The sequence below is a fragment of the Curtobacterium sp. BH-2-1-1 genome (assembly GCF_001806325.1).
Classification (GTDB): Bacteria; Actinomycetota; Actinomycetes; order Actinomycetales; family Microbacteriaceae; genus Curtobacterium.
Map to the genome: position 1 here is coordinate 1,026,320 of NZ_CP017580.1, position 226,508 is coordinate 1,252,827.

Below are 226,508 nucleotides of genomic sequence, written 5' to 3' on the forward strand. Positions count from 1 at the left end.
CCGACCACGGCGAGGACGAACTCACCGGCCGCGCGCACGGGATCGAACACCGCGACGATTGCGACGATCGCAGTGTTGAGAGCGACGAGAGCGGTGGCGTCGTTCAGCAGGCTCTCACCATCAAGGACTGATGCGAGCAGTCTCGGCAGTGGCGCACGCCGCGTCACTGCGGTGACTGCAACTGCATCGGTCGGCGCGACGACAGCTCCGAACGCGAAGGCTGCAGCAAGCGTCAGTGTTGGGACCACTGCCCAGGTCACGAGCCCAACGATCACCGTGGTGAACGCTACGAGCCCGACTGAGAGCAGCAGGAGCGACTCGCGACGTGCTCGTACGTCCGCGAGCGAGGTTTGAAGAGCCGCTGCAAACAGGAGCGGTGGGAGAAGAACCGAGAGCACGAAGTCTGGTTCAACGTCCACGCGCGGAATTCCTGGCACATAAGAGACGCCAACGCCTATGAGGACAAGCGCGAGCGGAGCTGACCATCCGACGCGACGAGCTGCCGCACTGACCGCGACCGTCGCGACAAGGAAAGCTACGACCCACGCGAGGGTCGAGTCGATGCTCATCGGTTCACCCCGAAGCTGTCCGTGATGAGGTCACGCGTGAACGAGTGCCGTCTGCCTAGCCTCTCCACATGCCTAGTAGCCGTCGCGATCCGTCTGGTACGAGCCAGCCTCCGACCACCGGTCTGGCCTCCATCCCGCTGGCACGGATTCTTGCCGACCCGGTCCTCGCAAGTGCAGACTCGAATGCGGTAGCACCCGCAGACGGCCTTCACTGATCCGTCCGAAGTCTCCCGCAACATCACAACTCCGCCAGAACTTCGGGGACCGAAGCGCCGAGTGCGATGAGCAGCTGCGCAAATTCCCGGTCCAGGCGGTGAGCCACGGCGGTGATGCGCCCGTCTCCGAAGGACCCGAACGACGCACTCGGGACGTCTGCGGTCAACAAAACCGGCTCCCCTGGACGCTGCGAGATGGTGACGCGGAACGGTGCCAGACCCATCACTCGCGGATCAAAGCGGTACATACGTTCCGCGACGACGTGATTCCCCACCAGATACGAAACGCACGACGACTGGTGCCCGGCGATAGCCATCAACGCGGTCGGTTCGTTTCGCCAATACCTGATGAAACCGTGCGGTGCGTGCTGCTCCGTCCAGGTCTCGACTGTGTCCCAGTCGCGGTGCTTGGCGATGGCGTCAGCCAGACTCTGCTGGTCGAGCGCCGGTACGGCAGCCTCGAACGCCCCAACGACGCTAACAAACGGACTCGCCATGGGTATCGAGAAGCGGTCGGCCGTGTACTCGGTGATCTGGGTGTGCATGCCGGGAACCTAAGATGACCGCCCCTAAACAAGCGTGTCCCCGCCCGGGCTACTTAATCCGGGCGGGGACGACATCTTGCTCAGAGGGCCGCGACAGCCGCTTCGGCGATGACCACGTCCTGGTCCGGGGACCCGCCGCTGGATCCGACAGCGCCGATGACTGCGCCATCGGCGCTGGTCACAGGGATACCACCGGCGACGAACGTGAGCGGTTCGTGGCTGGCCGCCCCGAGCGTGTAGAGCGGCGCGCCCGGCTGAACCGCACCAGCCAGGTCACCCGACGCAGCCCCGAACGACACCGCCGTACGCGCCTTCGCAGCGCTTGCATCTACGGACACAAGGGGCGCGCCGTCCTGGCGAGCAACTGCGACGACGCGAGCGCCGCGGTCGAGGACGGTGATGGTCGACGGCACGCCAATATCGGATGCCTTCGCCTCTGCAGCGGCGATCGCAGCGTGGGCCTGAGTGAGTGTGATGTCGGTCATAGTTCGCTTCCTTTCATCGAGTGAACGAGGGCGACGTTAAAGCCGCTTCCAACGCGCCGCGTGTCCCCGCCCGGGTCACCCGTGGCCGGGCTAGACGTCCCCGTCTAAGTGGTCCCGGCGGGGACACGCCCCCCTCCGGCGCCACTCGTACCGTCGGCATCACCGCCGACGTTTGTCCGGCACTCGACTACCACGCAAGGAGCCCGCAATGCCCACGTTCACCACCCCCGACGGCATCGAGATGTACTGGACCGAGCAGGGCGAAGGACAGCCCATCGTCTTCGCACACGGCTGGCCGCTCAGCTCCGACGCCTGGCAGCCCGAGCTGAAGTTCTTCAGCGACAAGGGCTACCGCGCCATCGCGCACGACCGCCGAGGCCACGGCCGCTCCGAGAAGACCGCGGTCGGCCACACCATCGACCAGTACGCGAAGGACCTCGCAGCGCTCATCGAGCACCTCGACCTGCACGACGTCATCGTCTTCGGTCACTCCACCGGTGGCGGCGAAGTGGTTCGCTACGCCGCGAAGTATGCCAACGGTCGAGTCGCGAAGGTGATCACCGCGGGCGCAATCCCGCCGATCATGGTCAAGACCGACAGCAACCCTGACGGCTCACCGATCGAGGTCTTCGACGGCATCCGCGCCGGCGTTCTCGAGGACGCCTCGCAGTTCTGGCTCGACCTTTCCGAAAGCTTCTTCGGCGCCAACCATGGCCGCGATGTTTCCTACGGCGCGAAGCTCGACTTCTGGCGTCAGGGACAGAACGTGAACCTCTCGGCCGCCTACGACTGCGTCAAGGCGTTCTCTGAGACGGACCAGACCGAGGACCTGAAGTCGCTCACCGTACCGATCCTCATCAACCACGGCGAAGACGACCAGATCGTGCCGATCGACGACGCGGCACGGAAGTCCATCGAGCTCGTCGCCGATGGGACGCTCAAGACCTACCCGGGCGCTCCGCACGGCATCCACGGCGACTACCGCAAGGTCCTGCAGCAGGACGTTCTCGCCTGGATCAAGGGCTGACACCAGCCGACACCGGCAGGGAGGCGCGCAGCGGGTTCGCTTCGCGCCTCCCGTGCGATACCGGATCAGCCGGAATGTTGCACCGTCCTGGCAAGTTACAAGCCCATCCAACGCAGGAGGTATCGTTGAAAACCACGCAAACGGAGCGCCCTCGGCTCCCCTTGAACACATTCGGCATCGCTTTCGGAACGGCCGGCCTCGCCGGCACGTGGACCGCTGCCGGCGTCGAGCTCGGCGCGCCGCCAGCTGTCGGCGAAGTGCTCTGGGTTGCCGCCGCCCTCGCGTGGGCGGTCACAATCGTTCGATACCTACGGCGGCCCGGAGGTATCGCAGGAATCCGGTCGGACCTTCAGCACCCAGTGCTCGGCCCGTTCGCAGCACTCGTGCCAGCTGTCGGCTCGCTCCTGTCCGCACACCTTGCAACGACGCTTCCCATCGTTGGCGCTGTGGGCGTCTGGGTGATGCTGGCGCTCACCACCGCCTTCGGGGCTTGGTTCGTCACGTCCCTGCTCACAGTCCCCCGCGAGATGGGCGCTCTGCACGGTGGCTACCTGCTGCCGACGGTCGCCGCTTCGCTGCTCACTGCCCAGGCGCTCGCGACGATCGGTGACACGACCCTCGCGGTCGGGTACTTCGCCGCCGGCATCCTGTTCTGGATCCTGGTCGGAGCGATGCTCATCGCACGGCTCGCGACGGGGCCCGCAGTCCCGGCGCCGCTGTTGCCCACACTCGCCATTTTCTCCGCGCCCCCGGCCGTCGCGGGCAACGCGTGGTGGGTGATTACCGACGGTGCGCCCTCGACAGCACACACCGTTCTCGCGGGCACCATGGTCGCGCTGCTGCTGCCACACGTGTTCCTCGTGCGCCGCTACCTGACCAGTGGGTTCGCGATCGGCTTCTGGGCCATGACGTTCACCACGGCCGCGAGCGCAACTTACGGCGTGCGCCTGATCAGCAGCACCGACTCCGGAGCACTCGGGACCGCGTTCGCCTGGGTCATTGTCGGCGTCGCGACGATCATCGTCGGCGCGATTGCAACGCGGTCCCTCGGGCTACTGCGACGGTCGGAGGCAGCCGGATCACGGCGAGCCTCCGCCGGGTTCCGACGCACCGCACTCATCGGCGTTGTCATTGCGTCAGTGGCCGTGGCGTTCGGCGCCGGTGCCGGCAGTCCGCTCTTCGTCGTCTACCAATCGGCGTGGGGATTCGCCGACTGGCAGCTGACCACCGCCTTCACGGTCTACGCCATCACGCTGCTCAGCACCCTCCTCGTAGCGGGACGCCTGTCCGATCACATTGGCCGCCGACCAGTACTTATCGGCGCCCTAGTCCTGATGCTCATCGCAAGCGGCTTGTTCCTGTACGCCGATTCGATTGGTTGGGTGATCGCAGCGCGAGCCGTGCAAGGCGTCGCAACCGGCGCCGCGACCAGTACGTTCACGGCAGCCATCATCGAGCTCTCAAGCGAACGGCATCGCCGCACAATGACGGTGCTCACCAGCGCGGCCCCAGTAGGCGGTCTCGCCCTGGGTGCGTTCGGTGGAGGTATCGCCGCACAGCTCCTCAGCAACCCCACCGCGGGAGTGTTCCTGTCACTAGCCTTGGTCCTGCTCGTGGGCATCGCCGCAGTGCTCGCGGCCGACGAAACCGCGGACCGTCACGCCGGGGCGCTCGCGTCTCTTCGGCCGGTCCTCGCCGTGCCCCCGTCTGCTCGGTCCTGGTTTGCGGTGCTTGCTCCGCTGACGGCAGCCGGCTGGATGTTCTCCGGCCTGTTCCTCGGGCTGGGGCCGCGCCTCGACGACGGTGTATTTGGCATCGACGGCGGCGCCGCCAGCGCAGCGGTGGTGGCGCTCCAGCCGGCAGCGGCGGCCATTGCAGGAATGCTCTTCTCTCGAGCGCAAGCCCGGGTGGCCACCGCAGTCGGCGCCGTGCTCCTGCTGGTCGGTGCGGTCGGTGCCGGATCCGGGATTCTGACTGCCGATCTGCCGCTGCTCGTCGTTTCGGCGGTTGTTGGTGGCGCGGGGCAAGGCGCCGCCTTCGGGTCGTCGCTGCGGATCCTCGGCCCGCTTGCGGATAACGCGACGCGCGGAGGGCTTTTCGCCGCCGTCTACCTCGTGGCATACGCGGCATACGGCGTTCCCGTGCTCGTCGCCGGGTTCTTCACTGAGGCAGTCGGGCTCAGCGAGGTCGGCGCAATCTATGCGGCGATCGTCGCGATTGCCGCGGTCGTCGCCGCGATCGGGCTGGGCAACCGCTCCCGCCGGGAACGCGCTCTGGCGCCAGCCGCGTGATCCGCTGACACCCCTTTCCGACAACGAATTGAGATGAACATGTCCGACGCACTCCCTATCACCGCCTCAGTCGCCGGGACCTTTCGGATCGGCGGGGATCTCCCGGTCGCCCGGCTCGGCTTCGGCTCGATGCAACTTCCAGGTCGAAACGCATTTGGACCGTCCCGCGATCCCGAAGGCGCGCGAGGGGTCCTCCGCCGAGCAGTGGAACTCGGCGTCACCCTCATCGACACCGCCGACGCGTACGGTCCAGAAGTCGCCGAGAACCTCATAGGAGAAGCCCTCTCCCCCTACCGTGCGGAGGTGGTGATCGCGACCAAGGGCGGCTTCGTCCGCGGGCGAAGGGGCGAGTGGATTGTGAACGGACGACCAGAACATCTCCGAGAAGCAGTGCAGGGCAGCCTCCGCAGGCTCCGTCTTGACCGGATTGACTTGTATCAGCTCCACCGCATCGACCAGCGTGTTCCCCTCGACGAGCAGATGGGCACCCTCGCAGCACTCCGAGAAGAGGGACTCATCCGTCACGTCGGACTGAGTGAGGTAAGTGTCGCGGAACTTCTCGCAGCGCAGCGGATCGTCCCGATCGCGACTGTGCAGAACCTCTACAACTTGGTCGAGCGCTCCTCGGAGGATCTGGTGCGCGTCACGGCAGAACTCGGCATCGGGTTCATTCCGTGGTTCCCGTTGGCGACCGGAGGCTTGACCCGTGGAGCGGGAGCGCTCGGTGCGATGGCGGCACGCGCAGGCGCGTCACCGTCTCAGGTCGCTCTTGCGTGGCTTCTGCAGCATGCACCCAATGTGTTGCCCATTCCGGGGACGTCAAACGCGGAGCACCTCGAGGAGAACATCGCCGCTGCAGCAGTGAAACTGTCGCCGAGCGACATCGCCCTGCTCAACGCGGCCGCATAGCAGCCCGCAGATCACAACGGCCCGGCCCCCTCAGAGGGGCCGGGCCGTTGTTGATTCCGCCGCGTCACAACGACGGGACGAAGAAGTCGCCGTACGAAGGGTCGTCCGGAATGGAACGCTCGCCTACCATCATCGCGATCTCATTCGGTGACCGGAGCCCCCGCCGACGCCACTGTTCCGGGTCCGCCCGGAGCACCGCCCAGACAGCGCGCAAGGGGTTCATCGCTCGGTCTCCGGTCGCTCAGCAAGCCACGGCGTGATCGGGAGCAGCAGGGTCTGCATAGCCGACGAGGCGACGCCGGACCCGACATGCAAAGCCGCCGGCAGCGGCGGGTAAGAATTTGTCATTGCGAGCTCCTCTATTCCATCTGATCTTGGGGTCGCTGAGAACGCTACGGGCGGCCTGTAGCTGGCACGTGTTCCCCCGAGGACCATCTCCCCCGCAGGAACACGCGGGGGCGAAAGTGTCCCCGGCGGAGTCACGCGAACCGAGCCGACGCTCGATACCGTCCCCTCGAGAGCGAATTACGCCTCTGTTGGTGGGATCACCGACCACGATCGCTGGAGGAAATGCCATGACCACCACCGCCCCTAACAGCAGCGCCAATCGGAACATCCCCACAATGACACGGGCGTTCCTCGCACAGGGCGGACGCTCGATCCGCGACGAAGACGCTTTCCTCGCGCAGGAAGTTCCCCTCCCGCAGCTTGGCCCTCGCGATCTGCTCGTGCGCATCGAAGCGGTGTCGGTGAACCCCGTTGACACAAAAAGTCGACAGGGGCTCCGTTCCGGTACAAGACAGCTCGGCTGGGACGCGTCGGGAACAGTGGAGGCCGTCGGGGAGCAGGTCACTCGCTTCGCTGCAGGCGACGCGGTCTGGTACGCCGGCGCGCTCAACCGCCCCGGAACGAACGCAGAACTTCACACCGTCGACGAACGTCTTGTCGGTCGTCGGCCGACTACTCTCGACCACGCTGAGGCGGCCGCACTGCCCCTCACCGGTATCACCGCCTGGGAAACCCTCTTCGAACGTTTCCGGCTCACATCAGATAGCGCGGGCACGCTGCTCGTCGTCGGAGCGCCCGGCGGTGTCGGCTCCGTGCTCATTCAGCTCGCGAAGGCACGAACCGCGCTCACGGTCATCGGTACAGCCGGCCGCGCGGAAAGCCAACAGTGGGTTACCAAGATGGGCGCGGACCACGTGGTGGACCATCACGATCTCGTGCGAGGCGTCCGGTCCGTGGCGCCCGACGGCGTCGATTTCGTCTTCACTGCCCACTCCGCCAACAACGTTGCCGCCTTCGCCGACATCGTCCGGCCGTTCGGCGAGATCACTGCCATCGACGACCCGCGCGGGCTGGACTTGTACCCGCTGAAGCGCAAGTCGATCGCCTGGCACTGGGAGCTGATGTTCACCCGGTCTGCGTACGGCACGCCAGACATGGGCGCGCAAGGAAAGCTGCTTGACGCATTGGCGGACCTGGTAGACGCCGGTCAGGTCCGATCCACCGCGACTTCGATTGTGCGGGGATTCGACGCAGCAGGCCTCCGCGAGGCGCACCGGCAGGTCGCCGACGGAACGGCGATTGGGAAGGTCGTCGTCGCTCGCTGACGGAGGTCGACGGCTGGCCCGCCCCAGCAGGTGGGCAAGCCGTCAGTCGGCCAAAGTACTGGCGAGCAAACGCAACGTTTCCGCAGACTCGTCATCCGCGCCAGACCACAGCAGCAGGGTGTCACCATCCGGCCCCGGAACCGCAAAACGATGGTAGGCGAGCACGAGGTGACCGACAGAGGGCACCGCGAACCCGACCACACCGTTGGGTTGCGACCCATCGGCGTTCGCCCAGAACTGCGCAAACGCCGAGCTCTGCGCAGCGAGTTCTCCGACCAACGCAATGTATTCGCGATCTTCTTGGTGCTCGTCCAGTGCCCGCCTCAGCTCGCCGGCGAGTCTGGCCCCGATCGGAGCGGTACCAGCCGGGTCAACCGGTGTGTCGCGTTCCGGTTCAAGGAACGTCGACCGCGCGAGGTTTGCACCGGCGCGGAACGTCGGATGAACAGCCTTCGCAAGCCGATTCGCCACCTGGACGGTCAAGTGGCGGTCATAGACGACAGCCGGCACGGCCGTCCAGGGAAGGATCAACCTCCCGAGCAGTGTTCTCCGGTCGTCGGCTCCGTCGTCCATGCTCACGAACGGAGAGTATGGCCGCGCCACGAACCGTATCGTGTCCCCGACAGGGACATGTTGCGGTGGTCAGTCTCGCTACGACTGTGGTCATTCGACCGATGTTCGCGATGGATGCCCGGCGTCATTGTGTGGTTTGAGGTTCTGGTCACGGGACCCGACCCCATGACCCGGGAGGCAGGATGTCCACTCCGCACACATTTCTCGGTGAGTACCTCCGCGCGCGCCGCTCGCTCGTTCAGCCAGAGGACTTCGGAATCGTCTCCGTGCGCGCCCGACGCGTCCCCGGTCTTCGGCGAAGCGAGGTCGCGAACTTGGCCGGCATCAGCCCGGAGTACTACCTCCGGCTCGAGCAAGGCCGCGACCGTCATCCCTCTCATCAGGTGCTCGCTGCCCTCGTGCGCGCGTTGCACCTCAACGCCGCGGCGCTCGAGCACATGCACCGGCTAGCTCGACTCGATGCCGCTGACCTGAACGCCGCAGCCGTCATCGCCTCAAAGGATATTGAGCCGGGGCTGACTGAACTCGTTGACGGCCTGACGGACGTCCCGGCGCTGCTCATGAGCGCAGAGCAAGACGTCCTCGCAGCGAACCGCTTAGCCCGAACGATTCGACCGAATCTTCTACCGGGCAGGAACTTCTTGCTTGAGCACTTCACGGACAGAGCCCGGGCGGAGAGCATCGAATGGGACGCCGACGCCCGGCGAGCGGTTGCAAACCTCCGGTTCCACGGAGACCCTCGGAGCTCTCGCTTCCGGGAAGTGGTCGGCACGTTGGCGGTGCGGGACGACACATTCCGCCAACTTTGGGCTCGTCACGACGTTGAGCAGCAAGTGGTTTGGGGCGCTCGGCTCCGGTTGGGTTCGGAGGGCGACGTTGAGCTCATCTGCCATTCGCTGCCTGTGCCTGGAGGCAGCGGTCGAGCGCTCCTGACCTTGACGGCCGAGCCGGGGAGCGCCGCCGCGCAGTCGCTCCGGAAGTTCACGGCCCAAGAAGACTGCGATGAGGGAACAAGTGAGGAAAAAGTGGCTTGACCGCACCCGAACTGATTTAGGCGACCCGGCTGGCCGATAGTGCTGTGTTCAGTTGCGAACGCCGGCTGATGCCCAGCTTCGTAAACGCGCGCGAGAGATGCGCACCTACTGTCCGGTGGGATAGGTAGATTTCATCTGCGATCTCTTTGTTCGTTCGGCCGGTGGCGGCCAGTTGCGATACGAGCAGCTCCTGCGGCGTCAGCAGCCGGATCGGGGAATCGCTGTCCGACGCGCGGTAACCCGCCACGCCGCCGGTAGCTCTGAGTTCGGCTCGTGCTCGACTACTCCATCGGGAGGCGCCGATATCGTCGAAGATCCGGACAGCCTCCGTAAGGCGGTCCCGAGCTTCCAATATTCGGCGGGCTCGACGCAGCCGCTCCCCGAGGTGGACAAGCGCAACGGCGAGGTCAAATGGGGTGTGCGCGCTTGACCCGAGTTCAACCGCTTTTTCGAGGTGCGGGATCGCCGTCTCATCATCGCCAGCGAGGAGACCCCGCGCCCGCTCGACGAGCAGAGCAAGATGCGCAGACCCGCTGGAGGTAGCAACGGCAGCAGCCTCGAGCAGCCACTCCACGGCAGGCGCTCGGTCACCGGTTCGCAACGCGGACTCAACCACGTCGGCTCCCGCCCACAAAGCAACCGGACGGTTCACCAAGGTCCGAGCGTGGTGCGCAACTGCGTCCTGGTGACGACCTTCATCGACGGCGACGATCGCTTCCGCCCATGCCGCGGTCGCAACGATTCGAGCGAACCCGGTCGCTACCTCGATGCTCTTCAGCGATCTCAGACGATCGGTCGCCGATGGCCCATCACCGAGCCGCGCATGCGCTCGAGCGGCCTCCGCAAGAGCCATTCCGGCAACGACGGGAAGGTCAAGTTCCGCGCTCAGCCGCTCCGCGCGATCGGCGTCTGCGAGTCCATCCGAGAGGTGACCGGCCGTGATTCTCGGTGAAGCTCGGCCGCACAAGGCCGTCGTCTCGTCGCTGGTCCGCGACGCCTCGTGAAAAAGCCGGACGCCAGCAGTCCAACACCTGTCCGAGGACGTCATATCGCCTGACTCTTCGGCGGCGAATGCCAAGCAATTCACGATGACGCCGTCGGTTGCTCGGGCCCGAGCTAGGAACGCGTCAATCGTTTGCTCGTTGAGGCGCCATCCGGGACGTACGAGAGCAAGAGCGACGTCGGCGAGCACTGAATCCTCAGTGTCCCGCACGGGCGATGCCTCGATTGCCCGGGCCACTGTCTCCCGCACCTCTTCAGACTCTTGGTGGATGTAGCACTTTGCTGCAGCCCAGAGCAAAGACTCGGCCCGCTGAGATGGGTCTGCACGCGTGGACGCGAAGGCAACCAATTCCACGGCGGTCCTGCCCTGATGGTTGGCGGTCATGCTCAGCATCCACTCCGCGCGGGCGAACCGCTGCTGCGCCCGCGCATCCGAGAGCTCAGCGAGAGGACGCGCCCGGTCCAACAACGTCGACGCTTCTGCTGATGCTCCCGCTTGCCGCGCCGCTTCTGCCGCCTCGACGAGGCGGATCGCCTGCTGATTCGCGCCCGGGGACAAATCCGCCGCCCGTTTCCAAGCCGAAGCAGCCTCGGCTGGTGCTCCTTGGCGCAAAGCTGCTTCCGCAATCGCATCAAGTTGGCTCGCGACAGTCTCGTCGAGTCCGGGCGTCGCCTCCGCCTGATGAAGTGCACGCCGGTTTGGCGACCGGATGACATGCGCGAGCGCTTCGTGTGCTTCCCGACGGCGAACCGGATCTGCGGCGTCGTAGTGTGCGGACCCAACGAGCGGATGACGTGGAACGTACTTGTCCCCGTCACGGCGGAGAATGCCAGCACGCTCGAGCGTCGCCAAATCGCCGGCGTCCAGACCCACCTCGGCCACAGCTTCGGAAACTTCCCTGACCGAGGCGTCCTCCCCTGCCACGGCCAGCAACAGCGCGTGCTGCGCAGCATCGGGTAGAAGACGAACCTCGTCGAGGAACGTCCGCTCGAGTCGGACAGACATACGTTCCCCGGGTGTCGCACCGGCGGTGCCAGACGAGGACGATGCAAACTCCAGCAGCGCGAGCGGATTTCCATACGCTTCTCGCCGGACGCGTAGACGATCACGGGGAAGAAGATGGGCGGCCACGTCAGCGACGAGGCGATCGGCCGCGACATCGTCGAGGGGTCCGAGATGAAGCGCACTCGGAAAGGACTCTGCGCGTTCGGCGCTGGCGGTGCCGGTCCTCGTCGCTGCGACGATCAAGACTGGGAGGTCTCGAAGTCGCGACCCCACAAATTCGAGTACGTCCACCGACGTGCGGTCCATCCAGTGCAGGTCGTCGGCAACGGCGACGACAGTTCCGTTCGCGCTCGCCTCTTCGAAGAGGCCGAGGACGGCGAGGCCGAGCAGAAGACGATCCGGAGCTGGCCCTTCTTGCCGGCCGAACGCGACGTCGAGCGCCGCGCTCTGACGCGCCGGGAGTGCAGTAGCAAACCGAAGAAGCGGGTGCAACATTTCGTGCAAGGCACCGAAAGCGATTTCGGTTCCGCTTCGCACTCCTTTTGCCCGGAGGAGGAATCGGTCCTGATCCTCCGAGGCTGCGATGACGGTGTCTAGCAGGGTGCTCTTCCCGATTCCGGGTTCCCCCAGAACGAGCACGGCGCTTCCGCGTGCGGCTCGAGCTTCGGCGAGGGCATCCAAGACAATGCGACGCTCGGAGTCGCGACCAATGAGTGGTCTGGCGTGTTCGGGCACGGTCCGAGCCTACGTCGTGTCTCGCAGCGAGCGATAGCGCCAGTGGGGGCGTCAACCCCGCAGAGCGGGCGCTTCTCTTCTCATGTTGAGCACTGCTGGCAGTAGCGCAGACACCACGATCAACCCGCCGCAGGCAGCACCGGCGAAGGTGAGTACGCCCAACGGGAACACCGGCCTGCTGGCTGGGTAAGTCCCGACGAGCGCCACCCACTCGGCTACGACGGCAAGTCCAACCGTTGCCGCTGCCGTCAGCACACCCGTCACGCTAATGATCAATCCCTCGAACGCCGCGACGAGAAGCGGAAGACCCGGCGATGCGCCGACCGCTCGAAGCTGTTCGCCCTCGCGTGCTCGGTCTCTCGCTGTCATCGCTGCGGTCGCCGCCGCCCCGATCGCCGCCAGCAATATCGGACCGCTGAGGAGCAGCGCCGTTGCTCCGGCGCTGCTCTCGCCGGGCGCGCCACCCTGCATTGCGGTTACGGCCGTGCGCTGTCCCCCAATCAAGGCCGTCGGAAGTCCAACAGCGATCAACAACGCTGCCAGCGTGGTGTCGCTCCTGGACGTCGACCATCGCGTAGATGCTCTCGCCAAGCTGAACCCCACCGATGTCCGTTCAGGCACCAGAGCGGTCCACAGGCGGACGACAGTCCCGGCCACGGTCCGGCCGAGGACAGCGACCGCAGCCACCAACAGCGGACCGATCAGCAACGCTGGTGCCGCACCGTCAGCAACCGACCGGGGCAGCCCCGACAGCATCGCCAACGCCAGCGCCGTCAGCAGACCCGCGACGATGACGCGTACAACAATTGACTTACGTCTCTCCGGCGCCGCGCGCAGCACGATCAGTGGCGAGACGGCGGCGGCGCGACGGCTGCCTGGCACCGCACCCAGAATCGCAGCCACGAGGGTGAGACAGACGACTGCGATTGCTTCCCACCAAGATCCGGCAATCCGGACGCCCCGAAGGCCAGACGCTCCGGTCAGAGACTCCGAAACCAACGCCGGGACGAAGGCCGTCGCGGTGACAGCACCTACGATCGCTCCGACGGCGGCAACAACGGTCGTCTCCGTGAGCATCGTTGCCCGCACCCCGCGCGGGGTAACCCCCGCAAGCTGCCACAACGCGTACGTCCGTTCGAGGAGCGCGGTGGTGAGCCGGACGACCGCAGAAACGACGACCAAGACCGCGATGAGACCAAACGCCGCCGTTGTTCCCGAAATGGACAGCAACGCCACCCCTTGGAGTCCCGGAGTTCGCAACCCTCCCACGATGAGAACGCCGGGCACCGAACCCGCGACTGCAGCGACAGCGCATACAACGAACAGTCCGGCCCACACCCGCCACGAAGACCTCAGGTCCGCTGCCGCGAGCCGCGCGATGATCATGCCGGCGCCGCCGCGCGTTCGACCGCGGTGAAGAGCGCCTCGGCGTCCGGGTGGTGCAGCTCGGCGTGCACCTTCCCGTCCCGGAGCACGAGCGCGCGGTCGGCCCGAGCAGCGGCCGCGAGATCATGCGTGACCATCACCACCGCGCGGTCCCCTGCGGCACGATCGCGAAGAAGGCTCAGCACGCCCGCACCAGCGACCGAGTCAAGAGCGCCCGTCGGCTCGTCAGCGAAAACAACTTCCGGCTCAACAACCAACGTTCGCGCGATCGCGACTCGCTGCTGCTGCCCACCGGACAACTCATCGGGCCGACGATGCGCCACATCGAGAAGACCGACGGCCGCCAACGCGTCGTCCACTGTCTTTCGATCTGCCCGTCGGCGAGCAAGTCGCGCCGGCAGCGAGACGTTCTCACGCGCGGTCAGCGCCGGAAGAAGGTTGTACGACTGGAACACGAAGCCCACTCGTCCGCGACGGTGGCGTGCTGAACGCTGAGGCGAGAGCCCCCGCATGTTCACCCCGTCGATCATCACTGAACCCCGAAGGGGCGTTTCAAGACCGGACAGGCAGGCCAGGAGCGTCGACTTTCCCGAACCGCTGGGGCCGACCACCGCCAACATCTCCCCGCGGAGAACGTCAACCGAGATGCCACGGAGAACCGGCACCGCCGTGCGTCCCGGGCCGGGGTACGCATGCTCGAGGTCAAGAGCCCGCACGATTGGCTGGTTTTCCGCATCTGTCCGCACCGTGGGAGGTTACCGGCGGCGCTCGGCTGACAACGTGTTCCTTGTTGGGACAGGTTCCACCTCAGGAGGCTTGCGTCCTGAGGTTCGCTGCCCGCTCCGCTAGTTGGCCGAGATCGTCCAGCACTGCAAGCGCCTGCGCGTCGCCGCGGGAAGCGTCCACGAGTTCGACAGCGCGCCGGACGTCATCCTCGGCCTCCTCGGCCATGCCCGCTCCGAGTGCTGCCTCTGCGCGCTGTCGTAGCGCTCGAGCGGAGCCTGTGTCCCACGACATCGCGTCAGCGATCTCCATCCCAGCTCCGGCCGCATCCATTGCTTCCCGCCACCGGCCAAGCGCGTTGGCGGACTTTGCGATCTCCTCATATGCAACCACTCGCGAGAAGGCGGTCCCGGGGTCGCCGTCGGCTGCGCGTTCAAGATCTTGCAGCACGGCTCGGAACGAAGTTATTGCCTCATCGTGTCTGCCGAGCAGGTGGAGCGCTGCGCCGGCCATCGACCGACATTGGACCAGCGCCTCGTCGTCTCCGGATCGCTTGTTGCCTTCAATTGCAGCGTCGATATGTGGGAGAGCAAGTTCGGGTTGGCGGAGGGCCAGGTGAGCCCACGCAACGTGATATTCAGCGTTCGCTATGACGGCGTCGTTGTGAGTGACGGATGCGTCATTCAACGCCGCCGTCGCGAGTAGTAACGCGCCCTCTCGATCGCCTCGCTCCATCAACGCCGCCCACGTCTGCAGGCCCAGCAGTCGCGAGGCGGCTTCGAGATCGCCGATGGCTCGCGCGATCTCCGCTCCTGCTTCGAACAGCTCGTACCAGTGTCCCCAGGCTGGCCACAGATTTGAGAACCACTGAAGCTCAGCTGCCAGATGGACGACGCTCCGCGGCGCTTCGCGTTCCTGGCTTGTTCGCAACGCGTTGAAAGCTGCCCACCAATGGTCAGACTCAGTCACAATCCATGCTCTCGCGGGAGCTGCTCCGCTGAACACCGATGATGCGGCCGGATGCCCGGTCGGAGCGAACCATCCAGCTGCAGCTCGAAGCGTGTCCACTACCGATTGGTGAAGACGTACACGACACTGCGCTGCAGACTCCTTCCCGTTCCCAATCTGCAGTCGGCTGGCTGCGAACGCTCGTAAGAGGTCGTGCAGGTGGTAACGGTTCCCGGCGCGTGGTTCAAGTAGGCCGAAATCAACCAACTCTTCGAGCGCGTCCTCGGCCTCATCCACCCGTATCCCAAGCGGTGCTGCCCCAATCGTTGCATCGAACGTTGTTCCGTCAATCACCGAAAGCGATCGGAACACCCTCGACGTCAGTTGGGGCAACTGTCGGTAGGAAACAGCGAAAGTTGCCTCCACCGAAATCGCTTCCGTCTGCAGCGCAGACAGGTGCTGTTCTTCGAGCTCCATGGCGTGCAAGAAGCTATCGGCGTCCACACCGGGGGCACTTACCCGAAGGCCGGCGACCCGCAACGCCAACGGGATCCCTGCACACCGGTCGACTAGGGCAGATAGTGATGTGCTGTCCGCGGCGTCGGGGGCGATCCGCAGAAGTAAGGCAAGGCTGTCCACGTGGGAAAGGGGAGCTACGGCGATGCGTAGGTCCGCGTCCAGTCCCGCAAGCAAACGGCGAGAGGTGACGACGATCGGCGCCGTCGCCTCCGAGGAGTCGATGGCCAGTCGGACCTGTGACTCGTCCGCGGCGTCGTCGAGCAGTACCGGCCGTCCGTATCGGGCGCTGACCGCTCGCCACGTCGCGAGCGCTGCCTCGAGACTGGCTGGAGGCTCGTCCGCGCCTCTGGAAGCAAGAGTGATCAAACGTCGAACGACCTCGAGCGCTGACAGCGGCGCTGAGGTCTGCCCGGCGAGATCGACGTGCACCCACCCACCGCCACGTCTGTGCAGCGCTTCCGCTGCAAGCGCGGTCTTACCGACACCAGGACCCCCAGAGACGGTGATGAGAGACGTGGGTGCGTCCTTCGCGCGCTGAAGGATGCGCGCGACCTCTGCATCACGGGCAGTGAAGTCGTCAACGCTGGACGGCGCTGAGTCGTTGGTGTCACGGGTTCGGCCGAGTTGCAGGAGCATGTCCCGCTCGGCCGGCCCAGCTTGGAGCGCCCCGGCGAGAGCCTCCAACGTCGCGCGTTGCGGGCGGCGCGCGACACCGCGTTCGATGTCTCCGAGCGTGCGTACACCTACCCGAGCGGCCTCTGCGAGGCCGCTCAACGACATGCCGGCGGCGATGCGAAGGCGCCGAAGAACCGCGCCATCTGCTCGGTCGTTCACGGCTTCCTCAATTCCTGCCTGCGTTCTGCATGGTGCCGAGGTCCGGCTCCTGATGGGCTGACGTTCGACATCATGCAGCATCAACGGCGCGCGCTGCATCGGACCACCAGAGAAGAGCCGATATGCCTATCACGCGGACACCGCTCGGTGAGTACCTGCGCGCACGAAGAGCGTTGGTGCGACCGGAGGACGTCGGAATCCTCTCCCTCACCCCCCGCCGTGTTGCGGGACTGCGACGAGACGAAGTGGCACGGCGAGCCGGAATCAGTCAGGAGTACTACCTCCGTCTTGAGCAAGGTAGGGATCGCCAGCCCTCCGACCAGGTCCTGCAAGCGCTGGGCCGCGCCCTTGAACTGGCTCCGTCGGCCGTTCAACACATGCAGCGGATCGTCCGAATTCAGACAGGGGAAGCTCCTGCTGAGGCAATTGACAACGCCGCACGCGTACTCCCGACCCTCAGCAGCTTGTTGGATCAGTGGACGGGAACGCCGGCATACATCATGGACGGCAATCAAGACGTTCTGATCGTGAATCCGTTGGCGAGAGCAATGACGGCAGGTGCGCTCAAGCCGGGTGTGAACCTGCCGCTCTCGGTGTTCTCTGACGGAGGCCGCGCTTCGCTGAAGAACTGGCCGGAGGTGGCGTCCAGAACTGCAGCCACCCTCCGGTACGGCAGCGATCCGAGAGACCGTCGACTACAAGAGATCGTTGGCTCTCTCGCCGTTCGGGACGAGCAATTCCGGCAGCTCTGGTCCCGACACGATGCGCACCCCTACCTCAACGGCACAGTTGAGCAGATGGTCCAGGGCTACGGCCAAGTCTCGCTCATCTGCCAGACGCTCGAAGTCCCAGGCTCGAGGCGTTTCGTCTTGACCGCATTCCACGCGACTGCCGAATCTGACGGCGCCAACGCGCTCGCAAACCTCCGTCGGGAAGTCGACGCAACAGGCCTCGACGGCGGCTCTCAGCCGGATGACGAGCGAAAATCTCGTACGCTATCGGACGCTGCAATCACGCCGGACGTTGGTTCCCTTGGACCGATCACTGAGCACTTCCGCCGAGAACGTCTAGTAAGTCGGTGAGGTCGCGTTGCAGAGCGTCGAGACGAGCGGGGAGCGAGCGCACCGGGATCGATTGCAGGGCGCGCTCCACGTCAGCGAGCGCTTCCCCGCTCCGACCCAACGCAATCAGCGCCACAGCGCGCGCTCGAAGGAGCAGCGCCAGCGAAGTCCCCGTGTCCCCAGGCAGCGTCCCGAGGCCGACGTCAAGAACATCAAGCGCCTCCCGAGGCTCGCCGGCTTCGAGCAGCGAGATTGCAAGCTCAGCTCGTGCAAGAGCCTGCGCATATCGCACGCGGTCATCGACGGGGTCGAGCCCGGTCACGAGTCCTTCGACCGTTGCCCGCAGCGCAGCCACAGACTCGGTGCGCCGCCCCTGGGCGCGCAACACAAGCCCGAGCATCCCAAGGGCCTGATGGAGGAAAACGGGATCGTCTTCGGCTTCGAACCCCGTTACGGCCGCCAGGGCGTGCGCCTCTGCACCGTTCGGCTCCGCCTGCTCCAGAAGCGCCCACGCGACGTGGTAGTGGCCCCAAGCTATAAGGTCCGATGCGCCGGATCGTTCGGCGGCGGAAAGCGCCTCGTGGGCGTGATGCGATGCGAGCGCATGGTCAGCCCGTTCGATGTGTGCAGCCCATGCAAGGTGCCCGGCGATTCTTGAGCGCTCGGCATCATCATCCGTGGCTTCTGCAGATTGCTGCGCGAGCAAATCAAGCTCGTACCACCGCCCCCAATCTGGCCAAAGGTTTGCGAACCATTGCAGGACGGAGGTCAGCGTGAGAACCGTGTCATGTCGACCGGTCGAGGCCGCACGCTGAAACGCCGGCCACCAGTGGTCGACTTCGTCGACGATCCAGGCTCGCGCTTCGTCTTGGTCGTCATAGGGCCGCGCCACCGGTGCTCGTCCGGGAACCACGAAGGCGGACGCTGCAAGGAGAAGTCGGCTCAGCAACCAGCTCGTAAGGCGGTCACGAGCCGTCGACTCCGCTACCGGATCTTCCTGCAATCGTCCAAGCGCGAACAACCTGATGATGTCGTGAATACGGTACCGATCAGCGCCCCGAGGTTCGGCAAGACCGAGGTCGACAAGCGTTTCCAGATGTTGCTCAACGATCGCGGGGTCGCTGCCGAGCGCAGCTGCAACCGTGTCAGGTCCGAAAGTAACGCCGTCAAGTACTGCGGTCACCCTGAAGACCGCAGCGGTATCCGGGTCCAGGTCGTCGTACGACACTGCGATTGTCGCCGACATCGAGACGTCACCCGCAACCAGCAACGCTAGTCTGCGATCCGGCGACCGAAGGCGGGAGACAAGGTCAGCGACGCTGGTCGCTGGCCGACTGGCAACGCGGTTCGCGGCAACTCGAAGCGCAAGTGGGAATCCGTCGCAGATCGAGACCAATTCTGCAACGGCGCCCTCCTCCCGCTGTTCATATGGGATCGCTCGCTCGACAATTCGTGCTCCGTCCTCAGCATCGAGGACATTGAGCACGATCCGCTTAGCGTCGAGGCCGGCGAGTGGGCGCCGGGAAGTGGCGACGATCGATGTGCGCCCCTCGACCATCACCGGGCGCACCTGGTCCTCATCCGACACGTTGTCCAGGTGCACCATGACGCGCTCCTGGCTGCTCAATTCGATCCACCGTGCGCGGGCAGCGGCGAGTGTGCCTGGTGGGTCACCGGAGTCGCACTGCCGCAAAACGCGTTGCAGAACTTCAAGCGCGGTGCTGGACGGGCGACCGTGCCCGCCGAGGTCGACGAAGACTCGCCGGGCGGCGTCCGCGGAGGTACCAAACGCCTCCGTCACCAACGTCGTTTTCCCGATGCCTGGAGGTCCGGAGACCACGATCAGCGGTGACTCGGTCGCGTGGTCAAGCGCGCGAACAAGTCTGGCTAGCTCGGTGCTTCGACCAACGAAGTCAGAGACCCTGGGCGGTCGGAAGTCGGCCCGAGCAGCGTCCAGAGGCGCTCTGAGCAACGGCGCGCGCAACCACCGTCGACCATCGTCATCCAAGTGCAGGCCGTCCATGAGCGCTTGTAGCGTTCGGGGCTGCGGATGGATGCTCTTCCCCCGCTCGATGTCGCTGATCCCGCGAACGCTCACGCCCGAGCGTTCAGCGAGGGTCTCAAGCGTCAATCCGGCGCCGAGACGCAGGGTACGAAGTCGCGCTGCGAGATCTAGGTCGCTCACGCCGCTCCTCCCGGTCGGCAACAGCGTAATCCGAAGGGGGCGTTACTCGGAAACGTCGCGTTCGTTCTCGTTACGTTGCGGGAGCAGGTCGGGATAGTCAGCCGGGGCGAGGGTTCTACTGCCGACGAACTCTGCGACAGCTGATGCCTCAAGCGTCGAACGGTTGCCGTGGTTCGGCCAGCGACGGACCATCTCCTCTACGAACGAAACCGCGTCGGAGGCAGACGCCAGCACCTCGTCGAATTCACGTAGGTATCTCCGGTGTTCCTCCACTTGTGGCAGCGCTGCGTCCGAGTCGGCATCCGGGTCGCGGTGGCTAGCGATTACCCATGCGGGGCGAAGCGCTTCCACGAGGTCAAGTGCTCGCGACCACCGCTGCCGAGCGGCTCGGTCTGTGCCGATCAGCCAAGGATGTACGCGGTTGTAAACGAGGTCGCCACCAATCATCGCGTCGAGGTGGCGGACCGACACGACGCTGGTGGGTCGCTCACCAATGAGCCCGACGTCGAACAGTTGAAGAGTGTGCCCCTCGAGGTCAAGACTCCCGGCTGGGAGCGGGGAGGGCGCTGTCACGGTCGTCGGCAACTTGCCGGGAAAGAGTGTCTCCCACCGCGGCTTGAGGACGGATTGTGTCTGCGCTTGAGCGTATTGCGCGACGTCGGTCACGGCGGTAGCGATCACGTCGGGAAAAGCTCGGAGCACCTGGTCCAAGCCGAAGAAGTGGTCGGCCTGACCCTGGGTGATGATGACCGCCCTGAGGCGCTTCCCGCTTGTGCGGATCCATTCGACCAGCTGGTCGCCTTCTTCAGCAGTCATCAGCGCGTCGATGAGGACCGCGTCGCGTTGACCGGCGACCAGCGTCGCCGTAGTCGGAGACCACGTGGCGGCTGCACCGCCGTCAAGTCCTGCCCTTGCGATTGTGCGGTACTTGCCGCGCCAGACATCCATCGTCAGCGGCGAGAGCACAGTTCCGCCGGCGCTTCGCAGGCGTTGAGCCAACCACTGTTGAAGGCGTTCACGCTCAGAGGCAGAGCGGTTGCCCACGCTTTGGGTGCTCCACGTCACCACGCTGCCCTCGCCCTCCTGCGACACACGTACGACAGCGTCCAAGTCGTCGAACGTTGAGCCACCGGGAACACGGGCCCGGTACGCAGCCAAGCCGTCCTCTGACCGGCGTCGCTCTTCGACGACGCCAAGGTCCGCAGGTGCGCGCCGGATCCACCGGCTCGAACCTGCGGCAAGCATTTCAGTGCTGGCACCCGAACCGCCGTGAGCGTTCGCGAAGTCGTCGAACAGTGGCCACACCGCTGTCGGTGACGCGTCGAAGCGAGCCGCGACCGTGGCGTGCGCTCGACGTACCGGTGATAGCTGCACGAGTCTCCCTCCGCTCCGCCGACCGTACGGACGATGCCCGACTCGAGGGTGTCCCTAACTGGGACACGTGGCACGAACCGATGCCTCAGCTGCGATTGGATAGGTGGAACGGCTTCAGCGTTCCTGCGCCGGCAAGAGGAGGAGACAAGTTGATCCCCAGAGCTTCGCCGTTAGGCGACTACCTCCGAGCCCGTCGCGCCGCGACACGCCCAGAGGACGTCGGTGTGCGCTCACATACCGTTCGGAGGGTTCCTGGTCTCCGTCGCGATGAAGTGGCCGCCCTCGCTGGAATCAGTCAGGAGTACTACCTCCGTCTCGAACAAGGTCGCGACAGGACCCCGTCAGATCAAGTCCTCCATGCGCTCGCACGCGCACTGCATCTCGACGACGCAGGCAGTCAGCATCTGCGTCGACTGGTATCGACGCAACCAAGCGACATCGCAGCCGAGGAAGCGGCGGTCTCGATCGACGCAATGTCTGCCATCCTCGACTCATGGCCCAACACGCCGGCCTACATTCTCAACTCACGACACGAAGTAGTGCTCTCGAACGCGCTGGCCAGATGGGTGGTACCGCTCGGGCTTGAGGTAGGTCGAAGTATTCCGGAGGTCGTCTTTACCTTCCCCGAGGTCCGATCCCTTCCCACCTGGCCGGCGTTGGCGGATCGCACCGCCCGACGCCTTCGGTTTTACGGGCATCCCTACGATCCGCGTCTCCACCAAACAGCGGCAAAGTTGTCCGCGATCGACTCCACGTTCCGCGAGCTCTGGGAACGCCATGAAGTTGATCCGTACTACGACGGCGACGTTCGACCGTTCATCGAAGGGCATGGTCAGGTCCCACTTCGCCACCAGACGTTCGTGGTACCAAACACTCCCGGCTACTTGCTTTGCGCCTACCACGCTGCGCCCGGGTCCGACAGCGCCGCCGCCCTCACGGATCTCGCGAACCGAATCGCCGCTCGGAAGGCCACCGTATGACCCGGAACCCCTCGGTCCGCCCCATCGCCGTGGACATTGACGCCTGAGCCGTCAGAGGTCCAGCGCCCGAGTGGATCGTACTCAGGTCGACGGCGGGAACCGCGCTGATCGACGCCGGATACCCGCACGCCGCTGAGCTCGTGATCCGGTCGATCGAACAGGTCGGCTCCGAGCCAAGCTGTCATCATCACCCGCGCCCGCACCCGCATCGCCGACTCGGTTCACTACGCTGCAGATCCTTTACAGCCCCGGGCGCCGTGGCCGAGTCGGCAACCGGGGCGCGGACGGCGAGCAGATTACGCCAATGGAAAGCCGGCACCAGGCACCTCGGACCGTATCTTCTCCGGTGGCCCGCACGTGCCATACGCGCAGGATAGAACGAACGCGCCGCGTTCCCCGGCGCCAGGGCGCCCACCACGAGCGACCTCGCCCGATGGAACCTCACGGCGATCCCAGTCCGCGGGCGCACTCCAAGCAGCACCTCGCACTCGTTGCCCGGAGGAGCGATCACCACCGAAGACGCTCGCATTCTGGACCAGGAAACGTGTCGTTGCCCTCGTGTCGGTTGCAATCGACGCGGCATTCAGCGGCGATCCGGGCGAAGCAAACCGATCCGCTCAAGCCATCGCCTCGCTGCCTCGCCCCCTGACGCTCCTCGGGCCCGGTCCACTACCGCGCCGCGAGGAGTGACACAAGAGGACCGCCCGTATCCGAAGAGACATGATGCCTGACTGGAAGGGGCCAGCTACGCACCGCGAGGCGCCCGAGGGGCAGGGTGGCCGAGGCAGAACTGCGTGCAATACGCGGTTCTTCGAGCCTGCCGCACGGCCTTCGCGCGCTACTTGCTCACAGGACCAAGACAGGGCCATAACTCGATCTATACCCCACGACCCTTGGGAGCCCGGTTGGGACGAGTCAGAGACGAAGTCCGTCGAGGCACACGCTGACGACACGATCCCGTTGGCCGTCGCGCGGGTACTGCGCGAGCGCAACTCCGGCTAGGAGTCGAAGGACGTCATCCGCGTCGATATCGGTCCGGACGACCCCAGCTGCTTGTGCTTCGGCAACAAGCGGCTCCACGCTCGCGTATGTCTGCGCACGGATGCCCCGCACGAGCTCACTGTCGTAGGCGAGTTCTTGGGCGAGCGCGTGCTTGCCGAGGAGGAAGCGCACGAACCGTCGAAGCCAATGCTCAAGCCGCTCGCGTGGATCAGCACCTTCCGCCGGGGGCGTCAGCAACCGCTCGGCTTGATCCGCGTAGACCGCCTCGAACAGCGCCGCCCGGCTGGGGAAACGTCGGTACAGCGTGCCGATTCCCACGCCCGCGAGTCGAGCAATCTCTTCGAGCGACGCATCCGTCCCCTGTTGCGAGAACACGGCAGTGGCGGCTTCTACGATGCGCTCCGAGTTTCGCTGCGCGTCGGCGCGCAAGGGCTTGCTGGACATGCTTCTCCTCACGCTAGTGGAGGCACGCCTCCGCTTACGCTACAATCGGAGTGCGCCCTCCGCTTCATTGTACGAGGGCAGCGGCGCTACTGCCGCACACACCACCGGAAGGCAGACACATGACCATCAACGACACAGCCGCCGCTACGTGGCTGATCACCGGAGCCGCGACCGGCCTCGGCCGGGCAATCGCGGACGAGGTGCTCGCCCGCGGCGACCGGGCCATCGTCACCGGACCCCATCTCGCCGAACTGCAAGACTTCATCCAGCGCTACCCGGACAGCGCCACCGCGTTGGCCCTCGACGTGACGGATACGGAGCAGCGGCGTTCAGTCATCGATACCGCCGAGCGCATGGGTGGAGTTGACGTGCTCGTCAACAACGCCGGGATCGTCTTCGTCGGCGCTCTTGAAGAGCAGACGGAGGCTGACATCCGAGCTCAGTTCGAAGTGAACGTCTTCGGCTCGCTGGCGCTCACGCGGCTCGTCCTGCCCGGTATGCGCGCACGACGACGGGGCACAATCGTCAATATCTCGTCCATGGACGGTATCGCCAGCCTCGGCGGTAATGGGATCTACTCGGCGACGAAGTTCGCTGTTGAAGGTCTCACCGAAGCGCTCTGGCAGGAACTCGAACCCATCGGGCTTCGTGCGCTACTGGTCGAACCCGGATCGTTCCGGACAGGTATCGAGCGCAACACGAAGGCTTCCGGGGAAGCCATCGCGGACTACCGCGCAACGAGTGGCTTCTTCCGCGATCTCATCAACAAGTTGACGGCGGACGCCGTACCGGGTGACCCCGTACGAGCCGCGGCCGCGATCTACGACACCGTCATGGGTGACGCTGAACGCCATTGGCTCGTTCTCGGCACCGACGCGCGTCGGCGGATCCGGGCCAAGCTGGACGCTTTCGAGTCAGAATTTGCGTCGGGAATCGCTACCGCTGAGAGCACCGACTTCCCCGACAGTGGTCCGGCGCCCCTCTGATGACCACACCTTCAGCTTCGTCGCAAACGTCGACGTTCGAGAGCGCGCCGCGACCGCGTTGGCACCGCTCGGTAGTGCTCGCGCTCATCATGGGCGCCCAGCTCATGATGATTCTCGACACGTCCATCATCACGACTGCCCTCCCGCGGCTTGTTCAGGACCTTGGGTTTCGGGCAGCAGACCTGTCGTGGGTGCAGAACGTCTACGTCCTTGCGTTCGGTGGTCTTCTCTTGCTCGGCGCTCGGGCCGGCGACCTTATCGGGCGACGTCGCGTGTTTGTCATCGGGGTCGCGGTGTTTGCCGCCGCTTCGCTCCTGGCTGGCGTTGCAACATCCGCTCCCATTTTTCTCCTGGCACGGACCTTCCAGGGGGTTGCCTCCGCCTTCGCGATTCCGTCGACTCTTGCGCTGCTCGTCAGCGTCTACCCCCAACCGCACCAGCGCGGCCGAGCCATCGCAATCTACAGCGCCGTCATCGGTGCTGGTGCGAGCGTCGGCATCATCCTCGGCGGGGTGTTCACCGACGTGCTCTCCTGGCGCTGGGGGCTTCTCATCAACGTTCCCATCGGCCTCGTCGTCATCATCCTCGCTCCTCGATTCCTGCAGGAAACCGCAGGTCGCCGCGGTCGCTTCGACCTGCTCGGCGCGCTTCTCATCACAGTCGGGATGACCTCGCTCGTGTTTGGTCTGATCGAGGCGAGCGCGGTCGGGTGGACGTCGGCCGTGGTCATCGGCGCTCTCCTTGCGGCGGCGGTGCTCCTGATCGCCTTCGTCATCGTCGAACGCCGCTCTCGTGAACCCGTCATCCCGCTCGAGTTGTTTGCGTCAGTCACCCGATCGGGGGCGTATATCGCCCGGCTACTGGTAGTCGGCGCCGGGTTCTCGCTGTTCTACTTCCTCAGCCAATACCTTCAGAATGTGCTCGGATTTAGCGCTCTCCTCGCGGGTCTTAGTTACATCCCGTTGACCGGCATGTTTTTCGCCACCGTGTACGGGGTCGCACCACTGACTCGGCTGCTGGGGCGCGAGCTGCTCCTAGTGTTAGCACTCGTTGTGGCAATCAGCGGCATGCTCTGGCTGTCGACCGCCGGCGCTTCGACCGCTTACTTCCCGGGGGTGGCGTTGCCGCTGCTGCTCATCGGCCTTGGCCAAGGTACCGCGATCATCCTGTTGACTCAGGCGGGGATGGAGGGCGTAGCGGCCGGCCAATCCGGAGCGGGGTCTGGCCTGATCAACACCGCACATCAACTCGGCGGCTCGATCGGACTCGCGATCCTTGCTGGCGTGTTCGTCGCTGTCGGAGGTGATAGCGGGAGCGTGGGCGCGCAGATCGACGGCTTTGCCGTCGTCTACCGCATCGCGTCCGGTTTCTACATGCTGGCCGCCTTCGTAGGCATCGTCATGCTCGTCGCAGTCCGGCCGAAGGGAAGGGAAGCGCTGCGGAAGCGGCCAAGCGATACTGGGCAGCGAAACTGACGCGGCTAGCTGAGCGAGCCGAGCAGCGCAAGCTTCTCCGAGTCAGCAGTGCCGGGCTCCGCGTGGTACATCACCACAACGAGCCCGGCACTGCCGATCACCGCGAACTTCTCGCGACGCAACAGCAGGTCGCCGACCTGACGGTTGTGAATGACGCCGGTGGGTGATCCAACAAGGCTGACATCGTGTCGCGCCCACAGCTGACGGAACCGCTCACTCTTCATGGACAGTTCCCCAATGAGCGCCTGGAACTGGGGGTCATCCTCCTCAGCACCGGTGTCGGCTCGGAGTTGCGCCACCACGCTCGCAGTGTTCTGATTCCAATCCGGGTGCGACGCGCGCGTCTCCTCGTCAGTGAAGAGCGATATCAGCCGATTAGCACCAACGACCAGTGCCGGCTCAAGCAGCGTCGCGAGGCGATTCACGGCCAAAACATCCCGGTACTGATTCATCACGAACGCTGGCACGTTGACCGTGTCGATCAGCATACGAACACCATCCGGGACGCGTTGCGGCCGCCGACGCTTCGCCGGTCCTCGCCCCGGGCGAGCTCGAGCCAACTCCGCCACGTGCGCACGGCTCTCCTCATCGAGCTGCAAAGCAGAGGCGATCGCTTCGACGACCTGATCTGACGGGTGCTGATCACGACCCTGCTCGAGCCGCAGGTAGTACTCACTGCTGATGCCCGCCAGCAGCGCCACCTCTTCACGACGAAGACCAGGAACACGGCGGCGCTCACCTCGCGCCAATCCAACGTCCTCAGGGCGTAGCAGCTCGCGACGGGCGCGCAGGAAGTCTGCAAGGGGCTTATGGGTCTCCACGCCCCGAGCGTACGGACCTTCAGTACGCCGTGGGGCACTCAACCTGTCCCTCCGACTACTGGTATGAGCAAGGACTTCCCGCGCGATTCGCGCCGACTGACGATTGGTGTCGACACCGACCAGATCGGCCGGCAACGTCCCGAAAGGAAGACAGCCATGGCTCAGCGCACTTGGTTCATCACCGGCTCTACCAGCGGTTTTGGACGACTCATGACCGAGCAGCTCCTTGAGCGCGGCGACCGCGTCGCCGCCACCGCCCGAAACACCGAGTCGCTCAACGACCTGGTCGAGCAGTACGGTGACCGCATCTGGGTCGCCCAGCTCGACGTCACCAACACTCCGCAGATCCGCGACGTCGTCGAGCGCGCGTTCAGCGACCTCGGCACCATCGACGTCATCGTCAACAACGCCGGCTATGGCCTGTTCGGTGCGGCGGAGGAGCTGACCGATGAGCTGATCGAGCACCAGCTTGCTACGAACCTCGTCGGCCCGATTCAGATCCTTCGCGCAGCAGTGCCGCACCTCCGTGGTCAGGGCGGCGGCCGAATCATCCAGGTCTCCACCTACGGCGGACAGGCCACCAACCCTGGCGCATCGCTGTACCACGCCAGTAAGTGGGGCGTGGAGGGCTTCATGGAGGCCAACGCAAAGGACCTCGCCCCGTTCGGTATCGGCGTCACGATCGTTGAGCCGGGCAGTGCAGCAACCGGCTTCCGCGTCGGCAGCTCCCGCCTTCCCGAGCCGATGTCCGCGTACGACGGCACGCCGGCAGCGATGAGCCGCGGGATCCAGAACCCCGCTCTGCCCTCGGTGAGCGACCCCGCGAAGGTCGCGGCGGCCATCATCGGCACCGTCGACCAGACTCCGGCGCCGGTTCGCCTGGTCACCGGAAGCGACTCGCAGAAGTACATCGAGGATGCGCTGCGCGAGCGGCTGGCTGACATCGAGTCCCAGAAGGACAGCGCGGCTTCGACCAACCTGTCGACGGAGGCGTGAGCATGAGCGACGCGACCACCCGCGGCACCGCCGTCGTCACCGGAGGCACGCAGGGCATCGGCTTCGCGATCGCCACGACGCTGCGCGACCAAGGGTGGCGCGTCGCGATCCTTGGACGCACAGAGACGACCGGCCGAGCGGCTGCGGAGCAGCTCGGCCCGGGGCACCGCTTCGTCCAGTGCGACGTTGGGGACGAGTCTCGGATCCCTGCAGCGTTCGCCGAAGTCGAGCAGGAACTCGGACCGATCGGGCTTCTCGTCAACAATGCGGGCGTCGGCCGCGCTGCAACCCTCGATCAGCTCGAGAGCAGCGAGTGGGACGACCTGATGGCTGTCGACCTGAAAGCTGCTTGGCTCTGCGCTAAGGCTGCGCTACCCGGCATGGCTTCGCTTGGTGGTGGATCGATCGTGAACATCGCGTCGATCCACGCGCACCTTACACGCAAGGGGCTGTTCCCCTACGCAGCGGCCAAGGCCGGGATGCTCGGGCTGACTCGATCGATGGCACTGGAACTGGCGGATCAGGCGATCCGAGTGAATGCGGTCTGTCCCGGGTACATCAGGACACCGCCGATGGTGGCGCAGTACCAGGCGATGGAGCACCCCGACGAAGCATGGGATCACCTCCAGCAGATTCACCCGCTGGGCCGCATCGGAGAGCCGGAAGAAATCGCATCGGTGGTGGCCTTCCTCGCGTCGCCCGGTGCTGCATACGTGACCGGTGCCGCCTGGGACGTCGACGGAGGACTCGGTGCCCGATTCGCCTCCTGAGCGCGCAACGCTGTACGTCGTCCAATACAGCTGGCCCATCGAGCGAGACACCGAAGTTCGCGCCGCTTATCCCCGTCACCGCGCTGACCTCGACCGTCTCGGTGACGCCGGCGGTCTCTGGATGATCGGAACACTCCCAGAAGTGTCGGGCCGGACGTCGGCGATAGCAGTCTTCCGATCCAAGGAGTCCGCTGAGGACTTCCGGCGCAATGACCCGCTGTTCACGGCTGACCTCGTGTCAGCCACGGCGGTGCTCACCTGGAAGCCGATCACGTTCGCTCCGTGAACGACCAACGAATGAAGATCCGCGCGGATGCGGCCCGCAATACCGAACGAGTCTTGCGGGCCGCGAGCCGCTGCTTTGCCGAGCACGGCGCGAACGTTCCGCTCGAAGAAGTCGCCAAGACTGCCGGGCTAGGTGTCGCGACCGTGCATCGGCGCTTCGGTGGGCGGACGCGCCTGGCGAGCACTGTCTTCGTACACGCGCTCCGGGACCTCAACGCCTCAATCGCAGTCATCGCCGAGTTCCCCGAGCCGGCAGGAGCACTTCGCCTCTGCCTCCAAGAACTGTTTGAAAGGCGCGCGGCCGACCGCTCGCTCATCGATGCGATAGCTGGAACCGACGTCTCCGACATCGCCCTCGAGCGGGAGCGCGCGCATCTCAAGGCCCAGCTCAACCACGTCGTTGACCGTGCTGCGTCTGAGGGCAAACTCCGGAATGAGCTGGAGAGCGACGACATCCTCCCCCTGGCGCTCATGGTCGGAACGGTTGCCGACTCACCTCGCCTGACTGGCGCAACTTCGTGGCGCCGATACGCCAACCTCATCCTCGATGCCTTCTTCGACGAGGACCCGGTCTCACCGGGCCAGGCTCACGCAAAACGACCCTAAAGGTCGGCCTTCGATAGATTCGGCTGCTGCCAGCCGAGGCGAGTCCCAGCGGGATGCCCCAGGCGCGCGCCCTGTGTCAATCACATACTCGAGCATCGTGCGGTCACACCCACAAAGCTGAGCTCCCGGATCGTAGACGCCAACGCGTTGCTGCCGCGTCCCTGACCCAGTAGCAGGAAAGCCGCTGGCCCGCGGAAGTTGACGGTCAGGCCGCCTTCACCGGGGGGGGTATGCGCGCATCCTGCCGCGTCACTGGCGACCGCTGAGGAGAGCGTGAACTGTCTCTAATCGAGGAGCTGCCATTCCGGATTGCCGTGCATGATCGAGTAGCGCGCCGGTCAGGAATTGGAATTCGCTCGGCCGTCCGCGTGAGACGTCGACCTCCAACGACGTCCGGTGCGCCGGCGGTATCTGCGCGAGACGGGCGAACATCGCGTTGCTTTCGCCGAGGCTGATGGGCACACCGGTCGCACGGGCTACCGTGATGCCCTCAAGGAGAATTTCTCGGAGGAGTCCGCCGATCATTGGAACGTCACGCACTGAAACCGTCCGTGAGGTGAGGGCGGTGACAGAACTGATGGCGGAGTTCATGATCAGCTTCCGCCAGCTCGCAGACTCGAAGTCCGTACCAATTGTGATGTCGACGAGGTCGCTGAACAGTGCTGCAAACTGCCGTGCCGCGGTAGTTTCAGGAAGGGCGAGGCTGCCGTAGTCGTGGATTGTGACCTGGTTCTCGCCCATCCGCTCCGCTGCGGTGTAAACCACGGTCGGCGTCACTCGTGACGCGGGCACCCAGGGGGCCACCCGCGAGGCGTGATCAATCCCGTTCTGCGCCATGACGATACGTGTGCGCGGCGTAACGAGGCGTTCGAGCCAGGGCCCAATCGTCTCCGTATCCTGCGCTTTGGTGGCGACCACCACCCAGTCAACCGGTTGCGCCTCCTCGGCCCCCGCCCAGACCGTTCCACGGAGCTGATGCTCTCGTCCCGACAGTGACACCGAGATCGGGGCGGATGTGCGACGGCAGAGGAAAAGTCGAGCGCGTTTACTCAGCGCATCCCCGAGAGTCGCCCCGATCGCGCCGGCACCTACAATCGCCACCGAGGCACGACTTTCCCCATCGAAGCTCGAAGAGCGTTCATCGTTACCGTCAGACTGCATCTACCTACTCTTTCTCAAGCCTTCTAATCGCCGAGAAGCGCCGACTGGTTAACGTCTCGAATAGCCTTGTACTGCGCTGATCTACTTGCCCCACGCCCCTAACGCTCCCCTGCCCAGGAATTGGCAAGTCGTCACCCAGGAAGGCAGCACTAACATGACGAGCCGTGGGCGGCGCTCTCAACGATTGATTGCCGTGTCACTCCGGCGAAACCCTGTTATCGGTTGGAAGATGTCGTTCAGCATCTGCCACAGTCCGATGCGGACCGTCGGCGAAACTCGTGAAATCTCCCCATTCCCGCAGCAAGGCGACATCCCACAGGCCACTCGCAGTGATTCTTGCTGCGTGTTCAGGTTGCACGGAAGGACCGGCAGCGAATCCTTGAATGTCGAAGGGAGCGAATTCTCCGAGGTCGGTTTCTGCGTTCGCCAACCACTTCATCGCAGGATCCGGCGTGCGACGTTCGTGGTCACGAGGTCGAGCAGTTCATCGCCAGCCCCGGACATGATGGTCCGGATGGCGTAGAGGGAGAAGCCCTTCGCCTGCTCGAGCGTTATCGCCGGCGGGATGGAAAGTTCCTGCCGTGCCGTGATCACTTCGATCAGCGCCGGGCCGTCGTGTTCGAACGCTTCGCGCATCGCTTCGGGGAGGTCGTCTGGGTGTTCAACTCTGACCGCGTGCAGGCCGACGGCGCGGGCGACGGCCGAGAAGTCCGGGTTGATCAAGTCGGTGCCCCAGTTCACGATCCCTGCGGCCTTCATCTCCACCTCCACGAAGTTGAGCGCCCCGTTGTTGAAGACCACGACCTTGACCGGAAGCTGCATCTGAATCAGTGTGAGCAGCTCGCCCATCAGCATGGCGAGACCCCCGTCTCCGGCCATCGCGACGACCTGCCGGCGTTCGTACGCGGCCTGGGCACCGATCGCATGGGGAAGAGCGTTTGCCATGGTCCCGTGGTTGAAGGAGCCGATGATTCGTCGTTGCCCGTTCATCGTGAGGTAACGCGCAGCCCACACGACCGGCGAACCGACGTCCACGGTGAACACCGCGTCCTCTGCGGCCGTGTCGTCGAGAACTTTCGCTACGTACTCCGGGTGGATGGGTGTCCGGTTGTGATCGTTGAGGGCGAACCGGTCTAGCTGCTTCCGCGTGCGCACGTAATGCCGTTGCGCTTCGCGTACGTGGCTGTCGTCTCGGCCTGCAGCGATGAGCGGCAGCAGCGCCGCCGCGGTATCGCGGACCGTTCCGACCAGCCCCAGGGTCAACTCTGCCCGACGCCCGAGGTGCTCACCGCGCACGTCGACCTGGATGTACGTCTTCGTGGGCAGGAATTGCCGGTATGGGAAATCGGTACCGAGCATGAGCACGACTTCCGCGTCTTCGATGGCCTTGTAGCCGGACGCGAACCCGAGCAGACCGGTCATCCCAACGTCGTTCGGGTTGTCCCACTCGAGGGCATCTTTGCTGCGAAGAGTGTGCACGACGGGGGCTTCGAGTACGGCGGCGAGGGCCATCACTTCGCTGCGAGCTCCCGCGCAGCCCGCGCCACCCAAGATCGTTACGCGGCTTGCACCGTTGAGGAGTTCGGCCGCTCGCCGCAGTTCACCGTCGGAGGGCTGGACAACTGGTTCGGCCGCTCGCACCGGCGCCGGAAGCGCCTTGGGCTCGGTCTTGGACAAGAAGACCTCGCCGGGAACGATGACGACGGCGACGCCTCGCTTCTCGATAGCAGTGCGTATTGCGATTTCGAAAACATGTGACGCCATTTCAGGCGTGCTGATGAGTTCGGTGTACTCCGAGCATTCCGCGAAAACTGCCTGCGGGTGGGTCTCCTGAAAGTACTGGCCTCCGATTTCCGCACCCGGAATCTGCGCGGCGATCACCAGAACGGGCACTCGGCTGCGCTGGGCGTCGTACAATCCGTTGACTAGATGGGTGTTGCCGGGGCCGCAGCTGCCGACACAAACGGCGAGTTCCCCGGTGAGGCCAGCGTCCGCAGCCGCAGCGAAGGCAGCAGCCTCTTCGTGTCGAACATGCACCCAGTCGAAGCTGCCGTCGCGACGCATGGCGTCGGTGAAGCCGTTGAGACTGTCGCCGGGAAGTCCGTATACGCGTCGAACGCCGGCTTGTTTGAGCGTGTGCACCATGTTGTCGGCAACTGTTGTGGCCATGAGGATCGGTCCTGTCTTCGGGGTCGGGAGGACTTCGGCCCTCGCGGAGGTGGCTAGAAAGAGCTTTGGCGTTGTCGGCAGAGGCTGGCGTGCGCGTCGGCCTCTGGGCGGGGTTGAAGCTCGTGCGGCGCACGACTCGTAGGTTTGGCAGTGCTGATGACAGGGGCACGGCTGAGCCGGCACGGCGCGCGGGAGTTCGCCATTGCCGGCTTGCCTGGTACAGGTGCGATCGTCTCGTGGGGAGAAGGCCTGCCGCTTCTTGGGCCTACCCGCCGATATCGACGAGGACTTTGCCCACAACGTGCCGCTCGACTGCTTCGTGCGCAGCGACCAAACCGGCCAGCGGGAATCGAACCAGCGGCAACCCGGCGTCTGCTCCGACTCGCAAGGCGTGGTCAGCGACGGCGGCTCTCACAGCTCGAATTGCCGCATTTTTCTGTTCGCCGCTTGTCGTGTAGGTCAAAATGAATGCGATTTGCACGTTCTTCGTCATCGCCGGGCGGGTAGGGATCTGAGTGATGCTGCGGGTACCGCCGGTGTAGATCGCGATGCCCCCTCCGGGAGCGATGACCTCGATATCGGTGGGGAGGTTCTCAGCAGCGTTGACCTCGACGATGATGTCGACTCCGCGGGGCGCGAGGGTCCGAATGGCTGATGTGACGTCGGTGTCGCGGTAGTTCACGACATGGTCGGCGCCGGCCTTCGTCGCCAACTCCGCTTTCTGCTGGCTGCTGACGGTGGAGATCACCCTTGCCCCTGCCCAGGACGCCAGTTCGATGGCCGCATGTCCGACTTCTCCGGCGCCCCCCGTGACAAGGACGATTCGGTCACTCAACGCGCCAGGGTGCAGCTCGTCGGGGTCTGAACCGAAGGCGGTCAACGCACGGTGGGCAGTGAGCGCCGGGATGCCAAGGGACGCACCGACGTCGAAGCTGACGTTGTCTGGCAGGGAGACCACTTGGCGCTCCGGAAGGACGACGTACTCCTGCGTGGTGCCTTCGGCGCGGTTCCATGCAGCGTCCCAAACCCAAACTCGGTCGCCGGGCCTAACATTTTGGACGTCGCGTCCAACGGCATCGACTGTTCCGGCCCCGTCCTGCCCGGGAACCTGGGGATTGGCAGTTGTACCGCTTCCACGTCGACGTGCGTCCACATCGGTCGGGTTGACGCCGGCTACGGCCAGGCGCACCCGGACGTGGCCCGGTTCCACCGCGGGTACCGGCCGCTCAATGAGTTCGAGAACGCCGGGGGGCCCTGGCTGAAAGTAGGCGATGGACTTCATCAGGCGACCGCCGTCAGACGGATGGGTGCTGCGTCGACCGGTGTCCGGATGATCAGGTAAGGGAGGACGCGGTCGTCAATATCCCCATTGAAAAGCGGCGACCGGGGCAGCTGATTCACGCTGACGTAGAGGTGACCGTTTGCGGCGAGAGCGAGCGTGTCTGGCCAGAGAACGGCCGGACCGTGCACGAGGGTCGACCAGTTTCCGTCGGCGTCCAGCTTGACGACGGCCGAGTGCTCATAGGCGGTCATGTACAGGCCGCCCGCCGCATCGGACTCGAGGCCGTCGGAGGCAGGCTTGTCGCCGTGGTCGATGACGGTCGCTGCGACTGCGTCGTCGTTTAGGGACCGGTCTAGGAGCGCTTCGGTCGCGACGGAGTACAGCCGACGGCTGGAGAGCGGGCAGTAGTAGATCCGGGACCCGTCGGCGCTGATGGCGATGCCGTCGGCTCCGACTCGGTAGCCCTCGCGGATGACACCTTGGACCGTGGCGCGGAACTGATCCGTAGCCTTCGTTGAGTTGTGCCCGCGCAGCCGAGACCAGGACTCTCCGGAAGCGAGGTCGATGATGATCAGTGCTCCGACGGGCTGAGAATCGGTGATGTACGCGTATCCGCCCGCACCACGCGAGAAGTCGAACCGAACGTCGTTTAGGTAGGTCGTGGCGGTGACGGCATCTGCAGATGGCTCGACGACGCGGACAATCTCGTTCGTTGCCAAGTCGACCTGCACAAGCTTGGGGCCGGACGGCACGAATGCGTCGAACTTCGGAGCTCCGGTGTCGAGGAGCCAGAGCGTGTTGTCTGGGGCGACGATCACGCTCTGGACAGATACCAGCTTCCCGTCGCCCGGGCCCTCAGACCAAACGTTCACCGCAGCGTTCGGGTACGCGACAGGGATGCCGTCGATGATCTCCGCGACTGTGAACGGGACGTCGTCGCCCCAGCGAGGGAACGAGACAAACACGCGGTCGTCGTCCGAAACGGTGAGGCCGGTCGGCATGTTCGTCGTGATCTCAGCGACGACGTCGTAGTCGTCCGCAACCCAGGTGCCGAGTGGAGTGGGGTTTGTCATCGGATGCTCCTTGTTCGAAGTGCGAGGATTGTTAGGTAGGCCGGGAGTCAGCCAGTGGTGGCGCTGTGGAGGAGATGTCGTGCGACCTGTTCCTCGTCCCAGTCGATGCCGGCGCCGGGCTTGTCCGGAGTTGCGATGTGTCCATCGACGGGTCTGAGTGGGTCTGCGAGGATCGGGTCCGCCCAATCGACCCATTCGAGCCAGTGGGCAGTGCTGCTCGTGCGTAAGAGGTGGACTGCGAACTCGGGGTAGAGGTGGTTCGAGAGTTGGACTCCGGCCGCGGCGGCGAGTCCAGCGGTTCGTATCCAGCCGGTGACACCGCCGATGCGTTCCAGGTCCGCCATGGCGTAATGCACCGAGCCGGCGGCAGCCAGGTTGTACAGGTCGCGGGCTCCGTAGAAGTTTTCGCCCACCTGCAGCGGCGTGCGAACGCTCCGTGCAAGAGCTGCATATCCGTGAACGTCGCTGTAGTCGATCGGCTCCTCGAACCAGTAGAGGCCTTGGTCGTCGAGTTCGTGGCAGCGTCGTATTGCGTCGCCAACGCCGAAGGCTTGATTGAAGTCGACCATCAGGTCCACGCCGTCGCCGATCGCGTCCCTGACTGAACGGATTGCGCGCAGGTCGTCGGCGAGGTGCTCGTTGCCGAGACGAAGCTTCACTGCGGTGAACCCGCCGTCGGCGAGTAGCTCCGCAGCCTCCTCGCCGAGCGTGTTCGGGTCGTGACGCCACAGGCCGTTGCTGTTGTAGGCACGAAACGTTCCGATGGAGCCTCCGAGGAGCTCCACAAGCGGCAGGTTCGCCGCGCGTCCGAGAGCGTCCCACATGGCCATGTCGATGGCGCTCCGAGCGATGGCCGAGATACCCGTCTCGCCGATCGGATTGAGCGCGGCCGCCGAGGCGTCGAACGCGTCCACGGCGCCGGTCGCACGCCCTTTGAGCAGGTCGCCGACGGCTACGACTTCGCGGACGATAGATGGTAGCGCCGAGGCGTTGTACGGGGAGACATAACTGCGGCCGGTCACTCCTTCTTCGAACGTGATGTCGATAAGGACAAGTGGCCACTGCTCGAACCGGCCGATCGCGGCAATGACCGTCCGCCTAAGCGGCACCGATACGGCGCGGACCTGCAGGGAGTGCACAGTGAGGTTCGCCATTGTTGCCGTCCTGTTCGATGGGCGCCCGCTCTCACGGGCTGTCTTCCCTTCGGACGCTAAGACGTTCCGGGCGCTTCATCGTGTCCCTGCCACGGTCATCGATCGCACCTGACCCGGCACCTCCCGTCATCGCGCGGATGCGCCGGGGAACGGGCGCGGAGATACCCCTGTCAGGGCCATGCTCGCCTGTCCAAAACCCACGGTCGAAGTGCGTGTGGCCGACGTCCCGCTTCATCCCGCGTCGACTGCCGCGATCGCCGGCGTCGTCCGGGCGCTCGTCGACACCGCCGAGAAGTGGCTCATCGCCCGGGCACGTGCGAGCCGCAGGTCCCCGTTGGAGCTGCTGCCGCGCGCCCGTTAGACGCCAGCCGCCCGTCGGGCGAATGCGGCGCGCGGCACACCCGGTGAAAACAGGGAACAACTTGCTGCTTTATGCCACGCTGGAAGGAATCCCCCACGATATGGAGCAGCGCATGGCACAGAAAGTAACCACCCACCTCGTCGACGACCTTTCCGGCGACGTCATCGAACCCGGCAACGGACGCACTATTCAGTTCGGCTTCGACGGCAGCAACTACGAGATCGACCTCAGCGACGACAACGCCGACAAGTTCCGTGAAGCGTTCTCCGACTACATCGCCGCAGCCCGCAAGGTCTCCGGTCGCAGCACTCGCACGTCGTCCGCATCCCCGGCGGCGCAGGGGCGCAGCAACCCCGGCGAGTTGGCGAAAATCCGCGAATGGGCCGCCGCGAACGGTCACGAGGTTGCCGCCCGTGGCCGGATCAGCCAGCAGGTCCGCGACGCGTACGCCGCGGCGACCTGACCGATGGCTGATCGGACGTCCTCATTGATCACCTCCGACATCTCCCGCAGCGAAGTGAGGCCCACGGACCTGGCCCGGCTCGAACGGGCAACCACCCTCGCTATGCTGCGGGCAGGACGCAGCCTTAACGGGTAGATGCGCCTTGGGCGGGTTCATGTCGACAGGGACTGCTGCAGGTTCGGTGGATTCCTAGGGAGTAAGGCGTTGACTCCTGCTGGAAGGAGTAACTAGCGGGTCTCCGCTCGCCTACGCGGCAGCCGCTTCCGTCCAGTGGTCGTCCCAGCTGGGCGGTTCCGCCACTGTCCTTCCTCGGTCTTCTTCTTTGAGCGCGGAGCGGAGCGGTGTCCACTGAGGGCGCAGTCGGGGCAGCCGGTCGCGTGCTTGGAGGTGTGATTGTCCGGGCGCACTGAGAACGCCCCGTGTCTGCGGCAGCTCACCGCGACGTCGGTTCGCGCGTCCACGTAGGCGACGTCGGTGTAGTCGTACCGGTCGCCGTGCGTAGCCAGAGCCTTCGCAACGAAGCGCTTCCGACGAATATTCGTCTGCGCGTTGAACCCTCTGCAGTCTCGGCATCCCTGGCCGCGCTGCGGGCCCCAGGGCGTTTCGCGGACTCGGCGGTGCTCGCGCGGGGTTTGCTCGAAGGGTCCGTGGTCGGGGCAGATGATGGTGACCTTGGTATCGCCGTTGACGTAGCCGAGCATGACGTGCGCGTAGTCGTATCGGCTGTCGTGGAGCTTCGTCGCGAAGTTGATGAACTCGGCGGCTCGTTCTTCACGGGTGGCGGTGCGGTAGTTCAAGGGGTCCTCCAGGAGTCGTTGTCCTGGAGCTATGCCGGTACGCCCGAACCAGCTGGGGAAGTCGGCTCGGAGCGGTCCTTGAAGGCCGGGTCGGTCTACTTCTCGGCGTTCCTCACGTCAGGGTGCGGCCGTCAGGCATAGCCGTGGCATGCTTTCGCTCCCTACCGCCGTTCGAGCGGTGCTCCGCTCACCGAGTTCGACCGAGCACCTCGTCGTGCCGAACCAGGAGAGCGTCACGTCCGCGACCGCCCTAGGGCGGCCGATGGGCGCCGCCTTCGGCCGTCCGTTCCCACGTCAAGGTCCCGTCGAGCGCTGCTCGCACGTCCAATGTTGGGAACCGGCGCCGCTCACCCTCGGCGACTCAACGCTCGGGGCACGAAGCTCGAACGCAGACGAGGGCTCGCTTGTCGCGCAGCTTCGCCCGGAGCCCGTCCAGGCGATGCGGAAGTATCGGAGCCAGTCGGTTCCCGCGGACCGGTGGGCCAACATCGAGCCGTTCGTGCTGGACGCTGTCGCGCTCGTCGCGCCCGCGTGTGCCTACCTTGCTGAGCGGCTGATGGTCGCGGTGACGCCGTACGTTGACTGGGTCGTGCACGTCAACGGGATTCAGAAGGTCGCGAACGTGTTTCACCCGGTGTTGATTCGCCGGTACGTCTCCCGCGACGACCTCCACCTCAAGGACAAGACGCGCCGCGACTACCGGTCCTTCCTGCTCCGGATCTCGGAGGTCGTCCTCCCCGACGAGGGTCCGATCGAGTTTGCGCCGTTGAACGGGCAGTCCGTCACTGCCCCGTACACCGACCTCGAACTGAACCTGCTGGAGTCCTGGGCGCGTGGGCAGTCCACGGCACTGCGACGTCGAGGTGCTGGCGCAGTCCTCGCACTGGGAGCAGGTGCTGGGCTTGACCCGTGGGAGATGCAGCACCTCCGGCGCAGCGACGTGCGCGTTGACCGTGACGGAGCGCTCGTCGACGTACGGGCTGGGACGCCGAGGTTGGTGCCCGTGCTCAAACGATGGGAGCAGCTCCTCATTGACTCCCTCGCGGACGTGCCGGACGACGCATGGGTGCTTGGCGGGGAGGACAGAAAGACGACCTACAACTTCGTCACGCCGTTCATCAACCACACCGACTTCGGCAACGAACCGAAGCCAGTCCCCACGCGAATGCGCGCTACGTGGATCACCACGCACCTCGCTGGCGGCACGCACGCCGGGGAGCTCATGGCTGCCGGCGGACTGCGCAAGCCCGAGCACTTGGTCACGTCCCTGCGGCACATTCCGACGATGGACGCTTCCGAGCACCGTCGACGGATCCTCGGCGAAGCACGCGAAGTTCGGTAACGCCATCAGAGGACACGGAACCGTGCGGCCCGGAGCTGCTGCTCGCGTTCGGGCAGCAGGCTGCCGCGGGCGTGCTGGGCGCGTTGCTGGGCGACCCACCGTCCGATCGTCACCTCGGCAGGGTCGGCCGCGCGACGACGCGGCGGTCGCTGATGATCGGCCCAGAACTGCTGGTGCGCGGCGAGCATCGCGGACCACTGCGCGTCCCGAGGGTTCCAGGCGAAGCCCGGCACCGCTTCAAGTCGTCGCACCTGGTACGAGCAGTAGCCTCCCGCAGCGCCGACCTGCCGGAAGTAGGTGAGGGCGTCGACGAGGGTCTGCTCGGCGGTCGCAGGGCGAGGACGGGTCGAGTCGGCGCGGGGCATCCGTCCGTGCTCGTCGACGAACTCGTCGAGGTCGTGCACTCGGTCGGTCCAGCGTCGTACGAACGTTTCGACCTCGACGGCGTCATCGGTGTCGGCGAGGTAGAACGCGACGCCGCGTCGTTGGTCGAGGGTGAGTGTCAGGGCTGGCTGCGCTGCGTGGTCGGCGTACTCGCCGTGGAGCGCTGCGAGCGCCGTGGTCGGGGTGGGCATGTGGTCCTCTCCGAGGCCGGCGGTCGGCCTCGGAGGGGGTATGCGCGGAACGGGCGTGATCTTGGAGGACGCGCGGGTCGCAGACGAGCGGGGTCCGCAAACAGGACCAATCCGGCCGCGAAGATCACTACGTTTTCTGCGTCCCCGAAGCAGAGAGCCGCCCGGATCGCATGCACATCGCCAGCGTCACGCGTACGACGCCGACGGCACCGTCACATGTGCGAGCAAGCGGCGACACGCCCGGGGTGACGCGACCGTTCGCGTCGGCGGCGCCCCCCGACCATCCGCGCGGGCATGCCGATCCGCCGGCAGCGAGATCGGAATCTGGAGCGCCCTCCCACAGCTCATCTCACTTCGCCTGCATAGGCCGGGCATGCCTAGCCAGATGCTCCGGTCACCGCGTCAGTACATCGCCGCGATGCTGCGCGTCCTCCTGTCGTTCCTCGCACGCGGAGGAACACCGGTGAAGTACGTCCCGACGTTCGCGGCCGACCGATGGGGCGTTGTCCGCGACTTCGTGGTCAGCGCAGTCGCCGAGGCGGCAGCGCCCATTGCTCAGCCAGCCGACCGGCTCATCGTCGTCGCGGCACCGTTCGTCGACTGGGTCGTCAACGTCAACGGATACCCGGCGAAGACCGCCGTCGTGTTTCACCCCGTCATCATCCGGCGCTACATCACCCGCACCGACGTCACCTGGTCGGACACCACGCGTCGCACATACCGGTCGGCGCTGATGCGCATGTCCGAAGTCCTCGTCGGCGAGGTGCCGCTGGAGTTCGCACCGACGACTCCGCAGAACACCGCAGCACCCTACGACGACCTCGACCTGCACCTCCTCGAAAGCTGGGCGACGGGCCAGTCGACCACGGCACGACGTCGCAGCGCCGGCGTCGTCCTCGCGCTGTGCACCGGAGCGGGTCTCAAGGCGAACGAGCTCCTCCAAGTCCGCCGCCAAGACATCCTCGCTGACGCCGAGGGCATCCTCGTCGCTGTCAACGCGGGAGCCCGGACCGTTCCGCTCCTGGCGCGCTTCGAAACGCTCCTGCTCAACTCCATCGTCGAGGTCGAGCCGGAGCAGTGGGTGTTCGGATCCCCGAAGCGCGTCAAGCACGGCATCAGCACCCTCACCACGTTCCTCTACGACACCGACCGCGGCAACGAACCAGACCCCGTCACCACCCGCATGCGGAACACCTGGCTCATCACGCACCTCATCGCTCGCACCGACATGCGCGCCCTCATGACCGCCGCCGGCGTCACCAAATTCGAACACCTCGACCAGCTCGTCGCTCATGTCCCCGCGCTCGACGCGGCCTCGTACCGCCGTCAGCTCCGCACGGAGGCCGCACGATGACCGCGCCGAAGCCGAAGCACCACGACTTCGAAGACGCCGAACGCTGGATGGCCGAAGACTTCGGCATCACCATGTCGAAGTACATCCGCATAGGCGACGTGTTCCCACTCGAGCTCGCCACCCACGTCCCACTACGCGTGTTCGAACGCGGCTGCATCCGTGAGCGGCTTGAACGCTGGAAACGCGAAAGCATGAAGTCAACTCGCGGCCGGAAAGCTCACATCTCCGAGACCAGCGTCACAATGTTGATGTTCATCACGATGCGCTCACGGCGCAGCATCAGCATTCAGCAGATGACCGAAGTGCTGATGGCGATGACCACCAGTCAGCGCGAGGCTATCGGCATCCTCAAATTCACACCGCACCAAGCGACGCTGTACCGGCGCATCTGGGAAGCAATTCAGCGTCTGCGGAAGCTCGTCGACCGCCACCCAGGGCCACGCCGGAAAGCGCTGACTCCCGAAGAACTCGCCATCGAACTCGCAGACCTGCGCGGCCCGGAGGAGATGGCCGTTCGAGCCGCCCGCATGCTCGAACTCTCGAACCAAATCATTGAAGGCTCCGTGCTGATGATGAACCGTGAAGTCCGACGACGATTCCGCGGCGCAATCGCCATCGACGAGACCTTTGCCGAGGTCTCCGGTCGACAGAAGAGCGGGAAGAACCTCAAGCCCGGCGACAAGCTCTCGACGAACTACGACTGCGGCTGGTATGGACGTGAAGGCAGCCATGACCCCGACGTCGACGGCGGCAAGAAGTACAAGTTCGGGTGGGAGCTCGAGTTCGCCGTGATGACGCGCGACCCCAGCGAAACCGAAGCAGCCTATCCGCTCCTCCTTCTATCAACCAGTGGACACAAGCCGGGCGCGCTTCGGGGCCATGGGCTCTTCCTCTACGAGTCCGCGGCGAACCGCGGCCACAAGATCAACACGGTCATCGGCGACCGCGCGTACTTGCCCGGTGCCGACCCCGACGACCTGCAGCGCCCCTCGCAGCCGCGGGCGTGAAAGTGGTCATGGACTACAAGGATGTCGAGGAAGAGATTGGAAAGCAGGCCTTCTACGCCGACGGCCGGCACAACCTCATCATGGTCGCCGGGAGTTGGCACCTCGCGTTCATGCCGGAAGCTCTCGTGACCGCCGAGGCAGACTGGCGCAAACTCGTGAAAGCAACCGAATCGCTGCCCGATAAGGAACGCAAAAACAGGCGAGCTGAGGGCAAGGCGCTTCTCGTCCAGCGACGCGCAGAACGGAGTAAGTACCGGCTCACACCCCGCAGTGGCTACGACCTCACCGGCGCACGCCAGTACACGTACCCCGACTTCAAGGACCCGTCCGTCTACGACGAGTCCACGAAGAAGTTCATCCCGGTCTCCATCCCGGGAAAGACTGTGAAGATTCCTGGCGTGCTGCACGACGACAAGGGTGTCAAGCACCAGAAGCACCTCAAGTACGGTCAGGAGTTCGAGTACAAGTCCGATGTTTGGCGCGCCTGGTACGGCAAGCGCAACAACATCGAGAACGGAAACTCCCGACTCAAAGATGCTGATCGCGAAGCGCTTGGCATCCCGATGAAGCGACGCATGCGCGGCCCGTGGGCCGTCGAGATCGCCGGCGCGATGGCGGCCGCCAGCGCGAACATCACCCGCATCATCGACTGGCTCAAGGCACGACTCGCACTTGCCTCGATGAACCGCATGAACAGAACGAGCGCCGCGCTCTTCGAACCCGGTATCGACAAGCTCACCGTCGCTGACCACGACGAACGGAACGAGTTCAACAGGCTCGCTCAAATCGACAGCCTCAGACTCATCGCGTAGCAGCCACGCGGACACCGAACTTAACAGCTCACGAAGACGACCAGCCAGCTGGTCGCGATGCCCCCTGCCCCGAAACCGAGGCAGGGGGCACTTGTGCATTTCGGTGCGCCGCCGAGAGGGCGATCGCCGTGCGTTTGCCCCCCGCACCGCGCGGTCGATGCTCGCATGAAGCGTCCCGGATACCGATTGCTCGAATATTCTCAACGAGATCGCTCAAAAAAACGATCTCCCCCCAGCTCCGCCTCCAGGATTCGAACCCGGACCTAACGGCACCAAAGGCCGTCGTGCTGCCATTACACCAAGGCGGAACGCGCACGGAGGCGCCCGTCCATCCTCCCACGACCGCGGCGGCTGGCCGTGCAGCCCCTGCTTCCGCCAAGATGGTGGGATGCCGCAGGAGGACGAGGTCGACCGCATCGTCGCGGCGTGGGGTCGCGAGCGCGCCGACCTGGACTTCGGCCCGCTCGAGGTCCTGTCCCGCGTCGACCGGCTCGCCCGACACCTCGACCGTGCACGGCGTGCGGCGTTCGACGCGAGCGACGTCGAGCCGTGGGAGTTCGACGTCCTGTCGGCACTGCGGCGGGCGGGTGAGCCGTACGAGCTGAGCCCGAAGACGCTCCTCCAGCAGACGCTGGTGTCGAGCGGCACGATGACGAACCGGGTGGACCGGCTGGCTGCCCGCGGGCTCGTCGCGCGTCGGACCGACCCGAAGGACGGCCGGGGCATCCTCGTGTCGTTGACCGCCGACGGGCGTGCAGCGGTGGACGCCGCGATCGCGGACCTGCTCGCCGCCGAGCGGGCCATCCTCGCGGGGGTGTCCGACACCGAGCAGGACCAGCTGTCGGGGTTGCTCCGACGCCTCATCCTCGGGCTCGGCGACTGACCCGACCGCCGAGCGGCTTCATCCGTTCGGCCGAGTCCACGGGCCGGGCTTCGGTCGTCGGGTCGATGTGCGACGAAGCCGGCTCCGGCCACGATGATCGACGTGCCCAGACTCCGCGCCCTCATCCGTCGCCGCCGCTCCACCCTGCTCTTCGTGCTGGTGCTCCTGCTGCTGGCGGCGGGCATCACGGCCACGACCTCGGCCATCGGTGCGCAGCGCCAGGCGAAGGCGGCGGGCGAGCTCTGCACCGCGGACGACCTCGCCGCCCGCTGGCACCACGGTGCGCTGTTCCTCGACGCGCGATCGGCCCGGACGGGGAAGACGGTCCTGACGCACCGGGGTGACGAGCCGACGCAGACCGGCAGCACGATGAAGGTCGTCACGGCAGCCGCGGCGGTGTCCGCGCTGGGACCCGACCGCCGGTTCACGACCCGGGTCGTCGCCGGCACCGATCCGGACGCGGTCGTGCTGGTCGGCGGCGGCGATCCGACCCTGAGCCGGCTGCCGTCCGGTCAGGACAGCGTCTACCCGCACGCACCGCACCTCGACGACCTGGCGCGGCAGGTGCTCGAGGCTCGTGCAGGGCAGCCGGTGACCTCGGTGCAGGTCGACACCAGCCTGTTCGACGGGCCGGCGTGGCACCCGAGCTGGCCGGAGAGCGCCCGGACCAGCGGCAGCGTCTCGAACATCACGTCGCTCATGGTCGACGGCGACCGCGACGACCCGACCGAGTCGTACTCGCTGCGGAGTGCCGGAGCGGTCGCGCGCGCGGCGACGGCGTTCGCGGCACTCCTCGGGCCGGACGTCCGGGTGGACACGAACTCGGTGCCGGCGCCGTCCGGCGCGCAGGTGCTCGGGACCGTGCGGTCGGCGACGGTGTCGGAGCTGGTCGGGATGCTGCTCACGGACTCCGACGACACCCTCGCCGAGGTGCTCGCCCGTCACGTCGCCATCGCCGAGGGTGCCGGCCGCTCCTTCGATGCCGTGCAGGCCGGGAGCACGAGGGCCCTGGTGCGCTACGGGGTGCCGACCGGAGGCCTGCGCCTCGTCGACGGCTCGGGCCTCAGCCCCGACAACCGGGTACCCGCCTCGGCGCTCACCACGCTGATGCGCGCGGTCGCTTCGAAGCAGGACGGCCTCGGTCCGGTCGACGCCGGACTCGCGGTCGCGGGACGGACGGGCACGCTCGGCGACGACGGCCGGTTCACCGGCGCCGCAGCGGACGCCCGCGGGCACGTCCGCGGCAAGACCGGGACGCTCGACGACATGTACGGCCTGACCGGGGTGACCGACGAGGTCGGCGGTGACCGCATCGTTTTCACGGTCTTCGCCGAGGGCACGAGCGACCCGGGCGCGCGGAAGGAGATCGACGCCCTGGCAGCGGCGTTGTGGCGGTGCGGCGGACACGCTCCGGCACTGCGGGGGTAGCCTCCGGCCCATGCACGCGATCACCCTGGCCGTCGCTGACGTCGCACGTTCGGCGGAGTTCTACCGCGCCCTGCTCGGGATCGAGGGCAGCGGCGTCATCGGCACCGAGTACCCGCCGACCGAGACCGAGGCGGGCGGCACCACGGCGATGTTCACCCTCGACGACGGTCTGATCGTCAGCGTCTACGGGCGGGACGACATGGCGAAGGACTCCGGGGTGGCACTCGCCGACGGCCCCGCGGCGACGATCGGGCACTTCGTCGACAGGCAGGCCGACGCCGAAGCGTTCCTCGACCGGGCCCGGATCGCCGGCGCGACGATGCTCGCGGCGCCGTACACACGGCCGTGGGGCATGTGGTCCGGCTTCTTCCAGGACCCGGACGGCCACCTGTGGGAGGTCGTCGCGAACCCCGGTGGCGGGGCCCCCGAGGTTGCGAAGCCAGCGGAGTAGCGCGCCTCAGACCCCGAGCAGCTCCGCGACCTCGAGCCAACGCTCCTCGAGCTGCTCGATCTCGGCCTCGTGCGCGGCGAGCTTCGCCTGCAGCTCCCCGAGCCCGGCGTAGTCCGACTGGTCGTGGGTGGCGAAGTCGTCGAGCAGCTTCTTCCGGTCGGCACCGACCTTCGCGATCTTGCGGTCGAGCGCCGACATCTCCTTCTCGGCCGTCCGACGCTCCGCGCCCGACAAGCCCGAGGCGGCCCCGGCCGACGCGCCGGGACCGGCCGTGGCGGTGGACCCGGCCACGGCGCCGGCCGAGCCGGTCCCGCCAGCCGTGTCGGGCCTCCCGGCAGACGCGGCGGCAGCCGCTGACGCGGTCCCGCCACCGGTGCCGGCCGCACGGAGCCGCATGTACTCGTCGACGCCGCCCGGCAGGTGCCGCAGGTGCCCGCCGAGCACGGCGTACTGCTGGTCGGTCACGCGCTCGAGCAGGTACCGGTCGTGGCTCACGACGAGGAGGGTGCCGGGCCAGGTGTCGAGCAGGTCCTCCATGGCGGCGAGCATGTCGGTGTCGAGGTCGTTCGTGGGCTCGTCGAGGATCAGGACGTTCGGCTCGTCGAGCAGGATGAGCATGAGCTGCAGGCGGCGCTTCTGGCCACCGCTGAGGTCCTTCACCGGCGTGGAGAGCTGCGCCGAGGTGAAGCCGAGCCGCTCGAGCAGCTGGGACGGCGTCATCTCCTTGCCGTCGGCGACGTAGCTCGTCTTCTTGCGGGCGACGACCTCGCGGACGCGGTCGTCGGCGAACTGCGCGAGGTCGGCGAGCTGCTGGTCGAGGACGGCGACCTGCACGGTCTTGCCGGTCTTCACGCGGCCGCTCGTGGGCTGCAGGCGCCCGGACACGAGGCTCAGCAGGGTCGACTTGCCGGCACCGTTCGGGCCGAGGATGCCGGTGCGCTCCCCCGGCGCGATCCGCCACTCGATGCGGTCGAGGATCTCGGTGCCGTCGAACGAGACGCTGACGTCGAGCAGGTCGACGACGTCCTTGCCGAGGCGTGCGGTGGCGGTCTTCGCGAGGGCGACCGTGTCGCGGATCGGCGGCACGTCGTCGATGAGGGCGTTCGCCGCGTCGATGCGGAACTTCGGCTTGCTCGTGCGGGCCGGGGCGCCGCGGCGGAGCCATGCGAGCTCCTTGCGGGCCAGGTTCTGCCGGCGCTGCTCGCTCGCGGCGGCCTGCCGGTCACGCTCGACACGCTGGAGGATGTACGCCGCGTAGCCGCCCTCGAACGGGTCGACGACGCCGTCGTGGACCTCCCACGTGTCGGTCGACACCGCGTCGAGGAACCACCGGTCGTGCGTCACGACCACCATGCCGCCCTGGTTCGCGGACCACCGGCGGTTGATGTGCTCGGCGAGCCACTGGATGCCCTCGACGTCGAGGTGGTTCGTGGGCTCGTCGAGGAACAGGACGTCCCAGTCGCCGACGAGCAGGCGCGCGAGGGCGACACGGCGGCGCTGGCCACCGCTCAGCTCGTCCACCGACACGTCCCACGGGATGTCCGACACGAGGCCGCCGATGATGTCGCGGATCTTCGGGTCACCGGCCCACTCGTGCTCTGCGAGGTCCCCCACGACGACGGTGCCGACGGTCTCGCCCGCGGGCAGGATGTCGCGCTGGTCGAGGTACCCGACGGTCAGGCCGCGGCGGTGCGTGACGCGGCCGCCGTCCGGTTCGAGGCGCTGGGACAGCAGGGCGAGGAGGGTCGACTTGCCGTCGCCGTTCCGGCCGACCACGCCGATGCGGTCGCCCTCGTCGATGCCGAGGGTGACGTTGTCGAAGACGACCTTGGTGGGGAACTCGAGATGCAGGTTCTCGGCGCCGAGGAGATGAGCCACCCGTCAAGGGTAGGCGGCGTGGCCGGGTGGTCGGTGCGGGGTGCGTTCCGCAGCGTGCGAGGTTCCTGGCTCCGTGCGACGGGCTGCGGGTCGCACGGAGGGCGGGACCTCGCACCGTGCGTCCGTCAGGGGTGCGGCGCGGGTCGGGAGGCGCTGGTCAGGTCCCGGTGGTCGGCTCGCCCTCGCCGGCGGCTTCCTTCGCCCGCTTGAGGCGCGCCTGCGCCTCCCAGTACTCGATCTCGCGCTCGAGCTCGGCGAGCTCCTGCTCCGTGCCGCTCACCCGCTTGTCGCCGTGGGCGTTGCGGGCATCGCCGAGCGTGGCGTACCGGTCTTCGTGGCGAGCTGGCTCGAGGTACCGGCCGTGGTTCCGCTCGCCCGGCGCCCAGTCGTGTCCGACGGCGAACCAGACGATGCTGCCGACGACGGGGACGAGGACCACGAGGAGTACCCAGGCGAACTTCGGGAGCCCACGGATCTGGTCGTCGGTCTTCGTCAGGATGTCGATCAGGGCGAAGACCAGCAGGACCACGCCGGCCCCGTACAACAGCACGCTCATGGTCTCGGATTCTATGGATCGGCTAGGAACCGTCGCTACGCCCCGAACGCGTGGCGCGGTTGCGATCCGGCAACGGTCCGCTGCGGGGATCCACAGGGTCGTCCGTCAGAGGGCGGCGACCCACTCGTCGGAGCCGTCGGTGAAGCGCTGGTGCTTCCAGATCGGCACCCGCTCCTTCACGAGGTCGACGAGCGCACCGCAGGCGGCGAACGCCTCGGCCCGGTGCGGGGACGACACGGCTGCGGCGAGCGCCACGTCCCCGATGCCGAGCGCGCCCACGCGGTGCAGCACGGCGATGCGGACCTCGGGGTGGGCGTCCGCGATGGTCCGGGCCACCTCGGCGATGACCTCGCCGGCGCTCGGGTGCCGCTCGTACTCGAGCGCGGTCACGCCCTTGCCGCCGTCGTGGTCGCGGACGACCCCGGCGAAGGTGACGACGGCACCGTCCTGGTCGGTGGCGACGACGGCCGAGACCTCGTCGACGGTGATCGAGCGGTCCACGATGTCGGCCACCACGACCCGGTCGCGAGCCGCCGCAGCGTCCGTCACGAGGCGCTCCGCGGGGCGTGGCCCTCGCCCGAGACCTGGGCGAGGACGTGGTCGAGCAGGCCGTCGAGGACCGCGAGTCCGTCAGCGACACCGCCGCGGGACCCGGGGAGCGTGACGATCAGGGTGCCGCCGCCGGCGATCCCCGCGATGCCACGACTGAGCAGCGCGGTCGGTCCTGCTCCGGCGAGTCCGCGGCGCCGGATCTCCTCGGTGATGCCGGGGAGCTCGAGGTCGATGAGCGGTGCGATCGCCTCGGGCGTGCGGTCGGTCGGGGTGACGCCGGTCCCGCCCGTGGTGATCACGACCCGGGCGTCCGACAGGAGTTCGGCGGAGACCGTCTCGGCGATCGGGCCGCCGTCGGGCACGATGACCGGCTCGGCCACGGTGAAGGCTCGCTCGCGGAGCCAGCCCGCGATGACGGGACCGGTCCGGTCGAGCGCGAAGTCGACGGACGCCTGGGTCGACACCACCACGACGGCCGCCCGGCCCCTGGTCGGCTGCGAGGTCATCGGTTGCTCCAGTCCCCCGAGCGTCCGCCGTGCTTCTCGAGCACCCGGACGTCCGTGATCGTGGCCGTGCGGTCGACGGCCTTCACCATGTCGTACACGGTCAGGGCCGCGATGCTCGCGCCGGTCAGCGCTTCCATCTCGACGCCGGTCCGTGAGGTCGTCCGCACGGACACCTCGACGACGACGCGGTCGTCGTCGCCGGTGATGTCGACCTCGACCCCGGCGATCGGCAGCGGGTGGCAGAGCGGGATGAGGTCGGAGGTCTTCTTCACCGCCATGATCGCCGCGATGCGGGCGGTGCCGATCACCTCGCCCTTGGGCAGCGAGCCGTCGAGGATGCGGGCGACGACGTCGGGGCGGGTGACGAGGGTCGCGGTCGCGGTGGCGGACCGCGCGGTGACGTCCTTCTCGGAGACGTCGACCATGTGGGCGGTGCCGTCGGCGCGGACGTGCGAGAGTTCGTCGCCGCCGGGCAGAGTCGGGTCGGTCATCGGAGGCTCCAGACGGTCAGCGGGTCACCGGGCGCCACCGTGGCGGTGCCGATCGGGACGTGGACGAGGTGCGTGGCGGTGGCGTAGTGCGCGAGCAGGTGCGAGCTGGGGCCCCCGACGAAGTGCACGCGGCCGTCCTCGACCCGGCCGCGCCGGACCTGGTGCTTGCCCTCGGGCGAGGTCGCGGTGTCCGCAGCGGGCAGCACCGCGGCGACGCGGTCGTCGGGGATCCCGGCGTCCGCCGCCAGGAGCGGGCGGAGGAAGACCTCGAACGAGACGAGCGCCGACACGGGGTTGCCGGGGAAGGACACCACGGGGACCGGACGCCCGGCGAGTTCGACGGTGCCGAACGCCTGCGGGCCGCCGGGCTGCATCGCGACGGGGGTGACGGCGAGACCCCGCGGTTCGAGGGCCTGCCGCACGACCTCGTACGCCCCGGCGCTGATGCCACCCGTGGTGAGCACGAGGTCGGCCCAGTCCCCCACCGCATCGTCGAGGGCCGCGACGAAGGTCGATTCGTCGTCCGGCACCCGCACCGACCGCGAGGCCACTCCGACCTCGGCGAGCGCCGCCCGCAGTGCGATCCCGTTGGCGTCGCCGATCGTGGCGTCACCGGCGCCCTGGAGTTCGGAGCCGGTGGACACGACGAGGACCCGGAGCTGCCGGACGACGTCGACCGTCGAGACCCCGGCCGCGGCGAGCGTCCCGAGCACCGCGGGGGTCACGGCAGCGCCGGCAGGAGCCAGCTCGCCCCCGCTCGGCAGGTCGGTGCCCGTCGCCCGGACGAAGGTCCCGGGGGCGAGGTCGTCCGGCACCGTGACCTCGGCCAAGGCCAGCGCCGCGGGGAACGCCCCGGGGTCGGTGGCCTCGACCGGGAACACCGCGTCAGCGCCGAACGGGATGCGCGCCCCCGTCATGATCGGCGCAGCGGTCCCGAGGCCCAGCGCCGAGGGCATCGTCCCCGCCGGGATCGGGGCGGCCACCCGCAGCACGCGACCGGCGTCGGCGGCACGGACGGCGAAGCCGTCCATCTGGCTGTTGTCGAACGGCGGGAGCGGCACGGGTGCGACGACGGCACGTGCGAGCACGCGGTGCCCCCGTCCGCCGCCGGCACCGGTGGCGAGGTCGTCGATGTCCCGTGCCTCCGGGACCGCGGAGCGCCTGGCGGACAGGACCGGCGCGACCAGGGCCGCGATCTCGTCACGGTGCTGACCGATCGTTCGCACGTGCGCCTCCGAACAGGTGAGAAGTGTGCCCGCTCCCGGTCCGGCCGGGGGCGGTCCCAGTAGCGTAACGAGCGCGCAGAACGCGCCGAGGACCATTCGGAGGACCTGTGGAGAACGACGTGACCACGACCGGGGCTGTGGACGAGACGCGCATCGGGGTGATCGGCGGTTCGGGCCTCTACGAGCTGTTCGAACCCGGCACCGCGGACGAGATCGACGTCGACACCCCGTTCGGCGCCACGTCGAGCCCGATCAGCATCGGCACGATGGCCGGCAAGCGCGTCGCGTTCCTCACCCGGCACGGCCGCGCGCACTCCGTCGCCCCGCACCGCATCAACCACCGCGCGAACCTGTGGGCGCTGCGGTCGCTCGGGGTCCGCGCCGTGGTGTCGTCGAGCGCCGTCGGCGGGCTGCACCCCGACTACGCCCCGGGGACCTTCGTCGTGACCGACCAGCTGATCGACCGCACGTGGGGCCGCGCGGACACGTTCTTCGAGGACGCCGTGCAGCACCTCTCCTTCGCGGACCCGTTCGACCCGGTGCTCCGACGCGTCGCGATCGGTGCGATCGAGCGCCTCGACGTGCCGTTCCGCCCGACGGGCACGTGCGTGGTGATCCAGGGGCCGCGGTTCTCGACGCGTGCGGAGTCCGTCTGGATGCGCGAGGCCGGCGGCCACACGATCAACATGACGATGACACCGGAGGTGCCCCTCGCGGCCGAGCTCGGCATCGGGACGGTGAACCTCTCGTTCGTGACCGACGCCGACGCCGGACTGGCCCCGTCCGAGGCGGAGGCGGAAGCGCAGGCAGCCGCCGGAACCAGCGAGGCCCCGGTCACGCACGGCATGGTGATGGAGCGCCTAGCCCGCGCGAACGAGGTGATCGTCCGCGCGATCGGCTCGATCGTGGCGGCGATCCCGGACGACTACACCCCGCGCGAGCTCGTCCCGGCCGAGGCGAGCGCGAGCGCCATGACGAGCGCACGGCCTGCAGCAGCGACCACGGGAGCCACCGCGTGACCCGCCTGCTCGTCACCGGCGGCGCCGGCTTCATCGGCTCCGCCATCGTCCGCCGCGCCCGGGCCGAGGGCCACGAGGTGCGCGTGCTCGACTCCCTCCGCGACGACGTGCACGGCGACCCCGCCGAGGTCGTCACCGCCCACCAGCAGCAGGGCATCGAGTTCGTGCACGGCGACGTCCGCGACCGGGTCGCCCTCGACGCGGCCCTCGACGGTGTGGACGTGGTGTGCCACCAGGCCGCCAAGGTCGGCCTCGGCGTCGACTTCCAGGACGCCCCGGACTACGTCTCGACGAACGACGCGGGCACGGCCCACGTGCTCGCCGGCATGGACCGCCACGGCATCGGCCGGCTCGTGGTCGCGAGCTCGATGGTCGTCTACGGCGAGGGGGCGTACACGACCGCCGCCGGCGAGCCCGTGCGCCCGCCCGCCCGTCGCCGTGCCGACCTCGACGCCGGTGAGTTCGACCCGATCGGCCCGGACGGCACGCCGCTCTTGCCCGGCCTGATCGACGAGTCCGCCGCGCTCGACCCCCGCAACGTGTACGCGCAGACGAAGGTCGCGCAGGAGCACCTCGCGTCGTCGTGGGCGCGCGCCACCGGAGGCCGCGCGATCGCCCTGCGCTACCACAACGTCTACGGGCCGGGCATGCCCGCGAACACGCCGTACGCCGGGGTCGCCTCGCTGTTCCGCTCGGCGCTCGCCCGCGGCGAGGCCCCCCGCGTCTTCGAGGACGGCCGCCAGCGTCGCGACTTCGTGCACGTCGACGACGTCGCCGGCGCGAACGCCGCGTCGATCGCCGCGACGGCGGAGCTCCCGGCGGAGAGCTTCCGTGCGTACAACGTCGGCTCCGGCGTCGTGCACACCATCGGCGAGATGGCGGCCGCGATCGCCGGTCCCGAGGGGCCGCGACCGGTCGTCACGGGCGAGTACCGCCTCGGGGACGTCCGGCACGTGACGGCGTCGTCGGACCGGATCGCCGCCGAGCTCGGGTGGCGTGCCGAGGTCGACTTCGAGCGCGGCATGCGGGAGTTCGCGACGGCGCCGCTGCGCGCCGCGGTGCAGTAGGCCGCGGGCCACTCGCCGGCGCCGCCGCGAGCGGGCGCGCCCGCGAGCGGGCGGAATGCGTCGCCCGGGCTGAGCGGTCGAGCGGGCATGACTCGCCGCTCGCGTTCGTCGAGCGGGTGGAACCGGTCGCACCGCGGCCGCGAACGCGACGTTTCGTGCCCGCTCGGCGACCGGGCTGGCGGGCAGGCAGGCGGGCAGGCGGGCCAGCGGGCAGGAGCGCGACCGCCTGGAGGCGCGGCGCCGGTCCCCGAAACCGGCGCCGCGCCTCCAGGCCGGCACCCCCACCGCGTGACGCGTCCGCCCGACGCCCCACCTGCGTGTCCCCGGATCAGGGGTGGCCCGCCACCGAGAGTGCGCGGAACGTCCATCGGGGGACGCCGATCCTGTACCCCGACCGCTCATCACGTGTTGTGTCGTAGGCATGGAACGACAGCCGGCCCACGAGACCGACCGCCCCGCCCCGCCGACGCGCGCGGCGGGAGCCGACACCAGTCGTTCCGACGCTCCGCACCGAATGGGCGACATGAACGTCGACGTCATCCTCCCCTGTCTCGACGAGGCCGATGCCCTCCCCGAGGTCCTGGGCCGACTCCCGCGCGGCTACCGCGCGATCGTCGTCGACAACGGCTCGACCGACGGCTCCGCCGACGTCGCCCGGGCCCACGGCGCCCTCGTCGTGACCGAACCGGTGAAGGGCTTCGGCTCGGCCTGCGCCGCCGGGGTCGCCGCCGCCACGGCCGAGTACGTCGCCTTCTGCGACGCCGACGCCTCGATGGACCCGGCCGAGCTCGTCCCGCTCGTCGCCCGCGTGGCCACAGGACACACCGACCTCGCCCTCGGACGCCGCGTGCCGACCACGCCAGGTGCCTGGGCACCGCACGCCCGGTTCGCCAACCGCGTCCTCGCGGTCCTCATGCGTCGCGCGACCGGGTACCGCCTGCGCGACCTCGGCCCGATGCGCGTGATGCGTCGCGCGGACCTGGTCTGCCTCGACCTGCGGGATCGCCGCAGCGGCTACCCGCTCGAGATGGTCCTCGCGGCGCACGCCGCCGGGTGGCGCGTCGACGAGTCAGACATCGGGTACGCGCAGCGCATCGGCGACAGCAAGGTCACCGGCACGCTCCGCGGCACCGTCAACGCCGTCAAGGACATGTCGCGTCTGCTGCGCGAGTACCGCCGGGAGGCGCGACCCACCGTCGTCGCACCCGCTCCGGTCCGCCACGTGGCTGGCCCCACCCACTCCGAGGAGGTCCACTCATGACGACCGACATCACCGTCGCGGTGGTCGCGAAGGAGTGCCTGCCCGGCCGGGTCAAGACCCGCCTGACGCCGGCGCTCACCCCCGAGGGTGCCGCACGGGTCGCCGCCGCGAGCCTCGCGGACACGCTGGCGACCGTCCGTGCGCTGCCCGCCGCCCGACGGGTGCTGTTCTACGACGGCACGGTGCTGCCGACCGGCGCCGAGGGCTTCGACGTCATCCACCAGACCACGGGCGGCCTCGACGAGCGGCTCGGTGCACTGTTCGACACCGTCGAGGGCCCGACGCTGCTCGTCGGCATGGACACGCCGCAGTTCGGGCCGGCCGACGTCGCACCGGTGTTCGACGAGCCGCAGCGCGACGCCTGGTTCGGCCCGGCCGAGGACGGCGGCTTCTGGTCCCTCTACCTGCGCGACCCGGACGGCGACCTGCTCCGCGGCGTGCCGATGTCGCAGGACGACACCGGTGCGGTCCAGTTCGAACGCCTGACCGACGCCGGGCTCGACGCGGGCACCCTCGGGGTCCTGCTCGACGTCGACACCGTGCCGGATGCCGAGCGCGTCGCCGACCTCGTACCAGACTCCGCGTTCGCCGCCGCACTGCAGGCCGAGACCACGGGGGCACTCCGATGACCATGGAAGCACCCGTCTCCTTCGGGGCCGGCGGTGGCGAACCGTACGCGCGTGCGCTCCGCACCGACGGTCGCATCCGGCTGACGGACACCTCCCGACCGGACCGGGCGGTCACGCTCGACGTCGGCCGCTGGAGCGCCGCGGCGGACCGCATCGACCGGTCGCTCCTCGACGGTGCGGACGGCCCGGTGATCGACATCGGCTGCGGGCCGGGGCGGATGCTCGTCGCCGCGCGCACCCTCGGCATCCCGTCGCTCGGCGTGGACGTCTCCGCCGACGCCGTGGCGATCGCCCGACGCTCCGGCGGGACGGCGATCCAGGGCTCGGTCTTCGACCCGGTCCCCGACGAGGGGCACTGGGACACGGCGCTCGTGATCGACGGGAACATCGGCATCGGTGGCGACCCGGCGGCCCTGCTCGCCCGGTGCCGCGAGATCGTGCGCGTCGGCGGCCGCGTGGTCGTCGAGACCCACGTCGACCGCACCGCCGACCGGGTGTACACCGCCCGCGTGGTGGATGCCGACGGCCACCAGAGCGCGGGCTTCCCGTGGGCCGAGGTGGGCGTCGACGCCCTGCTCGACCACGCCGAGACGGTCGGCCTGGTGGCGAAGCAGAGCTGGACCGCCGAGGGCCGGACCTTCTGCGAGCTGCTCGCCTGAGCATTCCTTCTTTTGTGTCATGCAAAAGAAGGAGGTAGTGTGGTGGTCATGAAGCCGACGGCGTCGCGGTCGCCGGCCCGGTGACCGACGACCCTCGGCACGACGACGAGGAGCATCCATGCAGAACCGTCAGAACCCCCTGGGCGGCGCGTACGTGACCGGCCTCGAGAACCGTGACGAGCTCGGCGCCTACGCTGTGGACGCCGCCCGGCGACCGATCGGCACCTACACCGGAACCGGGATCGGTCGCGCACTCGGCCGCTTCGTCGAGACGCAGTCCCGTCGGCCCGCCACCGCGACGTCCTCGACGCGCACGGCCACCGGTTCGCTGCGGACCGCGACGGGCTCGTTCCGCACGGCCTGACGCCGTCCCCGTACCGCGAGCGGTCGTCCACCCGGGGTGTCCCCCTTTCTCCCCGGTGCGGACGGCCGCTCGCTCCTCGTCCACAGGCGCGCTCGTCGTCCACAGGCGCGACGTTCCTGGGCGTGCCGACCCGTGCGATGCCAGGATGGACGCATGAACGACCGCGCCGGCACCCCCGCCACTGCAGACGACCTCGTCGACCTCGACGCCCTCATCGCCGCGTACCACGAGCGCGTCCCGGACGTCTCCGTCCCCGAGCAGAAGGTCGTCTTCGGCACCTCGGGCCACCGCGGCTCCTCGCTGGACTCCGCGTTCAACGACACCCACATCGCCGCGATCACGCAGGCGATCGTCGAGTACCGCACGTCGCAGGGCACCGACGGCCCGCTCTTCATCGGCCGTGACACGCACGCGCTGTCCGGCCCCGCCGAACGCACCGCGCTCGAGGTCCTCGCCGCCAACGGCGTGCACGTGCTCGCCGACAGCGAGAACGGCTACGTCCCCACCCCGGCGCTCAGCCACGCGATCATCGCGTACAACCGTGCCGGCAACGCGGATACGGCGGACGGCATCGTCATCACGCCCAGCCACAACCCGCCCCGCGACGGCGGCTTCAAGTACAACCCGCCGCACGGTGGCCCGGCCGACAGCGATGCGACGAGCTGGATCGCCGAGCGCGCGAACGCGATCATCGCCGGCGGCAACGCCGAGGTCCAGCGCACCGAGCACGCCTCGCCCGACCGCTACGACTTCCTCGGCGCCTACGTCGCCGACCTCGAGAACATCATCGACATCGACGCGATCAAGCGTGCCGGCGTGAAGATCGGCGCCGACCCGCTCGGTGGTGCGTCGCTCCCCTACTGGAACCGCATCCGCGACCACTACGGGCTCGACCTCACCGTGGTCAACCCCGACGTCGACCCCACCTGGTCGTTCATGACCCTCGACTGGGACGGCAAGATCCGGATGGACCCGTCGAGCCCGAGCGCGATGGCCTCGGTCGTCGCGCGCAAGGACGACTACGACGTCCTCACCGGCAACGACGCCGACTCCGACCGGCACGGCATCGTCACGCCCGACGGCGGCCTGATGAACCCGAACCACTACCTCGCCGTGGCGATCGAGTACCTCTACGCGCACCGTCCGGCCTGGTGCGACGACGCCGCGATCGGCAAGACCCTCGTGTCGTCGAGCATCATCGACCGCGTGGCCGAGTCCCTCGGTCGCCGCCTGTGGGAGGTCCCGGTCGGCTTCAAGTGGTTCGTCCCGGGCCTGATCGACGGTTCCGTGGCCTTCGGCGGCGAGGAGTCGGCGGGCGCGTCGTTCCTCCGCAAGGACGGCACCGCGTGGACCACCGACAAGGACGGCATCATCCTGGCGCTCCTGGCGTCGGAGATCATCGCGGTCACCGGCAAGACCCCGTCGCAGCTCTACGACGAGCTGACCGAACGCTTCGGCGCCCCGGTCTACCAGCGTGTCGACGCCGCCGCGAGCAAGGAGCAGAAGGCCCGCCTGTCGAAGCTCGACGGTGACGCCATCACCGCCGAGACCCTCGCGGGCGACCCGATCACGGCGAAGGTGTCGAAGGCTCCGGGCAACGACGCGGCCGTCGGCGGCGTGAAGGTCGTCACCGACAAGGCGTGGTTCGCGGCCCGCCCGTCCGGCACCGAGGACGTCTACAAGATCTACGCCGAGAGCTTCGTCGGGCAGGAGCACCTCGAACAGGTGCAGCGCGAAGCCAAGGAGATCGTCGACGCCGCACTCGGGGCCTGAGGTCTCGCGCGGATGGGGTGGTTCGGCCGGAAGCACGACGATCGGCACGACGAGCCCGCCCCGACGCTCGTGGTGCTCGCGCAACGAGCCCTCGCCGAGCGCGGCATGGAGACCACGGTCGAGGTGCCGGCCGGTGAGCAGGCTCGTCTGGTCGGCACCGACGGCCGGGTCTTCCTGCTCGAGAACCTCGCGGCGCAGGTGCACGGCGAGACCCCGGACGTGCAGGCCGACATGGTCGCCGAGCACTTCGACCGGATGATCCAGGCGTACAGCGAGCCGGCACCCGAGGAGCTCGGCGCCGACGAGCTGCGGCAGCGCATCCGACTGCGGATCCTGCCGGACCGCAGCGCGGACGGCAGCACGGGCCTCGGCGCCGGGCCGTCCGACCCGACCGACCTCGACTACGCCCGACCGTTCGCTCCCGGGCTGGTGCTCGGGCTGTGCGTCGACTACCCGACGATGGTGAGCACGCTGTCGGGTCCGACCCTGCCGCGGCTCGCCCTCGGCATCGACGAGCTCTTCGCCTTCGGGCAGCTGGGCACCGACGACGAACCGGTGGACGAGCACGCCGAGATCGCCCCCGGGGTGTTCATCGTCGAGGGCGAGTCCCTGTTCGTCGCGTCGAAGGCGGTCAACCTCCCGGCGCTCTTCGGTGCCGCCGGGTTCGGCACGGTGTTCGCGATCCCGCACCGGCACCTCCTGCTCGCCGTCCCGATCCGTGACGCGTCGAGCATCACCTCGGTGCAGATGCTCGCCAGCCTGGTCGTGCAGGTGCTCACGGACGGCGAGCACGGCCTGCCCGGCGGGGTGCTGAGCCCCCTGCTGTACTTCTCGCGCAACGGCCGGGTCAGCGCGGTGTCCGGCTTCGACGACGAGACGGGCGCGATGCGCATCGAGGTGGACGAGCGGTTCCAAGAAGCCCTCGAACAGGCCGCCGCAGCGTCCTGACGCACCGCACGCCACGCTCGGGCGTACTGTGACGGCGTCGGGAGCGCTCACGAGGGCGTTCCGACAGACGCCACCGAAACCGGTGCCGGTGCTGCCGATCCACTCAGGAACCCACTCCGGCGCGACCCTTCACCTTGCGGCAGATGTAACTTTGCAGCCAGCGCAAAGTTTCCGGGAGACCCTGCACATGACCCAGACCGCGACCGCACCCGCGGCACCCACCACCTCGTCCAACGCCGTGATGAACCACCGGCAGATCCTGCTGGTCATCTACGGCCTGATGGCGGGGATGTTCCTCGGCGCCCTCGACCAGACGATCGTCGGCACCGCGATCCGCACGATCGGCGACGACCTGCACGGCCTCGACCAGCAGGCCTGGGTGACGACCGGCTACCTCATCGCGTCGACGATCACGACGCCGATCTACGGCAAGCTGTCCGACATCTTCGGCCGGCGTCCGCTGTTCCTCACCGCGATCGGCATCTTCATCGTCGGGTCGTTCGCCGCGTCGTTCTCGACCTCGATGCTCATGCTCGCCGGCTTCCGCGCACTGCAGGGCCTCGGCGCCGGCGGTCTGATGTCCCTGCCGCTCGCCATCATGGGCGACATGCTCGCCCCGCGCGAGCGCGCCAAGTACCAGGGCTACTTCCTGGCGGTCTTCGGCATCTCGAGCGTCATCGGCCCGCTGGTCGGCGGTGTCTTCGCCGGGGCGGACCAGCTGCTGTTCATCGCCGGGTGGCGCTGGGTGTTCCTGATCAACGTGCCGATCGGCATCATCGCGCTGTTCATGGTGCTGACGTTCCTGCACCTGCCGAAGTTCGGCGACCGCGGCAAGCCCCGGATCGACTGGTGGGGCGCGACGCTCGTCATCGTGACCCTGGTGCCGCTGCTCCTCATCGCCGAGCAGGGCCGCGAGTGGGGCTGGGACTCCCCCGGCGCCTTCGCCTGCTACGCGATCGGTGCGCTCGGGCTCATCGCGTTCATCATCGTCGAACGGGCGATGGGCGACGACGCGATCCTGCCGCTGAAGCTGTTCGGCTCGCGGGTGTTCTCGATGTCGGCGATCCTGTCCGTCCTCGTCGGCTTCGGCATGTTCGGCGCGATGCTCACCATCCCGCTGTACCTGCAGATCGTGAAGGGCGTCACCCCGACCGAGTCCGGGTTCGCGATGCTCCCGATGGTGCTCGGTCTGATGATCTCGTCGATCGCCTCGGGTCAGATCATCTCGCGGACCGGCAACTACCAGGTCTTCCCGATCACCGGCACGGCGTTCACGGCCATCGGGTTCACCGTCCTGACCTTCCTCACCGCCGATCGCCCGCTCTGGTTCCTGATGCTCGGCATGTTCGGCATCGGCCTGGGGCTCGGGCAGCTCATGCAGACCCTGACCCTGGCGGCGCAGAACTCCGTCAGCCCGCGGGACATCGGCGTCGCGACGAGCGCCGCCACGTTCTTCCGCCAGATCGGCGGCACCATGGGTACCGCCGTACTGCTGTCCGTCCTGTTCACGCTCATGCCGACGAACATCACGACGGCGATGCAGAACGAGGGCGACCTGAAGAGCGCCCTGAACGCCGCACTCACCCCGTCGGTCGCGAACGCGTCGGACAACAAGGGCGTGATGGACCAGATCTGGAACAAGATCGTCGACCCGGTGCAGCAGAACGTCCAGGACGGTCTCGACAAGGGCGCTGCCCAGGCCAAGGAGGCCGCGGACGCCGCCGTCACGAAGCAGGTCACCGCTGCCGTCCAGCAGCAGGTCGCGGCCGGCACGGTCCCCGAGGCTTCGGCGGATACGGTCATCGCCCAGCAGGTCGCCGCCGCGAAGCCCGCCGCCGAGCAGCAGGCACTCGAGACCGCCGCGTCGAAGGCGAACGCCGAGGTCGTGGACGGCTCGCTGCAGGTGGACTACTCGAACGCCGACCAGCGCCAGAACGTCGTCGACGAGGTCGCTCCGACGCTCGTCAAGCAGCTCAAGAGTGGTGACTCGAGCGCGAGTTCCTCGACCAGCTCGTCGACGAGCGACACGTCGTTCCTCAACGGCGCGGACAAGCGCCTCACCCGGCCGTTCCTCGTCGGGTTCAGCGACTCCGCCGTGGTCGTCTACTACGTCGGCCTCGCCGTGATCCTGCTCGCCTTCGTGCTCACCTGGTTCTTCCGCGTTCCGCCGCTCCGGAAGGTCTCGGCACTGCAGGAGCAGGCGAACACCGAGCGCGCGGACAACGAGCGGGCGACCGCCGACGCGGACCGCCTGACCGTGGACGCCCAGCACGCAGCCGCCCGTACGGGATCGCTCGTCTCGCCGGACACCGGCTCGATGGCGGTCGTCCCGACCTCGCCGGACGTCGTCTCGCAGCCGCGCTCGGCCGGTTCCGCGGTCGGCGTCGGTGTCGGTGTCGGGCAGTCGACGACCCGGTCGGCCGGTTCAGCCGGCGGTCCCACCACCGTCTCCCTCGACGGCACCCGCGCACCACTGCCCGACGCGACCACGCACGGCGCGCACTCCGCCGCCGCGCCGGTCGACGAGCCGCCCACCACCACGGGCGCGATCCGCACCCGAGCCGCGCACGCCGCGACGGACGCGACCACGGACACCACCGCCGGCGACGCTGCGGAGGCGAGCCGCACCTCCAGGCCCGACGAGCACGGGCACGGGCGTCACTCAGCCGAGTAGCGACGCGGTCAGCCCGTCGATGCGTCCGACGGGCTGACCACGTCGAACGACGCCCCCGGCAGTCGTCGGCGCATCACGTCGACCGCGACCGGGTTGTCGTCCACGAGCACGAACCGCCGGCCGAGCGCGCGGGCCACCGCGCCTGTCGTCCCGCTGCCGGCGAAGAAGTCGAGGACCCAGTCGCCCTCGCGGGAGGACGCCTGCACGATGCGGCGGAGCACGCCCTCGGGCTTCTGCGTCGGGTAGCCGGTCTTCTCCTTGCCGGTCGGCGACACGATCGTGTGCCACCAGACGTCCGTCGGGAGCTTGCCGCGCGCACGCTTCTCGGGCGTGACGAGTCCCGGCGCCATGTAGGGCTCACGATCGACAGCCTCGGAGTCGAACCAGTACCGCGACGGGTCCTTGACGTAGACGAGGATCGTGTCGTGCTTCGTCGGCCACCGTGACCGGGACTTCGCACCGAAGTCGTACGCCCAGACGATCTCGTTGAGGAAGGACTCCCGGCCGAACAGGGCGTCGAGCAGCACCTTGGCGTAGTGCGACTCGCGGTAGTCGAGGTGGAGGTAGAGGGTGCCGTCCTCGGCGAGGAGCCGCCACGCCTCGAGCAGCCGCGGTTCGAGGAACGACCAGTAGTCCTCGAACCGGTCGTCGAAGCGCATGAGGTCGCCGCGGACGCGCTCGTAGGAGCTCCCCCGGAAGCCCGTCACCCGCTCACGTCGGCGATCGGCAGCTGCGGCCTCGTCGCCGACCGTCGGCTCGCGGACCGCGGCGCTCGCGTGCCGACGCTGGTAGCGGCCGGTGTTGAACGGCGGGTCGAGGTACACGAGCGTGAACGAGCCGTCCGCCAGGGTCGGCAGGACGTCGAGGTTGTCGCCGAGGACCACCCGGTCCGGGCCTCGATCGTCGCCGCTGTGCACGGGACCATTCTGGTCCACGCGGCGTCCCGTCCCCGCGGAGCCCGCGGGCCGGGCTCAGCCGCAGGTCACCTGGGAGATCGTCGCGTCGTCGTCCGGCAGCCACGCGCCGCCCGCCCAGACGTCCACCGGTTCGCCCGCGCGCAGTGCCGTCGCCACCACGAGGTCGTGCGGACCGGGCAGCGTCGCGACTTCCTCGTCGACCGAGAACTGCACGGTCGCCGAGTCGCAGGACGCCTCGGGGGTGACCTCCCACCCGGCGCAGCCGTAGTCGACGCAGCCGTCCGGCCAGGAGCCGTCGGCGTCCTCGGCGTCGGAGTCGAGCGCGACCCGGGTCAGCGCCACGGGGTGCTCCGGTGCGGTGGAGCAGGTGACGTCGCGGATGCCGCCCCACTCCTCGGACCCCTGCTCGGTGAGGACGAGCGGTCGCCCGGAGGTCAGCACGACCGTGCGGGTGTCGGTGCGCACGTCGTCACCGCCCTCGGTGGCGGAGAACCCGACCGTGACCCGGGCCGGCCCGTCGCACTCGCTGTCGATCTGCCACGACCAGCAGCCGTCCGCGAAGTCGATCGCTCCGCAGGTCGCCTGCCACGTCTCGTCGTCGCCGATGAACGACGCGGTGACCGTGCCGTCGTCCGAGGTCCACGGTGCCTGGTCCCCCGCGTCCGGTGCGTCCTGGTCCGGTGCGTCGTCGTCCGGGCCGCTGTCGTCCGGGACGCTGCCGTCAGGTGCGGTGTCCTGGAGCCCGTACGCGAGCGTCTGTCCGTCGCTCTGCAGCGCACGGACGACCGGGTCGACGGCCGTCGTCGCGCCGACGACGAGCAGGAGCGCGGCGGCACCGGCCGTCACGGCGACGACCGTACGGGTGCGGTGGCGCAGCGGCGAACGCTCCGGTGCTGTGTCCGCCACGGCGAACGGCCGCACGGTGGGCATCCCCCACGCCGCCGACTCCCAGGCGGCCACGGCTGCGTCCTGGTCGAGCTCCGGGAACGCCGCCCGTGCCCGCGCCGGGACCTCCGTCCGCCGCCACACCGCCGCATCGTCCCGGATCGAGGCCGCGGTCCGGTCAGCGAGCTCGCCCGCCCGCGCGGAGCACACCACCAGCACCGCGATCCCGGCCACGAGCGGCAGGAGTCCGACCACGGCCAGACCACCGAGCGCCGCGACGACGATGACCGCGGCGAGCGCGAGGAGCGCCACCACGAGGCCGATCCACTGCGCGAGGCGGAGGCGGCGGGCGGCGGCCGGCACGAAGCCCCGGAACGACCGCGGGACCGGGGCCCAGAAGCGCCAGTCCTCGGGTGCGGGCGGGATCCCCGGTGCGGGCGACCACCCCGGTGCGGGCTCGGCGGCCTGGTGCAGTTCCACCCACTCGGCGGAGGGTGTCGGCCACCCGGGAGGCGTCCGGAAGCGGAACGGCGGCGTCGTCTCGTGCTGCACGATCAGACCCTAGCCCGGCGTCCAGCGCGCACACAGGCCCTTCTTCGGGAGGGGCGTAGCGTCTGCTCCATGGCGACACCCGAGGTCCGGAACGACACCGACAAGCAGCAGTACTCCCTCGTCGAGGACGGCGAGGTGATCGGCTTCGCGGCGTACGAGGTCGACGGCGACGAGATCCGCTTCGTCCACACCGAGGTGGACCCCGCGCACCGCGGCGGTGGTCACGCCTCGATCCTCGTCGAGCACGCACTGGACGACGTCCGCTCGGGGTCCTCGCGTCGGGTCGTCCCGCAGTGCAGCTACGTCGCGGCCTGGATCGAGCGGCACCCGGACTACCAGGAGCTCACGACCCGCTGACGCGGCTCGCGCGTTGCCGGCTCCCGCCAGGACGAGTCGTCAGTACGACCGGTCGTGCGTCCCGGCCCGCACCGCGTGCCGACCGGCGCTGCGCACCGCCGGCACCTTGATGAGGACACTCCCGCTGAGCAGGTCGTGATCGTCGTCCGCCGGTGTCGGTGCCTCCCTCGGGAGGCGCGACTGCCGTTCGTACTCCGCTTGCGTCTCGTGACGGGTCGGCGCGAACACCTCGTCCATCATCGAGACCACACCGCCGGATCCGCCGCTGCGCGTGGCCTTGTTCGACAGGTCGATCCACCCCACGCGATCGGCGATCCACATCACGATGGCCGCGGCGGCCACCGCCCCCAGGAGGATCAACCAGTTCACGCACACGACGCTACGTCGGCGATCGGACGGGGACATCCGCCGCGCGGAGGATTCTCACGATCCACATGGCTCGTTCTTCAGGACGACACCCACACTGGTCCTGCGGCCGCCCGGAACCCCCCTCTCCGGGCGGCCGACCACGTGCGCCAGGGCGCGTTCCAGCGCTGCGTGCCAGGATGGCGACGTGCTCGACGACGCAGACCGGGACCTCATGCGGGCGTTCGCCCGCTACATCGAGAAGGCGAACGAACTCGCCGCCGCGGAACAGCAGGCGGTGACCACACCGATCGGTGAACGGATCGGCGCCCACCTCGGCGTCGACCCGCAGTCGGTCCCCGTGGTCACCGAGGAGTTCCCCGACCACCGCCTCGTCGACGCGGACATCGCCCTCGAGGAGCTCGCCGGCACCGACCCCGACGCCCTCGTCGGCATCGCGGGCGACGACAGCCGGTTCCACAGCTCCGTCAGCGAGTTCATCGCGAACCCCCACATGCGGTGGGCGCCCGGCCCCGTGAGCTACGCCACCCGGGCCACCGGTGCCGACACCACCCGTCGGGTCGTGTCGTTCGGCCTCCGGTTCCTCACCTTCGACGGCGCTCCGGTCGCGGTCGTCCAGCGGTCGGCCAAGCCGGAGTACGGCCGTGGCCGCGCCAGCCTCGAGATCCTGTCGCCCGACCAGGACGCCGCCACCGCGTTCCTGCTCCGCCTCCGTGCCCTGATGATCGAGCGGAGCGTCCTGCGCGGGCAGGTCCTCTCGTTCGTGCAGTCGGAGTACGGGTCCGATGCCGGGGCGACGTTCCTCCGCCGGCCCGAGGTCGACGCCGACGACGTCGTCCTCGGCGAGGGCGTGCTCGACGAGGTGGTCGACCACGTCGTGGGGATCGGCGAGCAGCGTGCGGCCCTCCTCGCGGCCGGACAGCACCTCAAGCGCGGTGTGCTCCTCTACGGCCCTCCCGGGACGGGCAAGACGCTCACGATCCGGCACCTCCTCACCCGGACGACCGGGGTCACCGCGATCCTGCTCACCGGCTCGAGCATCGCGGCGATCGGTGCCGCGGCCGAGATCGCCCGGACGTTCCAGCCGTCACTCGTCGTGATGGAGGACATCGACCTCGTCGCGATGGAACGCCACAGCTCCCCGCAGCCGCTGCTGTTCGAGGTGCTCGACGCCCTCGACGGGCTCGACGGCGACGCGGACGTCGCCTTCGTGATGACCACGAACCGGGTGTCCGTGCTCGAACGCGCCCTCGCGGACCGTCCTGGCCGGGTCGACCTCGCCGTGGAGATCCCGCTCCCCGCCCTGCCCGAGCGCGTCCGGCTCTTCCGCCGGTACGCCGGTTCGCTGCCCTTCTCCGAGGCCGCCCTCGCCGAGGCGGCCGAGCGTGCCGAGGGCACGACGGGCTCCTTCGCCAAGGAGCTCATGCGGCGGAGCGTCCTCGGTGCGGCCCTGCGCGGTGCCGACCCCGCGGACGTCGACCTGCGTGCAGCGCTCGACTCGCTGCTCACCGAGCGGAGCGCCCTGACCCGGAAGCTGCTCGGAACCCGCTCCGCCGACGACACCGACGAGCCCGACGACGACGAGGAGGACGACGCCGAGCACGAGGTCACCTTCAGTGGCTCGTACGTCGCGCCCGTGAACCAGGCCTTCCTCCGCCCGGGCCGGTCGTCGGGCGCCGTCGACCTCGTCCTCCGCGCTCCCGCCGACGACGACGACACCGACGACGACGACGACGAGGACGATCAGCCCAGTTCGTAGGTCTGCCGTCCGGCCTCGAACCTCAGGGGACGCGCTCGAGCCACTCCCGCGTCGCGAACTTCGACGCCACGAGTTCCTGCGCCCGCCGCCGCTCGTCCGCGGTCACGTGCCCCTCGTGCGCCCCGTACAGCTTCGTGAAGGTCGCGATGAGCCGGTCGATGATCTCCGCACGGGTGAGCCCGGTCTGCGAGCGCAGCGGGTCGACGCGCTTCGCAGCCGAGGTCGTCCCCTTGTCGCTCATCTTCTCGCGACCGATGCGGAGCACCTGCACCATCTTCTCGCCGTCCATGTCGTAGCTCATGGTGGCGTGGTGCAGCAGCGATCCGGTGCCGAGCCGCTTCTGTGCTGCGCCGCCGATCTTGCCCTTGGTCGACGAGATGTCGTTGAGGGGCTGGTAGTAGGCCTCGATGCCGAGGGACTTCAGCGCCTCGATCACCCACTCGTCGAGGTACGCGTACGAGTCGGCGAAGGTCATGCCCTGCACGAGGTCGGTCGGCACGTACAGCGAGTACGAGATGATCGCGCCGGCGTCCATGAACATCGCGCCGCCGCCGGAGATCCGACGCACGACCTCGACGCCGTACTTCGCGGCACCCTCGGGGTCGACCTCGTTCTTGAGGGACTGGAACGACCCGATGACGACGGCCGGCTGGTCCCACTCCCAGATGCGGAGGGTCGGGCCCCGGCGACCGGCCCCGACCTCTTCGGTGAGGACCTGGTCGAGCGCGAGGTGCTCGTTCGGGCTGATCGGCCCCTCGTGGATGATCTCCCAGTCGTACTCACGCCAGGTCGACGCGCGCGACAGGGCACGGCGGACGGCGACCCCGACGGACTCGGGCGTGAACCCGAGCAGGACGGCGTCCTCCGGCAATGCGGCACGGACGGCGGCGGCGATGCCCGCGGCGTCGGTCGTGGCCGGCAGCCCGTCCACGGCGGCGTCGATGAGCGGCAGCGCGTCGTCCGGTTCGAGGAAGAAGTCCCCGGCGAGCCGGAACTGGTCGATCACCCCGTCGACGACCTCGAGGTCGACGACGACCAGCTTGCCTCCCGGGACCTTGTACTCACCGTGCACACCACGAGCCTACGCCGCGTCGGACGGGAGGCGCGGGGCGGCGCCGCCCCGCGCCTCCTGGCCGTCAGCCGGTACCGTCTCAGGACGTGCGCGCGACCGCCCGGTCCAGCCACGCGACCAGGTCCGCGACGACCTCGTCGCGGTTGGTCTCGTTGTAGACCTCGTGCCGCGCCCCCTCGTACACCCGCACGGTGACGTCGGAGAGCCCACCGCGCCGCCGGTACGCCTGCGCGAGGCGCTCGACCGACCGCGGGCCGCCGAGCGAGTCCTCGGAGCCGACCTGCAGCAGCATCGGCAGGTCGTGCGCGATGCCCCGACGCGGGACCCCGAGCAGCCTGAGGGCGTCCCGCAGCCCGAAGAGGCCGATGACGTCCGCCTCGACCGCGAGCGGGTCGGCCGCGACGGCCTCGATGACCGCCCGGTCCCGGGTGAGCCACTCGAACTTCGTCGGCCCCGAGCCCGCGTGCCGGGCGTTCAGGTCACCGCTGTTCATCCACCCCGGCAACCGGTACGCGCTCGCGGAGAGGACCACCCCGTCGTAGGAGCCGGATGACGTGTTCACGATCCGCTGGGCCATGAGCGAGCCCCACGAGTGGCCGAGCAGCACGAGCGGGACGCCGGGGGTGTCCTCGCGCGCGACGGCACTCATCTGCTCGACGGCCGCGATCGCGGCCCGCAGGCCGCCGGGGCCGAGCCGTCCGAGCTTGGCGTGGTCGCCGTCCCACTGCGCGAGGCCGGTCCGACCGTGCCCGCGGTGGTCGTTCGCGTGCACGGTCCAGCCCGCGCAGACGAGGTCCTGCGCGAGCGGCTCGTACCGGAGTCCGTGCTCGCCGACCCCGTGCGCGATCTGCACGATGCCCTTCGGACGCGCCGCACGCCAGGTCGAGTAGACGATCTCGACGCCGTGCGCGTCGGTGAACGAGGCGTCGCCTCGCGCTGCGGAGAAGGTGGGCACGTGAGCATCCTCGCAGACGGGTCGGACGCAGCCAGGTGGCCGCCGGTGTTCACCCGGCGTTCACGCAGCGGGTTCGGAGCAGGCCTAGCGTCTCGCGCATGGACGTCCTCGTCACCGTCGTGCTGGTGATCGTGGTGGCCCTCGTGTTCGACTTCACGAACGGCTTCCACGACACCGCGAACGCCATGGCCACCTCGGTCGCCACGGGTGCCCTCAAGCCCCGCACCGCCGTGCTCATCTCCGCCGTCCTCAACGTGGTCGGCGCGTTCCTGTCCACCGAGGTCGCGAAGACCGTCTCGCAGGGCATCATCCGCGAGGGGCAGGACGGCATCCACATCTCGCCGACCATGATCTTCGCGGGACTCGTCGGCGCCGTCCTCTGGAACCTCGCCACGTGGTACTTCGGCCTCCCGTCGTCCTCGACGCACGCGCTGTTCGGCGGGCTCATCGGCGCGTCGATCATCGGCGCGGGCCTGAACTCGGTCGACTGGGCGACGGTCGTCTCGAAGGTCGTCCTGCCGGCCCTGCTCTCCCCGGTCATCGCGGGCGTCATCGCCCTCGTCGCGACGTACATCGCCTACACGCTGACGAAGAACGCGACCACCCACGGTGCAGCCACGGGCTTCCGGCACGGCCAGACGATCTCGGCGTCGCTCGTGTCGCTCGCCCACGGGACGAACGACGCGCAGAAGACGATGGGCGTCATCACGCTCACCCTCATCGCCGCGAACTACCAGGCCGCTGGCACCGGACCGGCGCTGTGGGTGATCCTGGCGTGCGGCCTCGCGATCGGCCTCGGCACCTACATGGGCGGCTGGCGGATCATGCAGACCGTCGGCAAGAAGATCTCCGACGTGCAGTCCCCGCAGGGCTTCGCGGCGGAGACCAGCTCGGCGGCGACGATCCTCGTGTCCTCGCACCTCGGCTTCGCGCTCTCGACCACCCACGTCACGAGCGGCTCGGTGATCGGCTCCGGCCTCGGCAAGAAGCTCGCCGACGTGCACTGGTCGGTCGTCGGTCGCATCGTCGTCGCGTGGGTGATCACGCTGCCCGCGGCCGCGGTCGTCGGTGCCCTCGCCACCTGGGTCGCGTCGACGTCGACCATCGGGCTCGTCCTGGTCGCGGTGCTCGCCCTGGCCGCAGGCCTCACGTTCTACACCCTCGCCAAGCGACGCCCGGTCTCGCACGAGGACATCACCGCGGACGAGGCCGAGCGCGAGCCCGTCGCGGCCCGGAACTGAAGGGGACGACGATGGACATCGACTTCACCAGCATCGGCACCGTCGCGGGGGTCGGCTTCGTGGCCGCGGTCGGCGTGGTGCTCCTCTACACGCTCGGGCTGCGGCTGCTCGGCACCGGCCAACCGGTCGACGCCGAGGGCGAGCACCCCCAGTACGCGCAGGAGACCCCGCGGTCCGGCCACACGCCCCCGCTCGCGCTGGCGGGTGCCGGGCTGTGCTTCGCGGTCTGCATCGCTGCCGTGCTCTTCGGCATCTGGATGACGATCCCGCAGTTCCACTGAGCGCCGCGCGGGTGCGCGGGCGCGCGTGCGCGCTTGGTGAGCAGAAATGGTCGGGTCCGCACGCCGGGCCCGACCTCTTCTGCTCACCATGCGTGCCGGGAGGCGCGGCTCGCGTGTGCAGACCCGCTCACGCCCGCCGCGCCTCCCGTCCGATGGCGCGGGCGCGCGAACGCCCGCGCACCCCGCAGGCGCGCGCAGGCGCGCGCTCGGTGAGCAGAAATGGTCGGGTCCGCACGCCGGACCCGACCATTTCTGCTCACCATGCTGCGCCGGCGCCGCGCCGGCGCGCGCAGGCGCGCCCGCGCACGGACGCAGCGCCTCAGTGGGCGCTGTAGCCGCCGTCGACCAGGTGGTAGCTGCCGCTGATGAAGGACGCCTTGTCGCTGAGCAGGAACAGCACCAGGGCCGCGACCTCGGCATCGGTGCCGAGGCGCTTCGCCGCGTGCTCGGCCTCGAGCGCGGTGAGCGCCTCGGGCGAGAGCGACGCGCGCACGAGCGGCGTGTCGATGAAGCCCGGGCCGACCGCGTTCGTCCGGACGCCCTGCGCCGTGTACTCGAGGGCGGCGACCTTCGTGAGGCCGACCAGCGCGTGCTTCGACGCCACGTAGGCGGCGTTCTGCGCGATGCCGACCGAGCCGAGCACCGACGACATGTTCACGATCGCGCCACCGCCGGCGGCGACCATCGCGGGGATCTCGTAGCGGAGGCCGTAGAACACCCCGTCGAGGTCCACCGCACGCACGCGGTCCCACGCGGCGACGTCGTACTCGCCGATGGGCTGCGGTGCGGCGCCGATGCCGGCGTTGTTGACGGCGAGGTGCAGGGCTCCGTAGGTGTCCACGGCGAACTGCACCATGCGCTCGTTGTCGGCGGCGACGGCCGAGTTGGCCTCGAACGCACTCGCGGTCCCGCCGGCTTCCGCGATCGACGTCACGACCCGCTGTGCGGAGTCGAGCTTGATGTCGGTGACGACGACCGTCGCGCCCGCAGCGGCGAGCTCCTTCGCGACGGCCTCGCCGATGCCGCTGCCGCCACCGGTGACGATGGCGACCTTGCCCTCGAACTCGGACATGATTCCTTCTCTCTGGACAACACCTGTTGTTCAACAGCACGATACACCCGAAATCCAGTTCGTTCGCTGAACTAATTTGCTAGGCTAACGACCTGTGACCGACGCCACCGACCTCCGCATCGCGGTGAACCGCCTCTCCCGCACGCTCCGTGCGCAGAAGGCCGACACCACCGTCAGCGATGCCCAGTTCTCCGCGCTCGCCCGACTGCACCGCGACGGCCCGATGACCCTCGCCGAACTCAGCCGGCAGGACGGCGTCACCCCACCGTCGATGACGAAGACGATCGCCGTCCTCGTCGAGCGCGGCCTCGTCTCGAAGGGCGACCACGGCGACGACCGCCGCAAGGTCCTGCTCGGGGCGACCGGTGCCGGTGCCGCGTTCGTCGAGGAGACCCGTCGTCGTCGGGACGGCTGGCTCACCCCGCGGCTCGCCGAGCTCACCGACGCAGAACGGCGGACCCTCGCGGACGCCACCGAGATCATGAGGAGGCTGGCCCAGCAGTGACCGCCATGTTCCGCTCCCTGTCCGGCCGCAACTACCGCATCTGGTTCGCCGGCGCCCTGGTGTCCAACGTCGGCACCTGGATGCAGCGCACCGCCCAGGACTGGATCGTCCTGACGAAGCTGTCCGACAACGACGCCATCGCGGTCGGCATCACGATGGCCCTGCAGTTCGGTCCGCAGCTGCTCCTCCTGCCCCTGACCGGGCTCGCCGCCGACCGGTTCGACCGGCGCAAGATGCTCATGCTGACGCAGGGGCTGATGGGCGCCCTCGGCCTGGGGCTCGGCATCATGGTGCTGACCGACACCGCCACGATCTGGTCGCTCTACGGGTTCGCCCTCGCGCTCGGCATCGTCGCCGCGTTCGACACCCCGATCCGCCAGGCCTTCGTGTCCGACGTCGTGCAGGGCGAGAACGTCGCCAACGCCGTGGCGCTCAACTCGGCCTCCTTCAACGCCGCCCGGCTCATTGGCCCCGCGGTCGCCGGCGTGCTCATCGCGGCGATCGGCTCCGGCTGGGTGTTCGTCATCAACGCCGCGTCGTTCCTGGCCGTGCTCATCGCGCTCCGCTTCGTCGACCCCGCACAGCTCGCCGAGCGGATCCGGCCGAAGCGCGGCAAGGGGCAGATCCTCGCGGGCTTCCAGTACGTGCGGACGCGGCCGGACATCATCGTCGTGCTCTGCATGATCTTCGTCGTCGGGACCTTCGGCGTGAACTTCCCGATCTTCACCTCGACCATGGCCCGCGTCGAGTTCCACAAGGGGGCGGGCGAGTTCGGCCTGCTCAACTCGGTCATGGCGATCGGTTCGGTCGCCGGCGCCCTGCTGTCCGCACGCCGCGACCGCCCGCGGATGCGCACGCTCGTCGTCGCCTCCGCCGGGTTCGGCCTGGCATGCGTCGCGGCCGCCGTCGCCCCGACGTACTGGTCGTTCGCGATCGTCCTGGTGTTCGTCGGGCTCGCGTCGCTGACGTTCATGACGACCGCGAACGCCCTCGTCCAGACCACCACGAAGCCCGCGATGCGCGGACGGGTGATGGCCCTCTACATGGCGATCTTCGCGGGCGGCACCCCCATCGGCGCCCCGATCGTCGGCGCCGTCGCCGACGCGTGGGGTCCACGCTGGGCCATCGCGGTCGGCGCGGCATCGGGGTTCGTGGCCCTGGCGATCGCGCTCGTGTGGCTCATCCGGTACGAGCGCTTCCGGGTGCGGTACGACGCGGACACCCGGCTGCACCTGGCGATCACGCACGCGGTGCCGGTCGTGGGGACCCGCGCATCGCGCGCGGCGCTGCGGCAGGACCTGGAGCGCGACGAGGCGGTCGCGGACCGGTCCAGCGCGGTCTGACGTGACCGCCTGACGGACGGGAGGCACGGGTCGGCCCCGCACCGCGCCTCCCGTCCGTCGTCACGTCCGTCCAGGGCGCGGTCCGGCACACGGGTTCGGGCGCGGCTCAGCGCGCGGGTTCAGCGCGGCTCAGCGCGCGGGTTCGGGGGCGGCGAAGACGCGTTCGTCGAGGGCCTGCACCACCAGGTCCGCCGCCGCCGCGAGCCGCTCCCCCGCGGCGCGGGCTGCCAGCACCGCGCCGTCGTCGGACACCGACTCGAGGCCCGCCCGGGTGTCCGCGAACGCACGCACCTCGTCGGCGATGCACGACGGCGCCACGTCGGCGAGGCACTCGTCCGCCCGCCGCGCGAGGAACCGCAGCGACCGCGGACTGTGCTCGTCCAGGAGCAGGAACGCCGCGGCGTCCTCCGGCCCGGGCGTGTGGTGGTCGCGGCCGCGCTGGAACGCCTCGCCGGCGCCGCACGCCCGGAGCGCCGTCGTCCAGGACGCACCCGACTCCGGGTCGAGCAGCCCCGACGCGAGCAGGCGCGCCGTGGCCGAACACCGCTGCAGCGCACGGCCGAGCGTGAAGAACTCCCAGACCTCGTCGTGACTCGCATCGGCCTCGACGACCCCGATCGCCAGGGCGCTGCGCTCCCGCACCCACGCCAGGAACTCGTGGGCACGATCGGGTGCGACCTTGCGGGGCATCCGCGACCGGGTGACGTTGAGGCAGTCCCACAGTTCGGTGGAGACGACCTCGCGAGCACGCCGGGCGTTGTCCCGCGCGACCGCGACGGCCGACGCGATGGACGCCGGTTCGTGCCGGTCGAGGGCGAGGGAGTCGATCGTCGAGGCCCGGTCCGGGTCGTTCGCCGGTCCCGCGGCCCCCACGACCGCCCGGAGCTCGGCGGCGACCGCCCGGTCGTGCTCGACCCCGGCGGGCTCACCGCGGGCGACGTACACGTCGAGCATGCGCGCGACGACCTCGGCCCGTTCCACGGCGCTCCCGACGTGGAACACGCTCCCCGCGAGTCGGCTCAGCACGTCGGCTCCTGCATGCCGTGAACCTACTGACCGGGGATTGCGAGGGTGTTTCGTCGCCGCGTCACGGGTGTTGCGGCTCGGCTCGGACCCCGCTGGTGCGCCCGTGTGCCGGGTCCGATCCTGGACGTCTGGCGTGCGTCCCCGGTCCACTCTCCGCGCTCGCTAGACAATCTAACTAGAGCGTCTAGCATTGTGACCATGAGTACCGAGGTGACGACGAGCGCCGCGGGGTTCTGGTACGGCGAGGATTCCCGGGTCGACGCGGTGGACGTGCTGAACGCACTCCGCAGGTACCGGAGCGCCGAGAGCGCAGCACAGCGACGCGCGCGCGAGGCACTGGGCATCGGCGAGAACGCCCTGCTCGCCCTCCGCGCACTCCTCGACGCCGAGGAAGCCGGCCGCACGGTCAACGCGAAGGACCTCGCCGAACACCTCGACATCACCCCGGCGTCGACGTCGGCGCTCGTCGACCGGCTCGTGCGGAGCGGGCACGTCGAACGCCACCCGGACCCGAACGACCGTCGCGGCGTCATCCTGACCGCGTCCGGTGGCTCGATGCGCCAGGTACTCCGGGTGATCGACCAGCTCGACTCCCGCGCGGTCGAGGCGACCGAGCACCTGTCGACCGACGACATGGCCGTCATCGTGTCGTTCCTCGACGAGATGGTCCGCGTCGTGGACGGCGTCGACGTCGCCGGTCGTGGGCACCGCGTCAGCCGGTCCGCGTAGCCTGCTGGCATGGCAGACACGGGCACCGACGGCACCGCGACGCCCGCGCCGCACGACCCCGAGGACGACATGCCCCTGGCGGAGCTCGACGCCCGGGCCCGTGCGGACGCCGCACTCCGTCGGATCCAGGCCGGGGCCGATCCCGCGCGCGAGGCGTTCGACCTCGCCAACACGATGAACGACGAGACCGTGGGTCGCCTGACGAGCGCGCTCCGACGGTTCCTCGGACGGGACGGGCGCCGCACGGCCCGGCGTGACGACCTGCGCTAGAACGCCGTGCCGACAGCCGCGATGTCGTCGCCGCCGTGTCCAGCAGCGCTGGCGTCGGCGTAGACCCGGCCCAGTGCGTCGAGCAGGACCGTCGACACCCCCGTGCTGCGCGCGGCGTCGGTGATGAGGCCGATGTCCTTCCGGAGACCGTCGAGCGCGAACTGCGCCGGGAACGATCCCTCGATGATCGACCCGCCCTTGGCGTGCGCGTAGGCCGAGTCGCTGGCGCTGCCGTCGATCGCCTCGAGGAAGAGCGCCGGGTCCAGCCCGAGCGACTTCGCGACCGCGAGCGACTGCCCGGTCGCGGCCGTGATGGACGCGATCCAGGCGTTCGCCGCGAGCTTGAGCGCGGTCCCGGCACCGACCTGGTCCCCCGCACGCACGGTCTTCGCGCCGATCGCGTCGAGCACCGGGTCGATGCGGTCGAGCACGTCCGCGGGGCCGGCGGCGAGCATCGTCAGGGTGCCCTGCTCAGCGGGGGCCTTCGTGCCGAGCATCATCGCCTCGACGAGGGTGATCCCGTACTTCGCGGCGAGCTGCACGACGGTCTCGGTGCCGGCGACGCCGATCGTGGAGCACTGCACCCACACGGCGTCGGTCGGGGCATCGCCCGCGGAGGCCTCGAGGACGTCCACCACCGCGTCCGTGTCGAAGAGCGTGAGCAGCACGACCTCGGCATCGGCCACCGCTGCACCGGGGTCGTTCGCCACGGTCGCACCCTGCTCACCCAGCGGAGCGGCCTTGTCAGCGCTCCGGTTCCACACGGTCACCGTGTGGCCCTCGCGGAGCAGCGACCCAGCCACCCCGGCACCCATCGCCCCGGTCCCCAGTACCGTCACCCGCACGCGCGTCTCCGTCCCTGCGCCGCACCGTGCGGTCGCCCGTTCGACGGTACGCGCCGTCGATCAGAGCAGTCCGCGGTCCCGGAGCCACACCGCCGGATCGACCGCCACCCCACCGTGGAGGACCTCGAAGTGCAGGTGCGACCCGGTCGAGACGCCGGTGTTCCCCACGGCACCGATGCGCTGCCCTGCCGTCACGGTCTGCCCCACCCGGACACCGATCTGGGAGAGGTGCCCGTACCGGGTCTGGGAGCCGTCGGCGTGCTGCAGCAGGACCTGGTTCCCGTACCCGCCGACGACCCCGGCGGACACCACGCGTCCGGACATCGCCGCGACGACGGCCGTCCCCTCGCGCGCGGCGAAGTCGAGCCCCCGGTGGTTCGTCGAACAGGCACCGCAGCCGCTGACCCACCGCGAGCCGAAGCCGCCCGCTGCCGGGATCGTCCCCGCGACGGGCCTGGCCGCCGAGGCGCCGGGAGCCGGCTCGGACGTCGGAGCCGCTGCCGCACGACGCTCGGGTGGCCTGCCGATCGCGAAGCCGTCCCGCTCGGCCCGGGCGGTCGACGTCGCCGAGGTCGTGTACTCCTGCACGTCGAGCGCGGGGAGCACCGACGTCGCGCTCGCTGCGGTCGCCGTCTGCGGTGTGGCGACGGTGACGAACAGGCACGCGGCGACGGCGGTGGCGGTGAGCGGGACGGCCCGGGCGGACGCGAAGGCGGAGCCGATCGAGCGCAGCGGCAGCGTGATCGCCTGGGTGACGGCATGCCCGAGGGCAGTGGGGCGGATCGCGGGCTGGTCCGTGCGCAGCGTCCGTCGCGACGGCAGGGGCTGGGGGTTCCCTGCGCTGGTGGAGACCGGGGCGGCGGGAGGGGACACCGCCGCCCCGGTGGTCGAGTGGGAGACGGCTTCGGTGCCGGGCCCGGTGGCCGGGTCCGCCGCCGCAGGCTCTGCCGCACGGCGAGCACGACGGGTGGGGAGCGGCTCGACCCCGGCCGGGGCGTTCGCCGCGTGGCGAGCGGCGCCCCGCGGGCGCATCGGCAGGCGGTCCGTCGTGGTGGACATCGGCTTCGTCGAGGGCCGGCTCAGGCGCGGACGACGCCGTCGCGGGCGATGCGGTCGAGCTCGGTCACGACGGCGTCCACCACGGCGCGGGTGATCGCGTCGGCGACGGCCTCGACCAGGACGAGCTGCTCCGGAGCCACCGCGTGGGCGGTCGTCGCGGCGACCACGCGCGTCGGGATGGCCTCGATCGCGGCGACGAGCGACGCCGGGACGAACACGGGGCCCTGCGGCTCGACCGGGGCGGTCATCGGCGAGGTCGGCGCGGGGGCGAACGTGGCCCGGGAGATGGTCGGCGCGCTCGGAGCTGCCGGTGCCGCCGGAGCGGGGGTCGGCCGTTCGGCACGGCGGGCGATGGAGTCGAAGAGCGGCGTGGAGGACATGCTGCTTGCCTTCCGATCAGGTGGTCGGGCGTCCCGTTCTCGGGCGGGACGCGGTCGGAGTGTGCCCCTGGGCACGACTCCATTCAACCACCAGTATTTCAGATGTGCAATAGCATGTTTCGTGTATGCGCTCGTCAGTCGGGCTCGACCGCGGCCGTCGGGTCGTCGCGGCGGAGGACCTGCCGTACCCGTTCGACGATCGTCGCCGGCGGGTTGTTGTAGGCGTTCGCGGGCTCCTGTCCGCTGAGCTCCTGGATCGCCGCCATCACGGCGTCCGTCGCGTGACGACGAGCCCGGCCGGACGAGGCCTCGCCGAAGCCGGAGAGGTCGAGCGGCGTACCGAACTCGACCGTGACCTTCGCGAGCTTCGGGACGCGCGACCCCACCGGCTGGACGTCCTGGGTGCCGGTGAGAGCGACGGGCACCACGGGTGCACCACTCGTCAGGGCCAGCCAGGCCACCCCGGTGCGGCCCCGGTAGAGGCGGCCGTCGAGGGACCGGGTGCCCTCGGGGTAGATCGCGAACGCATCGCCCGCCCGGAGCCGCTCGAGCCCGAGGTCGAGGGCCTCCTGCGCCGCCGAACCCGCACCCCGCTCGACACCGATCGCGCCGATGCCCTCGAAGAAGCCCCGCGTCACCGAGCCCCGGAAGCCCTTGCCCGTGAAGTACTCCTTCTTCGCGAGGAAGAACACCTTCCGCGGGGCGAGGAGGCCGATCGTCGGGGAGTCGATGAACGAGCGGTGGTTGCTCGCGAGGATCACCGGTCCACGCTTCGGGATGTTCTTCCGACCGATGATCCGCGGCCGCCAGATCATGCGAGCGAGCGGCGCCACGAAGGCACGGCTCAGCGTGGTGTACTTCGACGATCCGGACACACGGGCCTCCTCGTGACGGGAGTCTCCGAGTGTAGTGATCGCGACCCCGATCGCATGCCCGCCACGGAATGTGTCGCGATCACTCGGCCGCGGCGACGACGTCGAGCACCGCACGGCCGTAACGCTCGAGCTTCGCCCCGCCGACGCCGGAGATCTCGGCGAGTTGGTCTTCGTCCGACGGCTTCACCGCCGCGATGCCCCGCAGCGTCGCGTCGTTGAAGACCACGTACGCCGGGACGCCCTGTTCGCGGGCCTGGGCCGCACGCCAGGCGCGCAGGGCCTCGAACAACCCGAGGGCTTCCTGCGGCATGTCCGTCACGACGGTCCGGCGGTTGCGGGAGGCCCGGGGTGCCTTCACCGGGTCGCGCCGCATCCGGACCTGCACGCGGCCGCCGAGGACGTCGGCGCTCGTCGGGCTCAGGACGACCGTGCCGAACCCGTCGCCGGACACCGCCGCGTAGCCCTGCGCGAGGATCTGTCGGGCGACGGTGCGCCACTCCGCCTCGCCCAGGTCGCTGCCGATGCCGAACGTGGCGAGGGACTCGTGCCGGAGCTCCTGCACGCGAGGCGACTGCTTGCCGACGAGGATGTCCACGAGGTGCGAGACGCCGTACCGCTGCCCGCGTTCACGGTCGAGCCGGACCACGGTGGAGAGGAACTTCTGCGCCGGGACCGTGCCGTCCCACGACTCGGGCGGGGCGATGCACGTGTCGCAGTTGCCGCACGCCGTGCTCTCCTGCCCGAAGTACGCGAGCAGCCGGACGCGCCGGCACTCGATGGTCTCGCACAGGGCGAGCATCGCGTCGAGGTGCGCGCTGAGCTGCCGACGGTGCGCGGCGTCGCCCTCGGACTGGTCGATCATCCGGCGCTGCTGCACGACGTCGTTCAGGCCGTACGCCAGCCAGGCGGTCGATGGGAGCCCGTCGCGCCCGGCACGACCGGTCTCCTGGTAGTAGCCCTCGACCGACTTCGGCAGGTCGAGGTGCGCCACGAACCGGACGTCCGGCTTGTCGATCCCCATGCCGAACGCGATGGTGGCGACCATGACGACGCCGTCCTCGCGCAGGAACGCGGACTGGTTCCGTTCCCGCACCTTGGCGTCGAGACCGGCGTGGTAGGGCAGCGCCGGGATCCCCTGCTCGGACAGCGCGGCCGCGGTGCGCTCGACCGAGTTGCGGGAGAGGCAGTACACGATGCCGGCGTCGCCGCTGTGCTCGGTGCGGATGAAGGTGAGGAGCTGCTGGAGCGCCCCGGTCTTCGGTTCGATGCGGTACTGGATGTTCGGCCGGTCGAAGTCGGCGACGAAGTGCGCGGCGTCGTCGAGGCCGAGGCGGGCGGAGATCTCGCGGTGGGTCTGCGGCGTCGCGGTGGCGGTCAGGGCGATGCGCGGCACGGTCGGCCAGCGCTCGTGCAGGACGCTGAGCTCGAGGTAGTCCGGTCGGAAGTCGTGGCCCCACTGGGCGACGCAGTGCGCCTCGTCGATGGCGAACAGGGCGATCTGCGCGCGGTCGAGCAGTGCGCGCGTGGACTCGAGCCGGAGCCGCTCGGGCGCGAGGTAGAGCATGTCGACCTCGCCCGAGACCACGGCGCGTTCGACCCGGGCACGTTCGTCCGGCCCCTGCGTGGAGTTGAGGAACGCGGCCTTGACGCCGTTCGCCGCGAGGGCGTCGACCTGGTCCTGCATGAGCGCGATGAGCGGCGACACGACCACGCCGACGCCGTCCCGCACGAGCGCCGGCACCTGGTAGCAGAGCGACTTGCCACCGCCGGTCGGCATGAGGACGAGTGCGTCGCCCCCGGTGACGATCTGGTCGATGATCGAGGCCTGTTCGCCCCGGAAGTCGTCGTAGCCCCACACGCGGTGCAGGACGTCGAGCGCGGCGGCTCGGGAAGCAGACACGGCGGCGGTCGCGGGCGTGGTGCTCATGCCACGAGCCTACGGCCGACCGACGACACCCACGGCGTTGTCCACAGGCGCTGCGTCCGCCCCGTCGGCCGAGCCGGCCGTCTCGTCGAGGCGGGCCGGGGCGCTCGCCCAGCCCGTGCCTCCTGGACCGAACCAGCGCCCGCCACCCGCCCAGACCGGTGTCGGACCACGGAACCGCGGTGCGGCCGCGCCCGCGAACCGGCGGTCGAGGCGGCGCCACCGGGCGAGCACCTCGACCATGCCCCAGTAGAGCAGCGAGGTACCGAGCGTGACGAGCCAGCCGCCGATGGTCCCGTTGGCGTCCTGCGACGAGAGGTCGATCCCCGACCACCCCGGCGCCTGCAGCACGAAGATCATGATGTTGTTGAAGGCGTGCTGCAGCACGGTCGCCTCGAGGCCGCCGGTCCGCAGCACGATGATCGCGGCGATGAGGCCGAACGACCCGACGTCGAGGATGCCCCAGACGTTGTAGCCGTTCGGGATGTGCAGCAGGGCGAACACGACGGTCGACACCGCGACGGCGAGGACCGTGCCCACGATGCGGACCGGGATCCACGAGCCGATGGTCTGCATGAGGAAGCCGCGGAAGATGTACTCCTCCGCTGCGCCCTGGAACGGCACGAGCACGATGACGAGCACGAGCGTCGTGGTCAGCGTGCCGAGGGACACCGTCGATTGGCCGATCGCGGCGTGGTTCCAGGCGAAGCCACCGTCCGTCGTGATCATCCCGCCGTCCCAGAAGAGCCCGGTCTGCACGACGAACATGATCGCCGCGATGACGAGCGTCGGGATGAGACACCAGGCCGTCCAGCCCCAGCGCACCCGGAACCGCGTGGACGACAGGATCCCGGCGGGACCGACGCGCGCGATCTTCACCGCGAGCAGGATGCCCGGTAGCAGGACCACGAGGGACACGAGCGACAGCGACAGCACCACCGGGTCGGTGGGGTCGAGCGCCCCGCTCGCGAGGTCGTTCTGCAGGTCGATGACCCCCTGCGGCCCCTGGTTCGCGCCGATCGGCACGAAGTACGCGACGGCGATGATCACCTGCGAGACGAAGTACCAGCCGGCGAGGAACGCCAGCGCCACGAGCGGGCGCCACCACCTCCAGCGTGCGTCGACACGGGGCAGGCGGTGGTAGGGAACGCTCACGCCACGCAGGCTACCGGGCCGGGCAGGATGGGAGCCGTGCTCACCGTCGTCCTCGGCCTGTCCGGCGCGCTCGTCTACGGGTTCGCCGACTTCCTCGGCGGCCTCGCGTCACGTCGAGTCCGTGCGGTGACGGTCGCCGCCGTCGCCGCGGCGGTCGGGATCGTGCCCCTGCTGGTCGGGCTCGTCGTGGTCGGTGGCGCGTTCGGTGCGGAGTCCGTCCTGTGGGGCGCGGTCGCGGGGGTGTCCGGAGGCGTCGGCGTCCTCCTCCTCTACCGCGCGCTGGCGATCGGCCCGATGAGCGTGCTCTCACCGCTGACCGCCGTCTTCGCCGCCGTCGTGCCCGTCCTGGTGGCGGTGTTGCGCGGGACGGCGTTGTCGGGCCTCGCAGTGGTCGCGCTGGTGGTGGCGGTCCTCGCGGTGGTCCTGGTGGCGTCGGTGCGGGACACGTCGGGTGCGCGGGTGACCGCGGTGGGGCTCGTGACGGCGGCGGTCGCGGGGTGCGGCTTCGGCGGGATCGTGCTCGCGTACGACATGACGCCGTCGGACGCGGGGGTGGCGCCGTTGGTCGTGTCGCGGGTGCTGCAGGCGGTGCTGCTCGGGACGGCGGCGGTCGTGGTGACGCGGCGGGCCGCGGTCGCGGGGCAGGGCCCTGGAGGCGCGGCAGACCCCGCGAGGTCGGCCGACGCTCCGGGGTCTGCCGCGCCTCCCGGCATCCGTGGTGGCGGACGCTGGCCGGCTCGCCTGGTGTGGACGGTGGTCGCCTGCGGCGTCCTCGACGCCGCGGCGAACGTCTTCATCCAGGCGGGGCTGCACTCGAGTGAGGACCCGGCGACCCTGCCCGTGGTGAGCGTGCTCAACGCGCTGTACCCGATCGGGACGGTCGTGCTCGCCGGGATCGTGCTCCGGGAGCGGCTGACGCCCGTGCAGTGGGCCGGGATCGTGCTGGCGTTCGGTGCCGCGGTGGGGCTGGCGCTCGCGTAGGTCGGGCGCAGCGCCGCACTGGGCGAGTCTCGCCTGGGCGGACAGTTTCGTGCTCGCAGGGCCGCGAAAGTGTCCGCGGAGCCGAGACTCGGGGCGGCCGGAGCGGGCGTCAGGCGTCGGGGATGAGCCGCTTGCCGAGCGAGACCGTGCGGTCGTCGGTGTAGCCGAGTGCCTCGTAGAAGCCGATGACCTGCTCGTTGCCGGCCCGGACCTGCAGGTTGAGCTTCGGGCAGCCGAGGTCCGTCAGCAGTCGCTCGAACTCCGCCATGAACGCGCGCCCGAGCCCCGAGCCCTGCAGGTCCGGCCGCACCGCCAGGTAGTTCACCCAGCCGCGGTGCCCGTCGAACCCGGCCATGCCCGCTCCGACGACCGGGTGGGCGGGATCCTCGGTGTCCTCGGCGACCAGGAACAGCTCGGGCTGCACGGTCAGCTTGCGGGCGATGTCGCGGCGGGGGTCGTTCCACGGGCGGACGAGACCGCAGGCCTGCCACAGGGCGACGACGGCTTCGGTGTCGGCCGGGTCGAACCGGCGGAGGACGTGCTGCATCACTTCACCGTAACGGTGCTGTGGACAACCTCGTCACGGGGTCGTCGTCGTGATCTGATAGACCTGTCCGACCACCCCATCCGGATCAGGAGCCCCGTGACCGCACACGAGACACTCCCGTCGCGCCGAGACCGCCGCGACGGTGCGGCCGGTGCTGCACGACGGGCACCGCGTCGCCGCCAGACCGTGGGTGGCGCCATCGTCTCGCTCATCGCCGAGCTGCTCATCATCGCGGGCGCCGGCACCGGGCTGTACGTGGTGTGGACGGCGTGGTGGACGGACGTCGTCGCGGTCAACGAGCAGACGAAGCTCGTCGACGGCCTCGGGCAGAAGGACGTTTCGGGGACCGGCACCGAGCACCGCGGGCCCGCTCCCGTGCTCGCCGAGCCGCCGAACGTCACCGATGTCTTCGGCACGATGCAGATCCCCCGGTTCGGCAAGGACTACGAGCGCCCGATCGGCGAGGGCACCGACCGCGAGAAGGTCCTCAACACGATCGGCCTCGGCCACTACCAGGACACCGCGATGCCGGGCGCCGAGGGCAACTTCGCGGTCGCCGGGCACCGGGTGACCTACGGCAAGCCGCTCAACCAGATCGCCGAGCTCAAGACCGGCGACGACGTCGTGGTGCGGGTGACCGACGCGAAGACGAAGTTCGACGTCTGGTACGTCTACAAGGTCACCGACTCGCAGATCGTCACGCCCGACCACGTCGAGACCATCGCCCCGGTGCCGAACAAGCCCGGGGTCGAGCCGACGGCCGACGACCGCTGGCTGACCCTGACCGCGTGCCACCCAATGTGGTCGGCGAAGGAGCGGTACGTCACGCACGCCAAGCTCGACTACTGGATGCCTGCGTCGGAGGGCACCCCGAAGGAACTCTCGGAGACGTCGAAGTGATCTTCCCGTTCGTCTGGCGCATCCTGCCCGGCCCCGCGGCGCTCAAGGTGATCGAGTTGCTCGTGCTCCTCGCGGCGATCGTGTGGGTCCTGTTCACGTTCGTGTTCCCGTGGGTCGCTGCGGACATCCTGCCGCCGCCGGACGGCACGGTGGACGTGTCGCCGTCGCCCTGACGCGCGGGGTTGCGCAGCGTCCTGGATCCGCACCGTGCGAGGTTTCGCTGACGGTGGGACGACCGGGGCCTCGCACTGAGCGCGGGACCTCGCACGTTGGCGGGGCGGGTGCGTGCGCGGGGGCGCGTTCGTGCGCGGGCGCGGGCGCGGGCGCGGGCGCGGGCGCGGGCGCGGGGGCGGGGGCGCGTTCGTGCGCGGGCGCGGGCGCGGGCGCGGGCGCGGGCGTCAGACCGTGGTCGTCACCCGGGATCCGCCGTCGGACGTGCGCCGCACGGCGATGCGCTCCGGGATCCGCTGCTTGAGCTCCTCGACGTGACTGACGATCCCGACCTGGCGGCCGCCCGCGGTCAGACGAGACAACTGCCCGATCACGTCGTCGAGCGTCTCGGGGTCGAGCGTGCCGAACCCCTCGTCGACGAACAGCGTGCCGAGGGAGACCCCGCCCGCCTCGGCCTGGACGACGTCGGCGAGACCGAGCGCGAGGCACAGCGACACCGTGAAGGTCTCGCCGCCGGACAGGCTGCGGGGATCGCGCACGGTGTCGGTCGTCTGGTCGTGCACGGCGAGCGCGAGGCCCGTGCGCCGTGCACGTGAGCCGGACTCCCGCTCGTCGGAGGTCTCCAGCGTGAACCGGCCCGCGAGCATCGCCCGCAACCGGTCGTTGGCCGCGGCGACGACGTCCTCGAAGCGGCGCATGAGCACGTAGGTGCCGAGGGTGATCCCGGTGGGGTTGGCTGCTGCGACCCCGGCGGCGACGTCGGCGAGTCGCACCACGGCACGGCTGCGGGCGGACGTGTCGTCGCGGGCGCGGACCGCGGCGTCCAGCTCGGCTGCGCACCGTTCCGACGCGACGGCCTGGTCGACCGCCGACGTGGCCGCGCGGACGGCTGCCTCGGCCGCGGCTGCGGCTGCGATAGCGTCCCGTGCTGCGCGGGCTCCGGCGAGGTCGAGTGCTGCCGGGTCGTCGTCGGCCGCAGCGACGACCGCCGGTTCGGCGAGTCCCGCATCGACGACCGCGCGAGCCTGGTCGGCAGAGGCGACCTCGGCCCGGAGTGCTTCGGCGTCCGCTCGGTCGAGGACCCCGGCGCGGGCGGAGGCGACGTCGTCGAACCCCTGCTCGGCGAGGACCCGCTCCACCTCGGCCGCACGTTCGCGGACGTCTGCTGCTGCCGAGTCCGCGCGGCTGTCGGCCTGGAGCACCGCCTCGAGTCGACCGACGAGCGCGTCGAGCGACTCGACCCCCTGGCGCAGGGTCTCCGGCGCATCGTCGAGGTGTTCGGCCACGCGTTCGATCGCGGCCGACACCGCCGACTCGTCCTGCTCGAGGCGCTCGGCATCTGCTGCGGCTGCTCCGGCGAGGACGGCGCGTTCGGCGTCGACCTCGTTCCGCTGCCGTTCGAGGGTGCGCGTTCCCTCGTCGTGTGCGGCCCGCTGTTGTTCGAGGTCGCGCACGCGGACGGCCGCGTCGTGCGCCGCCGTGACGGCTGCGTCGGCCGCCGCCGCGAGGGCGTCGACGGTGTCGTCGTCGACGTCACCGAGGACCTGCACGAGCCGAGCGAGCTCAGCCCGTTCGAGTGCGAGGGCCGTCGCGGCGTCGCCGAGGGCTCGCTCGGCACGCCGGGCACGTTCGGCCGCGGCCTCGATCGCCTCGGTCGTGGGGTGGTCGTCCTGCGGTGTCGCGACGACCGGGTGCTCCGTCGCCCCGCACACCGGGCACGGGTCGCCCGGCAGGAGTGCGGCGCCGAGCTCTCCGGCGAGTCCGGCGATGCGGCGCTCCCGCAACTGCTGCTCGACCCGGACGAGCTCGTGGGCGGTGGCGCGGGCGGCGACGACGGTCTGCTCGGCACCCTGCACGCCCCGTTCGGACGCAGCCCGGGCGACGAGGTCGGCCCGGAGCGCACGCACACGCTCGACCTCGAGCCGGGCGGCCTCGGACCCGGCGGCCAGCGCGGCGGCGGCCCGGGCGTCCTCGACGATGCGGGCGCGTTCGGCGGGGCGGGCATCGAGCGCGGTGTCGAGCTCGGCGAGGCGTTCGGTGAGCAGGGTTCCGCGAGCGACGGCATCGGTGATCGCCTGACGCCTGCCGGGGAGCGCCCGTTCGAGGTCGATGCGGTGCCGGACCGCGGCGAGGCACTCGGTCACGGCGGTCCGCTGGTGGGCGAGGGCGTCTCGGTCGGTCGTCACGCCGTGCTGTGCGCGGAGGGCGTCCGCGGCCGCGGCCGCGTGGTCGGAGCGGGCGCGTGCGGCGTCGAGCCCGTCGGCGACGACCGCGACGCGGGCAGCACGTTCGCTCGACGCCAGGCGCACGCGGGCCGCGGCGACCCCGTCGGCACCCGCGTCGAGTTCCGCACGACGTGCGACGAGGACGGCGCGGCGGTCCAGTGCGGCTGCACGAGCAGTGACCGACTGCTCGTGCGCCGCCGCAGCAGCGGCCGCGTGCGACGCGGTGGCGCGAGCGGACTCGGCAGCGTCGGCGGTCGCTCGGAGTGCCGCGACGGTCGCGGGGACGTCGGACTCGTCCGGCTCGTCGACACCCGCGGCCTGGGCGAACCGGTTCAGGGCGTCGCGGACCCGGGCGTCGGCGCCCTCGACCTCGGCCAGGACGGCGCGACGGCGGACAGCGAGTTCGTCGGCCGTCCGGTCGTAGACCTGCGTGCCGAACAACGACTGCAGCAGCTTGCGGCGGTCTTCGCCGGGAGACCGCAGGAACCGGGCGAACTCGCCCTGGGGCAGGACGACGGTCTGCAGGAACTGCGCCTTGTCGAGGCCGATGATCCGGGCGATCTCGACCGCGACTTCTGGGATGCGCGAGGACATCGGCTCACCGGCCACGTCGGCCGGCCCGGCGAGGCGGAACAACTGCGCGGAGGCCTGCTGCTTCACGGTGCCGGTCCCCCGCTGCTTCGGGCGCTGGTACTGCGGCGTGCGTCGGACGCGGTACACACCGGCACCGGTCTCGAACACGAGCTCGACGAAGGGCTCGACCGCGGGGTCGGCGTGCTGGCTGTGCAACCGGTCGTCGCTCGCGTCGGCACCGGCCAGTCCGCCGTAGAGGGCGAACACCACGGCGTCGATGATCGTCGACTTGCCGGAACCCGTCGGCCCTTCGAGCAGGAACACCCCGGAGGCGGCGAGCGCGGCGAAGTCGATCGACACGAGTTCCGGGTAGGGGCCGATCGCGCGGAGTTCGAGCCGGTGCAGGTACATCAGCGGTCCCCCTCGCGCTGGAGGGCCAGGGCAGCCGCTTCGTACGCCTCGGTCAGGATCGCGCGGTCGTCGTCGTCCGGCACTGTGCCGGTGGCGAACGACACGAAGTCGGCTGCCACCTCGACCGGGTCGGACGTCGCCGTGACCGCACGGGCGGCGGCACGCTCGGCGCGGTCGGCCGGCTCGTGCGTGATGGCGAGGGCGTGGGGGAAGTGGTCCTTCACCCGGGCGTACATCCGTTCCGGGTGGACGGTGTCCGTCACGGCGACGCGGACCCAGGCGTCCGCCGCCGACCGGTGCGCCCCGGACTCGATCCCGTCGATCGTGGCCCGGACGTCGACGAGCCGCCGCGGCACGGGCGCCGGCACGAGCTCGGCCGTCACCTGCCCGGAGTCGTCGAGGTCGACGACCGTGACGGACTTCTGCTGGTGCCGCTCGCCGAACGAGAACGCGAGCGGCGAGCCCGCGTACCGCACGCGGTCGCCGTCCCCCACGCGCTGCGGCCCGTGCAGGTGCCCGAGCGCGACGTAGTCGATGCCGTCGAACACGGCACGCGCCACCCGGTCGACCCCGCCGACGCGGATGTCCTGCTCACTGTCGCTCGGTTCGGTCCCGCCGACGAACGCGTGGGCCACGACGACGCTGCGCGTACCGGGCCGCTGGGCGAGATCGGCGCGGACGCGGTCCATCGCCGCACCGACGACGGCCTGGTGCGAGCGGGCGAGCGGCTCGTCGGGCACCGCCGCGAGGGCGTACCGGGTGAGGTCGGGGTGCAGGTACGGGATGCCGTACACCGCGACGGGCCCGTCGGCGTCGTCGACGAGGACCGGGGTGGCGATGCCTGCGGGTTCGGCGAGGATCCGCACCCGCGGGTCCATCACGCCGGCACCGAAGCCGAGTCGTGCGGCGGAGTCGTGGTTGCCCGGGGTGATGACGACCGTGGCCGTCTCGGCCAGCCGTTCGAGCACCCGGGACAGCATCCGGACGGCGTCGACCGGCGGGATGGCACGGTCGTAGACGTCCCCGGCGACGACGACGAGGTCGACCGCACGCGCCCGTGCCTGGTCGACGAGCCAGTCGAGGAAGGCCGCCTGGTGCTCGAGCAGGTCGGCACCCAGCAGTGTGCGGCCGAGGTGCCAGTCGCCGGTGTGCAGGATGCGCATGCGGTCACGGTAGCGCCGGCCGGGGACATCGCCGGGTGCCCCGCGGCGACCTGTGGAGAACTCAGGCGCAACTGAGGTTGGTACCGATGAGGGCCGTCTGGATCCGGGCGGTCGCGGTGCTCGTCGACGTCCAGTTCCCGAGGTAGTTCACGCGGACGGTGACGGTGTACACCTGGCCGAGGTTGAGGAGACCGGAGCCGACGACGCGCACGGGCGAGGTCGACTGGGTGGCGAGCGCGGTCGTCCCGTTCATCACGGAGAACGAGGTCGCGGCCGGCCCGCCGTAGGTGAAGCCGATGTTCACGGAGCCGTCGCCGTTCGGCGTGCAGGCGAGCGCGGTGGCCTGCGGGACGGTGAGAGCGTCGAACGAGGTGGACGTGACGGTGGTCCGCGACCACGGCCCGGCGACGGCCTCTGCCGGCAGGAGGAACCCGGCCCCGCCCGCGAGCACGAGGACGGCGGCGGCGCCGCCGAGACGGCGGAACCGACGCGCTCGGCGGTCCGCGCGGCGGCGGGTACGGCGGCTCACGACGACGGTGGGGGCGCTGGTGGGGGCCGTGGCGACGCGCGGGACGGAGTCGACCCCCGCCTCCTGGCCGTCACCGGCACCGGCGCTGTCACCCACGCCGACGCCCACGCCGACACCGCCACCGTCACGGACACGGACGCCGCCAGCGCCACCGTCCGGTCCGCCACCCGCGTCGCGCGACGCGTCGTCGTCCGACGAGCGCCCCGCCGGACCGACCAGCCGCCGCAGCGATCCGTCGACCGTGCAGAGCGCGAGCACCGCGACCAGACCGAGTGCCAGCATCCCGACCTTGCCCCACTCCCCCGCGCGGAGCCAGACGATCGGCGCACCGACGAACGGGACCCGCAGGAACGCGACACCGTGGACGGCCGACGGTTCGACGGGCGTGGAGTCCTGCCGGGGGTTGGCATCGCCCTTCGTGACGATCGTGCCGCGCGGACCGTCCTCGACGTAGCGGTGCATGCGGAGGTGCCCGGGCTGGTCCGGGTCGTCGACGAGCAGGACCTTGCCCATCCGGACGTCCCCGGCCGACACCGGGCGGGAGACCACGACGTCGCCGGGGGTGAGCCGCGGCTCCATCGATCCGGTCATCACGGTCGTCGGCTGCCAGCCGATGACGGCGGGAGCAGCCGCCCAGAGCGCGAGCCCGAGCAGGGTCGCGACGATGCCACGGGCGAGCGTGGCCACGACGACGCGCCCCCAGTCGACGGCGTCACGGAGCGCGTCGTGCGGCGTGGGACCGCCGTGCACTTCGATGCTGACCATGACTGCCTTCGACCGGGGGCGCGTTGTCGGACGGTGACGGACGGGCCCGCATCGGGCTCGGTCCCGGACGTCACGCGGAGGACACGGGAGCGTCGATCACGCTCCCGTGTCGCCGGCTCAGCTGTTCTGGGCTTCCCAGGTGAAGCCGAGGGCCGCGGTGCCGCCCTGCACGGTGTTCGGTGCGGTGCTCGAGACGGTGTAGGTGAAGCGGTAGACGCGCGACTCCGAGCCGCTGCCGGTCGGGGCCCAGCTGCCGACACCCGTGGCGAAGTTGGTCGAGGCCGTGCCGAAGCCCGCGACGGTACCGCTGTAGAGCGTGCCGTTGGTCGACGCCGCGGTGAAGCCGGTGCAGGAGCCGAAGCCGCCGCCCGTGCCCTGCTCGACGGTGAGGTTGATGTTCGACGCGAGGGCGTTCGTCGTGGCCGCGTTCGTGCCGTAGAGCTTCACGGTCGAGGGCAGCGTGCCGGTCGAGGTGACCGTGATGCAGTTCGCACCGGTCGAGCCGGGCTTGAGGCCGGTCGCGTTGAACAGCGCGGTGTTGTTGTCGTCGTCGGTGAGCGCGACGCTGCCGGCCGTCCAGTTGCTGGTCGGGTTGACCGTGGTGGCCGAGAAGGCCGAGTAGGACGCGGTCGAGACGACGACACCCGAGGCCACGAGAGCGGCGGGGATGGCGATCCAGGCGGCGAGACGCGCAGCGCGCGGGGTGACACGGGACATGACGGAGCTCCTGATCCAAAGGGGCGCCGGGGTTCCGCGGTGGTTGGTCGCGACGGCGCCGTGGTTGCTACGACGATCAAGCTACTTGAGCGCCGTGTGGCTCACAAGGGAAGCTACACCCCCACAGTTGGGGGTACTTCAATCGGTGAGATACTTGTTCAATGAGCAGCACGACGGCATACCCGTGCCGTCCCGCCGATCGCGCAGGCGATCACCCTCCCGAGAAGAGCCGCCCGATGACGGACACCACCACCGCGCTCGCGCGACCCCTCGACGCCGCGCAGCTCCCCCCTGCCCCCGTGTCGCCGACCGTCAGCATCCCCGAGGTCGACCCGGACGGCGACGTCGCGACGCTGATGACGGCGTTCCGCGTGCTGCAGATGCAGCACGCGCGCGTCCTGCACCACGAGAGCTCCACCCGCGGGCTGAACGCCACGGACGCCCGGTTCGTGTTCTTCCTCGCGTCCGCCGACGGCGAGGGGATCACGCCGAAGCAGGCCGGCGAGTACCTCGAGCTCTCCACGGGTGCCATGACGAGCCTGATCGACCGGCTCGAGAAGCGCGACCACATCGAGCGTCGCCCGAACCCCGACGACCGCCGCAGCATCCTCCTCCACCTCACCCCGTCCGGGTCCGAGGTGGCGCGCGAGATCGGCGCCGTCTACTCGTCGGCGTTCCGCGAGGTCATCTCCCCCGGCGACCGCGCCGGCCTCGCCGACGCCTTCGACCGGCTCGGCGCTGCGCTCGAACGCCACTCGCGATCGGTCTCCGTCGCGGGGACGATCGCCGGCCTGCAGCCGTGACGAACGGTGTCGGACACCGCGCGTAGCGTTGCCGGCATGACCCCCTCAGAACTCCTCATCGAAGCGTTCTCCCGCGTCCCCGCCACGGTCGAGCGCGCCGTCAGCGGGCTGTCGGAGGACCAGCTGGCCGCACGTCCGGCCGCCGGTGCGAACACCCTCGCCTGGCTCGCGTGGCACATCGCGCGCGGGCAGGACGCCCAGATCGCGGACCTCGCGGGCACCGAGCAGGTGTGGACGGCGGACGGCTGGGTGGAGCGGTTCGGACTGCCGTTCCCCGCCGAGGCGCTCGGCTACGGCATGTCGCGGGACGACGTCGGACGCGTCCGTGCCTCGGCGGACCTGCTGGTCGGCTACCTCCGCGCGGTGCACGACCGCACGGTCGCCTACGTCGGCACGCTCGCGCCGGCGGACTTCGACCCGGTGGTCGACGACGCGTGGGACCCGCCCGTCACGCGGGGCGCGCGGATCGTCAGCATCCTCGACGACTGCACGCAGCACGCCGGGCAGGCCGGGTACGTGCGCGGGTTGCTCTTCTTCAACCGCTGACGCGGCGCATCGTGAGCAGGAATGGTTCTGCTCACCATGTGACGGACGGGAGGCGCGGTGCCAGCTGGCACCGCGCCTCCCGTCCTGCGTCCGCTCGCGACTACCGCGCGGCGAGCTCCGCGACGATCCCGTCACCGGGGGCGGCGTCGACGAGGTCCGCCTCGATCTCCGCGTGCTCGAGGATGCCCTCGATCTTGCGGCGACGGCTGCGCGGGACGATCGTGACGACGGTGCCCTCCTTGCCGGCACGACCCGTGCGGCCCGAGCGGTGCATGTACGCCTTGTAGTCGTCGGGCGCGTCGGCCTGCACGACGAGCGACACGTCGTCCACGTGGATGCCACGGGCGGCGACGTCGGTCGCGACGAGCACGTTCACGCGGCCGCTCGTGAGGAGCTGCAGGTTCCGCTGCCGGCGCGACTGGTTCAGATCGCCGTGGAGCGAGGTCGCGCGGATGCCGGCGTCCTCGAACTGGTCGGCGAGCCGCTCGGCGTAGGCACGGGTGCGGGCGAACACGATGGTCTTGCCGGCGCCGGCGACGAGCTCCTCGAGGAGCTGGTCCTTCTGGCGCTGCTCGACCACGAGCACGCGGTGGTCGATCGTCGACGAGGCCTGGTCCTCACCGGCGACCTCGTGGACGGACGGCTCGTGCAGGAACTGCTCGACGAGCGACGCGACCTGGGCGTCGAGCGTCGCGCTGAACAGGAGCTTCTGGGCGCGGTTGCCCTCGGGGGTGACCTCGGCCGTGGCGGAGAGGATCTCCTGCACCGGCTCGAGGAACCCGAGGTCGCACATGTGGTCGGCCTCGTCGAGCACGGAGATGACGACCTCGCTGAGGTCGAGCGTCCCCTTGTTCATGAGGTCCTGCACGCGGCCCGGGGTGCCGACGATGATGTCGACACCGCGCTCGAGCGCACCGACCTGGCGGCCGTACGGGACACCGCCGTAGATCTGCGTCGTGAAGAGGCCCACCGAGCGGGCGATCGGCTGCACGGTGCGGTCGATCTGCAGAGCGAGCTCACGGGTCGGCGCGAGGATGAGCGCACGCGGGGCGCGGCCCATCTTGCGCTTCGTGCCGCCGCCGTTCTCCATGAGCTTCTCGACGAGCGGGGCGCCGAAGGCGATGGTCTTGCCGGAGCCTGTGCGGCCACGGCCGAGCACGTCCTTGCCCGCGATCACGTCGGGGATCGTCGCTGCCTGGATCGGGAACGGGCTCGTCGCGCCGAGTTCGGCCAGGGCACGGGAGATGTTGCCGCCGATGCCGAGGTCGGCGAAGGTCACGCCCTCGACGTCGGCCGCGAGGGTCGCCTCGGCCTGGAGCTTCTCGAGCTTGACGTCGTCGGCGGGGACGAAGGGCTTGCGCTCGGTGTCGTCGCGGTCGAAGCGGCGCGGGGCGCGGTCGTCGCGGTCGAACCGGCGCGGGGCGCGGTCGTCGCGGTCGAAGTTCCGGCGCGGACGGTCGTCGGCGTCACGGCGGGGAGCGCGGTCGTCGCGGTCGAAGCGACGGGGAGCGCGGTCGTCGCGGTCGAACCGGCGGGGCGCACGGTCGTCGCGGTCGAACCGGCGCGGGGCGCGGTCGTCGTCACGGCGGGGCGCACGATCGTCGCGGTCGAAGCGACGGGGGGCACGGTCGTCACGGTCGAACCGGCGCGGGGCGCGGTCGTCGTCACGACGGGGCGCACGATCGTCGCGGTCGAACCGGCGGGGCGCGCGGTCGTCGCGGTCGAACCGGCGCGGAGCGCGGTCGTCGTCACGACGGGGCGCGCGGTCGTCACGGTCGAACCGGCGCGGGGCGCGGTCGTCGTCACGACGGGGCGCACGGTCGTCACGGTCGAAGCGACGCGGGGCGCGGTCGTCACGGTCGAAGCGACGCGGGGCGCGGTCGTCCCGGTCGAACGAACGACGCGGACGGTCGTCGTTGTCACGACGGGGCGCACGGTCGTCGCGGTCGAAGCGACGGGGAGCGCGGTCATCGCGGTCGAAGCGACGGCCACCACGGTCGTCACGCTGCGGGCGGCCCTGGCCACCGTCGCGCGGCTCCCAGTTCGGACGGCTCGGGCGCTCGCCCTGCGCCGCGCGGCCGCGACGCTCCTCGGCGTCCCAACGCTGCTTCTGCCGCGGAGCGGACGGGTCGGCGGCGCGGAAACCGCGGTGCTTGCTGCTGCGAGCGGCGGGGGTGCCGTTCGGGTGACGGACACGGTCGGAGGCGCGGTTGTCCGCGCCGCCCTTGTTGTACGGGGCCATGGCTACTTTCTCGGGGTGCAGACGTACCGCAGCGCCCGGCAGCGACATCGGCGGGGGCTTGCGTGCGGAGAGGGGGTTCTTCCCGTCGCGGATCGACGTGAATCCAGCCCTCGAGCAACACACACCCAAACGAAAACTCCGTGATCGCAATGTCACGGCGTCGAAGGCCGACCGAGTGAGTCTACGCGATCGGACCGTCGCTGGCCAGTCCACCGCCGGGCCGGGGCGGCGAGGCGGGGGTGATCCGTGCCTCCTGGACCGTTCGCGGGTCAGGACTCGGCGAGCCGCTGCCGCTGCTCGGCCACGTCGAAGTCCGCTGCGGGCCAGGTGAGCTGCATGTCCTCGAGCGTGCGGAGCAGGAGCTGCTGCACGGCGAGCCGGGCGTACCACTTGCGGTTCGCCGGGATGACGTACCAGGGGTTCGTCGCGGTCGAGGTGCGGTCGAACACCGTCTGGTACGCGTCCTGGTAGTCGTCCCAGAGCAGGCGCTCGTCGATGTCGCCGGGGTTGAACTTCCAATGCTTGTCGGGTCGGTCGAGGCGCTCACCGAGTCGTTCGCGCTGCTCGTCCTTCGAGATGTGGAGCATGACCTTGACGAGGCTCGTGCCCGACGTGGCGAGCTCGTCCTCGAAGTCGACGATGGCTCCGTAGCGGCGCTCGATCTCCTCCGGCGAGGCGAACACGCGGACCTTCTGGATGAGGACGTCCTCGTAGTGGGAGCGGTCGAAGACGCCGAGCTGGCCGGCGCCCGGGAGCTGTCGCTCGATGCGCCAGAGGAAGTCGTGCTCGCGTTCCTCGGCGTTCGGCGCCTTGAACCCGGCGTAGTGCACGCCGTTCGGGTCCACCGCGCCGACGACGTGCGAGACGATCCCGCCCTTGCCCGCGGTGTCCATCGCCTGGAGCACGAGGAGCACACGGCGCTGGTCACCGGCGGTCGAGGCGGCCCAGAGGCGCTCCTGCAGCGCGGACAGTCGGGAGGCCCCGGCGGCGAGCGCCTCGAGCCCGTCGATCTTCCGCCCCGGGAAGCCCGGGGTGCCGTCGGGGTCGACCCGGTCGAGGCGGAACCCCTCCTCGACGCGGAGCAGTGGTTCGGGGTCGGCGTTCCAGGCCTTGCGACGGCTCACGGGTCCTCCTGCGGGGTCGTCACCATCCTGGCACCGCCCGGCGGGTTCGTCCGGCGGTGGTCCTCGGGGCGGAGGAGGGGAGGGTCGGTTCCTCCCGTGGGTGGACGACGGTGCGCGGGGACCGGGTTACCGTTGATCCGATGAGGTCAGGCCGTCGCACGCTGCTCGCGCTCGTCGCCGCGGTCGTGGCGCTCGGCGCGGTCGCGTCGTGCAGCACGGACCCGGTCGGTGACGAGAACCGCACGGTGACCGCCGGACCCGTCATCTACCCGCTGTCGCTCCGGTACCACGGCATCGACGTCGTCGCCGACGTGCCGTACGGGTCGGACGCGCTGCAGCGGCTCGACGTGTGCCTGCCGGCGGACAGTGCACCGGACACCACGAGGACCCCGACGCCGACGCCGGGCGGGACGGCTTCCGCGACGCCGGACGATGTCGGGGCCGACGCGGCCGGGGACGGGAGTGCGAGTGGTGCCGGGACTGCCGCGGCCGGCGTCGCCGCTGCGGGGGCCGGGGCAACCGACGACGGGACCGGAGCCGGTGCTGGTGCTGGTGCCGGTGCCGGCGCCGGCGCCGGCGACGCTGCCGTTGCGGAGGCGGCCAGCGGCACGCGTCCCGCCGTCCTGATGATCCACGGCGGGAGCTGGTCCCACGGCGACAAGGCCACCGCCGCGTACCGATCGGTGTGCAAGTACCTGGCCTCCGAGGGCTTCGTCACGTTCAACGTCGACTACCGGCTCGCCCCGACGGACCCGTTCCCGGCCGGGCTGGACGACGTCCGACGGGCACTCGACTGGGTGTTCCGTCCGACGACGCTGTCGACCTACGACGTCGACAGCAAGCGGGTCGGGGTGTTCGGGGGCAGCGCCGGTGGGAACCTCGCGGCGATGCTGGCCGTGACGGACCACGACTCGACCGCCTACGCCGAGGGCGACCGGATCCGAGCCGTCGTCGACCTGAGCGGCCCCACGAACCTGACGACCCGTTCGACCGAGGCCGACGGCGTCTCCGCCGCGTTCCAGCGGAAGCAGTTGCTGTACCTCGGTTGCCGGACCTACTCGGACTGTCCGGCCGCGACCCGGGCGTCGCCGGAGTACCACGTGACCTCGGACACGGCGCCGTTCTTCATCGGCCACTCCACCGACGAGTTCATCCCGCTGTGGGAGTCGCAGGAGTTCGCGGCGACGCTCCGACGACATGACGTGCCGGTGACGTTCGTCGCGGTCGAGGGGTCGGCGCACTCCATCGCGCAGCTCGACGAGGCGATGAGCAAGCGCGTGGCGAGCTTCCTGCGGGAGCACCTGGACTGAGGCGCGGCCGCGCGTGGCTGGTGGCCGCCGCGGCCCCGAGTCTCGGTTCGGCGGACGTTCCTCGGGCGGTGCGGACGCGAAAGTGTCCGCGGGGCCGAGACTCGGGCACCGCACCGGCACCGGACGCACGTGCCCCGGCCGGGTGGCACCCGGAGTCGGGACTGCCGCTCGCCGCCCGCGCACCGCAGACTTCCGGGGTGACCGACACCTCGATGCGCCCTGCACACGCGACTGCCTCCCGCTGGGAGCGGCACTCCTCGCTGCAGACGTTCGCCGAGCTCCTGCTCGGTCTGTCGTTCACCGCCGCGGTCGCCTTCGGCGGGTACGCGGCCGTGACCGGACGGATGACCGTGCTGTCGCAGGGCGCCGGCGTGGTGTTCCTCGTGACGCTGACGTGCGTCCTCGTGTCGTGGTTCCGTGCCGTCGAGCGCGAGGAGGCACCCGTGGCGGCGCCGGCAGCCTCCGTCGTCGACCCGATCTCGGCGATCGACGCGGAGTACCGCCGCTAGTCCTCCCCCGCCGCGGCATCCCCCGCAGCGGCCTCACGCGCAGCGGCATCCCCCGCAGTGGCCTCACGCGCAGTGGCCTCCCCCGCCGCGGCCTCGCGCGCCGCCCGCCGGTCGGCCCGCCGCTCGAAGAGCCCCTCGACGAGGGCGTACAGCGACGGCAGCACCACGAGGGTGAGCAGCGTCGACGACACCAGCCCGCCGATGACCACGAGCGCGAGCGGCTGCGAGATGAACCCGGACCGGCCGGTCAGCCCGACGGCCATCGGGAGCAGCGCGAAGATCGTCGCCAGGGCGGTCATCAGGATCGGCCGGAGTCGTCTGGTCGCGCCCTCGATCAGGGCATCGTGCACGCGGAGCCCCCGGCGCCGGTACTGGTTGACAAGGTCGATCAGGACGATCGCGTTCGTCACCACGATGCCCACGAGCATGAGCAGGCCGATCAGTGACGCCACACCGAGCGGGATCCCCGTCACGATCTGCAGGAGCAGCGCGCCGGTGACCGCGAACGGCACCGACACGAGCAGCAGCAGCGGCTGCCGCAGGCTCCGGAACGTCGCGACCATGATCACGTAGACGATCAGGACCGCGACGAGCATGGCCAACAGGAGCTGGCTGAACGCCGACGACTGGCTCGAGGCGACACCGCCGATCTCGGCGGATGCGCCACGAGGCAGGTCGAGCGCGTCGACGGCCGCGGTCACGTTCTGCACGGCGGCACCGAGGTTCGTCGAGTCCGGGGTCACCGTGATCGTGGCCGTCCGGACGGCGTTCGACGTCGTGATGGACGTCGGCCCCTCGGACTGCTCGACGGTCGCCAGGTCGGACAGCGGCACCGACCCGGTCGAAGTTGGGATCGACAGCGATCGCAGTGCTGCGACGGTCGTCGGGGGCTCGGGGTCGGCGATGTACACGTCGAGCGTCGCGTCGTCGATCTCGATCGTGCCGGTGTCGCGGGGCGAGACCGCCGCGGCGACGATCCCGCCGACCTGCGTCTCGGTCAGCCCGCGCTCGGCGGCCGCCTGCCGGTCGACCCGGACGGCGAGGTACGGCTCGGACGCCGACAGGTTGCTCGTCGCGCCGGTCGTGCCGTCGACCTTCCGCATCTCGCGCAGCACCGACGCCGCCGCGGTCCGGAGCTCTGCCTGGGTCGGCGCGGTGACGTCGACCTCGATGTCGCTCGAGCCGCCGAAGCCGCCACCGGCCGACGAGAGGCTGACCTCGCCGACGCCGTCGATGCGGTCGATGCGGTCGATGCGGTCGCGCGCGGTCGACTGGATGGTGGTCTGGTCGTCGCCGGCGTCCGTCGTGACGTTGTACTGCACGGAGGCCGACGCCCCGCCCCCGAAGGCCGCCTGGATCGACTGCCCGCTCGTCCCGATGGTGGTCTGCACGGTCTGCACACCCTGGACACCGCGGAGCACGCGCTCCACCTCCTGCGCCGCGTCGGACTGCTCGTCGAGGCTCGTCCCCGGCTCGAGGTCCTGCGTGACCGTGAAGGTGTTCTGCCCCGAGTCGCCGAGGTAGTTCGTCTTGACGAACGGCACGGCGGCCGCGGTGCCGCCGAGCACGAGGACCGCCAGGACCACCACGAGCGCCGGCCGACCGATGGCCCAGCGGAGCACGGGCTGGTACCCGCGCCGGAGCCGGTCGGACGTGCCGGCGTCGTGCAGGTCCTCGGCGGACGACAGCGCGGTGGTCGCAGCGGACCCGTCGGCAGCAGCGCCACCGGCAGCGGCGCCACCAGCGGCGGCGCCACCAGCGGCGGCGCCACCGGCGACGGTGCCACCGGCGGCGGCAGGCGTCCGGAGGAACCAGTACGCGAGCACCGGGACGATCGTCAGCGACACCAGCAACGAGGCCACGAGCGCCATCGTCACGGTCAGGGCGAACGGCCGGAACAGCTCGCCGACGAGCTCCGCGACGAACGCGACCGGCAGGAAGACGGCGACGGTGGTCAGGGTCGACGCAGTGACGGCGCCGGCCACCTCGCGGACGGCGTCGAGCACCGCCCGGGTCCGGTCCACCCCGGGTTGCAGGTGCCGCTTGATGTTCTCGATGACCACGATCGAGTCGTCCACCACGCGTCCGATCGCGATGGTGAGCGCGGCGAGCGTGATGACGTTCAGCGTGTACCCGGTCGCCCGCATGCCGATCGCGGCGAGGAGCACCGAGGTCGGGATCGAGATCGCGGTGACGATCGTCGACCGCACCGACAGCAGGAACAGCAGGATCACGACGACGGCGAACCCGAGGCCGAGGAGCCCCTCTTCGGCGAGGGAGTCGATGGACTGCTGGATGTAGGGCGCCTGGTCGAACACGACGGTGAACCGCGGGTCGCCGGCGACCTTCGCCTCGATGCCGGGGAGGGCGTCGCGGACCGTCTTCGAGACGTCGACGGTGTTCGCTTCCTGCGTCTTGGTGATCGCGATGGTCAGTGCCGTCTCGCCGTTCACGCGGCTGATCGAGGTGCGCGGCGACTCCTCGATCGCGACCTTCGCCACGTCGCCGATGGTGGTCGGCGTCGTCGCGGCGGTCCCGGCGGTCGATCCACCGGCGGTCGCACTGGAGGCGCTGCCCGCCCCCGCCGCACTGCTCGCCGCGGTCCCGCTGGTCGCGTCCACGGCCCCGGTCGCGCCCGCCCCGGCGGTCGCGCCTGCCCCGGCATCCGCCGCACCGCCGGACGAGGAGCTGCCGGAGGATCCCGCCTCGGACGACGACCCGCCGCTCGACGCGGCGGTCAAGGGCAGCCCCTCGATGTCCTTGATCGAGGCGATTCGCTCCCCCGTCTGCACCGACAGCGTCGTGCCGTCCTGGGTGATCGTGCCACCGGGGACGAGCGTCCCGTTGTCGTCGAGCGCGTCCGCGATGGACTGGGTGCTCAGACCCCGCGACGCGAGCTCGTCGGTGTCCGGGGTGATCACGACGCGGCGCCCCGGGTTGCCGAAGACGTCGGCTTGCCGGACCCCGTCGAGCTTCTCGATGTCGGGGATCGCCGTGGCGTTCAGCCGGTCGACCAGCTGTTCCTGGTCGCCCTTCCCCGTGACGGCGAGCTGCAGCACGGGCAGGTCGTCGAAGGAGCCGGTGACGATCTGCGTCTGCACGGTGTCCGGGAGCGACAGGGCGTTCACCGCGGTCTGGATCTTGTCCTCGGCGCTGGCGAGGTTCGATCCGTAGTCGAACGACGCCGAGACGACACTCTGCCCGGTCGACGACGTCGCGGTGGTCGACTCGAGGTTCGGCACGACCTGGATCGCCTGCTCGATCTTCGTCGACACGTCGTTCGACACGACCTCGGGCGTGGCACCGGGGTACGCGCTGACGATGGCGACCTGCGGGAACTGGACGCTGGGGATGAGCTCCTGCTTGAGGCTCGTCAGCGCGATGCCGCCGAACACCGCGACGACGACGGTGACGAGCGCGATGAGCGCCCGGTTGCGGAGGCTGAAGACCGAGAGGAGGTGCACACCCTGATCCTTGCAGGGCGTCCCTCGACGCGCTCAGCCGCCGAGGAGCAGGTACGCGCCGAGCACGCCCACGGTCCCGAGCACGCCGGTCGCGAGCGCCACGATCCGGCCGAGCGGGGTCCGTGCCGTCACGACCGCCACGACGAGGACCGCCAGACCGACGACGATCTCGACCACCCAGGTCACCGGCCCCGTGGTGTCCGCGACCTGCAGCAGGGCCCGGACGCCCTCGCCGACCAGCACGGCGGCCGTCGCCCCGAGCGCTGCCCCGCGCCACCCGACGTCCCGTGACCGGAGTGCCACCGCGACCGCACCCGCGAGCACCCCGGCGGGGATGCCCATCAGGACCCAGAAGTTCGTGATCGACAGCACGTCCGGGTAGCCGCGCAGGTTCGTCGTCGCCCAGTACCCCACGTGCATGAGCTCGAGGAGCACGACGCCGAGCACCATCGCGACCGGTGACGCCCAGCGCCCCGACCGCACACCGGCGAGCAGGCACAGCGCAGCCGCGACGACGAACCAGGGTCCGGCGGAGTTCGCGACGGAGGAGAGTCCGGGCACCGCCTGCCCGAACGAGGTCAGCACCCCGGCGAGCAGTGCCCCCGTGAGCGCCATCGAGACCCGGGCGGCGGCGGGCACCGCGTGGGTCGGAGCGGGCGCCCGACGGGCCGTCGTGCCGGCGTGCATGGTCGTCTCCATGGGACCAGGATCCCGGTGGCCGGGCGTCGCACGCATCACTCCGCAGAGCCAGATCGCACGAGGGGCGTCACCCCGGAGGATGACACTGCCGAGCGAGGAGGGCGCGTCACACCACCGCGGCGAGCGACCCCCGCACGCCGGCGGCGTCGCCGCCGATCCGCGCCCACGACCGTTCGAGCACGTCGACGAGCCGCACCCGGTCGGCCGGGGACATCGTGAACGGCACCCGCAGGAACCGCTCGAACCCACCGTCCGGCCCGAAGACCCCGCCGGACGCGAGCACGACGCCCTCGGCGCGTGCGGCGAGCACCAGCGCGCTCGACACCGGGCGCCCGAGCCCGACCCACGTCGTCAACCCGCCCGCCGGCGACGGCACGTCCCACTCCGGGAGCCGCGCGCGCAACGCACCCACGACGTCGTCGCGACCCTGGCGCAGGTACTCGCGCCGCGCCTCCAGGACCGCCGCCGTCCGCGGGACGAGCTCCCGCGCGACCAACTGGTCGAGCACGGGCGTGCCGAGGTCGCCCGTCGGACGGGCGAGGAGCAGCCGCTGCAGGAGCGCCGGTGCGGCGCGGATCCAACCGATCCGCAGACCGCCCCAGAACACCTTGTCGGCCGACCCGATCATCACGACCGATGCCCCGGACGGGTCGGCCGCTGCCAGCGGCAGGGACGGCGAGCCCTCGATCCGCAGCTCGCCCATGGTCTCGTCCGCGATGACCGTCGTCCCGGTCGACGCAGCGACGGACAGCAGGAGCTCCCGGGTGGACGCGGACATCGTCGCTCCGGTCGGGTTGTGCAGCTCGGGCATGACGTACGCGACCGCCGGCGCCGTGCGGCGCATCGTGGTCTCGAGCGCCGTGGCGTCCCACCCGGTCCGCGCGTCGACGGGCACGCCGACGAGTCGACCGCCGACCTCGCGGAAGGCCTCGTGCGCGTGCGGGTAGGTCGGGGACTCGACGACGACGGCGTCGCCCCGGCGGACGAGCACCCGGGCGAGCAGGGCGATCGCGTGCTGCGCCCCGATCGTCACGACGACCTGGGCCGGGTCGGTGGGCAGGCCGCGTTCGGTGTACCGCTCGGCGATCGCCGCGCGCAGCCCGGGGTCCCCGACGGTGTCGTACCCGATGCCGGCGAGCGCCGCGGGCACGTGCCGCACCGCGCGCTCGACCGCCTCGGCGATCCCGGGAGCCGCGTGCAGTGCGGCCTTGCGGAGGTCGAGCAGGTCGTCGTCGACGACGCCGCCGAGCCGTTCCGGGTCCGGTCGGCCGATCAGCCCGGCCGGGAGCCGGACCACGCTGCCGGACCCCCGGAGCGACACCACGAAGCCGTCGGACCGGAGCCTCGAGTACGCGTTCGCGACGGTGGTGCGCGAGACGCCCAGCGCGGTGGCGAGCCCCCGCTCGGCCGGCAGCCGCACGCCCTGCGGGATCCGGCCGTCGATGACGAGCACGCGCAGCGCGTCGGACAGCGCCTCGTACGCGGGGGCGTCGGTACCGGCGCGCCAGTCGGTGAGGAGGAGCGCTGCGGATCGGGCACTGAGCAGGACCGGGGTCATGGATCCACGGTAGCGGAATTGGCTCTCGACCCGCAGTCCAATCTCCACGACGATCGAGCCATGCCCCGCTCCACCGCCCTCACGCTCCGCTTCGTCCAGCTCTTCGTGGGCCTGTTCCTCTACGGCGCCTCGACGGCACTGCAGGTGCGTGCGGTCGTCGGGGTCTCGTCGTGGACGGTCCTCACCGAGGGCCTCGAGAACGTGGTGCCGTGGTCCTTCGGCGTCATCACCGTGGTGTCGAGCGGCGTCATCCTGCTGTTCTGGATCCCGCTCCGCCAGAAGCCGGGCATCGGGACGCTGCTCAACGCCCTGGCGATCGGACCGAGCGCCGACCTCGTGCTCTGGCTCGTCCCGACGCCGTCGGAACTCGTCGGCCGGGTCCTCCTGTTCGTCGCCGGGCTGGTGCTCCTGGCGGTCGCCACCGCGTTCTACATCGGCGCCGGCTTCGGCACGGGCGCTCGTGACGGCCTGATGGTCGGCCTGCACGAGCGCCTCGGCTGGCCGGTGTGGGTGGCGCGGACCGTCATCGAGGTCTCGGTCGTGATCGTCGGCTGGTTCCTCGGCGGCGACGTCGGAGCCGGCACCGTGGTCGCGGCGTTCGCGATCGGTCCGATGGTGCAGCCGCTCATGCCGGTCTTCCGCCGGTTCCCGTGGAGCCCGGAACGGACGCGCGCCACCACACCGGTCCAGGAGGCGCGGGTCGCCGCCGCCTCGGAGGTCGCCTAGAGCCCTTGCGTGCGTCCAGATCGCGATATAACGTGTCTGCCACAGACGCGATACATCGCGAGTTCGAGGAGGCAACATGGCCCAGGAGAAGTGGCTCGTCGAGGAGCCGAAGGTGATCGACACCGGGATCGTCCGCCGCTTGCGCGTGGGCCTCGCCGGAGGACAGGTGGACGTCGTCGCGCACGACGAGCCGACCGCCCGCGTCGAGGTGCACAGCGTGTCCGGCAAGCCGATGAAGATCGAGCTCGACGGCGACACGCTCACGATCGACCACCCGCAGGTCCGGTGGGACGACCCGATCGGCTTCCTGAAGTCGTTCCGTGGCAAGGCCCACGCCGACGTCAGCGTCCTCGTGCCCCGCGACGCCATCGTCACCCTCGGCGTCGTCTCGGCCGGCGCCCTGCTGTCCGGCACGAACCGCGGCGCCACGCTCAACACGGTGTCCGGCGACCTCGTCGTCGACGACGTCGCGGGTGACGTCACCGTGAACGCGGTGTCCGGCACGACGACCATCCGCGAGCTCGACGGCGCCCTGACGGTCCACACCGTGTCCGGCGACGTCGTGGCGACCGGGGCGATCCCGCGGTTCTCGGCCGACGGGGTGAACGCCGACGTGGTGCTCGACCTGCACGGCACCCCCGACCAGGCCCGCGTCAACACGGTGTCCGGTGCGGTGAGCGTCCGACTCGAGGACGGCGTGCCATACCAGTGCACCGTCAGCACCGCCTCGGGCAAGCTGCAGTTCGACGACTCGGAGATCCGCGGCGTGCGGGGTTCCTACGTCAAGCAGGGCGGCGAGCTGTCCGGGCAGTGGCTCGACCTCAAGGTGAACTCGGTGTCCGGCGACATCGCGGTCCTGCACGCCCCACCCGTCGCGGAGCCGACGGCACCGACGCAACCGACGACAACGACCGCGCCGGCTGCACCGACCACGCCCGCGGCCCCGGTGAACGACGGCGAGGTGCCCGAATGAGCCCCGTCTTCGCGCACGGCCACCTGCGCCTCTACCTGCTCGTGCTCCTGGCCGACCACCCGATGCACGGGTACGAGGTCATCCAGGCCCTCGGCGACCGCTTCGGCGGCACGTACGTCCCGAGCGCCGGCACCGTGTACCCGCGGCTCGCCAAGCTCGAGGAAGAGGGACTCGTCACGAAGTCCGCGGACGGCCGGAAGACCGTCTACGCGATCACCGACGCGGGCCGTGCCGAGCTCGACGCCCGTGCCGACGAGATCGCCGCGGTCGAGAACGGCGTCAACGACTCGGTGAAGTCCCTGGCCGACGGCGTCCGCGCCTCGGTGGGCGAGGCGATGCGGTCCCTCCGCGCCGACCTCGCGGCGAGCGCGCAGGCACCGCGCGGCCGGACCGCCGACGAGCCCGTGGACGTCCCGTCCGAGGGTGCCGGCGCCCTGCGCGAGGTCGAGATGGTCCTGTCGTCGTTCCGGCAGCAGGTCCGGGCGGACCTCCGCCGTCGGGCGACCCGCGGCACGCTCGGTCCGGACACGGTCACGCGTCTGCGCGACGGCCTGGAGGCGCTGCGCAAGTCCCTCTGACGACCGGCGGCCGGCAGACGGTGACGACCCGCGCCTCCAGGCAGCCCGCCAGGAGGCGCGGGTCGTCCGTCACAGACCGCGGTCGGCCAGGGCGTGCATCGCGTCCCGCAGGGCGCGGGCGGCACCCGCGCCCGCCCACTCGTAGGCGTGCGTGAACCGCTCGTCCTGCACGTACATGTCACCGAGCGTGCGGAACCGGTCGGCGGTGAGCTCGGCCGGGGGCGTCGCCTCGGCGAGCCAGGCGAACTGACGCCGTGCGAGTGCTGCGCCGGCCTCCGATGCCGGACCCGCGCCCGACGCGGCGAGCGCTGCGGCGTCCTGCGCGATCGCCCGCTGTTCCGCCTGGAAGGCCTCCTTCGCGGCGGGGCCCGTCGACTCCCACCAGCGTGCGCCGCGGTCCCAGGCCGCGGGCCCCCAGCGCTCCTCGACCTCCTGCCGGAAGCGGGTCTGGTCGAACCCGTCGAACGTGTCGGTGGCGTTCATGTCCTGTCCTTCCTCGATCCTCGTGATGGTGGTCCGCACGGCCGCGAGCTGCCGCGCGAGCCGGTCGCGCTCGCGTTCGAGCCACGCGACGTGCGCCGTGAGGGCCGTGACGTCGTCCTGCTCGCCGTCGAGGACCCGGCCGACGTCGGCCAGCCCGAGTCCGAGCCCGCGCAGCAGGAGGATCCGTTGCAGCCGGACCAGCGCGCGGTCGTCGTAGCGTCGGAGCCCGCCCTCGCCGACCGCGGTCGCGGGCAGCAGGCCGATCGCGTCGTAGTGCCGGAGCGTGCGGCTCGACACACCGGCGGAACGCGCCACGTCGGCGATGCCGTGCGGTGCTTTCGCAGCTGCGGCCGCTGTGTCTGTCGAATCCCTCATGCAGGCCACGGTAGAGGTTGACGCAGCGTCAACCGCAAGGGGTTTCCGCGGTGCGCCCGACCCGAACCGGCACGGACGGGGAATACCACCGGGGTCGGCCGTGTTGACTCGCGCCCGGAAATGAGTAGGTTTGCCGCTCGTGACGAACGAGATCCGGTCGTTGAAAGCGCGACTGATCGGGGATCCCCTCCCCTCCGAGAAGCTCGAGGGACAGCTCCTCCCGAAGCACCTGGCACTGCCGATCTTCGCGAGTGACCCGCTGTCCTCCGTGGCGTACGCGCCGCAGGAACTCCTCATGATCCTGCTGCTCGGCGGGATGGCGTTCCTGACGTTCGCCCCGTGGGTCGCCGCCCTCGTCGTGCTGCTGCTCGTCGTGGTCGTCGCGTCCTACCGACAGCTCATCAAGGCGTACCCGTCCGGCGGCGGCGACTACGAGGTGGCACACCGGAACCTCGGCGAGAAGGCGGGGCTCGTCGTGGCCTCCGCACTGCTCGTCGACTACGTCATGACGGTGGCGGTCTCGGTCGCGTCCGGCGTGGACAACATCATCTCCGCGCTCCCGTTCCTCAACGAGTTCCGGGTCGAACTGGCCCTGGTGTTCGTCGTGCTCCTCGCCGCCGCGAACCTCCGGGGTGTCCGCGAGTCGAGCAAGGCCTTCGCCGTGCCGACCTACCTCTTCGTGGCGAGCGTCTTCGTGATGGTCGTCGTCGGGCTCGTCCGGGCCGCGGCCGGCAACGCCCCGGTCGCGGAGTCCGCCGCCTACACCGTGCAGAACGTCGAGCACACGACGCAGGCAGCGTTCATCCTGCTGCTCCTCCGCGCGTTCGCGTCCGGCTGTTCGGCGCTGACCGGTGTCGAGGCGATCGCGAACGGCGTGCAGGCGTTCCGCCGCCCGAAGATCAAGAACGCGCAGATGACCCTCGTGTTCATGGGGTCGATCGCGATCGTGCTGTTCGTCGGCCTCATCACGCTCGCCCTCATCTCCCGCGTGCACTACGCCGAGAGCGCGTGCGACCTGCAGGGCTTCGCGCAGTGCACCACGACGCCGCAGCGTTCCCTGATCGCGCAGATCGCGGCCGCGACGTTCGGCGACAACACGGTCCTCTTCTTCGTGATCCAGGCGACGACCGCGGCGGTGCTGCTGCTCGCCGCCAACACGGCGTTCAACGGGTTCCCGCTGCTGGGGTCGATCCTCGCTCGCGACTCGTACGCCCCGAAGGCCCTGTCGACCCGCGGCGACCGGCTCATCTACTCGAACGGCGTGATCGTGCTCGCCCTCGTCGCGGCGGCGTTGCTGATCGTGTACCGGGCGAACGTCACGAGCCTCATCCAGCTCTACATCATCGGTGTGTTCGTGTCGTTCACGCTCGGGCAGACCGGGATGATCGTGCACTGGACGCGGTTGCTGCGGGCGGACCGGGCGGGCACCGCGGACGGCCCGGTCAACCGTGGGCAGGTCATGCGCTCCCGTGCCATCAACGCCACCGGCGCGACCTTCACGTTCGTCGTCCTCGTCATCGTCACGATCACGAAGTTCACGCACGGCGCCTGGCTCGTGTTCCTGATCATGCCGATCCTGTTCGTGCTCATGCTCGGCGTGAACCGGTACTACCGCGACGTCTCGCACGAGATCGAGGCCGACGAGGAGACCCGGTTCGGCGCGACCGGCGACCACGCGATCGTCCTGGTGAACAAGCTGCAGAAGCCCGTGCTCAAGGCCCTCGACTACGCGATCGCCGCGAAGCACGCGAGCTTCGAGGCCCTGCACGTCGCGATCGACGACGCCGATGCGGCCCGGCTCCGGGCGCGGTGGGAGGAGTACGGCATCGAGGTCCCCCTGACCATCGTGCCGAGCCCCTACCGCGACATCTCGATGCCGCTCATCAAGTACATCAAGGCGCACCGGATGGAGCACGGCTCCGAGGTCGTGACCGTCTACACGCCGGTCTTCATCGTCGGCCACTGGTGGGAGACCTTCCTCCACAACCACCGCGGTCGCCGCATCCGGAAGAAGCTGCTGCTCGTGCACGGCGTGACCGTCGCGCTCGTGCCCTGGCTTCTCGACTCCTCCGAGCTCCTGTACGGCCGGCGATCCCGTCCGCTCCCCGGCCAGGAGCGTCGCGGCGAGCCGATCCGCCCCGCACTCCGCCGCTCCCCGCACGGCGTCGTCCAGCACGACGCCGAGGACGACCGCCTGCTCCGGTCGGCCCAGCGGAACAGCCTGCAGCCGCGCCGCGCGACCCGTCCGGCCGGTCCCGCCGAGGGCGTCGACCCGACCCAGTGCACCGGTGAGATGCACGTCCTCGTCCCGTCGCCTCCACGCGGCGACGGTCGCTCGTCGTAGCATCTGTCGTCATGACGATCTCCGACCTGCGCACGTTCGCCACGTTCGACGGGCACGGCGGCAAGGTCTCGAAGCGCGTCGAGGTGCTCGACCACGAGCCGACGCCCGGTGGCCCGCACGAGGGACTCGTCGCCGTCCGCGGCCCGCACCCCCTCGGCGCGCTCGACGAACGGGCGGCCGACGACTCGACGCACCGCATCGGCTGGGTCGACCCGGCGACGCTCCGCGACTGGTACCGCCCGGACCGCGTGGTGGTCTCCCGGATCGAGGCGCGTCGGTCCGGCATCGAGCCCGGCACGTACGCGGATTCACGCGGTCGCGGTCGGGTCCGGATCGACGGCCTGGAGGCGCGGCTCGCCCCCGACGGTCGGCCCGCCTTCCGCGCACTGGCGGGTTCCGCAGACGCCCCGGTCGTCGACGTGCCGCTCCCCACCGACCAGGCGGTGCGGCTCGTGGCGGTGCGCGCGGTCGACGAGGGCCTCGAGATCGTGACCACCCCGGTGTCGCCGTTCCTGTCGCCCGGTCGGTACCCGGCCTTCGGCGACGACGTCGTGGGGCTGCCGCCGCGCTCGGGCACCGGGCACGTCCTGGTCCGCGCTGCCGTCCTGATCGACGGCACCCTGCACGAGGTCGAGCGGATCGACGAGCGTGCCGCGACGATCTGGATCCGCCGCGAGGACCGGTCGGTCCCGATCGCGGTGAGCTCGGTCGGCCCGGACCTGGTGCGGTACACCGCGGTCGCGGACTGACCACGGGTGCTGCCGCGGGTGGGCGCTCTCGCGGGCGTGGGCGCTGCCGCGGGCGTGGGCGCCGCGTGTCCGGGGGACGCCACGGTGGGGTTTCCGGTCGGGGGTGCGGCGTAGCGTCCACGCCATGAGTGACGCAGACCCGATCGACGACCGCACCGACCAGCCCGAGACCCTCGGCGGAGCCCGCCCCGACCCCAGCACCGACGCCAGCAAGGACCCCGAGCAGTGGGTCACCGGTGACGAGCCCATGACCGGGCCGCAGCGCAGCTACCTCGACACCCTCGCCCGCGAGGCCGGCGAGGAACTCCCCGCCGACCTCACCAAGGCCGAGGCCTCGGAGCACATCGACCGCCTGCAGCAGCAGACCGGGCGCGGCGCCGATTCCTGAACGCGGGTCCGCGCTTCTGCGGACCCGCGCCTGGGCATGTTCTGGTGATGTCCGGGAAGTCCCCCGGACGGGGGTGGATGATGACGCGTCACCGGTTAGCTTCGACGGCATGCGAACGACATCGACCTCCATCGGCCTGACCGCGCTCCGCATCGTCCTCGGCGTGGTGTTCATCGCCCACGGCGCCCAGAAGTTCGCGCAGGGGATCGGCTCCGTGTCCCAGGGCTTCTCCGGCTTGGGCGTCCCCCTCGCCGAGGTCGCGGCGCCCCTCGTCGCCGGGCTCGAACTCGTCGGCGGGGTGTTCCTCGTGCTCGGCGTCGCGACCCGGATCGTGGGCGTGCTGCTCGCGGTCGACATGGTCGTGGCTGGCCTGCTCGTGCACGGGTCCGCGGGGTTCTACTCGCAGGACGGCGGGTTCGAGTACGTCCTCGTGCTCGCAGTGGCGTCCCTCGCGGTGGCGCTGACCGGGCCGGGGCGGTTCTCGCTCGACGCCGTGTTCCTGCTGGCCTCGCGCCGGCGTCGTGGCGTCGAGGAGCCCCTGCCCGCCTGACGCGTGCGCCAGTGTGCGAGGTCAGTCGGACCCGACCGCCGGCGCCGATCCCGCATCGTCACCCGCGAGCACGTCCATCACCTGCCGGGCGATCCGCCGCCCGGCACGGTTCGCCCCGATGGTCGACGCCTGTGGTCCGTACCCCGCGAGGAACAACCGCGGCTGGTCCACCGACCGACCGTCCTCGACCACGATGCCCCCGGCCGCGGTCCGCAGGTGCAGCGGCGCGAGGTGCCGCAGGTCCGCACGGAACCCGGTCGCCCAGATCACGGCGTCGGCGTGCACGTGCTCCCCGTCGGCCGTGACCACACCGGTCTCGTCGAGCCGGGTGAACATCGGCGAGTCCTGCAGCACACCCCGCTCGAGTCCGGCACGGATCCGGCGCGACACGGGGACACCGGTGCCGGAGACGATGCTCGGCAGGGTCTCCCCCGCCCGTGCGGCCCGGTCCTGCTCGTCGACCGCCGCCACCGCGGACTCGAGGTCGAGCGCCGCCGACTCCGACCACACCGCCGGCCGCCGGGTGAACCACCGGGTCCGCGCGGCGACGCCGTCGAGCTCGAGCAGGAACCCGATCGCGCTCGTGCCACCGCCGACCACCACCACGTCCTGACCGGCGAACTCCGCCGCGCTCCGGTACTCCGTCGTGTCCAGCTGCCGACCCCCGAAGGCATCGCGACCCGGGTACCACGGGACGAACGGCGTGCCCCAGGTCCCGGAGGCGTTCACGACGACCTCGGCGCCGATCCGGCTCGCTCGCCCGTCGGCGGTCCGGACGGTGACGCACAGGCCTCCGGACGCTCCGGGGCTGTCCCCGATGCGCGACACGGACGACACCGAGACTGGTCGACGGACCCGCAGGTCGTAGTGCTGCTCGAAGCGCCGGTAGTACTCGCCGACGACGTCCCGCGCCGGTCGCGACCGGTCCGCGTCGTCGAACCGGAGGCCCATCGCGTTCATCCCGGGCAGGTCGTGCACGCGGTGCGCGGCTCCGAGGCGGAGGGCCTCCCACCGGAACTGCCAGGCTCCACCCGTGCTCGGCGCCCGGTCGAGCAGCACCAGATCGCTCCCCGGCGTCAGGCCGAGCCGGCGGAGGTGGTATCCCACCGAGAGGCCGGCCTGACCCGCGCCGATCACCACGACCCGGGCGTGCTGGTCGGCCGGGGCCTGCGCGTCGTCTGTCATCACTTCGATTCTGCTGTGGGCGGGGCCGTCGCGGCGACGTCCAGATCGGGGTACATGGTAGAGTGATCGGCAGATTTCAAACCACGAAACCGTTCGGTTCCCCGGGTGACTCCTCTCCCGCCAGGACCGGACCAGAGCCGATCACGAGGGGGTCACGCATGGGGCGCGGCCGTCAGAAGGCGAAGCACACCAAGGTCGCCCGGGAACTGAAGTACTTCAGCCCGGAGACGAACTACGGTGCGCTCGAACGAGAGCTCTCCGCCGGGCAACACTCGGACGAGAACTCCTACGTCGACCGCTGGGCAGACCAATACGGTGATGACCAGCTCGAAGAAGACGACGAGTTCGAACCGCAGCAGGACCAGAACAAGTCCGCCTGACCCAGGCTCGATGACGACGCCGCGCACCCTCCGGGGCAGCGCGGCGTTTCGTCGTGCGTGCCGCCCGGTGCCGCCCAGTGCCGCCGTGCCGCCCGCGTCTGACGTCGGCCGGGGCCCCGCGGACCCGGAACGACGTCCTCGACGTCGTGCGACAGCGACGATGTCGCACCCGCGCGCCCGCAACGACCCGCGCACGCAACGAACGTCCAACCCGAGGTCGCACGACCTGCCGCGCCCGTTCTGCCCCGGTCGCACGAACTGCCGCCCGGAAGGAGTCCGGACGGCAGTTCGTGCGACCTCGAGCCCGAGGCGCGCCCGCGCTCAGCCCGCGTACGCCCCCACGAGCCGCACCGCGCCGCCGTCGACGCCCTTCGCGCCCTGCTCGAACCCGTCGAGGTCACGCGCCGAGGTCGAGATCGTCCCGACCGCCCACGACGGCAGCCCGGCGGCCCCGAGGGACGCGATGACGTCCGACGCCGCAGCGGCCGACACGACCGCGAACATGCCGATGCCGAGGTTCCAGGTACCCTCGGTGTCCTCGATGGGGGTGCCCGCCATCGACGCGAGCACACGGAAGACGGGGAGCGGCTCCCACGTGGAGCGATCGACCTCGACCCAGGACCCGACGGGCAGCACGCGCGCCAGGTTCGCCGCGATGCCACCACCCGTGACGTGCGACAGCGAGTGCACGGCGCCCGGGTGCTGCTCGATGAGCGACAGCAGCGGCGTCGTGTAGAGGCGCGTCGGCTCGAGCAGGGCTTCCCCGACGAGGCCGCCGAGCTCCGGCAACGAGTCGGTGTACCCGACGCCGCGCGACGACAGGATGTGCCGCACGAGCGAGTACCCGTTGGAGTGCAGCCCGGAGGACTCGATCGCCACGACGACGTCACCGTCCTGCACGAGGTGCGCGCCGAGCTGGGACCCGGCCTCGACCGCGCCGACCGCGGCACCGGCCACGTCGTAGTCGTCCGGCCCGAGCAGCCCGGGGTGCTCCGCCGTCTCGCCCCCGACCAGCGCGGTGCCGGTCTCCGAGCAACCGCGGGCGATGCCGGCGACGATGTCCGCGATGCGCCCGGGGACGACCCGGCCGCAGGCGATGTAGTCCGTCATGAAGAGCGGCTTGGCGCCGACCACGACGATGTCGTCGACGACCATGCCGACGAGGTCCTGCCCGATCGTGTCGTGCTTGTCGATCGCCTGCGCGATGGCGACCTTCGTCCCGACGCCGTCGGTGGAGGTCGCGAGCAGCGGCCGTGAGAAGTCCTTCAGGAACGAGACGTCGTAGAGCCCGGCGAAGCCACCGACACCGCCCATGACCGACGGGGTGTGGGTGGCCGCGACTGCGGACTTCATGAGTTCGACGGCCAGGTCACCGGCGGCGGTGTCCACTCCGGCTTCGGCGTACGGGTTGGGCATGCTGAGTCCTTCGCGGTGACATGGCAGACTTGTTCGGTACCCCCCGATTCTACGGTCTGGAGCACACCCGCGAATGTGCGGCATCGTCGGCCTCGTTGCACAGGGCCCCGCCAACCAATCCATCTACGACGCACTGCTCCTCCTGCAACACCGGGGACAGGACTCGACGGGCATCGCCACGGTCGAGGGTCACATCCACCACATGCACAAGACCCGCGGTCACGTGCGGGAGTCCTTCCGCACCCGTGACATGCGCGCCCTGCTGGGCACCATGGGCCTCGGGCACGTCCGGTACGCCACCAAGGGTGCCGCCAGCAACGAGGAAGAGGCCCAGCCGTTCTACGTGAACGCGCCCTACGGCATCGTCCTCGTGCACAACGGCAACCTGACGAACACGCGGGAACTCACCCGTGAGCTGTTCGACATCGACCGGCGGCACCTCAACACGAGTTCCGACACCGAGTTGCTGGTGAACGTGCTCGCGCACGAGCTCCAGGGCCAGGTGCGCGGCAAGGACCTCGACCCCGGGCAGGTCTTCGACGCCGTCGAGCGCGTGCACGAGCGGGTCGAGGGCTCCTACGCCGCCATCGCGACCATCGCCGGGCACGGGCTGCTGGCGTTCCGCGACCCGTTCGGCATCCGCCCGCTGATCCTCGGGCACAAGTTCGACGAGGCCGGCAAGCCGGAGTGGGTCGTCGCCTCCGAGTCCCTCGTGCTCGAGTCCGGCGGCTACGAGATCGTCCGCGACGTCGCCCCCGGTGAAGCGATCTTCATCGAGATGAACGGCCAGATGCACGCCCGTCAGTGCGCGAGGAACCCGCGCCTGGTGCCGTGCTCGTTCGAGTACGTCTACCTCGCCCGTCCCGACTCCGTGATGAACGGCATCTCGGTGTACGACGCCCGCCTCCGGCTGGGCAACCGCCTGGCGGACACGATCGCGCAGTACGCCCCCACCGGTGACATCGACGTGGTCATGCCGATCCCGGACTCGAGCCGCCCGGCCGCGATGCAGGTCGCGCAGAAGCTCGGCATCGAGTACCGCGAGGGCTTCTACAAGAACCGCTACGTCGGCCGCACGTTCATCATGCCGGGGCAGGCGGAGCGCAAGCGGTCCGTGCGCCAGAAGCTCAACGCGATGTCGTCCGAGTTCAAGGGCAAGAACATCCTCATCGTCGACGACTCGATCGTGCGCGGCACCACGAGCCGCGAGATCGTCGAGATGGCCCGCGCCGCCGGTGCGAACGAGGTCACGTTCACGAGCGCCGCTCCCCCGGTCCGGTACCCGCACGTCTACGGCATCAACATGCCGACCCGCGCGGAGCTCATCGCGCACGACCGGAAGATCCCGGAGATCAACAAGGTGCTCGGCAGCGACCACCTGATCTACCAGGAGATCGGCGACATGCGCGACGCGATCATCGAGGGCTCCGACGTCACGGACCTCGAGATGAGCTGCTTCACGGGCGAGTACGTCACGGGCACGGTCAGCCCGGAGTACCTGTCCTGGGTCGAGGCCAACCAGCTCAGCTGAGCGACGGTCGCGAACGCGACCCAGCAACGGACGGGAGGCGCGGTGCCAGCTGGCACCGCGCCTCCCGTCCGTTCGTCCGGTCGCGTCTACCGCGCCTGGTCGCCGTGGTCCTCGATCTCGCCGTCCACCGTCTCGGGCGGCAGCTCGACCTCGACGCGCTCCGCCGTGAGGCGAGCCGCACGGCGCGAGAACACGCGGTCCAGGACGACGGCGACGACCGCGCCGACGAAGGCGCCGATCGTGACGCCCCACAGGCTGAAGTACCCCACCAGGCTGCCGAAGCTCGCGGTCTCCTGCGTGTCCCCGCGGTCGATGTCCATGGTGAGCGACACCACGATGAGCGTCGCGATGAAGCCGAGCACCGCACCGCCCACGATGAAGACGCCGAACTTCGGGGCGCGACGGATCGTCACCTCGTCGGAGGAGGAAACGGCGTTCGGCGCCGGAGCCGGTCGTTCGTCGGGTCGATCGGTGTTGCTCACGGTCCCATTGTCCCCCACTGTGGGACGTGCTCCGGTCTGTGCGGCCAGGTCGATCCGGGAGAGGATGGTCCCTACCGATCGGTATCCACGGGGAGGAGGTACGGCAGATGCGCGAACGGACCGCTCGTGGTTCCCGGATCCCGGCGCGGATCGGCTGGCCGATCCTCCAGCGTCGCGAGGAGGACCGAGCCGTCTCCGTCGTCGCCGAGCACCGGTGGAGCGTCGCACTCGTCGGGGCTCCCGGTCTCGGCAAGAGCTCGGCGGCGGTGCGGGTCACCGACCGCGTCTCCGGGCGTGACACCTCCGGCCGGACCCTCGTCGTGCCGATCACCGCCGTCGCCGCCAGCCGCTCGATGCCGTTCGGCGCGGTGGCCGAGCGCTTCGGGGAGCTCCCCGGGTCGCTCGCCGAGCTCGTCGGTGCCGGGGGTGCCGAGCAGCGCCTCCGCGAGAGCGAGGAGCTCACCGACCGTGACGTCCTCCTGCGCGTGGACGACGCCGACCACCTCGACGCGATCTCGGCGCGGTACGTGGCGTGGCTCGTCCGCGAGCAGGGTGCCCGTCTCGTGCTGACGTGCCGCGACTTCACCGCGCTCCCCGAACCCCTGCGCGCCCTGTGGCAGGACGACCTGCTGGAGCGCATCGACCTCGAACCGCTCGACCTGCACGAGACCTCGTCCCTCATCGCCGAGGCGCTCGGTGCCCAGCTCGAGACGGCGTCGGCGGAGCGGGTGCACCGCGCCACCGCCGGCAACCCGCTCTACATCCGCGAGGTCGTCCGGTCCGCACTCGCCTCCGGTGCCCTCGACCAGACCGCGACGGGCTGGTACTGGCGGGGCCGGGTGACGGCGTCGAACAGCCTCGCCGACATGTACCGGACCGAGCTCGGCTCGCTGCCGGAGGACCTCCGCGACGTGGTCGACATCGTCGCCCTCGCGGACCCGATCCCCCTCGCGCGGCTGATCGGGCTCGTCAGCGGCGGGGACGTCGACCGGGTGGTGGCGCTCGGCCTCGTCCGGATCGACTCGCTCGAGGACGGCGCCGCGGTCGTCCGGCCGTCGCACCCGCTCGTCGGCGAGGTCGTCCGGGCACTCGTCCCAGTCGCCCGGCGCACGGCGCTGTTCGCCCGCGCCAACGCGTTCCGCACCGACCGCCCCGAGGGCGCCCCGCCGGCCGCCCGGCTCCGTGCCGCGCTGTGGTCGCTGGAGTGCGGCGTGCTGCCCCCGGTCGACCAGTTGCTCGACGCCGCCCAGGTCGCCGTCCGGCTGCAGGAGCACGAGAGCGGCATCGCCCTCGCCTCGGCGGCCCTGCGCACCACGCTCAGCCCGAGCGAACGGGTCGCCGCGCACTGCCTGCGGTCGCTCGCGCACTCGTACAGCACCGGTCGCGAGGCCGGTCGCGCCGACGCCGAGGCCGCCTGGGCCGTGGTGTGCTCGGCCCCGACCGAGGTCGACGACCACGCCGTGATCGAGGCGTGCGAGACCCTCGCGAACATCCGGCAGTTCCACGACGACGACGTCCTCGCCGCGGTGGCCCTCACCGACGTCGCCGCACGGTTCGTCTCCGGCGACGCCGTCGAACGGCTCCGGCTGCTGCGGCTCGCCCACCTCGGGTGGGGCGGCAGCTTCGACGAGGTCCGTGCCGAACTCGAGCGCTCGGGCATCGTGCACGCGGCGACGGTGCCGTTCGCCTTCCTCTGCCTGGCGCCGTGCGCGGTGATGGCCCTCGCGACCGGGGGTCGGCTGGACGAGGCGGCGGCGTTCGGCCGGGCCTGCCTGGCGACCGCGGTCGAGCACCTCGAGGACGCCCCCTGGAGCGTCGGCGAGATCGTCTCCGTGCTGCACCAGCTGCAGGTCTGGCGGGGCGACATCGCCGACCTCATCACCGAGGTCCCGGTCCGCCGGTCCAGCCCCTACCTGAAGTACGACTTCACGCTCGAGCTCATCGGCGAGGGCAACCTCGCGCTCGGCCAGCGGCGCTGGGACGACGCCATCGCCGCGTTCTCCGCCGCCTGCGAGCGGTACGACGTGGCGGACCACGGCGGGTTCGCGGCCTACCCGTGGGCACGGCTCGCGATGTCGTACGCCTACGCCGGCCGCGCCGAGGAAGCCTCAGCAGCGCTCGAACGCGCCCGGTCGACGCCGCTCCGGGCGATGCGGATCATCGGCGAGCAGATCGCGGTGACGATCGCGTGGACCGAGGCGGTGCTCGGCAACCCGGCGGGCCTGCGGCACGCGGACGACATCATCGAGCGCGGGACGGCGAGTGGGTCCTGGACGCACGTCATGTACGCGCAGACGCTGCACTACACGAACGACATGCTGAACGGGCGGGACTCCGCCGCGTCCCTCGAACGGATGCGCGACGCCGCCACCCGGGTCGACGGACCGCTCGCGGGAGCCATCGTCGAGTACGCCGAGGCGATCCGCGCCGACGAACGGACCCGGATCATCGCGGCCCAGGGCGTGCTCGCGTCGCACGGGATGGCGGTGTCGGCCGGACGGGTGAAGCCACCGCTGACCAACCGCGAGTACGAGGTCGCGGAGCTCGCCGCACAGGGCATGAGCAACCGCCGCATCGCCGAGGTACTCGGCCTCAGCGTGCGCACGATCGACGCCCATCTGTCACGGGTGTTCACGAAGTGGGACCTGCACGCGCGCACGGAGCTCGCCGAGCTGCTCTGATCGGCGAGTCGTCCGGGCGCAACCGCGCCTCCGGAAGCCGCAGGTTCGTTGCGGAATGCAGCACGACTCGCCGGAACGGTTGACAGGATGTACGGAATGTCGCGTACCTTTGACCCTGTCGCCGGGTTCGGACCCGTTCGGGTCGGGTCCGAATCCCGGCGACTTCTACGGTATTCGCCGGGTCGGTGACGTCACATCAGTAGGTACTACCTAATTCGGTGAGGCCGTCTAAGTACTTGCGTCCGTATGGACCAGGAGGCGCGGGGCGGGCTGGCACCGTTCCTCCCGTCCGGCACACGCGACCGTCTGCTGTCTGCTCCGGACCGTCTGCTGTCCCGTGTCGGCGGCCGTCTCAGACGGCCAGACGCACCGGCAGGAAGTCCGTCAGGTCCGCACGCGACCCGGACGCGCTGACGCGCGCCTGCGCGACGGCCTCGTCCCAGCGCAGCTCGCCGGTGGCGAGCGCGAGCCACGTGGCCGCGTCCGTCTCGACCACGTTCGGCGGCGTCCCACGGGTGTGCCGGGGACCGGGGACGGCCTGGACCGCCGCGAACGGCGGGACCCGCACCTCGACGCTGTTGCCGGGCACGTCCTCCGCGAGGCGCTGCAACGACCACCGCACCGCAGTCGCCAGGGTCGGCCGAGCGGTAGCCCCCTGCTGCACGGCGGTGAGCGCGGCGCGGCCCTCCGCGTCCTCGATCCTCCTGGGTGGCATGTCCACAGGCTAGCCGTCGCATCGCAACGGGCGAGTCGGGATCGGTAGGGTGATCGGGTGCGAATCCTCGTCCTCGGTTCCGGTGCCCGCGAGCACGCGATCATCACGGCCCTCCTCGCGGAGCAGGCCGGTCACGTCATCACCGCAGCGCCGGGCAACGCCGGCATCGCGGCCGACGTCGAGACCGTCTCGATCGACCCGACGAACGGTGCCCTCGTCGCCGAGTACGCGCTCGAGAACGGTGTCGAACTCGTCGTCGTCGGGCCCGAGGCGCCACTCATCGCCGGTGTCGCCGATCCGGTCCGCACGCGGGGCATCCCGGTGTTCGGTCCGAGCAAGGCCGCCGCGCAGCTCGAGGGCTCCAAGGCCTTCGCGAAGCGGATCATGTCCGAGGCGGCGGTGCCCACCGGGCGCCCGGTGTACGCCGGCACCGTCGACGAGGCCGTCGCCGCGATCGACGAGCTCGGCGCCCCCTACGTCGTGAAGGCGGACGGGCTCGCCGCCGGCAAGGGCGTCCTCGTGACCGAGGACCGCCAGGCAGCGATCGACCACGCCACCTACTGGCTGCAGCACGGCCACGTCGTGGTCGAGGAGTTCCTCGACGGCGAAGAGGTCTCCCTGTTCTTCCTGAGCGACGGGCACGACGTCCGACCGCTCAGCCCCGCACAGGACTACAAGCGACTGGGCGACGGCGACGTCGGGCCGAACACCGGTGGCATGGGCGCGTACTCGCCGCTGCCCTGGCTCGCCGACCGCTGGGCGTCCGAGCAGGCCTTCGTGGACGAGGTCACCGACCTGGTCGCACTCCCCACCGTCCGTCGGCTCGAGCACGAGGGCACGCCGTTCGTCGGCCTCCTGTACTGCGGGCTCATCGTCACCGAGCAGGGCGTCCGGGTCATCGAGTTCAACGCGCGCTTCGGCGACCCGGAGACCCAGGTCGTCCTCCCCCGCCTGGCGACCCCGCTGAGCGGGCTGATGCTCGCCGCGGCCACCGGGCAGCTCGGGGGCACCCCAGCGCCGTCGTTCCGCGACGAGGCCGCCGTGACGGTCGTGCTCGCGAGCGAGGGCTACCCGGAGAACCCGCAGACCGGTCGGCCGATCACCGGGATCGACGCCGCGAACGCGCGCGAGGGGGTCTCCGTCGAGCACGCCGCCACCGGGGTCCTCGACGACCAGCTCGTCGCGACCGGCGGGCGGGTGCTGAGCGTCGTCGCCACCGGGTCCTCCTTCGCCGAGGCCCGCGACCGCGCCTACGCCGGCCTGGGCGACATCACGCTCGCGGGAGCGCAGTTCCGCACCGACATCGCCGCGAAGGTCGCCCGATGAGCCCGGCGCCCGTCCTCGACGGCTGGCAGCACGTCTCCTCCGGCAAGGTCCGCGAGCTCTACGTCCCCTCCGGCACCGCCGACGTCGCGAGCGCCACCGAGCTGCTCCTCGTCGCGTCCGACCGGGTGAGCGCCTACGACTTCGCGCTCGAGCCGCCGATCCCGGGCAAGGGCGAGCTCCTCACCCGGCTGTCCCGCTTCTGGTTCACCCAGCTGGCCGACGTGCCGAACCACCTCATCGCGCCGTCCGCCGGCGGGACCCCGGTGCCGTCGTCGGTGGCATCGCGTTCCATGCACGTCATGCCGCTCGAGATGTTCCCGGTCGAGTGCGTCGTCCGCGGGTACCTCGTCGGCAGCGGGTGGGCCGAGTACCAGCAGTCCGGCAGTGTCTGCGGCGTGCCCCTCCCCGCCGGTCTGTCGAACGGCGACCAGCTGCCCGAACCGATCTACACGCCGGCGTACAAGGCGCCGCAGGGTGAGCACGACGAGAACATCTCCTTCGAGCAGACGGTCGACCTCGTCGGGTCCGACGTCGCGACGCAGCTGCGGGACCTCTCGCTCCGCGTGTACTCCGAGGCGGCGGCGATCGCGCTCGACCGCGGGGTGGTCATCGCGGACACGAAGTTCGAGTTCGGGCGCGATGCCTCGGGGCAGATCCGGATCGCCGACGAGGTCCTGACGAGCGACTCCAGCCGCTACTGGGACGCCCGGTCGGGGAACCGCACGGAGTCGTTCGACAAGCAGATCGTGCGGGACTGGCTCAGCGCGAACTGGGATCGGCAGGGGACGCCGCCGGTGCTGCCCGAGGCGATCGTGGCGCGGACGGCCGAGCGCTACCGCGAGCTCATCGAGCGCCTGGGCGCGTAGCGCCGGCGCGGGCGCGGGCGGCCGCGAGCGGCGCCGCGAGCGGGCACAACACGCCGCTCACGTCCGCCGAGGGCGCACGAAGTGCCGCCCGTCCGCGCCGAGCGCGACAGAACGCGCCCTCTCGGCGCCCGACCCGCGCGACCGCAGGACGGGAGGCGCGGCGCCAGGCCGACCCGCGCCTCCCGGCCGCACGCACGCCGGACGCCCCCGCGAACGAGCACAACACGCCGCTCACGTCCGCCGAGGGGCCACGAAGTGCCGCCCGCCGACGCCGAGCGCGACAGATATTGCCCTCTCGGCGCCCAGCCCCGTCAGTCGCGCGCGACGACCACGACCGTCAGGTCGTCCCCCGGGTCGTGCGTCGCCGCACGCGCCCGCACCCGCCCGAAGAACACGTCGAGCTCCGGCGCGTCCCGCCACATCGCCCCGAGCGCACCGAGGGACGCGAGCGTGGAGTCCCACAGCTCGAGCGCCCCGTCGCTCACGACGATGAGGACGTCCCCGCGCTCCAGCTCGAGCGTCCCGGTGACCCGCGCGGCGCCCACCGGGTGCAGCCCGATCGGCAGGTCGTACGAGCGCAGCACGGTCTCGGTGCCGTCCGCGTGCAGGTGCAGCACGAGACCGTGCCCCGCGTCGGTGAACTCCATCCGCCCGGTCGAGGTCGTCAGGCGGCCGTGGAACAGCGTCGCGAAGGACTCGGCACGACCGAGGTCCGGGGCGACCTGGGCCTCGAGCGCCGCCACGGCATCGCGGGACGACGACGTCCCCCGAGCGAGCAGCGCACCACGGATGGTCGCGGCGAGGAGCCCGGCGGACATCCCCTTGCCCATGACGTCGGCGACGGTCACCGAGAGCGACGCCCCGTCGACGTGCCAGTCGTGGAAGTCACCGGACACGACCCCGTGCGGCTTGGACATGCCGCCGACGCGGTACCCGGGCAGGTCGACACCGGCCGGCTCGAGTCCGGCGAGCACCGAGCGGAGACGGTCCTCGTCGGCGCCGACGGCGAGCTCGCGCTCCGCCCACACGCCGAGCTCCTGCAGCAGCGCGAGGTCGTCGTCGTCGAGCGTGCGCGGTGTCGGGTCGATGAGGCAGAGCGTGCCGACCTTGACGTCGTCGTCGCCCACCCGCAGGGGCACCCCGGCGTAGAACCGCACGTTCGGGTCGTCGACCACCATCGGCATGTCCGAGTACCGGACGTCGGCGCGGGCGTCGGGGACCACGACGGGGCCGTCGACCGCGAGGGTCCGACCGCAGAACGTGTCGTGCAGCGGGATGGTCGGGCCGAACACCGTGTCGCTCTGCTGCGACTTGATGAAGACCTCGGACTCCCCCGCGAGGTTGAGGAACGAGCCGGTGACGCCGAACGCCTCGCGCGCGATCCGCGTGATCCGTTCGAAGCGTTCCTCCGGCCCGCCCTCGACCACGTCCAGCGCGGCGAGGAGCGCTGCCCGCCGGACGGCGTCCGTGGCGGGTCGGTCGGTGACGACGGGCTCGTGGTGCATGCACCCACGCTAACGCGCCTACCGGACAGTGGCCGTCCCCAGTACGGAGGACGCCGGGGTCGGCCGTGACAGATGTCATGCCCGATCCGTGACGCACGGCAGAGGGCCGCGAACCCACCTCGCGCCAGGCTCGGAGCCATGAACGACACACCGGTCATCCAGCTCCGCGACCTCCGCAAGCGCTTCGGCGCCGTGGCCGCGGTCGACGGCGTCGACCTGACGATCCGTCCGGGCGAGGTCGTCGCCCTCCTCGGCCCGAACGGCGCCGGCAAGACCACGACCGTCGACCTCGCGCTCGGGCTGTCCACGCCGACGACCGGCCAGGCCCTGCTCTTCGGCGAGGAGCCCCGCGCCGCGGTCGTCGCCGGCCGGGTCGGCGCGATGCTCCAGGGCGGCGCACTCCTGCCGGACACGACGGTCCGGGACGCGGTCGCGCTCGTCGCCGCGGCACACCGGCGTCCGATGCCGGTCGACGAGGCCCTCCGGCGAGCGCGGTGCACCGAGATCGCCGGACGCCGGGTCAACAAGCTCTCCGGCGGGCAGCTGCAGCGCGCACGGTTCGCCGTCGCCGTGGTCTCGGACCCGGACCTCCTGGTGCTCGACGAGCCGACCGCGGCGATGGACGTCGAGGCCCGGCACACGTTCTGGTCGTCGATGCGCGAGTTCACCGACGCGGGGCGCACGGTCGTGTTCGCGACGCACTACCTCGACGAGGCCGACACCTTCGCCGACCGCATCGTCATCATGCGCGCCGGCCGGATCGTCGCGGACGGCACGCCCGCCGAGATCAAGGCGATCACCGCCACGCGCGCGGTCCGGTTCTCCGGGCTCGGCACCGACGCGCACGTCGCGTTGCGCGGTCTGCCGGGAGTCGTCTCCCTGGAGGCGCGGCACGACTCCGTCACGCTCCGCTCGGACCGCAGCGACGACACCCTCAGGGCCCTGCTCGCCACGTTCCCCCAGGCACACGACATCCAGGTGGTCGCCTCGACCATGGACGACGCCTTCCTCGCGCTCACCGCCGACCCCGCCGCAGCAGCTACCGACACCGCTCCCGAAGGAGTCCTCGCATGACCACCGCCACCGCCTCCGGCCGCCTGCCGATCCGCTACGTGTACCTCGAGACGAAGCGGCAGCTCCGCAACGTCCGCGCGATGGTATTCACCTTCGCCATCCCGGTGATCATGCTGCTCGTGTTCGGCTCGGCATTCGGTTCCCAGACCGACCCGACGACGCACCTGCAGTACCTCACCGTCACGACGCTGCAGATGGCGTCGTACGGCGCGATGATGGCCGCGCTCAGCCAGGCGTTCGCGATCGTCAACGAACGGTCGATCGGCTGGAACCGGCAGCTCCGCGTGACGCCGCTGTCCGGGTGGGGGTTCATGGTGTCGAAGGTGATCGCCGCGATGGCCTTCTCCGCGGTGTCGATCGTCATCACGGTGCTCGTCGCGACCGTGGTCCTGCACGCCTCGCTCGACCCGCTGCACTGGTTCGCCGCCGGGTTCGGCATCTGGTGCGGGGTGATCCCGTTCGCCCTCATCGCGATCCTCATCGGGCAGTTCGCGAAGCCGTCGTTCGCGCAGCCGCTCTTCATGGTGGTGTTCATGGGCCTGGCGATCCTCGGCGGCCTCTGGGTCCCGCTGTCGGTGATGCCGGGCTGGATGGGGAGCGTCGCGCACCTGCTGCCCTCGTACTGGCTGAACCGGATCGGGCAGATGGGCGCCGGGGCGACCGGGTCCTCGGGCATGACCGAGCCGGCGATGGTCCTGGCGGGCTGGGCGATCGTCCTCGCCGCGGTGATCGTGTGGCGCTACCGCCGCGACGCCGCACGACAGTGACCGACGGTCCTACGCTGGCACCGATGTCCGAGGCGACCAGCACGACCGAGGCGCGTGGTGCGGAGCACGCACCCCGCGCCTCCAGGTCGTCCCGCCCGTCACCCCGATCGTTCCCGTGGGCCGTCCCACCGGGCGCGAGCGACGACGACATCCGCATCGGGCGGCGCCGCTGGTACACCGGCGCGGTGTTCGCGCTCCTCTGGCAGGTGCTCGAGATCATCGCCGTCTGGAGCGACGGCCGGAGCCTCCGGGCGCACGTCCTCTCCACCGTGGCCCTCGCCGTCGTCTACGCGGCGTACCTGTTCGCGCCGGAGCTGATGTGGCGGCGGAGCTTGCGCGGACGAGTCGTGGTCCTCGCCGGGGTCGCCCTGCTCGCGGGGCTGCTGCTGTTCGTGGTCGGGCCGCTCGCCGTCTGGACCTGGCTGCTCGTCGCCGCACTGTCCGGGTTCGTCGCGGAACGGTTCTGGGTCGCCGGCGTGGTCGTGCTCGCGATCCTCGGCGCACAGTTCCTCGTCGCCGCGAGCACCGGCTGGGACACGGCGGTGAACAGCGGCATCCTGTTCGCCCCGGTCATCACCGTGTCCGTCGGAGCGTCGATGCTCTTCTTCGGCCGGCAGCGCGAAGCGGAACAGCGGCTCGGCGTCGCGCAGGACGAGATCACCCGGCTCGCCGTCGTCGAGGAGCGCGCACGGTTCTCCCGCGACCTGCACGACGTCCTCGGCCACTCGCTCACGGTCGTGGCGATGAAGTCCGAGCTCGCCGCACGGTTGGTGGACGTCGACCCGGCACGGGCGAAGACCGAGATGCAGGACGTCGAGCGACTCTCCCGCGAGGCGCTGCAGGGTCTCCGGCGCGCGGTGAGCGGCTACCGCGAGGCCGACCTCGACGCCGAACTCGTGTCGGCACGGGCGGCGCTCGAGGCCGCGGCGATCGACGCGGTGCTCCCCCGCGACGGCGACGCGGCGGCCGACGACGTCCGGAGCCTTTTCGCGTGGGTCCTGCGCGAGGGTGTCACGAACGTCATCCGCCACGCGGCCGCCAGTCGGGTCCGGGTCACGCTCACCCGGTCCGCCCTGACGATCGAGGACGACGGCACGGGCCTGCTCGACCCGGACGCCGCCTCCACCACCCCGGGCAACGGGCTGCGCGGGCTCCGCGAGCGTGCCGACGCCGTCGGGGCGACCCTGACCACCGGCACGAGCGACTTGGGCGGCTTCCGGCTGCGGGTCGAGAGGAACCGACGATGACCGAGACCATCCGTGTGCTCCTCGCCGACGACCAGGCGCTCGTCCGCGGTGCGCTCGCATCCCTGCTGTCGCTCGAGCGGGACATCGAGGTCGTCGCCCAGGTGGCCCGCGGCGACGAGGTGCTCGAGGCAGCACGGTCCTCCGGCGCCACCGTCGCCCTGCTCGACGTCGAGATGCCCGGCGCCGACGGGCTCACCGCCGCCGCTGCCCTCGCCCGCTCGCTGCCCACGTGCCGATCGCTCATCGTGACGACGTTCGGCCGGCCCGGGTACCTCCGGCGCGCACTGGAGGCCGGGGCCGCGGGCTTCGTCGTGAAGGACACCCCCGCCGAGCAGCTCGCCGACGCCGTCCGACGCGTCGCGGGCGGGTTCCGGGTCGTCGACCCCGTGCTCGCCGCGGAGTCCCTCGCCGCTGGCCCGTCCCCGCTCACCCCGCGGGAGACCGACGTGCTCATCGCCTTCCGCACGGCGCCGACCGTGGCCGGGGTCGCCGGGTCGCTGCACCTGTCCGAGGGCACGGTCCGCAACCACCTGTCGTCCGCGATCGGGAAGACCGCCGCGCGCAACGCGACCGAGGCGCTCCGGGTCGCGGCGGACAACGGCTGGCTGCTCGGGACGGCGTAGCCTTGCCGACGTGCTCCGACGTGTCGCCCCCGTGTTCGTCCTCGGCGTCGCCGCGGTCCTGACGCTCACCGGCTGCGGTGCGCACGACTCCACCGGGCAGCTGTCCGTGACCGTGTCGGCCAACGCCGCGGACCACCCCTACGAGGTGAAGGTCTTCACCGCCGAGACCGGGAAGCTCTCCGAGCACCAGCGGGTGTTCCCGGGCGGCACCGCGGACTTCGCCGGGGTTCCGCTGGGCAAGGTGACCGTGCGGGCGAACGAGCTCTGCCCGCAGGAGGCCACCGTGTCGAACGGCGAGGTCGCGACGGTCACGCTGACGACGACGGGCTGCTGACGCACAGGAGGCGCGGTGCGGGTCAGACCCGCACCGCGCCTCCTGGACGGGGTCCGGCTGGTCAGCCCTCGGAACGGCCCGACCGCCGGAGCGTCTGGTGCGGACTCTCGCCGAACCGCTGCCGGTACGAGGCCGCGAACCGGCCGAGGTGCGCGAAGCGCCAGCGCCGGGCGATGTCGCGGACCGTCACGACCCCACCCCGGCGGGACGTGAGTTCGAGGTGCACGCGGTCGAGACGGACCTCGCGGAGGTAGCGCATCGGCGTCACGGCGAGGCGACGGCGGAACAGGTCCTGCAGACCCCGTTCGCTGAGCTCCGCGCCGGCGGCGATGTCCGCGACCTCGAGGTCCTCGTCCGCGTGGTCGTGCACGAAGCGGATCGCGCGACGCAGCCGGTGCTCGACGTCGGAGCGGGACCGGGTGAACGTCGACAGCACGACCGTGGCCACCCGCCGGTTCAGCGCTGCCCGCTCGGTGGCGTCGAGGTCGGGGTCGAGGATGCGGTCGGTCACCTCGCGCAACAGGGTCAGCAGGGGCTCGACGCCGGGGTCGGCGGCGTCCGGTTGCACGAACTCCGACGGCTCCTCGGCGTCGCCGAGCATCGCGGGCGCGACGTGCAGGAGCGTCATCGCGGTCGCGTCGGTGTCGAACGCGTACGCGACGGGTGCCGACAGCATCATCGGTCGTCCGGGCCCGACGTCCCACTCGCTGCCGTCGTCGGCGGTCAGCGTCGCCCGGCCGTTGGCGAGCACGAAGACGACGTGGTCGGGGCGGGGGCCGATCGTGCCGGCCTGCGGCCCACCGGTGCGGATCTTCCGGAGGGAGACGTGCTCGTCGCCGCCGGAGCGGTAGTCGAACGGCTGGTCGGAGGACGTCACGAGAGCCTCCGTTCGACGATCCGCGCGCCGGGTCCGGCGGGCCACCGAACGCTACCGTGACCGTCCGGCGCACGCGAGACCCCCGTCCGCGTCGCGCAACGGGCCGACCGTTCGCCGTCGATCACGGGTTCGGGACCGCGTCCCAGACGTTGCCGTGCCGTGACAGCACCGTCCACCGCGACACCGGCCAGATCGTGACGAAGGCCCGGCCGACGACGTCCGACACCGGGACGGTCCCGTGCGCCCGGGAGTCGGCGGAGTCGTACCGGTTGTCGCCCATCACCCACAGCCGGCCCTTCGGCACGGTCACCGAGAAGTCGGTCAGCGCGACCCGGTCGGAGCCGGGCCGCAGCACGACGTACGACTCGTCGACCGCGTGACCGTTCACCGACAGGCGCCCCTGCGCGTCGCAGCACGAGACGGTGTCGCCGGGCAGGCCGATCACCCGCTTGATGAGGTCGTTCCCCTGCCCGGGGCCGAGCCAGCCGCCCGGGTCCTCGAAGACGACGACGTTGCCGCGTCGGAGCGGCACCACTCCGGGGACGAGTTCGTTGACGAGCACCCGGTCGCCGACCAGGAGCGTGTTCGCCATCGACAGCGAGGGGATGAAGAACGACCGGACGAGGTACGACTTCACCAGGAAGGACGCCAGCAGCGCGACGACCACGATGATCGCGAGGTCACGGAGGAACTTCCAGCGGGCACGCCTGCGGGGCTCGGGGACGGCTTCGTCGCTCAATGCGTCAGCACCACCTTGACGACACCGATGACGAACGCGACGGCGGCGAGCACGATGCCGCCCCAGAGCCCGAGGAACGTCGGCCGCTTGCCGCTGAACCGCTGCATGAACACACCGACCATGCCGATGCGGACCACGAGGATCACGAGCGCGGCCGTCTGCGCCCACGACGCGGGCAGCCAGCCGATCCACGCGACGGCGTACAGCACCGCGGGGATGAGGCCGGACGTGGCGATCGGGTTCGCGTTGCGGACGATGGTGGCCACGGACTCGCGACGGACGTCGTCGGACGCGTCGTCGTCCCCGAGCCCGTGCGCGACCAGGTGCGACAGCACGTGCGCGAGGTACGTGAGCACCGCGGTGCCGAGGACCGCCCACACCGCCGAGCCGTGGTGGATCGCGGCGGGGTCCACGGCGATCGCGGCGGCGAGCACGGTGATGTTGCCGTAGACGTACGACGACATCCGGTCGCGCATCTGCTCGATCGGCAGGTCGCGGCGGTCCGGACGGCCACCCCGGCGGCCGCCCGCTCGGTCCGGCAGTCGTCGTGTGCGTGGCATCCCTCCATCTTGGCCCTGCCCGGGGCCGCGCAGCCGACAGGACACCGAGTGCGATGGCACGCGCCGTGCTCGCGATGGCACGCGCCTCGTGTGCGATGGCAGACGTCACGCCCATTTGGTTGACGCGTCAACCAAATGGGCGCACACTGGTCGCATGACCACGCAGGACCTCCTCGCCGCCGACACCTCGATGGGCGCCGTGACGCTCCGGGTCGCCGACCTCGACCGCATGATCGGCTACTACCGCGACGGCGTGCGGCTGTCCCTCCTGTCGAACGAAGGCGGTGTGGCGGTGCTCGGGCGGGGCACGACCCCGATCGTCATCCTCGAGCACGCGCCGTCGATGCAGCACGCCGGGCCGCACGACGCCGGCCTGTTCCACACCGCGATCCTGTTCGACACGAAGGCCGACCTGGCCGCCGCGCTCTACTCCGTCGCGACCCGGTATCCGCAGACCTTCACGGGCAGCGCCGACCACCTCGTCAGCAACGCGTTCTACTTCACCGACCCCGAGGGCAACGGCGTCGAGCTCTACTGGGACCGCGACCGCACCGAGTGGTCGTGGACGCACGGCATGGTCGACATGTCCACCATCTACGTCGACCCGAACGCCTTCCTGCAGGAGCACCTCACGCAGGACGCCCTCGACGGCGCAGCAGCACGCCCCGGACGTGTCGGCCACGTGCACCTGTCGGTCGGGGACGTCGCCACCGCCAAGGAGTTCTACGTCGACCGGCTCGGCTTCGCGACCACGGCCGGTTGGGGTGAGGCGCTGTTCGTCAGCGCCGGCGGCTACCACCACCACATGGCGATGAACACGTGGAACTCGCGCGGAGCCGGACGCCGCCAGCTCGCGCTCGGACTCGGACTCGTCCGGATCGAGGTCCCCGGCGCGGACGACCTCGGCGCCCTGGTCGAGCGGATGCACGACTCCGGGGTGCGGTCGGCGGACGACGGTCGGACGGTCGCCTTCGAGGACCCGTGGGCGAACCGGATCGAGGTCACGGCGCCGGGTCGCGGCTGACCCCACCGCACCGGGACGGACGGTCTCCGGCAGGATGGACCCGTGACTGAGGACATCCGGTGGGAGGTGGTCGAGGAGAGCACGCTGTCGCTCCCCGACCACGAGGCGATCGCAGCGCTCCTGGGGCAGGCGTTCCCGGACTGGTCGCACTGGTACGTGGGCGGCCGCAGCTGGGCGGGCATGCAGCCCGAGCGGCGCGTGCTCGCCCGTGACGCCGACGACGTCGTCCTCGCCCACGTCGGGATCCGCCGGATGTTCATCACCGTCGGCGGCCAGGACGTGCTCGTCGGCGACACCGGCCTCGTCGCGGTGTCGCCACGACTGCAGGGCACCGGCAAGGGCCGCGACCTGATGGAGCGTGCGCACGCTGTGCTCGAGGGGCTGGCGGTGCCGTACGGGTTCCTCGGTGCCGGTGAGAACCGGGTGCCGTTCTACGCGAACCTCGGCTGGCACGTGTTCGACGACGTCGTCGCGGACTACACGGCGTTCACGGCCGAGGGCGCCGGGCTGCCGATGACCGACCAGGGCGGCTGGATGGTGCTCCCCGTGGCCGAGCGGCTCGAGGACTGGCCGGCCGGCCCCATCTGGCTGAACGGCCAGCAGGTCTAGGACGGGACGACAGACGGGAGGCGCGGTGCGGGTTCGACCCGCACCGCGCCTCCCGTCTGGTGAGAGCGGGGCTTACGCCTCGACCGCGACCTTCTCCGGGTCCTCGTTCGAACCGGGCGCGCTCGGCGCGACCGCTGCGCGCACGCGCGCGCCGAGGTCGGCGTCGACGTTCGTCCAGTAGGCGAACACTCGCTCGCGGAGGTCGTCGCGCGTCACCTTCGAGACGTGCCCGGCGATGTTGCCGACCAGGCGCTCACGGGCGGCGTCGTCGAGGACCTCGCGCACCAGGGTGCCGGCCTGACCGAAGTCGTCGTCCTCGGGGTGGAGGGTCGCGGCGGAGCGCTGCAGCGCGCCGTCGGACTCCCAGCCGGGGGTCTCGTCGGTCGCGGCCGGGTCGGCGTGCGCACCGCCGAGGGAGTTCGGCGCGTAGACCGGGACCTCGGACTTCTGGAAGTCGAAGCGCATCGCGCCGTCCTTCGAGTACGAGTGCACCTCGTTTTTCGGGGCGTTCACCGGCAGCTGCGCGTGGTTCGTGCCGACGCGGTAGCGGTGCGCGTCCGCGTAGCTGAAGATGCGCGCGAGGAGCATCTTGTCGGGGCTCGCCGCGATGCCGGGAACGAAGTTCGAGGGGGCGAAGGTCGCCTGCTCGATCTGCGCGAAGTAGTTCTCCGGGTTGCGGTTGAGCTCCATCGTGCCGACCTCGATGAGCGGGTAGTCCGCGTGCGGCCACACCTTCGTCAGGTCGAACGGGTTGAAGCGGTAGCCCTCGGCGTCGGCGTAGGGCATGACCTGCACCTTGAGGGTCCAGCGCGGGTTGTCGCCGCGCTCGATGGCCGCGTGCAGGTCACGGATGTGGAAGTCCGCGTCCTCGCCGGCGATGCGGTCGGCGTCCTCCTGCGTCAGGGTCTTGTGGCCCTGCTCCGTGAGGAAGTGGTACTTCACCCAGAAGCGCTCGCCCTCGGCGTTGATCCACTGGTAGGTGTGCGAGCCGAAGCCGTCCATCTCGCGCCACGACGCCGGCAGACCGCGGTCGCCCATCAGCCACGTGACCTGGTGGGCCGATTCGGGCGACAGGGTCCAGAAGTCCCACTGCATGTCGTGGTCGCGCAGGTGCGAACCCGGCAGGCGCTTCTGCGAGCGGATGAAGTCCGGGAACTTGATGCCGTCGCGGATGAAGAACACGGGGGTGTTGTTGCCGACGAGGTCGTAGTTGCCGTCCTCGGTGTAGAACTTCAGCGCGAAGCCGCGCGGGTCGCGCCAGGTGTCCGGGGAGCCCTGCTCGCCGGCGACGGACGAGAAGCGGGCGAGCATCTCGGTCTGCTTGCCCGGCTGCAGGAACGCGGCACGGGTGTACTTGCTGATGTCCTGCGTGACGGTGAAGGTACCGAAGGCACCGCCGCCCTTGGCGTGGACGACCCGCTCCGGGACGCGCTCACGGTTGAACTGGGCGAGCTTCTCGACCAGGTAGTGGTCGTGCAGCGCGAGGGGGCCGTCGGCGCCGACACCCATGGAGTGCTGGTCGCTCGACACCGGCGCGCCGGAGTTGGTGGTCGTGGTGGGGGTGCCGGCCGGCTGGCCGGGCGTCGTGTTCTGGTCGGACACGGTTCCTCCTTGGGTGGAACGGTTGGTTCGGTCAGGGGTGCTCGGGTTGCTCGTGGTCCCGGTTCGGTGCCGGGAGCGGGAACGACTGCGGTCGTCCCCGGGTCGGGGTGTCGGCGGTCAGGCCGGGACGGCCACGGTGTCGTCGCGTTCGGCGGCGGCGCACTGTTCGCAGATGCCCCAGTAGGTGACCTCGGCCGTGGTGACGGCGAAGCCGTGCGTCTCGGACGGGGTGAGGCACGGCGCGTGGCCGACGGCGCAGTCGACGTCCTCGATCGCGCCGCACATCGTGCAGACGATGTGGTGGTGGTTGTCGCCGGTCCGTCGCTCGTACCGGGCGGGGCTGCCCGCGGGCTCGATGCGCCGGACCAGTCCGACGCCGGTCAGTGCTGCGAGGACGCCGTACACCGCCTGGTGGCTCGTGGTGGGCAGCTCGGCGGCGAGCGCGGTGACGATGTCGTCGGCGGTCGCGTGCGGCATGGTCTCCGTCGCGCGGAGGACCGCCAGCCGTGGTGTCGTGACCCGGAGACCGGAGGCGCGGAGCAGGTCGGCGTCGACGTCCATGCTGAGCCTTTCTTTTGCAGAGATCAAGACAACACCGCCACTGTACACCAGGCGATCCGATGGTCGAGCGCGAACGGTGGGGCATGACAGATGCACCACCAGTCGCTCCCGCCCCAGCCGCGCTCCCCGCCCGCCTCGTCGCCGAGGCCGCGGGGACCTTCCTGCTCGTGTTCGCCCTCGTCGGCGCCGCGACCTCCACCGCCGTGTTCCCCGACGAGCACAACACGCTCGGGATCGGGCTGCTCGGTGTCGCGCTCACCCTCGGCCTCGTGGTGATGATCGGCGCGAGTGCGTTCGGTCCCGTCAGCGGGGGACACTTCAACCCCGCGGTGACGATCGGCCTCGCGGTCGCCGGCCGGCACCGGTGGGCGGACGTCGTCCCGTACCTCGTCGCTCAGTTCGTCGGCGGCACGGCCGGGGCTGCCGTCCTCGTCCTGTTCGCCGGGCTCGGACCGGCCACCGCCCTGCAGAGCACGCTCGACGGCGGCTTCGCCTCGAACGGCTTCGACGCGCAGAGTCCCGGCGGTTCCACCCTGCTCGGCGTCGCCCTCGCCGAGACGATCGCGACCGCCGTCTTCGTGACGGTGATCCTCCGCGTGACCGGAGCCCGCGGGAGCGCGGTCCCGGCGCCCGTGGTCATCGGCGCGACCCTGACGATCCTGCTGCTCACGCTCATCCCGATCTCGAACGCGTCGCTGAACCCGGCGCGGTCGTTCGCCACCGCGGTGTTCGCGGGGCCGGACTGGCTCGCGCAGTGGTGGGTGTTCCTGGTCTTCCCCGTGCTCGGCGCCGTCGTCGCGGGAGCGATCGGTCGGATCGGACGGACGTCACGCGCGGACGACACGACAGTGGAGCTCGACGCACCGCGGGCCTGAGCCGACCCGGGGCGCGGGTGGGCCGGTCGACCGGCTCGACCCGCGCCTCCCGGCCCTCGTGCGCGCCGACGCGACGTGCGGGACGCATGCCGGACGCTGCCGGACGCATGCCCTTGGCGGAATACGATGTGTCACGATCGGATCGCGATCGGCTGGAACGACGCTGGGAGGGCGGGAACCCGCGCTACCGTCCCGCCATGTCCATGCAGCAGGGCCTGCCGCAGCAGGCGCACAGCGCTCAGGACGCCCGGGGGATCATCGCGCAGCGGGACCTGGTCGTCGACCTCATCCGGACGGCCTGCGTCGTCCTCGTCGTCTTCGTGCACGTCACGATGGTCGGTGTCGCCGTGGGGGCGGGCGGCATCGTGGTGACGAGTCCGCTCCAGGAACTCCCCTGGTACGTCGCCGCGACCTGGATCGGCCAGGTGATGCCGCTCTTCTTCGTGGTCGGCGGCTTCGCCAGCGCCGTGGGGTGGCGTTCCACGGTCGCGCGCGGCGGCGGCGCGCGGGACTTCGTGGCGACGCGGCTCGTGCGGCTCTTCCGGCCGGCGATCCCGCTCTTCGCGGTGCTCGCGCTCGGCCTGGGCGTCGCCACGCTGCTCGGCACGCCGCCGGGGCTCCTCGCCGAGGTCGCGTTCGGCATCGGCTCCCCGCTCTGGTTCCTCGCCGCGTACGGGATCACCCAGTGCTGCGTGCCGGTCATGATGCGACTCCACGAACGCGCTCCGTGGCGCACGCTCGGCGCACTGCTCGTGCTCGCCGCGGCCGTCGACGGCGTGCGCTTCGCCACCGGGTCGGCAGAGATCGGTCTCCTCAACCTCGGCCCGGTGTGGCTCTTCGCGCAGCAGCTCGGCTTCCTCTGGGCCGACGGCTGGTTCGCCCGACGATCGCGCGTGCTGCTCGTCGCCGTCGCCGCGGCCGGGTACGGCGTGCTCGTGCCCCTGACGTCGATCGGGCTCTGGGCTCCGGACATGCTGCAGGACCTCAACCCGCCGATGCTCCCACTCGCCGTGCTGGCCATCGCCCAGGCCTGCCTCGTGCAGGTCGTGCACGCCCCGCTCACCCGGCTGATGCGCACCCGCGCGGCCCAGGGCGCCGTCTTCCTGCTCGGCCGGGACAGGATGACGATCTACCTCTGGCACCTGCCGCTCTTCATCGCGCTGAACGGGGTCGCCCTGCTCGTCGGCGTTCCGTTCCCGGCGCCGGGGTCGCCGACGTGGTGGGCGACCCGTGGGGTGGCCCTCGTCGTCCTCCTCGCGGTCGCCCTCGGCACCGCCCGGGCGCTGCGCCGGTTCGACCGGCCGCTCCCCCGGCTCGTCCCCGGCACCGATCGCCCGGCCTGGCCCGTGCTCGCCGTCGCGGCGCTCTGCACGATCGGGCCGGCCTTCGCGGTGATGCAGCTGCACCTGTCGTTCGGGGTCGCCCTGCTCGGTGCACTGGCCGTGCCGGTGGGGGTCCGGCTCCTGACGAGGACCGTGCCGACGCGGAGCACCGCCCGGATCTGAACCGGTTCTCACCGGCAGGGGCTGCTCCGGGGCGCGTGCCGGGCGGAGGATTGTCGTCGGCCGCACGATCCTCGAGGAGGCACCCCACGCCGTCGACACCCGAGTTCTGGAGCACGTGGCACCTCGACCCGCTCGCGGCCGTCCTCATCGCCGTGGCTGCGGTCACCTACGGCTGGTGGGTCGTCGGTGCCGCCAGGCGGGGCACCCGGTGGCCGTGGTGGCGGACGCTCGCCTTCGTCGGGGCGCTCGTCCTGTTCGGCATCCTGCAGTTCGGGATCGTCGGCATCCACGATCAGGACCTCCGGTGGGCGTTCGTGCTGCGGTTGGCCCTGCTCTTCTTCGCGGTCCCCACCTTCGCCGCGTTCGCCGCGCCCGTCTCGTTGCTCCGCTCGGGAGGCCCGGCTCGCCTCGCGCAGGCAGCCTCCGCAGCGCTCGCATCGCGTCCGGCACGGGTCCTCGGCAACGCGGTCGTGTCGCCGCTGATCGCCCTCGCGCTGTTCTGCGTGCTGCTCACCCCGTTCTCGTCGACGATCCGCGAGTCCCCGGTCTGGGCGACGGCGATCACGGTGTTCGTGCCGATGCTCGGGTTCGCCCTGCTGACCCCGCTGTCCGAGCCGGGGATCCTCCGCTCGTCGACGTTCGTCACGATGGAGTTCCTGCTCGCGTTCGTCGAGCTCATGGCGGACGCGATCCCGGGCATCGTGCTCCGGATCACGAACCACGTGCTCGACGGGTCGGTCACGGCGGCGGTCGGGCAGCCGTGGTTCCCGTCGCCCCTGCGCGACCAGCACCTCGCCGGAGACCTGCTGTGGTTCATCGCCGAGGTCGCGGACGTGCCGGTGCTCATCTCGCTGTTCATCCGGTGGCAGCGATCCGATCGCCGCGAGGCCCGCACCGTCGACGCCCTCACCGACGAGGAGATGGCGGAGCTCACCCGGGCGCACCTGCAGCGCCGCGGGTGACGCGGGGTCGGTGTCGGTGTCGGTCGTGACGCCGCGACATCGACATCGTGCCGGTCGATCGACGGGTGTCTTGTCGACCGATGCACACGCAGTGGATGCACGCGCAGAGAACGACGTTCCACGAGTCGATCACGACGTGTCTTGTCGCGAAGTCGCCCCGCACGCGACGGAGCCCCGCGCCGCACAGTGCGACACGGGGCTCCGGGGCTCCGGGCTGGCTCGGGCTAGGCGTCGGCGTGCCGCCCGTGGTGGTCGGTCGCGGCGAGCTCGGCCTCGGCGGTCTCCGGCGCGGGTGCCGCGGCGTGGACACCGTGACGCTGCTCGGACCCCACCACGCTGCCGTCGGACGCAGACGCGGGCGACCCGTCGGACGTGCCGCCGGTCTGCTGCCACGCCACGGTCTGCTTCGGCTTCGCCAGGAACAGCGCGGCGACGATCCCGATGCCGAGCACCACGGCCGGCAGCACGAGCGACTGCCCCATGGCGGTGGCGAACGGCTGCTGCAGGAAGGCCGGGAGCGCCCCGACCTGCTGCTCCGCACCGCCGGCGCTCGTGCCGCCGGTGGACGCCGGGAAGTTGGCCGTGATCCGCGCCTCGATCAGCGCCGCGATGCCGGCCGAGCCGAGGACGGCACCGATCTGCCGCGTGGTGTTGTAGACGCCCGAGCCGGCGCCGGCGAGCTTCGGCGGCAGGTTGCGCGTCGCGGAGACCGAGAGCGGCCCCCACATGCAGGCGTTCGCGAGGCCGAGGAGCGTCGACGGCAGGAGCACCCAGCCCCAGTCGGCACCCGAGGCCAGGAGCGACCCGAACCAGAACAGCGCGCCGGAGAAGCAGGCGAGTCCGAACGCCGCGACCCAGCGGAGGCTCCACCGGTTGAGGTTCTTGCCGACGAGCGGGGCAAGGCCGGCCGAGAGCACGGCCTGCGGGACGAGGAGCAGCGCCGCCTGGGTCGGGCTGAACGTCAGCACGTCCTGCGCCCAGAGCATGATCGGCAGGGCGAACGACGAGATGGCGACGCCGACCGCGGTGATGGCGATGTTCGCGAGCGTGAAGTTGCGGTCCTTGAAGAGGCCGAGCGGCAGGAGCGGCTCACCCTTCTGCACGCCCTGCCACACCACGAAGGCGACGAGCACGACGATGCCGGCGATGATGAGCGACCAGACCGAGATCGGGCCGGTGATGGTGCCCCAGTCGTAGGTCTCGCCTTCCTGGATGCCGAAGACGAGCAGGAACATGCCGACCGCGCTCAGGACGATGCCGAGGGTGTCGAAGCGGTGCCCGTGCCGGTCGAACGACGGGACGAAGCGCTGCGCGAGCACGAACGCGACCACACCGACCGGGACGTTGACGAAGAAGATCCACTCCCAGCCGAAGCCGTCGACGAGCAGGCCGCCCACGATCGGGCCGACGAGCGAGGCGACACCGGCGACGGCACCCCAGAGGCCCATCGCCGCGCCGCGGTTCTGCGGCGGGAAGATGCGCGTGATCACGGCCATCGTCTGCGGCGTCATCATCGCCGCACCGAGCCCCTGGACCACACGGGCCACGATGAGCACCTCGATCGAGCCGGCGAGCCCGCACCAGAGGCTCGAGAGCGTGAACACCACGAGCCCGATCTGGTACATGACCTTCGGGCCGAAGCGGTCACCGAGCCGGCCGGTGATGAGGAGCGGCACGGCGTAGGCGAGCAGGTAGGCGCTCGTCACCCAGATGACGGAGTTGATGCTGGCGTCGAGCTTCGCGGCGATGGTCGGCGTCGCGACGGACACGATCGTCGAGTCGACGAGGATCATGAAGAAGCCGACGACGAGGGCCCAGAGGGCCGGCCACGGCTTCTTCTCGGTGGTGGTCGAGACGGAGGTCATCGAGTGGGTTCCTTGCTGTTCGTGGTGGTGCCTGTGTCGGTGGGGACGGCCGGGCCGTCCCAGGGGATGTCGCCGCTCGCGATCCGGTCGGCCGCGGCGTCGAGCCACTCGATCTGCGCGGTGAGCATGGCACGGACGTACGACACGTCCAGCCAGAAGCGGTCCGCGAGACGCTTGGCCTGGAGGCCCGTGGCGGCTTCGTCGTACTGCTCGCGTTCCGTCCGGAGTGCGCGGGCGCGGGCGCGCAGGGCGGTCGCCGCGTCCTCGGCGCTCAGGTTGTCGACGTGGGAGACCGCGAGTTGGAACTCCGGGTACTCGTCGGCGGGCTCGGCGATCATGCGGCGGAGGCCGTCCTCGAGCGCGGTGCGCCCGTGGTCGGTGATCGCGTAGGTGGTGCGTTCCGGTCGGTTGCCTTCTCGCGCGGTGCCGAGCGCCTCGGCGTAGCCGAGGTCCACCAGGCGACCGATCTGGTGGTAGAGCGTGCCCGGTCGGACCTTGACGTTCTGGTCGTCGCGACGCTGCAGCATCGTCTGGAACATCTCGTAGGGGTGCATGGGCGACTCCGCGAGGAGCCCGAGCGCGGCGAACGCGAGGGGCGTGAGCGACGCCATCCGTGCCTCCTGGACTGGTCCGTACCGATTATTCCAAGTGGAATGTACGCCTTCGAACAACCGAGCGCAAGCGCGTCCGACGCGCCGCGCGCGCCCCGTAGACTGTTCGCGTCCCACCCATCCCCGAAGTGCTGGAGTGAACACGTGCCAACGATCGTCGTCGAGGTCATGCCGAAGGCCGAGATCCTCGACCCCCAGGGCAAGGCGGTGGGCAACGCCCTCGCCCGTCTCGGCAAGGCAGACCTGACCAACGTCCGCATCGGCAAGCGCTTCGAGGTGGCCGTCGACGGCCCGGTCGACGACCAGAAGCTGGCCGAGGTCCGCGAGATCGCCGCCGACGTCTTCTCCAACGCCGTCATCGAGGACGTCGTGTCCGTGACGGTCGAAGGCGAGTGACACCGGTGCGCATCGGCGTCATCACGTTCCCGGGCTCGCTCGACGACCGCGACGCCCAGCGCGCGGTCCGCCTCGCCGGCGCCGACCCCGTCGCGCTCTGGCACGGCGACCACGACCTGCAGGGCGTCGACGCGATCGTCCTCCCCGGCGGGTTCTCCTACGGCGACTACCTGCGTGCCGGTGCGATCGCGGCGAAGGCCCCGATCATGGCCGAGGTCATCGACGCCGCCGGCAAGGGGATGCCCGTGCTCGGCATCTGCAACGGCTTCCAGATGCTCGCCGAAGCGCGACTCGTCCCGGGCGCGCACACCCGCAACGCGCACCAGCAGTTCATCCGGCGCGACCAGAAGCTCCGCGTCGAGACCAGCGCCACGGCGTGGACGAGCGGCTTCACGGCCCAGCAGGAGATCACCATCCCGCTGAAGAACGCCGACGGCCGCTTCGTCGCGGACGCCGACGAGATCAAGCGCATCGAGGACAACGGCCAGGTCGTGTTCCGCTACGTCGGCGTGAACCCGAACGGGTCGATCGACGACATCGCGGGCGTCTCCAACGAGCGCGGCAACGTCGTCGGCCTGATGCCGCACCCCGAGCACGCGACGGAGCCCGGGTTCGGCCCGGACACCCCCGCGGCGATGGCCTCCGGCACGGACGGCCTCACCTTCTTCACCTCCGTGATCGAGTCGACGCTCGTCAAGTGACGACCACGCCGACGAACACGACTCCAGTGACAGGGAACGACACCACCGTGACGACACACGTCCGCCCGAAGCCCGACACCGTCCAGGACGCCGCAGCCACGCCCGACAAGGAGCAGCCGTACGAGGCGCTCGGGCTGAAGGCCGACGAGTACGCGAAGATCCGCGAGATCCTCGGCCGCCGCCCCACCTCGGGCGAGCTGGCGATGTACTCCGTGATGTGGTCCGAGCACTGCTCGTACAAGTCCTCGAAGAACTACCTCCGGCAGTTCGGCAAGAAGGTCACGCCGGAGATGACGAAGAACCTCATGGTCGGCATGGGCGAGAACGCCGGTGTCATCGATGTCGGCAACGGCTGGGCGGTGACCTTCAAGGTCGAGTCGCACAACCACCCGTCCTACGTCGAGCCGTACCAGGGCGCCGCGACCGGTGTCGGCGGCATCGTCCGCGACATCATCTCGATGGGCGCCCGCCCGGTCGCCGTGATGGACCAGCTCCGCTTCGGCGCGATCGACCACGAGGACACGCAGCGCGTCGTCCACGGTGTGGTCGGCGGCATCTCGTTCTACGGGAACTGCCTCGGCCTGCCGAACATCGGCGGCGAGACCTACTTCGACCCGGTGTACCAGGGCAACCCGCTGGTGAACGCCCTCGCGGTCGGGGTCCTCCGCCACGAGGACCTGCACCTCGCGAACGCCTCGGGTGCCGGCAACAAGGTCGTGCTCTTCGGTGCCCGCACCGGTGGCGACGGCATCGGCGGCGCGTCGATCCTGGCGTCCGACACCTTCACCGAGGGCGGCCCGACCAAGCGTCCCGCCGTCCAGGTCGGCGACCCCTTCGCCGAGAAGGTGCTCATCGAGTGTTGCCTCGAGCTGTTCCAGAAGGAACTCGTCGAGGGCATCCAGGACCTCGGTGCCGCCGGCATCTCGTGCGCCACGAGCGAGCTCGCCTCGAACGGCGACGGCGGCATGCACATCTCGCTCGACGACGTCCTGCTGCGCGACCCCACGCTCACCGCCGAGGAGATCCTCATGTCGGAGAGCCAGGAGCGCATGATGGCGGTCGTCCGCCCCGAGAAGCTCGACGAGTTCCTCAGCGTCGTCGGCAAGTGGGAGGTCGAGACCAGCGTCCTCGGCGAGGTCACCGGCACCGGCCGGCTCGTCATCGACTGGCAGGGCCAGGAGATCGTGAACGTCGACCCGCGCACGGTCGCCGTCGACGGCCCGGTCTACGACCGCCCCGTGGCCTACCCGACCTGGATCGACGCGCTGCAGGCCGACTCGGCTGCATCGCTCGACCGCCCGGCCGACGGGCCCGCCCTCAAGGCGCAGTTCCTGCAGCTGCTCGGCTCCCCGAACCTGGCGTCGAAGAACTGGGTGACGAACCAGTACGACACCTACGTGCTCGGCAACACGGCGCTCTCCTTCCCCGACGACGGCGGCATGATCCGCGTCGACGAGGAGACCGGGCTCGGCGTCACGATCGCCACCGACGCGAACGGCCGCTACTGCCAGCTCGACCCGAAGCAGGGCGCCCGGCTGGCCCTCGCCGAGGCGTACCGGAACGTCGCCGTCACCGGTGCCGTCCCGGCCGCCGTGACCGACTGCCTGAACTTCGGCTCCCCCGAGAACCCCGAGGTCATGTGGCAGTTCTCCGAAGCGGTCGAGGGGCTCGCCGACGGCTGCATGGAGCTCGGGATCCCGGTCACGGGCGGCAACGTGTCGTTCTACAACCAGACCGGCACCACGCCGATCCACCCGACCCCGGTCGTCGGTGTCCTCGGCGTGATCGAGGACGTGGCGCTGCGCGTGCCCTCCGGCTGGCAGGACGACGGCCACAACATCTACCTGCTCGGCACCACGTCGCTCGAGCTCGACGGGTCGGCCTGGGCCGGCACCGTGCACGGGCACCTCGGTGGCCGTCCGCCGGCGGTCGACCTCGAGCGTGAGAAGGCCCTCGCGGACCTCCTGCACGCCGCGGCGAACGAGCAGCTGCTCACGAGCGCCCACGACTTGGCGGACGGCGGCCTCGGCCAGACCCTCGCCGAGTCGGTGCTCCGGTTCGGGCTCGGTGCCCGCGTCGTGCTCGACGAGCTCGAGGCCCGCGACGGCGTCGACACCGCCACCGCACTGTTCTCCGAGTCGACCGGCCGCGTGATCGTGACCGTTCGGCGCGAGGACGACGTCCGCTTCCAGGGCCTCTGCGACGGCCGCGGCTTCCCGGTGCTCCGCATCGGTGTCACGGACGCCACGAGCGGGTCGCTCGAGGTCCAGGGTGCGTTCGAGGCGACGATCGACGAGCTGCGCGGCACCCACGGCGCCACGCTCCCGAGCCGCTTCGGGGACGTCATCGTCGAGGACGTGACCGAGGGCTACGTCGGTCGGGGTCCGCTCGACGACCACGGCTCGTTCTCGCCGCGGACCGACTCCTGAACGGGTCGGACCGCAGCGCCACGACGACGGGCACCGACTGATGCCCGTCGTCACCCTGCCGTTCCGTGGACTCGTCGATCGCTTCGGCCCCGTGCAGGAGGGCATCGAGCTCGACGTGTGGGACGTCGAGGCACCGTACGGACGCCCCGACGACGTGGCCATCGCCTTCCTGCCGTTCTACTTCGGTGGGCGGCACCGGTGGCAGTACGTGCACGACCTGCCGAACCTGCGGCTCCTGCAGCTGCCGAGCGCCGGGTACGAGCACGCCGTCCCGCACGTCCCCGGCCACGCGCAGCTCGCGAACGGCCGCGGCATCCACGACGACGAGACCGCCGAACTCGCGGTGGGGCTCGCGCTGACGTCACTGCGCGAGCTCGGGGCGTTCCAGGCCGACCGTGCGAACGGCGTCTGGGACGCCCGGACCACCCGGTCCCTCGCCGACCGTCGCGTGACCGTGGTCGGCTACGGCGCGATCGGGTCCGCCATCGCGACCCGCTTCGAGGCGTTCCGCACCGAGGTCACCGTGGTGGCGCGGACCGCGCGTGAGCAGGACGGCCGGCAGGTCCACGCGTTCGGCGAGCTCCCGGAGCTCGCCGCGACCACCGACGTCCTGGTGCTCATCGCCCCGCTGACGGACGAGACCGAACGGCTGGTGGACGCCGACCTGCTCGCCGCGCTGCCCGACGGCGCCCTCGTGGTGAACGTCGCCCGCGGCAAGGTCGTCGACACCGATGCCCTCGTCGCCGAGCTGCGGTCCGGACGGCTCTCGGCAGCGCTCGACGTCACCGATCCCGAACCCCTGCCCGACGGGCACCCGCTCTGGACGACGCCGAACACGGTCCTGACGCCGCACGTCGGCGGCAACACGGACCTCAGCGTGCCGCGGTCGATCGAGCTGATGCGCCGTCAGGTGGCCGCGTTGGCCGAGGGCCGACCGTTCGAGAACGTCATCGAGTCCTGACCACCCGGCCGGCCGGTCAGTCGGTCAGCAGCGCCATCCCGAGGCCCGGTGCCACGTCGTCGAAGCCGAGCGATCGGTAGAGCCGCTGCCCGGGCGGGTCGCCGACGAGGGTGACGTACGCGCCACGGGGCGCCCGGGAGCGGATGTCCGCGACGAGCCAGGCGACCACCGCACGACCGATCCCCCGGCGTTGGTGGGCCGGGTCGGTCGCGATGTCGGCGATGTGGAAGTACCAGCCGCCGTCGCCGATCGTCCGGCCCATCGCGACGGGTCGCCCGTCGGGATCGAGGACGTGGCACGCGGACCAGCTGCCGGCGATCGCTCCGGCGCCCTGGTCGGCGTTCTTCGGCGTCAGGCCGGAGTCACGGCGCAGCCGGAGGGAGTCGTCGAGGGGAGGCGGGCCGGGGACGAGGGTGTAGGACGCGTCCATGGGGTCAGTCTCAGACCGGCACGACGACCGGGACGACGCACGCCGGCGTGCCGACCGCGATCTGCGCGACGGCCTCGCCCGGGACACCGTCCTCGCCGAGGGGCAGGACCGCGATCGCGTCGGACATCTGGTTCGCCACGAGGAGGAAGCCGGGCACCCGTGCGAAGTGCCGGGGCCACACCCCACCGGAGGACGCCGACCCCACGAGCGACAGCCCGCCGTCGGATGCGTCGAGCACCACCACGAGGTCACGCCCGCGCACCGCGACGTACACGCGCCCGGCCTCGTCGACCTCGATGTGGCTGAGGAGCGACTCGCCGACCTCGCCGGTGAAGGTCGCCGCGGAGGCCATCGACACGAACGACCCCGAGCCGTCGCGGCGGAGGCGGTGGACCCGGCCGTCGAGCTCACCGGCCACGATGAGGTCGCCCTCGTACCAGGCGAGGTGCCGCGGTCCGACACCCGGGGTGACGTGGTGGACGCGGACCTGCTCGATGCTCGGGGCGTCCGTGATCCGGAACTCGTGCAGGGCGTCGCCGCCGAGGTCCGCCACGAGCACGGTGCCGTCCGGCGTCGCGGTCGACTGGTGGGCGTGCGGGCCCTCTTGCCGGTCCTCGACGGGGCCGGTGGCGTCGGGGAGGACCTCGGTGACGAGCGCCGACGCGGGCACCGTCACCTGGTCGTCGCTGCCGTGCGCGCCGATCAGCCCGTCGCTGCCGAGCACCGACGCGGCGTGCGACTCCGCTGCGGCGAGCGAGACCGCCGTGACGGTGCCGGAGACGTAGTTGGTGACGACGAGCGCACCGGACGGGTCGACGCGCACGTGGCACGGGGCGTCGCCGCCGGCCGGAGCGTCCCAGAGGTGCTCGAGCGACGAGCCGCCCAGGCGGAAGGCCGAGACACCGCCGTCGGCCGTCTCGGACACGGCGTAGACCCGGTCACCGGAGACGGCCAGGAACGACGGGTCGTCGATGACCGCGACGGTGCGAGCCGTCGGCGCGCCGCCGTCCGCAGTCCCGACCGGTCCTCCGGGCACGATCGAGATGCCCGTCGCGTTCCCGCCGCCGGTGGCCGTGTACGAGCCGACGAGCAGCGTCGGGAGCGCGTCGCTCACTCGTCGCCGCCGGCGATCTGCTCGTGGTGGTGGATGACCTCGGCGACGATGAAGTTCAGGAACTTCTCCGCGAAGGCGGGGTCGAGGTGCGACTCGGCGGCGAGGGAGCGGAGTCGTGCGACCTGGATCTGCTCGCGCCCCGGGTCGGCCGCCGGCATCCCCGCTGCTGCCTTGAGGTAACCGACCCGCTGGGTGTACTTGAAGCGCTCGGCGAGCATGTGGATGACCGCGGCGTCGATGTTGTCGATGCTCTGGCGGATGCTGGCCAGTTCGGCGACGGCCGCCGGGTCGTACTGGGGCGTGGTGTCGTCGTCGCTCATGCCCCGAGCCTAACGGCCGCGACCGCTCGGCAGGTGTCGGTTACGTCGGCGGCCGGCGACCGGAACCTGAGCGGGAACTGAGCACGCCTTCGGAACTGCGAGAATGGGGACCATGTCGGTCCTGCTCGTGATCTCGTGCGTGTTCGCGGTCCTCGCGGGCCTCGTGCACGTGTACATCTTCTTCCTCGAGTCCGTCGCGTGGACGAGTCCCCGCGTGCGGAAGATCTTCGGCCTGTCGTCCGAGACCGAGGTCCAGGCCACCCGCTCGATGGCGTTCAACCAGGGCTTCTACAACCTGTTCCTCGCGATCGGCGCGATCCTCGGTGTGGTGCTCGCCGTCACGGGCAACGGGGCCACCGGGTGGACGCTCGTGGTGTTCTCGACGGCGTCGATGCTCGGTGCCGCCGTGGTCCTGCTCGGGACGGGTCGCCGGTACCTCAACTCCGCGTTCGTGCAGGGGTCGTTCCCGCTGATCGCTCTGCTCTTCGCGTTCCTCGGTTCGACGTTCGGCGCCTGACCGCAGCGTCGCGACGGGCCGGACGCCGGCTCGCGACGCGACCACAGGACGACGGGAGGCGCGGTGCCAGCTGGCACCGCGCCTCCCGTCGTTCCGCGTCGGCGTCAGCCGAGCTTCGCCTGGAACTCGTCCGGCAGCTTCTCGAGCGCCCACTCGATCGCGGCGGTGGTCCCCATCGAGAACGCCGACGACACGTCCGGGTCGTCGAACACGATGGCGTGCCCGGCCTCGACCGACGGCACCTTCTGGAAGAGCGGGTCGGACTCGGCCTTGGACGCCTCGACGTAGATCGGCAGGATCAGCGTGAGGTCGGCGTCCAGCAGGTCGAGGTTCTCGTCCGACAGGTGCACCGAGAACGCCTTGCCGGCCTGCTCGTCGATCGCCTTCGGGATCGTGAAGCCGAGGTTCCGCATGAACGTCGAGCGGCTGTCCGTCGAGGCGTAGGCCCCGAAGCCCTCGGACGTGTAGGCGCCGACGACCGCCGACTTGCCCTCGAAGTCCGGGTGCGCCTTGCGGGCGGCGGCGTAGGCGTCGTCGAGGCCGGCGAGGAGCTTCTTGCCCGCGGCCTCCTTGCCGAGCGCCTTCGCGATCATCGTGGTCTGCTGCTCGGTCGACGCGAGGTAGTTCTCGCCGCCCTTCGGGATCGCCACGGTCGGTGCGATCGCGGAGAGCTTCGCGTAGCGGTCCTTGTCACCCGACGACTTCACGTCGAGGATCACGTCGGGCTTGAGCTTGAGGATGTCCTCGTAGCTCGGCTCGAGCGTCTGGATGATCTTCGGCGACTTCGTGTACGCGCCCTTGAGCCACGGCCCGACGCCGTCGCCACCGAACGCGAGCCAGTCGCTCGCGCCGACGGGCTGCACGCCGAGTTCGAGCGCGGTCTCGGCGTCGCCCCAGCCGAGGGCGACGACGCGCTTCGGCTGCGAGTCGATCTTCGTGGTGCCGAGGGCGGTGGTGATGGACACCGGGAACTGGCCGTCGGCGGACGTGGTCGCGGCGTCGTCGGACGACGAACCGGAGCCGGAGGCGCACCCGGCGAGGACGAGGGACGCTGCGACGACGGCGCCGGCAGCGGCGAGCGCTCGGCGGAAGCGGGAGGGAGTTCGGATCACGAAGGTAAGCCTAACCTAAGCGCTCGGCGCGGAACACGCCTGGATAGGCTGACGGGGACATGTACTCCGACCCCTCCCGGACCCGCCTCGCGGTGCTCGGCTCCCCCATCGCCCACTCCCTCTCCCCCACGCTGCACGCAGCGGCCTACGACGTGCTCGGGGTGCCGTTCACGTACGGGAGGCACGAGGTCGCGTCCGGCGGACTGGACGCGTTCGTCGCGGGGCTGGGTCCCGATTGGCGCGGCCTGAGCCTGACCATGCCGCTCAAGCGCGAGGTCCTGCCGATGCTCGACCGGACGACCCCGCTCGTCGACGAGCTCGGCGTCGCGAACACCATCGCGTTCCGCACGGTCGGCGACACCGTCCTGCGGTCCGGCGCGAACACCGACGTCGAGGGGATCGTGCGCCCGGTCGAGGCGCTCGGACACCTCCCGGGCGAGGCGACCGTCCTCGGCGGGGGTGCGACCGCAGCGAGCGCCCTCACCGCGGCCGTGCGGCTCGGGGCGTCGCTCGTGCGGGTGTTCCTCCGCGACACCGCGAAGGCCGGACACCTCGTCGACCTGGCCGTGCGGCTCGGGGTCTCGCTCGAGGTGCTCCCGCTGACCGAGCTGCCGGGGAGCCGTCACGGGTTCGTCGTCTCGACGCTGCCCGGGGGTGCGGCGGACACGCTCGACCTCGTGCCGTCGGGGCCGGACGCGGTGCTCTTCGACGTGGCCTACGAGCCCTGGCCGACCGCCGTCGCGACCCGGTGGGCGGACGCCGGCGGGCGCGTGCTGAACGGGCTCGACATGCTCGCCGAGCAGGCCCTCGGGCAGATCCGGTTCTTCCTGAGCGGTGACCAGGACGAGCTCCTGCCGGCCGAGGCCGACGTGCGGAGGGCGATGCGCGCCTCCGTGGGCCTGCCGGAGACCATCGGGGCCTGAGCCTCGGTCAGCGTCGAGCTCGTGCCTCGGCGTCGAGCAACGCGACCGAGACGTCCCAGAGCCGCTCGGCGGCGGCCGGGTCGAGCGCCCACGGGAGCACGCCGTGCAGCCCGTCGGTGATGCGGTCGACGACGGCGGCCTCGTGGCAGTCCTCGAAGTACCGGCCGCTCACGCCGTCGAGCTCCGGAGCGGTGGCGAGGAGCACCGACGTCGCCGCGCCCTGCTCCGGGGACTTGACGACGTCCGCCGCGGAGACCTTCGTCGCCGCGAGCACCTTCGGGTCCCAGTGCTTCTGCAGCCCCGTCCAGATCCCTCCGGGCATGCACGCGTTCGCCGTGATCCCGTCGGCGGCTCATCGTCGTCCGACCTCGACGGCGAAGAGGACGTTGGCGGTCTTGGACTGGGCGTAGGCGAGCCCGGGCTCGTACGGGCGACGCCGGAAGAACAGGTCCTCGAACACGACCGGCGAGCTGCCGTGCCCGCTCGACGACAGCGAGACGATCCGCGCGCCGGACGCCGCGGCGAGCGCCTCGTGCAGCCCGAGGGCCAGCGCGAAGTGCCCGAGGTGGTTCGTGGCGAACTGCGTCTCCCACCCGGCCGAGGTGTACGACTCCGGGCTGTCCATCACCCCGGCGTTGGCGACCAGGACGTCGAGGGGCCCGGACCACGACGCCGCGAACGCTTCCACGGAGGCCGGGCGGTCGAGGTGGAGCTCGGCGACGTCGGGTGCCGTGCGCCCGGTGGTGCGGGCGATGTCCGCCGCGACCCGCTGTCCGGCCCCGACGTCGCGGACCGCCAGGGTCACGGTCGCGCCGGCCCCGGCGAGCGCTCGGGCTGTCTCCACGCCGATGCCCGAGGCGGCACCGGTCACCACGGCGGTCCGTCCCCGGAGGTCGAGCCCCGCCACGACCTCGGCGGCGGTGGTGTGGGCGCCGAAGGCGGCGAGGTCACGGTCCGGCACGGTGTGCTCCTGTCTGCGGACGGAGACGCTCAGGACACCGTGCCGTCCACGTAGGACCACCGGCCGTGCTCGCGCACGAAGTCGCTCGTCTCCTCGAGTGTGCCCCGATCGTCGTCGGTGCGCCACCACGCGCGGAAGGCGACGGTGCCGCGGGAGTCGAACGGGCCGCCGGACTCCGTCGACAGGACGTCCAACCGCGTCCAGCGCTGGGCCGGGTCGAGCTCGAGGCTCGCCGGGCGGGTGCGCGGGTGCCACGTCTGCAGCAGGTACTCGGGCAGGCCGAGGGCGAACGCGCTGAACCGCGACCGCATGAGCCGCTCGGCGGTCGGGGCCGCGGCGCCCGCGTGCAGCGGGCCGCAGCACTCGCCGTAGGGGTTGCCGCTCAGGCAGGGGCAACGCGACTCGTCGGTGACCACGGGCGGCACGCTAGTCGACGATCGACAGCGCGACCGTGATGTTGCCGCGGGTGGCGTTCGAGTAGGGGCAGATCTCGTGCGCGCGCTCGGCGAGACGCTGACGCTGCTCGGGTCGGGCGGCCGGCGCGTACACGTCGAGCTCGACCGCGAGGCCGAAGCCCCCGTTGCCGGCGCCGCCGATGCCGACCTCGGCCGAGACCTCGGCGCCGGTCGTGTCGACGTCGAGCTCCCGGCCCGCGGCGTGGAGCGCCCCGAGGAAGCACGCGGCGTACCCGGCGGCGAAGAGCTGCTCGGGGTTCGTGCCCTCGCCGCTGCCGCCCATCTCCTTCGGCGGACGGGTGTCGAGGTCGAGGCGGTCGTCCTCGCTGCGCACGTGTCCGTCGCGGCCGCCTCCGGTGGCGTGGGCGGCGGCGGTGTAGACGATGTCGAGACTCATGGCACGAGCGCATCGTGCGTTCCTGGACGACCGCTGGAGCGGGGCGCAACGGCGGGCGGCGGCGGTCGGTCGATGAGGACGCGTCGGGCGTGTCCGGCCCCACCGCTGTCAGCTTCACGGAGTAGACGGAACCTCGTGTTCAGACTCGGGTGGCAGGTGCTGCGGGAGCGGATCCCCACGGTGGTCGATCCCGCACGCGCCCGTCGTGCCGTGTGGATCGCGGCCGCGTGCTCCGTGGTCGTGCTGGTCGGCGCCGTCGTGCTGCAGCTCGCGTTCGGCTGGGCCGGCACGGGGCCCGTCCGACCGGTCGTGGTCATCGCGCTCGTGTCCCTCGGGCTCGGCTCGATCGTGTTCTCCGCCTTCCGGACCGACCGTCCGCTCGACCCGGCAGCGACCATCAACGGGCGACAGGTCCGGCCGGACTGGCAGATGAGTGTGCGGTGGTCGGTGCAGCCCTACCTGGCGAGACGGCCGCTCCCGGTGACCCCCGAGGACCGTGCGGCGGTGCTGACCGACGTCGGACTCCTGCAGCGCGGGCTGGTCCGGCGGCTGACGCGGCTCGCCCCGCTCCTCGGCGGGGTCGCACTGCTCGGGATCGCGGCCTTCGCGCGCAGCGACGTGCGGCCGATCACGCTGCTGTGGGCAGCGGTGTACGTCTGCACGTTGCCCGACCTCGTGGTGCGGCTCGGCCGGTCAGAGCGCGCGCGGCTCGCAGCCCTCGCGGTCGACCCGCCGGCCGCGGACGCCGGCTCGGGGAAGCACGGGGTCGACGGCTCGAAGGTGCGGCTGCCCGGTGACTGAGGCCCGCGAGCAGGAACCCCGGACCGTCTTCCGCACCGGGTGGCAGGTGTACAAGCTGGCCCTCCCGGGCGCGTGAGCGCGTGTCGGTGGCACCGGGCACACTGGGCGCATGTGTGGAAGGTTCGTCGTCTCCGACACCACGGCCGATCTGCTGCCGGAACTGATCGGTGAGCTCGCCGACCGGACCGAGCACGTCGACGAGGACACCGGCGTGGTCGGCACCGGCCTGGTCCCGAGCTGGAACGTCGCACCGACCGACCCGGTCTTCGCGGTCCGGCAGCGGCACGGGCAGCGCGAACTCCCGCAGATCAGCTGGGGGTTCGTGCCGAGCTGGGCGAAGGACTTCCAGAAGCAGCGCCCGAAACCGATCAACGCCCGCATCGAGACCGTCGCGACGAGCGGCATGTTCAAGCGGGCGTTCGCGACGAACCGCTGCATCGTCCCCGCCCAGGGCTACTACGAGTGGGTCGTGCGCGAGGACGGCAAGGAACCGCACTTCGTCCACGAACCCGGCGGCGCCCTCGCGATGGCCGGCGTCGTGAGCGCCTGGCCCGACCCCACGAAGCCCGACAGCGACCCGGACAAGTGGCGGCTGTCCCTGGCGATCATCACGCGGGACGCCCACGTGGCCCCGGGCGAGGTGCACGACCGCATGCCGGCGTTCCTCACCCCGGACGGCTACGACGCCTGGTTGGACACCGAGCAGGGCGGCCTCGGACAGGACGACCTGCTCGCCCTGCTCGACCACGAGTCGCTGACGGTCGCGGCGGGCCTCGACCAGTACGAGGTCTCGCGTGCGGTGAACAGCGTCAGGAACGACGGGCCGCAGCTCATCGAGCGGGTCGCGTAGCCACCCCGCTCAGCAGACGTCGGACCCCGGCGTGGTCATCCCCACGGTCACGTCCGACAGGTCCTGGGTCCGCAGGGTGCCCAGCGGCCCGGCCGTCGTCACCCGGAGCCCGGTCAGGTGTCCGCCGTGCGCCAGGCTCCTCGAGCGCATCTCGGCGACGACCCGGACGTCGTGGTGCGGCGCGATCACCGTGCCGTCGGCGTCGAGGACCTGTGCGCCGTCGACGACGCTCGCGGTGTCGCCCATCAGTGCGCCCGTGCCGGATCCCCGGACCTTCTCCGCGAGGACGACGCGCACCGAGCGGAGCCCGGAGTCCCACGTCGCACGGACGCCCCGGAGCGTGACGGGCCGGTCGGACGGGTTCCGCAGGACGAACCCGGCGGACATCCGGGTCTCGTCACGTCCGGGCTCGTCGTCCGACCACCCGCCGCAGACGCCGCTCGCGCCCAGCGCGCGCAGCGGCGCGGGCGACGAGGTGACGACGACGAGCCCGGCGAGCAGGACGAGTGCCGCGACGACGCACGTCGCCAGCACCGCGCGTGCAGACGGGCCCGCTCGGTGCGGGATGGTCGCGTGCTCGTCCGACGTCATGGTCCCCCCGGTCCGGGCCGAGCGTCGGCCCACGTCGAGAGCATGACAGACAGGAGGCCCGGATCACGTCAGCCGATCGGCTGACGTGATCCGGGCCCGCAGTCCAGAGCGTCAGGCGCCGTCGCGACGCACGTCCGGCAGGAGCACGTGGAGCCGCTCGGCGAGCCGCAGCTGGGCTTCCTCGAGCGACCGGAAGTCGCCGACGTACTGCCCGAAGGTGTCGGACACGAAGTAGTGCGCACCCTGGCGGTCGACGGTCCCGCCGTAGTAGCCGCCGTAGTTCGCCGCCCAGAGCCCCGTGTCGGGCCGCGACCAGAGGATGCGCGGGTGGACCGGCTCGTCGACGTCGGTGTCGACGACGAGGTCGACGTGGGCGTCCATGCCGGTGATCGCGACCATGGTGGCGGTGTCGACGGTCACCTCGGCGTGCTGGTGGTCGTCGACGGGCGTGCTCATGGTCGTGCTCCTCTTGGTGCGTGCTGCTGTGGTGCGGGGTGGTGCGGTGCTCCGGGGAGCGACGTGCTAGTCGACCGGGCGGATCACGGACGGCAGCATCACGTGCAGCTGGTCCGCGAGCTTCGCCTGTGCCTGCTCGAGCGACGCGAAGTCGCCGACGACGAGGCCGAACGTGTCCGAGGCGACGTAGCGGTCGTCCCGCTTGTCCACCGATCCGCCGAAGTACCCGCCGTAGTTGGCGACCCACTCGCCGTCGTCCTCCTGCGTCCAGGTGAGCTTGGCGCGGGCCGGGCGGGCGTGCGGTTCGGCCTGGGCTTCGAGGATGGCGATCGTGTCGACGGTCTCGGTGTCGAGCGTGACCTCGGCTCGGGTGTCGGTGCTGACGGTGGTGCTCATGTCGCTCTCCTTCGCGATCCGGGGTACATCGGCTGACATGAGAACGCTACGAGACCGACCCCTCCACCCGCCAGCGACGCCCGCCGATTCACGGGTTCCGTCAATGCGTCCCATCGGCGAAGCCCGGGTTTCCGGGGTCGGGCGTCGCTCTTCCGGGGTACAGGGGACAGATCGGGGTACTCGTTCTCCGGCCAATCCGCTGGAGGACCGTCAGGCGCTCGTTCGGCCAGCAGCCCGGCGGTACGTCCCCGGTGTCATCCCGGCCAGCGGCGTGAACTGCTCGATGAACTGGCTCGTCGTCGCCCAGCCGCAGGCCGCCGCGACGTCGGTGACGCTGTGTCCTCCCGCGAGCAGCACGAGGGCACGGTGCACCCGGAGCTGCAGGCGCCACTGCCGGTACCCGGTGCCCGTCTCCTGCCGGAACAGCCGGGTCAGCGTCCGTTCCCCGAGCCCCGCCCAGGCCGCGAGCTCGGCGAGCGACAGCGGGGTCGACAGGTCGCGCTCGACCCGTCGCACCACCCGGCGCAGCCGGGGGTCGCGCGGCTCCGGCAGGTGCAGCGGCTGCTCCGGCGCGGACGCGACCTCGTCGACGACGACCGCACGGAGGTGGGACCTGGCCGTCTCGGAGCGCGGCGCCGGTGTCGTGAGGGCGAGCAGCGCCTCCCGTGCGAGCGGTGAGACGGACAGGACCGCAGGGCCGGACGGGAGGCGCGCGGCGGCCTCCGCGGACAGGTACACGATCCGCATGTCGGTCACCCCGTGGGCCCGGTGCCGGTGCTCGGCACCGGCCGGCACCCACGCGACCCGGTTCGACGGAGCGATCCACGCACCGTCGGCGGTGATGAGCGACAGCACGCCCGTCGCTGCGTGCACGAGGTGACCGAGCGGGTGCGCGTGGGGCGGGACCGTCTCGGCGTGCTCGAAGCGGTACGCCGCCTCGGTGCGGTCGTCGACGATCCGCTCGTGGGAGTGGCTGGAAACCGACATCCAGCGGCAGCATACGTGTTCAGGGCCGGTCCCGCAGGGTGGTGGGATCGGAGCATGACCACCGTGCCCGACACGAGACCCCGCCGGCGACTCCTGGCCGCCTGGTACGTCGGTGCCGGACTCCTGCTCGTCGCGCTGAACCTGCGGATGGGCGTGGCGTCGGTGGGTCCGGTCCTCGGTGCCGTCGAACGCTCCCTGCACCTCGGGCCGTCGGCGGCGAGCCTGCTCACCACCATCCCGGTGTTCGCGTTCGGGGCGTTCGCGTTCCTGACGCCGCTGCTGACCCGGCGGATCGGGCTGCACCGGCTGCTCGGCCTGACGATGGCCGTGCTCGCTGTGGGCATCGCGCTGCGGATCGAGCCCCACGGCTGGGCGCTCTACGGCGGCACCGTGCTGGCCGGCGCCGCGATCGCGGTGGCGAACGTCCTCATGCCCGCGGCGATCAAGAGCGACTTCGCGCACCGGGTCGGGCTGATGATGGGGCTGTACTCGACGGCGCTGTTCCTCAGTGCCGCGATCGCCTCGGCGGCCGTCGTCCCGCTCGCGGCCGCGTTCGGGTCGTGGCGACCGGCGCTGGCGTTCTTGGCGGTGCCGGCGGTCGTCGCGTTCCTCGTCTGGTTGCCGCGGGCGCTGCGGAACCCGGGGCACACCGGGCGCTCGCGGACGGTGGACGACGCTCCGGTCGAGGCGGCCGATGAGCCGACGTTCGCCCGCCTGTTCCGCGACCCCGTGGCGATCGCGGTGACCGGGTTCATGGGGTTGCAGAGCCTGTCGTAGTACGCGTTCCTCACCTGGGTACCGACGGTGCTGCAGGACGCCGGGGTGACCGCGCACGAGGCCGGTCTGATGCTCGCGTACTCGAGCCTGCCCGGGATCGTCACCGGGGTGACCGGGCCCGCGATCGCGCGGCGACTGCGACCGACGTGGGTGCCGGTCGTCGTCGTGGTGGTGCTCTGCGCGGTGGGGTTCGTCGGGCTGCTCGTGGCTCCGGCCGCCGGGGCGTGGCTGTGGATGACGCTGCTCGGGCTCGGGCAGGGTGGCGCGATCAGCCTCTCGTTGAGCTACATCGTGTGGCGGTCGCCCGATGCCCGGCACACCGCGCACGTGTCGACGATGGCGCAGGGGACGGGGTACCTGCTCGCGGGGCTCGGACCGCTCGGGATCGGGTTGCTGCACACGGCGACCGGGGGCTGGACGGTGCCGGTCGTGGTGCTGCTGGCGCTGCTGGGGGTGCAGCTCGTGGCGGGCGTCGCCGCGAGTCGCGAGCGGCAGGTGCTGGCGCGGCGCTGAGCGGCGGGCGGCCGCGCGGCGCGCCACCGCGTGCACGCAGTGTGCGCCGACCCGCAGTGTGCCCGCGCGTCAGCGCACGGCGCGCAGCGCGTCCGCGACCACCACGAGCGCCGCGGCGATCTCGTCCGCCACCCGCTCGTGCGTCGCCGTCGACCGGCGGTACGGGTCGTCGACGTCGTCGTCCGCCGGGTCCGCGAGCGGCGGCACGGTCCCCCGCAGCCGGGCGACGAGTTCGACGAGCTCCTCGGGCGTGGACACGCCGGCGAGCTCGGCCGGCTCGAGCCCGTCGAGCACCCGGGCGAACTGCTTGACCGTGAACGCGCGCTTCGCCGTGCGGGGCGCGAGCGAGACCACGGCCGCACGGTGCGAGCGCTCGGCGGTGAGCACGAGGTCCGCCGACCCCGCGATCGACGCGGTGAGGTACCGCGCACGGTGACCGTCGGGCGAGCCGCCGAGCCGCACGGACTGCGCTGCGGCGGCATCGTCCATCGGAGCGCCGTCCTGCGCGATGGTGCCGGCGGACTCGACCACGAACGCGGGTGCGTCCGGGCCGAGTCGCGCCGTGAGGACCTGTGCGCCGAGCGGCGAACGGCAGATGTTGCCGCTGCAGACGAACAGGACGCGCATCGTCAGGCTGCGGTGTCGCCGAGCAGGTCGTGCCGCACGACGATGGCATCACGCCCGGGGCCGACACCGATCGCGGAGATCCGCGCCCCGGACATCGCCTCGACCGCGAGCACGTAGTCCTGCGCGTTCTTCGGCAGGTCCTCGAACGAGCGGGCACCAGTGATGTCCTCGGTCCAGCCGGGGAACTCCTCGTAGACGGGCTTGGCGTGGTGGAAGTCCGACTGGTTGACGGGGACCTCGTCCACGCGGACGCCGTCGACCTCGTACGCCACGCAGACGGGGATCGTCGACAGCCCGGTGAGGACGTCGAGCTTCGTCAGCACGAAGTCCGTCACGCCGTTGACGCGCGCCGTGTAGCGGGCGATCGGGGCGTCGTACCAGCCGCAGCGGCGCGGGCGACCCGTGGTGGTGCCGAACTCGAAGCCGTTGGCCCGGAGGAACTCCCCCGACTCGTCGAACAGCTCGGTCGGGAACGGACCGGCGCCGACGCGGGTCGTGTACGCCTTGACGATGCCGATGATGCGCTCGAGCTTGCCCGGGCCGATGCCCGAACCGGTCGCCGCGCCACCCGCCGTCGCCGACGAGGAGGTCACGAACGGGTAGGTGCCGTGGTCGACGTCGAGCATGGTGGCCTGGCCGGCCTCGAACAGGACGGTCTCGCCGCGCTCGAGCGCACGGTGGATCTCGAGCCCGGTGTCGGCGACCATCGGACGCAGGCGGTCCGCGAAGGACAGCAGCGACTCAACGACCTCGTCGGCGTCGATCGCGCGCCGGTTGAAGACCTTCACCAGCAGGTGGTTCTTCTGGTCGAGGGCCGCTTCGACCTTCTGGCGCAGGATGTTCTCGTCGAAGATGTCCTGGATGCGGATCCCGACGCGGTTGATCTTGTCGGCGTAGGTCGGGCCGATGCCGCGACCGGTGGTGCCGATCTGGCGCTTGCCGAGGAACCGCTCGGTCACCTTGTCGATCGTGCGGTGGTAGTGCGTGATGACGTGGGCGTTCGCCGACACGAGCAGCTTCGAGGTGTCGACGCCGCGGGCCTTCAGCGCGTCGAGCTCCTGGAAGAGGACCTCGAGGTCGACGACCACGCCGTTGCCGATGACGGGCGTGACGCCCGGCGTGAGGATGCCGGAGGGCAGCAGGTGCAGGGCGTACTTCTCGCCGCCGACGACGACCGTGTGCCCGGCGTTGTTGCCGCCGTTGAACTTCACGACGTAGTCGATGCGGGACCCGAGGAGGTCGGTGGCCTTCCCCTTGCCCTCGTCGCCCCACTGGGCTCCGATGATCACTGCAGCGGGCATCTGGTTCTCCTCACGTTGGCGGAGGACCTCACACGACCAGTCGGGCCGGTGGTCCACCCGAGTCTATCGGACGGCCACCGGCACGCTACCTGCCGGTCGCCTGGCGCGGCCGACGCGGCGCCCCGCCGTCTGTCCGACGGACGGTACCGGGGACGGACTGGAGGCGCGGTGCCAGCCGGCACCGCGCCTCCAGTCCCGAGCGGTTCGCGCCCGCGCGCTCAGCTGCGGAAGAAGTCCTGGTACGACGGGTCGCCCACCGGGGCCGAGTGGCCCGGCTCGGCGAGGCGTTCCTCGATCATCGACTGGATGACGTCGGGCGGGGTGAGCCCACGGCGACGCCACTCCATCGGGTTGGCCCGGAGCTGCTTCAGGGTGGTCTGCGTCTGCATGCTGCAACCCTCCCACCGGATAACTAGTTTGTCTAACTACATGTCCTCTTGACGCACTGCGGGCCCCGTCGCTGGGGTGCGACGGGGCCCGAGTGGTGGTGTCGGTGCCTAGCGGCGAGCGACCTTGGCGGTCGACTTCGAGGTCGACGTGCCGTCCTGGTAGCCCTTCGCCGTCGCGACGACCTTCACCGAGAAGGTGTGGCCGGCGTCGGACGTGCCGAGCTTGTAGGACGAGCTCGTCGCGCTCTTCACCGCCTTGCCGTCACGGAGCCACTGGTACGAGTACGTGACGCCCGAGCCGTTCCACGTGCCGTGGTTCGCCTTGAGCTTCGTACCGACCGTCGGCTTGCCGCTGATGGAGACCGCACTGCCCTTGACGAGCGTCAGCGCCGGGGCCACCCAGGTCGCCGCGGCGCTCTGGGCCTGGCTGCCGACCGCGTTGCCGAGGTGCAGCAGCAGGATCCGGGCGCTGGCCACACCGGCGCCGCGGGTGACCTGGAGCGTGCCCTTGTCGGCGAACAGCGTGCCGCCCTGGCCACCCTGCGCGAACGTGAGCGTCGGCTTGGCGAGGTTGAACTTCGCCGTCGAGGTCACGTCGACCACCGAGGACCCGCTGGTGGCCGCACCCGGCGCGTACGCCGACTCGGTCTCCACCCGGTACGAGATGGTCTTGCCCGCGGCACCGATCGCCGAGGCCGTCACCGGCAGCACCTTGACGGCGCTGTCGAACGTGTTGACGTCCTGGCCGGGGGCACCGCCGTTGACCGGGAAGGCGTCGACCACGGCGTCGTCGTCGGACGTCGCGTTGAGGTCGATCGTCGTGACGAGCGTCGCGTCGACCACGGACGACTTCGCGTCGTAGACGAGGTAGTCGTCCTTGCCGTCGCCGTTCGTGTCGATGAACACCTCGACGTTGGTCACGGCGCCCGGGTTGGCGTCGGGACCGGCCGTCTGCACACCGAACGCGAGGGTGTCCGACGCCTTGTCGTAGCTGACGCCGTAGGCACGGACGTCAGCGGCCTTGAGCGACTGCGACGCCGAACCCGTCGGGAACGACTCCACGCCGTCCGTCCCGCCGAGCACGAACGGTGCGACCGCGGCGTGGTAGCCCGAGGTCAGGCCGCCCTGGTCGACCGTACGGCCGCTCAGCGCGAGGTTCGCGGTCTTCTGGGACCCGGTGAAGGACACACCCGAGCCGCGCACGGCGCTGACCGGCTTCGGCGCGACGTAGGTGCCGAGGCGCAGCGGGTCGAGCGTCTTGTCGGTCGGGGTGAAGGTCACGAGACCGGTCGCGGCGGTGACGAACTCCCGCTGGTAGCCCTGCTGCACCGACTCCTGGGTGGGGTCGATGACGCGGCGGAGCTGCGTCGGGTCGGCGACCGTGAACGTCAGGTCCACGACGGCACCGCGACCGGGGCCGACGGTGACGCGCTTCGTGCTGAGCGAGAACGCGACACCCGGCTGGGACACCTGCGGCTGGTAGGCCACGTCGTAGGTGTGGGCCGTGGAGTCGGTGTTCTCGATGAGGAGCGACCGGGTCTCGCTGGTCTTGCCCGAGACCTCGACGACACCGAACGAGGCGGTCACGAGCTGACCGTTCTCCACGCTCTTCACGGTGGTGTCGGCGGTGACGGCCTGCAGGGCGTCGACGCGGCCGGTGCCTTGGCGCAGCAGGGTCGCCGTGCCGGAGCCGTCCTTGACGTCGTGCGTGGCCGTGTTCATGAGCGCGGCCTTGACGTCCGGAGCCGACCAGGTCGGGTGCGACTCGAACGTCAGCGCGGCGATGCCCGCCACGTCCGGCGTCGCCATCGACGTGCCGCTCATCGACATGCGGTCGTCACCGGTGCCGTTGGCCGCGGAGATCACGTTGACCCCGGGGCCGGCGATGTCCGGCTTGACGATGTCACCGAACGAACCGTGGACACCGCGGCTGGTGAACGACGCGAGCGTGTTCACGGCCTCGGGGTCGGTGGCGAGTTCGAAGCCCTTGAGCTCGTCGGCGAACTTCACGTGCAGGGTCCCGGCCTTGGCAGAGGCCAGGAGGCGCGTCACGCTGTCCTTGGTCAGCTCGGCACCCGGGATGGTGGCGTTCCCCGCGATGCCCGAGCTGAAGGTGTTGATCGTGCCCGCGAGGAGCACGCCGACGCCGCCGGCAGCCTGGACGTTGTTGAACCGGACCCCGGACCCGCACTCGAGCGCGGCGTCGGTCCACTTGAGCCAGACGACCTTGCCCGCGACGGCCGCGGCTTCCGCACCCGTGAAGGGCGTGCAGCCGTCGACGTTCGTGGTCGGGACGACGACGTCGCCCTCGACCGGCAGCGTGCCCTGGAAGTTCTGGGAGTACTGCGCGCGGTAGGTCTTCGCGACGGCGGACGGGGCGGTCACCTGGACACCGTCGTAGAGGGACTGGCCGGTGGCGCTGGCGGCGACCGTCAGGGCACCCTCGGCGTTCCCGGGCGAGCCACCGATGTCGGTGAAGTCGTCGGCGTTGCCCGAGGCGATCACGGGCAGGACACCGCGGGCGGTGAGCGCGTCGATCTTCGCGTTGTCGGGGTCGTCCGGCGCGCCGTAGTCGGAGCCGAGCGACAGGTTGAGGACGTTGATGTCCTTGCCCTCGGTCAGCGACTGGCCGACCCAGTCGAGTGCGGCGCCGGTGAGGTCGGTCGAGCCGCCGTTGTCACCGAACACCTTGAGGGCGTAGAGGCCGGCTTCGGGCGCGGTGCCCGGACCGATCCACATGTCCTGCACCTGCTGCGTGGTGAGCTTGGTGTAGTCGCCGTCGAAGGTCTGCTTGTCGGCGTCGAGGCCGTAGCCGGCGATCGTGCCGGACACGTGCGTGCCGTGGTCGCCGCCCTTGCCGTCGATCGGGTTGTCGTCCGGCGCGGGCACCGGCTGGTAGGTGTCGGGGTCCGTCGGGTCCGCGTTGTAGGTCGGCCCGGCGAAGTCGTACCCGCCGAGGAACTTCTGCGGGTCGTACGAGCCCTGCGCAGGCGCACTCGTCGAGGTGAGGGCGGCGTCGTAGGCGGCCGTGGTGCCGGGGCCGCCGAAGTCCGCCTGGGTGTAGTCGAGGCCGGTGTCCAGCACGGCGACGTTGACGCCCTTGCCGGTGTGCCCGGTCTGCTGCCACGCGTTGAGCGCCCGCGTGTACACGTCGCTCGCTGCGTTCTTCGGGCTGACGCCGTCCGCTCCCGGCTTCGCGAGGCTCGGGTCGACGCCGGACGGGGCCGCCGAGGCGTCCTTGTTGACCGTCGGCTCGACGACCTTCTTCGGCGTGAGCGGGATGATGCTCGCGACGTCGGAGCGCGCCGCGACCTTCCGGAGCGCCTCGACGTCGGCGACGACGGCGATGCCCGGGACGGTGTACTCGGTCGAGTAGAGCTCGGTGGCGTCCGCGTCGGACTGCTTGACGGCAGCGCGGACCGCGTCGACGGTCGAGCCGATCGCCTTGACGCGCTGCTTCGCGGCCGAGGACTGCGTCTTCGACTTCGTCAGGTCGCCGCCCTTGGCCTTCGCGTCGACCTCGAGGGCGCCCTGGCCGGTCGTGCGCACGAACGCCGCGATCGTCTTCTGGGGCTTCGCGTCACGCAGCGGCTGCGCGATCTTCAGTTCGGCGGGCGAGAGGCCGGACGGGGCCGCGGAGGCCGCCCCGCCGACGGCGAGCCCACCGCACGCGAGGGCCGCGGCGGCGATGCCGGCGGTCAGGACGCGTGCGATGCGATGGGGGTTCGGGGTCGGGTTGTCGTTCGGTGTTGCACGGTTCAAAAGGCGCACTCCTGGCTCCGTCCGTGTTCTTCATGGAATTGCTGTGAAGTTATGCGCTTGCTCTCAGGGAGCGCAGTCGGCACTTTGGGGGACCACCCCCGGTCGGGGGTGCCGGAACTGATAACTTGCACACGTGTGTGCACGTTATTACGATGGGGTGCGTGACCACTCCTGACCAGCCCGCACGCGCTCCCCGCCGGGACGCGACGGAGAACCGGGCTGCCCTGATCGAGGCGGCGAAGACCGCGCTCCAGGCGGACCCGGACGTCTCGCTCGAGACGATCGCGTCCGCCGCGGGACTCTCCCGGCGTGCGGTCTACGGACACTTCCCCTCCCGTGACGACCTCGTGCGCGAGGTTGTCACCGCCGGGGCCGCCCGTGTCGCCGGTGCGATGCCGACCGCGGCGGACCTCGGCGCACTCCCACCGGCCGCTCGGCTCGCCGCCATCGCGGTGACGCTGTGGTCCGAGGTGTCCCACGTCCGGTCGATGGCCCGGGTCGCGATCCGCAGCCCGTTCAGCGAGTCGGTGGCCGCGGTGTTCGCACCCCTGCGCGCCCAGGTCCGCGACGCGTGCGCCCTCGGGATCGCCGACGGCACCATGCGCGACGACGTCGACCCCGCGACGCTCGGCCGGCTCGTCGAGGGCGCCTGCATCGCCGTGCTCGACGAGGCCACGCGCTCCGGCACCTCCGACGACGACGGCCGCCGCATGGTCGTCCTCTCGGCGCTCGGGATGGCCGGCATCGACTGGCGCACCGCTTCGCTCTCCGAGCCGGCCGCCACCCCCTCCACTACCAGCACCACGAAGGTCTCCACAGAGAAGGACCGCGCATGACGCTCGAACTCGACCACGTCGGCATCGGCGACGAGCCCGGTGCCGCGCTGCCCGTCGTCTCCGCCGTCGCCGCCCCCGGCCGCCCGGGTGTCGTCGCCGTCGAGACGGAGCAGGCACCCGTGCTCGCCTCGCTCGTCGCCGGCGGGCGCATGCGGCCCGAGACCGGTCGCGTGCTGCTCGACGGGCACGACGACGCCGCGGCGGTCCGGAGGACGTTCGCCCTCGTGGACACGCCGGGCATCGCCGAGCCCTTCCCCGTGATGAGCCTCAAGCGCATCGTGCGCGAGGAGCTCGCCTTCGCCGGACAGCGGCCCTCCCGTGAGCACGTCGACACCGTGCTCGACGAGCTCGGGCTGCGGGACTACGCCGACACGCACGTGCAGCGGGTCCCGACCGACGTGCGGGTCCGGCTCCTCGTCGAACTCGCCCTGCTGCGGGACGGGGTGACCGGGCTCGTCATCACCTCGCCCGAACGGCACGGCGGCGCCGTGGAGGGGTGGTTCGCGGTCGTCCGCGACGTCGCCCGCCGCGGCGTGACCGTCGTGCTCGTGACCTCCAAGGCCGCAGCCGCGACCGTCGAACACCTGCTCGACACCATCCAGACCGAGGACCCCGAGGACGTGGCCCGACCTGACGGAGACGACCCGCGCCTCCAGTCCGACACCGACCACCTGCCCACGGAGGCGACCGCGTGACCACCACCTCGCTCGTCCGCGCCGAACTGGCGCGACTCACCGCGACCCCGCTCGCACGACTCGCGTTCATCGCGCTCATGGTCGTGCCGCTGCTGTACGGCGGCGCCTACCTCTGGGCGAACCGCGACCCGTACGCGAAGCTCGACCAGGTCCCCGCCGCCATCGTCGACCAGGACGCCGGGGCGACGCTCGACGGCGACCACGTCGACTACGGCAAGGACGTCACGAAGGAGGCCATCGACGGCGCCGACTTCAAGTGGACGAAGACGACCGCGGCCGACGCGCGCTCCGGCGTCCGGAACGGCACGTACGACTTCGTCGTGACGATCCCGCACGACTTCTCGGAGTCCCTCGTCTCCGCACAGTCCGACGACCCGAAGCGTGCCGAGCTCGTGATGACGACGGCGGACACGAACTCGTACCTCGCCTCGACCATCGCGGAGCAGGCGGGCAAGACGATGCGCACCGCCGTCGCCGAGCGGGTCGGCAAGCAGGCGGCGAAGACCCTGCTCGTGGGCCTCGCCGACGTGCGCGACAGCCTGGGCGACGCGGTCGACGGCGCGGGGCAGCTCGCCTCCGGTGCGAAGTCCGCTGCGTCGGGCGCGGCCACGCTCGCGGACGGCACCGGCAAGCTCGCTTCCGGCGCGGCGACGCTCGCGGACGGGACCGCCGCGTTGCCGTCGCAGACCGCTGCGCTCGACCAGGGCGCCCAGCAGGTCGCCTCCGGGGCGGCGACGCTGTCCTCGGGGCTGCAGACGGCGAAGCAGCAGACCGCGTCGCTGCCCGCGCAGACCGCGCAGCTGAACGAGGGCGCACAGCAGGTCGCGGCCGGCAACAAGGCACTGGCCGACCAGACCGAGCCGGCGCTCGACGCGCTGAACGGCCTCTCCCCCGACACCGTGACGGCGGCGATCACGAAGGCCGCCGCGGACCGTGGGGTGGAACTGACGCCGGAGGTGCAGGCGGTCATCACCTCCACCGTCGAGGCGCAGCTCGGTGACGACAAGACGAAGGCTGATCTCGCGAAGGCCAAGGCCGCGCTCGAGGGCGTCGACCAGCTGCGCGACGGGTCCGCCCAGGTCGCGGCCGGCACCTCCGCCCTGGCGACGGCGGCCCCCACCCTGGCCGGCGGGGTCTCCTCCGCCGCGGACGGTGCCGCGCAGTTGGCGTCGGGCTCGTCGCAGGTGGCCTCTGGCACCTCGCAGCTCGCGTCGGCCGCGCCCACGCTGTCGTCCGGTGCGGCTTCCTTGGCGTCCGGAGCGGCCTCGGCCGACGACGGCGCGAAGTCGTTGGCGTCCGGGCTGACGAAGCTGCAGAGCGGCTCGTCCGAGCTCGCCTCGAAGCTCGACGAGGGCCGCACGAAGATCCCGGCGTCGAACGCCTCGCAGCGTGAGGACCAGGCGTCGGTGATCTCGGACCCGGTCAAGGTCGGGGACGACAACGTCGCGGCGGCGGACAACTACGGGGCCGGACTCGCGCCGTTCTTCATCTCCCTCGCAGCCTGGATCGGCATGTACGCGCTGTTCCTCATCCTCAAGCCGATCTCGAAGCGGGCGATCACCGCGGTGCGGAAGCCCCTCGCAGTGGTGTTCGGCGGATGGCTGACGCCGGCGCTGCTCGGACTCGTGCAGATGGTGGCGCTGTTCTTCATAGTCCGGTTCGCCCTCGACCTGAACGTCGTGCACGCCGGGGCGACGATCGGGGTCATGGTGCTGGCATCGGCGACGTTCGCGGCGATCATCATGGCGCTGAACGTGCTGCTCGGCTCGGTGGGGCAATTCCTCGGCCTGGTGCTCATGCTCGTGCAGCTCGTCACCGCCGGCGGGACGTTCCCGTGGCAGACGCTGCCGGGGCCGTTGGCGGCGCTGCACTTCGCGCTGCCGATGACGTACTCGGTCGACGCGATCCGGCAGACGATGTACGGCGGGGACCTCGGCGCGGCGTGGTCGGACGCGGGCGTGCTCGCGTGCTGGCTGCTCGGGGCGCTCCTGGTGTCGTTCGTCGTGACGGCGCGGCAGACGCGGTCGCGGACGCTGCGCGACCTGCGCCCGAGCCTGATCGGGTAGCGGGGCGCGGGCCGACGCGCGCGGCCCCGAGCGTGCGCCCGCCCCGCCCCCGCTACCATCGACGGGAGAGCCACGGAGGTCGATGCAGATCATGGGAGCCGGCAAACCCGCGACCATCTACGACGTCGCCGCGCGCGCCGGGGTCTCGAAGTCCCTCGTGTCGCTCGTCCTGCAGCGCTCCCCGCGGGTGAGCCAGCAGCGGCGTGACGCGGTGCTCAAGGCGATCCAGGAGCTCGACTACCGCCCCTCCACGGCGGCGGTGTCGCTCGCGGGCACGCGCTCCCGGACGATCGGCGTCGTCCTCGACGACTTCCGGAACCAGTGGTTCGTCGACCTGCTGACCGGCCTGCGCGAGTCGCTGCAGGACCAGGGCCACCGACTCGTCGTCGCGGACCGCTTCCTCAACACCGGGCTCGACGCCTCGCCGGTCGAGGGCTTCCTGTCCATGCGCGTCGAGGGGATCGTCATCGCCGGCGAGCCCGACACCGACCTCGCGATCCCCGCCTCGACCCCGCTCGTCATCGCCGGCGGCCGCGTCGCGATCCCCCGGGCGGACACCGTGGCGAACGACGACCGCGCGGGCGGGGCGATGGCCGCGGAGCACCTGCTCGCCCTCGGCCACACGCGCCTCGGGTTCGTCGGCGCCTCGTCGGCCGCGTCCGACGAACGACGCACGGGGTTCAGCTCCGGTGTCGACGGCCGCGCCGAGGTCTCGACGGTCGTGCTCCCGGGCGAGCCCACCGAGGAGGCCGGGTCGCGCGCTCTGGCGCAACTCCTCGACGCGCACCCCGAGGTGACGGCCGTCTTCGCCGCGAACGACGTGATGGCGCTCGGCGCGCTGTCCGAGCTCGCCGAGCGTGGGCTGCGCGTCCCCGAGGACGTGTCGGTCATGGGCTACGACGACACCCCGCTCGCGGCGACGCGGTACGTGGGGCTCACGAGCATCGACGACCGCAGTGTCGAGATCGGGCGTGGCGCCGGCGAGCGGCTCCTCGCGCGGATCGCCGACCCGACGCCGGCGGCGACCGAGGTCCTGGTCGAGCCCCGGTTGGTCGCGCGGCGCACCACCGCGGCGCGCTGACGCCGACGCGCCGGCGGACGGGAGGCGCGGCTCACCCCCGCCCCGCCGGCTGCGACGAACGGGTGGCGGGGTTCAGCGCGCGGTGCCGTCGGCCCCGCTGGTGCGGTCGATCTCCGCGTGCTGGACGACCCAGCTGTGCATGACGATCGCCGCGGCCGCCGAGGCGTTGATGCTCCGCGTCGACCCGAACTGCGTGATCTCGAGGTGTCCGTCCGCCCCGGCGACGGCCTCGTCGGTGAGCCCGGGTCCCTCCTGCCCGAAGAGGAACACGCACCGTTCCGGGATCGGCGTCGTCTCGATGCGGGACGCCCCGGGGGTGTTGTCGATCGCGATCACCGGGCGGCCCTCGTCGCGCATGGCCTCGAGGAAGGCGGTGACGTCGGGGTGGTACCGGACGTGCTGGTACCGGTCGGTGACCATCGCGCCGCGCTTGTTCCACCGACGGCGCCCGACGATGTGCACGGTGCCGGCGAGGAACGCGTTGGCGCTCCGCACGATCGACCCGATGTTGAGGTCGTGCTGCCAGTTCTCGATCGCCACGTCGAACGCGTGGCGGTGCGTGTCGAGCTCGGCGACGATGGCGTCCATCGACCAGTAGCGGAACCCGTCGACGACGTTGCGGGTGTCCCCGGTCGCCAGGAGCTCCGGGTCGAGCCGCGGGTCGTCCGGCCAGGGCTCGGGGTGCGGCCCGACCCCGTTCGTCGTCCGCTCGTGGGACGGTTCGGGGACTGCGGTCACGCCACCAAGCGTACGGCGGGGTCGCCGGTCACCGGATCCGGGACTCGATCCCCGCGATGAGGACGTCGAGCCCCAGCGCGAACCGGTCCTCGTACGAGTGCGAACCGAGGATCTCCGCCACGAGCTCGTGCCGCTCCGGACGACCGGCCGCGGCCGAGCCCCGGCCGACCTGCACGCCGGTGTGCCCGACCACGAAGTCGTACACGACGAAGAACGCGTACATCGCCTCGGCGTCGGGCAGGCCGGCCGACCGGAGCGCACCGACGACCTTCGCCACGACGGCGTCGGACTCCGTCGACACAAGGGCCCCGCGGCGACTGTGCGACTCGAGCACGAGGGGGTGGGTCAGCATGAGGTCGCGGAAGGTCGTGGCGAACGTCCGGACGACCGCGTGCCACTCGTCCGGCCAGACGAACGTCGCGGTGAACTCGTCGACCGTGCGGCGGACGAGCTCGGCGTGCAGGTCGTCGAGGCCGCCGATCGTCCGGTGCACGGTCATCGGTGCGACGCCGAGCCGGACGCCGAGCGCGCGGAAGGACAGCCGGTCGAGGCCGTCCTCGTTCGCGATGGCCGTCGCGGCGTCGATCACCTGCTCGCGGCTGAGGACGTTGGGGCGGCCACGGCGCCGTCGCGGAGTCGCCTCGGCCTGCTCCGGCGCCGTGACGGGCCGGGGTGCGACGGGCGGGGTTCCGGGTTCGACGAGCACGGGGCGTTCTCCTTCTTCCAGTACGTGTCCCGAAAATTCTTCCAGTACGTGTCCCGAAAAGCCTAGGGCAAAGCCGACCGGCGTTCGGTGTCTCGACCATCTCGGGTCCACGACCGGCGCGCAAGAGCCGATCCGTGCCTCCCGGCCTTCTCCGAGCCGACGCCGAGCCGGGCCGTCACGGGCGCGCACTAGGGTGAGGGGCATGGCAACCCGCGACGAGGTCGAGTGCTGGCTGACCGACATGGACGGCGTGCTCGTGCACGAGAACCAGGCGCTCCCCGGGGCGCCGGAGCTGATCCAGCAGTGGCTCGACGAGGGCACGGAGTTCCTCGTCCTGACGAACAACTCGATCTTCACCCCGCGTGACCTCAGCGCCCGGCTCCGCTGGTCCGGCATCCACGTCCCCGAGGAGCGCATCTGGACGAGCGCCCTCGCCACCGCCGACTTCTGCAAGTCCCAGATGCCCGGCGGCTCCGCGTTCGTCATCGGCGAGGCCGGCATGACCACGGCCCTGCACGAGGCCGGCTTCATCATGACCGAGACCGCCCCCGACTACGTCGTCGTCGGTGAGACCCGCAACTACTCGTTCGAGGCGATCACGAAGGCCGTGCGCCTCATCCGCGACGGTGCCCGCTTCATCGTCACGAACCCCGACGCGACGGGCCCGTCGGCCGAGGGGGTCCTCCCGGCGACCGGCGCCATCGCCGCGATGATCGAGAAGGCCACCGGCAAGCAGCCGTACGTGGTCGGCAAGCCGAACCCGATGATGTTCCGCTCCGCGATGAACCGGATCGGCGCCCACTCCGAGAACACCGGCATGATCGGCGACCGGATGGACACCGACGTGCAGGCCGGCATCGAGGCAGGACTCCACACCGTCCTCGTCATGACCGGCATCAGCGACCAGGCCGAGATCGACCGCTACCCCTTCCGCCCGAGCGAGGTCATCTCCGGCGTCCACGAGCTCGTCCGCACCGAACCCTTCGAGGTGGAGCTGTAGCGATGCGCTGGGACCCGTCGCGGTACGCCGCCTTCGCGGACGACCGCGCGCGGCCCTTCCACGACCTCGTCGCGCAGATCGCCTGGCCGGCGGGTGCGGGCCACGAGGCGCCACGTCGCGTCGTCGACCTCGGCTGCGGCCCCGGGACCCTCACCGCCACGTTGGCAGCGCGGTGGCCTTCCGCGTCGGTGGTCGGGATCGACAGCTCGGCGCAGATGCTGGCGTCGGCGCCGACCGGCCCCGGGTTGTCGTTCGAGCTGGGCTCGATCGAGGACTGGACACCCGGCCCCACGGACGACGTCGTCGTGACGAACGCGGCGCTCCAGTGGGTGCCGTCGCACGTGTCGCTGTTGCCGCGGTGGCTCGACGCGATGCCGTCCGGGTCGTGGTTCGCGATGCAGGTGCCGGGCAACTTCGGGTCGCCGTCGCACGCGCTCATGCGGTCCGTCGCCGCCTCCGGGCCGTGGGCGCCGGCGCTGGCCGGTGTCCTCCGCGAGGACCCGGTGCTCGACCCGGCGGGCTACCTCGGCATCATGCTCGACGCCGGGTTCGAGGCCCGCGCGTGGGAGACCACCTACACCCAGCTCCTGCGGGGCGTCGACCCGGTGCTCGACTGGGTGCGCGGGACCGGGCTCCGTCCGGCACTGCAGGCGCTCGACGCGGCGGACCCGTCCGGCGCGTCGACCGCGGCGTACGAGGCGGAGTACGCGGCGGCGCTGCGGTCGGCGTACCCGGCAGGGGCGCACGGCACGGTGTACCCGTTCCGGCGGGTCTTCGCCGTCGGCCGCAAGCCCTGATCCCCACCCCGTGATCGCCGCTGCCCATCGGGCGCGGCAACGCGTTGCCACCTGGTTCCTCGACCGGGTCGCCGCCACCAGACTCGGAACTCCTGAAACATCCGATTGGAGTTCCACGATGAAGCGAATCCTCTCGGTCGCCGCGGTCGGCACCATGGCGCTCGGCCTCTCGGTCGCTGCACTGCCCACCGCCGCGTCTGCCTCGGTTGCCGGACCTCGGGACCCGTCTGTTCGACGACGACGATGGTCGCCGACCACCTGAAGGGCTGGGTCCACTGGACGATCGAGTGCACCGAGGCCCGCACCGTCGTCGTCGACGCGACGGCGCTCTCGGGCACGCCCGACGACCACGTGATCGTGGACGAGCAGCAGGCCTCGCGGTTCGTCGCCGCGGGCGAGACGTGGACGGACTTCGTCAGGCTGCCAACGGCCGGGGTCGACCAGTTCCGCGCACAGGCGGTCATGTTCGTCACCGCGGACCCGTTCGAGCGTCCGGCGATCATCGGCGGCGCCACCGGCTGATCGCCGCCGCTCGGCGCTCTACTCGACCGTGACGAGGGTGCCGAGCGGCAGGGCGTCCACCGCCGCCACCGCCTCGGCGTCGAGCCGCACGCAGCCGTGCGACACCTCGCCCGAGGTCGTCGCGTTCCAGTGCAGCCCGATCAGCCCGCCGTCGTGCCCACCGTACGGCTCGTCGGCCGCGCTCGAGTGCAGCGAGGTCAGCTGGATCGGGTGGTCGCCGGTCCCCTGGGCAGGGTCGACGTACCGCTGCTCGAGGTAGCCGGTGACCCCGGTCGGCGTCGGGGTGTCCGCCGTGCCGACCCCGGCGCGGAACCGCTGCAGGGCCCCGCCGTCCGACGAGACGATCGACACGGACTGGTCCGTCGTCGAGATGACGACGCGGGAGGTCGGGGTCGACACCTCCCGGAGCGACGCCACCGGTACCCACGCCGAGGTCTGCGCCGCCGCCGATCCCCCGGCGGCCGAGGGCAGCTGCTGGCGCGCCGGGGTGAGGACACGCTCCCAGTCCCCGTCGCGCTCGACCCCGACGACCGTGGTGGGCTGCCGGAGGAAGTCGGTGGCGGCGAACCGCGCGACCGGTGTGGTCCGCGCCGCGCCGAACAGGGGTGCGTCTGCCCGGAGCTGGAACACGGTGTCCGAGGTGATGGTCCGGTCGAACGGCATGAGCCCGCCGATGACCGCCGAGTACTGCGCCTCCGGCAGTGCGGCGAGCGCGGCTGCCCCGACGTGCGGGACGGCCGGGGCGACGTGGGACCGGGTCGCCGACGCCGACGGGACGGGTGCCGAGGCGACCGGGGTGGACCCGAGCAACGGGACGGCGACCGCCCCGGCGAGGACGACCGCGGCAGCGATGCCGGTCGCGGTCCAGAGGGTGCGAGTGCGCATGGGGGGTGCTCCAGGGGTGACGGGAACGGGAAGGCGGCCGGCGCCGCCGCACGGGACGGACGCCGGCCGGCCCGCGATCAGCCGGAGACGACCGGCAGGTGGATGCCCGTGCCCGGGTCGACGACGGTGCCGGTGCCGCCGGTCCCGGCTCCCGCGCCACCGGTGCCCGTGCCCGTGCCCGAACCGGCAGCGGCCGGGGTCACCGTGATCGCGAGCGGTGCGACGAGCGCCGAGGCGCCGGAGGCGTCGACCACGTCGATGGTGTGCGCTCCCGTGGCCGTGCCGGCCGGGATGGTGACGCTGCCGGACACCGTGCCGTCCGCCGCGACGGTGAGCGTGCCCACCGTGACCGGGGTGGAGTGCAGGACGACCCGGACCGAGGCCCCCGGGGTGAACCCGGTGCCGGCCAGTGCGAGCGACCCTCCGGCAGCGACCGAGGTGCCCTTCGGCGCCGTGAGGACGCCGGTCACGACGCGTGCGGTGCCGCCGGTCGAGAGGACCTTCGCGGTGCCGTCGGCCGACACCGCGACCGTGGCGCTCGTGGCGGCGGCGAGGTCGAGGCGCTCCCACGAGCCCGCGGCCGAACCGGACTGGTCGAGCGGGTAGCCCGACGCGATCTCGGTCTGGGCGAGCACGGCGGTGCGCTGCGCGTCGGTCAGGGTCGGGAACGCGGTGAGGAGCAGGTTCGACGCACCGGTCGGCACCGAGGGGGCGAGCCCGGTGGTGCCGGTCGCCGCGAAGCCGTAGGTCATCCGCTCGCGGTAGACCGCCGCGGCCGAGGCGCGGTCGGTGACGACCTGGGCGGTGCCACCGGGGATCGCGACTCCGCCGTACGGGTCGTCCGAGTACGCCGTCGAGTGGGCGATGCAGTTCGCGAGCGTGTCGCCGCACTGCTGCTCGAGGTACGAGACGAGTTCCTTCCGCGCCGGCTCGAGAACCTCGGTGCGGTACTGGGTGTCCGACCAGCGGGCCGCGAGTGCCGCTTCGCCGTCGATGCGCCCGCCCATGATGTCGAGCGGGTAGTGGACGCCGAGCACGATGCGGTCGTTGCCGGCCTCGGAAGCGCGGGCGAGGAGCTCCGGCGCCAGCTCCGGCACGAGCGTGGCGAGGGTGATGCCCGCCTGGTACGCCGTGGTGGTGTGACCGCTCGGGTACGAGCCGCCCGTGCAGATGCCGGCGGTGCCGTACCCGGGGTCGAGCACGACGTCGTTCGGCGAGAACTCGTGCGACGTGTCCGTGGCGACCGGCACCCGCGTGATGTCGAGTGTCCCGTCCGCCGACGCCCAGGCCTTGCCGGCGCGGTTCGCGGCGAGCGACGACGCGTTCACCTTCGCCGGGGCGCAGCCGGTCTGGTCGTCGGTCGCGGGCAGCGTCGCGGTGCTGCTCGCCGGCAGGTACGGCCGCGGGTAGCTGTAGTGCGCCTTCGCGTCACCCGTGCTGACGTACGCGCCGCTCGTGCCGTTCGAGGAGTTCACCACCGCCGAGGTCAGCGGCAGCTTGCCGGCGTTCCGACCCTCGACGTAGATCTTCTCGAGTGCCGGACCGAGCCCCTGCGACACCGTCATCGACTGGTCGTAGGCGGTGTTCGTGGCGTTCTGGTACTCGGAGTCCTGCAGCGCCTTGAGCTGCTGCGCCTTCGTGGCGTGCTGGTTGATCCACGAGGTCAGCCGGTCGTTCTCCGCCAGCGTCCCGGCATCGAGCACGGTGCCGTGCAGGTCGTTCGTCCCGCTCGACTTCCAGTAGTGGTCGTACCCGCTCAGCAGGGAGACGAGGTCGGGCTTGGCGGTGTCGCTCGGGTACCCCGCCGCGGTGGCAACGAGGGGCGAGCCGACGACGAGGGCGGTCGCGACGGCGGCGACGGTCACCCCGCGGAGTGCTGATCTGTGCATGCGCCGAACGCTAAGGACGGGTGGTTGCCGAGCGGGGAACGGTGCACCAAGCCGAGGTGAACCGGACCGCAGCCTGTGCGCACTCGCAGCCCCGCGCCTCCCGTCCGTCCGTCGTCACCACACGGCGGACTGGGCCCACGCTCGCCGGTCCCTGGACGACGCGTCAGCGGCGGTCAGGCCGTGCCGAGTGGGGAGAGGCGCGGCTCGTCGCCCAGCACCGCGTACGCCCCCATGGGCGGCACGGTCCGCCACCGGCGCCGCAGGCGGCGCGGCCGGTCGTCCCGCCACGCGATCACCCCGCCGGCGACGACCCCGAACGCGAGGACCGCGAAGGACAGCAGGCCGATCACGCCGACGACGGCGAGCTTCGACGGGTCCTGCACGTCCGTCGTCGCCGAGAGGCCGATCGACCCGAAGTCCCAGAACGCGTGCAGCAGCACCGGCAGGAGCAGGTTCCCGGTCAACCGGCGCGCGACGTAGAGCGTCGAACCGAACGACGCTGCGAACACGACCTGCACGAGCGTCACCCCGAGACCGGCCCCGGCGAGGGCGTTGAGCAGGTGCAGCACCCCGAACAGCGCGCACGACGCGATCCACACGCCGAACTCGGGCAGGCGCCGCCGGAGCCCGACGAGCAGGACGCCGCGGGTCATCAGCTCCTCGAAGACCCCGACGAGCAGCACCCCGACAGCGAGCAGCAGGAAGTAGCGGACCGGCAGCGCCGACCAGTCCACGAGCGGCAGCCGCACGATGCACACGACCACGATGAGGATCGGCGCCACCATCGTCCACCGCAGGCGCGTGCGCGTCGGGTCGACGGTCGCGATGCGCCACCAGCCGAGCCCGGTCACGACGAGGCAGAGTGCGACGGCGGCGATGCCCTCCGGGACGACGAGCGACCGGACGACGCTGTCCACCGTCTGCCCGAGGGTCGGGTAGTCGTCGCTCGGCCGGGCCCGCCAGGCGCTGACGGCCGCGAACACCACGAGCGGCGCGAGGCCGACGAGCAGCGACGGCGGAACGGGCCAGCGGCGGCGGCGGGAGGGGTCGGCGGCGGTCACCTGCCGTTTGTACCATTGGGGCATGCGCTTGCCCTCCCTGTCCACGATGACGGAGGACTACGTGAAGCTCGTCTGGAAGGCGAGTGAGCGCGGCGGGACGGGTCTGGCCACCCGCGACATCGCCGCGGCGCTCAAGGTGTCCGCGTCGACGGTCTCGGGCAACCTCCGGAAGCTCGACCGCGACGGCCTCATCGAGCACACCCCGTACTACGGCGTCGTGCTCACCCCGCTCGGCCAGCAGGTCGCCGTGGCGATGGTCCGGCGGCACCGGCTGATCGAGACGTTCCTCGTGCAGCGGCTGGGGTACTCGTGGGACGAGGTCCACACCGAGGCCGAGGCGCTCGAGCACGCGGTGTCGGAGACCTTCCTCGACCGGGTCGACGCCGACCTCGGGCACCCGACGCACGACCCGCACGGCGACCCGATCCCCCGCGCGGACGGCACCGTGCCGGACTCCCCCGGGACCCTGCTCGGGGCGATCGAGCCCGGGGCGTGCGGCACCGTCGACCGGGTGTCCGACGACGACCCCTCGCTACTGCGGTACTTCGACGAGCTCGGGGTCGGGCTCGGGACGCACCTGCGCGTGGAGCAGGTGCGGGACTACGCGGGCGTCATCGCGGTGTCCCGGCGGTCGTCGGACGGGTCGGAGTCCCTCGTGGACCTGCCCGCGGCGGCGGCGTCCGCGATCTGGCTCGCCCCCGACGCCGACTGACGCCCGCCCGTCCGTCGCGCCGCGCCGCGGTCGCACGACATGCCGCTCACGTCCGCCGAGATCGTACGAAGCGCCGCCCGCACGCCCGCCATCCGGCAGAAAACGCGACCTCACGAGGTCCGAAACGCACCCACCGGATCGACGGGAGGCGCGGTGCCAGCCCGCACCGCGCCTCCCGTCCCAGCGGGCGGAATCCACCGCCGCCCACCGGGCACGACCCGCCGCTCACGTCCGCCGAGCGGGCACGACGTGCCGCCCGGCGACGCCGAGCGTGACACATCCCGCCCACTCGGCGCACCCCCGCGCCGGCGCCCCGCGCGCCCGCGCGTCAGCCGCGCAACACGGGGGACGACGCCCGGCGGAACGGCGCCGTGACCGTCGGCAGGATCTCCCGCCGGTTGATCCAGAACACCACGACCGCCGCCACGAGGTGCACGATGCTGAGCACCCACCGCCCGTTCGTGTCCGTCACGAAGAACTGCACCGCGAAGAGCGCCGCGAGCCCGATCGCCGACCACCGGTGGAACCGCAGCGCGATGATGATCGCCACGCCGAGCACGGTCTGCGACGCGGTCAGCATGAACTCCTCGACCTGCCGACCGTCGAGCGGCAGCCCGCCCGAGGTGCCACCGCCGAGCACGTGCGCGATCGGCAGCGACCCGACGAGCAGCGACCACTGGTTGACCTTCGACGCGATGAGCGTGCCGATCGCCGCCCCGCCCATCCCCCGCAGCGCGAAGAGCGCGGCGACGATGAACTCCGGCGCCTCGGTGGCGAGCGGCGCGAGCCACTGCACGAGGAAGTAGCTGTCGATCCCGAGGGCGTTGCCGGACTGCACGAGCGCGTCCGCGAACGGCTCCGCCGAGGACAGGATCACGGCCGCGGCGACGACGAACAGCGCCACGATCGTCCAGCGACGCCCACGCTGCGGCATCGAGGCGATGTTGCCCGCCATGCCGACCATCTCCTCCTCGTCGTCGTCGCCGTCCTCGACCTTCGACGCCCGCCAGAGGTACCAGACGAACGCGGCGAGCAGCACGAACCCGAACCACATCGGGATCGAGCCCATCAGCGGGATGAGGAACGCGACGAGGGCCAGGAGCGCCAGGAACCCGATGTCGAGTCGCGAGGAACGCTCGAGCTCGAGCACCCGGGTGGCCGAGGCGGGGAGCGACCCGGTCCGGACGAACCGGCGCGCCACGAGCAGCGAGATGATCACGACGAGAGGCCACCCGAACCCGAGCAGCAGCCGGTTCGAGCCGGTCATGTTGGCCGCGGCGAACTGCTCGTACGAGGGGTCGTACCCGGAGCGGAACGCGTAGTACAGGTCGACCGCGTACTCGGGGAGCACGGCGATCAGGGCGAGGATCGCGATCGCGAGGGCGCCGGCGATGTCCTTCTGCGCGGCCTCGGCGGCCCAGGCGAGCAGGAACGAGGCGGCGACGACGGCACCGCCGAAGACGAGCAGGTCGACGACGGGGTTCGGCGCGAACCCGCCGATCCGGAAGAGGACGGCGGGCAGGGCGATGGCGATGCAGATCGCGATGCGACCCCAGGCGCTGGCGCCCATCCGGGACGCCACGACGCCGGGCGTCGAAGCGGGAGACAGGGTGTCGGTCATGGTGGTCCTCGTGGTCGAGCCATGACGCTGCACACACTCGAGCGGCTTCGGCCATGGCGGAACGGCCGAAGGTCTCGCTCGCCTCGAGGGCCACGTGCACCGGGCCGATCGTCGTGATGGCCAGTGTGTCGATGCACGCGCTGGGAGCTACTCCCCTTCGCCACCACCTTGGCGCGCTCCGATCCGCTCACGCAAGCCGATCGGGCCTGTTCGGCGTCCCGAATCCCGGTGTTCCCCGACCCGCCCCGGAACGGCCTGGTTGCGCGTGGCGGCCCCGCACCGCGCCTCCCGTCCGTCGTCGGGTCGCGCCCACCACGTTTCGTGCGCAGGAATGGTCGGGTCGCCCCCGCCGACCCGACCGTTTCTGCTCACGAAACGACGCGCCCCGCGCGCGGCGCGCAGCGCCGCGCGCGCTACCCCTTCGCGGAGCGGGTGCGGCCGAGCGCGACCTCGCGGCGGGCGCGCTCGACGGCGAGGGCGCTTGCGGCGTCCGGGTCCCGGAGCAGGCGGTCGACCTCGGCCACGTGCGCACGGACGTCGTCCGCACCGCGCGCCGAGGCGTCGTCGAGGACCGGTCGCACGGCGTCCTCGCCGAGCGCGACCAGGGCGCGGGACAGACTGAGCCGGGTCTCCTGGTCGCCACGACCGAGGTGCTCCGCGAGCGTCCGGGCGAGGTCGTCCCGCTCGGCGTCGGGGACGAGTGCGGCAGCGGTGCGCCACGCCGCTCGGAGGACCCCGACGTCGGAGTCCCGCAGCAGGGGCCGCACCGACGGCCAGACCGCGGGGTCGCCGATCTTCGAGAGCGTGTGCAGCGCCTGGCTCCGGGCCTGCGGCAGCGGTCGGTCGAGCTCGGGCAGCACCCGACGGACGACCGCGTCGGCGGGGAGCCGGATGAGCGCCCACGTGAGCATGTCGCGGACGAAGAAGTCCGGCTCGACGGCGCACTGCTCCACCAGCACGTCGAGGTCCGCCGGGTCCGGGTGCGTCCCCACGGCCATGACGGCGCGGAGGCGGACGGACGAACGCGGGTCGGCGAGTGCGGTGGTGAGCGCGGACATGGCCCCATGCAAGCGCACCGTCCTGCGTGACGTCCGGAGACCGCCCGCCAAGGGTCGAGGCATAGCGTGGGCGGGTTCGTTCGACACGACCACGAAAGGATCCCCATGCCCCGCATCGGTACCAGTGACCTCACGGTGTTCCCCCTCGCCCTCGGCGGCAACGTCTTCGGTTGGACGGCCGACGAGCAGACCTCCCACCAGGTGCTCGACGCCTACACCGCGGCCGGCGGCGACTTCGTCGACACCGCGGACGTCTACTCCGCCTGGGCGCCCGGGAACTCCGGCGGCGAGTCCGAGCAGGTGATCGGCTCGTGGCTCGCGACGTCCGGCAAGCGCGACGACGTCGTCATCGCCACGAAGGTCTCCCAGCACCCGCAGTTCCAGGGCCTCTCCGCCGCGAACGTCGCCGCGGCCGCACGCGCGAGCCTCGAGCGGCTCGGCACCGACCGGATCGACCTGTACTACGCGCACTTCGACGACGAGTCGACCCCGCTCGAGGAGACCGTGCGCGCGTTCGACCAGCTCGTGCGCGACGGCCTGGTCCGGTACACGGCCATCTCGAACTACTCGAAGGAGCGGGCGGCGGAGTGGATCCGCATCGCGCGGGAGAACGACCTCGCACTGCCCGTCGCGATCCAGCCGCACTACAACCTGGTCACCCGCGAGCCGTACGAGTCGGACATCGCTCCCCTGGCCGCCACCGAGCACCTCGGGGTCGTTCCGTACTTCTCCCTCGCGGCGGGCTTCCTCACCGGCAAGTACCGCACGAAGGAGGACTTCGCCGGCAAGGACCGCGAGGGCCAGGTCTCCGGCTACTTCAACGAGGCGGGGCTCGCGGTGGTCGACGCGCTCACCACGATCGCCCAGGACCGCGGCACCGAGGTCGCGACGGTCGCCCTCGCGTGGCTGCAGGCGCAGCCGGACGTCGTCGCGCCGATCGCCAGCGCACGCAACACCGAGCAGCTGCCGGCACTGCTGGCGTCGGCGGAGCTGGAGCTCAGCGCCGACGAGCTGCGGACCCTCTCCGACGTGTCGGGGAAGGTCTCGGCCGCGGCCTGACACCGGCGCGGTCGACCCGGGACGACATCATCGACGTCGTACGACCTCGGTGATGTCGTCCCGGGTCCGCCCGGCCCGACCCCTCACGCGCTCGGCGCGACCGACCCCGTCATCGTGTCGCCCGACGACCGGGTGACGAAGCACGAGATGAACGTGTCCCCCTGGTCCCACGTCGCCTGGTCGGGCGCGTAGGACCCCTGCACCTGCACGTCGCCGTACGCCGCCGCGGCCGAGGCGTTCAACGCCGCCGAGGTCTGGCACTGCTCGGCCGCCTGGGCCGCGAGCGCGTCCGGCCCGGGCCACTGGTTCGCCGAGACGGGCAACCGCGCGGTGAGCTGGGCGACGTGCGGCGTCTGGCAGTCGACGACCGTGTAGGTCTGCGCCCACGCGTTCGTGAACGGCGACAGGCACTCCCCGCCGGCGAGGTCGGTCCACGCGTGCTCGCCCGGGGCCGCCGGCGTCGTCGCGAACTGCAGCGTCTCGAGCGAGGTCGATGCCGACGAGGGCTGCGACGCCGCGGCGGACGGCGTCTCCTTCGGGGTCGCCGCCGACGACGCCGAGGCCGCCGAGGTCGACGTCGGCGCCGGCGTGCGCTCCTCGATCGAGTTGCCGAGGATCCACCGCGTCAGCGCGAACACGGCGACGAGCAGCACGACGATGAGCGCGACCGAGCCCCAGATGAGCAGCCGCTTCCCGCGCTGTCCCTCGTTCCGGAGCTTGGCGAAGCCCTCGTTGATGAAGTTGTCGCGGTCGCCCCCGCCCGCGGAGGCCGACGGCACCGGCGCCACGGGTGGCACGGGCGTGCGCTCGGGCGCGGGTGCGTGCGCCGGCGTGGCACCGACGGCCGGCATCATGCGCGTTCCGGTGTCGTGCGGGTCGTACCCGGTCCCACCGAGCTGCCCGACCGCCTCGGTCCCGAAGAGGTCCTTGATCGCACTCGTGTCGCTGGTCTCGCGACCGTCCCACTCGGACTGGTCGAGGTCGTCCGGGGCGGCGGCCGGGAGCGGCGCCGGCTCGTCGCGCTGTGGCTCCGGCTCGTGACCGCGGATGCCCATCACGGCGTCGAGGTCCTGCCCGACGGCCGGAGGCAGGTGCGCGGGGTACGCGCTCGGCTCCGCCTCGGACGCGGCCGGTTCGACCAGCGGCGGGGCAGCCGTCGGCGGCACGGTGCCGTCCGGCTCAGCCCACCACGGGCCGCCGGCGACGGGCAGCGCCGTGGTCGGTTCGTCGGCCTGGAGGCGCGGCTCGTCCTCCGGCGCCTCCGTCGCGTCGTCGAGGTGCCCGGGTTCCACCGCCGTGGTCGGCTCGACGACGGGCGTCCCGCCGACCGGGGTCGGCAGCGCACCCGCGACGACGTCGTCGTCCGGGTCGTCCGAGTCGTCCGAGTCGTCCGCCAGGCTCCACGAGCCACCGGCCAGCGCCGTCGTGTCGAACGCGTTCGTGGTCAGGGTCGCCGGCACCTCGCCGGCCTCGTCGTCGCGGATCGCCCAGTCGAACGGGCGCTCCTGCCCGCCGGTGCCCTCGCCCTCGCCGTCGGCGATGCGGAGCAGCTCCGTGAAGCTCGGCGGTTCGTCGGTGGCCGGCAGGACGTTCTCCACGCCGACCGGCTGCGGCACGACGGGGAACGCAGGGGCAGCGGGCGCGTCGGCCGGCTGCGAGCCCGTGGCCCGACCGAGCCAGTCGACGTCCTCGCGTCCGGCGCCGAACGGGTCGGTGCGGCGCCGCTCCTCGTCGATCGCACGGTTCTCGGCCGCACGCTGGTCGCGGTGGGACTGGGCGGTCGGCAGGCTGATCGACGACGGGTGCGGAGCGGTCGACGACGGCGGGACCGGGGCCGCTGCGGGGATCCGGTCAGAGAGGGTGGCCCGCTCGGCCTCGGCGTCGGCCTGGGGGTTCTCGGACGGCGCCTCGAGCTGCTCGGGCATCGAGATCGCCTGCGTGGAGTCGTCCTCGGCGGACGACGAGGACGAGGCGGACGACGCGGACGACCCGGACGACGCGGGGGTCACGGGCTCGTCGGACACCACCGGCTCGAACGGGTCCGGCAGGGGTGCGCCGGTCTCGCGCGCGGTCTTCTCCGCCTCGCGCCGCTCACGGCGCGAGGGCCAGTCGTCCGCGCCCCGCGGCGCACCGAAGATGTCGGCGGCACTGCGGAGACCGTGGAACGGAGCGTCCGGGGCGGAGTCGCGCCGTGCCTCCAGTCCGTCGTCCCCGTCTGCGGGACCGGCGGTCTGGTCGGGCTCGTGCGCGTCGTCCGGACGCTCCTCGGTCACGCGCTCAGCCCCAGATCAGCCAGCCCGATCGCCGCGAAGTACGGGTACCCGGCAGCCTCGATCTTTTCCTTCGCGCCGGTGTCGCGGTCGACGACGACGGCCACGGCGGCGATGATCGCGCCCTCGCGCTCGAGAGCCTCGGCGGCCTTGAGCGGCGAGCCGCCCGTCGTCGAGGTGTCCTCGAGCACGATCACGCGCTTGCCGGCGAGGTCCGGCCCCTCGACCTGCTTGCCGCGGCCGTGGTCCTTCGGCTCCTTGCGCACGACGAACGCGTCGTAGGCGAGTCCGCGGGCGGCGGCCTGGTGCAGCACGGCGCTCGCGATGGGGTCGGCGCCCATGGTCAGTCCGCCCACGGCGGCGACGTCCGGTACCTGGCCGATGAGGTCGGTCATCACCTGACCGATGAGCGGGGCGACACGGTGGTCCAGGCTCACCTTGCGGAGGTCGATGTAGTACGTCGCCTTCTTCCCGCTGGTGAGGGTGAAGTCTCCGTGGAACACCGCTTCGTCCGTGATGAACTGGATGAGCTGGTCGCGCGCGTCGGTCACAGCCCACAAGGGTAGCCGGTCGTCCCCGCAGCGCGCTGCCCCGTGTGGGTGGGGTGCGCTGCGAGCCACGCTCGGTACGCTCCGGTCATGTCCTCCGACGCGCGCCCGGTCAGCGAGGTCGTGCGTCCGACGGGCGGCTCGCCCTGGCGCGCGCGACGGCTCGCGGTCGGCCAGGAGGCGCTGGGCGCCCTGGTCGCGCTGGCCCTGGCCGTCATCGCCCTGCGCCACGTCGTCGCGACCTCCAGGGTCGCCCTGCTCTGGTACGACGGGGACTCGGTGCTGCTGCCGCTCGTCGAACGGTCGATGCAGCTCGGGCAGCCGTTCGAGTGGGCGATGTCCCCGGCGCTGTTCTTCTTCCCGGAGCTGCCGGTCTACCTCCTCTGCTCCGTCGTGACGGCCACGCCGCAGCAGGCGCTCGCGCTGAACGGCGTCCTCGTGCTGCTCGCCGTGTACGCGCTCGTGCGGGCCGCGGCGAACGAGCTCATGCCGGCGGCCCGGCGGTCGGCCCGGATCGCGGTGTCCGCGGTCGCCCTCGGGTTCGTGACGCTCCTGGTGCTCACCGAGTCGTCGGCCACCGCGACCTCGTTGGAGCTCGCGTCCCTGCTCCTCACGACGACGTACTACTACGGCGCGGTGCTGGCGATGCTCGGCACCGCGGTGCTCGTGCTCCGTGCGGTGCGGCTCGGGCGGGCGTCCGTCACGGTCCTCGTCGTGCTCGGTCTCGTCGCCGCGTGCACGACGGCGTCGAACCCGCTGTACGTCCCGTGGTCGGCCGCCCCGGTCGTCATGACCCTCGTGCTCCTGGCACTCGCCCGCCGGCTCCCGTGGCGTCCTGTCGGGCTGCTCGCTGCGACGCTCACCCTCGGGTCCGTCGTCGGGTACCTGCTGCGGATCCCGCTGCGGCCGTTCGTGTCCCTCGACCCGTCGACCTACGTCCAGCCGTCGCGGGCCGGCGAGACGCTCGGGTTCTTCGCCGCACTCACCGACGACCGCGCGGGGTCGGCGGCGGGCGACGCGGGGCTGCTCCTGCTGCTCGTGGGGGTGCTCCTGTCGGTCGGCGGCACCGTCTGGGCATGGCGGGTCCGGACCTCGCGGACCGTCCTCGTCGCCGCAGCGCTCCCGCTCGTCACCGTCGTGGCGGTGTCGGTCGGGGTCGTCGTCGCGGGTTCGGAGACCCCGCGGTACCTCGAGCCGATCGTGACGGCACCGCTGCTCGCCCTGGTCGCGGTCGCCGAGCTCGCCCGCACCGCCGTCCGCCGGACCCAGGTGCACCGGCCGCGACGCGGCATCCGGGCCGTGCTCGCCCTCGCGGCCGCCGGGGTGCTGCTCGCCGGGATCGCCACCGCACCGAGCACCGCCCGCGCGGTCGCAGAGGCGCGCTACGACCCGGCGGCCTGCCTCGACCGCTGGGCCGACGGGCGGGACGTCGTCGGGGTCGGGCAGTTCTGGACCGTCCGCCCGCTCGCCACGTACGCGTCCACGAACGTGCAGCTGCTGCAGGTGCGGGACACGTTCGCGACCTACCCGTGGCTCGTCGACCTGGGGGCCTACCGCGACGCCGCGCCGACCTTCGTGGTGATCGGGTCCGGCGACGTCTGGACGACCGCCGTCGAGGACTCCCTCGGCCCGCCCGCGACGATCACCCACTGCACCGGCTTCGACGTGTACGACTACGCCGGGACGTCGGGCGCCGCCGTCCTGCAGCGGGACGTCGTCGACAGTGCCGATGCCGTCCGGCGGGAACGCGGCTTCTGAACGCCCGCCCTGCGAAGTTGTCCACAGCCGCGCGGCGACGGCCGATCGTGCCTGAACGGATGTATAGGCTCGTGCCCGTGACTCGTCCCACCAGCCACTCCCGTCCCCGTGCCGCCGTCCGACTCCGTCTCGCCGCCACCGGCCTCGCGCTCGCGGGCCTCGTCGGCACGGTGGTGTTCGACGCGCCGGTGGCGAGCGCGGCGACCTACCCCTCGTGGGACGAGGTCATGGCCGCGCGCGGGCAGGAGTCCGACAAGCAGGACCAGATCACCGAGATCCGCGGCATCATCTCCGGGCTGTCGAGCAAGGTGAAGGCGGCCGAGGCCGAGGCCGAGCGCCTCGGCACCGAGTTCTTCGATGCGCAGAGCGAAGCGCAGGACGCCGCCGAGAAGGAACAGCGGCTCCGCGCCGACGCCGACGACCACGCCGAGGTCGCCGAGCAGAGCGCCGCCCAGGCGGGGCAGTTCGCCGCCCAGATGGCCCGGTCCGGCGGCGCCGACGTCACCGCGTCCGTGATCTCCGGCGGCCAGGACGCCAGCGACCTCCTCTACAACCTCGGTGCGCTCAGCAAGCTCTCCGAGCAGGCCGAACGCGTCGAGGCCGCAGCCACCGCCGACGCCGCCGTCGCCCGGTCCCTCACCGCCCAGGCCGACCGTGCGTCCGAGGCGCTCGACGACCTCGCTGCCGAGGCCGAGCGCCGCATGCAGGCCTCCCAGGCCGCGGCGGACAAGGTGCAGGCCGCCTACGACGAACAGCAGACCAACAAGGCCCGGCTCGACGCCCAGCTCGCGACGCTGACCTCCGGCCGGGTCCGGACCGAGGCCGAGTTCGCCAAGGGCGAGGCCGTGCGCAAGGCGGCGGAGGAGAAGGCCGCGCGCGAGGCGTACCTCCGGGCCATCGCCGCCCAGAACGCCGCGAACGCGGCCAACGCCGGCAGCGGCGGCGGGGGTGGCGGTACCGGCAGCAGCGGCTCGGGTTCCAGCGGTTCGCCGGGGTCCGGCTCGGGGACCGGGTGGGTCCGTCCGGCCAGCGGGTACGTGATCAGCCCCTACGGGTACCGCGTGCACCCGATCTACGGCACCGTGATCAAGCACGACGGCGCCGACCTCGCGAGCGGGTGCTCGACGCCCATCGTCGCGGCGGCGGCCGGCACGGTCGACTACGCCGGCTGGTACGGCGGGTACGGCAACTACGTCCGGATCAGCCACGGCGGCGGGGTCCAGACGGCCTACGGGCACATCGTGAACGGCGGGTTCCGGGTCAGCCCCGGCCAGCAGGTGTCGGCCGGGCAGCTGATCGCGCTCGTCGGCTCCACCGGCAACTCGACCGGCTGCCACACGCACTTCGAGGTCCACGTGAACGGCGCCACCGTCGACCCGGTGCCGTTCATGCAGGCGCGGGGCGTGGCCTTCTAGCCGTCCCGTCCGGCATCCGGTCCGGCGCTCGTCCCGTGGGCGGTCTCCGTGCCGGACGCGGTCTCGATGCCGGACGCGGTCTCGATGCCGTCGTCGTCCAGGTTCCACAGCGCCCGGTACCAGGCCGTCCGCTCCTCGTCGACGGGCAGCCCGTACGCCTCGTGGAAGAGTCCGTCCCACCCGGGGCCGTAGTTCCACCCGAGCGCCATCGTCGCCACGCCCAGGTCCGCCCAGCGGTCGGCGATGCCGAGGGCGTCGAGGTCGACGTGCCCGGCGAACCGGCCGTCCGCGCCGATCAGGGTGTTCGGCGTGCACGGGTCGCCGTGGCACACCACCACGCGGTCCACGGGCGGCTCCGGACCGAGCGCCTCGGGGTCGGCGCCGGCAGCGCGGGCCCGTCCGGCCCGCTGCACGGTGGACCACTCGAACGGGCAGTCGAGCACGGGCAGGGTGTCGTGCAGCGCCCGCAGTCCCTCGCCGGCCGCGATCACGGCCGTGCGCGGTTCGTCGTGCCACCGGGGGTCGACCGCGCTCCACCCCGGCAGCGCGCGGGTGCGGAGCCAGGCCCCCTCGTCGTCGACGCCGTGGTCGAGGAGTTCCGGGACGCGCGCGTACCGGGAGGCCCAGGTCAGGCGTGCGGCCTCGCCGACGATCCACGGCGCGTAGGCGTGCGGGAGCACCTTGACGTACTCCTCGGCCAGGCCGTCCACTCCGATGCGGAACGTCCGGCCACCGATCTCGTTGACCCACACGGCCTGCACCGGACGACCCCGTGCGACGCCACGGACGGCCGCGGGCACCGCGACGGCACCCCGCGCACGGGACAGTCCGTCGATCGAGCGCGGCATGCTGACCTCAGTGCACCCGGTCCGTGCGGCCGGAGCCCGCGCCACCCCGGGCGATCTCGAGCAGGACCGGCAGACGGTCCCCGAGCAGGGCGTCCAGGTCGGCGACGATGTCCTCCACCCCGGTCGTGATGTCGCGCGGCGAGGCTCCGCGACGGGGTCGGACGCGGATCCGGATCGCCCGGCTGCCCCGGACCCGGAACACGTCGACCGCGAGCGACCCCACCTGCGGCATGGCACCGATCGCCGACGACAGCGCGTGCTGCACCGCGGCGGCGTCGATCCGGACCGAACCGGCGACCCCGCCGGCGGACCCGTCGTCCTCGACCACGGTGCCGACCCGACCGCCACCGAGCGTCGACAGCACCACGATCGCCAGGACCCCGAGCACCACCGCACCGCCGAGGACCCAGGTCCACGCCGTCACCGAGGCCTCGCGCGGGGCATCCGCACCCAGGGCGTCGAGCACGCCGGCACGCTCGTGCCACGCCGTGGCCGCCCACGGCAGCGTCTGGACGAGGATCGCCCCGACGCCGAGCACGAGCAGCGCGAGTCCGACCAGCACGAGCGCCGTCCGTCCGACGACGCGGTTCGTCGCGTTCATCCTTCCACCCGTCCGGTCGGCTGCACGCGGACCCGCGCGGTGACGCCGGGCTGCGCGTCGATCGCGGCGAACTCCGCGGTCACGGCGTCGGTCGCGGCGACCGCGGGGACGTCGGCACCCGCGGGTGGGCGGAGCACGACGTCGACGGTCCGACGGCCGACGGTGCCGACGGCCGCGTCCGGACCGAGCCGGGTGGCCGACCGTGCGGCCCGCGCGGCGGCCGATGCGAGCACCTCGTCGTCGACGACCACGGCGAGCCGCGACGACGACATCGCGTGCCGGGGGCGACGCTGCGGCAGGAGGCCCTGCGCGAGGAACACGAGACCGACCAGCGCGACGATCGCCGCGATGCCGACCACGACGGTCGCGTCGAGCCCGCGGGGCGCCCGGGCGGCGGCGTCCACGACCGCGCGGGGGTCGACACCGAGCGCGCGCTGGTCGAGGAACACGAGTACGGCGGCGAACACGGCGGCCGCGGCGAGCACGAGGGTGACGAGCATCGCGACGACGACCGCTCCCGACCGCGAGGCGTTCGTCTCGCGGCGGACGATCCGGCGGTACACCCGGTCGTGGGTCGGGCCGGCCGGCAGGGAACGCTCGGTCACCGGACCCTCCTCGGGGTGTCGACGACGGACGACGAGAACGTCACGGTCACTCGTTCGACCTGTCGGCCGGTGATGGTGCGGAGCCGCTCGGCGATCGTGCCGCGGGCGCGGTGCGCCGAGGTGGTGACGGGTTCGTCGGGGACCGCGTGGCTCCCCAGCGCGGGGACGGCGAGCGGTGCGGTGATCTCGACCGCCAGCCCACCGCGGCCGTCGTCGGCGACCCGGGCACGCGCCTCCTGGAACGACACCCGGAGCGCTTCCGCAGCGACCGCCTGCGCGGTGTGCACGAGGGCTGCCGAACCGATCCGGTCGGAGCCGGGGACCCGTCCGCCGCTGCCGGGACCGGCGACGGCGGGCGTGCTCACGACGAGCTCCGGCGTCCGCGCAGCACGTCGAGGAGTCGGCGCACGTCGACGTCGCCGGTGACGATGCGGGCGACGATCCCGCCCACGAGCATGCAGACGGCCACCACGACGAACGCCCAGGCCCCGAGCGTCACGGCGACGATCGCGAGCAGTGCGCCGACGCCCATGCCGACGACGGTGGCGTTCACCGGACGCGGCCCTCGGCGTCGTCGGCGACACCGTTGAGGGCGGGGATGTTCACGTCGTTGATGGCGATGTTGACCTCGGTGACCTCGAGCCCGACGAGCTCGGTGACCGCGGTCGTGACGGCCGCGCGCACCGCGGTGGCGACGTCCATCATCGGCGTCGGGTAGTCCACGACGATCGTCAGGTCGACCGCGACCTGCGTCTCGCCGACCTCGACGCGGACGCCCTGGCCGAGCGCGCTCGAGCCGATCGCGTCACGGATCGCGCCGAACGCCCGGGCCGCGTTGCCGCCGAGCGCGAAGACGCCGGGGACGTCCCGGGCGGCGATGCCGGCGACCTTCGCGACGACCGTGTCGTCGATGATCGTCCGGCCCTTGGTGGTGACCTGCGTCGTCGTGGTGCCGGTCGTCGCGGTCCCGTCGACGCGGTTCGTCGTCGATGCCATGAGTGCCTCCGATGCAGTCTCGTCCTGGTGTCCAGCGAACACCATCGTGCCGTGCTCCGCCCGGGAGCACGGCCCGGCGCGCGGAGCCCGCCGGGCCGGCGCACGGTAGGTTCGGACCCATGCGCGTGGCGACCTGGAACGTGAACTCCGTCCGCACCCGAGTGGGTCGGATCGTCGACTGGCTGGTGCGCGAGGACGTCGACGTCCTCGGCATGCAGGAGATCAAGTGCAAGCCGGAGCAGTTCCCGGTCGAGGCGTTCGAGGCCGCCGGGTACCAGGTCGAGGCGCACGGCCTGAACCAGTGGAACGGGGTGGCCTTCGCCAGCCGCCTCCCGCTCGAGGACGTCACCCGCGACTTCCCCGGCCAGCCCGGGTTCCTCAAGGGGCACGAGGGCCCCGACCTCCCGGTGGAGGCCCGCGCCCTCGGTGTCACGGTCGACGGTGTCCGCCTGTGGAGCCTCTACGTGCCGAACGGGCGCGAGGTCGGCGACCCGCACTACACGTACAAGCTCGACTGGCTCGGGCAGTTGGCCGACCGCACCTCGGAGTGGCTCACCGCGCACCCCGAGCAGCCGCTCGCGCTGATGGGCGACTGGAACGTGGCGCCGCTCGACTCCGACGTGTGGGACGTCTCGGTCTTCGAGGGGCACACGCACGTCACCGAACCCGAGCGCGCGGCCTTCCGGGAGTTCGAGGCGCGTGGCCTGCAGGACGTCGTCCGCCCGATCGTGCCGGACGGCTACACCTACTGGGACTACAAGTCCCTGCGCTTCCCCCGCAACGAGGGCATGCGCATCGACTTCATCATGGGCTCGCAGGCGTTCTCGGACGTCGTGACGGACGCCCGCATCCACCGCGACGAGCGGAAGGGCGACGCGCCGAGCGACCACGTCCCGGTGTCGGTCGACCTCGACCTCGAGACCTCGCTCGACGACGACCGGCCGATGATCTTCTGACGCCTTCTGTTACTCCCCGCGTCCGCCCTCGTTGAGCGGGGCGGACCCAGCGACGTACGTTGCCTGCACCGAACCCCTTCGAGAGCAGGTGAAGCCATGTCCCGCACGACCCCGTCGACGATCCTTCCGATCCAGCGCGTCATGGCCGACGCCACGCCCCGCGCCTGGAGGGACGGCATCGTCGTCGAGACACGCCCCGCCGACGTGGTGGTCGCGTTCCTCGACGGCGGCGTGACGCAGCTGCGGGTGGCGGACGCCGACACGCTCGTGTCGGTCGGCGACCCGGTCGCCCACCACCCGGCCGCGGAGATCCTCAGCGCCGGCGGTCGGAAGACCACCGCGCGCACCGCGTGACGCGTCAGGCGGTCATCGAGGCCATCATCGCCTCGCACTTCGCGACCATCTCGTCGCACGCCATCGCGCAGTAGCGGCACGACTCGTCCATGTCCGCGTGGCTGCGGCACTCGGCGGCACACGCCGTGCCCATCGCGACGCAGGCCGTGAGCATCGCGCGCATGCTGTCGACGTCCATGCCCATCGGACGCATCATCATCCGCATGCCGGTGTCGGCCATCATCGCCGTGTTCGAGCACATCGCGGCACACGTGGCCATGTCGGCACCCATCTGCATGTCGCTCGCGGAGCACATCGTCGCGGCCATCGACGCGGCGTTCATCGCCATCATCGTGTCCTGCATGAGCTCAGCGTCCATCGCCACGGGCATCTCGCTCGTGGACATGGTCTTCATCATCGCCATGGTGTCCATCGGGGACCTCCTCTTCCGTTCGGTGGCGCCCACGGTACGCGCCGCCCCGATGCGGCACGCGGCTAGGGGTGCAGGAGCGCGGCGACCGCGACCAGCACCGGCACGGAACCGATCGTCGAGATGAGCACCACGTCCCGCGCGACCGGCACCGCCGCCCCGTACCGCTGCGCATAGTTGAAGACGTTCTGCGCCGCCGGCAGCGCCCCGAGGGTCGTGAGCACGAAGACGTCCTGGTCCCCCAGCCCGAACACGAACCGGGCGAACACGAACGCCACGGCCGGCATCACGACGAGCTTGATCGCCGACGCCACGATGACGTCCGTCCGGATCGCCGGGTCGCGGAGCGGGGTCGCACCGTGCAGGCTCATCCCGAACGACAGCAGGACCACGGGCACGGCGGCCGCGCCGACCAGCGAGAACGGCTCGAGCACGGGCGTCGGCAGGTCGATGCCCGTTGCCGAGAAGACCAGGCCCACGAGCGAGGCGATGATGATCGGGTTCCGGAACGGCCCCGAGACCCGGCGCCACCAGCTCCCGCCCGCCGAGGTCGCGGTGTCCAGGATCGTCAGCGCGATCGGCGCGAGCACGATGAGCTGCAGCAGGATGACCGGCACGACCGCGGTGGCCTGGCCGAGGACGTAGACGGCGACCGGCAGCCCGATGTTGTTCGCGTTGACGTAGCTCGCGGCGAGCGCCCCGACCGTCGTGGTCGTGAGCGGCCGGCGCAGGACGACCCGGAAGACCACGCCGGCACCGATGGCCACCACGACCGCGCTGAGCAGGGACACCCACAGCATCGGCGACAGCAGGACGTGGATGTCCGCCGTGGCGATCGTGTGGAAGAGCAGGCAGGGCATGAGCACGAAGAACGCGAGCCGGCTCATCACGAACTGGGCGTGCTGGCCGAGCAGTCCGATGCGTCCGACGACGTACCCGGCGGCGATGATCGCGCCGATGATCGCGAAGCCGGTCAACACGCCACCCATCGGCTCCATCCTTGCACCATGTGACGTTGCTCAGGCCGGAAATGCGAACGCATCGAATACCGTTGTGCCCACCATGACCTCGACGAACTCCAGCACGCTCACGCGTTCGACCGACTCCAGCCAGCCCCTCGTCCCCCTGCTCGAGGAGCGGTGGAGCCCCCGTTCCTACGACGAGACCGCGACGATCGACGACGCGGCGTACGACGCGGTCCTCGAAGCCGCTCGCTGGGCCCCGTCGGCCATGAACTTCCAGCCGCGCCGCTTCATCGCCGGCCGCCGTGGCACCGAGACGTTCCGGAAGATCAACGAGAACCTGCTGGGCTTCAACGCCGCCTGGGCCTTCCGCGCCAGCGCCCTGGTCGTCGGTGTGCTCGAGACCGTGACCGAGGACGGCGACGAGCGTCCCTTCGCCCAGTACGACCTCGGCCAGTCCCTCGCGGCCCTGACCGTCCAGGCGCACGCCGAGGGTCTGCACGTGCACCAGATGGCGGGCATCGACGCCGAGGGCCTCCGTGCCGCGTTCGACCTGCCGGAGCGGTTCCTGCCCTACACGGTCACCGCGATCGGCACCGTGGCGGACCCGTCGCAGCTCGACGACAAGGCCGCCGAGCGCGAGGTCGCCCCGCGGACCCGTCTCCCCCTCGACGAGGTCGTCCTCGTCAAGGAGTAGTCCTGCACCACTGCACGCGGCCGCATCCCCACCGGGGTGCGGCCGCTGCCGTGTGCGGCGGGGCGTAGCATGTACTGACATGCAGCACGACGCGAACACCCCCGGCCCCGAGATGAACTTCTACACCCGCAAGTGGGTCCGTCCGGAGGACCTCAACGCCAACGGCACCCTGTTCGGCGGCAGCCTCCTCCGCTGGATCGACGAGGAAGCCGCCGTCTACGCGATCATCCAGCTCGGCAACGGCAAGGTCGTCACGAAGTACATGTCCGAGATCGTGTTCGTGTCGTCCGCGCGAGAGGGCGACATCGTCGAGATCGGTCTCGTCGCCACCCGCTTCGGCCGCACCTCGCTGACGATGCGGGCCGAGGCACGGAACCTCTTCACGCACCGCAGCATCCTCACCATCGACGAGGTCGTGTTCGTCAACCTCGACGAGGACGGCTCCCCGGCGCCGCACGGCTACACCGACATCACGTACGACCGCGACCGGGTGCCCGCCACGCACCGCGCGTGACACCGCAGACATCACGCAGCGCCGTCCGGGCAGGGCATCGCACCCGGCATGTGATCGGGGGCCTCTGGCAGGATCGGGGCATGACCACGCCCCGCCTCGTCGCCTTCGACCTGGACGACACCCTCGCCCCCTCGAAGTCCGCGCTCGACACCCGGATGCTCGAGACCTTCGCGTCCCTGCTCGAGGTCGTGCCGGTCGCGGTGATCTCCGGCGGCAACTTCCAGCAGTTCGAGCAGCAGCTGGTCGCACCCCTGCGGCGTCGCGACGGGCTCGTGCTCGACGACCTGCACCTCCTGCCGACCTGCGGCACCGCCTACTACCGGTGGACCGGCGACGACTGGGCGCTCCAGTACGCCGAGGACCTCACCGACGAGCAGAAGGCGCGCGCCCTGGCCGCGGTCGAGGCCGAGGCCAAGGCCGCCGGCTTCTGGGAGTCCGAGACGTGGGGCCCCATCCTCGAGGACCGCGGGTCCCAGATCACGTTCTCCGCGCTCGGCCAGTCCGCTCCGGTCGACGTGAAGAAGCAGTGGGACCCGACGGGCGCGAAGAAGGACGAACTCCGTCGGCGCGTCCAGGCCGAGCTGCCCGACCTCGAGGTCCGTTCCGGTGGCTCGACGAGCGTCGACATCACCCGCAAGGGCATCGACAAGGCGTACGGCATGCAGCGCCTGGCCGAGATCACGAGCGTCGCGCTCGACGACATGCTGTTCGTCGGCGACCGCCTCGACCCCGAGGGCAACGACTACCCGGTGAAGGCCCTCGGCGTCCCCTGCCACGCGGTCGAGGGCTGGGAGGACACCGACGCGTTCCTCACGGAGCTGATCCCCACCCTGCGCTGAAGGAGCGGGCGCCGACGGAACGGGCGCTGACGCGCCGACGGACGGGAGGCGCGGCGAACCACTCAGGGGATGCTGCGGACCGCCTCGACGAACGCCCGGATCTTCGCCTCGTCCTTCACGCCGCGCTCGGACTCGACACCGCTCGACACGTCCACGCCGTCCGGGTCGAGCGACTCGATCGCCGCGACCACGTTGGCCGGCGTCAGCCCGCCCGCGAGGATCCACGCTTCGTCGACCTTCCCCGTGATCGAGGCGGGGTCGATGAGCCGACCGCTGCCCGGCACCGCGGCGTCGAGCAGGAGCAGGTCGTGGTCGTAGGACGCGCGCTGTTCCGGCGTCTCGGCCAGGTAGTCCTCGGCCGCGACCGCCCGGATCGTGAAGAACCCGGCGTCACGGGCGCGCGCGAAGTCCGTGGCCGACTCGCCGCCGTGCAGCTGCAACGTGGTGAGCCCCACGGCCGAGGCGATGCCGACGACCTCGTCGATCTCCTGGTCACGGAAGACCCCGACCGCGTCGATGCCGTCCGGCACCCGCTCGACGAGCTCCTTCGCGAGGTCCGCCGTCACGGTCCGGGGGCTGCCGGCGGCGAAGACGAACCCGACCGCGTCCGCACCCGCGTCGATGGCGGCATCCACGGTCGCAGGGGTCGACAGGCCGCAGATCTTGATCCATCGCTGGTCGGTCATGCCGTCCATCCTGCCAGGGACCCCGGAGGTGCGGAGCGGCCGCCGGTACGGGGTGCGCGGCGGCCGTGCGACCGGCCTAGTGCAGGGTGCCGGCGACGTAGGACGCCCCGCAGGCGACCAGGACGCCGAAGGCCGCGAACGACCCGACGAGCACGTTCCGCCGCCGCCAGCGCCGCACGGTGACGAACGTCCCACGCTTGGCGTGCCGGTGCGCGGCGCGGTGCAGGCGGTGGTCGCGCTTGTGCTTCACGCGCTGCGGCCCCAGCGGCACCGGACCGGTGATCTGGGCCGAACCACCGCGGAGGGCGTTCGCGATCGCCACCGCGGTCGGGCGGCGGTCGGGGTCGCGCGCGGTCATCTTCGCGAGGAGGTCCCGCCACTCCGGCGCGATGCCGTCCGGGATCTCGGGGTCGTGGCGGAGCCGTGCGAGTGCCGCCTCGATGAGGGTGCCGGAGTACTCCTGCTTGCCGGTCAGGGCCTCGAGCAGCACCAGTCCGAGCGAGTAGACATCGGTGGCGAAGCCGATGGGTTCACCGGCGACCTGCTCGGGGCTGAGGTACGCGGCCGTGCCGATGATCGTGCCGTCGTTCGTCAGACGCGAGCCGTCGACGAAGTGGGCGACGCCGAAGTCGGTGAGCTTCACGGTGCGCGCGAAGCCCGACGAGCCCTCGTCGCTGATGAGGATGTTCGCCGGCTTCACGTCGCGGTGGACGATGCCGCGCGAGTGCACGTACGCCAGCGCGTCGGCCAGCTGGGCGCCGAGGTCGGCCACCTCGTAGTTGTGCAGGGCGCCCCCGGCGAGCCGTCGCAGGAGCGTCGTGTCCGCGATGAGCTCCATCACGATGTACCGGTGCGGACCGTCCTCGAAGTCGTGGGTGCCGGCGTCGTACAACGGGATGAGCCCCGGGTGCGACAGCATGCTGAGCAGCCGGATCTCGCGCTCTTGGCGGACCCGGTCGGCCGTGGTCATCGACTCGGGCGTGGCGAAGAGCTTCACGGCGACGGCACGGTAGGTGTGCTCGTCACGTGCTTCGTAGACGGACCCCATGCCGCCCGTGCCGATGAGCTTCACGAGGCGGTAGCGGCCCGAGAGGACCGTTTCCGACCGTGTGTCGTTCAGCAGGGTCATGGCTGATGTCGTTCCGTCCGGAGCCGGTGTTCCGTGGCAGTTGCCAACGTGGTGACTCACCCAGTACGGTACGCGGCCGCCCCGTGATCCGCGCGGACGTTATGACATCGTGATCGGCCCACTTCCCTGTGTTCATGCGGATGCATCGGGGTACAGTCCGACGTCCGAACAGGTGAGCGATCACGCAAGGAGGACACCATGGCGCTGTCGAAGGGCGACACCGTGCACTGGAACACGTCGCAGGGGAAGACGACCGGCACGCTCGTGCAGAAGCGGGTCTCGGACTTCGAGTTCGACGGCCAGTCGTTCAAGCCGAGCGACGACGACCCGTACTGGATCGTCGAGTCGGAGAAGTCCGGCAAGCGCGCCGCCCACAAGGAGTCGGCGCTGACGAAGGCGTGAGCGCTCAGTCGCCGGCGGGCTCGGCGCGACGACGGCCTCGGGCAGCCACTGCGCCGTGCTCGGTGCGTTGGTTCCGCTCGGCCCGGATGCGTCGGACCCGTCGGACGACGAATGTCACCACGACGACGGCGATCGCCACGTAGAGGACCCGGTCGATCCACTCGGTGTACTGCTCGACCTTGTCGTACTGGGTCCCGAAGGCCGCTCCGAGCAGCACCAGGGCGCTGTTCCAGATCCCGCTCGCGATGATCGTGAACACCGAGAACGTCCCGAGGTGCATCCGGTCCGCTCCGGCCGGCAGCGAGATGAGGCTCCGGACGATCGGCACGAACCGGCCGAAGAAGACCGCGCTCTTGCCGTGCCGGTGGAACCAGTCCGCCGCCTTGCGGAAGTCGTCCTCGTCGACGAGGGGCAGCTTGCCGAGCCAGCGCGTCGTCCGCTCGAAGCCGATGACGGCGCCGAGCCAGTACAGCACCAGTGCGCCGAGGTAGGAGCCGAGCGTCGCGAGCAGCAGGACGAGCACGAGGTTCATCCGGCCGGCACCCGCCAGGAACCCGGCCAACGGCAGGATCACCTCGGACGGGATCGGCGGGAAGACCGTCTCGACGAAGAGCATCAGCGCGACGCCCCACTCCCCCAGGGCGTCGATGAGCTGCAGCACGAGGCCGGAGAGCCCGCCCATCTCGGGGTCCGCGGCGGAGTCGCCGGCGGCGACGGTCATGGTGTGGGCAGGCGCAGCCACGGCAGTCGTCATCCCCCGATGGTGCCTGAGTGCCCTGTCAGGACCCGGCACGCAGCCTGGACGTCAGCCGAGTCCCATGTGCGTCGTCCGGACGTGGGTCAGGGAACGGGCGAGGGCGCCGCGGGCCACGGCGTCGCGGCCGACCGTCGACGGGACGATCTCGACGGGGTGCCGGAGCTGCGGCGTGACGATCTCGGTCAGGGCCTCGCAGAACACCGGGGCCGCGGGCAGGACCTCGCCCCCGACGACGACCACCTCGGGGTCGATCGTCGCGATGAGCTGGACGACCCCGGGCGCGACGTCCGCGGCGAGCGCCCGCACGGCCGCGGCGGCGTCCGGGTCGCCTTGCCCGGCCGACGCCATGACGGACTCGACGTCCGTACCGGGGGTGATCCGCGCCTCCAGTCGGGCGGGTGCGTCGGGCCATCCGGTCGAAGCCAGGCCGCCCATCTCGCCGGCCGCCCCGCGCGCACCGCGTGCGAGGGACCCGTCGACCAGGTAGGCCGCCCCGATCTGGCGACCCATCACCAGGTACAGGCCGTCCTGCACGCCGCGGAAGCGTCCCCACATCGCCTCGGCGGTGGCGGCGAGCTTGGCGTCGTTGTCGAAGAACGTGGTGGCCGTGGGGAACAGGTCGCCGATCCGGCCGGGGACCCGTCGCTCGACCCACTGCGGGACCGCGACGGTGTAGTCGATCTCGCCGGAACGGTCCACGACGGCCGGGACCCCGAAGGTGGCGGCGAGGAGCCGCGACGGGTCGGTGCCCTCGACCAGACGACGGACGACGTCCTGCACGCTCTCCCACGCCTGCTCGGCGGAGGCGAGGTCGGTGTAGACCTCCTCGACCCGGGCGAGCTGCCGACCGCGGAGGTCCGAGCGGAGCCCCACGATGCCGTGCAGCCCGAGGTCGACCCCGAGCACCGACCCGGCCCCGGCGTCCGCGCGGAACCGCTTCGCGCGGCGCCCCGCCTTGTTCGGCGTGGCGATCGCCTCGGCCTCGGTGACCCACCCCTCGTCGACGAGGTCGGCCAGCGCCGCCTCGACCGTGGGGCGCGACAGACCCACGGTCTGCCCGAGCTCGGTGACGGTGTGCGAGCCGTCGTCACGGAAGAGCTCCGCGAGGAGCGCACGCGAGTTGATGAGTCGGAGCATCCCCGGCGTGCTGCCGACGACACCGTTCGGAAGCGTTGACACGGTCTCGTCCACGGCCATAGCCTCCATATTACGAAAGATCATTGAGGAATGGTGGACTCCGACATGCTCATCCCACGGCCGCGCCGCACCGAACCGGGTGCCGGCGCCTTCGCGATCACCCCGTCGACCCGCATCGCCGCAGACGCCGCGAGCGAGTCGGTCCGACTGTACCTGCAGCAGACCCTGCGGGGGTCGACCGGGCTGCCGGTGCGCGACGCCGTGGCCGGGGTCGACACCGCGCACACGGACGTGATCGCACTCCGTGTCGCCGACGACGACACGCTCCCCACCGGACCGGCCGGTGACCGCTCCGAGTCGTTCCGGCTGCGGGTCACGGCCGACCGGGTCGAGATCACCGGCGGGGGTCCGGCGGGCGTCTTCTACGGCGTCCAGGCGCTCCTGCAGTCGCTGCCGGCCGACGTCTACCGCAAGGGCCGGGTCGGCACCGGCCCGTGGACGCTCCCGGCGGTCACCGTCGAGGACGCCCCCGCGTTCGCCTGGCGCGGCGTCATGCTCGACGTCGCCCGGCACTTCCACACCAAGCACGAGGTCATGCGGGTGATCGACCAGCTCGCCGCGCACCGGCTCAACCGACTGCACTTCCACCTCACCGAGGACCAGGGGTGGCGCATCGAGATCCGGAAGTACCCGCGGCTGACCGAGGTCGGCTCGTGGCGGAAGGAGTCGCAGGTCGGGGCGCATGTGCCGGACGCCGACGGGGTGCTGCACCCGGCGGCGTTCGACGGCCGTCCGCACGGCGGCTACTACACGCAGGACGACATCCGCGAGATCGTCGCCTACGCGGCCGACCGGTTCGTCACCGTCGTCCCCGAGATCGAGACGCCCGGGCACGTCCGCGCCGCCCTCGCCGCCTACCCGTCGCTCGGCGTCTCGGGCGAGCCGATCGACGTGTGGACGGAGTGGGGCATCGCCGAGGACGTCCTCAACGCCGAGGAGTCCACGATCGCCTTCTTCCAGGACGTCCTCGACGAGGTCATCGCCCTGTTCCCCTCGGAGTACATCGGCGTCGGCGGCGACGAGTGCCCCAAGGTCCAGTGGGAGGACGACCCCCGCACGCAGGAACGCATCCGCGAGCTCGGCCTCGACGACGAGGAGCAGCTCCAGGCGTGGATCATCGGCCGGCTCGCCTCCCACGTCGAGTCGCACGGGCGGCGGGCGTTCGGGTGGGACGAGATCCTCGAGGGCGGCACGCTCTCGAAGTCCGCGACCGTGCTCTCGTGGCGCGGGCTCACCGGCGCCCGGACCGCGGCGAAGCGGGGCCACGACGTGATCTCCGCCCCGGACGACCAGGTGTACCTCGACTACCGGCAGAGCGACCTCGAGACCGAGCCCATCCCGGTGTCGATCGTCCTGTCCGTCGACGACGTGTTCGCCTTCGACCCGGTACCGGCGGACCTCACCGACGCCGAGCGCGCCCACGTGATCGGTGGCCAGGGCAACATGTGGACCGAGCACGTGGACACCGCCCGCAAGCTCGACTACCAGCTCTTCCCGCGGGTCGCCGCCCTCGCCGAGGCGCTCTGGTCGGCCGACGTCACCGGGCCTCGAGACGCCGCCGAGTTCCGGGGGCGACTCGCCGAGCACCTCGCTCGGCTCGAGGCGATGGGGATCGACTACCGGCACGACGCCGGGCCGTTCCCCTGGGAGCAGCGGCCGGGGGTGCCGGGGCGGCCGCACTCGCGCGAGGAGCGTGCGGCCTACATCGACGCCGTCACCGCCAACATCGCGGACTGAGTCCCGGCCGCCCCGCGCAGGCGCGCGCAGGCCCGCGCAGGCGCGCACTGCGTTTCGTGAGCAGAAACGGTCGGGTCGTACGTGCCCACCCGACCATTCCTGCTCAGGAAGTGCGGTGGTCGCGGCCATGGACGGACGGGAGGCGCGGTGCCAGCCGGCACCCCTCCCTCGCAGGCTCGGTCGGCGCGCCCCGCGCAACGCTTCGCGTTGCCGCTGAGCGGGGCGCGCCCGTCCGTCAGGTGGTGACGACCACTACACGGCGACCGCCACGCGGTCGTCCGCCGTCTCGGACACGGCTGCGTCCGCCGCCGGCGCCCGCCGCACCCACTTCTTCAGCCCGACGAGCACGAGCGCCGACACCACGGTGCCCGCGAGGATCGCGACGATGAACATCGCCACGTCCCCGATCGCGAAGAACACGAAGATCCCACCGTGCGGCGCCCGCGAGGTCACGCCGGCAGCCATCGAGATCGCGCCCGTGACCGCGGCACCGACCATCGACGCCGGGATGACGCGCAGCGGGTCGGCGGCCGCGAACGGGATCGCACCCTCGGAGATGAACGAGGCACCGAGCAGCCACGCAGCCTTGCCGTTCTCGCGCTCGGGCTTCGTGAACCCCTTGCGGTAGAGCACGGTCGAGGCGAGCGCCAGGGCCAGCGGCGGGACCATGCCCGCGGCCATCACGGCCGCCATGATCTCGAACGGGACGACGTTCGTCGCGGATCCGGCGCCGAGGCCGGCGACCGCGAACGCGTACGCCACCTTGTTGACCGGGCCACCGAGGTCGAACGCCATCATCAGGCCGAGGATGATGCCGAGCAGGATCGCCGAGGCACCGGACAGCGAGTTGAGGAACTCGGTCAGCTGGGTCATCAGCCAGGCGATGGGCCCGCCGAGCACGAGCAGCATGAGCCCCGAGGCGATGATCGACGCGAACAGCGGGATGATCACGACGGGCATCAGGCCACGCAGCCACCGCCAGGTCGGGATGCGGCCGATCCAGTAGGCGGCGGCACCGGCGATGAGACCACCGATCAGGCCGCCGAGGAACCCGGCGTTCATGAAGACGGCGATCGAACCGGCGACGAAGCCGGGCGCGATGCCGGGGCGGTCGGCCATGGCGTAGGCGATGTACCCGGCGAGCGCTGCCACCAGGAACCCAAGCGACACGCCACCGATCTGGAACGCGGCGGCACCGAGGTAGTACGCCAGGCCCTCCGGCGGGAGGTTCAGGAGCGTGTAGTTCGTCAGCGTGTAGACCGCGTTGTTCTGCCCGGAGTCACCGTGGGTCAGCGCGATGCCGTAGCCGGCGAGCAGGAAGCCGAGCGCGATGAGGAGCCCGCCGCCCGCGACGAACGGGATCATGTAGCTCACACCCGTGAGCAGCCAGCGCTTGAGCGCCTGCCCGAAGTGCTCGTCCTTGGCGGTGCTCGAGCCGGCCTCGGCGGCGTTGCCGTGCACGCGTGCGGCGTTCGGGTCGTCAGCGGCACGGAGGGCCTCGGCGATCATCTTGTCCGGCTCGTCGACACCGCGCTTGACCGGGCCGGCCACGAGGGGCTTGCCGGCGAAGCGGCCGCGGTCGCGGACGTCCACGTCGACCGCGAAGACGACGGCGTCGGCGCGGGCGATGAGGGCCGGGTCGAGCGGCTCGACCTGCGAGGACCCCTGCGTCTCGACGTGCATCTCGGCACCCGCGCGCTGGGCCGCGGCGACGAGGGCGTCGGCTGCCATGTAGGTGTGCGCGATGCCGGTCGGGCACGCGGTGACACCGACGAGCACCTTGCGTGCTCCGGCGGTGGACCCGGCCGCGTCGCCGTCCGCGGCGTGCGTGGCGGCGGCGGGTCGCGCCTCCTGGCCGGTGGCGGTCGCACTGGAGGCGCTGCTCGCGTTCCCGACGCCGGCCTGCGCGACCTCGCCGCTCACCTCGCGGTCGACGAGGTCCACGATCTCCTGCGGGGTGGCGGCAGCGCGGAGGGCGGCGGTGAAGTCCTCGCGGATGAGCGCACGGGCCAGGGTCGAGAGGACCGTGAGGTGGTCCTTGTCGGCCCCTTCGGGCACGGCGATCATGAAGACGATGTCGGCGTCGCCGTCCGGGGCGCCGAACGACACCGTCCGGGCGAGGCGGCTCATCGCCAGGGTCGGCTCGGAGACCGACGCGGACCGGGCGTGCGGGATCGCGATGCCACCGGGGACGCCGGTGCCGACGCTGGCCTCGCGCTTGATCGCGTCAGCGGCGAGGGACGCCCCGTCCGCCGCGCGGCCGGTCGCGGCGACGCGGTCGGCGAGGACGCGGATGACGTCGCTCGAGGTGGCGCCGAGGTCCTCGTCGAGACCGACGAGCTGGACGCTGATGAGGCGTGGACTCGTGTTGACGGACATGGTTGCTCCTTTGCAATGGCGCTGGGGGCGCGGGTGCTGCGGGGTTGAGTGTGTGTGCTGGGTGGGTCAGGCGGGTTCGGGCGCTCGCTCGAGCGCTCGGACCTCGATGCTCGACGGGTCGGTGTGGTCGAGGGCGGGGACGTCGCTGCCGGGGAGGGCAGCGGCTGCCGCTCCGGTGGCGACGGCTTGGGCGAGGCGCTGCTCGGGCGACTGCCCGGCGACCTCGGCGAGCAGGTAGCCGGCGAGGGAGGAGTCCCCCGCGCCGACGGTCGAGCGCGCCACGATCCGGGGTGCTGCGGCCGCGTAGCTCCCGTCCTCCGTCACGAGGACGGCTCCGGCGCTGCCGAGCGTCAGGAGCACGGTGCCGACGTTCTTGTCACGGAGGCGCTGCGCCGCGATCGCTGCCGCGTCGACGTCCCGCTCGAACTCGTCCGGGTCGCCGCCGACGACCTCGGCGAGCTCCTCGGCGTTCGGCTTCACGAGGTCGATCCGCTCGCCGGACTGCAGCAGCGCGGTGAAGGGCACGCCCGAGGAGTCGACCGCGATCCGGACGTCGTCGCCGTGGCGCTGCCGGACGGCTCGGACGAGGACCGCGAGGGCGTCGTCCGGAAGCCCCGGGGGCAGGGAGCCGGCGAGGACCACCCAGCGTGCGACGGGTCCGGTCGCGGTGGCACCGGCGGTGTCGGCGACGAGTGCCGCGAGGTCCTCGAGGCGACCCGCGAGCGATGGACCGGGCTCGTTGAGCTTCGTCGTCGTGCCGGTCGGCTCGGTCACCGTGACGTTCGAGCGGAGCGGCGCACCGATCGGGAGTGCCGCGGTCGGGATCCCGCGCGTCGCGAGGCCGAGCAGCACCGGGTCGAGCTCGTCGCCGGGCAGCACCGCCACGGTGTCGCCGCCGCTCGCGACGACGACCCGGGAGACGTTGACGCCCTTGCCGCCGGGCTCGGCCGTGGAGCGGGTGGCGCGCTGGACGGCGCCGCGCTGGAGTTCGCCGGCGAGCTCGATCGTGCGGTCGAGGCTCGGGTTCGGGGTGACCGTGACGATGCGGGTGCTCATGGTGCTGCGTGTCGTGTTCGTGTTCGTGGTCATGCGACGACCACCTCGACGTCGGCCTCGGCGAGCGCTCCGGCGAGGTCGGCCGGCGGCTCCTGGTCGGTGACGATCGTGTCGATCTCGTCGAGCCGGGCGAACCGCATGAGCGCCTCGACCCCGTGCTTCGCCGCGTCCGCGAGGACTACGCTGCGCCGGGCCGCGAGGACGTACGCCCCCTTCACCGCCGCCTCGTACTCGTCCGGTGTGCTCAGGCCGAAGCCCGCGGACAGGCCGTTCGTCCCGACGAAGGCGATGTCCGGACGCAGCGCGCCGATCTGCTCGACCGTGGCCGTCCCGACGGCGGCGCTCGTCACCCCGCGGACACGGCCGCCGAGCAGGTGCAGCTCGACGTGCTCGCTGTGCTGCAGGGTCGCGGCGATCGGGACCGAGTTCGTGATGACCGTGAGGGTCGCCCCGGCCGTCGCGGGCTCCCACCGGGCGAGCTCGGCGGCGACCGCGGCGCAGGTGGTGCCGGCGTCGAGGGCGATCGAGCCGGTGAAGGTCGGCGGCACGAGGCGCATCGCGGCCCGGGCGATGGCGGACTTGGCGGAGTTGTGCTGCCCCTCGCGCTCGGCGACGGAGAGCTCGACGACGCTCGATCGTCCGACCGGGACCGCTCCCCCGTGCACGCGGCGCAGGAGGCCGGCGGACTCGAGGGCGTCGAGGTCACGGCGGACGGTCTCGGTCGTGACGTCGAAGTGCTCGGCGAGGTCGGCCACGGACACGCGGCCGGCATCCTGCAACGCTGCTGCGATCGCGTCGTGCCGCTCGGTTGCGTACATGCCCGAACTCCTTCGTTCCCGTGGGTTTCGAGAAGAGTACGTCCGGATGCCACACAAACGCAACCGTTCCGTGCCGGAACCAACACGGCCGCAGGTCGGCGGGCCCCCGGCCCGCCCGCGGAGCGGGCACGTTCCGTCCCGCTCGCCGCCCCCGCCCGCCGAGCGGGCCTTTTCCGTCCCGCTCGCCGCCCGCGGCCGACACCTCCCGCCCGCTCGACGAATGCGAGCGGCACGTCCCGGCCGCTCGGCGCCAGCCCGGTCCCGCCCAGGCCGGTCCCGCCCGCTCGAGCGCCCGCCCGACCCCGCCCAGGCCGGTCCCACCCGCCCCGGTCCCGCCCAGGCCGGCCCCACCCACGATCGAGGTCGCACGAACTGCCGCCCGCACGCCCCCCGAGCGGCACATCGTGCGACCTCGGCGGAACGCCGACGGCAGGTTGTGCGACCTCGGCACCGCCTCCACCCGCGCGCCCATCCCACACCCCGCACACGACGACGCCTGACCCACCGGAGCAGGTCGGGGCGCGTTCGTCCCGGACGTCGAGCGCGTCAGCCCTTGACGGCCCCCGCGGTCATCCCGCTCACGAGCCGCCGCTGCACGATGAGGAAGAACACCACCACCGGGATCGAGAACAGCACACTCGCCGCCATGAGCCCGCCGAAGTCCGTCCCCTTGTTCGTCGAGAACCCCGCGAGCCACACCGGCAGCGTGTACATCCCCTGGTCCTTGAGCATCACGTACGCCGTCAGGTAGTCGTTCCACGCAGCGATGAACGCGAACACACTCGTGGCGATGACCCCCGGCATCACCAGCGGGAACAGCACGCTCCACAGGATCCGGAACGTCCCCGCACCGTCGACCTTCGCGGCTTCCTCGATCTCGACCGGCACCGCGACGAAGAACCCGCGCATGACCCAGATCGAGAACGGCAGCACGCTCGCGACGTACGCGAGGATCAGCCCGATGTAGCTGTTGAGCAGCCCGAGCGACTGGAACGACAGGAACAGCGGGATGAGCAGAGCACCCGACGGGATCATCTGCACGAAGAGGATCGCCACGAGGATCGCCCGCCGGCCACGGAACCGGAAGCGCGACAGCGCCGCCGACGCCAGGAACCCGACGACGATCGACAGCAGCACGGCCGCCACGACCACGATCGCGGAGTTCCGCAGGTACACGAGGAACCCGTCCTGCGTCAGCGCCCGCGTGAAGTTCTCGAGCGTCGGCCGCAGCGGCAGCCAGATCGGCGTGAGGGTCGTCACTTCGTCCGACGGCTTGAACGCCGTGTTCACCATCCAGTAGATCGGGAACACCCAGACGAGGCAGAAGACCACCGCGATCGTGTTCGCCACGACCCGCGGCCTGCGTCGGCGCGCGCGCACCGGCGCGATCGGACCGGGCCTGGAGGCGCGACCCGCCCCCGTCACGTCCGGTTGCGTCTCGGAAGCGGTCGCCCCGGTGACACCGGGGGTGGTCGTCGTCGTCACAGGTCTTCCTCCCCGCTCCGGACCAGCCGGCGGATGTAGTAGCTGGTGAGCGCCCCGAGGATCAGCGTCGAGATGACGGCGATCGCCGCGCCCTGCCCGTACGCGTTCGACACGAAGGACTTCACGAACGTCCAGATGCCGAGGGTGAGCGTGGTGTCCTCGGGGCCGCCCTTGGTGAGCAGCCAGATCTGGTTGAAGACGTTGAAGTCCCAGATCACCGAGAGGATCGTGACGAGCAGCAGCGTCGGCACGAGCGCCGGCAGGGTGATCGAGCGGTACATCGCCCACGCGGACGCCCCGTCGAGCGCCCCGGCCTCGTAGTACTCGGGCGCGATCTGGGACTGCGCGGCGTACAGCGTCAGCGCGACGAACGGCACCGCCTGCCAGATCACGAGCGAGAGCACGATCGTCAGCGCCTGCCCGGGACTCGACGCCCAGTTGTCCTGCGTGTGGTCGCCGAACACCCCGAGCTGGGTGATGAGCCAGTTGAGCACGCCGTAGAAGGGCTGGAAGAGCCACTGCCACACCAGGCTCGACGCGACGTTCGGCATCGCCCACGCCAACACGAGCACGACGCTCACGACCGTGCGCATGACGACACCGAGCCGGGTCAGCAGCTGTGACACCGCCATGCCGATGCCGATGGTCCCGATCACCATCGCGCCCGTGACGAGCACGGTGCGCAGCATGACCGGCCAGAAGCTGGCGTCGGTGAGGACGTTCGTGTAGTTCGTGAAACCGGCGAACCCGGCCTGCCCGGTGAAGATCGCCCGCAGCCCGTAGTCCTGGAAGGAGATGACCACCAGGCGGACGAGCGGGTAGACGACGAGCGCGAGGAGCAGCAGCGCAGCCGGTGCGAGCAGGACCAGCGGCGCTCGGGACGAGGTGAGCGATCGACGACCTGCGCGACCGCCCGGCCCGGTGGGACCGCGACGCCCCGTCGACCCACGCCGGGTCCCCGGCTCGGCCTGCGCCGAACCGGGGACCCGCTCCGCAGTGGAGGTCATCGACTACTGCTGCGCGTTGAGCGCGGTCGTGAGGTGCTCCGAGAAGCCCTCGGCTGCCTGCTTCGGCGTCTTCCGACCGGTGGCGACGTCCGCGAACATCGTCTGGAACGTCGAGTCGCCCTCGATCGTCGCCCAGCCCGGGGTCGCCGGCGTCGGACGGCTCGTGGAAGCGGCCTCGAAGTACGGCTTGTGGAGCTCGTCCACGTCACCGGCGACCGCGTCGAGCAGCTGCGTGGAGTTCGGCTCCCAGCCGTCGACCCCGAACACCTGGTCCTGCTGGAACTTCTTCGAGGTGAGGATCTTCGTGTAGTACAGCGCGAGGTCCTGGTTGGCGGACTTCGACGGGATGCCGAGGTCGGAGCCACCGAGGAACACCGGCTGCGTCTTGCCCGCCGTGCTCGACGGCATCGCGAACGTGCCGATCTGGTCCTTGAGCTCGGGCTTCGCCGTGGTGATCGAACCGATCTCCCACGCGGACCCGAGGATCGCCGAGGTGTTGCCCTGCGCGAAGACGTCGGACTCGGCCGGCTTGTCGGTGTTGATGTCCTGCGTGGACTTCGCCGAGTACGAGTTCTGGAAGTCCTTCCATGCGGTGAGGCCCTTCACGGCGTCGGCGGAGTCGATCGCGCCCTTCCACTTGCCGTCCTTCTCGGTGGCGATCTGCCCGCCGGCGTCCCACACCCACTGGAGCCCGCCGTACCAGTACTGCCCCGGCATGTAGAACGCCGAGAAGTCCGCCTGCGGGTTCTTCGCCTTGACCTTGTCGAGGTCGGCCGTGAGCTCGTCGTAGGACTTCGGGACGTCGGTCACCCCGGCGTCGGCCCACATCTTCTTGTTGTAGATCACCGCGCGGTTGCCGGCGAAGAGCGGGGCGCCGTACAGCTTGCCGTCCACGGTCGCCGGGCCCTCGAGCCCGGAGAGCCACGTCTGCCCGTCGGCCAGCTCGTCCTTGTACGGCGAGAGGTCCATCAGGCCACCCGTCGCCGCGTACACCGGCACCTGCGTGTTCCCGAGGTCGACCACGTCCGGCGCGTCCTTCTGCGCGAGGGCCGTGGTGAGCTTCGTGGTGATGCCGTCCCACTGCTGGAGCTGCAGCTTCACCTTGGCGCCGGTGGCCTTGGTGAACTGCTTCTCGGCGACGTCGAGGATCTTCGGGCTGAGGTCGCCGTTCATGATCCAGACGGTGAGTGTCTTGCCCTTGCCATCGGGTGTACCGATGGACTTCGTGCCGCCGTCGGAAGCTCCGTTGCTTCCGGCGGAGCACCCGGTGAGGGCGAGCGCGCCTGCGAGGGCGAGCGCACCGAGTGCGGCGAAACGCGTGCGTGTCACGTTGACTCCCTTGGTCCGACCTTTATGAAAGGACGTTGCGTAATGGTGAGTAAAGACCCATCACGCGGGGATGTCAACCACGAATCGGCAGGCTGTGGACAATCGCGATCCGCATGTTTCCGGGGGATCACGGATGTGGAACGGATGATCGACGGCGCTTGACGAACTGGTCATGACCAGGCATGATCAGCCCCCACGCTCAGGCGCCGAACGGCACCTCACCGTGCTGGCTCACACCCGCACGCTGCCGGTAGGCCAGGTGCCCACCGAGGTACCCGCCGACGCCGACGACCGCGAGCCCCGCGAACCCGAGGAGCTTGCCTGCCCCGTGGTTCCCGGACTTCCGTTGCATCCACGACAGCCCGTACAGCGAGATGCCCACCCAGTTCACGGCCTGGTGCACCCAACCGGTGCGGAGTTGCTCACGATCGAGCTCCGACCAGTCGACGTAGCCGGCCACCGAGGCGCTGCCCGACGACACCAGCCCCACACCGACGAGGGTCTTCGCCGCCCGCGCGTTCGCCTTCCCGCCGATCAGGTCGAGCACCGCGGCCGAGATCCACGCACCCAGCGGCACCTGCACCATGAGCGGGTGCAGCGGGTGCCCGAACGGCACGCCGTGGAGCAGCTGGCGCAGTGCCTTCGGCTTCGCGAGGGCGTTCACCACGGAACGATCGATGTCGACGGCCTTGTCGAGCACGCTCGCGTGCTCGACGGCGTCGGTGAGGCGACGGAACGCTCGGATCTCAGGCATGCCCTGGACCGTAGGCCGGGCGAGACCGGAGCGTTCACAGCGCGCCAGCGCTGTGCTCCGGGCTCGCCGAGCGAGCCCGCGAGCGAGGCGGTACCGGTCCCAGGAACCGGCACCGCACCTCTCCCCACCGGCACGGCCGAGCGGCCGCTGGCGCGTCCGCCCGGAACCGGCGGCGTGGGCCCCGCCCGTAACGTCCAGTGCGCCGCCTACTCCTCGACGATCTCCGCGAGTTCGAACGGCTCCACCGTCAGCTTGTCGCCGCCTGCGGCGACGTCGACGCGGACGGTGTCCCCGTCACGCACGTCACCGGCGAGGATCGCCCGCGCCAACCGGTCGTCGATCTGCCGCTGCATGAGCCGGCGGAGCGGACGCGCTCCGTACACCGGGTCGTACCCGCGCTCGGCGAGCCAGGCCCGGGCGTCCGGGGTGACGGCCAGCTCCAGTCGGCGGTCGGTCAGCCGGCGTGCGAGCCGGTCGACGTAGAGCGACACGATCTGGCCGAGGTCCTCTTGCGTGAGCGCCTGGAACACCACGATGTCGTCGAGTCGGTTGATGAACTCGGGGCGGAAGGCCTGCTGGACGAGCTCGCGGACAGCCTCCTCGCGCTGCACGTCGGTGATCGACTGGTCGGTCATGAACTGCGACCCGAGGTTCGACGTCAGGATGAGGATCGTGTTCCGGAAGTCCACCGTCCGGCCCTGACCGTCGGTCAGGCGGCCGTCGTCGAGGACCTGCAGGAGCACGTCGAAGACCTCGGGGTGGGCCTTCTCGATCTCGTCGAGCAGCACCACGGAGTACGGGCGACGCCGGACGGTCTCGGTGAGCTGCCCGCCGGCCTCGTAGCCGACGTACCCGGGCGGAGCGCCGATGAGCCGCGCGACCGAGTGCTTCTCGCCGTACTCGCTCATGTCGATCCGGACGAGTGCCTTCTCGTCGTCGAACAGGAACTCGGCGAGCGCCTTGGCCAGCTCGGTCTTGCCGACGCCGGTGGGGCCGAGGAACAGGAACGAGCCCGTCGGACGGTCCGGGTCGGAGATGCCCGCGCGGGTGCGACGGACCGCTTCCGACACGGTCGAGACGGCGGAGCGCTGCCCGATGATCCGACGGCCGAGTTCGTTCTCGAGGTGCAGGAGCTTCTCGGTCTCGCCCTGCAGCAGGCGCCCGAGGGGGATGCCCGTCCACTGCGCGATCACGGCGGCGATGTCCTCGTCGGTGACGCTGTCGTTCACCATCCGGTCGGCCTGCTCGGCCTGTTCGGCGGCGGCGAGCTCGGCCTCGATCCGGGGCTTCTCGCTGTACTCGATGCGCGACACGAGTTCGTAGTCGGCCTCGCGCTGTGCCCGCTGGGAGCGCATGTTGAGGTCGTCGAGCTGCTGCTTGAGTTCACCGATGCGGTTGAGGCTGGCGCGTTCGGCCTGCCACCGCTGCTCCAGCTCGCCGAGCAGGGTCTCGCGGCTCGCGAGCTCGGCCCGCAGCGTCTCCAGCCGGGCCTTCGACGCGTCGTCCTTCTCCTGCTTCAGCGCGAACTCCTCGACGCGCAACCGGTCCACGGTGCGCTTGAGCTCGTCGATCTCGACCGGGCTCGAGTCGATCTCCATCCGGAGTCGGCTCGCGGCTTCGTCGATGAGGTCGATCGCCTTGTCGGGCAGCTGCCGACCGGAGATGTACCGGTTCGACAGGCTCGACGCGGCCACGAGCGCGGAGTCGTTGATCGTGACCTTGTGGTGCGCCTCGTAGCGCTCCTTGAGGCCGCGGAGGATAGCCACGGTGTCCTCGACGCTGGGCTCCCCCACGAAGACCTGCTGGAAGCGCCGTTCGAGGGCGGCGTCCTTCTCGATGTACTCGCGGTACTCGTCGAGCGTCGTCGCGCCGATGAGCCGGAGTTCACCGCGCGCGAGCATCGGCTTGAGCATGTTCGACGCGGCCACGGACCCTTCGCCCCCACCGGCGCCCATGAGGGTGTGCAGCTCGTCGATGAACGTGATGACCTGCCCGTCGGAGTCGTTGATCTCCTTGAGCACGGCCTTGAGCCGCTCCTCGAACTCGCCGCGGTACTTCGCGCCGGCGATGAGGGCGGACATGTCGAGCGACACGAGCCGCTTGTCCTTGAGGGAGTCGGCGACGTCACCCGCGACGATCCGCTGGGCGAGTCCTTCGACGACGGCCGTCTTGCCGACGCCGGGTTCCCCGATGAGCACGGGGTTGTTCTTGGTGCGACGCGTCAGCACCTGGGAGACGCGCCGGATCTCGGCGTCCCGCCCGATCACCGGGTCGAGCTTGCCGTTGCGGGCGATCGCCGTGAGGTCGACGCCGTACTGCTCGAGGGCGGTCTTCTGTCGCTCTTGCGAGTCAGGAGCGCCCTGGAGGTTCGCCATGCGTTCCGTCCTTTCGTTGCGGTGGTCCTATAGTTGAGTCTACTCCACTCAACTTGCGTTCGCAGCGGGAGATTCCCGCCGCGGGTTCCGGACGCCGACGGCACTCACGAGCGCGCCGGCGAGGAGCAGCAGCGCCATCACGACCATCGCGCGGTGGAGTCCCTCGACGCTCACGGCACCGCCGAGGACGATCCCGGCGAGCGCGACCATGACGAGCCCGGCTATCCGCGCGATCGCGTTGTTGACGGCCGAGCCCGCTCCTGCCTCCGACTGCGGGACCGACCCGAGGACCGCACTCGTCAGCGGCGTCACCATCAACGCGATCCCCGCTCCGACGAGCACCAGACCGGGGAGCACCGACCACCAGTACCCGATCGGCTCGTCACCGGCGAAGAGCAGCAGGAGCGCCCCGACCGCGGCGATCGCGGGGCCGGCGGCCATGAACCACCGCGGACCCCAGCGGCCGGCCAACGACCCGACCGTGGTGGAGAGGAGCAGGAGCATCACGGTCGGGGGCAGCGTCGCGAGGCCGGCGAGCCAGGCCGGGAACCGCCAGACCTCTTGCAGGAACAGCGTCACGACGAAGAACACCATCCCGAGGGCCCCGTAGATCGACAGCGTCGCGAGGTTGCCGACGGTGAAGTTCCGCGCACGGAAGAGCTCGAGCGGGACCAGGGGTGCACCGTGCCTGCGGGTGACGCGGAGCTCCCACGGCACGAACGCCACGAGCGCGGCCCCACCGAGCACCAGCGCAGCGAGGACGACCGGCGCGCCCCACCCGAGGCGCTCCTGCTCGATCAACCCGAGGACGACACCGCCGACGCCCACGACCGCCAGCACTGCGCCGACCACGTCCACGTGCGCCCGCGGCCCCACCCGGACGTCCGCCGAGATCCGCGACACGAGTGGGATCGTCACCGCGATCGGCACGGCCGTCAGCACGAAGATCCACCGCCAGCCGATGCCGTCCACGACGAGGCCGCCGACGACCGGCCCGAGGATCGTCGCGGCGCTCGACCACGCCGTCCACGTGCCGATCGCCTTCGCCTGCGCCGCACCGCGGAACGCCGCCACGATGAGCGCGAGGGCACTCGGGGTCACGAGCGCACCACCGACGCCCTGCAGCGCCCGGGCGACGATGAGGACCTCGCCCGTGGGGGCGATCGCGCACACGATCGAGGCGATCCCGAAGACCACGAGGCCCCACGTGATGATGCGGACGCGGCCGAACAGGTCGGACAGACTGCCGGCCACGAGGATGAGTGAACCGAGCGTCACGAGGTACGCGTCCACCGTCCACTGCTGCACGACCAGTCCCCCGCCGAGTTCGTCGCGGATGGCAGGGAGCGCCACGTTCACGACGCTCGAGTCGAGTCCCACGACGAAGGACGACAGGATCGCGACGACGAGCACGACACGGCGGTCGTCGCGGAGTGGGGCCGTGGCCGCCGGGGCTGGGGTCGTCATGTGCCCATCCTCCGCCACCGCGCGCGGTCCCGCCTGCCCCTGGGAGGACCTGTGGACAACTCGCCGGACACGACGAAGCCCCCGCGACCGATGGGGTCACGGGGGCTTCCGACAGGACGGGGCTGGGGTCCTAGTTCCTGGAGTCCGAGTTCGGCTGGACCGACGGGCCGGGGTTGACGACCGGCTGCGGAGCCGCCTCGGCCGCGGTGTTCGTCACCGTCGTGGTCTGCACGCCGGGGTCGGTGCCCTTGGCCTTCTTCTCGTCGTCGCCCATCTCCTTCTTGAAGATGTTGATCGACTGCCCGAGGCCCTTGGCGAGTGCCGGGAGCTTGGTCGCACCGAACAGCAGGATGACGATCCCGAGGATGATCAGCAGGTGTACGCCACCGAGGTTTCCGAGCATCATGACTCCTTGAATCTGGATCTGGTCGCCGTCTCCGAGTCACCGTCGACGCGTGCGGCGGAAGTCCGTCGTGCACCCATCGTAACTCGCACCGGTCGGGAAACCCAGGCCGGGCACCCGAACGGACACCGTTCGCACAGGCAGCACCCCCGGACTGCCGTTGCAGCCCGGGGGTGCGCGTGCCGGTCGCGGGTCAGGCGCGACCGGGTCAGTAGGCACCTCGGGAGCGCAGCACGGACGGGATGGTCCGGGCGAGGATGACGACGTCGTGGACGAAGGACCAGTTCTCGACGTAGTGCAGGTCGAGTCGGACACCGTCGGCCCAGTCGAGGTCCGAGCGGCCGCTCACCTGCCAGAGCCCGGTGATGCCCGGGGTCACGAGCAGCCGACGGTCGGCGAAGTCCTCGTACAGGGCGACCTCGCGCGGGAGGGCGGGTCGGGGGCCCACCAGGCTCATCGAACCGGTCAGGACGTTCCACAGCTGCGGCAGCTCGTCGAGGGACGTCCGACGCAGGAACGCACCGACCCGGGTGATGCGCGGATCGTGCTTCATCTTGAAGAGCGGCCCTGCGCCCTCGTTCGCCTGCTCGAGCGCGGCCACCCGGGCTTCGGCGTCGACGCACATCGTCCGGAACTTGAGGATCGGGAACTCCCGCCCGTCGCGCCCCACGCGGGTCTGGCGGAAGAACACGGGGCCACGGTCGTCCGCGCGGATGACCAGGGCGATGACGGCGAACACCGGCGCGAGGAGCAGCAGACCGATGCCGGCGCCGACGACGTCGAGCGTCCGCTTGCCGATCCGCCGCCGGTAGTCGGGCGTCTCGACGTGCATGAGCGGCAGGCCGTCGACAGGTCGTTCGTGCACCCGGCCGGCGGCGATGTCCGCCAGCGGCGAGGACACCACGAGTTCGACGCCGTGCGCTTCCAGTTGCCATCCGAGCCGCCGGAGTCGCTCGTGCCCGCCCCGGATCGCGCCGGCGACCACCACGGCGGCCACCGGTTCGCTCTGGGCCCGGTCGAGGACGGCGTCGACCCCGTCGATCACCGGGACGCTCGTGTCCCCGAGCGGCACCCGGGACCCGGCCCGGACGCAGTCGGAGATGATCGCCCGGACGCGGTACCCCGCCGCGGGGGTGGCCGCGATGCGCCGTCCGACGTAGGTCACGTCGTCGAGGTCACCGACGAGCAGGACGTCCTGCAGCCCCTCGCCCCGGCAGCGACGTCGAGCGAGCACGGTCCGGACGGCCTTCCGACCGATCGCGAGGAGGAGCAGCCCGAGCGGGAACGCGATGGCGACGTAGCCGCGGGCGAGGTCGACCTGGACGGCGTACGCGACCCCGGCCACCGTCGCGACGGTGACGAGGCTCGCGGTGATGAGTCGCCGGAACTCGTCGCCGCCGACGCCGACGATGCGCGGGTCTCGGCTGCGGGACACCGTGAGCAGGACCATCCAGGCCACGATCATCACGGGGGCGACCACGAACTCGGTCCACCCGGCAGCGCTCGAACCCGCGGGGAGCTCACCGGGGAACCGGACCACGTGGGCGACGGCGAACGCGACGAGCAACAACCCCAGGTCGAGCCTGGCCAGGCCGAAGCCCGTCGCACGGCTGCGGCGGGTCCGGCTGCGGGTCGGACGCCCGACGACCTCGACGGAACGGGACACCGCGCTCAGCGGTCGCATCGCGAGTGACATCGGGAGCCCTCCTGTCGGCCACCGGCCGGGGAAGGACCGACCGGGTGCCGCGGTCATCCGGGAGGACGGAACGGCACTCCGATCAGAATATCACGATGGAGTTCTGCATATCAATCGTCGAGCACGTCCGCGAGCGTCCACGCCACGGGAGCCGCAGTGAGCGCCGGGATGTCCGCCTCGGTCACGCCGCGCAGTCGGTAGGCGACACGCTCCCCCGGCAGCAGGGTCATGAACCCGCGGTCGACCGTGCCCCCGGGTGCGACCCGGTCGGGCTGGAAGAGGAGGTCCCGCACGAGGCCCTCCGCCTCGACGACGAGGTCGAGGCCGTCGCCGTCGGGAGCCGCGGTGAAGGCGGTCCGGTAGCGTGCCGGCTCCCAGCGCATGTCCTTGTCGGGTCCCGGGGTCCACACCGCCCGTCGCCAGTCCATGTCCGCGACGACGAGCTCGTTCGTCGGGTCGTCCACCACGCCGACCGACTCCGGCAGCGCCACCACGGCGACACCGGCGGCGGAGAGGCGGACGGGCAGCGACGCCTCGGCGAGGACCGTCCCCGCGAGTGTGACCCGCCGCACGCGGACGACGCTGTCGTGCCCCGTGCGGGTCGAGCGGACGGCGACCTCGATGGGCGCGTTGCCGAACGACCCGGGCGACACCCCGAGCGAGAGCGTGTCCGCCAGGTCGCCCAGATCGGCCGTCTCACCGACGGAGGCCGACGTGGTCGGGCGATCCGCGCCTCCTGGCTGCCCCGACGGCTCGCCCGCAGAACCGGACGCGCCCGCCGGAGCGGACCCGCCCCCCGGACCGGACGCGCCCGCTGGAGCGGACCCGCCCCCCGGAGCGGACCCGCCCGCTGGACCGGACCCGACCGCAGCCGCGACCGTGGACACCGGACGGATCGTCAGCAGCACGTCGTCGTAGAGCCGCCGCAGCTCGTGCGCGAGCGGCTTCAGCCGCCCGGCCGAGTCGATCGCCGACCACGACGAGACCGGCCAGAGGTCGTTCAGCTGCCACACGACGACGCCTCTGTTCCGGGGCCAGTGCGTCCGCCAGTGCTCGACGCCCGTCGCGATGGCGCGCGCCTGCTGCAGCTGCGTCAGGTAGTGCCACCGGTCGAACTCGGCCGGCGCCACGGAGCCGAACCGCGGCGCGATGCCCCGCGCGAGCTTCCCCATGCCGTCCGCGGCCTTCTGGTGGTGGACGACACCGGGCGAGTCCACCGCGAGCGGTGAGTCCCGCACCGCGTCGCGCAGCGTGCGCCACGCGGGCGGTGCCTGCCAGCCGAACTCCGAGACGAACCGTGGTACCGAGTCGCGGTAGGCGGTGTCCGGGAGCCGGTTCCAGACGTCCCACGAGTGGTGCGTCTCGTGGTCGACGTCGTTCGCGGGGAGCGACTCGGAGCCCGACCACGGCGAGGCGACCGTGTAGAAGCGCGAGGGGTCGACCGCGTCGACGATCGTCGGCAGGAGGTCGAGGTAGTAGTCCAGACCCCAGCCGCGGCCCTCGAGCGAGGCCTCCCAGCCGTCGACCTCGTGCAGCCAGATGTTCTCGTTGTTGCCGTTCCAGAGCACGAGCGAGGGGTGCCGTGCGAGCCGGGCGACGTTGTCCCGGGCCTCGGCGATGACCTCGCTGCGGATCGGCTCGCCCTCGGGGTAGGCCGCGCAGGCGAACGGGAAGTCCTGCCAGACGAGCAGTCCGAGCTCGTCGCAGACCTCGTAGAAGTCGTTCGACTCGTAGACCCCGCCGCCCCAGACCCGCACGAGGTTGACGTTGAGGTCCGCTGCCGCGCGCAGACGGTCCTCGACCCGGTCGCGCGACACCCGCGAGACGATGACGTCGTCCGGGATCCAGTTCACGCCGCGGACGTCGATGAGCGTGCCGTTGACGTGGACGTTGAACGGCTTGCCGATGCTGTCGGACGTCGTCTCGATGCGCGTCGAGCGGAAACCGGTGCGGAACGTCGAGCGGTCGAGGACCTCGCCGTCGACCGTCTGCAGCTCGACCACGACGTCGTACCGGTCCTGCGCGCCGTAGCCACGCGGCCACCACCGCTGGACCTCCGGCACCCGCACGGTGACCACGGTCTCGTCGTCGCGCGGGGTCAGCTGTGCGCGGGAGCGCTGGCGGGTGGTGCCACCCTCGGCCGTCGCTCCGCTGACCGTCACGACGAGCACGAGGTCGTCGTCCTCGCCGTCCTGGTCGAGGTCGTTCAGCCCGGAGCGCTCGACGGTGATGTGCGCATCCAGCACGCCCTCGCCCGCCTCGACGTCGACCAGGGGCCGGACGTCGCGCAGCCTGGCGGTCGACCAGCGCTCGATCGCGACCGGTCGCCACGGACCGCTCGTGACCGCCGTCAGCCCCCAGTCCCACCCGAAGTTCGAGGCCATCTTGCGGATGTACGGGAACGGTTCGTCGTACGGACCGGGCATGCTGCCGGCCTTCGCCGCGACGCGTCCGGCCTCGCGGTAGGGCGACTCGAACAGGAGCTCGAGCGTCTTCTCCCCGCGGCCGACGCCGCCGGTGCTGTCTCGAGCGTCGAAGCGGTAGCGGCGGTGCATGTTCCGCGTCGTCCCCACCACGACGCCGTCGAGGCTGAGCTCGGCGACGGTGTCGAGCCCGTCGCACACGAGGTCCACACGCTCGAAGCCCCGCGGGTCGACGTCGACGGTGCGCTGGTAGGACCAGTCGGCCCGGCCGACCCACTTGGCGCCGTCCTCGTTCCGGTCGAACGTTGGGTCCGCCAGCAGCCCCTCGCGCTCGAGGTCGGTGTGGACCTGCCCCGGCACGGTGGCGCCGATGGTCCGGCCCACGACGTCGGCCGGCGCGCCTGCTGGCGGCGCCTCACCCGCCATGGTCACGGTCCAGCCGTCGCGGAGTTCCTCGCGTTCGAGGGTCATGCGGGTCCTTCTCTTCGGCGGACGGGTTGGTGTCCGCTGCGGTCGGGACGCCGGCCGGGGGCCCGCCTCGTGGCCGGGTTCTCGGCCGGGAGGCGCGGCACCGGTTGCCCGGGCGTCGTCGCGTCGCGCGCGCGGAACGCTGGTGCGGTCGCGCGTCGGGGTGCTCGGCGATGCTAGTACGGCGACCTTGCAGGACTGCGAGTGGCAGGCTGGAAGACGTGATCAGTGTTGCACTCGCCACCGCCCTGCGTGACGCCGGCCTGCGGTGGCACCCGACGACCGGTGACCGGTTCGTGATCGACAAGCCGGGTGTCGACGACGACGTCTACACAGTGTCCGAGATGACCGTGGAGCGGCACGACTACCCCTCGGGGACGGTGCTCGGCTTCAACGGGACGACCGAGTGGGCGCTCGACTCGGTCGACGCCGCGGAGTCCCTCTGGCTCCCGCGCGAGGACCAGCTGCGTGGGCTGCTCGGGCCCGCGTTCGTGTCCCTGTCGGCGGGGTTCACGGTGGTCGCGACGGTCGACGGCGCTGATCGTTCCTTCACGTCCGACGACGCTGCGGAGGCGTACGGGCTGGCCCTGCAGGCGTACATCACGGCGGCACTGGCGTAGCTGGGTACGCCGGGCGGCGGCGGCTCGCCCGGGCTGAACGTTGCCGGAATGCCTGCTGGGTGGCCTTTGGTTGACTCGGACCATGACCGTTCCGAACATCACCCTGAACGACGGCAAGACCATCCCGCAGCTCGGCTTCGGCGTCTTCCAGATCGACCCCTCCGAGACGAAGGAAGCGACGCTCGCGGCGCTCGAGGTCGGCTACCGCCACATCGACACCGCCGAGATGTACGGCAACGAGAAGGAGGTCGGCGAGGCCATCGCTTCGTCGGGCATCCCGCGCGAGGAGATCTTCGTCACGTCGAAGCTCAACAACGGCTTCCACGACCCCGAGGCAGCGCTGGAGAACGGCAAGAAGTCGGCCGACCTGCTCGGCGGCTACACCGACCTCTTCCTCATCCACTGGCCGCTGCCCACCGTGTCGGACTTCGTGCCGACCTGGAAGGCGATGGAGGAGCTCTACCGCGGCGGCACCGCCCGCTCGATCGGCGTGAGCAACTTCCAGGCCCACCACCTCAACCGCCTCGCCGCCGAGACCACGATCACCCCGGCCGTGAACCAGATCGAGGTGCACCCGTACCTCACGCAGGACGAGCTCCGCGCCTACGACCGCGAGCACGGCATCGCGACCGAGGCCTGGTCGCCCATCGCGCAGGGCCTCGTGCTCGACGACGAGACGATCACCCGCATCGCCGGCAACGTCGGCAAGTCCGCGGCGCAGGTCGTCCTCCGCTGGCACATCCAGCGCGGCGACATCGTCTTCCCGAAGTCGGTCACCCGAACCCGCGTCGAGGAGAACTTCGCGATCTTCGACTTCGAGCTCTCCGACGAGGACATGACGGCGATCTCGTCGCTCGACAAGGGGCACCGCACCGGTCCGGACCCGGACACGTTCGACTACGTCCCGGCCTGATCTCAGGACGCAAGGAAGGGGGCGGCAACCGATCGGTTGCCGCCCCCTTCTCGTTGGCGTCAGCAGCGACTACTCCGCCTGCGCTTCGATGATGTTCTGCTGGCCCTTGTCCGAGATGGACTCCGGCTCCTCGCCGCCGAACAGGACATCGTTCCCGTTGCCGAGGACCGTCACGGTCCCAGCATCTTCGACCGTGACGCGGGTGAGCGAGCTCTGCACGATCAGCTCATCGACCGCGCCCAGGTGCACGATCGAATCGCTGCCGGACACGGTGACCTTCTCGCAAGCGCCCTGCAACGTCACCTCGGCGCCGGACTGATCGATGACCGCCTGGCCGTCGACGCATTCGGCATCTGCCTTGGTGTCGGGGACGCGGATCTCGTCGGCAGGAAGGACGGTGGCGGTCGGCGACGGCTTGGCTGCATCGGCCGAGCTCGACGACTTCGATTCGCCACCAGCTGCACAGCCGGCGAGTGCGGCGACCATCACGGTAGCGGTGATGACGGGGAGGAGGAAGCGGTTGGGTCGCATGACGGCGCCTTTCGTTCGGGCCAGGGCGTGTGCAGGAAGAAGAAGTCAGAGAACGGGAGGGCCCGAGGGTTTCGGGCCCTCCCGTTGTTGGTGGTGGTGTTACTGGGCGTTGCGGTCGATGGTGAAGGGCGCCTGGACGCTGGAGGTCTTCCCCGCGGCCGTGGTCTGCTTCACCTCGAGGTTGTACGTACCCCCACGAGCAAGCGGGATGTCGGACTCGATGCTGAACGTGCCATCGGCGTTGACCGTCCCGGTCGCGACCGTGGTCCGGCTGGTACCGATCCAGATCTCCGCCTCCGGCGTCGCGGTCCCGACGAACGTGGGCTGGAGCTGCAGGACGGACTCGTTCGCACCCGGCGCGGTCAGCACGAGCTGCCGGAACGCCGTCGGCGACACCGTGAACTTCGCCCGCAGCGTCCCCGTCAACGTGTTGTTCATGCGCTGCTCGACGTAGAGGTTGTAGTCCATCGGCGACAGGTCGAACGGGGTCTCGATCTTCCAGGTGCCGTTCGTCACCGTCGCCGACCCGATCGTGCGCGACGCACCACGAACCGTGATCTCAGCACCCTCGTGCCCACGACCCTCGAACGTCGGACGGAGCGTGTCCACGACCTCGCCATCACCCGGAGCGGTGACCGTGTGCTCCACGATCGGCGCCGTCACCTCACCCACGATGAACGCGTGCCGCACCGTCTTGGTCAGACCACCCTTGGTGACCTGGTCGAAGTACAGGTCGTACTTGCCCTCACCGAGCGCCATCACCGACGACGCCGACCACGCACCCTGCGCGTTCACCGTCGCCGACGCGACCTCACGCGAGGACCCGCGAACGACGACCTTCGCATCCGCCTGACCAGAACCGGCGAACTCCACGATGCCCGCACCCACGGTGTCGTTCTTCTCCGGCGTCGTGACCGTCACCGTCGAACCAGCCTGCCCGTAGTTCAGCATGAACGACTTCGGCTCGGACTCAGCACCCTCGATCACCACGCTGAACGTGTTCACCCCGCCGACCGCGCGAGCCGGATCGATCGGAATCTGGTACGCGTCACCCGCAGCGACCACACGACCGATCTCGACCCCGGCCGCGTTCCGCAGCACCACCGTCGAGCCCGTCGGCGCGGAACCGAACGCCACCGCCGGACGCGTCGGATCCACCGCATCAAACCGACCATCAGCCGACAACTCAACCTGCGTCTGCCCCGGATTCACCGTCACGGCACTGGTGGTGGTGTTGGCACCCTTCGACTTCTGGGTCGCCGTGATCGTCGTCTCGCCCATCGGGAGCGTGACGTTGGCGGACCACTGGCCGTTGCCGTTGACCTCGACCGCGCGCTCGGTGCCGTTGTTCAGTCGGACGGTGACGTTCGAGCCGTTCTGGGCGTTGCCGCGGATCTCGTACTGACCCGAGACGTTGTCGTTGTTGCCCGGAGCGGTGATCGCGACACCGGCGCCGTAGGCAGCGACGACCTCGATCGTCTTCTTGTCCTCGTTGTTCTCGACCAGTGCGACGGTGAGCTCGTCGTCGCCGGCCTTGTCCGGGGCGGGGATCGCGATCGAGTAGTCGCCGTCCAGGTTGGCAGTGTCCGACGCGATCACGGTCGAGCCGCGGCGGATCTCCACCCGGCCCGACTCTTCCGTAGAACCCTTCACAACCGCGCGAGCATCCACACCAGCGCCAAACTCAACCTCACCCACGAGCTGCGTCTGGTCACCGATCGGTTTGCCATCCCACGGCAGATCAAGCGGTGCCGAGGTCCCAGTTGTGAACTTGCTCACGGCCCTGGAGTCGGCCGGTGAGATTCCGGTCACATGGGTGGTCGGCGAGTCGTATGGCACAACTTTCCCATCCGGCGTCGTCGTGAAGAATTGATCGGTCCCGTTCGTGATGCATCCACCGGCGGCATACTTCTTGCTGATCAGGCCGGAGCCGGGGATGTAGTAAAGGCAGTGCGCTGCTTCGTTCGGATGCGTACGCACAAGCAGCCGCTGCCACTTGCCAACCTTCGGTAGCGAGATCCAACCGGACTGCTTCTCGGCAGCCTCGGCAGAGCTGGCGATAACGGCCACGGTCGCGCCAACGTTGCCAGAGTAAGGATCATCGGCACCGATCGCCGCGAACTCGTAGCGTGAAGGCGACGTAGCACCCTTGGCATACACCGGCGCAAGCCCGTGCATCTTTCCCCATTCGCCAGACTCAATATTCTCCGGGTCGAGTACTGCGCGAACTTCGGCGGAGGCGGTGCTTGCGTTGGCGGCGGAGCCAAAGCTCAGGCCGGAGGCGAGGGTCGCGACGGCGAGCGCCGAAGCGCCCAGGCCCTTCGCGAAGCGCTTCTTCTTGCTTGACATGGTGTGGTCCCTTTCGAGGGATCGGTCCGCGTGCTCTCGCTCGGGACGATCGGGTCGCCCGCGGCTCGCGGTCATCGTGGTCGCGGGACACCCCGCTGCCATACCAAAATATCAAACACCGACGTGAAATACAACACTGTGTGATGAGATCACCTTGAGCCATTCGGACGCAACTTTCAGCTCCCAGAGTTGACGCGCCTCCAGTCCTGAGTAGAGTTGAGTCCATCGGACGCAAGTCCAACGACTTCAGCAGTACCCGCACCAACAAAAGGAGCACCCACACATGGGACGTGCAGTAGGCATAGACCTCGGAACCACCAACTCGGTCGTCAGCGTGCTCGAGGGCGGTGAGCCCACGGTCATCGCCAACGCCGAGGGCATGCGCACCACGCCGTCGATCGTCGCCTTCACCAAGGACGGCGAGGTACTGGTCGGCGAGACCGCCAAGCGCCAGGCCGTGACGAACGTGGACCGGACGATCGCGAGTGTCAAGCGCCACATCGGCACCGACTGGACGACGGACATCGACGGCAAGAAGTACACGCCGCAGGAGATCTCGGCCCGCATCCTCGGCAAGCTCAAGCGCGACGCCGAGCAGTACCTCGGTGAAGACGTCACCGACGCGGTCATCACCGTGCCGGCGTACTTCAACGACGCCGAGCGACAGGCCACCAAGGACGCCGGTGAGATCGCCGGCCTGAACGTCCTCCGCATCATCAACGAGCCGACCGCCGCAGCACTGGCGTACGGCCTCGACAAGGGCAAGGAAGACGAGCTCATCCTGGTCTTCGACCTCGGTGGTGGCACGTTCGACGTCTCCCTGCTCGAGGTGGGCAAGGACGACGACTTCTCCACGATCCAGGTCCGTGCGACCTCGGGCGACAACCGCCTCGGTGGTGACGACTGGGACCAGCGCATCGTCGACTACCTCGTGAAGAAGTTCAAGGACGAGCACGGCGTCGACCTCTCGACGGACAAGATCGCCAAGCAGCGCCTCAAGGAAGCCGCCGAGCAGGCGAAGAAGGAACTGTCGTCGCAGATGTCGGCGAGCATCCAGCTCCCGTACCTGACGCTGACGGCCGACGGTCCGCTCAACCTCGACGAGACCATCTCGCGCGCCCAGTTCGAGCAGATGACCTCCGACCTGCTCGACCGCACGAAGAAGCCCTTCAACGACGTCATCAAGGAAGCCGGCGTCTCCGTCAACGACATCGCGCACGTGGTGCTCGTCGGTGGTTCGACCCGCATGCCCGCCGTGGCCGAGGTCGTCAAGTCGCTGACCGGCGGCAAGTCCCCGAACCAGGGCGTCAACCCGGACGAGGTCGTGGCCGTCGGCGCCGCGCTGCAGGCCGGTGTCCTGAAGGGCGAGCGCAAGGACGTCCTCCTCATCGACGTCACGCCGCTGTCGCTCGGCATCGAGACCAAGGGCGGCCTGATGACGAAGCTCATCGACCGCAACACCGCGATCCCGACCAAGCGCAGCGAGACCTTCACGACCGCTGACGACAACCAGCCGTCGGTCGCGATCCAGGTCTTCCAGGGCGAGCGCGAGTTCACCCGCGACAACAAGCCGCTCGGCACGTTCGAGCTCACCGGCATCGCGCCGGCTCCCCGTGGCGTCCCGCAGGTCGAGGTCACCTTCGACATCGACGCGAACGGCATCGTGCACGTGTCCGCGAAGGACAAGGGCACCGGCAAGGAGCAGTCGATGGTCATCTCCGGCGGCTCGTCGCTGCCGAAGGAGGACATCGAACGCATGGTCCGCGAAGCCGAGGAGCACGCGGCCGAGGACAAGGCCCGTCGCGAGGCCAACGAGCGTCGCAACCAGGCCGAGCAGCTCGTCTACTCGATCGAGAAGCTCATCAAGGAGAACGACGAGAAGCTCCCCGCGGACGTCAAGTCCGAGGTACAGGCCGACGTCGACGCCCTCAAGTCCGCGCTCGCCGGCGAGGACGACGAGGCCGTGAAGACCGCCTTCGACAAGCTCAACGAGTCGCAGGGCAAGCTCGGCCAGGCCATCTACGCCCAGCAGGACGCAGGCGCCCCGGCCGGTGAGCAGCCCACCGCCGACCAGGCAGCACAGGACGACGAGGACATCGTCGACGCCGAGGTCGTGGACGACGAGGACGACAAGGACAAGAAGTAACGATGACGGATCCCAAGGACAACGTGCCGAACGAGGACGAGCCCCAGGTCGAGGGCGATGCCACGAACGCGGCCGAGCCCGAGGACCTCATCGAGGCGGAGGGGCCCGACGTCGAAGTACCGACCGACGGCCCCGCCGCCGGGGGCCCGGCGGCGGACGCGGCGAACGACCTCTCCCCGGAGGACGAGGCACTCCTCGCCGACGCCGCCCGCGGCATCGCGGAGGACAAGCTCAGCACCGAGGACCGCGACCTGGTCGCCGAGATGCGTGCGGACATGCTCCGTGCGCAGGCCGAGCTGGTGAACTTCCGGAAGCGCGTCGAGCGCGACCGCGAGGCCAACCGCGAGGTCGCCATCGCCGAGGTCGTCCGGGCACTCCTGCCGGCGCTCGACGACCTCACCCGCGCCGAGGCGCACGGTGACCTCGCTGAGGGCCCCATGCAGGTCATCGGCCAGAAGATCCGCGGCGGCTTCGAGAAGTTCAAGCTCGTGCAGATCGGCGAGAAGGGCGAGTCCTTCGACCCGAACATCCACGAGGCGATCGTGCAGCTCCCGACACCGGGCGCCACCGGCCAGACCGTGGCGGACGTCGTCGAGCCGGGCTACAAGCTCGGTGAGCGCGTCCTCCGTGCGGCCAAGGTCGCGGTGGCGGTCCCGGCCTGAGCGCGGGGAGGAGGTAGGGATTCATGGCCAGTCAGGACTGGTTCGACAAGGACTTCTACAAGGTCCTCGGCGTCGACAAGACGGCGAGTGACGCTGAGCTGAAGAAGACCTACCGGAAGCTCGCGCGGCAGTACCACCCGGACTCCAACCCGGGCGACGCCGCCGCCGAGAACCGCTTCAAGGAGATCAGCGAGGCGTACTCGGTGCTCTCCGACAAGGAGCAGCGCCAGGAGTACGACCAGGTCCGCGCCATGGGCTCCGGCGCCCGCTTCACCGCGGGTGGCCCGGGCCAGGGCGGCGGCTTCGAGGACGTCTTCGGCGGCATGTTCGGCCAGGGCGGGGGCGGACAGCGTGTCCGCTTCGGCCAGGGCGGAGCAGGTGGCGCCGGCGGCTTCGAGGACATCCTCGGCGGGATGTTCGGCGGTGGCGGCGGCTTCGGCCAGACCACCGGCGGCTACCGCGGCTTCGGTGGGCCGACGAAGGGCCGCGACGTCACCGCGACGACGACCCTCGACTTCACCACCGCGATCGCCGGCGACACCGTCAAGCTCTCGCAGGGCAACGGCCGTCCGGTGAACGTCCGCATCCCCGCGGGGGTCGCGGACGGGCAGAAGATCCGGCTCCGTGGGCGCGGCGAACCCTCGCCCGACGGCGGGGAGGCCGGTGACCTCGTGGTCACCGTCACCGTCCGCAAGCACCCGGTGTTCGAGCGCGACGGGCAGAACCTGCGGCTGGACGTCCCCGTGACGTTCGTCGAGGCGGCGCTCGGAGCGACGATCGAGGTCCCGACGCTCGGCGGCTCCACCGTCAAGCTGAAGGTCGCACCCGGCACGCCGTCGGGTCGCGTCCTGCGCGTCAAGGGCCGCGGCGTCGCCACCAAGAACGGGACGGGCGACCTGCTCGCGACCGTCCAGGTCGCGGTGCCGTCGCACCTGACGGACAAGCAGCGGGAAGCGGTCGAGGCCCTCGCCGAGGCCCTGCCCGACGAGAACCCCCGTGCGGACCTCCTCACCAAGGCGCGCAGCTAGCCGCGCGCAACACCAGCAGTAGACCCGGCCTGGAGGCGCGGCGCGGCTCCGTCAGGAACGCGCGCCGTGCCTCCAGTCTGGTTTCCGGACCATGCGAACGACGGAAAGGAACACGCCATGACCGACATGGACGAGAACTCGCCCGTCTTCGCGATCGCGATGGCGGCGGAGCTCGCCGAGATGCACCCGCAGACGCTGCGGCAGTACGACCGGCTCGGCCTGGTCGTGCCCGGCCGCACGCGCGGCGGGTCGCGCCGGTACTCGATGCACGACGTCGCGCAGCTGCGCGAGATCGCACGCCTCGGGTCCGAGGGCGTCTCGCTCGAGGGGATCCGCCGCGTCCTCGAACTCGAGAACGAGAACCGCGCGCTCCGTGCGCGCGTCAGCGAGCTGGAGACGGCCCTCGCCGACCAGCTCATCAGCCGGCCGGGCGCCCGCGTGTTCGCGGCGACCACCACCGGCGGAGCAGTGCCGCTCCGTGCCGGCATGCGGCCGCAGCGGAACACGCAGATCGTGCTCTACCGCGGGCCGCGCTGACCCGTCCCCACCGGGACCATCGGTACGCTGGCGCCGTGCCACCGGACTTCGCCGACTTCTTCCGCCGCCGCGACGACGACGCGCCGGACCTCATCGCGATCGACGGCACGGACCGATTCATCCTCGACGAGGCGCCGCACGTGCACGGCGACGCGCTCCGGCAGCCCGGCGAGGTCGCCGTCGTCGACGACCGGTACGGGGTGCTAACCCTCGGGGCGATCACGGTGCACGGTGCGTCGGACGTCCGGGTCGTGCAGGACTCCCTGGTCGGGGTGCGCGCGCTCGAGGCCAACGCCGGCACCTTCGGACGCCGGGGCTTCCACCACCCCGCGTCGCTCGAGCAGGCGTTCCGCGACGTCCGGCTCGTGCTGCTCCGGCTGTCGAAGTCGAACGACCGGCTCGACGAGCTCGCCCGTGCCGTCGCCCGGTTCGCCGCGCCCGACGTCGTGCTGCTGTGCGGCGGGGTGTCGAAGCACATGAACCTCTCGCAGAACGACGTCCTGCGCCGGTACTTCGGCGAGGTGACGGCGTCCCGCGGCCGTGGGAAGTCGCGGCTGCTGATCGCGCAGGACCCGCTCCGCGCCCAGGCGACCCGGGCGGACGCGACGAACCCGTGGCCGCGGTCGGTGCACGTCGACGACCTCGGGATGACGCTCGTCGCGCACGGCGGGGTGTTCGCCGGGACCTCGCTCGACCAGGGCACCCGGGTGCTGCTCGACGCGATGGACGATGCGGTGCCCGGCGCTCGGACCGCCGTCGACCTCGGCTGCGGGAACGGGGTGATCGCCACCGCACTCGCGCGGCGTCGACCGGGCATCCGGGTGATCGCCACGGACGTGTCGCAGATCGCCGTGGCATCGACGATCGCCACGGCCGAGGCCAACGGCGTGGCGGACCGGGTGCTCGTCGTCCGGAGCGACGCCGGCGACGAACTCGACGAGGGCTCCGCGCAGCTCGTGCTCTGCAACCCGCCGTTCCACGCGGACACCACCGTGACCACGGACGCGGCCGAGGCGATGTTCCGGAACGCGGCCACGATCCTCCAGTCCGGCGGGGAACTGTGGTGCGTCTGGAACTCGCACCTGCGGTACCGGCCGGTGCTGGAGCGGTTCGTGGGGGCGACGCGGCAGGTGGTGCGGACGCCGAAGTTCACGGTGACGGCGTCGCGGCGGGCGTGACCGTTCTCACCGTGCGGCGTGGACCACCTCGCCGATCGGTGTCACCATCGCACGCGCCCACTCCCGCGTGAGGTGGCCGTGATCCCGGTACATCAGAGTGTCCCCCGAGATCACACCGCACCGTGACGCTGAGCAGAACCAGTCGTTCAGGTCGGCGTAGGTGTGGCCCGCCGATTCGGCGGTCTCGCGCTCCATCGCAGCCCATGCGTCGTCGAGGCCCTCAGATCGGTCGATCGCGCAGGCGTCGGCGTTCTCGAGGTTCGCCGAGAGACATCGCGGTACGGACTCGGCGAACTCGGGCGTGTCACGGAGGACGCTCACCCGCGAGTCGCGAGGAAGCGCTGCGAGCGTCCGGGCGAGCCCCTCGCGCCACTGCGTGGCCCGGTCCTCGGCGTGCACGAGGTCGAGGTGGGCCGATCCGGTGACGAGGACGACATCGGGCTGCTCCGCACGCAACCGGTCCAGGACCTTGCCCCGCCAGGTGTCGCACTCGACGGAGTGCCGGCCCATCGCTCGCACGGGCACGTCGACCATCGTGCAGGCGTTCTTGGTGAATGCGAGGACACGCATCCCGGCCGTCCTGGCTGCGAGCGCCTCGACGGCGGGCACCCAGTGTGCTGCGTGCGAATCCCCGACGATCGCGACCGTCATCGAGCCGGACGGATCACCCAGCACGCACGTGTTCACCGATGTGTCACGGGCACCCACGTTGTGACACCGGACGCTGCGCGGCGCGGAGGCCGCCCCCGTCGCGGCGTCGAGTCGCGGGCGCACGTTCTCGGGGACGAACGGTGTGAAGAGCGGCTCCGGTACCGGGACGGTCTGCGCGGCGGTCCGCTGGCTCCTGAGGACGGGCTGCGGGATGACCGCGTTCCCGGCGAGGACCACGGCGATCGCGGTCACGGTCGAAGCCACCCCCGCGAGCACGGCCCGTCCGTCCGTACGCCCAGCTGCCCGGAACGGGTGCTCGACGAAGCGCGTCGTGACGTGTGCGAGCACGACTGCGACCGCGAGTGCGGCACAGCGTGCCCAGAGCGGCAGGGGCGTCGCGAGCCCGATCGCGGCCTGCGGGATCACCAGGAGCGGCCAGTGCCAGAGGTAGAGCGAGAAGGAGACACTGCCGACGTACTGCAGCGGGCGCAGGCCGAGGAGGCATCCGGGATCGGCGACGTGTCGCGACGCCCCGGCCCACACGAGCGCAGCCGTGGCGAGGACCGGCAGCAGGACGGCGGCCCCTGGGTAGGACGTGCGCGCATCGAACCCGAGCGCCGCGGTCAGGATCCCCGCGAGCCCGAGCCACCCGACGATCGGTGTCCAGCGTCCTCGGAGAACGGCGCCGCGGTGCACCGCGATGGCGACGACACCACCCAACCCGAGCTCCCACGCGCGAGACGGCAATGAGAAGAACGCCCACGGTTGGGCGTACGAAGTCAGGACGATCCCGAGTGTCAGGGAGACCACGACCGCGACCGTGAGCGTGGTCGTGATGACCGCGAAGCGCTGCCGGACGGGCAACCGACGGGCGAGCCACCAGACGCTGGCGAGCACGATCGGCCAGAGCAAGTAGAACTGCTCTTCGACCCCGAGGGACCAGTAGTGCTGGAACGGCGACGGTGCGCTGCCAGTGAGGTAGTCCGTGCCCTCGGCGGCGAAGTAGAGGTTCGGGATCGAGAGCAGTGCTGCGATCCCGGCCTCGACGAGCTGCTGTCGCACGAGTGGAGGCATCAGGACCGCCGCACCGGCGAGGGTCACGAGTGCGACGAGGAGCGCCGACGGGAGGATCCGGCGGACCCGGCGAGCCCAGAACCCGAGGAGGTCGATGCGTCCGCGAGTGCTCAGCTCACGGATCAGGTGCCCGGTGATGAGGAACCCGGAGATCTCGAAGAAGACGTCCACCCCGACGAAGCCGCCGGTGACACCGAGGTGCGCGTGCTCGAGCAGCACGAGCGACACCGCGATGGCCCGGAGGCCCTGGATGTCCGGGCGGAACGTCGGCGAGGTGCGTGTCATGGCTGCTCCGATCTCGTGGTGCTCGTAATACTACCATGTGATATATTTAATGAGCGGCATCAGGGCCGCACGACATCGACCGGAGGCACCGTGGAGACCACGAACCTGACCAAGGCCTTCCGCAAGGGCTGGCTGCTCATCCTCATCGGCGCACTCCTCGGCGCAGGCGGAGGGTTCGCCGCCGCGGTGCTGGCGACCCCGGAGTACTCGGCGACGACCAAGCTGTTCGTCTCCGTGCGGACCTCTGACGCGGCGTCGGCGACCGACGTCTCGCAGGGCAACTCCGCGGCCCAGCAGAAGGTGCGCTCCTACGCGGACGTCGTCCTGACGGAGAGCATCCTGCAACCCGTCATCGAGGAACTCGCGCTGGACACGACGCCAGCCGGACTCGCTCGACGGGTGCAACCCACCATCAACACCAACACCGTCGTCATCTCGATCGCGGTCACCGACGAGTCGGCGGCCCGGTCAGCTCGGATCGCGAACAGCATCGGCCGCAGCTTCGTCCGTGTGATCGAGCGACTGGAGCAGCCGAGCGCGGACTCCGCGAGCCTCGTGCGCGCGTCGACCGTCCAGAGCGCGGTCGTCCCATCAACACCGTCGTCGCCGAACCGGACGCTGAACATTGTCGTCGGGCTCGCGGTCGGGGCATTCCTGGGGTTCGCTGCAGCGCTGCTCCGAGGCCTCGTCGACACCCGCATCCACGGTCCCCGTGACGTCGCTGCAGCCACCGACGCCCCACTGCTGGCGACCCTCGGCTTCGACCCTGAGGCCAAGCGACAGCCCCTCGTCGTGTCGGCGAGCGGGCGCAGTCCCCTCGCCGAGGCGTACCGCACCCTCAGGACCAACCTGCAGTTCGTCGACCTGGGCGTCGGGAACGGCAGCTTCGTCGTCACGTCGGCGATGCCGAGCGAGGGCAAGACCACGTCCACGGCGAACCTCGCGATCGCCCTCGCCGAGACCGGCGCGCGCGTCGTCCTCATCGACGCCGACCTCCGGCGCCCGCGCGTCGCCGAGGTGATGGGGCTGGAGAACTCCGCCGGCCTCACCGACCTGCTCATCGGCCGCGCCGAACTCGATGACGTCGTGCAGCCG

216 protein-coding genes, 1 tRNA gene and 3 pseudogenes (2 of these 220 running past the window's edge) are annotated in these 226,508 nt (G+C 70.8%); 104 read left to right on the forward strand and 116 right to left on the reverse strand.

Annotated features, from left to right (window positions below; all coding sequences use genetic code 11):
- The 3 genes from BJK06_RS04735 to BJK06_RS04745 form a co-directional block, all read right to left on the reverse strand.
- Positions 1–569, reverse strand: partial view of a sodium:proton antiporter gene (locus BJK06_RS04735; RefSeq protein WP_070416915.1) — the 5' portion only. The gene continues 1,006 nt to the left of window position 1, outside the view; the window shows 569 of its 1,575 coding nt (coding positions 1–569); the start codon lies at positions 567–569; its stop codon lies off the left edge, out of view.
- Between the two features lie 238 nt (positions 570–807).
- Positions 808–1,329, reverse strand: coding sequence for a hypothetical protein (locus tag BJK06_RS04740; protein ID WP_070416916.1), 522 nt, complete (start codon positions 1,327–1,329; stop codon positions 808–810).
- A gap of 80 nt (positions 1,330–1,409) precedes the next feature.
- Positions 1,410–1,814 carry a heme-binding protein gene (locus BJK06_RS04745; protein ID WP_070416917.1) on the reverse strand — a complete coding sequence of 135 codons (405 nt, stop codon included), beginning with the start codon at positions 1,812–1,814 and terminating at the stop codon, positions 1,410–1,412.
- A gap of 208 nt (positions 1,815–2,022) precedes the next feature.
- Here BJK06_RS04745 and BJK06_RS04750 point away from each other — a divergent pair, with 208 nt between their 5' ends.
- The 4 genes from BJK06_RS04750 to BJK06_RS04765 all read left to right on the forward strand — a co-directional run bounded on the left by BJK06_RS04750 (position 2,023) and on the right by BJK06_RS04765 (position 7,654).
- The gene (locus tag BJK06_RS04750) at positions 2,023–2,841 is read left to right on the forward strand and encodes an alpha/beta fold hydrolase (RefSeq protein ID WP_070416918.1); all 819 of its coding nucleotides are present in this window, start codon (positions 2,023–2,025) and stop codon (positions 2,839–2,841) included.
- Between the two features lie 74 nt (positions 2,842–2,915).
- Positions 2,916–5,132, forward strand: a complete 2,217-nt coding sequence (locus BJK06_RS18895; RefSeq protein ID WP_258027707.1) for an MFS transporter — start codon at positions 2,916–2,918, stop codon at positions 5,130–5,132.
- 33 nt (positions 5,133–5,165) lie between these two features.
- The gene (locus BJK06_RS04760; protein ID WP_083295058.1) at positions 5,166–6,041 is read left to right on the forward strand and encodes an aldo/keto reductase; all 876 of its coding nucleotides are present in this window, start codon (positions 5,166–5,168) and stop codon (positions 6,039–6,041) included.
- A gap of 575 nt (positions 6,042–6,616) precedes the next feature.
- Positions 6,617–7,654, forward strand: coding sequence for a zinc-binding alcohol dehydrogenase family protein (locus BJK06_RS04765; RefSeq protein ID WP_219810660.1), 1,038 nt, complete (start codon positions 6,617–6,619; stop codon positions 7,652–7,654).
- A gap of 42 nt (positions 7,655–7,696) precedes the next feature.
- Here BJK06_RS04765 and BJK06_RS04770 read toward each other — a convergent pair whose 3' ends face one another.
- Positions 7,697–8,227 carry a hypothetical protein gene (locus BJK06_RS04770; RefSeq protein ID WP_258027741.1) on the reverse strand — a complete coding sequence of 177 codons (531 nt, stop codon included), beginning with the start codon at positions 8,225–8,227 and terminating at the stop codon, positions 7,697–7,699.
- A 182-nt stretch (positions 8,228–8,409) separates the two neighbouring features.
- On the opposite strand from BJK06_RS04770, the gene BJK06_RS04775 reads away from it, so the two are divergent.
- Positions 8,410–9,261: a helix-turn-helix domain-containing protein gene (locus BJK06_RS04775; protein WP_070416920.1), complete on the forward strand. Its 852-nt coding sequence runs from the start codon at positions 8,410–8,412 to the stop codon at positions 9,259–9,261.
- Between the two features lie 16 nt (positions 9,262–9,277).
- Here BJK06_RS04775 and BJK06_RS18125 read toward each other — a convergent pair whose 3' ends face one another.
- The 5 genes and pseudogenes from BJK06_RS18125 to BJK06_RS19150 all read right to left on the reverse strand — a co-directional run.
- A complete protein-coding gene (locus tag BJK06_RS18125; RefSeq protein ID WP_083295059.1) occupies positions 9,278–12,004 on the reverse strand; it encodes an AAA family ATPase in 2,727 nt (908 codons plus the stop codon).
- 51 nt (positions 12,005–12,055) lie between these two features.
- Positions 12,056–13,390, reverse strand: a complete 1,335-nt coding sequence (locus tag BJK06_RS04790; protein WP_156794761.1) for a hypothetical protein — start codon at positions 13,388–13,390, stop codon at positions 12,056–12,058.
- Entirely contained in the window at positions 13,387–14,010 is a 624-nt protein-coding gene (locus BJK06_RS04795; protein ID WP_219810672.1) for an ABC transporter ATP-binding protein, read from the reverse strand. The genes BJK06_RS04790 and BJK06_RS04795 overlap by 4 nt, the downstream gene beginning before the upstream one ends.
- A gap of 187 nt (positions 14,011–14,197) precedes the next feature.
- On the reverse strand, positions 14,198–16,216 hold the full coding sequence (locus BJK06_RS18130) for an NB-ARC domain-containing protein (protein ID WP_258027708.1): 2,019 nt from the start codon (positions 16,214–16,216) through the stop codon (positions 14,198–14,200).
- Between the two features lie 60 nt (positions 16,217–16,276).
- Positions 16,277–16,513: pseudogene (locus BJK06_RS19150) on the reverse strand (helix-turn-helix domain-containing protein); the annotation flags it as partial.
- A gap of 23 nt (positions 16,514–16,536) precedes the next feature.
- Here BJK06_RS19150 and BJK06_RS19155 point away from each other — a divergent pair.
- Positions 16,537–16,731 (forward strand): annotated as a pseudogene (locus BJK06_RS19155) (helix-turn-helix domain-containing protein); the annotation flags it as partial.
- Positions 16,732–16,791: 60 nt separating this feature from the next.
- Positions 16,792–17,496 carry a hypothetical protein gene (locus BJK06_RS18135; protein ID WP_258027709.1) on the forward strand — a complete coding sequence of 235 codons (705 nt, stop codon included), beginning with the start codon at positions 16,792–16,794 and terminating at the stop codon, positions 17,494–17,496.
- On the opposite strand, the gene BJK06_RS04805 is transcribed toward BJK06_RS18135, so the two are convergent.
- Complete coding sequence (locus tag BJK06_RS04805; protein ID WP_156794762.1) at positions 17,456–19,660, reverse strand: helix-turn-helix domain-containing protein; 2,205 nt, start codon at positions 19,658–19,660, stop codon at positions 17,456–17,458. The genes BJK06_RS18135 and BJK06_RS04805 overlap by 41 nt on opposite strands.
- A 42-nt stretch (positions 19,661–19,702) precedes the next feature.
- Positions 19,703–21,034, reverse strand: coding sequence for an MBL fold metallo-hydrolase (locus BJK06_RS04810; protein ID WP_156794763.1), 1,332 nt, complete (start codon positions 21,032–21,034; stop codon positions 19,703–19,705).
- Positions 21,035–21,114: 80 nt separating this feature from the next.
- On the opposite strand from BJK06_RS04810, the gene BJK06_RS18140 reads away from it, so the two are divergent.
- Positions 21,115–22,014: a helix-turn-helix domain-containing protein gene (locus BJK06_RS18140; protein WP_083295064.1), complete on the forward strand. Its 900-nt coding sequence runs from the start codon at positions 21,115–21,117 to the stop codon at positions 22,012–22,014.
- Between the two features lie 915 nt (positions 22,015–22,929).
- Here the strand turns inward: BJK06_RS18140 and BJK06_RS04815 are convergent.
- Entirely contained in the window at positions 22,930–23,460 is a 531-nt protein-coding gene (locus tag BJK06_RS04815; RefSeq protein ID WP_070416928.1) for a TetR/AcrR family transcriptional regulator, read from the reverse strand.
- Between the two features lie 119 nt (positions 23,461–23,579).
- Here BJK06_RS04815 and BJK06_RS04820 point away from each other — a divergent pair, with 119 nt between their 5' ends.
- Entirely contained in the window at positions 23,580–24,446 is an 867-nt protein-coding gene (locus BJK06_RS04820; protein WP_070416929.1) for an SDR family NAD(P)-dependent oxidoreductase, read from the forward strand.
- Positions 24,447–24,520: 74 nt separating this feature from the next.
- Positions 24,521–25,921: a DHA2 family efflux MFS transporter permease subunit gene (locus BJK06_RS04825; protein WP_258027710.1), complete on the forward strand. Its 1,401-nt coding sequence runs from the start codon at positions 24,521–24,523 to the stop codon at positions 25,919–25,921.
- A gap of 5 nt (positions 25,922–25,926) precedes the next feature.
- Here the strand turns inward: BJK06_RS04825 and BJK06_RS04830 are convergent, their stop codons facing one another.
- Positions 25,927–26,742 carry a helix-turn-helix transcriptional regulator gene (locus BJK06_RS04830; RefSeq protein ID WP_070416930.1) on the reverse strand — a complete coding sequence of 272 codons (816 nt, stop codon included), beginning with the start codon at positions 26,740–26,742 and terminating at the stop codon, positions 25,927–25,929.
- 63 nt (positions 26,743–26,805) lie between these two features.
- On the opposite strand from BJK06_RS04830, the gene BJK06_RS04835 reads away from it, so the two are divergent.
- From BJK06_RS04835 to BJK06_RS04850, 3 genes are all read left to right on the forward strand, one after another.
- Positions 26,806–27,738, forward strand: coding sequence for an SDR family oxidoreductase (locus BJK06_RS04835; RefSeq protein WP_219810661.1), 933 nt, complete (start codon positions 26,806–26,808; stop codon positions 27,736–27,738).
- 2 nt (positions 27,739–27,740) lie between these two features.
- Positions 27,741–28,508: an SDR family NAD(P)-dependent oxidoreductase gene (locus BJK06_RS04840; RefSeq protein ID WP_070419230.1), complete on the forward strand. Its 768-nt coding sequence runs from the start codon at positions 27,741–27,743 to the stop codon at positions 28,506–28,508.
- A 282-nt stretch (positions 28,509–28,790) separates the two neighbouring features.
- Positions 28,791–29,399: a TetR/AcrR family transcriptional regulator gene (locus BJK06_RS04850; RefSeq protein ID WP_156794764.1), complete on the forward strand. Its 609-nt coding sequence runs from the start codon at positions 28,791–28,793 to the stop codon at positions 29,397–29,399.
- Positions 29,400–29,648: 249 nt separating this feature from the next.
- Here BJK06_RS04850 and BJK06_RS04855 read toward each other — a convergent pair whose 3' ends face one another.
- The 5 genes from BJK06_RS04855 to BJK06_RS04875 form a co-directional block, all read right to left on the reverse strand.
- Entirely contained in the window at positions 29,649–30,560 is a 912-nt protein-coding gene (locus BJK06_RS04855; RefSeq protein WP_083295066.1) for a ketopantoate reductase family protein, read from the reverse strand.
- Between the two features lie 435 nt (positions 30,561–30,995).
- On the reverse strand, positions 30,996–32,705 hold the full coding sequence (gene poxB, locus BJK06_RS04860; protein ID WP_258027711.1) for a ubiquinone-dependent pyruvate dehydrogenase: 1,710 nt from the start codon (positions 32,703–32,705) through the stop codon (positions 30,996–30,998).
- A 289-nt stretch (positions 32,706–32,994) separates the two neighbouring features.
- Positions 32,995–34,011 carry an NADPH:quinone reductase gene (locus tag BJK06_RS04865; protein ID WP_070416936.1) on the reverse strand — a complete coding sequence of 339 codons (1,017 nt, stop codon included), beginning with the start codon at positions 34,009–34,011 and terminating at the stop codon, positions 32,995–32,997.
- On the reverse strand, positions 34,011–35,084 hold the full coding sequence (locus BJK06_RS04870) for an SMP-30/gluconolactonase/LRE family protein (RefSeq protein ID WP_070416937.1): 1,074 nt from the start codon (positions 35,082–35,084) through the stop codon (positions 34,011–34,013). The genes BJK06_RS04865 and BJK06_RS04870 overlap by 1 nt, the downstream gene beginning before the upstream one ends.
- A 47-nt stretch (positions 35,085–35,131) precedes the next feature.
- Positions 35,132–36,238 carry an enolase C-terminal domain-like protein gene (locus BJK06_RS04875; RefSeq protein WP_070416938.1) on the reverse strand — a complete coding sequence of 369 codons (1,107 nt, stop codon included), beginning with the start codon at positions 36,236–36,238 and terminating at the stop codon, positions 35,132–35,134.
- A gap of 214 nt (positions 36,239–36,452) precedes the next feature.
- Here BJK06_RS04875 and BJK06_RS18465 point away from each other — a divergent pair, with 214 nt between their 5' ends.
- Positions 36,453–36,599 carry a hypothetical protein gene (locus BJK06_RS18465; RefSeq protein ID WP_156794765.1) on the forward strand — a complete coding sequence of 49 codons (147 nt, stop codon included), beginning with the start codon at positions 36,453–36,455 and terminating at the stop codon, positions 36,597–36,599.
- 100 nt (positions 36,600–36,699) lie between these two features.
- Complete coding sequence (locus tag BJK06_RS04880; protein WP_374930689.1) at positions 36,700–37,062, forward strand: Lsr2 family protein; 363 nt, start codon at positions 36,700–36,702, stop codon at positions 37,060–37,062.
- Positions 37,063–37,289: 227 nt separating this feature from the next.
- On the opposite strand, the gene BJK06_RS18470 is transcribed toward BJK06_RS04880, so the two are convergent.
- A complete protein-coding gene (locus BJK06_RS18470) occupies positions 37,290–37,859 on the reverse strand; it encodes a hypothetical protein (RefSeq protein ID WP_156794766.1) in 570 nt (189 codons plus the stop codon).
- Between the two features lie 439 nt (positions 37,860–38,298).
- Here BJK06_RS18470 and BJK06_RS04885 point away from each other — a divergent pair, with 439 nt between their 5' ends.
- Entirely contained in the window at positions 38,299–39,201 is a 903-nt protein-coding gene (locus BJK06_RS04885) for a hypothetical protein (protein WP_181015151.1), read from the forward strand.
- Between the two features lie 5 nt (positions 39,202–39,206).
- On the opposite strand, the gene BJK06_RS04890 is transcribed toward BJK06_RS04885, so the two are convergent.
- Positions 39,207–39,776: a helicase associated domain-containing protein gene (locus BJK06_RS04890; protein ID WP_070416940.1), complete on the reverse strand. Its 570-nt coding sequence runs from the start codon at positions 39,774–39,776 to the stop codon at positions 39,207–39,209.
- Between the two features lie 373 nt (positions 39,777–40,149).
- Between BJK06_RS04890 and BJK06_RS04895 the strand changes: the two genes are divergently transcribed.
- The 3 genes from BJK06_RS04895 to BJK06_RS04905 are packed head-to-tail and all read left to right on the forward strand — an operon-like array spanning position 40,150 to position 42,949.
- The gene (locus tag BJK06_RS04895; protein WP_156794768.1) at positions 40,150–41,130 is read left to right on the forward strand and encodes a hypothetical protein; all 981 of its coding nucleotides are present in this window, start codon (positions 40,150–40,152) and stop codon (positions 41,128–41,130) included.
- Positions 41,127–42,137, forward strand: a complete 1,011-nt coding sequence (locus BJK06_RS04900; RefSeq protein WP_070416942.1) for a hypothetical protein — start codon at positions 41,127–41,129, stop codon at positions 42,135–42,137. Before BJK06_RS04895 ends, BJK06_RS04900 begins: the two co-directional genes overlap by 4 nt.
- 8 nt (positions 42,138–42,145) lie before the next feature.
- Positions 42,146–42,949, forward strand: coding sequence for a hypothetical protein (locus BJK06_RS04905; protein WP_156794769.1), 804 nt, complete (start codon positions 42,146–42,148; stop codon positions 42,947–42,949).
- A 236-nt stretch (positions 42,950–43,185) separates the two neighbouring features.
- Here BJK06_RS04905 and BJK06_RS04910 read toward each other — a convergent pair.
- Positions 43,186–43,257, reverse strand: a tRNA-Gln gene (locus BJK06_RS04910).
- 80 nt (positions 43,258–43,337) lie between these two features.
- Here BJK06_RS04910 and BJK06_RS04915 point away from each other — a divergent pair.
- The 3 genes from BJK06_RS04915 (at position 43,338) to BJK06_RS04925 (ending at position 45,711) form a co-directional block, all read left to right on the forward strand.
- A complete protein-coding gene (locus BJK06_RS04915) occupies positions 43,338–43,832 on the forward strand; it encodes a MarR family winged helix-turn-helix transcriptional regulator (protein WP_070416944.1) in 495 nt (164 codons plus the stop codon).
- A 102-nt stretch (positions 43,833–43,934) separates the two neighbouring features.
- Positions 43,935–45,260 carry a D-alanyl-D-alanine carboxypeptidase/D-alanyl-D-alanine-endopeptidase gene (locus BJK06_RS04920; RefSeq protein ID WP_258027712.1) on the forward strand — a complete coding sequence of 442 codons (1,326 nt, stop codon included), beginning with the start codon at positions 43,935–43,937 and terminating at the stop codon, positions 45,258–45,260.
- Between the two features lie 10 nt (positions 45,261–45,270).
- Positions 45,271–45,711 (forward strand): VOC family protein, encoded by a 441-nt coding sequence (locus BJK06_RS04925; protein WP_070416946.1) that lies wholly within the window; start codon positions 45,271–45,273, stop codon positions 45,709–45,711.
- Positions 45,712–45,717: 6 nt separating this feature from the next.
- Here BJK06_RS04925 and BJK06_RS04930 read toward each other — a convergent pair whose 3' ends face one another.
- The 7 genes and pseudogenes from BJK06_RS04930 to glp all read right to left on the reverse strand — a co-directional run bounded on the left by BJK06_RS04930 (position 45,718) and on the right by glp (position 50,920).
- Positions 45,718–47,064, reverse strand: a complete 1,347-nt coding sequence (locus tag BJK06_RS04930; protein ID WP_374930696.1) for an ABC-F family ATP-binding cassette domain-containing protein — start codon at positions 47,062–47,064, stop codon at positions 45,718–45,720.
- 56 nt (positions 47,065–47,120) lie between these two features.
- Positions 47,121–47,589: pseudogene (locus tag BJK06_RS19160) on the reverse strand (ATP-binding cassette domain-containing protein); the annotation flags it as partial.
- Between the two features lie 157 nt (positions 47,590–47,746).
- Entirely contained in the window at positions 47,747–48,145 is a 399-nt protein-coding gene (locus BJK06_RS04935) for a PLDc N-terminal domain-containing protein (RefSeq protein WP_070416948.1), read from the reverse strand.
- A 105-nt stretch (positions 48,146–48,250) separates the two neighbouring features.
- Entirely contained in the window at positions 48,251–48,694 is a 444-nt protein-coding gene (locus BJK06_RS18900; protein ID WP_083295067.1) for a molybdenum cofactor biosynthesis protein MoaE, read from the reverse strand.
- Positions 48,691–49,203, reverse strand: a complete 513-nt coding sequence (locus tag BJK06_RS18905) for a molybdopterin-binding protein (protein WP_070416949.1) — start codon at positions 49,201–49,203, stop codon at positions 48,691–48,693. The genes BJK06_RS18900 and BJK06_RS18905 overlap by 4 nt, the downstream gene beginning before the upstream one ends.
- Positions 49,200–49,694 carry a cyclic pyranopterin monophosphate synthase MoaC gene (moaC, locus tag BJK06_RS04950; protein WP_070416950.1) on the reverse strand — a complete coding sequence of 165 codons (495 nt, stop codon included), beginning with the start codon at positions 49,692–49,694 and terminating at the stop codon, positions 49,200–49,202. The genes BJK06_RS18905 and moaC overlap by 4 nt, the downstream gene beginning before the upstream one ends.
- Positions 49,691–50,920 (reverse strand): gephyrin-like molybdotransferase Glp, encoded by a 1,230-nt coding sequence (gene glp, locus BJK06_RS04955; RefSeq protein ID WP_070416951.1) that lies wholly within the window; start codon positions 50,918–50,920, stop codon positions 49,691–49,693. Before glp ends, moaC begins: the two co-directional genes overlap by 4 nt.
- Positions 50,921–51,039: 119 nt before the next feature.
- On the opposite strand from glp, the gene BJK06_RS04960 reads away from it, so the two are divergent.
- The 9 genes from BJK06_RS04960 to BJK06_RS05000 all read left to right on the forward strand — a co-directional run bounded on the left by BJK06_RS04960 (position 51,040) and on the right by BJK06_RS05000 (position 61,314).
- Positions 51,040–51,939, forward strand: a complete 900-nt coding sequence (locus tag BJK06_RS04960; RefSeq protein WP_258027713.1) for an MTAP family purine nucleoside phosphorylase — start codon at positions 51,040–51,042, stop codon at positions 51,937–51,939.
- Complete coding sequence (locus BJK06_RS04965; RefSeq protein ID WP_070416952.1) at positions 51,936–53,006, forward strand: NAD(P)-dependent oxidoreductase; 1,071 nt, start codon at positions 51,936–51,938, stop codon at positions 53,004–53,006. Before BJK06_RS04960 ends, BJK06_RS04965 begins: the two co-directional genes overlap by 4 nt.
- 514 nt (positions 53,007–53,520) lie before the next feature.
- Positions 53,521–54,267, forward strand: coding sequence for a glycosyltransferase family 2 protein (locus BJK06_RS04970; protein WP_070416953.1), 747 nt, complete (start codon positions 53,521–53,523; stop codon positions 54,265–54,267).
- Positions 54,264–54,896, forward strand: a complete 633-nt coding sequence (locus BJK06_RS04975) for a DUF2064 domain-containing protein (RefSeq protein ID WP_070416954.1) — start codon at positions 54,264–54,266, stop codon at positions 54,894–54,896. The genes BJK06_RS04970 and BJK06_RS04975 overlap by 4 nt, the downstream gene beginning before the upstream one ends.
- Positions 54,893–55,555, forward strand: coding sequence for a class I SAM-dependent methyltransferase (locus tag BJK06_RS04980; RefSeq protein WP_070416955.1), 663 nt, complete (start codon positions 54,893–54,895; stop codon positions 55,553–55,555). Before BJK06_RS04975 ends, BJK06_RS04980 begins: the two co-directional genes overlap by 4 nt.
- 118 nt (positions 55,556–55,673) lie before the next feature.
- Positions 55,674–55,919 (forward strand): hypothetical protein, encoded by a 246-nt coding sequence (locus BJK06_RS04985; protein ID WP_070416956.1) that lies wholly within the window; start codon positions 55,674–55,676, stop codon positions 55,917–55,919.
- A gap of 153 nt (positions 55,920–56,072) precedes the next feature.
- Positions 56,073–57,692, forward strand: a complete 1,620-nt coding sequence (gene pgm / locus BJK06_RS04990) for a phosphoglucomutase (alpha-D-glucose-1,6-bisphosphate-dependent) (RefSeq protein ID WP_070416957.1) — start codon at positions 56,073–56,075, stop codon at positions 57,690–57,692.
- 12 nt (positions 57,693–57,704) lie between these two features.
- The gene (locus BJK06_RS04995; RefSeq protein ID WP_083295070.1) at positions 57,705–58,640 is read left to right on the forward strand and encodes a hypothetical protein; all 936 of its coding nucleotides are present in this window, start codon (positions 57,705–57,707) and stop codon (positions 58,638–58,640) included.
- 187 nt (positions 58,641–58,827) lie between these two features.
- Positions 58,828–61,314: an MDR family MFS transporter gene (locus tag BJK06_RS05000; RefSeq protein WP_070416958.1), complete on the forward strand. Its 2,487-nt coding sequence runs from the start codon at positions 58,828–58,830 to the stop codon at positions 61,312–61,314.
- Positions 61,315–61,322: 8 nt separating this feature from the next.
- Here BJK06_RS05000 and BJK06_RS05005 read toward each other — a convergent pair whose 3' ends face one another.
- Both BJK06_RS05005 and BJK06_RS05010 read right to left on the reverse strand, forming a co-directional pair.
- The gene (locus BJK06_RS05005) at positions 61,323–62,231 is read right to left on the reverse strand and encodes a site-specific DNA-methyltransferase (protein WP_258027714.1); all 909 of its coding nucleotides are present in this window, start codon (positions 62,229–62,231) and stop codon (positions 61,323–61,325) included.
- A gap of 54 nt (positions 62,232–62,285) precedes the next feature.
- Positions 62,286–63,668 carry a hypothetical protein gene (locus BJK06_RS05010; RefSeq protein ID WP_070416960.1) on the reverse strand — a complete coding sequence of 461 codons (1,383 nt, stop codon included), beginning with the start codon at positions 63,666–63,668 and terminating at the stop codon, positions 62,286–62,288.
- Positions 63,669–63,737: 69 nt separating this feature from the next.
- On the opposite strand from BJK06_RS05010, the gene BJK06_RS05015 reads away from it, so the two are divergent.
- The gene (locus BJK06_RS05015) at positions 63,738–64,025 is read left to right on the forward strand and encodes a GNAT family N-acetyltransferase (protein WP_070416961.1); all 288 of its coding nucleotides are present in this window, start codon (positions 63,738–63,740) and stop codon (positions 64,023–64,025) included.
- 39 nt (positions 64,026–64,064) lie between these two features.
- On the opposite strand, the gene BJK06_RS05020 is transcribed toward BJK06_RS05015, so the two are convergent.
- A complete protein-coding gene (locus tag BJK06_RS05020) occupies positions 64,065–64,394 on the reverse strand; it encodes a hypothetical protein (RefSeq protein ID WP_070416962.1) in 330 nt (109 codons plus the stop codon).
- 184 nt (positions 64,395–64,578) lie between these two features.
- Between BJK06_RS05020 and BJK06_RS05025 the strand changes: the two genes are divergently transcribed.
- Entirely contained in the window at positions 64,579–66,150 is a 1,572-nt protein-coding gene (locus tag BJK06_RS05025; protein ID WP_070416963.1) for an ATP-binding protein, read from the forward strand.
- 22 nt (positions 66,151–66,172) lie between these two features.
- On the opposite strand, the gene BJK06_RS05030 is transcribed toward BJK06_RS05025, so the two are convergent.
- Positions 66,173–67,222 carry a biotin/lipoate A/B protein ligase family protein gene (locus BJK06_RS05030; protein ID WP_070416964.1) on the reverse strand — a complete coding sequence of 350 codons (1,050 nt, stop codon included), beginning with the start codon at positions 67,220–67,222 and terminating at the stop codon, positions 66,173–66,175.
- Positions 67,223–67,301: 79 nt separating this feature from the next.
- On the reverse strand, positions 67,302–68,177 hold the full coding sequence (locus BJK06_RS05035; RefSeq protein ID WP_070416965.1) for an alpha/beta fold hydrolase: 876 nt from the start codon (positions 68,175–68,177) through the stop codon (positions 67,302–67,304).
- 98 nt (positions 68,178–68,275) lie between these two features.
- Between BJK06_RS05035 and BJK06_RS05040 the strand changes: the two genes are divergently transcribed.
- Both BJK06_RS05040 and BJK06_RS05045 read left to right on the forward strand, forming a co-directional pair.
- Positions 68,276–69,418: an inorganic phosphate transporter gene (locus BJK06_RS05040; protein ID WP_070416966.1), complete on the forward strand. Its 1,143-nt coding sequence runs from the start codon at positions 68,276–68,278 to the stop codon at positions 69,416–69,418.
- Positions 69,419–69,429: 11 nt separating this feature from the next.
- Positions 69,430–69,699 (forward strand): hypothetical protein, encoded by a 270-nt coding sequence (locus BJK06_RS05045; RefSeq protein ID WP_070416967.1) that lies wholly within the window; start codon positions 69,430–69,432, stop codon positions 69,697–69,699.
- Positions 69,700–70,018: 319 nt separating this feature from the next.
- On the opposite strand, the gene BJK06_RS05050 is transcribed toward BJK06_RS05045, so the two are convergent.
- Positions 70,019–70,771 (reverse strand): SDR family NAD(P)-dependent oxidoreductase, encoded by a 753-nt coding sequence (locus BJK06_RS05050; protein WP_070416968.1) that lies wholly within the window; start codon positions 70,769–70,771, stop codon positions 70,019–70,021.
- Between the two features lie 94 nt (positions 70,772–70,865).
- Here BJK06_RS05050 and BJK06_RS05055 point away from each other — a divergent pair, with 94 nt between their 5' ends.
- Positions 70,866–71,276, forward strand: a complete 411-nt coding sequence (locus tag BJK06_RS05055) for a MarR family winged helix-turn-helix transcriptional regulator (protein ID WP_070416969.1) — start codon at positions 70,866–70,868, stop codon at positions 71,274–71,276.
- A 5-nt stretch (positions 71,277–71,281) separates the two neighbouring features.
- On the forward strand, positions 71,282–72,619 hold the full coding sequence (locus BJK06_RS05060) for an MFS transporter (RefSeq protein ID WP_070419235.1): 1,338 nt from the start codon (positions 71,282–71,284) through the stop codon (positions 72,617–72,619).
- Positions 72,620–72,748: 129 nt separating this feature from the next.
- On the opposite strand, the gene BJK06_RS05065 is transcribed toward BJK06_RS05060, so the two are convergent.
- Complete coding sequence (locus BJK06_RS05065; RefSeq protein WP_070416970.1) at positions 72,749–73,645, reverse strand: alpha-E domain-containing protein; 897 nt, start codon at positions 73,643–73,645, stop codon at positions 72,749–72,751.
- Positions 73,646–73,843: 198 nt separating this feature from the next.
- Here BJK06_RS05065 and BJK06_RS05070 point away from each other — a divergent pair, with 198 nt between their 5' ends.
- Together BJK06_RS05070 and BJK06_RS05075 are read left to right on the forward strand one after the other, a co-directional pair.
- On the forward strand, positions 73,844–74,374 hold the full coding sequence (locus BJK06_RS05070) for a MarR family winged helix-turn-helix transcriptional regulator (protein WP_070419236.1): 531 nt from the start codon (positions 73,844–73,846) through the stop codon (positions 74,372–74,374).
- 9 nt (positions 74,375–74,383) lie between these two features.
- Entirely contained in the window at positions 74,384–74,644 is a 261-nt protein-coding gene (locus BJK06_RS05075) for a hypothetical protein (protein WP_070416971.1), read from the forward strand.
- Here the strand turns inward: BJK06_RS05075 and BJK06_RS05080 are convergent.
- The 6 genes from BJK06_RS05080 to BJK06_RS05105 form a co-directional block, all read right to left on the reverse strand.
- Positions 74,641–75,489 carry an NAD(P)-dependent oxidoreductase gene (locus tag BJK06_RS05080; protein WP_258027715.1) on the reverse strand — a complete coding sequence of 283 codons (849 nt, stop codon included), beginning with the start codon at positions 75,487–75,489 and terminating at the stop codon, positions 74,641–74,643. The genes BJK06_RS05075 and BJK06_RS05080 overlap by 4 nt on opposite strands.
- A 60-nt stretch (positions 75,490–75,549) precedes the next feature.
- A complete protein-coding gene (locus BJK06_RS05085) occupies positions 75,550–76,548 on the reverse strand; it encodes a M23 family metallopeptidase (protein ID WP_070416973.1) in 999 nt (332 codons plus the stop codon).
- Positions 76,549–76,568: 20 nt separating this feature from the next.
- A complete protein-coding gene (locus tag BJK06_RS05090) occupies positions 76,569–76,928 on the reverse strand; it encodes a hypothetical protein (RefSeq protein WP_070416974.1) in 360 nt (119 codons plus the stop codon).
- 134 nt (positions 76,929–77,062) lie between these two features.
- Entirely contained in the window at positions 77,063–77,803 is a 741-nt protein-coding gene (locus tag BJK06_RS05095) for a 1-acyl-sn-glycerol-3-phosphate acyltransferase (protein WP_070416975.1), read from the reverse strand.
- 79 nt (positions 77,804–77,882) lie between these two features.
- Positions 77,883–79,730 (reverse strand): DNA helicase RecQ, encoded by a 1,848-nt coding sequence (recQ, locus tag BJK06_RS05100; RefSeq protein WP_070416976.1) that lies wholly within the window; start codon positions 79,728–79,730, stop codon positions 77,883–77,885.
- A 9-nt stretch (positions 79,731–79,739) separates the two neighbouring features.
- Complete coding sequence (locus BJK06_RS05105) at positions 79,740–80,882, reverse strand: CPBP family intramembrane glutamic endopeptidase (RefSeq protein WP_156794770.1); 1,143 nt, start codon at positions 80,880–80,882, stop codon at positions 79,740–79,742.
- A 36-nt stretch (positions 80,883–80,918) separates the two neighbouring features.
- On the opposite strand from BJK06_RS05105, the gene BJK06_RS05110 reads away from it, so the two are divergent.
- Positions 80,919–81,863, forward strand: a complete 945-nt coding sequence (locus tag BJK06_RS05110; protein WP_083295073.1) for an EamA family transporter — start codon at positions 80,919–80,921, stop codon at positions 81,861–81,863.
- A 109-nt stretch (positions 81,864–81,972) separates the two neighbouring features.
- Here the strand turns inward: BJK06_RS05110 and BJK06_RS05115 are convergent, their stop codons facing one another.
- Positions 81,973–82,410: a GNAT family acetyltransferase gene (locus BJK06_RS05115; RefSeq protein WP_070416979.1), complete on the reverse strand. Its 438-nt coding sequence runs from the start codon at positions 82,408–82,410 to the stop codon at positions 81,973–81,975.
- 96 nt (positions 82,411–82,506) lie between these two features.
- Between BJK06_RS05115 and BJK06_RS05120 the strand changes: the two genes are divergently transcribed.
- Both BJK06_RS05120 and BJK06_RS18475 read left to right on the forward strand, forming a co-directional pair.
- Positions 82,507–83,310 (forward strand): class E sortase, encoded by an 804-nt coding sequence (locus tag BJK06_RS05120; RefSeq protein WP_229087447.1) that lies wholly within the window; start codon positions 82,507–82,509, stop codon positions 83,308–83,310.
- Positions 83,307–83,483, forward strand: coding sequence for a hypothetical protein (locus BJK06_RS18475; RefSeq protein ID WP_156794771.1), 177 nt, complete (start codon positions 83,307–83,309; stop codon positions 83,481–83,483). Before BJK06_RS05120 ends, BJK06_RS18475 begins: the two co-directional genes overlap by 4 nt.
- A 225-nt stretch (positions 83,484–83,708) precedes the next feature.
- Here the strand turns inward: BJK06_RS18475 and BJK06_RS05125 are convergent, their stop codons facing one another.
- The 4 genes from BJK06_RS05125 to BJK06_RS05140 form a co-directional block, all read right to left on the reverse strand.
- Positions 83,709–86,690 (reverse strand): AAA family ATPase, encoded by a 2,982-nt coding sequence (locus BJK06_RS05125; protein ID WP_070416980.1) that lies wholly within the window; start codon positions 86,688–86,690, stop codon positions 83,709–83,711.
- A complete protein-coding gene (locus BJK06_RS05130; protein WP_070416981.1) occupies positions 86,690–87,853 on the reverse strand; it encodes an exonuclease SbcCD subunit D in 1,164 nt (387 codons plus the stop codon). The genes BJK06_RS05125 and BJK06_RS05130 overlap by 1 nt, the downstream gene beginning before the upstream one ends.
- Positions 87,854–87,914: 61 nt before the next feature.
- Positions 87,915–89,147: a S24/S26 family peptidase gene (locus BJK06_RS05135; protein ID WP_070416982.1), complete on the reverse strand. Its 1,233-nt coding sequence runs from the start codon at positions 89,145–89,147 to the stop codon at positions 87,915–87,917.
- A gap of 117 nt (positions 89,148–89,264) precedes the next feature.
- Positions 89,265–89,864 (reverse strand): hypothetical protein, encoded by a 600-nt coding sequence (locus BJK06_RS05140; protein WP_070416983.1) that lies wholly within the window; start codon positions 89,862–89,864, stop codon positions 89,265–89,267.
- Positions 89,865–90,100: 236 nt separating this feature from the next.
- On the opposite strand from BJK06_RS05140, the gene BJK06_RS05145 reads away from it, so the two are divergent.
- Positions 90,101–90,667 carry a MarR family winged helix-turn-helix transcriptional regulator gene (locus tag BJK06_RS05145; RefSeq protein WP_070416984.1) on the forward strand — a complete coding sequence of 189 codons (567 nt, stop codon included), beginning with the start codon at positions 90,101–90,103 and terminating at the stop codon, positions 90,665–90,667.
- A 36-nt stretch (positions 90,668–90,703) separates the two neighbouring features.
- A complete protein-coding gene (locus tag BJK06_RS05150; protein ID WP_070416985.1) occupies positions 90,704–91,213 on the forward strand; it encodes a DinB family protein in 510 nt (169 codons plus the stop codon).
- A gap of 100 nt (positions 91,214–91,313) precedes the next feature.
- Here the strand turns inward: BJK06_RS05150 and BJK06_RS05155 are convergent, their stop codons facing one another.
- Positions 91,314–93,455 carry a DEAD/DEAH box helicase gene (locus BJK06_RS05155; RefSeq protein WP_070416986.1) on the reverse strand — a complete coding sequence of 714 codons (2,142 nt, stop codon included), beginning with the start codon at positions 93,453–93,455 and terminating at the stop codon, positions 91,314–91,316.
- A 269-nt stretch (positions 93,456–93,724) separates the two neighbouring features.
- Positions 93,725–94,579, reverse strand: coding sequence for a PPK2 family polyphosphate kinase (locus tag BJK06_RS05160; protein WP_083295076.1), 855 nt, complete (start codon positions 94,577–94,579; stop codon positions 93,725–93,727).
- 140 nt (positions 94,580–94,719) lie between these two features.
- Between BJK06_RS05160 and BJK06_RS05165 the strand changes: the two genes are divergently transcribed.
- On the forward strand, positions 94,720–95,889 hold the full coding sequence (locus BJK06_RS05165; protein WP_070416987.1) for an alpha/beta hydrolase: 1,170 nt from the start codon (positions 94,720–94,722) through the stop codon (positions 95,887–95,889).
- A 197-nt stretch (positions 95,890–96,086) separates the two neighbouring features.
- Positions 96,087–96,398 carry a hypothetical protein gene (locus tag BJK06_RS05170; protein WP_139199463.1) on the forward strand — a complete coding sequence of 104 codons (312 nt, stop codon included), beginning with the start codon at positions 96,087–96,089 and terminating at the stop codon, positions 96,396–96,398.
- Here the strand turns inward: BJK06_RS05170 and BJK06_RS05175 are convergent.
- The 3 genes from BJK06_RS05175 to BJK06_RS05185 all read right to left on the reverse strand — a co-directional run bounded on the left by BJK06_RS05175 (position 96,395) and on the right by BJK06_RS05185 (position 102,119).
- Entirely contained in the window at positions 96,395–99,862 is a 3,468-nt protein-coding gene (locus BJK06_RS05175) for an efflux RND transporter permease subunit (RefSeq protein WP_083295077.1), read from the reverse strand. The two genes, BJK06_RS05170 and BJK06_RS05175, sit on opposite strands and share 4 nt — an antisense overlap.
- A gap of 33 nt (positions 99,863–99,895) precedes the next feature.
- Positions 99,896–100,561: a DUF6518 family protein gene (locus BJK06_RS05180; RefSeq protein ID WP_070416989.1), complete on the reverse strand. Its 666-nt coding sequence runs from the start codon at positions 100,559–100,561 to the stop codon at positions 99,896–99,898.
- A 106-nt stretch (positions 100,562–100,667) separates the two neighbouring features.
- Positions 100,668–102,119: a PLP-dependent aminotransferase family protein gene (locus BJK06_RS05185; protein WP_070416990.1), complete on the reverse strand. Its 1,452-nt coding sequence runs from the start codon at positions 102,117–102,119 to the stop codon at positions 100,668–100,670.
- A 60-nt stretch (positions 102,120–102,179) separates the two neighbouring features.
- On the opposite strand from BJK06_RS05185, the gene BJK06_RS05190 reads away from it, so the two are divergent.
- The 3 genes from BJK06_RS05190 (at position 102,180) to BJK06_RS05200 (ending at position 104,396) form a co-directional block, all read left to right on the forward strand.
- Positions 102,180–102,845, forward strand: coding sequence for a YitT family protein (locus tag BJK06_RS05190; protein ID WP_070416991.1), 666 nt, complete (start codon positions 102,180–102,182; stop codon positions 102,843–102,845).
- Between the two features lie 76 nt (positions 102,846–102,921).
- Entirely contained in the window at positions 102,922–103,818 is an 897-nt protein-coding gene (locus BJK06_RS05195; RefSeq protein ID WP_070416992.1) for a DUF4097 family beta strand repeat-containing protein, read from the forward strand.
- Positions 103,815–104,396 carry a PadR family transcriptional regulator gene (locus tag BJK06_RS05200; protein ID WP_070416993.1) on the forward strand — a complete coding sequence of 194 codons (582 nt, stop codon included), beginning with the start codon at positions 103,815–103,817 and terminating at the stop codon, positions 104,394–104,396. The genes BJK06_RS05195 and BJK06_RS05200 overlap by 4 nt, the downstream gene beginning before the upstream one ends.
- 69 nt (positions 104,397–104,465) lie before the next feature.
- On the opposite strand, the gene BJK06_RS05205 is transcribed toward BJK06_RS05200, so the two are convergent.
- Positions 104,466–105,254, reverse strand: a complete 789-nt coding sequence (locus BJK06_RS05205) for a MerR family transcriptional regulator (protein WP_070416994.1) — start codon at positions 105,252–105,254, stop codon at positions 104,466–104,468.
- A gap of 130 nt (positions 105,255–105,384) precedes the next feature.
- Between BJK06_RS05205 and BJK06_RS05210 the strand changes: the two genes are divergently transcribed.
- The 4 genes from BJK06_RS05210 to BJK06_RS05225 all read left to right on the forward strand — a co-directional run bounded on the left by BJK06_RS05210 (position 105,385) and on the right by BJK06_RS05225 (position 109,285).
- Positions 105,385–107,598, forward strand: a complete 2,214-nt coding sequence (locus BJK06_RS05210; RefSeq protein WP_070416995.1) for an APC family permease — start codon at positions 105,385–105,387, stop codon at positions 107,596–107,598.
- Between the two features lie 11 nt (positions 107,599–107,609).
- Positions 107,610–108,347 (forward strand): hypothetical protein, encoded by a 738-nt coding sequence (locus BJK06_RS05215; RefSeq protein ID WP_070416996.1) that lies wholly within the window; start codon positions 107,610–107,612, stop codon positions 108,345–108,347.
- Positions 108,348–108,471: 124 nt separating this feature from the next.
- Positions 108,472–108,735 carry a DUF3072 domain-containing protein gene (locus BJK06_RS05220; protein ID WP_070416997.1) on the forward strand — a complete coding sequence of 88 codons (264 nt, stop codon included), beginning with the start codon at positions 108,472–108,474 and terminating at the stop codon, positions 108,733–108,735.
- 109 nt (positions 108,736–108,844) lie between these two features.
- Positions 108,845–109,285 (forward strand): DoxX family protein, encoded by a 441-nt coding sequence (locus BJK06_RS05225; protein ID WP_070416998.1) that lies wholly within the window; start codon positions 108,845–108,847, stop codon positions 109,283–109,285.
- Positions 109,286–109,306: 21 nt separating this feature from the next.
- Here the strand turns inward: BJK06_RS05225 and BJK06_RS05230 are convergent, their stop codons facing one another.
- Positions 109,307–110,470, reverse strand: a complete 1,164-nt coding sequence (locus BJK06_RS05230) for an NAD(P)-binding domain-containing protein (protein ID WP_070416999.1) — start codon at positions 110,468–110,470, stop codon at positions 109,307–109,309.
- Between the two features lie 158 nt (positions 110,471–110,628).
- On the opposite strand from BJK06_RS05230, the gene BJK06_RS05235 reads away from it, so the two are divergent.
- Positions 110,629–110,850, forward strand: coding sequence for a DUF3073 domain-containing protein (locus BJK06_RS05235; protein ID WP_070417000.1), 222 nt, complete (start codon positions 110,629–110,631; stop codon positions 110,848–110,850).
- A gap of 321 nt (positions 110,851–111,171) precedes the next feature.
- Here the strand turns inward: BJK06_RS05235 and purM are convergent, their stop codons facing one another.
- Positions 111,172–112,266 (reverse strand): phosphoribosylformylglycinamidine cyclo-ligase, encoded by a 1,095-nt coding sequence (purM, locus tag BJK06_RS05240; RefSeq protein ID WP_070417001.1) that lies wholly within the window; start codon positions 112,264–112,266, stop codon positions 111,172–111,174.
- 73 nt (positions 112,267–112,339) lie between these two features.
- Here purM and purF point away from each other — a divergent pair, with 73 nt between their 5' ends.
- A complete protein-coding gene (purF, locus tag BJK06_RS05245) occupies positions 112,340–113,797 on the forward strand; it encodes an amidophosphoribosyltransferase (protein ID WP_070417002.1) in 1,458 nt (485 codons plus the stop codon).
- Between the two features lie 86 nt (positions 113,798–113,883).
- Here the strand turns inward: purF and BJK06_RS05250 are convergent, their stop codons facing one another.
- A complete protein-coding gene (locus BJK06_RS05250) occupies positions 113,884–114,279 on the reverse strand; it encodes a hypothetical protein (RefSeq protein ID WP_083295078.1) in 396 nt (131 codons plus the stop codon).
- Between the two features lie 107 nt (positions 114,280–114,386).
- Between BJK06_RS05250 and BJK06_RS05255 the strand changes: the two genes are divergently transcribed.
- Entirely contained in the window at positions 114,387–116,960 is a 2,574-nt protein-coding gene (locus tag BJK06_RS05255; RefSeq protein ID WP_083295079.1) for a helix-turn-helix transcriptional regulator, read from the forward strand.
- 352 nt (positions 116,961–117,312) lie between these two features.
- Here the strand turns inward: BJK06_RS05255 and BJK06_RS05260 are convergent, their stop codons facing one another.
- The gene (locus BJK06_RS05260) at positions 117,313–117,675 is read right to left on the reverse strand and encodes a sterol carrier family protein (RefSeq protein ID WP_070419240.1); all 363 of its coding nucleotides are present in this window, start codon (positions 117,673–117,675) and stop codon (positions 117,313–117,315) included.
- Between the two features lie 57 nt (positions 117,676–117,732).
- Here BJK06_RS05260 and purD point away from each other — a divergent pair, with 57 nt between their 5' ends.
- Both purD and BJK06_RS05270 read left to right on the forward strand, forming a co-directional pair.
- Positions 117,733–119,001, forward strand: coding sequence for a phosphoribosylamine--glycine ligase (gene purD, locus BJK06_RS05265; RefSeq protein WP_070417004.1), 1,269 nt, complete (start codon positions 117,733–117,735; stop codon positions 118,999–119,001).
- Positions 118,998–119,867, forward strand: a complete 870-nt coding sequence (locus BJK06_RS05270; RefSeq protein WP_070417005.1) for a phosphoribosylaminoimidazolesuccinocarboxamide synthase — start codon at positions 118,998–119,000, stop codon at positions 119,865–119,867. The genes purD and BJK06_RS05270 overlap by 4 nt, the downstream gene beginning before the upstream one ends.
- A 311-nt stretch (positions 119,868–120,178) precedes the next feature.
- Here the strand turns inward: BJK06_RS05270 and BJK06_RS05275 are convergent, their stop codons facing one another.
- Positions 120,179–121,372 (reverse strand): GAF domain-containing SpoIIE family protein phosphatase, encoded by a 1,194-nt coding sequence (locus BJK06_RS05275; protein ID WP_070417006.1) that lies wholly within the window; start codon positions 121,370–121,372, stop codon positions 120,179–120,181.
- Between the two features lie 138 nt (positions 121,373–121,510).
- Between BJK06_RS05275 and BJK06_RS05280 the strand changes: the two genes are divergently transcribed.
- Genes BJK06_RS05280 through BJK06_RS05300 form a run of 5 tightly spaced genes read left to right on the forward strand, consistent with a single transcriptional unit; the run spans position 121,511 to position 125,417 of the window.
- Positions 121,511–122,446: an ABC transporter ATP-binding protein gene (locus BJK06_RS05280; protein ID WP_070417007.1), complete on the forward strand. Its 936-nt coding sequence runs from the start codon at positions 121,511–121,513 to the stop codon at positions 122,444–122,446.
- Positions 122,443–123,213: an ABC transporter permease gene (locus BJK06_RS05285; protein ID WP_181015152.1), complete on the forward strand. Its 771-nt coding sequence runs from the start codon at positions 122,443–122,445 to the stop codon at positions 123,211–123,213. The genes BJK06_RS05280 and BJK06_RS05285 overlap by 4 nt, the downstream gene beginning before the upstream one ends.
- Positions 123,214–123,236: 23 nt before the next feature.
- Complete coding sequence (locus tag BJK06_RS05290) at positions 123,237–124,460, forward strand: sensor histidine kinase (RefSeq protein WP_070417008.1); 1,224 nt, start codon at positions 123,237–123,239, stop codon at positions 124,458–124,460.
- Complete coding sequence (locus tag BJK06_RS05295; protein ID WP_070417009.1) at positions 124,457–125,083, forward strand: response regulator transcription factor; 627 nt, start codon at positions 124,457–124,459, stop codon at positions 125,081–125,083. Before BJK06_RS05290 ends, BJK06_RS05295 begins: the two co-directional genes overlap by 4 nt.
- A gap of 10 nt (positions 125,084–125,093) precedes the next feature.
- Entirely contained in the window at positions 125,094–125,417 is a 324-nt protein-coding gene (locus tag BJK06_RS05300) for a hypothetical protein (RefSeq protein WP_070417010.1), read from the forward strand.
- A gap of 61 nt (positions 125,418–125,478) precedes the next feature.
- On the opposite strand, the gene BJK06_RS05305 is transcribed toward BJK06_RS05300, so the two are convergent.
- The 3 genes from BJK06_RS05305 to BJK06_RS18995 all read right to left on the reverse strand — a co-directional run bounded on the left by BJK06_RS05305 (position 125,479) and on the right by BJK06_RS18995 (position 127,593).
- A complete protein-coding gene (locus tag BJK06_RS05305) occupies positions 125,479–126,294 on the reverse strand; it encodes an AraC family transcriptional regulator (protein WP_070417011.1) in 816 nt (271 codons plus the stop codon).
- A gap of 121 nt (positions 126,295–126,415) precedes the next feature.
- Positions 126,416–127,033: a signal peptidase I gene (gene lepB, locus BJK06_RS18990; protein ID WP_070417012.1), complete on the reverse strand. Its 618-nt coding sequence runs from the start codon at positions 127,031–127,033 to the stop codon at positions 126,416–126,418.
- Complete coding sequence (locus BJK06_RS18995; RefSeq protein WP_070417013.1) at positions 127,030–127,593, reverse strand: hypothetical protein; 564 nt, start codon at positions 127,591–127,593, stop codon at positions 127,030–127,032. Before BJK06_RS18995 ends, lepB begins: the two co-directional genes overlap by 4 nt.
- A gap of 154 nt (positions 127,594–127,747) precedes the next feature.
- Between BJK06_RS18995 and BJK06_RS05320 the strand changes: the two genes are divergently transcribed.
- Positions 127,748–128,617: a VOC family protein gene (locus BJK06_RS05320; protein WP_070417014.1), complete on the forward strand. Its 870-nt coding sequence runs from the start codon at positions 127,748–127,750 to the stop codon at positions 128,615–128,617.
- A 42-nt stretch (positions 128,618–128,659) separates the two neighbouring features.
- Positions 128,660–129,226: a GNAT family N-acetyltransferase gene (locus BJK06_RS05325; protein WP_070417015.1), complete on the forward strand. Its 567-nt coding sequence runs from the start codon at positions 128,660–128,662 to the stop codon at positions 129,224–129,226.
- 72 nt (positions 129,227–129,298) lie between these two features.
- Here the strand turns inward: BJK06_RS05325 and BJK06_RS05330 are convergent, their stop codons facing one another.
- Entirely contained in the window at positions 129,299–130,735 is a 1,437-nt protein-coding gene (locus BJK06_RS05330) for a catalase (protein WP_258027743.1), read from the reverse strand.
- Between the two features lie 210 nt (positions 130,736–130,945).
- Complete coding sequence (locus tag BJK06_RS05335; protein ID WP_070417017.1) at positions 130,946–131,389, reverse strand: Fur family transcriptional regulator; 444 nt, start codon at positions 131,387–131,389, stop codon at positions 130,946–130,948.
- A gap of 83 nt (positions 131,390–131,472) precedes the next feature.
- Between BJK06_RS05335 and BJK06_RS05340 the strand changes: the two genes are divergently transcribed.
- The 3 genes from BJK06_RS05340 (at position 131,473) to BJK06_RS05350 (ending at position 134,731) form a co-directional block, all read left to right on the forward strand.
- Positions 131,473–132,264, forward strand: a complete 792-nt coding sequence (locus BJK06_RS05340; protein ID WP_070419242.1) for an aquaporin — start codon at positions 131,473–131,475, stop codon at positions 132,262–132,264.
- A gap of 197 nt (positions 132,265–132,461) precedes the next feature.
- Positions 132,462–133,769, forward strand: coding sequence for an acyltransferase (locus tag BJK06_RS05345; protein WP_258027716.1), 1,308 nt, complete (start codon positions 132,462–132,464; stop codon positions 133,767–133,769).
- A 35-nt stretch (positions 133,770–133,804) separates the two neighbouring features.
- The gene (locus BJK06_RS05350; RefSeq protein ID WP_258027717.1) at positions 133,805–134,731 is read left to right on the forward strand and encodes a cytochrome c oxidase assembly protein; all 927 of its coding nucleotides are present in this window, start codon (positions 133,805–133,807) and stop codon (positions 134,729–134,731) included.
- 224 nt (positions 134,732–134,955) lie between these two features.
- On the opposite strand, the gene BJK06_RS05355 is transcribed toward BJK06_RS05350, so the two are convergent.
- Together BJK06_RS05355 and BJK06_RS05360 are read right to left on the reverse strand one after the other, a co-directional pair.
- Positions 134,956–136,596 carry a DHA2 family efflux MFS transporter permease subunit gene (locus BJK06_RS05355; RefSeq protein WP_258027718.1) on the reverse strand — a complete coding sequence of 547 codons (1,641 nt, stop codon included), beginning with the start codon at positions 136,594–136,596 and terminating at the stop codon, positions 134,956–134,958.
- Positions 136,593–137,207: a PadR family transcriptional regulator gene (locus BJK06_RS05360; RefSeq protein ID WP_070417018.1), complete on the reverse strand. Its 615-nt coding sequence runs from the start codon at positions 137,205–137,207 to the stop codon at positions 136,593–136,595. Before BJK06_RS05360 ends, BJK06_RS05355 begins: the two co-directional genes overlap by 4 nt.
- 144 nt (positions 137,208–137,351) lie before the next feature.
- Between BJK06_RS05360 and purS the strand changes: the two genes are divergently transcribed.
- The 4 genes from purS to BJK06_RS05380 are packed head-to-tail and all read left to right on the forward strand — an operon-like array spanning position 137,352 to position 141,694.
- Positions 137,352–137,603 (forward strand): phosphoribosylformylglycinamidine synthase subunit PurS, encoded by a 252-nt coding sequence (gene purS, locus BJK06_RS05365; protein ID WP_070417019.1) that lies wholly within the window; start codon positions 137,352–137,354, stop codon positions 137,601–137,603.
- A gap of 5 nt (positions 137,604–137,608) precedes the next feature.
- On the forward strand, positions 137,609–138,304 hold the full coding sequence (gene purQ, locus BJK06_RS05370; protein WP_070419245.1) for a phosphoribosylformylglycinamidine synthase subunit PurQ: 696 nt from the start codon (positions 137,609–137,611) through the stop codon (positions 138,302–138,304).
- A gap of 47 nt (positions 138,305–138,351) precedes the next feature.
- On the forward strand, positions 138,352–140,733 hold the full coding sequence (gene purL, locus BJK06_RS05375) for a phosphoribosylformylglycinamidine synthase subunit PurL (protein WP_229085404.1): 2,382 nt from the start codon (positions 138,352–138,354) through the stop codon (positions 140,731–140,733).
- Between the two features lie 40 nt (positions 140,734–140,773).
- Entirely contained in the window at positions 140,774–141,694 is a 921-nt protein-coding gene (locus tag BJK06_RS05380; RefSeq protein ID WP_070417021.1) for a 2-hydroxyacid dehydrogenase, read from the forward strand.
- A 16-nt stretch (positions 141,695–141,710) separates the two neighbouring features.
- Here BJK06_RS05380 and BJK06_RS05385 read toward each other — a convergent pair whose 3' ends face one another.
- From BJK06_RS05385 to BJK06_RS05395, 3 genes are read right to left on the reverse strand one after another with little or no spacing between them, the layout of a single operon-like run.
- A complete protein-coding gene (locus BJK06_RS05385) occupies positions 141,711–142,124 on the reverse strand; it encodes a GNAT family N-acetyltransferase (RefSeq protein ID WP_070417022.1) in 414 nt (137 codons plus the stop codon).
- A 10-nt stretch (positions 142,125–142,134) separates the two neighbouring features.
- Complete coding sequence (locus BJK06_RS05390) at positions 142,135–143,238, reverse strand: beta-propeller fold lactonase family protein (RefSeq protein WP_070417023.1); 1,104 nt, start codon at positions 143,236–143,238, stop codon at positions 142,135–142,137.
- On the reverse strand, positions 143,235–143,558 hold the full coding sequence (locus BJK06_RS05395) for a chorismate mutase (protein WP_070417024.1): 324 nt from the start codon (positions 143,556–143,558) through the stop codon (positions 143,235–143,237). Before BJK06_RS05395 ends, BJK06_RS05390 begins: the two co-directional genes overlap by 4 nt.
- A 112-nt stretch (positions 143,559–143,670) precedes the next feature.
- On the opposite strand from BJK06_RS05395, the gene BJK06_RS05400 reads away from it, so the two are divergent.
- Positions 143,671–144,075, forward strand: a complete 405-nt coding sequence (locus BJK06_RS05400) for a DUF1304 domain-containing protein (RefSeq protein ID WP_083295407.1) — start codon at positions 143,671–143,673, stop codon at positions 144,073–144,075.
- 104 nt (positions 144,076–144,179) lie between these two features.
- On the opposite strand, the gene BJK06_RS05405 is transcribed toward BJK06_RS05400, so the two are convergent.
- Complete coding sequence (locus BJK06_RS05405; protein ID WP_070417025.1) at positions 144,180–145,187, reverse strand: iron-siderophore ABC transporter substrate-binding protein; 1,008 nt, start codon at positions 145,185–145,187, stop codon at positions 144,180–144,182.
- Between the two features lie 59 nt (positions 145,188–145,246).
- Here BJK06_RS05405 and BJK06_RS05410 point away from each other — a divergent pair, with 59 nt between their 5' ends.
- On the forward strand, positions 145,247–146,110 hold the full coding sequence (locus BJK06_RS05410) for a shikimate dehydrogenase (RefSeq protein WP_070417026.1): 864 nt from the start codon (positions 145,247–145,249) through the stop codon (positions 146,108–146,110).
- A gap of 7 nt (positions 146,111–146,117) precedes the next feature.
- On the opposite strand, the gene BJK06_RS19000 is transcribed toward BJK06_RS05410, so the two are convergent.
- From BJK06_RS19000 to BJK06_RS05425, 4 genes are read right to left on the reverse strand one after another with little or no spacing between them, the layout of a single operon-like run.
- Positions 146,118–146,432, reverse strand: coding sequence for a hypothetical protein (locus tag BJK06_RS19000; RefSeq protein ID WP_258027719.1), 315 nt, complete (start codon positions 146,430–146,432; stop codon positions 146,118–146,120).
- A 30-nt stretch (positions 146,433–146,462) separates the two neighbouring features.
- The gene (locus tag BJK06_RS19005; protein WP_258027720.1) at positions 146,463–147,071 is read right to left on the reverse strand and encodes an SDR family NAD(P)-dependent oxidoreductase; all 609 of its coding nucleotides are present in this window, start codon (positions 147,069–147,071) and stop codon (positions 146,463–146,465) included.
- A 29-nt stretch (positions 147,072–147,100) separates the two neighbouring features.
- The gene (locus tag BJK06_RS05420; protein ID WP_070419247.1) at positions 147,101–147,487 is read right to left on the reverse strand and encodes a YchJ family protein; all 387 of its coding nucleotides are present in this window, start codon (positions 147,485–147,487) and stop codon (positions 147,101–147,103) included.
- Positions 147,488–147,497: 10 nt separating this feature from the next.
- The gene (locus BJK06_RS05425) at positions 147,498–147,923 is read right to left on the reverse strand and encodes an organic hydroperoxide resistance protein (protein ID WP_070417027.1); all 426 of its coding nucleotides are present in this window, start codon (positions 147,921–147,923) and stop codon (positions 147,498–147,500) included.
- Between the two features lie 135 nt (positions 147,924–148,058).
- Here BJK06_RS05425 and BJK06_RS05430 point away from each other — a divergent pair, with 135 nt between their 5' ends.
- Both BJK06_RS05430 and BJK06_RS05435 read left to right on the forward strand, forming a co-directional pair.
- On the forward strand, positions 148,059–148,724 hold the full coding sequence (locus BJK06_RS05430) for a hypothetical protein (protein ID WP_070417028.1): 666 nt from the start codon (positions 148,059–148,061) through the stop codon (positions 148,722–148,724).
- A 109-nt stretch (positions 148,725–148,833) separates the two neighbouring features.
- Positions 148,834–149,574 carry an SOS response-associated peptidase gene (locus BJK06_RS05435; RefSeq protein ID WP_070417029.1) on the forward strand — a complete coding sequence of 247 codons (741 nt, stop codon included), beginning with the start codon at positions 148,834–148,836 and terminating at the stop codon, positions 149,572–149,574.
- A gap of 9 nt (positions 149,575–149,583) precedes the next feature.
- Here BJK06_RS05435 and BJK06_RS05440 read toward each other — a convergent pair whose 3' ends face one another.
- From BJK06_RS05440 to BJK06_RS05455, 4 genes are all read right to left on the reverse strand, one after another.
- Positions 149,584–150,165, reverse strand: a complete 582-nt coding sequence (locus BJK06_RS05440; protein WP_070417030.1) for a hypothetical protein — start codon at positions 150,163–150,165, stop codon at positions 149,584–149,586.
- A gap of 111 nt (positions 150,166–150,276) precedes the next feature.
- Positions 150,277–150,621 (reverse strand): hypothetical protein, encoded by a 345-nt coding sequence (locus BJK06_RS05445; protein WP_070417031.1) that lies wholly within the window; start codon positions 150,619–150,621, stop codon positions 150,277–150,279.
- 66 nt (positions 150,622–150,687) lie between these two features.
- Positions 150,688–151,017, reverse strand: a complete 330-nt coding sequence (locus tag BJK06_RS05450) for a hypothetical protein (protein ID WP_070417032.1) — start codon at positions 151,015–151,017, stop codon at positions 150,688–150,690.
- Between the two features lie 210 nt (positions 151,018–151,227).
- Positions 151,228–152,004 (reverse strand): helix-turn-helix transcriptional regulator, encoded by a 777-nt coding sequence (locus BJK06_RS05455; RefSeq protein ID WP_083295080.1) that lies wholly within the window; start codon positions 152,002–152,004, stop codon positions 151,228–151,230.
- A gap of 54 nt (positions 152,005–152,058) precedes the next feature.
- Here BJK06_RS05455 and BJK06_RS19010 point away from each other — a divergent pair, with 54 nt between their 5' ends.
- Together BJK06_RS19010 and BJK06_RS19015 are read left to right on the forward strand one after the other, a co-directional pair.
- On the forward strand, positions 152,059–152,781 hold the full coding sequence (locus BJK06_RS19010; protein WP_258027721.1) for an MFS transporter: 723 nt from the start codon (positions 152,059–152,061) through the stop codon (positions 152,779–152,781).
- Positions 152,782–152,826: 45 nt separating this feature from the next.
- Positions 152,827–153,294, forward strand: a complete 468-nt coding sequence (locus BJK06_RS19015) for a hypothetical protein (RefSeq protein ID WP_258027722.1) — start codon at positions 152,827–152,829, stop codon at positions 153,292–153,294.
- A gap of 69 nt (positions 153,295–153,363) precedes the next feature.
- Here BJK06_RS19015 and BJK06_RS05465 read toward each other — a convergent pair whose 3' ends face one another.
- From BJK06_RS05465 to BJK06_RS05475, 4 genes are all read right to left on the reverse strand, one after another.
- On the reverse strand, positions 153,364–153,921 hold the full coding sequence (locus tag BJK06_RS05465; protein ID WP_070417033.1) for a hypothetical protein: 558 nt from the start codon (positions 153,919–153,921) through the stop codon (positions 153,364–153,366).
- Between the two features lie 2 nt (positions 153,922–153,923).
- Entirely contained in the window at positions 153,924–155,222 is a 1,299-nt protein-coding gene (locus tag BJK06_RS05470) for an adenylosuccinate synthase (protein WP_070417034.1), read from the reverse strand.
- 218 nt (positions 155,223–155,440) lie between these two features.
- Positions 155,441–155,611 carry a hypothetical protein gene (locus tag BJK06_RS18485; protein WP_156794772.1) on the reverse strand — a complete coding sequence of 57 codons (171 nt, stop codon included), beginning with the start codon at positions 155,609–155,611 and terminating at the stop codon, positions 155,441–155,443.
- 108 nt (positions 155,612–155,719) lie between these two features.
- On the reverse strand, positions 155,720–159,373 hold the full coding sequence (locus tag BJK06_RS05475; RefSeq protein ID WP_070417035.1) for a S8 family serine peptidase: 3,654 nt from the start codon (positions 159,371–159,373) through the stop codon (positions 155,720–155,722).
- A 161-nt stretch (positions 159,374–159,534) separates the two neighbouring features.
- Here BJK06_RS05475 and BJK06_RS05480 point away from each other — a divergent pair, with 161 nt between their 5' ends.
- From BJK06_RS05480 to BJK06_RS05495, 4 genes are all read left to right on the forward strand, one after another.
- A complete protein-coding gene (locus BJK06_RS05480; protein WP_083295408.1) occupies positions 159,535–160,209 on the forward strand; it encodes a TetR/AcrR family transcriptional regulator in 675 nt (224 codons plus the stop codon).
- Entirely contained in the window at positions 160,206–160,904 is a 699-nt protein-coding gene (locus tag BJK06_RS05485; RefSeq protein ID WP_070417037.1) for a hypothetical protein, read from the forward strand. The genes BJK06_RS05480 and BJK06_RS05485 overlap by 4 nt, the downstream gene beginning before the upstream one ends.
- Positions 160,901–162,970 (forward strand): YhgE/Pip family protein, encoded by a 2,070-nt coding sequence (locus BJK06_RS05490; RefSeq protein WP_070417038.1) that lies wholly within the window; start codon positions 160,901–160,903, stop codon positions 162,968–162,970. Before BJK06_RS05485 ends, BJK06_RS05490 begins: the two co-directional genes overlap by 4 nt.
- A gap of 82 nt (positions 162,971–163,052) precedes the next feature.
- The gene (locus BJK06_RS05495; RefSeq protein ID WP_070417039.1) at positions 163,053–164,051 is read left to right on the forward strand and encodes a LacI family DNA-binding transcriptional regulator; all 999 of its coding nucleotides are present in this window, start codon (positions 163,053–163,055) and stop codon (positions 164,049–164,051) included.
- A gap of 72 nt (positions 164,052–164,123) precedes the next feature.
- Here the strand turns inward: BJK06_RS05495 and BJK06_RS05500 are convergent, their stop codons facing one another.
- Positions 164,124–164,789, reverse strand: coding sequence for a TrmH family RNA methyltransferase (locus tag BJK06_RS05500; protein WP_070417040.1), 666 nt, complete (start codon positions 164,787–164,789; stop codon positions 164,124–164,126).
- A gap of 28 nt (positions 164,790–164,817) precedes the next feature.
- A complete protein-coding gene (locus BJK06_RS05505; protein WP_070417041.1) occupies positions 164,818–165,495 on the reverse strand; it encodes a TetR/AcrR family transcriptional regulator C-terminal domain-containing protein in 678 nt (225 codons plus the stop codon).
- 202 nt (positions 165,496–165,697) lie between these two features.
- On the opposite strand from BJK06_RS05505, the gene BJK06_RS05510 reads away from it, so the two are divergent.
- The 3 genes from BJK06_RS05510 (at position 165,698) to BJK06_RS05520 (ending at position 167,814) form a co-directional block, all read left to right on the forward strand.
- Entirely contained in the window at positions 165,698–166,495 is a 798-nt protein-coding gene (locus BJK06_RS05510; RefSeq protein WP_070417042.1) for an HAD-IIA family hydrolase, read from the forward strand.
- 2 nt (positions 166,496–166,497) lie between these two features.
- Complete coding sequence (locus BJK06_RS05515) at positions 166,498–167,292, forward strand: methyltransferase domain-containing protein (protein WP_070417043.1); 795 nt, start codon at positions 166,498–166,500, stop codon at positions 167,290–167,292.
- 243 nt (positions 167,293–167,535) lie between these two features.
- Entirely contained in the window at positions 167,536–167,814 is a 279-nt protein-coding gene (locus tag BJK06_RS05520; RefSeq protein ID WP_070417044.1) for a hypothetical protein, read from the forward strand.
- Between the two features lie 18 nt (positions 167,815–167,832).
- On the opposite strand, the gene BJK06_RS05525 is transcribed toward BJK06_RS05520, so the two are convergent.
- From BJK06_RS05525 to BJK06_RS05535, 3 genes are all read right to left on the reverse strand, one after another.
- Entirely contained in the window at positions 167,833–168,699 is an 867-nt protein-coding gene (locus BJK06_RS05525) for a L,D-transpeptidase (RefSeq protein WP_070417045.1), read from the reverse strand.
- 77 nt (positions 168,700–168,776) lie between these two features.
- Positions 168,777–170,588 (reverse strand): phosphatase PAP2 family protein, encoded by a 1,812-nt coding sequence (locus BJK06_RS05530; RefSeq protein WP_156794774.1) that lies wholly within the window; start codon positions 170,586–170,588, stop codon positions 168,777–168,779.
- Between the two features lie 173 nt (positions 170,589–170,761).
- Positions 170,762–171,649 (reverse strand): CPBP family intramembrane glutamic endopeptidase, encoded by an 888-nt coding sequence (locus tag BJK06_RS05535; RefSeq protein WP_070417047.1) that lies wholly within the window; start codon positions 171,647–171,649, stop codon positions 170,762–170,764.
- A gap of 22 nt (positions 171,650–171,671) precedes the next feature.
- On the opposite strand from BJK06_RS05535, the gene BJK06_RS05540 reads away from it, so the two are divergent.
- Positions 171,672–172,361: a metal-dependent transcriptional regulator gene (locus BJK06_RS05540; protein WP_070417048.1), complete on the forward strand. Its 690-nt coding sequence runs from the start codon at positions 171,672–171,674 to the stop codon at positions 172,359–172,361.
- A gap of 328 nt (positions 172,362–172,689) precedes the next feature.
- Here the strand turns inward: BJK06_RS05540 and BJK06_RS05545 are convergent, their stop codons facing one another.
- Positions 172,690–173,982 (reverse strand): sodium:proton exchanger, encoded by a 1,293-nt coding sequence (locus BJK06_RS05545; RefSeq protein ID WP_258027723.1) that lies wholly within the window; start codon positions 173,980–173,982, stop codon positions 172,690–172,692.
- A gap of 413 nt (positions 173,983–174,395) precedes the next feature.
- Positions 174,396–175,040, reverse strand: a complete 645-nt coding sequence (locus BJK06_RS05550) for a HEAT repeat domain-containing protein (protein WP_070417049.1) — start codon at positions 175,038–175,040, stop codon at positions 174,396–174,398.
- A gap of 105 nt (positions 175,041–175,145) precedes the next feature.
- Here BJK06_RS05550 and BJK06_RS05555 point away from each other — a divergent pair, with 105 nt between their 5' ends.
- A complete protein-coding gene (locus tag BJK06_RS05555; protein ID WP_070417050.1) occupies positions 175,146–176,099 on the forward strand; it encodes an aldo/keto reductase in 954 nt (317 codons plus the stop codon).
- An 83-nt stretch (positions 176,100–176,182) separates the two neighbouring features.
- On the opposite strand, the gene BJK06_RS05560 is transcribed toward BJK06_RS05555, so the two are convergent.
- Both BJK06_RS05560 and pyrE read right to left on the reverse strand, forming a co-directional pair.
- Positions 176,183–178,372 carry a septum formation family protein gene (locus tag BJK06_RS05560; protein WP_070417051.1) on the reverse strand — a complete coding sequence of 730 codons (2,190 nt, stop codon included), beginning with the start codon at positions 178,370–178,372 and terminating at the stop codon, positions 176,183–176,185.
- Entirely contained in the window at positions 178,369–178,920 is a 552-nt protein-coding gene (gene pyrE / locus BJK06_RS05565) for an orotate phosphoribosyltransferase (RefSeq protein ID WP_022905654.1), read from the reverse strand. The genes BJK06_RS05560 and pyrE overlap by 4 nt, the downstream gene beginning before the upstream one ends.
- Before the next feature lie 87 nt (positions 178,921–179,007).
- On the opposite strand from pyrE, the gene BJK06_RS05570 reads away from it, so the two are divergent.
- Positions 179,008–180,675: a hypothetical protein gene (locus tag BJK06_RS05570; protein WP_070417052.1), complete on the forward strand. Its 1,668-nt coding sequence runs from the start codon at positions 179,008–179,010 to the stop codon at positions 180,673–180,675.
- 77 nt (positions 180,676–180,752) lie between these two features.
- On the forward strand, positions 180,753–182,090 hold the full coding sequence (locus BJK06_RS05575; RefSeq protein WP_139201829.1) for a M23 family metallopeptidase: 1,338 nt from the start codon (positions 180,753–180,755) through the stop codon (positions 182,088–182,090).
- Here the strand turns inward: BJK06_RS05575 and BJK06_RS05580 are convergent.
- The 6 genes from BJK06_RS05580 to BJK06_RS05605 are packed head-to-tail and all read right to left on the reverse strand — an operon-like array spanning position 182,087 to position 185,140.
- Positions 182,087–182,938 (reverse strand): aminoglycoside 3'-phosphotransferase, encoded by an 852-nt coding sequence (locus BJK06_RS05580; RefSeq protein WP_070419250.1) that lies wholly within the window; start codon positions 182,936–182,938, stop codon positions 182,087–182,089. The genes BJK06_RS05575 and BJK06_RS05580 overlap by 4 nt on opposite strands.
- Positions 182,939–182,945: 7 nt before the next feature.
- Positions 182,946–183,539, reverse strand: a complete 594-nt coding sequence (locus BJK06_RS05585; protein ID WP_070417054.1) for a hypothetical protein — start codon at positions 183,537–183,539, stop codon at positions 182,946–182,948.
- Positions 183,536–184,144: a hypothetical protein gene (locus BJK06_RS05590; RefSeq protein WP_070417055.1), complete on the reverse strand. Its 609-nt coding sequence runs from the start codon at positions 184,142–184,144 to the stop codon at positions 183,536–183,538. The genes BJK06_RS05585 and BJK06_RS05590 overlap by 4 nt, the downstream gene beginning before the upstream one ends.
- Entirely contained in the window at positions 184,141–184,509 is a 369-nt protein-coding gene (locus tag BJK06_RS05595) for a hypothetical protein (RefSeq protein WP_070417056.1), read from the reverse strand. Before BJK06_RS05595 ends, BJK06_RS05590 begins: the two co-directional genes overlap by 4 nt.
- Positions 184,506–184,697 carry a hypothetical protein gene (locus BJK06_RS05600; RefSeq protein ID WP_070417057.1) on the reverse strand — a complete coding sequence of 64 codons (192 nt, stop codon included), beginning with the start codon at positions 184,695–184,697 and terminating at the stop codon, positions 184,506–184,508. The genes BJK06_RS05595 and BJK06_RS05600 overlap by 4 nt, the downstream gene beginning before the upstream one ends.
- Positions 184,694–185,140, reverse strand: coding sequence for an Asp23/Gls24 family envelope stress response protein (locus BJK06_RS05605; protein WP_070419251.1), 447 nt, complete (start codon positions 185,138–185,140; stop codon positions 184,694–184,696). The genes BJK06_RS05600 and BJK06_RS05605 overlap by 4 nt, the downstream gene beginning before the upstream one ends.
- 119 nt (positions 185,141–185,259) lie before the next feature.
- Here BJK06_RS05605 and BJK06_RS05610 point away from each other — a divergent pair, with 119 nt between their 5' ends.
- Positions 185,260–186,096, forward strand: coding sequence for an exodeoxyribonuclease III (locus BJK06_RS05610; RefSeq protein WP_070417058.1), 837 nt, complete (start codon positions 185,260–185,262; stop codon positions 186,094–186,096).
- 96 nt (positions 186,097–186,192) lie between these two features.
- Positions 186,193–186,450, forward strand: a complete 258-nt coding sequence (locus BJK06_RS05615) for a hypothetical protein (protein ID WP_070417059.1) — start codon at positions 186,193–186,195, stop codon at positions 186,448–186,450.
- Between the two features lie 4 nt (positions 186,451–186,454).
- Here the strand turns inward: BJK06_RS05615 and BJK06_RS05620 are convergent, their stop codons facing one another.
- Together BJK06_RS05620 and BJK06_RS05625 are read right to left on the reverse strand one after the other, a co-directional pair.
- The gene (locus BJK06_RS05620) at positions 186,455–186,862 is read right to left on the reverse strand and encodes an aldehyde dehydrogenase (protein WP_070417060.1); all 408 of its coding nucleotides are present in this window, start codon (positions 186,860–186,862) and stop codon (positions 186,455–186,457) included.
- 62 nt (positions 186,863–186,924) lie between these two features.
- The gene (locus tag BJK06_RS05625) at positions 186,925–187,848 is read right to left on the reverse strand and encodes an AEC family transporter (RefSeq protein ID WP_070419252.1); all 924 of its coding nucleotides are present in this window, start codon (positions 187,846–187,848) and stop codon (positions 186,925–186,927) included.
- Positions 187,849–187,921: 73 nt separating this feature from the next.
- Here BJK06_RS05625 and BJK06_RS05630 point away from each other — a divergent pair, with 73 nt between their 5' ends.
- The 3 genes from BJK06_RS05630 to BJK06_RS05640 all read left to right on the forward strand — a co-directional run bounded on the left by BJK06_RS05630 (position 187,922) and on the right by BJK06_RS05640 (position 189,871).
- Positions 187,922–188,518 (forward strand): nitroreductase family protein, encoded by a 597-nt coding sequence (locus tag BJK06_RS05630; RefSeq protein WP_070417061.1) that lies wholly within the window; start codon positions 187,922–187,924, stop codon positions 188,516–188,518.
- Between the two features lie 79 nt (positions 188,519–188,597).
- Positions 188,598–189,032, forward strand: coding sequence for an acyl-CoA thioesterase (locus tag BJK06_RS05635; RefSeq protein ID WP_083295084.1), 435 nt, complete (start codon positions 188,598–188,600; stop codon positions 189,030–189,032).
- 80 nt (positions 189,033–189,112) lie between these two features.
- Positions 189,113–189,871 carry an HAD-IIB family hydrolase gene (locus tag BJK06_RS05640; protein WP_070417062.1) on the forward strand — a complete coding sequence of 253 codons (759 nt, stop codon included), beginning with the start codon at positions 189,113–189,115 and terminating at the stop codon, positions 189,869–189,871.
- Between the two features lie 62 nt (positions 189,872–189,933).
- Here BJK06_RS05640 and BJK06_RS05645 read toward each other — a convergent pair whose 3' ends face one another.
- Both BJK06_RS05645 and BJK06_RS05650 read right to left on the reverse strand, forming a co-directional pair.
- The gene (locus BJK06_RS05645; RefSeq protein ID WP_070417063.1) at positions 189,934–190,557 is read right to left on the reverse strand and encodes a phosphoribosylanthranilate isomerase; all 624 of its coding nucleotides are present in this window, start codon (positions 190,555–190,557) and stop codon (positions 189,934–189,936) included.
- Between the two features lie 76 nt (positions 190,558–190,633).
- A complete protein-coding gene (locus BJK06_RS05650; protein ID WP_070417064.1) occupies positions 190,634–191,686 on the reverse strand; it encodes a serine/threonine-protein kinase in 1,053 nt (350 codons plus the stop codon).
- Between the two features lie 198 nt (positions 191,687–191,884).
- Between BJK06_RS05650 and BJK06_RS05655 the strand changes: the two genes are divergently transcribed.
- Positions 191,885–192,088 (forward strand): DUF2945 domain-containing protein, encoded by a 204-nt coding sequence (locus tag BJK06_RS05655; protein ID WP_070417065.1) that lies wholly within the window; start codon positions 191,885–191,887, stop codon positions 192,086–192,088.
- Between the two features lie 4 nt (positions 192,089–192,092).
- Here BJK06_RS05655 and BJK06_RS05660 read toward each other — a convergent pair whose 3' ends face one another.
- Positions 192,093–192,842 carry a DedA family protein gene (locus BJK06_RS05660; RefSeq protein ID WP_254789382.1) on the reverse strand — a complete coding sequence of 250 codons (750 nt, stop codon included), beginning with the start codon at positions 192,840–192,842 and terminating at the stop codon, positions 192,093–192,095.
- 51 nt (positions 192,843–192,893) lie between these two features.
- Positions 192,894–194,024, reverse strand: a complete 1,131-nt coding sequence (locus tag BJK06_RS05665) for an ROK family transcriptional regulator (protein ID WP_181015153.1) — start codon at positions 194,022–194,024, stop codon at positions 192,894–192,896.
- Between the two features lie 48 nt (positions 194,025–194,072).
- On the opposite strand from BJK06_RS05665, the gene BJK06_RS05670 reads away from it, so the two are divergent.
- Positions 194,073–195,779: a beta-N-acetylhexosaminidase gene (locus BJK06_RS05670; RefSeq protein WP_083295086.1), complete on the forward strand. Its 1,707-nt coding sequence runs from the start codon at positions 194,073–194,075 to the stop codon at positions 195,777–195,779.
- A 252-nt stretch (positions 195,780–196,031) separates the two neighbouring features.
- Here BJK06_RS05670 and BJK06_RS05675 read toward each other — a convergent pair whose 3' ends face one another.
- From BJK06_RS05675 to BJK06_RS05730, 12 genes are all read right to left on the reverse strand, one after another.
- Positions 196,032–198,158: a fructose-specific PTS transporter subunit EIIC gene (locus BJK06_RS05675; RefSeq protein ID WP_070417068.1), complete on the reverse strand. Its 2,127-nt coding sequence runs from the start codon at positions 198,156–198,158 to the stop codon at positions 196,032–196,034.
- 66 nt (positions 198,159–198,224) lie between these two features.
- The gene (locus BJK06_RS05680; protein ID WP_258027724.1) at positions 198,225–199,247 is read right to left on the reverse strand and encodes a 1-phosphofructokinase family hexose kinase; all 1,023 of its coding nucleotides are present in this window, start codon (positions 199,245–199,247) and stop codon (positions 198,225–198,227) included.
- Positions 199,244–200,032: a DeoR/GlpR family DNA-binding transcription regulator gene (locus BJK06_RS05685; protein ID WP_070417069.1), complete on the reverse strand. Its 789-nt coding sequence runs from the start codon at positions 200,030–200,032 to the stop codon at positions 199,244–199,246. The genes BJK06_RS05680 and BJK06_RS05685 overlap by 4 nt, the downstream gene beginning before the upstream one ends.
- A gap of 546 nt (positions 200,033–200,578) precedes the next feature.
- Positions 200,579–201,517 carry a carbohydrate ABC transporter permease gene (locus BJK06_RS05690; RefSeq protein ID WP_254789383.1) on the reverse strand — a complete coding sequence of 313 codons (939 nt, stop codon included), beginning with the start codon at positions 201,515–201,517 and terminating at the stop codon, positions 200,579–200,581.
- Positions 201,514–202,524: a carbohydrate ABC transporter permease gene (locus tag BJK06_RS05695; protein ID WP_083295087.1), complete on the reverse strand. Its 1,011-nt coding sequence runs from the start codon at positions 202,522–202,524 to the stop codon at positions 201,514–201,516. The genes BJK06_RS05690 and BJK06_RS05695 overlap by 4 nt, the downstream gene beginning before the upstream one ends.
- Positions 202,525–202,527: 3 nt before the next feature.
- On the reverse strand, positions 202,528–203,853 hold the full coding sequence (locus BJK06_RS05700) for a sugar ABC transporter substrate-binding protein (RefSeq protein WP_070417070.1): 1,326 nt from the start codon (positions 203,851–203,853) through the stop codon (positions 202,528–202,530).
- 199 nt (positions 203,854–204,052) lie between these two features.
- Positions 204,053–204,607: a DUF2231 domain-containing protein gene (locus tag BJK06_RS05705; RefSeq protein ID WP_070417071.1), complete on the reverse strand. Its 555-nt coding sequence runs from the start codon at positions 204,605–204,607 to the stop codon at positions 204,053–204,055.
- 206 nt (positions 204,608–204,813) lie between these two features.
- On the reverse strand, positions 204,814–206,982 hold the full coding sequence (locus BJK06_RS05710; protein ID WP_083295088.1) for an ATP-dependent Clp protease ATP-binding subunit: 2,169 nt from the start codon (positions 206,980–206,982) through the stop codon (positions 204,814–204,816).
- A 48-nt stretch (positions 206,983–207,030) separates the two neighbouring features.
- Positions 207,031–208,449: an MFS transporter gene (locus tag BJK06_RS05715; RefSeq protein WP_070417072.1), complete on the reverse strand. Its 1,419-nt coding sequence runs from the start codon at positions 208,447–208,449 to the stop codon at positions 207,031–207,033.
- A 130-nt stretch (positions 208,450–208,579) separates the two neighbouring features.
- Positions 208,580–208,855: a twin-arginine translocase TatA/TatE family subunit gene (gene tatA / locus BJK06_RS05720; RefSeq protein ID WP_374930690.1), complete on the reverse strand. Its 276-nt coding sequence runs from the start codon at positions 208,853–208,855 to the stop codon at positions 208,580–208,582.
- Between the two features lie 205 nt (positions 208,856–209,060).
- On the reverse strand, positions 209,061–210,548 hold the full coding sequence (locus BJK06_RS05725; RefSeq protein ID WP_070417073.1) for a sugar transferase: 1,488 nt from the start codon (positions 210,546–210,548) through the stop codon (positions 209,061–209,063).
- 110 nt (positions 210,549–210,658) lie between these two features.
- Complete coding sequence (locus tag BJK06_RS05730; RefSeq protein WP_070417074.1) at positions 210,659–213,442, reverse strand: glycoside hydrolase family 2 protein; 2,784 nt, start codon at positions 213,440–213,442, stop codon at positions 210,659–210,661.
- A 218-nt stretch (positions 213,443–213,660) separates the two neighbouring features.
- Between BJK06_RS05730 and BJK06_RS05735 the strand changes: the two genes are divergently transcribed.
- Positions 213,661–214,059, forward strand: a complete 399-nt coding sequence (locus BJK06_RS05735) for a pilus assembly protein CpaE (RefSeq protein ID WP_070417075.1) — start codon at positions 213,661–213,663, stop codon at positions 214,057–214,059.
- 82 nt (positions 214,060–214,141) lie between these two features.
- The gene (locus BJK06_RS05740; protein ID WP_070417076.1) at positions 214,142–214,972 is read left to right on the forward strand and encodes an aldo/keto reductase; all 831 of its coding nucleotides are present in this window, start codon (positions 214,142–214,144) and stop codon (positions 214,970–214,972) included.
- 69 nt (positions 214,973–215,041) lie between these two features.
- Here BJK06_RS05740 and BJK06_RS05745 read toward each other — a convergent pair whose 3' ends face one another.
- On the reverse strand, positions 215,042–215,503 hold the full coding sequence (locus BJK06_RS05745) for a DUF3060 domain-containing protein (RefSeq protein WP_070417077.1): 462 nt from the start codon (positions 215,501–215,503) through the stop codon (positions 215,042–215,044).
- A gap of 99 nt (positions 215,504–215,602) precedes the next feature.
- The gene (locus tag BJK06_RS05750) at positions 215,603–217,852 is read right to left on the reverse strand and encodes an Ig-like domain-containing protein (RefSeq protein ID WP_156794775.1); all 2,250 of its coding nucleotides are present in this window, start codon (positions 217,850–217,852) and stop codon (positions 215,603–215,605) included.
- A gap of 283 nt (positions 217,853–218,135) precedes the next feature.
- Here BJK06_RS05750 and dnaK point away from each other — a divergent pair, with 283 nt between their 5' ends.
- The 5 genes from dnaK (at position 218,136) to BJK06_RS05775 (ending at position 223,403) form a co-directional block, all read left to right on the forward strand.
- Positions 218,136–219,998 carry a molecular chaperone DnaK gene (gene dnaK, locus BJK06_RS05755; RefSeq protein ID WP_070417079.1) on the forward strand — a complete coding sequence of 621 codons (1,863 nt, stop codon included), beginning with the start codon at positions 218,136–218,138 and terminating at the stop codon, positions 219,996–219,998.
- A gap of 2 nt (positions 219,999–220,000) precedes the next feature.
- On the forward strand, positions 220,001–220,660 hold the full coding sequence (locus tag BJK06_RS05760) for a nucleotide exchange factor GrpE (RefSeq protein ID WP_083295090.1): 660 nt from the start codon (positions 220,001–220,003) through the stop codon (positions 220,658–220,660).
- Between the two features lie 23 nt (positions 220,661–220,683).
- On the forward strand, positions 220,684–221,688 hold the full coding sequence (locus BJK06_RS05765) for a DnaJ C-terminal domain-containing protein (RefSeq protein WP_070417080.1): 1,005 nt from the start codon (positions 220,684–220,686) through the stop codon (positions 221,686–221,688).
- A 126-nt stretch (positions 221,689–221,814) separates the two neighbouring features.
- Positions 221,815–222,225: a heat shock protein transcriptional repressor HspR gene (locus tag BJK06_RS05770; RefSeq protein ID WP_070419260.1), complete on the forward strand. Its 411-nt coding sequence runs from the start codon at positions 221,815–221,817 to the stop codon at positions 222,223–222,225.
- A 35-nt stretch (positions 222,226–222,260) separates the two neighbouring features.
- Positions 222,261–223,403, forward strand: a complete 1,143-nt coding sequence (locus tag BJK06_RS05775; RefSeq protein WP_070417081.1) for a class I SAM-dependent methyltransferase — start codon at positions 222,261–222,263, stop codon at positions 223,401–223,403.
- A gap of 6 nt (positions 223,404–223,409) precedes the next feature.
- On the opposite strand, the gene BJK06_RS05780 is transcribed toward BJK06_RS05775, so the two are convergent.
- A complete protein-coding gene (locus BJK06_RS05780; RefSeq protein ID WP_070417082.1) occupies positions 223,410–225,413 on the reverse strand; it encodes an acyltransferase family protein in 2,004 nt (667 codons plus the stop codon).
- Between the two features lie 90 nt (positions 225,414–225,503).
- Between BJK06_RS05780 and BJK06_RS05785 the strand changes: the two genes are divergently transcribed.
- Positions 225,504–226,508, forward strand: partial view of a polysaccharide biosynthesis tyrosine autokinase gene (locus BJK06_RS05785; RefSeq protein ID WP_070417083.1) — the 5' portion only. Its footprint extends 492 nt past the window's final position; the window shows 1,005 of its 1,497 coding nt (coding positions 1–1,005); it begins with the start codon at positions 225,504–225,506; the stop codon falls past the right edge of the window.

Excerpts from the sequence above, each read along its gene's own strand:
- BJK06_RS04740 (WP_070416916.1), bottom strand. The coding sequence starts at position 1,329 with ATGCACACCCAGATCACCGAGTACACGGCCGACCGCTTCTCGATACCC.
- BJK06_RS04745 (WP_070416917.1), bottom strand. The coding sequence starts at position 1,814 with ATGACCGACATCACACTCACTCAGGCCCACGCTGCGATCGCCGCTGCA.
- BJK06_RS04750 (WP_070416918.1), top strand. The coding sequence starts at position 2,023 with ATGCCCACGTTCACCACCCCCGACGGCATCGAGATGTACTGGACCGAG.
- BJK06_RS18895 (WP_258027707.1), top strand. The coding sequence starts at position 2,916 with ATGTTGCACCGTCCTGGCAAGTTACAAGCCCATCCAACGCAGGAGGTA.
- BJK06_RS04760 (WP_083295058.1), top strand. The coding sequence starts at position 5,166 with ATGAACATGTCCGACGCACTCCCTATCACCGCCTCAGTCGCCGGGACC.
- BJK06_RS04765 (WP_219810660.1), top strand. The coding sequence starts at position 6,617 with ATGACCACCACCGCCCCTAACAGCAGCGCCAATCGGAACATCCCCACA.
- BJK06_RS04770 (WP_258027741.1), bottom strand. The coding sequence starts at position 8,227 with ATGGACGACGGAGCCGACGACCGGAGAACACTGCTCGGGAGGTTGATC.
- BJK06_RS04775 (WP_070416920.1), top strand. The coding sequence starts at position 8,410 with ATGTCCACTCCGCACACATTTCTCGGTGAGTACCTCCGCGCGCGCCGC.
- BJK06_RS04790 (WP_156794761.1), bottom strand. The coding sequence starts at position 13,390 with ATGATCATCGCGCGGCTCGCGGCAGCGGACCTGAGGTCTTCGTGGCGG.
- BJK06_RS04795 (WP_219810672.1), bottom strand. The coding sequence starts at position 14,010 with ATGTTGGCGGTGGTCGGCCCCAGCGGTTCGGGAAAGTCGACGCTCCTG.
- BJK06_RS18130 (WP_258027708.1), bottom strand. The coding sequence starts at position 16,216 with ATGCTCCTGCAACTCGGCCGAACCCGTGACACCAACGACTCAGCGCCG.
- BJK06_RS18135 (WP_258027709.1), top strand. The coding sequence starts at position 16,792 with ATGCAGCGGATCGTCCGAATTCAGACAGGGGAAGCTCCTGCTGAGGCA.
- BJK06_RS18140 (WP_083295064.1), top strand. The coding sequence starts at position 21,115 with ATGCCTCAGCTGCGATTGGATAGGTGGAACGGCTTCAGCGTTCCTGCG.
- BJK06_RS04815 (WP_070416928.1), bottom strand. The coding sequence starts at position 23,460 with ATGTCCAGCAAGCCCTTGCGCGCCGACGCGCAGCGAAACTCGGAGCGC.
- BJK06_RS04820 (WP_070416929.1), top strand. The coding sequence starts at position 23,580 with ATGACCATCAACGACACAGCCGCCGCTACGTGGCTGATCACCGGAGCC.
- BJK06_RS04835 (WP_219810661.1), top strand. The coding sequence starts at position 26,806 with ATGAGCAAGGACTTCCCGCGCGATTCGCGCCGACTGACGATTGGTGTC.
- BJK06_RS04840 (WP_070419230.1), top strand. The coding sequence starts at position 27,741 with ATGAGCGACGCGACCACCCGCGGCACCGCCGTCGTCACCGGAGGCACG.
- BJK06_RS04855 (WP_083295066.1), bottom strand. The coding sequence starts at position 30,560 with ATGCAGTCTGACGGTAACGATGAACGCTCTTCGAGCTTCGATGGGGAA.
- poxB (WP_258027711.1), bottom strand. The coding sequence starts at position 32,705 with ATGGTGCACACGCTCAAACAAGCCGGCGTTCGACGCGTATACGGACTT.
- BJK06_RS04865 (WP_070416936.1), bottom strand. The coding sequence starts at position 34,011 with ATGAAGTCCATCGCCTACTTTCAGCCAGGGCCCCCCGGCGTTCTCGAA.
- BJK06_RS04870 (WP_070416937.1), bottom strand. The coding sequence starts at position 35,084 with ATGACAAACCCCACTCCACTCGGCACCTGGGTTGCGGACGACTACGAC.
- BJK06_RS04875 (WP_070416938.1), bottom strand. The coding sequence starts at position 36,238 with ATGGCGAACCTCACTGTGCACTCCCTGCAGGTCCGCGCCGTATCGGTG.
- BJK06_RS04880 (WP_374930689.1), top strand. The coding sequence starts at position 36,700 with ATGGAGCAGCGCATGGCACAGAAAGTAACCACCCACCTCGTCGACGAC.
- BJK06_RS04885 (WP_181015151.1), top strand. The coding sequence starts at position 38,299 with ATGCGGAAGTATCGGAGCCAGTCGGTTCCCGCGGACCGGTGGGCCAAC.
- BJK06_RS04890 (WP_070416940.1), bottom strand. The coding sequence starts at position 39,776 with ATGCCCACCCCGACCACGGCGCTCGCAGCGCTCCACGGCGAGTACGCC.
- BJK06_RS04895 (WP_156794768.1), top strand. The coding sequence starts at position 40,150 with ATGCCTAGCCAGATGCTCCGGTCACCGCGTCAGTACATCGCCGCGATG.
- BJK06_RS04900 (WP_070416942.1), top strand. The coding sequence starts at position 41,127 with ATGACCGCGCCGAAGCCGAAGCACCACGACTTCGAAGACGCCGAACGC.
- BJK06_RS04905 (WP_156794769.1), top strand. The coding sequence starts at position 42,146 with ATGGACTACAAGGATGTCGAGGAAGAGATTGGAAAGCAGGCCTTCTAC.
- BJK06_RS04915 (WP_070416944.1), top strand. The coding sequence starts at position 43,338 with ATGCCGCAGGAGGACGAGGTCGACCGCATCGTCGCGGCGTGGGGTCGC.
- BJK06_RS04925 (WP_070416946.1), top strand. The coding sequence starts at position 45,271 with ATGCACGCGATCACCCTGGCCGTCGCTGACGTCGCACGTTCGGCGGAG.
- BJK06_RS04930 (WP_374930696.1), bottom strand. The coding sequence starts at position 47,064 with ATGGTGGTCGTGACGCACGACCGGTGGTTCCTCGACGCGGTGTCGACC.
- BJK06_RS04935 (WP_070416948.1), bottom strand. The coding sequence starts at position 48,145 with ATGAGCGTGCTGTTGTACGGGGCCGGCGTGGTCCTGCTGGTCTTCGCC.
- BJK06_RS18905 (WP_070416949.1), bottom strand. The coding sequence starts at position 49,203 with ATGACCTCGCAGCCGACCAGGGGCCGGGCGGCCGTCGTGGTGGTGTCG.
- moaC (WP_070416950.1), bottom strand. The coding sequence starts at position 49,694 with ATGACCGACCCGACTCTGCCCGGCGGCGACGAACTCTCGCACGTCCGC.
- BJK06_RS04970 (WP_070416953.1), top strand. The coding sequence starts at position 53,521 with ATGGGCGACATGAACGTCGACGTCATCCTCCCCTGTCTCGACGAGGCC.
- BJK06_RS04975 (WP_070416954.1), top strand. The coding sequence starts at position 54,264 with ATGACGACCGACATCACCGTCGCGGTGGTCGCGAAGGAGTGCCTGCCC.
- BJK06_RS04980 (WP_070416955.1), top strand. The coding sequence starts at position 54,893 with ATGACCATGGAAGCACCCGTCTCCTTCGGGGCCGGCGGTGGCGAACCG.
- BJK06_RS04985 (WP_070416956.1), top strand. The coding sequence starts at position 55,674 with ATGCAGAACCGTCAGAACCCCCTGGGCGGCGCGTACGTGACCGGCCTC.
- pgm (WP_070416957.1), top strand. The coding sequence starts at position 56,073 with ATGAACGACCGCGCCGGCACCCCCGCCACTGCAGACGACCTCGTCGAC.
- BJK06_RS04995 (WP_083295070.1), top strand. The coding sequence starts at position 57,705 with ATGGGGTGGTTCGGCCGGAAGCACGACGATCGGCACGACGAGCCCGCC.
- BJK06_RS05000 (WP_070416958.1), top strand. The coding sequence starts at position 58,828 with ATGACCCAGACCGCGACCGCACCCGCGGCACCCACCACCTCGTCCAAC.
- BJK06_RS05015 (WP_070416961.1), top strand. The coding sequence starts at position 63,738 with ATGGCGACACCCGAGGTCCGGAACGACACCGACAAGCAGCAGTACTCC.
- BJK06_RS05040 (WP_070416966.1), top strand. The coding sequence starts at position 68,276 with ATGGACGTCCTCGTCACCGTCGTGCTGGTGATCGTGGTGGCCCTCGTG.
- BJK06_RS05045 (WP_070416967.1), top strand. The coding sequence starts at position 69,430 with ATGGACATCGACTTCACCAGCATCGGCACCGTCGCGGGGGTCGGCTTC.
- BJK06_RS05050 (WP_070416968.1), bottom strand. The coding sequence starts at position 70,771 with ATGTCCGAGTTCGAGGGCAAGGTCGCCATCGTCACCGGTGGCGGCAGC.
- BJK06_RS05060 (WP_070419235.1), top strand. The coding sequence starts at position 71,282 with ATGTTCCGCTCCCTGTCCGGCCGCAACTACCGCATCTGGTTCGCCGGC.
- BJK06_RS05070 (WP_070419236.1), top strand. The coding sequence starts at position 73,844 with ATGAGTACCGAGGTGACGACGAGCGCCGCGGGGTTCTGGTACGGCGAG.
- BJK06_RS05075 (WP_070416971.1), top strand. The coding sequence starts at position 74,384 with ATGGCAGACACGGGCACCGACGGCACCGCGACGCCCGCGCCGCACGAC.
- BJK06_RS05085 (WP_070416973.1), bottom strand. The coding sequence starts at position 76,548 with ATGTCCACCACGACGGACCGCCTGCCGATGCGCCCGCGGGGCGCCGCT.
- BJK06_RS05090 (WP_070416974.1), bottom strand. The coding sequence starts at position 76,928 with ATGTCCTCCACGCCGCTCTTCGACTCCATCGCCCGCCGTGCCGAACGG.
- recQ (WP_070416976.1), bottom strand. The coding sequence starts at position 79,730 with ATGAGCACCACGCCCGCGACCGCCGCCGTGTCTGCTTCCCGAGCCGCC.
- BJK06_RS05115 (WP_070416979.1), bottom strand. The coding sequence starts at position 82,410 with ATGCAGCACGTCCTCCGCCGGTTCGACCCGGCCGACACCGAAGCCGTC.
- BJK06_RS05125 (WP_070416980.1), bottom strand. The coding sequence starts at position 86,690 with ATGTACCTGCACCGGCTCGAACTCCGCGCGATCGGCCCCTACCCGGAA.
- BJK06_RS05130 (WP_070416981.1), bottom strand. The coding sequence starts at position 87,853 with ATGCGCATCCTGCACACCGGCGACTGGCACCTCGGCCGCACACTGCTG.
- BJK06_RS05135 (WP_070416982.1), bottom strand. The coding sequence starts at position 89,147 with ATGGTCAGCATCGAAGTGCACGGCGGTCCCACGCCGCACGACGCGCTC.
- BJK06_RS05140 (WP_070416983.1), bottom strand. The coding sequence starts at position 89,864 with ATGTCCCGTGTCACCCCGCGCGCTGCGCGTCTCGCCGCCTGGATCGCC.
- BJK06_RS05145 (WP_070416984.1), top strand. The coding sequence starts at position 90,101 with ATGACGGACACCACCACCGCGCTCGCGCGACCCCTCGACGCCGCGCAG.
- BJK06_RS05150 (WP_070416985.1), top strand. The coding sequence starts at position 90,704 with ATGACCCCCTCAGAACTCCTCATCGAAGCGTTCTCCCGCGTCCCCGCC.
- BJK06_RS05155 (WP_070416986.1), bottom strand. The coding sequence starts at position 93,455 with ATGGCCCCGTACAACAAGGGCGGCGCGGACAACCGCGCCTCCGACCGT.
- BJK06_RS05165 (WP_070416987.1), top strand. The coding sequence starts at position 94,720 with ATGAGGTCAGGCCGTCGCACGCTGCTCGCGCTCGTCGCCGCGGTCGTG.
- BJK06_RS05180 (WP_070416989.1), bottom strand. The coding sequence starts at position 100,561 with ATGGAGACGACCATGCACGCCGGCACGACGGCCCGTCGGGCGCCCGCT.
- BJK06_RS05185 (WP_070416990.1), bottom strand. The coding sequence starts at position 102,119 with ATGACCCCGGTCCTGCTCAGTGCCCGATCCGCAGCGCTCCTCCTCACC.
- BJK06_RS05190 (WP_070416991.1), top strand. The coding sequence starts at position 102,180 with ATGCCCCGCTCCACCGCCCTCACGCTCCGCTTCGTCCAGCTCTTCGTG.
- BJK06_RS05195 (WP_070416992.1), top strand. The coding sequence starts at position 102,922 with ATGGCCCAGGAGAAGTGGCTCGTCGAGGAGCCGAAGGTGATCGACACC.
- BJK06_RS05200 (WP_070416993.1), top strand. The coding sequence starts at position 103,815 with ATGAGCCCCGTCTTCGCGCACGGCCACCTGCGCCTCTACCTGCTCGTG.
- BJK06_RS05205 (WP_070416994.1), bottom strand. The coding sequence starts at position 105,254 with ATGAGGGATTCGACAGACACAGCGGCCGCAGCTGCGAAAGCACCGCAC.
- BJK06_RS05215 (WP_070416996.1), top strand. The coding sequence starts at position 107,610 with ATGACGATCTCCGACCTGCGCACGTTCGCCACGTTCGACGGGCACGGC.
- BJK06_RS05220 (WP_070416997.1), top strand. The coding sequence starts at position 108,472 with ATGAGTGACGCAGACCCGATCGACGACCGCACCGACCAGCCCGAGACC.
- BJK06_RS05225 (WP_070416998.1), top strand. The coding sequence starts at position 108,845 with ATGCGAACGACATCGACCTCCATCGGCCTGACCGCGCTCCGCATCGTC.
- BJK06_RS05230 (WP_070416999.1), bottom strand. The coding sequence starts at position 110,470 with ATGACAGACGACGCGCAGGCCCCGGCCGACCAGCACGCCCGGGTCGTG.
- BJK06_RS05235 (WP_070417000.1), top strand. The coding sequence starts at position 110,629 with ATGGGGCGCGGCCGTCAGAAGGCGAAGCACACCAAGGTCGCCCGGGAA.
- purM (WP_070417001.1), bottom strand. The coding sequence starts at position 112,266 with ATGCCCAACCCGTACGCCGAAGCCGGAGTGGACACCGCCGCCGGTGAC.
- purF (WP_070417002.1), top strand. The coding sequence starts at position 112,340 with ATGTGCGGCATCGTCGGCCTCGTTGCACAGGGCCCCGCCAACCAATCC.
- BJK06_RS05255 (WP_083295079.1), top strand. The coding sequence starts at position 114,387 with ATGCGCGAACGGACCGCTCGTGGTTCCCGGATCCCGGCGCGGATCGGC.
- BJK06_RS05260 (WP_070419240.1), bottom strand. The coding sequence starts at position 117,675 with ATGCCACCCAGGAGGATCGAGGACGCGGAGGGCCGCGCCGCGCTCACC.
- BJK06_RS05270 (WP_070417005.1), top strand. The coding sequence starts at position 118,998 with ATGAGCCCGGCGCCCGTCCTCGACGGCTGGCAGCACGTCTCCTCCGGC.
- BJK06_RS05275 (WP_070417006.1), bottom strand. The coding sequence starts at position 121,372 with ATGCACCACGAGCCCGTCGTCACCGACCGACCCGCCACGGACGCCGTC.
- BJK06_RS05280 (WP_070417007.1), top strand. The coding sequence starts at position 121,511 with ATGAACGACACACCGGTCATCCAGCTCCGCGACCTCCGCAAGCGCTTC.
- BJK06_RS05285 (WP_181015152.1), top strand. The coding sequence starts at position 122,443 with ATGACCACCGCCACCGCCTCCGGCCGCCTGCCGATCCGCTACGTGTAC.
- BJK06_RS05290 (WP_070417008.1), top strand. The coding sequence starts at position 123,237 with ATGTCCGAGGCGACCAGCACGACCGAGGCGCGTGGTGCGGAGCACGCA.
- BJK06_RS05295 (WP_070417009.1), top strand. The coding sequence starts at position 124,457 with ATGACCGAGACCATCCGTGTGCTCCTCGCCGACGACCAGGCGCTCGTC.
- BJK06_RS18995 (WP_070417013.1), bottom strand. The coding sequence starts at position 127,593 with ATGCCACGCACACGACGACTGCCGGACCGAGCGGGCGGCCGCCGGGGT.
- BJK06_RS05320 (WP_070417014.1), top strand. The coding sequence starts at position 127,748 with ATGACCACGCAGGACCTCCTCGCCGCCGACACCTCGATGGGCGCCGTG.
- BJK06_RS05330 (WP_258027743.1), bottom strand. The coding sequence starts at position 130,735 with ATGGGTGTCGGCGCCGACGGCCCCCTCGCGCTGCACGACCACTACCTG.
- BJK06_RS05335 (WP_070417017.1), bottom strand. The coding sequence starts at position 131,389 with ATGGACGTCGACGCCGACCTGCTCCGCGCCTCCGGTCTCCGGGTCACG.
- BJK06_RS05340 (WP_070419242.1), top strand. The coding sequence starts at position 131,473 with ATGACAGATGCACCACCAGTCGCTCCCGCCCCAGCCGCGCTCCCCGCC.
- BJK06_RS05345 (WP_258027716.1), top strand. The coding sequence starts at position 132,462 with ATGTCCATGCAGCAGGGCCTGCCGCAGCAGGCGCACAGCGCTCAGGAC.
- BJK06_RS05355 (WP_258027718.1), bottom strand. The coding sequence starts at position 136,596 with ATGACCTCCGTCTCGACCACCACCGAGAAGAAGCCGTGGCCGGCCCTC.
- BJK06_RS05360 (WP_070417018.1), bottom strand. The coding sequence starts at position 137,207 with ATGGCGTCGCTCACGCCCCTCGCGTTCGCCGCGCTCGGGCTCCTCGCG.
- BJK06_RS05380 (WP_070417021.1), top strand. The coding sequence starts at position 140,774 with ATGCCCGTCGTCACCCTGCCGTTCCGTGGACTCGTCGATCGCTTCGGC.
- BJK06_RS05385 (WP_070417022.1), bottom strand. The coding sequence starts at position 142,124 with ATGGACGCGTCCTACACCCTCGTCCCCGGCCCGCCTCCCCTCGACGAC.
- BJK06_RS05395 (WP_070417024.1), bottom strand. The coding sequence starts at position 143,558 with ATGAGCGACGACGACACCACGCCCCAGTACGACCCGGCGGCCGTCGCC.
- BJK06_RS05400 (WP_083295407.1), top strand. The coding sequence starts at position 143,671 with ATGTCGGTCCTGCTCGTGATCTCGTGCGTGTTCGCGGTCCTCGCGGGC.
- BJK06_RS05410 (WP_070417026.1), top strand. The coding sequence starts at position 145,247 with ATGTACTCCGACCCCTCCCGGACCCGCCTCGCGGTGCTCGGCTCCCCC.
- BJK06_RS19000 (WP_258027719.1), bottom strand. The coding sequence starts at position 146,432 with ATGCCCGGAGGGATCTGGACGGGGCTGCAGAAGCACTGGGACCCGAAG.
- BJK06_RS05425 (WP_070417027.1), bottom strand. The coding sequence starts at position 147,923 with ATGAGTCTCGACATCGTCTACACCGCCGCCGCCCACGCCACCGGAGGC.
- BJK06_RS05435 (WP_070417029.1), top strand. The coding sequence starts at position 148,834 with ATGTGTGGAAGGTTCGTCGTCTCCGACACCACGGCCGATCTGCTGCCG.
- BJK06_RS05440 (WP_070417030.1), bottom strand. The coding sequence starts at position 150,165 with ATGACGTCGGACGAGCACGCGACCATCCCGCACCGAGCGGGCCCGTCT.
- BJK06_RS05445 (WP_070417031.1), bottom strand. The coding sequence starts at position 150,621 with ATGAGCACGCCCGTCGACGACCACCAGCACGCCGAGGTGACCGTCGAC.
- BJK06_RS05450 (WP_070417032.1), bottom strand. The coding sequence starts at position 151,017 with ATGAGCACCACCGTCAGCACCGACACCCGAGCCGAGGTCACGCTCGAC.
- BJK06_RS05455 (WP_083295080.1), bottom strand. The coding sequence starts at position 152,004 with ATGTCGGTTTCCAGCCACTCCCACGAGCGGATCGTCGACGACCGCACC.
- BJK06_RS19010 (WP_258027721.1), top strand. The coding sequence starts at position 152,059 with ATGACCACCGTGCCCGACACGAGACCCCGCCGGCGACTCCTGGCCGCC.
- BJK06_RS05465 (WP_070417033.1), bottom strand. The coding sequence starts at position 153,921 with ATGCGCGTCCTGTTCGTCTGCAGCGGCAACATCTGCCGTTCGCCGCTC.
- BJK06_RS05470 (WP_070417034.1), bottom strand. The coding sequence starts at position 155,222 with ATGCCCGCTGCAGTGATCATCGGAGCCCAGTGGGGCGACGAGGGCAAG.
- BJK06_RS18485 (WP_156794772.1), bottom strand. The coding sequence starts at position 155,611 with ATGCAGACGCAGACCACCCTGAAGCAGCTCCGGGCCAACCCGATGGAG.
- BJK06_RS05485 (WP_070417037.1), top strand. The coding sequence starts at position 160,206 with ATGACGCTCGAACTCGACCACGTCGGCATCGGCGACGAGCCCGGTGCC.
- BJK06_RS05495 (WP_070417039.1), top strand. The coding sequence starts at position 163,053 with ATGCAGATCATGGGAGCCGGCAAACCCGCGACCATCTACGACGTCGCC.
- BJK06_RS05510 (WP_070417042.1), top strand. The coding sequence starts at position 165,698 with ATGGCAACCCGCGACGAGGTCGAGTGCTGGCTGACCGACATGGACGGC.
- BJK06_RS05515 (WP_070417043.1), top strand. The coding sequence starts at position 166,498 with ATGCGCTGGGACCCGTCGCGGTACGCCGCCTTCGCGGACGACCGCGCG.
- BJK06_RS05520 (WP_070417044.1), top strand. The coding sequence starts at position 167,536 with ATGGTCGCCGACCACCTGAAGGGCTGGGTCCACTGGACGATCGAGTGC.
- BJK06_RS05525 (WP_070417045.1), bottom strand. The coding sequence starts at position 168,699 with ATGCGCACTCGCACCCTCTGGACCGCGACCGGCATCGCTGCCGCGGTC.
- BJK06_RS05530 (WP_156794774.1), bottom strand. The coding sequence starts at position 170,588 with ATGCACAGATCAGCACTCCGCGGGGTGACCGTCGCCGCCGTCGCGACC.
- BJK06_RS05540 (WP_070417048.1), top strand. The coding sequence starts at position 171,672 with ATGCGCTTGCCCTCCCTGTCCACGATGACGGAGGACTACGTGAAGCTC.
- BJK06_RS05545 (WP_258027723.1), bottom strand. The coding sequence starts at position 173,982 with ATGACCGACACCCTGTCTCCCGCTTCGACGCCCGGCGTCGTGGCGTCC.
- BJK06_RS05550 (WP_070417049.1), bottom strand. The coding sequence starts at position 175,040 with ATGTCCGCGCTCACCACCGCACTCGCCGACCCGCGTTCGTCCGTCCGC.
- BJK06_RS05555 (WP_070417050.1), top strand. The coding sequence starts at position 175,146 with ATGCCCCGCATCGGTACCAGTGACCTCACGGTGTTCCCCCTCGCCCTC.
- BJK06_RS05570 (WP_070417052.1), top strand. The coding sequence starts at position 179,008 with ATGTCCTCCGACGCGCGCCCGGTCAGCGAGGTCGTGCGTCCGACGGGC.
- BJK06_RS05580 (WP_070419250.1), bottom strand. The coding sequence starts at position 182,938 with ATGCCGCGCTCGATCGACGGACTGTCCCGTGCGCGGGGTGCCGTCGCG.
- BJK06_RS05585 (WP_070417054.1), bottom strand. The coding sequence starts at position 183,539 with ATGAACGCGACGAACCGCGTCGTCGGACGGACGGCGCTCGTGCTGGTC.
- BJK06_RS05605 (WP_070419251.1), bottom strand. The coding sequence starts at position 185,140 with ATGGCATCGACGACGAACCGCGTCGACGGGACCGCGACGACCGGCACC.
- BJK06_RS05610 (WP_070417058.1), top strand. The coding sequence starts at position 185,260 with ATGCGCGTGGCGACCTGGAACGTGAACTCCGTCCGCACCCGAGTGGGT.
- BJK06_RS05615 (WP_070417059.1), top strand. The coding sequence starts at position 186,193 with ATGTCCCGCACGACCCCGTCGACGATCCTTCCGATCCAGCGCGTCATG.
- BJK06_RS05620 (WP_070417060.1), bottom strand. The coding sequence starts at position 186,862 with ATGGACACCATGGCGATGATGAAGACCATGTCCACGAGCGAGATGCCC.
- BJK06_RS05625 (WP_070419252.1), bottom strand. The coding sequence starts at position 187,848 with ATGGGTGGCGTGTTGACCGGCTTCGCGATCATCGGCGCGATCATCGCC.
- BJK06_RS05630 (WP_070417061.1), top strand. The coding sequence starts at position 187,922 with ATGACCTCGACGAACTCCAGCACGCTCACGCGTTCGACCGACTCCAGC.
- BJK06_RS05635 (WP_083295084.1), top strand. The coding sequence starts at position 188,598 with ATGCAGCACGACGCGAACACCCCCGGCCCCGAGATGAACTTCTACACC.
- BJK06_RS05640 (WP_070417062.1), top strand. The coding sequence starts at position 189,113 with ATGACCACGCCCCGCCTCGTCGCCTTCGACCTGGACGACACCCTCGCC.
- BJK06_RS05645 (WP_070417063.1), bottom strand. The coding sequence starts at position 190,557 with ATGACCGACCAGCGATGGATCAAGATCTGCGGCCTGTCGACCCCTGCG.
- BJK06_RS05650 (WP_070417064.1), bottom strand. The coding sequence starts at position 191,686 with ATGACCCTGCTGAACGACACACGGTCGGAAACGGTCCTCTCGGGCCGC.
- BJK06_RS05655 (WP_070417065.1), top strand. The coding sequence starts at position 191,885 with ATGGCGCTGTCGAAGGGCGACACCGTGCACTGGAACACGTCGCAGGGG.
- BJK06_RS05660 (WP_254789382.1), bottom strand. The coding sequence starts at position 192,842 with ATGACGACTGCCGTGGCTGCGCCTGCCCACACCATGACCGTCGCCGCC.
- BJK06_RS05670 (WP_083295086.1), top strand. The coding sequence starts at position 194,073 with ATGGTGGACTCCGACATGCTCATCCCACGGCCGCGCCGCACCGAACCG.
- BJK06_RS05675 (WP_070417068.1), bottom strand. The coding sequence starts at position 198,158 with ATGTCCGTCAACACGAGTCCACGCCTCATCAGCGTCCAGCTCGTCGGT.
- BJK06_RS05680 (WP_258027724.1), bottom strand. The coding sequence starts at position 199,247 with ATGACCACGAACACGAACACGACACGCAGCACCATGAGCACCCGCATC.
- BJK06_RS05685 (WP_070417069.1), bottom strand. The coding sequence starts at position 200,032 with ATGTACGCAACCGAGCGGCACGACGCGATCGCAGCAGCGTTGCAGGAT.
- BJK06_RS05695 (WP_083295087.1), bottom strand. The coding sequence starts at position 202,524 with ATGACCTCCACTGCGGAGCGGGTCCCCGGTTCGGCGCAGGCCGAGCCG.
- BJK06_RS05705 (WP_070417071.1), bottom strand. The coding sequence starts at position 204,607 with ATGCCTGAGATCCGAGCGTTCCGTCGCCTCACCGACGCCGTCGAGCAC.
- BJK06_RS05710 (WP_083295088.1), bottom strand. The coding sequence starts at position 206,982 with ATGGCGAACCTCCAGGGCGCTCCTGACTCGCAAGAGCGACAGAAGACC.
- BJK06_RS05715 (WP_070417072.1), bottom strand. The coding sequence starts at position 208,449 with ATGACGACCCCAGCCCCGGCGGCCACGGCCCCACTCCGCGACGACCGC.
- tatA (WP_374930690.1), bottom strand. The coding sequence starts at position 208,855 with ATGATGCTCGGAAACCTCGGTGGCGTACACCTGCTGATCATCCTCGGG.
- BJK06_RS05725 (WP_070417073.1), bottom strand. The coding sequence starts at position 210,548 with ATGTCACTCGCGATGCGACCGCTGAGCGCGGTGTCCCGTTCCGTCGAG.
- BJK06_RS05730 (WP_070417074.1), bottom strand. The coding sequence starts at position 213,442 with ATGACCCTCGAACGCGAGGAACTCCGCGACGGCTGGACCGTGACCATG.
- BJK06_RS05740 (WP_070417076.1), top strand. The coding sequence starts at position 214,142 with ATGACCGTTCCGAACATCACCCTGAACGACGGCAAGACCATCCCGCAG.
- BJK06_RS05745 (WP_070417077.1), bottom strand. The coding sequence starts at position 215,503 with ATGCGACCCAACCGCTTCCTCCTCCCCGTCATCACCGCTACCGTGATG.
- BJK06_RS05750 (WP_156794775.1), bottom strand. The coding sequence starts at position 217,852 with ATGTCAAGCAAGAAGAAGCGCTTCGCGAAGGGCCTGGGCGCTTCGGCG.
- dnaK (WP_070417079.1), top strand. The coding sequence starts at position 218,136 with ATGGGACGTGCAGTAGGCATAGACCTCGGAACCACCAACTCGGTCGTC.
- BJK06_RS05760 (WP_083295090.1), top strand. The coding sequence starts at position 220,001 with ATGACGGATCCCAAGGACAACGTGCCGAACGAGGACGAGCCCCAGGTC.
- BJK06_RS05765 (WP_070417080.1), top strand. The coding sequence starts at position 220,684 with ATGGCCAGTCAGGACTGGTTCGACAAGGACTTCTACAAGGTCCTCGGC.
- BJK06_RS05770 (WP_070419260.1), top strand. The coding sequence starts at position 221,815 with ATGGACGAGAACTCGCCCGTCTTCGCGATCGCGATGGCGGCGGAGCTC.
- BJK06_RS05780 (WP_070417082.1), bottom strand. The coding sequence starts at position 225,413 with ATGACACGCACCTCGCCGACGTTCCGCCCGGACATCCAGGGCCTCCGG.